Annotated in this window: 205 protein-coding genes and 1 pseudogene (1 of these 206 cut by a window edge); 115 read left to right on the forward strand and 91 right to left on the reverse strand. The window is 71.6% G+C overall.

All coding sequences use genetic code 11. The features are described 5' to 3' along the window. Positions 1–876: the 5' portion of a LuxR C-terminal-related transcriptional regulator gene (locus ACWDX7_RS01385; protein WP_451491506.1), read on the reverse strand. 150 nt of this gene lie to the left of the window's left edge; only the first 876 of its 1,026 coding nucleotides appear in the window; the start codon lies at positions 874–876; its stop codon lies beyond the left edge, outside the window. 173 nt (positions 877–1,049) lie between these two features. Here ACWDX7_RS01385 and ACWDX7_RS01390 point away from each other — a divergent pair, with 173 nt between their 5' ends. Then, on the forward strand, positions 1,050–2,255 hold the full coding sequence (locus ACWDX7_RS01390) for an ATP-grasp domain-containing protein (protein ID WP_451491505.1): 1,206 nt from the start codon (positions 1,050–1,052) through the stop codon (positions 2,253–2,255). Here ACWDX7_RS01390 and ACWDX7_RS01395 read toward each other — a convergent pair. Together ACWDX7_RS01395 and ACWDX7_RS01400 are read right to left on the reverse strand one after the other, a co-directional pair. After that, complete coding sequence (locus tag ACWDX7_RS01395; protein WP_451491504.1) at positions 2,231–2,602, reverse strand: cupin domain-containing protein; 372 nt, start codon at positions 2,600–2,602, stop codon at positions 2,231–2,233. The genes ACWDX7_RS01390 and ACWDX7_RS01395 overlap by 25 nt on opposite strands. An 83-nt stretch (positions 2,603–2,685) precedes the next feature. Then, positions 2,686–3,408 (reverse strand): alpha/beta hydrolase, encoded by a 723-nt coding sequence (locus tag ACWDX7_RS01400; RefSeq protein WP_451491503.1) that lies wholly within the window; start codon positions 3,406–3,408, stop codon positions 2,686–2,688. Positions 3,409–3,645: 237 nt separating this feature from the next. On the opposite strand from ACWDX7_RS01400, the gene ACWDX7_RS01405 reads away from it, so the two are divergent. The 3 genes from ACWDX7_RS01405 to ACWDX7_RS01415 all read left to right on the forward strand — a co-directional run bounded on the left by ACWDX7_RS01405 (position 3,646) and on the right by ACWDX7_RS01415 (position 6,115). Beyond that, on the forward strand, positions 3,646–4,794 hold the full coding sequence (locus ACWDX7_RS01405) for an adenosine deaminase (protein ID WP_451491502.1): 1,149 nt from the start codon (positions 3,646–3,648) through the stop codon (positions 4,792–4,794). A gap of 138 nt (positions 4,795–4,932) precedes the next feature. Next, positions 4,933–5,199: a hypothetical protein gene (locus tag ACWDX7_RS01410; RefSeq protein ID WP_451491501.1), complete on the forward strand. Its 267-nt coding sequence runs from the start codon at positions 4,933–4,935 to the stop codon at positions 5,197–5,199. 169 nt (positions 5,200–5,368) lie between these two features. Continuing rightward, entirely contained in the window at positions 5,369–6,115 is a 747-nt protein-coding gene (locus ACWDX7_RS01415) for a hypothetical protein (RefSeq protein ID WP_451491500.1), read from the forward strand. 109 nt (positions 6,116–6,224) lie between these two features. Here the strand turns inward: ACWDX7_RS01415 and ACWDX7_RS01420 are convergent, their stop codons facing one another. The 5 genes from ACWDX7_RS01420 to ACWDX7_RS01440 all read right to left on the reverse strand — a co-directional run bounded on the left by ACWDX7_RS01420 (position 6,225) and on the right by ACWDX7_RS01440 (position 9,642). Next, the gene (locus ACWDX7_RS01420) at positions 6,225–6,428 is read right to left on the reverse strand and encodes a PspC domain-containing protein (RefSeq protein WP_451491499.1); all 204 of its coding nucleotides are present in this window, start codon (positions 6,426–6,428) and stop codon (positions 6,225–6,227) included. Positions 6,429–6,494: 66 nt separating this feature from the next. Beyond that, positions 6,495–7,067, reverse strand: coding sequence for a VanZ family protein (locus ACWDX7_RS01425; protein WP_451491498.1), 573 nt, complete (start codon positions 7,065–7,067; stop codon positions 6,495–6,497). 191 nt (positions 7,068–7,258) lie between these two features. Beyond that, the gene (locus ACWDX7_RS01430; protein ID WP_451491497.1) at positions 7,259–7,900 is read right to left on the reverse strand and encodes a PH domain-containing protein; all 642 of its coding nucleotides are present in this window, start codon (positions 7,898–7,900) and stop codon (positions 7,259–7,261) included. Beyond that, positions 7,875–8,561 carry a class F sortase gene (locus ACWDX7_RS01435; RefSeq protein WP_451491496.1) on the reverse strand — a complete coding sequence of 229 codons (687 nt, stop codon included), beginning with the start codon at positions 8,559–8,561 and terminating at the stop codon, positions 7,875–7,877. Before ACWDX7_RS01435 ends, ACWDX7_RS01430 begins: the two co-directional genes overlap by 26 nt. Before the next feature lie 88 nt (positions 8,562–8,649). After that, a complete protein-coding gene (locus ACWDX7_RS01440; protein WP_451491495.1) occupies positions 8,650–9,642 on the reverse strand; it encodes a hypothetical protein in 993 nt (330 codons plus the stop codon). Positions 9,643–9,917: 275 nt separating this feature from the next. Here ACWDX7_RS01440 and deoC point away from each other — a divergent pair, with 275 nt between their 5' ends. The 3 genes from deoC to ACWDX7_RS01455 are packed head-to-tail and all read left to right on the forward strand — an operon-like array spanning position 9,918 to position 13,268. Next, on the forward strand, positions 9,918–10,907 hold the full coding sequence (gene deoC, locus ACWDX7_RS01445) for a deoxyribose-phosphate aldolase (RefSeq protein ID WP_451491570.1): 990 nt from the start codon (positions 9,918–9,920) through the stop codon (positions 10,905–10,907). 5 nt (positions 10,908–10,912) lie between these two features. Then, a complete protein-coding gene (locus tag ACWDX7_RS01450) occupies positions 10,913–12,349 on the forward strand; it encodes an aldehyde dehydrogenase family protein (protein ID WP_451491494.1) in 1,437 nt (478 codons plus the stop codon). Then, positions 12,342–13,268 (forward strand): aldehyde dehydrogenase family protein, encoded by a 927-nt coding sequence (locus ACWDX7_RS01455; protein ID WP_451491493.1) that lies wholly within the window; start codon positions 12,342–12,344, stop codon positions 13,266–13,268. Before ACWDX7_RS01450 ends, ACWDX7_RS01455 begins: the two co-directional genes overlap by 8 nt. Before the next feature lie 116 nt (positions 13,269–13,384). Here the strand turns inward: ACWDX7_RS01455 and ACWDX7_RS01460 are convergent, their stop codons facing one another. Beyond that, a complete protein-coding gene (locus ACWDX7_RS01460) occupies positions 13,385–13,741 on the reverse strand; it encodes a hypothetical protein (RefSeq protein WP_451491492.1) in 357 nt (118 codons plus the stop codon). Positions 13,742–13,795: 54 nt separating this feature from the next. Here ACWDX7_RS01460 and ACWDX7_RS01465 point away from each other — a divergent pair, with 54 nt between their 5' ends. Then, positions 13,796–14,506 carry a uridine kinase family protein gene (locus tag ACWDX7_RS01465; protein WP_451491569.1) on the forward strand — a complete coding sequence of 237 codons (711 nt, stop codon included), beginning with the start codon at positions 13,796–13,798 and terminating at the stop codon, positions 14,504–14,506. A 343-nt stretch (positions 14,507–14,849) separates the two neighbouring features. On the opposite strand, the gene ACWDX7_RS01470 is transcribed toward ACWDX7_RS01465, so the two are convergent. Next, positions 14,850–15,557: a SigE family RNA polymerase sigma factor gene (locus ACWDX7_RS01470; RefSeq protein WP_451491491.1), complete on the reverse strand. Its 708-nt coding sequence runs from the start codon at positions 15,555–15,557 to the stop codon at positions 14,850–14,852. A 179-nt stretch (positions 15,558–15,736) separates the two neighbouring features. Between ACWDX7_RS01470 and afsQ1 the strand changes: the two genes are divergently transcribed. Genes afsQ1 through ACWDX7_RS01485 form a run of 3 tightly spaced genes read left to right on the forward strand, consistent with a single transcriptional unit; the run spans position 15,737 to position 18,499 of the window. Beyond that, a complete protein-coding gene (afsQ1, locus tag ACWDX7_RS01475) occupies positions 15,737–16,414 on the forward strand; it encodes a two-component system response regulator AfsQ1 (protein ID WP_451491490.1) in 678 nt (225 codons plus the stop codon). Then, positions 16,411–17,895, forward strand: coding sequence for an ATP-binding protein (locus ACWDX7_RS01480; RefSeq protein WP_451491489.1), 1,485 nt, complete (start codon positions 16,411–16,413; stop codon positions 17,893–17,895). Before afsQ1 ends, ACWDX7_RS01480 begins: the two co-directional genes overlap by 4 nt. After that, complete coding sequence (locus tag ACWDX7_RS01485) at positions 17,882–18,499, forward strand: hypothetical protein (protein WP_451491488.1); 618 nt, start codon at positions 17,882–17,884, stop codon at positions 18,497–18,499. The genes ACWDX7_RS01480 and ACWDX7_RS01485 overlap by 14 nt, the downstream gene beginning before the upstream one ends. 185 nt (positions 18,500–18,684) lie before the next feature. Here ACWDX7_RS01485 and ACWDX7_RS01490 read toward each other — a convergent pair whose 3' ends face one another. The 3 genes from ACWDX7_RS01490 to ACWDX7_RS01500 form a co-directional block, all read right to left on the reverse strand. Further along, positions 18,685–20,340, reverse strand: a complete 1,656-nt coding sequence (locus tag ACWDX7_RS01490; protein WP_451491487.1) for a phospho-sugar mutase — start codon at positions 20,338–20,340, stop codon at positions 18,685–18,687. Between the two features lie 47 nt (positions 20,341–20,387). Then, on the reverse strand, positions 20,388–21,194 hold the full coding sequence (locus tag ACWDX7_RS01495) for a purine-nucleoside phosphorylase (protein ID WP_451491486.1): 807 nt from the start codon (positions 21,192–21,194) through the stop codon (positions 20,388–20,390). Positions 21,195–21,417: 223 nt separating this feature from the next. Continuing rightward, the gene (locus ACWDX7_RS01500; RefSeq protein WP_267012594.1) at positions 21,418–21,855 is read right to left on the reverse strand and encodes a gamma-glutamylcyclotransferase; all 438 of its coding nucleotides are present in this window, start codon (positions 21,853–21,855) and stop codon (positions 21,418–21,420) included. A gap of 173 nt (positions 21,856–22,028) precedes the next feature. Here ACWDX7_RS01500 and ACWDX7_RS01505 point away from each other — a divergent pair, with 173 nt between their 5' ends. Next, a complete protein-coding gene (locus tag ACWDX7_RS01505; protein WP_451491485.1) occupies positions 22,029–23,468 on the forward strand; it encodes an NAD(P)H-quinone dehydrogenase in 1,440 nt (479 codons plus the stop codon). A gap of 175 nt (positions 23,469–23,643) precedes the next feature. Then, a complete protein-coding gene (locus ACWDX7_RS01510) occupies positions 23,644–24,588 on the forward strand; it encodes a DeoR/GlpR family DNA-binding transcription regulator (RefSeq protein ID WP_451491484.1) in 945 nt (314 codons plus the stop codon). A 57-nt stretch (positions 24,589–24,645) separates the two neighbouring features. Here the strand turns inward: ACWDX7_RS01510 and ACWDX7_RS01515 are convergent, their stop codons facing one another. From ACWDX7_RS01515 to ACWDX7_RS01530, 4 genes are all read right to left on the reverse strand, one after another. Next, positions 24,646–25,281, reverse strand: coding sequence for a hypothetical protein (locus ACWDX7_RS01515; RefSeq protein ID WP_451491483.1), 636 nt, complete (start codon positions 25,279–25,281; stop codon positions 24,646–24,648). After that, positions 25,281–27,593, reverse strand: a complete 2,313-nt coding sequence (locus ACWDX7_RS01520) for an RHS repeat-associated core domain-containing protein (protein WP_451491482.1) — start codon at positions 27,591–27,593, stop codon at positions 25,281–25,283. Before ACWDX7_RS01520 ends, ACWDX7_RS01515 begins: the two co-directional genes overlap by 1 nt. After that, positions 27,509–27,829 carry a hypothetical protein gene (locus tag ACWDX7_RS01525; protein WP_451491481.1) on the reverse strand — a complete coding sequence of 107 codons (321 nt, stop codon included), beginning with the start codon at positions 27,827–27,829 and terminating at the stop codon, positions 27,509–27,511. Before ACWDX7_RS01525 ends, ACWDX7_RS01520 begins: the two co-directional genes overlap by 85 nt. Before the next feature lie 64 nt (positions 27,830–27,893). Next, on the reverse strand, positions 27,894–29,654 hold the full coding sequence (locus ACWDX7_RS01530) for an acetyl/propionyl/methylcrotonyl-CoA carboxylase subunit alpha (RefSeq protein WP_451491480.1): 1,761 nt from the start codon (positions 29,652–29,654) through the stop codon (positions 27,894–27,896). 418 nt (positions 29,655–30,072) lie between these two features. Between ACWDX7_RS01530 and ACWDX7_RS01535 the strand changes: the two genes are divergently transcribed. Further along, on the forward strand, positions 30,073–30,519 hold the full coding sequence (locus ACWDX7_RS01535; protein ID WP_451491479.1) for a hypothetical protein: 447 nt from the start codon (positions 30,073–30,075) through the stop codon (positions 30,517–30,519). Here the strand turns inward: ACWDX7_RS01535 and ACWDX7_RS01540 are convergent. From ACWDX7_RS01540 to ACWDX7_RS01555, 4 genes are all read right to left on the reverse strand, one after another. Further along, positions 30,500–31,120, reverse strand: coding sequence for a nucleoside triphosphate pyrophosphatase (locus tag ACWDX7_RS01540; protein ID WP_451491478.1), 621 nt, complete (start codon positions 31,118–31,120; stop codon positions 30,500–30,502). The genes ACWDX7_RS01535 and ACWDX7_RS01540 overlap by 20 nt on opposite strands. A 43-nt stretch (positions 31,121–31,163) precedes the next feature. Then, positions 31,164–31,298 carry a morphogenic membrane protein MmpB gene (gene mmpB, locus ACWDX7_RS01545; protein ID WP_451491477.1) on the reverse strand — a complete coding sequence of 45 codons (135 nt, stop codon included), beginning with the start codon at positions 31,296–31,298 and terminating at the stop codon, positions 31,164–31,166. A 141-nt stretch (positions 31,299–31,439) separates the two neighbouring features. Then, entirely contained in the window at positions 31,440–31,649 is a 210-nt protein-coding gene (locus ACWDX7_RS01550; protein ID WP_451491476.1) for an acyl-CoA carboxylase epsilon subunit, read from the reverse strand. Between the two features lie 18 nt (positions 31,650–31,667). Further along, the gene (locus ACWDX7_RS01555; RefSeq protein ID WP_451491475.1) at positions 31,668–33,254 is read right to left on the reverse strand and encodes an acyl-CoA carboxylase subunit beta; all 1,587 of its coding nucleotides are present in this window, start codon (positions 33,252–33,254) and stop codon (positions 31,668–31,670) included. A 131-nt stretch (positions 33,255–33,385) separates the two neighbouring features. Here ACWDX7_RS01555 and ACWDX7_RS01560 point away from each other — a divergent pair, with 131 nt between their 5' ends. The 5 genes from ACWDX7_RS01560 to hutH all read left to right on the forward strand — a co-directional run bounded on the left by ACWDX7_RS01560 (position 33,386) and on the right by hutH (position 39,564). Then, positions 33,386–34,264, forward strand: coding sequence for a biotin--[acetyl-CoA-carboxylase] ligase (locus ACWDX7_RS01560; RefSeq protein WP_451491474.1), 879 nt, complete (start codon positions 33,386–33,388; stop codon positions 34,262–34,264). Between the two features lie 208 nt (positions 34,265–34,472). Further along, complete coding sequence (locus ACWDX7_RS01565) at positions 34,473–35,639, forward strand: adenylate/guanylate cyclase domain-containing protein (RefSeq protein WP_451491473.1); 1,167 nt, start codon at positions 34,473–34,475, stop codon at positions 35,637–35,639. 29 nt (positions 35,640–35,668) lie between these two features. Beyond that, on the forward strand, positions 35,669–36,469 hold the full coding sequence (locus tag ACWDX7_RS01570) for an enoyl-CoA hydratase/isomerase family protein (protein ID WP_451491568.1): 801 nt from the start codon (positions 35,669–35,671) through the stop codon (positions 36,467–36,469). A 265-nt stretch (positions 36,470–36,734) separates the two neighbouring features. Continuing rightward, entirely contained in the window at positions 36,735–37,850 is a 1,116-nt protein-coding gene (locus tag ACWDX7_RS01575; protein WP_451491472.1) for a diguanylate cyclase domain-containing protein, read from the forward strand. Positions 37,851–38,022: 172 nt separating this feature from the next. Continuing rightward, positions 38,023–39,564 carry a histidine ammonia-lyase gene (hutH, locus tag ACWDX7_RS01580; protein WP_451491567.1) on the forward strand — a complete coding sequence of 514 codons (1,542 nt, stop codon included), beginning with the start codon at positions 38,023–38,025 and terminating at the stop codon, positions 39,562–39,564. A 49-nt stretch (positions 39,565–39,613) separates the two neighbouring features. Here hutH and ACWDX7_RS01585 read toward each other — a convergent pair whose 3' ends face one another. Beyond that, complete coding sequence (locus ACWDX7_RS01585; RefSeq protein WP_451491471.1) at positions 39,614–39,925, reverse strand: hypothetical protein; 312 nt, start codon at positions 39,923–39,925, stop codon at positions 39,614–39,616. A gap of 172 nt (positions 39,926–40,097) precedes the next feature. Here ACWDX7_RS01585 and ACWDX7_RS01590 point away from each other — a divergent pair, with 172 nt between their 5' ends. Continuing rightward, positions 40,098–40,382, forward strand: coding sequence for a hypothetical protein (locus tag ACWDX7_RS01590; RefSeq protein ID WP_451491470.1), 285 nt, complete (start codon positions 40,098–40,100; stop codon positions 40,380–40,382). A 131-nt stretch (positions 40,383–40,513) separates the two neighbouring features. After that, positions 40,514–41,785 (forward strand): L,D-transpeptidase, encoded by a 1,272-nt coding sequence (locus tag ACWDX7_RS01595; protein WP_451491469.1) that lies wholly within the window; start codon positions 40,514–40,516, stop codon positions 41,783–41,785. Between the two features lie 157 nt (positions 41,786–41,942). On the opposite strand, the gene msrA is transcribed toward ACWDX7_RS01595, so the two are convergent. Both msrA and ACWDX7_RS01605 read right to left on the reverse strand, forming a co-directional pair. Further along, positions 41,943–42,605, reverse strand: a complete 663-nt coding sequence (gene msrA / locus ACWDX7_RS01600) for a peptide-methionine (S)-S-oxide reductase MsrA (protein ID WP_451491468.1) — start codon at positions 42,603–42,605, stop codon at positions 41,943–41,945. A gap of 125 nt (positions 42,606–42,730) precedes the next feature. After that, the gene (locus tag ACWDX7_RS01605; protein ID WP_451491467.1) at positions 42,731–43,837 is read right to left on the reverse strand and encodes a hypothetical protein; all 1,107 of its coding nucleotides are present in this window, start codon (positions 43,835–43,837) and stop codon (positions 42,731–42,733) included. A gap of 69 nt (positions 43,838–43,906) precedes the next feature. On the opposite strand from ACWDX7_RS01605, the gene ACWDX7_RS01610 reads away from it, so the two are divergent. Then, complete coding sequence (locus tag ACWDX7_RS01610) at positions 43,907–45,064, forward strand: cystathionine gamma-synthase (protein ID WP_451491466.1); 1,158 nt, start codon at positions 43,907–43,909, stop codon at positions 45,062–45,064. Between the two features lie 312 nt (positions 45,065–45,376). On the opposite strand, the gene ACWDX7_RS01615 is transcribed toward ACWDX7_RS01610, so the two are convergent. From ACWDX7_RS01615 to ACWDX7_RS01625, 3 genes are all read right to left on the reverse strand, one after another. Further along, complete coding sequence (locus ACWDX7_RS01615) at positions 45,377–45,631, reverse strand: hypothetical protein (protein ID WP_451491465.1); 255 nt, start codon at positions 45,629–45,631, stop codon at positions 45,377–45,379. After that, the gene (locus ACWDX7_RS01620; RefSeq protein ID WP_451491464.1) at positions 45,628–46,065 is read right to left on the reverse strand and encodes a sigma factor-like helix-turn-helix DNA-binding protein; all 438 of its coding nucleotides are present in this window, start codon (positions 46,063–46,065) and stop codon (positions 45,628–45,630) included. Before ACWDX7_RS01620 ends, ACWDX7_RS01615 begins: the two co-directional genes overlap by 4 nt. A 113-nt stretch (positions 46,066–46,178) precedes the next feature. Next, positions 46,179–46,700: a MarR family winged helix-turn-helix transcriptional regulator gene (locus tag ACWDX7_RS01625; protein WP_451491463.1), complete on the reverse strand. Its 522-nt coding sequence runs from the start codon at positions 46,698–46,700 to the stop codon at positions 46,179–46,181. A gap of 192 nt (positions 46,701–46,892) precedes the next feature. Between ACWDX7_RS01625 and ilvA the strand changes: the two genes are divergently transcribed. From ilvA to ACWDX7_RS01640, 3 genes are all read left to right on the forward strand, one after another. Continuing rightward, positions 46,893–48,125, forward strand: a complete 1,233-nt coding sequence (gene ilvA, locus ACWDX7_RS01630) for a threonine ammonia-lyase (protein ID WP_451491462.1) — start codon at positions 46,893–46,895, stop codon at positions 48,123–48,125. A gap of 216 nt (positions 48,126–48,341) precedes the next feature. Further along, positions 48,342–49,415: an ATP-binding cassette domain-containing protein gene (locus tag ACWDX7_RS01635; RefSeq protein WP_451491461.1), complete on the forward strand. Its 1,074-nt coding sequence runs from the start codon at positions 48,342–48,344 to the stop codon at positions 49,413–49,415. Further along, positions 49,412–50,269, forward strand: coding sequence for an ABC transporter permease (locus ACWDX7_RS01640; RefSeq protein ID WP_451491460.1), 858 nt, complete (start codon positions 49,412–49,414; stop codon positions 50,267–50,269). Before ACWDX7_RS01635 ends, ACWDX7_RS01640 begins: the two co-directional genes overlap by 4 nt. A 136-nt stretch (positions 50,270–50,405) precedes the next feature. On the opposite strand, the gene greA is transcribed toward ACWDX7_RS01640, so the two are convergent. Further along, the gene (gene greA / locus ACWDX7_RS01645; RefSeq protein WP_451491459.1) at positions 50,406–50,903 is read right to left on the reverse strand and encodes a transcription elongation factor GreA; all 498 of its coding nucleotides are present in this window, start codon (positions 50,901–50,903) and stop codon (positions 50,406–50,408) included. Between the two features lie 248 nt (positions 50,904–51,151). Next, complete coding sequence (locus ACWDX7_RS01650) at positions 51,152–51,556, reverse strand: DUF4307 domain-containing protein (protein ID WP_451491566.1); 405 nt, start codon at positions 51,554–51,556, stop codon at positions 51,152–51,154. A 119-nt stretch (positions 51,557–51,675) separates the two neighbouring features. Between ACWDX7_RS01650 and mca the strand changes: the two genes are divergently transcribed. Further along, positions 51,676–52,557, forward strand: coding sequence for a mycothiol conjugate amidase Mca (mca, locus tag ACWDX7_RS01655; RefSeq protein ID WP_451490231.1), 882 nt, complete (start codon positions 51,676–51,678; stop codon positions 52,555–52,557). A gap of 2 nt (positions 52,558–52,559) precedes the next feature. Further along, a complete protein-coding gene (locus tag ACWDX7_RS01660; protein WP_451490232.1) occupies positions 52,560–52,784 on the forward strand; it encodes a hypothetical protein in 225 nt (74 codons plus the stop codon). Between the two features lie 108 nt (positions 52,785–52,892). Here ACWDX7_RS01660 and ACWDX7_RS01665 read toward each other — a convergent pair whose 3' ends face one another. Further along, the gene (locus tag ACWDX7_RS01665; protein WP_451490233.1) at positions 52,893–56,243 is read right to left on the reverse strand and encodes a tetratricopeptide repeat protein; all 3,351 of its coding nucleotides are present in this window, start codon (positions 56,241–56,243) and stop codon (positions 52,893–52,895) included. Positions 56,244–56,497: 254 nt separating this feature from the next. Here ACWDX7_RS01665 and ACWDX7_RS01670 point away from each other — a divergent pair, with 254 nt between their 5' ends. Next, entirely contained in the window at positions 56,498–58,552 is a 2,055-nt protein-coding gene (locus ACWDX7_RS01670) for a thioredoxin domain-containing protein (protein ID WP_451490234.1), read from the forward strand. A gap of 93 nt (positions 58,553–58,645) precedes the next feature. On the opposite strand, the gene trhA is transcribed toward ACWDX7_RS01670, so the two are convergent. Beyond that, positions 58,646–59,332 carry a PAQR family membrane homeostasis protein TrhA gene (gene trhA, locus ACWDX7_RS01675; protein ID WP_451490235.1) on the reverse strand — a complete coding sequence of 229 codons (687 nt, stop codon included), beginning with the start codon at positions 59,330–59,332 and terminating at the stop codon, positions 58,646–58,648. A 220-nt stretch (positions 59,333–59,552) separates the two neighbouring features. Here trhA and ACWDX7_RS01680 point away from each other — a divergent pair, with 220 nt between their 5' ends. Next, on the forward strand, positions 59,553–61,388 hold the full coding sequence (locus ACWDX7_RS01680; protein WP_451490236.1) for a phosphoenolpyruvate carboxykinase (GTP): 1,836 nt from the start codon (positions 59,553–59,555) through the stop codon (positions 61,386–61,388). Between the two features lie 235 nt (positions 61,389–61,623). After that, the gene (locus ACWDX7_RS01685) at positions 61,624–62,040 is read left to right on the forward strand and encodes a hypothetical protein (RefSeq protein WP_451490237.1); all 417 of its coding nucleotides are present in this window, start codon (positions 61,624–61,626) and stop codon (positions 62,038–62,040) included. 91 nt (positions 62,041–62,131) lie between these two features. Here ACWDX7_RS01685 and ACWDX7_RS01690 read toward each other — a convergent pair whose 3' ends face one another. Together ACWDX7_RS01690 and ACWDX7_RS01695 are read right to left on the reverse strand one after the other, a co-directional pair. Further along, positions 62,132–62,524 carry an SCO4983 family protein gene (locus ACWDX7_RS01690; protein WP_451490238.1) on the reverse strand — a complete coding sequence of 131 codons (393 nt, stop codon included), beginning with the start codon at positions 62,522–62,524 and terminating at the stop codon, positions 62,132–62,134. 90 nt (positions 62,525–62,614) lie between these two features. Continuing rightward, positions 62,615–63,826 (reverse strand): pyridoxal phosphate-dependent aminotransferase, encoded by a 1,212-nt coding sequence (locus tag ACWDX7_RS01695; protein ID WP_451490239.1) that lies wholly within the window; start codon positions 63,824–63,826, stop codon positions 62,615–62,617. Between the two features lie 327 nt (positions 63,827–64,153). Here ACWDX7_RS01695 and ACWDX7_RS01700 point away from each other — a divergent pair, with 327 nt between their 5' ends. From ACWDX7_RS01700 to ACWDX7_RS01710, 3 genes are all read left to right on the forward strand, one after another. Further along, complete coding sequence (locus tag ACWDX7_RS01700; protein WP_451490240.1) at positions 64,154–64,297, forward strand: hypothetical protein; 144 nt, start codon at positions 64,154–64,156, stop codon at positions 64,295–64,297. A 29-nt stretch (positions 64,298–64,326) separates the two neighbouring features. Continuing rightward, complete coding sequence (locus tag ACWDX7_RS01705) at positions 64,327–64,560, forward strand: hypothetical protein (protein WP_451490241.1); 234 nt, start codon at positions 64,327–64,329, stop codon at positions 64,558–64,560. Between the two features lie 350 nt (positions 64,561–64,910). Then, on the forward strand, positions 64,911–65,264 hold the full coding sequence (locus tag ACWDX7_RS01710; protein WP_451490242.1) for a hypothetical protein: 354 nt from the start codon (positions 64,911–64,913) through the stop codon (positions 65,262–65,264). Between the two features lie 46 nt (positions 65,265–65,310). Here ACWDX7_RS01710 and ACWDX7_RS01715 read toward each other — a convergent pair whose 3' ends face one another. The 6 genes from ACWDX7_RS01715 to ACWDX7_RS01740 form a co-directional block, all read right to left on the reverse strand. Then, on the reverse strand, positions 65,311–65,757 hold the full coding sequence (locus ACWDX7_RS01715) for a nitroreductase family deazaflavin-dependent oxidoreductase (protein WP_451490243.1): 447 nt from the start codon (positions 65,755–65,757) through the stop codon (positions 65,311–65,313). A 207-nt stretch (positions 65,758–65,964) separates the two neighbouring features. Next, positions 65,965–66,150, reverse strand: a complete 186-nt coding sequence (locus ACWDX7_RS01720; RefSeq protein ID WP_451490244.1) for a hypothetical protein — start codon at positions 66,148–66,150, stop codon at positions 65,965–65,967. A gap of 107 nt (positions 66,151–66,257) precedes the next feature. Next, positions 66,258–67,265: a YdcF family protein gene (locus ACWDX7_RS01725; protein ID WP_451490245.1), complete on the reverse strand. Its 1,008-nt coding sequence runs from the start codon at positions 67,263–67,265 to the stop codon at positions 66,258–66,260. 105 nt (positions 67,266–67,370) lie between these two features. Continuing rightward, positions 67,371–68,654: an amino acid deaminase gene (locus tag ACWDX7_RS01730; RefSeq protein WP_451490246.1), complete on the reverse strand. Its 1,284-nt coding sequence runs from the start codon at positions 68,652–68,654 to the stop codon at positions 67,371–67,373. 326 nt (positions 68,655–68,980) lie between these two features. Next, positions 68,981–70,318, reverse strand: a complete 1,338-nt coding sequence (locus ACWDX7_RS01735; RefSeq protein WP_451490247.1) for a M14 family metallopeptidase — start codon at positions 70,316–70,318, stop codon at positions 68,981–68,983. Between the two features lie 107 nt (positions 70,319–70,425). Next, positions 70,426–72,120 carry a chitinase gene (locus tag ACWDX7_RS01740; protein ID WP_451490248.1) on the reverse strand — a complete coding sequence of 565 codons (1,695 nt, stop codon included), beginning with the start codon at positions 72,118–72,120 and terminating at the stop codon, positions 70,426–70,428. Positions 72,121–72,621: 501 nt separating this feature from the next. On the opposite strand from ACWDX7_RS01740, the gene ACWDX7_RS01745 reads away from it, so the two are divergent. From ACWDX7_RS01745 to ACWDX7_RS01810, 14 genes are all read left to right on the forward strand, one after another. Continuing rightward, entirely contained in the window at positions 72,622–73,578 is a 957-nt protein-coding gene (locus tag ACWDX7_RS01745; RefSeq protein WP_451490249.1) for a hypothetical protein, read from the forward strand. 52 nt (positions 73,579–73,630) lie between these two features. Then, a complete protein-coding gene (cpaB, locus tag ACWDX7_RS01750) occupies positions 73,631–74,332 on the forward strand; it encodes a Flp pilus assembly protein CpaB (protein WP_451490250.1) in 702 nt (233 codons plus the stop codon). Positions 74,333–74,339: 7 nt separating this feature from the next. Then, the gene (locus ACWDX7_RS01755) at positions 74,340–75,632 is read left to right on the forward strand and encodes an AAA family ATPase (RefSeq protein ID WP_451490251.1); all 1,293 of its coding nucleotides are present in this window, start codon (positions 74,340–74,342) and stop codon (positions 75,630–75,632) included. Between the two features lie 162 nt (positions 75,633–75,794). Next, positions 75,795–76,124 (forward strand): TadE/TadG family type IV pilus assembly protein, encoded by a 330-nt coding sequence (locus ACWDX7_RS01760; protein ID WP_451490252.1) that lies wholly within the window; start codon positions 75,795–75,797, stop codon positions 76,122–76,124. A 1-nt stretch (position 76,125) separates the two neighbouring features. After that, on the forward strand, positions 76,126–76,494 hold the full coding sequence (locus ACWDX7_RS01765; protein ID WP_451490253.1) for a TadE/TadG family type IV pilus assembly protein: 369 nt from the start codon (positions 76,126–76,128) through the stop codon (positions 76,492–76,494). Next, entirely contained in the window at positions 76,491–77,837 is a 1,347-nt protein-coding gene (locus tag ACWDX7_RS01770; RefSeq protein ID WP_451490254.1) for a CpaF family protein, read from the forward strand. Before ACWDX7_RS01765 ends, ACWDX7_RS01770 begins: the two co-directional genes overlap by 4 nt. Continuing rightward, on the forward strand, positions 77,834–78,772 hold the full coding sequence (locus tag ACWDX7_RS01775) for a type II secretion system F family protein (protein WP_451490255.1): 939 nt from the start codon (positions 77,834–77,836) through the stop codon (positions 78,770–78,772). The genes ACWDX7_RS01770 and ACWDX7_RS01775 overlap by 4 nt, the downstream gene beginning before the upstream one ends. 13 nt (positions 78,773–78,785) lie before the next feature. Continuing rightward, positions 78,786–79,679: a DUF5936 domain-containing protein gene (locus ACWDX7_RS01780; protein ID WP_451490256.1), complete on the forward strand. Its 894-nt coding sequence runs from the start codon at positions 78,786–78,788 to the stop codon at positions 79,677–79,679. A gap of 156 nt (positions 79,680–79,835) precedes the next feature. After that, entirely contained in the window at positions 79,836–81,044 is a 1,209-nt protein-coding gene (locus ACWDX7_RS01785; RefSeq protein WP_451490257.1) for a sensor histidine kinase, read from the forward strand. Further along, a complete protein-coding gene (locus ACWDX7_RS01790) occupies positions 81,044–81,727 on the forward strand; it encodes a response regulator (RefSeq protein WP_451490258.1) in 684 nt (227 codons plus the stop codon). The genes ACWDX7_RS01785 and ACWDX7_RS01790 overlap by 1 nt, the downstream gene beginning before the upstream one ends. 110 nt (positions 81,728–81,837) lie before the next feature. Beyond that, positions 81,838–82,083 (forward strand): hypothetical protein, encoded by a 246-nt coding sequence (locus tag ACWDX7_RS01795; RefSeq protein ID WP_451490259.1) that lies wholly within the window; start codon positions 81,838–81,840, stop codon positions 82,081–82,083. Beyond that, positions 82,083–82,718 carry a pilus assembly protein TadG-related protein gene (locus ACWDX7_RS01800; RefSeq protein ID WP_451490260.1) on the forward strand — a complete coding sequence of 212 codons (636 nt, stop codon included), beginning with the start codon at positions 82,083–82,085 and terminating at the stop codon, positions 82,716–82,718. Before ACWDX7_RS01795 ends, ACWDX7_RS01800 begins: the two co-directional genes overlap by 1 nt. A 259-nt stretch (positions 82,719–82,977) precedes the next feature. Continuing rightward, a complete protein-coding gene (locus ACWDX7_RS01805) occupies positions 82,978–83,337 on the forward strand; it encodes a hypothetical protein (RefSeq protein WP_451490261.1) in 360 nt (119 codons plus the stop codon). A 4-nt stretch (positions 83,338–83,341) separates the two neighbouring features. Then, a complete protein-coding gene (locus tag ACWDX7_RS01810; protein WP_451490262.1) occupies positions 83,342–83,977 on the forward strand; it encodes an OmpA family protein in 636 nt (211 codons plus the stop codon). A 52-nt stretch (positions 83,978–84,029) separates the two neighbouring features. Here ACWDX7_RS01810 and ACWDX7_RS01815 read toward each other — a convergent pair whose 3' ends face one another. Next, positions 84,030–84,608, reverse strand: coding sequence for a TetR/AcrR family transcriptional regulator (locus ACWDX7_RS01815; protein ID WP_451490263.1), 579 nt, complete (start codon positions 84,606–84,608; stop codon positions 84,030–84,032). A gap of 131 nt (positions 84,609–84,739) precedes the next feature. Between ACWDX7_RS01815 and ACWDX7_RS01820 the strand changes: the two genes are divergently transcribed. Both ACWDX7_RS01820 and ACWDX7_RS01825 read left to right on the forward strand, forming a co-directional pair. Then, complete coding sequence (locus ACWDX7_RS01820) at positions 84,740–86,350, forward strand: MDR family MFS transporter (RefSeq protein ID WP_451490264.1); 1,611 nt, start codon at positions 84,740–84,742, stop codon at positions 86,348–86,350. Between the two features lie 145 nt (positions 86,351–86,495). Then, entirely contained in the window at positions 86,496–87,122 is a 627-nt protein-coding gene (locus ACWDX7_RS01825; protein WP_451490265.1) for a hypothetical protein, read from the forward strand. 249 nt (positions 87,123–87,371) lie between these two features. On the opposite strand, the gene ACWDX7_RS01830 is transcribed toward ACWDX7_RS01825, so the two are convergent. The 4 genes from ACWDX7_RS01830 to mgrA form a co-directional block, all read right to left on the reverse strand. After that, the gene (locus ACWDX7_RS01830; protein ID WP_451490266.1) at positions 87,372–88,652 is read right to left on the reverse strand and encodes an ABC transporter substrate-binding protein; all 1,281 of its coding nucleotides are present in this window, start codon (positions 88,650–88,652) and stop codon (positions 87,372–87,374) included. 429 nt (positions 88,653–89,081) lie between these two features. Next, on the reverse strand, positions 89,082–89,699 hold the full coding sequence (locus tag ACWDX7_RS01835; protein ID WP_451490267.1) for an SMI1/KNR4 family protein: 618 nt from the start codon (positions 89,697–89,699) through the stop codon (positions 89,082–89,084). Positions 89,700–89,758: 59 nt separating this feature from the next. Next, a complete protein-coding gene (locus ACWDX7_RS01840) occupies positions 89,759–90,193 on the reverse strand; it encodes a DUF192 domain-containing protein (RefSeq protein WP_451490268.1) in 435 nt (144 codons plus the stop codon). 392 nt (positions 90,194–90,585) lie between these two features. Next, the gene (gene mgrA / locus ACWDX7_RS01845; protein WP_451490269.1) at positions 90,586–91,623 is read right to left on the reverse strand and encodes an L-glyceraldehyde 3-phosphate reductase; all 1,038 of its coding nucleotides are present in this window, start codon (positions 91,621–91,623) and stop codon (positions 90,586–90,588) included. A 126-nt stretch (positions 91,624–91,749) separates the two neighbouring features. On the opposite strand from mgrA, the gene ACWDX7_RS01850 reads away from it, so the two are divergent. The 5 genes from ACWDX7_RS01850 to ACWDX7_RS01870 all read left to right on the forward strand — a co-directional run bounded on the left by ACWDX7_RS01850 (position 91,750) and on the right by ACWDX7_RS01870 (position 97,502). Next, entirely contained in the window at positions 91,750–92,511 is a 762-nt protein-coding gene (locus tag ACWDX7_RS01850) for an isoprenyl transferase (RefSeq protein WP_451490270.1), read from the forward strand. A 342-nt stretch (positions 92,512–92,853) separates the two neighbouring features. Further along, positions 92,854–94,170 (forward strand): PhoH family protein, encoded by a 1,317-nt coding sequence (locus ACWDX7_RS01855; RefSeq protein WP_451490271.1) that lies wholly within the window; start codon positions 92,854–92,856, stop codon positions 94,168–94,170. 414 nt (positions 94,171–94,584) lie between these two features. Next, positions 94,585–95,292, forward strand: a complete 708-nt coding sequence (locus ACWDX7_RS01860; RefSeq protein ID WP_451490272.1) for an aggregation-promoting factor C-terminal-like domain-containing protein — start codon at positions 94,585–94,587, stop codon at positions 95,290–95,292. A 129-nt stretch (positions 95,293–95,421) separates the two neighbouring features. Then, the gene (locus tag ACWDX7_RS01865) at positions 95,422–96,777 is read left to right on the forward strand and encodes an AI-2E family transporter (RefSeq protein ID WP_451490273.1); all 1,356 of its coding nucleotides are present in this window, start codon (positions 95,422–95,424) and stop codon (positions 96,775–96,777) included. Further along, complete coding sequence (locus ACWDX7_RS01870; protein ID WP_451490274.1) at positions 96,774–97,502, forward strand: hypothetical protein; 729 nt, start codon at positions 96,774–96,776, stop codon at positions 97,500–97,502. Before ACWDX7_RS01865 ends, ACWDX7_RS01870 begins: the two co-directional genes overlap by 4 nt. Positions 97,503–97,629: 127 nt before the next feature. Here the strand turns inward: ACWDX7_RS01870 and ACWDX7_RS01875 are convergent, their stop codons facing one another. Both ACWDX7_RS01875 and ACWDX7_RS01880 read right to left on the reverse strand, forming a co-directional pair. Then, positions 97,630–98,166 carry an alkyl hydroperoxide reductase gene (locus tag ACWDX7_RS01875; protein WP_451490275.1) on the reverse strand — a complete coding sequence of 179 codons (537 nt, stop codon included), beginning with the start codon at positions 98,164–98,166 and terminating at the stop codon, positions 97,630–97,632. 3 nt (positions 98,167–98,169) lie between these two features. Beyond that, a complete protein-coding gene (locus tag ACWDX7_RS01880; protein WP_451490276.1) occupies positions 98,170–98,724 on the reverse strand; it encodes a peroxiredoxin in 555 nt (184 codons plus the stop codon). A 135-nt stretch (positions 98,725–98,859) separates the two neighbouring features. On the opposite strand from ACWDX7_RS01880, the gene ACWDX7_RS01885 reads away from it, so the two are divergent. Then, the gene (locus ACWDX7_RS01885; protein ID WP_451490277.1) at positions 98,860–99,822 is read left to right on the forward strand and encodes a hydrogen peroxide-inducible genes activator; all 963 of its coding nucleotides are present in this window, start codon (positions 98,860–98,862) and stop codon (positions 99,820–99,822) included. A 56-nt stretch (positions 99,823–99,878) separates the two neighbouring features. Here ACWDX7_RS01885 and ACWDX7_RS01890 read toward each other — a convergent pair whose 3' ends face one another. The 5 genes from ACWDX7_RS01890 to ACWDX7_RS01910 all read right to left on the reverse strand — a co-directional run bounded on the left by ACWDX7_RS01890 (position 99,879) and on the right by ACWDX7_RS01910 (position 104,757). Continuing rightward, complete coding sequence (locus tag ACWDX7_RS01890) at positions 99,879–102,221, reverse strand: ABC transporter permease (protein ID WP_451490278.1); 2,343 nt, start codon at positions 102,219–102,221, stop codon at positions 99,879–99,881. Beyond that, the gene (locus tag ACWDX7_RS01895) at positions 102,218–102,904 is read right to left on the reverse strand and encodes an ABC transporter ATP-binding protein (RefSeq protein WP_451490279.1); all 687 of its coding nucleotides are present in this window, start codon (positions 102,902–102,904) and stop codon (positions 102,218–102,220) included. Before ACWDX7_RS01895 ends, ACWDX7_RS01890 begins: the two co-directional genes overlap by 4 nt. Next, on the reverse strand, positions 102,901–103,425 hold the full coding sequence (locus ACWDX7_RS01900; RefSeq protein WP_451490280.1) for a PadR family transcriptional regulator: 525 nt from the start codon (positions 103,423–103,425) through the stop codon (positions 102,901–102,903). Before ACWDX7_RS01900 ends, ACWDX7_RS01895 begins: the two co-directional genes overlap by 4 nt. 178 nt (positions 103,426–103,603) lie before the next feature. Next, positions 103,604–103,837 carry a hypothetical protein gene (locus ACWDX7_RS01905; RefSeq protein ID WP_451490281.1) on the reverse strand — a complete coding sequence of 78 codons (234 nt, stop codon included), beginning with the start codon at positions 103,835–103,837 and terminating at the stop codon, positions 103,604–103,606. Then, positions 103,834–104,757, reverse strand: coding sequence for an SPFH domain-containing protein (locus tag ACWDX7_RS01910; protein WP_451490282.1), 924 nt, complete (start codon positions 104,755–104,757; stop codon positions 103,834–103,836). The genes ACWDX7_RS01905 and ACWDX7_RS01910 overlap by 4 nt, the downstream gene beginning before the upstream one ends. Positions 104,758–104,986: 229 nt before the next feature. On the opposite strand from ACWDX7_RS01910, the gene ACWDX7_RS01915 reads away from it, so the two are divergent. After that, positions 104,987–107,257: a transglycosylase domain-containing protein gene (locus tag ACWDX7_RS01915; RefSeq protein ID WP_451490283.1), complete on the forward strand. Its 2,271-nt coding sequence runs from the start codon at positions 104,987–104,989 to the stop codon at positions 107,255–107,257. Positions 107,258–107,370: 113 nt separating this feature from the next. Here the strand turns inward: ACWDX7_RS01915 and ACWDX7_RS01920 are convergent, their stop codons facing one another. The 3 genes from ACWDX7_RS01920 to ACWDX7_RS01930 all read right to left on the reverse strand — a co-directional run bounded on the left by ACWDX7_RS01920 (position 107,371) and on the right by ACWDX7_RS01930 (position 112,121). Further along, on the reverse strand, positions 107,371–109,596 hold the full coding sequence (locus tag ACWDX7_RS01920) for a SpoIIE family protein phosphatase (protein WP_451490284.1): 2,226 nt from the start codon (positions 109,594–109,596) through the stop codon (positions 107,371–107,373). Positions 109,597–109,834: 238 nt separating this feature from the next. Then, the gene (gene fomD, locus ACWDX7_RS01925; protein ID WP_451490285.1) at positions 109,835–110,605 is read right to left on the reverse strand and encodes a cytidylyl-2-hydroxypropylphosphonate hydrolase; all 771 of its coding nucleotides are present in this window, start codon (positions 110,603–110,605) and stop codon (positions 109,835–109,837) included. Between the two features lie 112 nt (positions 110,606–110,717). After that, a complete protein-coding gene (locus ACWDX7_RS01930) occupies positions 110,718–112,121 on the reverse strand; it encodes a class II fumarate hydratase (RefSeq protein ID WP_451490286.1) in 1,404 nt (467 codons plus the stop codon). A gap of 107 nt (positions 112,122–112,228) precedes the next feature. Between ACWDX7_RS01930 and ACWDX7_RS01935 the strand changes: the two genes are divergently transcribed. Continuing rightward, positions 112,229–113,761 carry a ricin-type beta-trefoil lectin domain protein gene (locus ACWDX7_RS01935; protein WP_451490287.1) on the forward strand — a complete coding sequence of 511 codons (1,533 nt, stop codon included), beginning with the start codon at positions 112,229–112,231 and terminating at the stop codon, positions 113,759–113,761. 97 nt (positions 113,762–113,858) lie between these two features. Here the strand turns inward: ACWDX7_RS01935 and ACWDX7_RS01940 are convergent, their stop codons facing one another. Next, complete coding sequence (locus ACWDX7_RS01940) at positions 113,859–114,629, reverse strand: glycerophosphodiester phosphodiesterase (RefSeq protein ID WP_451490288.1); 771 nt, start codon at positions 114,627–114,629, stop codon at positions 113,859–113,861. A gap of 224 nt (positions 114,630–114,853) precedes the next feature. Continuing rightward, positions 114,854–116,545, reverse strand: coding sequence for a fumarate hydratase (locus ACWDX7_RS01945; protein ID WP_451490289.1), 1,692 nt, complete (start codon positions 116,543–116,545; stop codon positions 114,854–114,856). A 146-nt stretch (positions 116,546–116,691) separates the two neighbouring features. Here ACWDX7_RS01945 and ACWDX7_RS01950 point away from each other — a divergent pair, with 146 nt between their 5' ends. Next, positions 116,692–117,165, forward strand: a complete 474-nt coding sequence (locus ACWDX7_RS01950) for a LiaF domain-containing protein (protein WP_451490290.1) — start codon at positions 116,692–116,694, stop codon at positions 117,163–117,165. A 133-nt stretch (positions 117,166–117,298) separates the two neighbouring features. Next, positions 117,299–117,697, forward strand: coding sequence for a WhiB family transcriptional regulator (locus ACWDX7_RS01955; protein WP_451490291.1), 399 nt, complete (start codon positions 117,299–117,301; stop codon positions 117,695–117,697). 166 nt (positions 117,698–117,863) lie between these two features. Here the strand turns inward: ACWDX7_RS01955 and glpX are convergent, their stop codons facing one another. Then, positions 117,864–118,895, reverse strand: coding sequence for a class II fructose-bisphosphatase (gene glpX, locus ACWDX7_RS01960; RefSeq protein WP_451490292.1), 1,032 nt, complete (start codon positions 118,893–118,895; stop codon positions 117,864–117,866). A 263-nt stretch (positions 118,896–119,158) separates the two neighbouring features. On the opposite strand from glpX, the gene ACWDX7_RS01965 reads away from it, so the two are divergent. Further along, a complete protein-coding gene (locus tag ACWDX7_RS01965; RefSeq protein ID WP_451490398.1) occupies positions 119,159–119,677 on the forward strand; it encodes a DUF4245 domain-containing protein in 519 nt (172 codons plus the stop codon). A 174-nt stretch (positions 119,678–119,851) separates the two neighbouring features. Here the strand turns inward: ACWDX7_RS01965 and ACWDX7_RS01970 are convergent, their stop codons facing one another. Then, a complete protein-coding gene (locus ACWDX7_RS01970) occupies positions 119,852–120,838 on the reverse strand; it encodes a GlxA family transcriptional regulator (RefSeq protein WP_451490293.1) in 987 nt (328 codons plus the stop codon). 122 nt (positions 120,839–120,960) lie between these two features. Between ACWDX7_RS01970 and ACWDX7_RS01975 the strand changes: the two genes are divergently transcribed. Then, positions 120,961–121,557: an isochorismatase family protein gene (locus tag ACWDX7_RS01975; protein ID WP_451490294.1), complete on the forward strand. Its 597-nt coding sequence runs from the start codon at positions 120,961–120,963 to the stop codon at positions 121,555–121,557. Positions 121,558–121,715: 158 nt separating this feature from the next. Here the strand turns inward: ACWDX7_RS01975 and ACWDX7_RS01980 are convergent, their stop codons facing one another. The 4 genes from ACWDX7_RS01980 to ACWDX7_RS01995 all read right to left on the reverse strand — a co-directional run bounded on the left by ACWDX7_RS01980 (position 121,716) and on the right by ACWDX7_RS01995 (position 125,513). Continuing rightward, complete coding sequence (locus ACWDX7_RS01980; RefSeq protein ID WP_451490295.1) at positions 121,716–122,306, reverse strand: malonic semialdehyde reductase; 591 nt, start codon at positions 122,304–122,306, stop codon at positions 121,716–121,718. 103 nt (positions 122,307–122,409) lie between these two features. Next, positions 122,410–122,658, reverse strand: coding sequence for an exodeoxyribonuclease VII small subunit (locus tag ACWDX7_RS01985; protein ID WP_451490296.1), 249 nt, complete (start codon positions 122,656–122,658; stop codon positions 122,410–122,412). A gap of 122 nt (positions 122,659–122,780) precedes the next feature. Next, positions 122,781–124,076, reverse strand: coding sequence for an exodeoxyribonuclease VII large subunit (gene xseA / locus ACWDX7_RS01990; protein ID WP_451490297.1), 1,296 nt, complete (start codon positions 124,074–124,076; stop codon positions 122,781–122,783). Between the two features lie 9 nt (positions 124,077–124,085). After that, complete coding sequence (locus ACWDX7_RS01995) at positions 124,086–125,513, reverse strand: APC family permease (RefSeq protein WP_451490298.1); 1,428 nt, start codon at positions 125,511–125,513, stop codon at positions 124,086–124,088. 86 nt (positions 125,514–125,599) lie between these two features. On the opposite strand from ACWDX7_RS01995, the gene ACWDX7_RS02000 reads away from it, so the two are divergent. Together ACWDX7_RS02000 and ppgK are read left to right on the forward strand one after the other, a co-directional pair. Next, positions 125,600–126,604 carry a 4-hydroxy-3-methylbut-2-enyl diphosphate reductase gene (locus ACWDX7_RS02000; RefSeq protein WP_451490299.1) on the forward strand — a complete coding sequence of 335 codons (1,005 nt, stop codon included), beginning with the start codon at positions 125,600–125,602 and terminating at the stop codon, positions 126,602–126,604. 21 nt (positions 126,605–126,625) lie between these two features. Further along, a complete protein-coding gene (gene ppgK, locus ACWDX7_RS02005; RefSeq protein WP_451490300.1) occupies positions 126,626–127,492 on the forward strand; it encodes a polyphosphate--glucose phosphotransferase in 867 nt (288 codons plus the stop codon). Positions 127,493–127,702: 210 nt separating this feature from the next. Here ppgK and ACWDX7_RS02010 read toward each other — a convergent pair whose 3' ends face one another. Beyond that, a complete protein-coding gene (locus tag ACWDX7_RS02010; RefSeq protein WP_451490301.1) occupies positions 127,703–128,203 on the reverse strand; it encodes a DUF6542 domain-containing protein in 501 nt (166 codons plus the stop codon). A 136-nt stretch (positions 128,204–128,339) separates the two neighbouring features. On the opposite strand from ACWDX7_RS02010, the gene ychF reads away from it, so the two are divergent. The 3 genes from ychF to ACWDX7_RS02025 all read left to right on the forward strand — a co-directional run bounded on the left by ychF (position 128,340) and on the right by ACWDX7_RS02025 (position 130,686). Beyond that, a complete protein-coding gene (gene ychF, locus ACWDX7_RS02015; protein ID WP_451490302.1) occupies positions 128,340–129,428 on the forward strand; it encodes a redox-regulated ATPase YchF in 1,089 nt (362 codons plus the stop codon). A 203-nt stretch (positions 129,429–129,631) separates the two neighbouring features. After that, complete coding sequence (locus ACWDX7_RS02020) at positions 129,632–130,222, forward strand: ArsR family transcriptional regulator (RefSeq protein ID WP_451749212.1); 591 nt, start codon at positions 129,632–129,634, stop codon at positions 130,220–130,222. Beyond that, positions 130,219–130,686 (forward strand): hypothetical protein, encoded by a 468-nt coding sequence (locus ACWDX7_RS02025; protein WP_451490304.1) that lies wholly within the window; start codon positions 130,219–130,221, stop codon positions 130,684–130,686. The genes ACWDX7_RS02020 and ACWDX7_RS02025 overlap by 4 nt, the downstream gene beginning before the upstream one ends. A 43-nt stretch (positions 130,687–130,729) precedes the next feature. Here the strand turns inward: ACWDX7_RS02025 and ACWDX7_RS02030 are convergent, their stop codons facing one another. Then, the gene (locus ACWDX7_RS02030; RefSeq protein ID WP_451490305.1) at positions 130,730–131,041 is read right to left on the reverse strand and encodes a type II toxin-antitoxin system RelE family toxin; all 312 of its coding nucleotides are present in this window, start codon (positions 131,039–131,041) and stop codon (positions 130,730–130,732) included. Continuing rightward, entirely contained in the window at positions 131,034–131,303 is a 270-nt protein-coding gene (locus ACWDX7_RS02035) for a type II toxin-antitoxin system Phd/YefM family antitoxin (RefSeq protein WP_451490306.1), read from the reverse strand. The genes ACWDX7_RS02030 and ACWDX7_RS02035 overlap by 8 nt, the downstream gene beginning before the upstream one ends. A gap of 45 nt (positions 131,304–131,348) precedes the next feature. On the opposite strand from ACWDX7_RS02035, the gene ACWDX7_RS02040 reads away from it, so the two are divergent. Further along, positions 131,349–131,759 (forward strand): PIN domain-containing protein, encoded by a 411-nt coding sequence (locus ACWDX7_RS02040; RefSeq protein WP_451490307.1) that lies wholly within the window; start codon positions 131,349–131,351, stop codon positions 131,757–131,759. A gap of 260 nt (positions 131,760–132,019) precedes the next feature. On the opposite strand, the gene ACWDX7_RS02045 is transcribed toward ACWDX7_RS02040, so the two are convergent. After that, positions 132,020–133,048 (reverse strand): SMP-30/gluconolactonase/LRE family protein, encoded by a 1,029-nt coding sequence (locus ACWDX7_RS02045; protein ID WP_451490308.1) that lies wholly within the window; start codon positions 133,046–133,048, stop codon positions 132,020–132,022. A gap of 88 nt (positions 133,049–133,136) precedes the next feature. Between ACWDX7_RS02045 and ACWDX7_RS02050 the strand changes: the two genes are divergently transcribed. The 11 genes from ACWDX7_RS02050 (at position 133,137) to ACWDX7_RS02100 (ending at position 146,930) form a co-directional block, all read left to right on the forward strand. Next, the gene (locus ACWDX7_RS02050; protein WP_451490309.1) at positions 133,137–133,574 is read left to right on the forward strand and encodes a MarR family winged helix-turn-helix transcriptional regulator; all 438 of its coding nucleotides are present in this window, start codon (positions 133,137–133,139) and stop codon (positions 133,572–133,574) included. Between the two features lie 265 nt (positions 133,575–133,839). Then, positions 133,840–135,132: an alpha/beta hydrolase gene (locus ACWDX7_RS02055; protein ID WP_451490310.1), complete on the forward strand. Its 1,293-nt coding sequence runs from the start codon at positions 133,840–133,842 to the stop codon at positions 135,130–135,132. Positions 135,133–135,362: 230 nt separating this feature from the next. Further along, positions 135,363–136,451 (forward strand): alpha/beta hydrolase, encoded by a 1,089-nt coding sequence (locus ACWDX7_RS02060; protein ID WP_451490311.1) that lies wholly within the window; start codon positions 135,363–135,365, stop codon positions 136,449–136,451. Continuing rightward, positions 136,448–137,239, forward strand: a complete 792-nt coding sequence (locus ACWDX7_RS02065) for a trypsin-like serine peptidase (protein WP_451490312.1) — start codon at positions 136,448–136,450, stop codon at positions 137,237–137,239. The genes ACWDX7_RS02060 and ACWDX7_RS02065 overlap by 4 nt, the downstream gene beginning before the upstream one ends. 872 nt (positions 137,240–138,111) lie before the next feature. Continuing rightward, on the forward strand, positions 138,112–139,683 hold the full coding sequence (locus ACWDX7_RS02070; protein WP_451490313.1) for a S8 family peptidase: 1,572 nt from the start codon (positions 138,112–138,114) through the stop codon (positions 139,681–139,683). 252 nt (positions 139,684–139,935) lie between these two features. Beyond that, entirely contained in the window at positions 139,936–141,093 is a 1,158-nt protein-coding gene (locus ACWDX7_RS02075) for a DUF4190 domain-containing protein (RefSeq protein WP_451490314.1), read from the forward strand. A gap of 145 nt (positions 141,094–141,238) precedes the next feature. After that, the gene (locus ACWDX7_RS02080; RefSeq protein ID WP_451490315.1) at positions 141,239–141,991 is read left to right on the forward strand and encodes a GntR family transcriptional regulator; all 753 of its coding nucleotides are present in this window, start codon (positions 141,239–141,241) and stop codon (positions 141,989–141,991) included. Positions 141,992–142,802: 811 nt separating this feature from the next. After that, a complete protein-coding gene (locus ACWDX7_RS02085) occupies positions 142,803–142,988 on the forward strand; it encodes an SPOR domain-containing protein (RefSeq protein ID WP_451490316.1) in 186 nt (61 codons plus the stop codon). 29 nt (positions 142,989–143,017) lie between these two features. Next, on the forward strand, positions 143,018–143,410 hold the full coding sequence (locus ACWDX7_RS02090; protein WP_451490317.1) for a (deoxy)nucleoside triphosphate pyrophosphohydrolase: 393 nt from the start codon (positions 143,018–143,020) through the stop codon (positions 143,408–143,410). Positions 143,411–143,686: 276 nt separating this feature from the next. Continuing rightward, entirely contained in the window at positions 143,687–144,115 is a 429-nt protein-coding gene (locus tag ACWDX7_RS02095) for an ATP-binding protein (RefSeq protein ID WP_451490318.1), read from the forward strand. A gap of 178 nt (positions 144,116–144,293) precedes the next feature. After that, entirely contained in the window at positions 144,294–146,930 is a 2,637-nt protein-coding gene (locus ACWDX7_RS02100; protein ID WP_451490319.1) for a SpoIIE family protein phosphatase, read from the forward strand. A gap of 272 nt (positions 146,931–147,202) precedes the next feature. Here the strand turns inward: ACWDX7_RS02100 and ACWDX7_RS02105 are convergent, their stop codons facing one another. The 6 genes from ACWDX7_RS02105 to ACWDX7_RS02130 form a co-directional block, all read right to left on the reverse strand. Next, positions 147,203–147,922 (reverse strand): PspA/IM30 family protein, encoded by a 720-nt coding sequence (locus tag ACWDX7_RS02105; protein ID WP_451490320.1) that lies wholly within the window; start codon positions 147,920–147,922, stop codon positions 147,203–147,205. A gap of 87 nt (positions 147,923–148,009) precedes the next feature. Next, positions 148,010–150,142, reverse strand: coding sequence for a TPM domain-containing protein (locus ACWDX7_RS02110; RefSeq protein WP_451490399.1), 2,133 nt, complete (start codon positions 150,140–150,142; stop codon positions 148,010–148,012). A gap of 88 nt (positions 150,143–150,230) precedes the next feature. Next, the gene (locus ACWDX7_RS02115; protein ID WP_451490321.1) at positions 150,231–151,004 is read right to left on the reverse strand and encodes a succinate dehydrogenase/fumarate reductase iron-sulfur subunit; all 774 of its coding nucleotides are present in this window, start codon (positions 151,002–151,004) and stop codon (positions 150,231–150,233) included. Then, a complete protein-coding gene (locus tag ACWDX7_RS02120; RefSeq protein WP_451490322.1) occupies positions 151,001–152,962 on the reverse strand; it encodes a fumarate reductase/succinate dehydrogenase flavoprotein subunit in 1,962 nt (653 codons plus the stop codon). The genes ACWDX7_RS02115 and ACWDX7_RS02120 overlap by 4 nt, the downstream gene beginning before the upstream one ends. Position 152,963: 1 nt before the next feature. Further along, positions 152,964–153,788, reverse strand: coding sequence for a hypothetical protein (locus ACWDX7_RS02125; RefSeq protein WP_451490323.1), 825 nt, complete (start codon positions 153,786–153,788; stop codon positions 152,964–152,966). 117 nt (positions 153,789–153,905) lie between these two features. Further along, complete coding sequence (locus ACWDX7_RS02130; protein ID WP_451490324.1) at positions 153,906–154,130, reverse strand: hypothetical protein; 225 nt, start codon at positions 154,128–154,130, stop codon at positions 153,906–153,908. Between the two features lie 345 nt (positions 154,131–154,475). On the opposite strand from ACWDX7_RS02130, the gene ACWDX7_RS02135 reads away from it, so the two are divergent. From ACWDX7_RS02135 to ACWDX7_RS02215, 17 genes are all read left to right on the forward strand, one after another. Next, a complete protein-coding gene (locus ACWDX7_RS02135) occupies positions 154,476–156,929 on the forward strand; it encodes an ABC transporter family substrate-binding protein (RefSeq protein WP_451490325.1) in 2,454 nt (817 codons plus the stop codon). 361 nt (positions 156,930–157,290) lie between these two features. Next, complete coding sequence (gene typA / locus ACWDX7_RS02140; RefSeq protein ID WP_451490326.1) at positions 157,291–159,195, forward strand: translational GTPase TypA; 1,905 nt, start codon at positions 157,291–157,293, stop codon at positions 159,193–159,195. Positions 159,196–159,633: 438 nt separating this feature from the next. After that, positions 159,634–161,253, forward strand: coding sequence for a peptide ABC transporter substrate-binding protein (locus ACWDX7_RS02145; protein WP_451490327.1), 1,620 nt, complete (start codon positions 159,634–159,636; stop codon positions 161,251–161,253). Between the two features lie 97 nt (positions 161,254–161,350). Continuing rightward, entirely contained in the window at positions 161,351–162,298 is a 948-nt protein-coding gene (locus tag ACWDX7_RS02150) for an ABC transporter permease (protein ID WP_451490328.1), read from the forward strand. Beyond that, positions 162,291–163,250 (forward strand): ABC transporter permease, encoded by a 960-nt coding sequence (locus tag ACWDX7_RS02155; RefSeq protein ID WP_451490329.1) that lies wholly within the window; start codon positions 162,291–162,293, stop codon positions 163,248–163,250. Before ACWDX7_RS02150 ends, ACWDX7_RS02155 begins: the two co-directional genes overlap by 8 nt. Positions 163,251–163,263: 13 nt before the next feature. Then, positions 163,264–164,319 carry an ABC transporter ATP-binding protein gene (locus ACWDX7_RS02160; protein WP_451490330.1) on the forward strand — a complete coding sequence of 352 codons (1,056 nt, stop codon included), beginning with the start codon at positions 163,264–163,266 and terminating at the stop codon, positions 164,317–164,319. Then, the gene (locus tag ACWDX7_RS02165; RefSeq protein WP_451490331.1) at positions 164,312–165,364 is read left to right on the forward strand and encodes an ABC transporter ATP-binding protein; all 1,053 of its coding nucleotides are present in this window, start codon (positions 164,312–164,314) and stop codon (positions 165,362–165,364) included. The genes ACWDX7_RS02160 and ACWDX7_RS02165 overlap by 8 nt, the downstream gene beginning before the upstream one ends. 153 nt (positions 165,365–165,517) lie before the next feature. After that, positions 165,518–166,456 (forward strand): GNAT family N-acetyltransferase, encoded by a 939-nt coding sequence (locus ACWDX7_RS02170; protein ID WP_451490332.1) that lies wholly within the window; start codon positions 165,518–165,520, stop codon positions 166,454–166,456. Positions 166,457–166,562: 106 nt separating this feature from the next. Then, positions 166,563–168,191, forward strand: a complete 1,629-nt coding sequence (locus ACWDX7_RS02175) for a peptide ABC transporter substrate-binding protein (RefSeq protein ID WP_451490333.1) — start codon at positions 166,563–166,565, stop codon at positions 168,189–168,191. 102 nt (positions 168,192–168,293) lie between these two features. Then, positions 168,294–169,217 carry an ABC transporter permease gene (locus ACWDX7_RS02180; RefSeq protein WP_451490334.1) on the forward strand — a complete coding sequence of 308 codons (924 nt, stop codon included), beginning with the start codon at positions 168,294–168,296 and terminating at the stop codon, positions 169,215–169,217. Between the two features lie 100 nt (positions 169,218–169,317). Continuing rightward, positions 169,318–170,262: an ABC transporter permease gene (locus ACWDX7_RS02185; protein WP_451490400.1), complete on the forward strand. Its 945-nt coding sequence runs from the start codon at positions 169,318–169,320 to the stop codon at positions 170,260–170,262. A 12-nt stretch (positions 170,263–170,274) separates the two neighbouring features. Beyond that, positions 170,275–171,258 carry an ABC transporter ATP-binding protein gene (locus ACWDX7_RS02190; protein WP_451490335.1) on the forward strand — a complete coding sequence of 328 codons (984 nt, stop codon included), beginning with the start codon at positions 170,275–170,277 and terminating at the stop codon, positions 171,256–171,258. Continuing rightward, the gene (locus tag ACWDX7_RS02195) at positions 171,251–172,303 is read left to right on the forward strand and encodes an ABC transporter ATP-binding protein (protein WP_451490336.1); all 1,053 of its coding nucleotides are present in this window, start codon (positions 171,251–171,253) and stop codon (positions 172,301–172,303) included. Before ACWDX7_RS02190 ends, ACWDX7_RS02195 begins: the two co-directional genes overlap by 8 nt. A gap of 395 nt (positions 172,304–172,698) precedes the next feature. Next, positions 172,699–172,893: a hypothetical protein gene (locus ACWDX7_RS02200; RefSeq protein ID WP_355414793.1), complete on the forward strand. Its 195-nt coding sequence runs from the start codon at positions 172,699–172,701 to the stop codon at positions 172,891–172,893. 43 nt (positions 172,894–172,936) lie between these two features. Then, positions 172,937–173,887: an N-acetyl-1-D-myo-inositol-2-amino-2-deoxy-alpha-D-glucopyranoside deacetylase gene (gene mshB, locus ACWDX7_RS02205; protein WP_451490337.1), complete on the forward strand. Its 951-nt coding sequence runs from the start codon at positions 172,937–172,939 to the stop codon at positions 173,885–173,887. Continuing rightward, positions 173,884–174,267 carry a DUF6113 family protein gene (locus tag ACWDX7_RS02210; protein WP_451490338.1) on the forward strand — a complete coding sequence of 128 codons (384 nt, stop codon included), beginning with the start codon at positions 173,884–173,886 and terminating at the stop codon, positions 174,265–174,267. Before mshB ends, ACWDX7_RS02210 begins: the two co-directional genes overlap by 4 nt. A 217-nt stretch (positions 174,268–174,484) precedes the next feature. Then, a complete protein-coding gene (locus tag ACWDX7_RS02215) occupies positions 174,485–176,572 on the forward strand; it encodes a peptidoglycan binding domain-containing protein (RefSeq protein WP_451490339.1) in 2,088 nt (695 codons plus the stop codon). A 147-nt stretch (positions 176,573–176,719) separates the two neighbouring features. Here the strand turns inward: ACWDX7_RS02215 and ACWDX7_RS02220 are convergent, their stop codons facing one another. Next, the gene (locus ACWDX7_RS02220) at positions 176,720–177,511 is read right to left on the reverse strand and encodes a transglutaminase family protein (protein ID WP_451490340.1); all 792 of its coding nucleotides are present in this window, start codon (positions 177,509–177,511) and stop codon (positions 176,720–176,722) included. Then, entirely contained in the window at positions 177,508–178,494 is a 987-nt protein-coding gene (locus tag ACWDX7_RS02225) for a GNAT family N-acetyltransferase (protein ID WP_451490341.1), read from the reverse strand. The genes ACWDX7_RS02220 and ACWDX7_RS02225 overlap by 4 nt, the downstream gene beginning before the upstream one ends. Before the next feature lie 117 nt (positions 178,495–178,611). Here ACWDX7_RS02225 and fdxA point away from each other — a divergent pair, with 117 nt between their 5' ends. Continuing rightward, complete coding sequence (gene fdxA, locus ACWDX7_RS02230; protein ID WP_451490342.1) at positions 178,612–178,944, forward strand: ferredoxin; 333 nt, start codon at positions 178,612–178,614, stop codon at positions 178,942–178,944. A gap of 97 nt (positions 178,945–179,041) precedes the next feature. Further along, the gene (dapC, locus tag ACWDX7_RS02235) at positions 179,042–180,151 is read left to right on the forward strand and encodes a succinyldiaminopimelate transaminase (RefSeq protein ID WP_451490343.1); all 1,110 of its coding nucleotides are present in this window, start codon (positions 179,042–179,044) and stop codon (positions 180,149–180,151) included. Between the two features lie 84 nt (positions 180,152–180,235). Here dapC and ACWDX7_RS02240 read toward each other — a convergent pair whose 3' ends face one another. Together ACWDX7_RS02240 and ACWDX7_RS02245 are read right to left on the reverse strand one after the other, a co-directional pair. Further along, a complete protein-coding gene (locus ACWDX7_RS02240; protein ID WP_451490344.1) occupies positions 180,236–180,559 on the reverse strand; it encodes an ATP-binding protein in 324 nt (107 codons plus the stop codon). 237 nt (positions 180,560–180,796) lie between these two features. Continuing rightward, the gene (locus ACWDX7_RS02245; protein WP_451490345.1) at positions 180,797–181,759 is read right to left on the reverse strand and encodes a hypothetical protein; all 963 of its coding nucleotides are present in this window, start codon (positions 181,757–181,759) and stop codon (positions 180,797–180,799) included. An 87-nt stretch (positions 181,760–181,846) separates the two neighbouring features. Here ACWDX7_RS02245 and dapE point away from each other — a divergent pair, with 87 nt between their 5' ends. After that, positions 181,847–182,926: a succinyl-diaminopimelate desuccinylase gene (gene dapE / locus ACWDX7_RS02250; protein ID WP_451490346.1), complete on the forward strand. Its 1,080-nt coding sequence runs from the start codon at positions 181,847–181,849 to the stop codon at positions 182,924–182,926. A 64-nt stretch (positions 182,927–182,990) separates the two neighbouring features. Beyond that, positions 182,991–183,758, forward strand: a complete 768-nt coding sequence (locus ACWDX7_RS02255) for an LOG family protein (RefSeq protein WP_451490347.1) — start codon at positions 182,991–182,993, stop codon at positions 183,756–183,758. Positions 183,759–183,889: 131 nt separating this feature from the next. On the opposite strand, the gene folP is transcribed toward ACWDX7_RS02255, so the two are convergent. Further along, a complete protein-coding gene (gene folP, locus ACWDX7_RS02260) occupies positions 183,890–184,750 on the reverse strand; it encodes a dihydropteroate synthase (RefSeq protein ID WP_451490348.1) in 861 nt (286 codons plus the stop codon). A gap of 76 nt (positions 184,751–184,826) precedes the next feature. On the opposite strand from folP, the gene ACWDX7_RS02265 reads away from it, so the two are divergent. After that, on the forward strand, positions 184,827–185,318 hold the full coding sequence (locus ACWDX7_RS02265; RefSeq protein ID WP_451490349.1) for a DivIVA domain-containing protein: 492 nt from the start codon (positions 184,827–184,829) through the stop codon (positions 185,316–185,318). Further along, on the forward strand, positions 185,315–185,902 hold the full coding sequence (locus tag ACWDX7_RS02270) for a DNA-3-methyladenine glycosylase I (RefSeq protein ID WP_451490350.1): 588 nt from the start codon (positions 185,315–185,317) through the stop codon (positions 185,900–185,902). The genes ACWDX7_RS02265 and ACWDX7_RS02270 overlap by 4 nt, the downstream gene beginning before the upstream one ends. Positions 185,903–185,919: 17 nt before the next feature. Here ACWDX7_RS02270 and chcB read toward each other — a convergent pair whose 3' ends face one another. Continuing rightward, complete coding sequence (gene chcB / locus ACWDX7_RS02275) at positions 185,920–186,723, reverse strand: 2-cyclohexenylcarbonyl CoA isomerase (RefSeq protein ID WP_451490351.1); 804 nt, start codon at positions 186,721–186,723, stop codon at positions 185,920–185,922. Positions 186,724–187,056: 333 nt separating this feature from the next. On the opposite strand from chcB, the gene ACWDX7_RS02280 reads away from it, so the two are divergent. Next, positions 187,057–187,224 carry a DUF3117 domain-containing protein gene (locus tag ACWDX7_RS02280; RefSeq protein ID WP_003966491.1) on the forward strand — a complete coding sequence of 56 codons (168 nt, stop codon included), beginning with the start codon at positions 187,057–187,059 and terminating at the stop codon, positions 187,222–187,224. 141 nt (positions 187,225–187,365) lie between these two features. Here the strand turns inward: ACWDX7_RS02280 and ACWDX7_RS02285 are convergent, their stop codons facing one another. Further along, positions 187,366–188,028: an O-methyltransferase gene (locus ACWDX7_RS02285; RefSeq protein ID WP_451490352.1), complete on the reverse strand. Its 663-nt coding sequence runs from the start codon at positions 188,026–188,028 to the stop codon at positions 187,366–187,368. Between the two features lie 210 nt (positions 188,029–188,238). On the opposite strand from ACWDX7_RS02285, the gene sigE reads away from it, so the two are divergent. The 5 genes and pseudogenes from sigE to ACWDX7_RS02310 all read left to right on the forward strand — a co-directional run. Beyond that, complete coding sequence (gene sigE / locus ACWDX7_RS02290) at positions 188,239–189,018, forward strand: RNA polymerase sigma factor SigE (protein WP_451490353.1); 780 nt, start codon at positions 188,239–188,241, stop codon at positions 189,016–189,018. Beyond that, positions 189,015–189,701 carry a zf-HC2 domain-containing protein gene (locus tag ACWDX7_RS02295; protein ID WP_451490354.1) on the forward strand — a complete coding sequence of 229 codons (687 nt, stop codon included), beginning with the start codon at positions 189,015–189,017 and terminating at the stop codon, positions 189,699–189,701. The genes sigE and ACWDX7_RS02295 overlap by 4 nt, the downstream gene beginning before the upstream one ends. A 54-nt stretch (positions 189,702–189,755) precedes the next feature. Then, on the forward strand, positions 189,756–191,060 hold the full coding sequence (locus ACWDX7_RS02300; protein ID WP_451490355.1) for a S1C family serine protease: 1,305 nt from the start codon (positions 189,756–189,758) through the stop codon (positions 191,058–191,060). A 117-nt stretch (positions 191,061–191,177) separates the two neighbouring features. Next, complete coding sequence (locus ACWDX7_RS02305) at positions 191,178–191,615, forward strand: sec-independent translocase (RefSeq protein ID WP_451490356.1); 438 nt, start codon at positions 191,178–191,180, stop codon at positions 191,613–191,615. 436 nt (positions 191,616–192,051) lie between these two features. Further along, positions 192,052–192,687: pseudogene (locus ACWDX7_RS02310) on the forward strand (hypothetical protein); the annotation flags it as partial. Positions 192,688–192,777: 90 nt separating this feature from the next. On the opposite strand, the gene ACWDX7_RS02315 reads toward ACWDX7_RS02310, so the two are convergent. From ACWDX7_RS02315 to ACWDX7_RS02325, 3 genes are all read right to left on the reverse strand, one after another. Further along, the gene (locus ACWDX7_RS02315; RefSeq protein ID WP_451490357.1) at positions 192,778–193,953 is read right to left on the reverse strand and encodes an Mrp/NBP35 family ATP-binding protein; all 1,176 of its coding nucleotides are present in this window, start codon (positions 193,951–193,953) and stop codon (positions 192,778–192,780) included. A gap of 42 nt (positions 193,954–193,995) precedes the next feature. Then, the gene (locus tag ACWDX7_RS02320) at positions 193,996–194,547 is read right to left on the reverse strand and encodes a DUF1003 domain-containing protein (protein ID WP_451490401.1); all 552 of its coding nucleotides are present in this window, start codon (positions 194,545–194,547) and stop codon (positions 193,996–193,998) included. Between the two features lie 106 nt (positions 194,548–194,653). Beyond that, positions 194,654–195,937, reverse strand: a complete 1,284-nt coding sequence (locus ACWDX7_RS02325; RefSeq protein WP_451490358.1) for a magnesium transporter MgtE N-terminal domain-containing protein — start codon at positions 195,935–195,937, stop codon at positions 194,654–194,656. 185 nt (positions 195,938–196,122) lie between these two features. Here ACWDX7_RS02325 and ACWDX7_RS02330 point away from each other — a divergent pair, with 185 nt between their 5' ends. Next, positions 196,123–196,923, forward strand: a complete 801-nt coding sequence (locus ACWDX7_RS02330; protein ID WP_451490359.1) for a hypothetical protein — start codon at positions 196,123–196,125, stop codon at positions 196,921–196,923. Positions 196,924–196,956: 33 nt separating this feature from the next. Here ACWDX7_RS02330 and ACWDX7_RS02335 read toward each other — a convergent pair whose 3' ends face one another. Both ACWDX7_RS02335 and ACWDX7_RS02340 read right to left on the reverse strand, forming a co-directional pair. Beyond that, a complete protein-coding gene (locus ACWDX7_RS02335; RefSeq protein ID WP_451490360.1) occupies positions 196,957–197,472 on the reverse strand; it encodes a hypothetical protein in 516 nt (171 codons plus the stop codon). A gap of 97 nt (positions 197,473–197,569) precedes the next feature. Then, entirely contained in the window at positions 197,570–198,685 is a 1,116-nt protein-coding gene (locus tag ACWDX7_RS02340; protein ID WP_451490361.1) for a magnesium and cobalt transport protein CorA, read from the reverse strand. Positions 198,686–199,092: 407 nt separating this feature from the next. Here ACWDX7_RS02340 and ACWDX7_RS02345 point away from each other — a divergent pair, with 407 nt between their 5' ends. The 4 genes from ACWDX7_RS02345 (at position 199,093) to ACWDX7_RS02360 (ending at position 202,242) form a co-directional block, all read left to right on the forward strand. Continuing rightward, positions 199,093–199,677 carry a suppressor of fused domain protein gene (locus tag ACWDX7_RS02345; protein ID WP_451490362.1) on the forward strand — a complete coding sequence of 195 codons (585 nt, stop codon included), beginning with the start codon at positions 199,093–199,095 and terminating at the stop codon, positions 199,675–199,677. A gap of 60 nt (positions 199,678–199,737) precedes the next feature. Then, the gene (locus ACWDX7_RS02350) at positions 199,738–200,379 is read left to right on the forward strand and encodes a DUF6758 family protein (protein ID WP_451490363.1); all 642 of its coding nucleotides are present in this window, start codon (positions 199,738–199,740) and stop codon (positions 200,377–200,379) included. Between the two features lie 148 nt (positions 200,380–200,527). After that, complete coding sequence (locus tag ACWDX7_RS02355; RefSeq protein WP_451490364.1) at positions 200,528–201,403, forward strand: PHP domain-containing protein; 876 nt, start codon at positions 200,528–200,530, stop codon at positions 201,401–201,403. A 233-nt stretch (positions 201,404–201,636) separates the two neighbouring features. After that, positions 201,637–202,242 carry a MarC family protein gene (locus ACWDX7_RS02360; RefSeq protein WP_451490365.1) on the forward strand — a complete coding sequence of 202 codons (606 nt, stop codon included), beginning with the start codon at positions 201,637–201,639 and terminating at the stop codon, positions 202,240–202,242. Between the two features lie 73 nt (positions 202,243–202,315). On the opposite strand, the gene ACWDX7_RS02365 is transcribed toward ACWDX7_RS02360, so the two are convergent. The 3 genes from ACWDX7_RS02365 to ACWDX7_RS02375 all read right to left on the reverse strand — a co-directional run bounded on the left by ACWDX7_RS02365 (position 202,316) and on the right by ACWDX7_RS02375 (position 205,533). Then, positions 202,316–202,468, reverse strand: coding sequence for a hypothetical protein (locus ACWDX7_RS02365; RefSeq protein ID WP_451490366.1), 153 nt, complete (start codon positions 202,466–202,468; stop codon positions 202,316–202,318). A gap of 96 nt (positions 202,469–202,564) precedes the next feature. Then, positions 202,565–203,422 carry an alpha/beta fold hydrolase gene (locus ACWDX7_RS02370; protein WP_451490367.1) on the reverse strand — a complete coding sequence of 286 codons (858 nt, stop codon included), beginning with the start codon at positions 203,420–203,422 and terminating at the stop codon, positions 202,565–202,567. Between the two features lie 92 nt (positions 203,423–203,514). Continuing rightward, positions 203,515–205,533, reverse strand: coding sequence for a DEAD/DEAH box helicase (locus ACWDX7_RS02375; RefSeq protein ID WP_451749248.1), 2,019 nt, complete (start codon positions 205,531–205,533; stop codon positions 203,515–203,517). Between the two features lie 469 nt (positions 205,534–206,002). Between ACWDX7_RS02375 and ACWDX7_RS02380 the strand changes: the two genes are divergently transcribed. Next, entirely contained in the window at positions 206,003–206,761 is a 759-nt protein-coding gene (locus tag ACWDX7_RS02380) for a ferritin-like fold-containing protein (RefSeq protein WP_451490369.1), read from the forward strand. Positions 206,762–206,895: 134 nt separating this feature from the next. Here ACWDX7_RS02380 and ACWDX7_RS02385 read toward each other — a convergent pair whose 3' ends face one another. The 4 genes from ACWDX7_RS02385 to ACWDX7_RS02400 form a co-directional block, all read right to left on the reverse strand. Beyond that, positions 206,896–207,204 carry a hypothetical protein gene (locus ACWDX7_RS02385; protein WP_451490402.1) on the reverse strand — a complete coding sequence of 103 codons (309 nt, stop codon included), beginning with the start codon at positions 207,202–207,204 and terminating at the stop codon, positions 206,896–206,898. Between the two features lie 135 nt (positions 207,205–207,339). Continuing rightward, entirely contained in the window at positions 207,340–207,567 is a 228-nt protein-coding gene (locus tag ACWDX7_RS02390) for a DUF3107 domain-containing protein (protein ID WP_451490370.1), read from the reverse strand. A 119-nt stretch (positions 207,568–207,686) separates the two neighbouring features. Then, entirely contained in the window at positions 207,687–208,328 is a 642-nt protein-coding gene (locus ACWDX7_RS02395) for a TetR/AcrR family transcriptional regulator (protein WP_451490371.1), read from the reverse strand. 137 nt (positions 208,329–208,465) lie between these two features. Then, positions 208,466–208,681, reverse strand: coding sequence for a hypothetical protein (locus ACWDX7_RS02400; RefSeq protein ID WP_451490372.1), 216 nt, complete (start codon positions 208,679–208,681; stop codon positions 208,466–208,468). Positions 208,682–208,831: 150 nt separating this feature from the next. Here ACWDX7_RS02400 and ACWDX7_RS02405 point away from each other — a divergent pair, with 150 nt between their 5' ends. Further along, the gene (locus ACWDX7_RS02405; RefSeq protein WP_451490373.1) at positions 208,832–209,827 is read left to right on the forward strand and encodes an alpha/beta fold hydrolase; all 996 of its coding nucleotides are present in this window, start codon (positions 208,832–208,834) and stop codon (positions 209,825–209,827) included. A gap of 5 nt (positions 209,828–209,832) precedes the next feature. Then, a complete protein-coding gene (locus tag ACWDX7_RS02410) occupies positions 209,833–211,344 on the forward strand; it encodes a DUF3152 domain-containing protein (RefSeq protein WP_451490374.1) in 1,512 nt (503 codons plus the stop codon). Positions 211,345–211,514: the final 170 nt, after the last annotated feature.

Below are 211,514 nucleotides of genomic sequence, written 5' to 3' on the forward strand. Positions count from 1 at the left end.
ACGCGCGATCACCTTGTCCTCCAGCCCCTCCGACAGCAGCCGTACGATCGTCTGCCTCAGCTCGTCCGAGATCGACCGCGCCGCCTCCGGACTCACCGTCGTCGCGAAGGGCTCCGCCTCCAGCCAGGACCGCTCGAACGCCGCCGTCATGAAGTGCACGACATTCGGCTCGCGCACCACCAGCGCCGCCCCCGGCCGGTCCGGTACGGCCATCAGCCCCGTGTGGTCGTCGAAGACCAGCATCCGCATCAGTCCGTCGCCCAGCGTCCGCACCTGCGCGCCCAGCGCCATCACCCGTTCCACATACGCCGCCGTGGGCCGCGAATAACGCGCCGTGTGCTGGTAGATCGTCCGCATCCGCACACCCCTGGAGAGCAACGACTCATCCCGCCCGATGGACTCCTCCAGGGTTTCCAGCGGCCTGCCCCCGCCCGGCTGCGAGGTCAGCAGCTCCCGCTCGCACGCCGCGACCAGCTCCCCGATCAGTGCGCGCACCGCTCCCAGGTCCGTGACCAGCTCCAGCCGCCCCGACCCGCTCAGGTCCCGGTGCGCGGTCCCCGCCTCGTACGCGGGCACCAGCGTCTCCAGCCGCTCCCGCACCCGGTCCATCTCCTCGTGGGTCTCCCGCGCGAGGAGTGCGAGCGGGGCCAGGGCCCGGGCCGCCGCCGCCCGGGGCGCGACCGCGCTCCACCGGTCCGCCCCGCCGTCGGGCGCTCGCTGGAGCAGATGTGCGGCGGCCAGCTCGGCGATCGCGGCGGCCGCGCGCGCCCCCAATGCCTCCGCGGCCTGGGCCGCGTCGAAGGCGTGCCGCTCGACCGCGTACGCGTACAGGCGCCGGGCCGCGGGGCTCAGCTCTGCGGATTCGTCGGCTGGCATATGCATATTGGTCCCGGTCTGTATCCGTTTATAAACCCCTCGTGTTTCCGCAAGGCGACAAGACGATGCCTGCGCGGCGGCCTTCGGCATATGCCGACGGGGCACAGTGACTGCACGGCGTGAGGGGGGAGCGCGGTATGCGGCAGCGGACACCGGGGGAAGGGCGAGAGCCCGTGGCCGTCCTGCTGAGTCCGCGGCCCGCCGTGGTGGCGGCCGCCCGCCGTGCGGGCGTGCGCACCGTCGTGGTCGCGCCGGGTCCATCGGTGCCGTCCGACCGTGAGGGGGCGGAGCGGCGGGTACGGACGGACTGGCGCGACCACCGGCACCTCGTGGGAGCCGTCGGCCGGCTGGCGGCGGTCCGCCGCGGCCACGCCGCCGTCTTCGGCTTCGACGCCGCCGGAGCGCTGGCGGCCGCCCGCGCCAACGAGGAGCTGGGCCTGCCCGGCACCCCCACCGCGGCCGTCACCGCCCTCATGGACAAAGCCGCCCTGCGCGCCCGCTCCAACAGCCTGCACCCCGCCCGCCCCGTCTCCTTCGCCCGCTGCGGCCGCGCCGCTCTGCTGCCCTTCCTGGCCACCCTGATCGGATATCCCTGCGTCATCAAGCCCCGCGCGGGCGCCGACGGCGAGGGGGTGCGGCTCGTCAGCGACGCGGACGGGGCGCACAGCGCGGCCCAGGGCTATCCCGAGGTCACCGACCTCATCGTCGAGGAGTTCCTCGAAGGCCCGGAACTTTCCGTCGAGGCCCTCTCCCAGGACGGCCGCCACCGCGTCCTCGGCTGGACCCGCCGGCTGACCGGCCCCGGCCTCGCCCCCCTCGGGCACGAGCTGCCGGTGACCCTGGACCCGCGGACCGCCGAGGCCGTACGGGCCCTCGTACGCGGCGTCCTGGACCTCGCCGGACATCGCGACGGCCCTTCGCACACCGAGGTCATCCTCACCTCGCGCGGCCCCCGCCTGGTCGAGGCCCACGCCCGGCCCGGGGGCGAGGAGTTCACCCGGCTGCTGCGGCTCGGCCAGGGCACCGACGTCCTGGCCCTCGCGCTCGCCACCGGGCTCGGCCTGCCCGGCCCGGTGCGCATCCCGCGCGCCGCGCACGCCGGGCTGCGGTACGTGGACTTCCCGCCCGGCCGCCGCCTCGACGGGGTCCGCCCGCGGCTCGCCGCGGCGCGCTCGGTGCCGGGCGTGGTCCGGGTGCAGTTGCAGATCCCGCCGGACGCCGTCGTCCACCGGGCCCCGACGGGGGCGCTGCACCACGCGTACGTCCTGGCGAGCGCACCGACGGCCGGTTCCCTGGCCCGCACGCTCACCCGCGCCGCGGGCCTGCTCGGCGAGCCCTCGGAGCGCCGGACGCGTCAGCCCGAGGGCGGCTTCGCGTAGTCGCCGAATCCGGCCCAGTCCACGATGACGCAGGGCTCATCGCCCACGGTCCAGGCGTCGTGGCCGGGCGCCGCCTGCATGAAGTCGCCGGCACCCACTTCGGCGCTCTCCCCGTCATCCATGACGATCTTCATGCGGCCGCTCACGACGTATCCCGCGTGAGCCGCCTGGCAGCTGTCCGTACCGGCCAGCGGCTTGACGTGCTCCGACCAGCGCCAACCGGGCTCGAACACCGCGCGGCCGACGGGGCCGCTTTCCGTCTGGAGCAGGTCCAGCCTGCCCTTGCCGGCCTCGAACGGGCGTGTCTCGTCCGCCGCGTCGAAGCCCCTGCTGATCAGACCGGGCATGGTCATCGCCTCCCGAAGAGAAGCCCCCGAGTCCTGGTTCTCCTCCTCACTCTACGCTTGGGCGGCCCGCCGGATCCGGCCCCTCAGCGCCGCAGCAGCCGGCCGTAACCGGAGGCCAGCGGCATCCGCAGGCCCAGCGGGGGCGGAGCGGCGAGCGCGTCGGTCACCGGGCGGGAATAGCGGCCGGAGAAGACGGAGCCGAGCACGAAGTCCACCGCCAGGGCGACCACTTCGGCCTGGTGCTCGCGCAGCCCGTGCCCGTCCGAGTGCACCTCGAACCGGCACGTCGAGCGGTTGGCCTTCTTGGCCCGGGCCGCCAGCAGGAAGGACGCCTCCGGATCGCTCCTCGCGTCGTTGGTGCCGTGCACGATCAGGACCCGCCGGCCGGCCAGCTGCTTCACCGGTTCGGGCTGATCAGAGCCCGCCGCCCCGTCCAGGCAAGGGGACAGGGCCAGAACCGAGTCGACGGCGTCGTGCCCCGCCGCCCGCAGCGCGGTGCGGCCTCCGGCGTCGTAGCCGGCGAGGCACACCGGCACGTCCCCGTACCGCCGGACCACCTCGTCCGCCGCCCACCGCGCCTGCTCCTCGCGGGAGGAGCCGCCGCCGTGGACGACGGTGTGCGTGACCAGCCCCTCCGCCCCGCCCGCCCGGGCCAGTGCCCGCGCGAGCGGACGCACCGGACCGGGGGAGAATCTGGACGCCCCGGGAAGCAGGAGCACCACACCACTGACCGTCGAGCCCGAGCCGTTCGCGCCGGCTGCCCGCCCCAGGCGGGCACCGCGCGCCGGCGGCGCATGCTGTGCCATGCGCTGATTTTGGCAGGAGTCGCCCGCTGTGTGCCCGGCCCGGAACGGACTTCTTTCGTGGGCGCGGTCCGGCCACGGCGGCGGGACGGGCGCCGCGGGCCCCCGACGCCCACGACGCCCACGACGCCCACGCGGCCCACGCGGCCCACGACGCCCACGCGGCCCACGAGGTCAACGATTGGATATCGACCCGCCGTACGGACGGTGCTCTACGCGCGTAGGAGCTAGAGTGCCTAGATGACGAGCGAGACCTCCAACCTGCCGACCCCGGATCAGATCCGCCGCGCCCCGAAGGTGCTTCTGCACGATCACCTCGACGGTGGACTGCGCCCCGGGACCATCATCGAGCTGGCCCGCGACGCCGGCTACGAGAACCTCCCCGAGACCGACGCCGACAAGCTCGGCATCTGGTTCCGGGAAGCCGCCGACTCCGGCTCCCTCCCGCGCTATCTGGAGACGTTCGCGCACACCTGCGCCGTCATGCAGACGAAGGCGGCCCTCTTCCGGGTCGCCGCCGAGTGCGCCGAGGACCTGGCCGAGGACGGCGTGGTGTACGCCGAGATCCGCTACGCCCCCGAGCAGCACCTGGAAGCCGGTCTGACCCTCGAAGAGGTCGTCGAGGCGGTGAACGAGGGCTTCCGCGAGGGGGAGCGCCGGGCGAAGGCCAACGGCCACCGCATCCGCATCGGCGCCCTGCTCACCGCGATGCGCCACGCCGCCCGCGCACTGGAGATCGCGGAGCTGGCCAACCGCTACCGCGACAACGGAGTGGTCGGCTTCGACATCGCCGGCGCCGAGGCCGGGTTCCCTCCCACCCGCCACCTGGACGCCTTCGAGTACCTCAAGCGGGAGAACAACCACTTCACCATCCACGCCGGCGAGGCCTTCGGCCTGCCGTCGATCTGGCAGGCCCTGCAGTGGTGCGGCGCCGACCGCCTCGGACACGGCGTGAAGATCATCGATGACATCGAGGTCGCCGCCGACGGTTCGGTGAAGCTGGGCCGCCTGGCCTCGTACGTACGCGACAAGCGCATCCCCCTGGAGATGTGCCCGACCTCGAACCTGCAGACGGGCGCGGCCCTCTCGTACACCGAGCACCCGATCGGCCTGCTGCGCAAGCTGCACTTCCGGCTCACGGTCAACACGGACAACCGGCTGATGAGCGGTACCAGCATGAGCCGCGAGTTCGAGCACCTGGTCGAGGCCTTCGGCTACTCCCTCGACGACATGCAGTGGTTCACCGTCAATGCGATGAAGTCCGCGTTCATTCCTTTCGATGAACGACTTGCCATGATCAACGACGTGATCAAGCCGGGTTATGCGGAGCTCAAGTCGCAGTGGCTGTTCCAGCAGACCGCTTCGACCAGCGGTTCTGTCTCGGCCTAGAGCAAGGCGTGAGGGATCTGAGGCGCCCGGGAGGGTAATTCCCGGGCGCTTTCTCATATTTAAGTATGTTTGCGGGCTGGGGTTTGAAGTGACTAGTTTGCGGAGCCGCTCAATTCCCCGTCGCAAGGACAATTCTTCATGAAGCAGTCAGCTGCCAAGACCCTCGGTGTCGCCGCCCTCGGCGCCGCCTTCGCCGCCGTCGCCGCCGGCAGTGCCTCGGCCGCCGTTCCCGCGATCGGTGTCACGGACGCGCTGAGCACCGTCACCGGTGCGACGCAGTCGCTCACCAGCCAGCAGAGCGTGGGCGCCGAGGAGGGCGAGACCCAGGCGAGCGACCCGGCCGCGGCCCTCGGTCCGGTGACCGGCCTGCTCGGCGGTCTGCCGACCAGTGGCCTCGGAGCCTGATCCGTACCGCTTGATCCGTGCCGCGATCCGTACGCGGTTCGTACGCGGTCCGTACGCGTGCACGCGTGGCGCACACCGCTTCGACCAGGTGTGCGCCACGTCGTGCCGTGTGCCACGATCGCCCCCAACTGCCCGCCGACGCACGGGGTATGAGGTCTCGGTCATGCGCATGAAGACACGAGCGACACTGGTCGCGACGCTCCCCGTCCTGGTCCTCACGGCAGTGGGATGCGGCGGTACGGACACCCCCGCGGCAGGCAGGACCCCGGACCCCAAGGGCTCGGCGGCGGGCCACGCCTCGGGCGCGCCCGGCGCCCCGGCCGCCTCCGCCGCGCCGAAGACCGGCGGGACCAGGCTGGAGCGGGCCGCGCTCGAACAGGGCGACCTGTCGGGCTATCAGATCTCCGCCCAGGGCAAGAACCCGAACGCCCCCGACGGCCAGCCGCAGGCCGACCGCAAGGCCTGCCAGCCCCTGGCCGACATCATGGGCGACAAGCCGGATCCGGCGGCCCGCGAGACCGTCAACCGGGGCATCGGCTCCCAGAAGCAGGTCGGACTGGCCGTCTCCGCCTCCGTCAGCTCGTACACCGAGAGCGACGCCAAGGCACTGATCGCCCGACTGAAGGCCGCCGTACCCGCCTGCGGAACGGGATTCACCGCCAAGGTCGAAAAGCAGACCGGCAGCTACCGCGACGTGCGGCCCGCCTCCTACGAGAGCGCCGGCGACGAGACCGTCAGCTGGACCACGACCGCGTCCGCCCAGGGCGCCTCGGCGCAGGTGCACCTGGTCGTCGTACGCGAGGGTGCCACTGTCGTACGGCTGATGGCGCTCAACGTCGCGGCGGCCGGGCAGAAGGCGCTGGTGCCGCGGGAAGTGGCGGACAAGCAGCTGGAGAAGGTCCGCCAGGCCCGCTGACGGCCCGCGCGCCACCGGGACACCACTCGGTCATGACGCGGTCATCAGGCGCGGGCCTGAGGCGCGGTGGTCAGGCGCGGTCGCCCGGTGATCAGAGGCGATGCGGCGATCACCAAGCGGCCGGGGAAGCGGACTTCTCGTTGGGCAGCAGCAGCCACAGCGCCAGGTAGACCAGGAACTGCGGGCCGGGCAGCAGGCACGAGACGACGAAAATGGTGCGCATCGTGCCGGCGGACATTCCGAAACGCCGGGCCAGAGCGGCGCAGACGCCGCCGATCCAACGACCGTCACGGGGGCGGACGAGGGCGCTCATGTGATTCTCCTTATTTCGGGATCGCTGCTCGCGCTCGCTGCTCGAACCAGCACAGCTCGCGATGCCTCAATACTCGCGCGGAACCGCCGAAAGCACCTCGGTCCAGGGGCCGAGCGCGACCCTGGTAATTCTCGGGGTGGGCCCCTGAGAAACCGCGAGTGAACGCCGCAGGCGGGCGCGCAGGGCCGGTACGACGGCCACGTGCGCGAGCACCATCCCGGCGGTGTTCAGCAGGAGCGAGTCCACATCGGCCACCCGGCCCGGGACGGCGGTCTGGAGCAGTTCGATGCTCAGCGAGAGCAGCAGCCCGGCGGCGGCGGTCCGGGCCAGCGAGGACCAGGCCGCCAGCGGTGACGGCGCGAGCCGCCCGCTCACCATGGGCAGCAGCACCCCCAGCGGGGCGAGCAGCGCCAGCCCCTCGCCGATCCGCCGGGCGGCGCCCAGCGGCCCGTAGGCGAGGTCGGCTCTGATCCCCTCCAGCGGCGTCAGGTTCGCGGCCGCCGTCCAGGGGACGTCCAGGGGCCGCAGGGTCAGCCACCCGACGACGAGGAGATGGGCGGCCAACAGGGCCCCGGCCAGGAGCCGGGCCCGGAATCGGATGGCGGTGGCGGCGCTGCCGCCTGCCTCATGACGCTGCACACGGGCGAAGACGCACCATCCGGCGGCCCCGGTTCCGCCCCCAAGGGTGTGTGGCGCGGAGCACGTGGCGGAAGGGCCGGCAGTCCGGTCAGCAGGGTGCGAGTACGCCGTCGAAGAGGCGGCAGCCGGTCAGCAGGGTGCGAGTACGCCGTCGAAGGGCCGGGGGCGGTCACAACGGCGGCTTGACAGCCTCATGAGGAGGTGGCGAGGAGGGCGATCAGGAGCACCGCCCCGGTCACGGCAGGCACGATGATCTCGTACGCCCAGCGCACCCTCACGCTGCCCTGGGCGCCGGCCCGGGAGGCGCCGCGCTCGGCCAGTTCCCGCAGCTCGTCCACGACCCGGTCGGCCCCGGCCCGCTGGGGCCCGACCGGCTCGGCGCTGGGAGCGCCCGAGGTGGACAGCCCGCGGCCGGTGAGGCCGCCGCGGCGGCTGAGCTGCTGCCGGGACGCCTTCTTGCGTTCGCGCAGCGAGACGGGGACGGCCCAGAGCTGGTACTTCGACCCCTCGGCGAGGACCTCCGCCGAGTACCCGGCGCGCACCGCGTCCACGGCCGCCCAGGGCAGCTCGATCACCCGGAAGGGGTTGCGTACGCGCATCCGGTCGTCATTGGCGAAGACGGCCGGGCGGATCGTGAACGCCGCGGTCAGCGGCAGCGCGAACAGTGCGATGGCGAGCGCGACCCACGGGGTGCTCCCCGAACCGCGCACCACGGCGTCCCCGCAGAGCCACACGGCCAGGGCGAGCAGCAGTACCCCGGTGACGACGGCCATGGAGGAGCGGTAGACCCGGTCGTCGTAGACGGGCTCATCGGCGGGCTGCTGGCTGCTCATGCGGTCGATTCTGCCGCACGCCGTCCCAGCCCACGAGATCGGCGTACAGGATGATGTTGTCGGGCCGGTGGCCGTCCGTGATCTCCCCGCCGCAGGTGATGACGCGCAGCTCCGGGCGGGCGGTGTCCCCGTACACCTTGGCGGTGGGGAACCGCTTCTTGTCGACCTGTTCCAGCTCGCGCACCCGGAAGACGGCGGCGGTGCCGTCCGCGCGGGACACGGTGACCTCGTCACCGACGCGGATCCTGGAGACGTCCTTGAGCACGGCCGGACCGCGGGCGGTGTCGAAGTGGCCGATCAGTACGGCGGGTCCGGTCTGGCCGGGGGTGACGCCCTTCGTGTACCAGCCGATCTTGTCCGCATCCGCCACCGAGGGCACCTCGACGGTGCCGTCGGCCTCCAGGCCGAGGCCGAGCACGGGGGAGGCGTCGACGCCGGCCGCGGGGATCCTCACCCGTACGGGCGACGACGCGGGCAGGGGCGTGGCGGCCGCGGCCGGGGCCGGGGGCGACGCGGGGGCGGAGGTCGCGCCGATGTGCGGCGCCGGGGCGGCGGGCGACGCCGGTGCCGTGGCGCCGCCGCACCCGCTGACGCCGGCCAGGGCGAGGAGGGCGGCGGCGAGAACCGTGCCACGGGCGGCGCGGCGGGACGGACGGGCCATGGGGAGCTCCTGGTACGGAACCGGCGGGCCACCGGGAGGCGGCCCGCCGGGGGAGGAACGGGGAGGAACGGAGAGGTGCGCCGAGGCGTCAGCGCTGCGTGGCGCGGGCGCGGCGGCCGCGGTGCAGTACGAACGCTCCGAGCCCGGCGACGATCGCGGCGAGCCCGGTGCCGGCCAGCGCGGTGGTCGAGTCGTCGGTGTCCGCGGCGGTGACATCGGCGCCCGCCGCCACCCCGCCCTTGGGCAGGACGGAGGTCTGGCCGGTGGTCTGCGGCTGGGGAGCGGCGGACGGCTTCACGGACGGCTCGGCGGACGGCTTCGGCTTCTCCGTCGGCTTGGGGTCCGGCTGCGGCTTCTCGGTCGGCTTCTGGAGGGTGTAGTCGTAGCCGCAGCCCGTGCGGAGCTTCGGGAAGGCCTGGTGGCCGAACGGCATGTCACCGCCCTGGACCTTCCATTCGAGGACGGGCTGGGCGGAGCTCGGGTTCAGGATGCGGGCGACGATCCCCGCGTCCGCGGGCAGGCTGGGCGCGGTCCGGGTCAGCGTCGCCCAGGCCTTGTCGGTGCCGGCCGTGGACAGCTCGGCCTGCGGACCCTTCGGAGAGGTCGTCAGCAGGGCTTCGATGCCCGCGCCGAGGGACACCTGCACCGGCCCGGTCACGCACTCGGACCCCTGGCCCTTCGGCAGCGGGTAGGAGGTGCTCTTGCCGTCCTTGGTCACGACGAGGGTCTGGACGTGCTCCGTCTCGCCCGCGACGAGCTCCAGCTTCAGGCCGGCGACCGAGCCGGTTCGGTGCTCGTGGTCCAGGACCGTCATGACGGGGCCCATGTAGTCGTCGCCCGGCTTCCAGTCCGGGGAGACGGAGCGGATCCATGCCTCGGGGCCCTCGGACTTGTAGCGCAGCACTGCGACCAGGCCCTTGTCGATGGAGACGGGCGTACCGGAGTGGCGGTCGGGGACGGAGGCGGGAGCGGCCGCTGCCGTGCCGAGCGGGGTGGCCGCGAAGGCGGTGCCCGCGGCGGGGGCGAGGAGGGCACCGGCGATGACGGCGGTGGCGATGGCGGAACGGACGGCGGTACGCATAACGACTCCTTGGAGCAGGTTTCGGAAGAGCGGAGAGCCGCATGCCGCGTTGTCTCTGTCGGGTGTTCGTCCGGTGAGGTTCTGGCGGGCTGCTGAGGACAAATCTAATGATCTCGCATGGGCGGACGGTGCGCTTCCTGTCATGAACGTGTAACGCAGGGTGGAGGTGTCGATGCGGTAGCGGATCTCGGCAGGGCGCAGATGTCGATTCCGTAGCGAATCCCGGCAGGGGGGTGACACGTCGCTACGCGCGTAGATATGCTCATCTGGTGACCATGCCCACCACCCTCACCGCATTCGCTGACGTGACGGCGTCCGACAGTGCGCTGCGCCGCTTCCTGCACGGGCTGCCCGGCGTCGACGCCGTCGGCCTGGAAGCCCGCGCCGCCTCCCTCGGCACCCGCTCGATCAAGACGACGGCCAAGGCGTACGCCATCGACCTGGCCATCTCGATGATCGACCTGACGACGCTGGAAGGCGCGGACACCCCGGGCAAGGTCCGGGCGCTCTCCGCCAAGGCCGTCCATCCCGATCCGACCGACCGCACGACGCCGACGACCGCCGCCGTGTGCGTGTACCCCGACATGGTGGCCACCGCCAAGGCGGCCCTGAACGGCGCCGACGTCAAGGTGGCCTCCGTCGCGACCGCCTTTCCCGCCGGCCGCGCCGCCCTGCCCGTCAAGCTCGCGGACACGGCGGACGCCGTCGCCGCCGGCGCCGACGAGATCGACATGGTCATCGACCGTGGCGCCTTCCTCGCCGGCCGCTACCTGGAGACGTACGAGCTGATCAAGGCCGTCAAGGAGGCCTGCGTCCGCCCCGGGGGCACCTCCCAGACGGAGTCTGGGGGAGGGAGCGCCGCCCGCCTCAAGGTCATCTTCGAGACCGGCGAGCTGTCGACCTACGACAACATCCGCCGCGCCTCCTGGATCGGCATGCTCGCGGGCGCCGACTTCATCAAGACGTCGACCGGCAAGGTAGGGGTCAACGCCACCCCCGCCAACACCCTGCTCATGCTCGAAGCCGTACGCGACTTCCGGGCGCAGACTGGAATCCAGATCGGCGTGAAGCCGGCCGGCGGCATCCGTACGACCAAGGACGCGATCAAGTTCCTGGTCCTGGTCAACGAGACCGCGGGCGAGGACTGGCTGAGCAGCCACTGGTTCCGCTTCGGCGCCTCCAGTCTGCTCAACGACCTGCTGATGCAGCGCCAGAAGCTGAGCACCGGCCGTTACTCCGGTCCCGACTACGTGACGGTGGACTGATCACCATGGCATCCGCATTCGAGTACGCACCCGCGCCCGAGTCGCGCTCGGTCGTCGACATCGCCCCCTCCTACGGGCTGTTCATCGACGGCGAGTTCAGCGAGGCCGCCGACGGCAAGGTCTTCAAGACCGTCAGCCCCAGCAGTGAAGAGGTCCTCGCCGAGGTCGCCCGGGCGGGCGCCGCCGACGTGGACCGCGCCGTCAAGGCCGCCCGCAAGGCCTTCGAGAAGTGGTCGGCGCTGCCCGGTTCCGAGCGCGCCAAGTACCTCTTCCGCATCGCCCGGATCATCCAGGAGCGCAGCCGCGAGCTGGCCGTCCTGGAGACCCTGGACAACGGCAAGCCGATCAAGGAGACGCGCGACGCGGACCTCCCGCTGGTCGCCGCGCACTTCTTCTACTACGCCGGCTGGGCCGACAAGCTCGGCCACGCCGGCCACGGCCCGAACCCGCGCCCCCTCGGCGTCGCCGGCCAGGTCATCCCGTGGAACTTCCCGCTGCTGATGCTCGCGTGGAAGATCGCCCCGGCGCTCGCCACCGGCAACACCGTCGTCCTGAAGCCCGCCGAGACCACGCCGCTCTCCGCCCTCTTCTTCGCGGACATCTGCCGCCAGGCCGGGCTGCCCAAGGGCGTCGTCAACATCCTCACCGGTTACGGGGACGCGGGCGCGGCCCTCGTCGGCCATCCGGGCGTCGACAAGGTCGCCTTCACCGGATCGACGGCGGTGGGCAAGCAGATCGCCCGTACCGTCGCCGGTACCGACAAGAAGGTGACGCTGGAACTGGGCGGCAAGGGCGCCAACATCGTCTTCGACGACGCCCCGATCGACCAGGCCGTCGAAGGCATCGTCAACGGCATCTTCTTCAACCAGGGCCAGGTCTGCTGCGCCGGCTCGCGCCTGCTGGTCCAGGAGTCCATCCACGACGAGCTGCTCGACTCCCTCAAGCGCCGCCTGACCACGCTGCGTCTGGGCGACCCTCTCGACAAGAACACCGACATCGGCGCGATCAACTCCGCCGAGCAGCTCGCCCGGATCACGGCGCTCGCCGAGACCGGTGAGGCCGAGGGCGCCGAGCGCTGGTCCCCCGCCTGCGAGCTGCCGTCCGCCGGTTACTGGTTCGCCCCGACGCTTTTCACCAACGTCACCCAGGCGCACACCGTCGCCCGCGACGAGATCTTCGGCCCGGTGCTGTCCGTACTGACCTTCCGCACGCCCGACGAGGCCGTCGCCAAGGCCAACAACAGCCAGTACGGCCTCTCCGCCGGCATCTGGACGGAGAAGGGCTCGCGCATCCTCGCGGTGGCGGACAAGCTCCGCGCGGGTGTGGTGTGGGCCAACACCTTCAACAAGTTCGACCCGACCTCGCCCTTCGGCGGTTACAAGGAGTCGGGCTTCGGCCGCGAGGGCGGCCGCCACGGCCTGGAGGGCTACCTCGATGTCTGACACGTCCGAACAGCAGCGGCTCCAAGTCTTCAAGACCTACAAGCTGTACGTGGGCGGCAAGTTCCCGCGTTCTGAGAGCGGCCGGGTGTACGAGGTGACGGCTAAAGCAGCAGGCAGTGGCGCGGCGGGCCAGGGCAAGTGGCTGGCCAACGCCCCGCTGGCCTCCCGCAAGGACGCGCGCGACGCGGTCGTCGCGGCCCGCAAGGCCTTCGGCGGCTGGTCGGGCGCGACCGCGTACAACCGCGGCCAGATCCTCTACCGCATCGCCGAGATGCTGGAGGGCCGCAGGGAGCAGTTCGTCCGCGAGGTCGGCGAGGCGGAGGGCCTGTCCAAGTCCAAGGCGGCGGCGGTCGTGGACGCGGCCATCGACCGCTGGGTCTGGTACGCGGGCTGGACCGACAAGATCGGCCAGATCGTCGGCGGGACCAACCCGGTCGCGGGCCCTTTCTTCAACATCTCCACCCCCGAACCCACCGGTGTGGTCGCGGTCGTCGCCCCGCAGGCGTCGTCCTTCCTCGGACTGGTCTCCGTGGTGGCTCCGGTGATCGCAACGGGCAACACCGCCGTCGTCATCGCGAGCGAGAACGCCCCGCTGCCCGCGCTCTCCCTGGGCGAGGTGCTCGCCACCTCCGACCTGCCCGGCGGCGTGGTCAACATCCTGTCCGGCAAGGCCGCCGAGATGGGGCCGCACCTGGCGTCCCACCAGGACGTCAACGCGATCGACCTGGCCGGGGCCGACGCGGCCCTGGCCAAGGAGCTGGAGATCGCCGCGGCCGACAACCTCAAGCGCGTGCTGCGTCCACAGCCTGTGGACGACTGGCGCGCCGACCCGGGCATCTCGCGCATGACGGCGTTCCTGGAGACCAAGACGGTCTGGCACCCGACGGGTTCGCTGGGCGCGGGCGGCTCCTCGTACTAGCTCCTGCCACGAGCGGCTCCGCGTAGAGCGGCGCCCCACGGAACCGGCCCCGGCAGCGTCCCCCGCGCTGCCGGGGCCTTTCCGTACCCGCCGGGCCCCGGCGGCCGCGTCCCCGCCTACTTCGCGGCGCCGGGGAGCAGCGGGCCCACGAGCGAGGAGGCCGTGGCGGCGGGCAGCTCGCCGATCGAGGAACCCCGCGTCAGGCTGCCGGTGACCATGTTCGTGCCGAGCGAGGGGAAGTCCGCGACCTTGGTGGCGACTCCGTTGTCCAGGGGATCCACGCCGGTGTTGGCCAGCGGGTTCACCTTGAGGCCGGTCAGGGGATCGGCGACCCCGGACAGGGCCGCCGGTACCGACAGTTCGCCGGCCTGTGCGCCGTCGGCAGCCATGGCCAGGGCCGCACCGGCCATCGAGAGGGTCAGGCCGGCGGTGCGGAGCCGGTTCGGTTGTGAAGGGGCTGCGTGACGTGCCATGAGGATCCCGCCTGTGGTCGTAGTCGCGTGCGCACGCAGCGTAGTTGACATGTGATCCTGGATACCAATGGGGCATCCGGAGGATCGCCTGCGCGGGGGAATGGTCCACACTGGTGTCCCGTGAGCCGTCCCTCTGCTTCTCCGACCCGAGTCGTCCTGCTGACCGGTCCGTCGGGCTCCGGAAAATCCTCCCTGGCCGCCCGGTCCGGGCTGCCCGTGCTGCGCCTCGACGACTTCTACAAGGAGGGTGACGACCCCACCCTCCCGCTCGTCGCCGGCAGCTCGGACATCGACTGGGACTCACCCCTGTCCTGGGACGCGGGGGCGGCGGTCGACGCGATCGCCGCACTGTGCGCGTCGGGGCGGACGGAGGTGCCGGTGTACGACATCTCCACCTCCTCGCGGACCGGCACCGAGACCCTGGACATCTCACGGGGCCCGCGCACCCCGCTGTTCATCGCGGAGGGCATCTTCGCCGCAGACATCGCGGCGCGCTGCCAGGAGCTGGGGCTGCTGGCCGACGCGATTTGCCTGCGGGGGCGGCCCTCGACGACCTTCCGGCGACGGCTGGCGCGGGACCTGCGCGAAGGGCGCAAGTCGGTGCCGTTCCTGCTGCGCCGGGGCTGGCGGCTGATGCGGGCCGAGCGGGGGATCGTGGCCCGGCACACCGCGCTGGGCGCCCACGCGTGCGGCCGTGACGAGGCCCTGGGCCGCCTGGCCGCCGCCGCGGCGGGCCGCCACCGCACCGCCGCCGCCCCGGTCTAGCCGCCCGCTCCTCCCTGCCCGGGCCCGCGCCTCAAACGCCGGCGGGGCTGGATTCGGTCTGCCGGTGCGGCGCCGTCGCGGGGCGCTGCCCCCGGGCCCCCGCGCCTCAAACGCCGGCGGGGCTGAGTGTGTGGCCGGGCTGGGTGTGCGGCGGGCGCGGATGTGCGGGCGGGCTGGGTGTGGGGCCGGGCACCGGTTTTTGCTGCTGGGCCCGCGGATGCGAAAAGGCGGGATCAGGCGGACCCCCGGCCGCTTGATCCCGCCTTCTCCCCCCGTGACCCCCGTCCCACCCCCGTAGGACGGGCCCCCCGGCCCGATGGCTCTTGTACGCGCACTCCGCGCGTTACGCGACGAGTTCCTCGAAGGACTCCGCCTCGTCGTGACCGAAGCTCAGCGCCTCGTCCTCCCGCAGGCGCCGCAGCGAACGCCAGATGCTCGACTTCACGGTGCCGACGCTGATGCCGAGGATCTCCGCGATCTCCGGGTCCGTGCGGCCCTCGTAGTAGCGCAGCACCAGCATCGTGCGCTGCGGCTCCGGGATGCGGGCCAGCGCCTGCCACAGCACCGCGCGCAGCTCCGTACCGCGCATCGCGTCCGTGTCGGAGGCCGTCTCCGGGAGCTCCTCCGTCGGGTACTCGTTCAACTTCCGCCGGCGCCACGCGCTGATGTGCAGGTTCGTCATCGTGCGGCGCAGGTAGCCGCCGACGGCCGCCTTGTCGCTGATCCGGTCCCAGGCGCGGTACGTCGAGAACAGCGCGCTCTGCAGCAGGTCCTCCGCCTCGTAGCGGTCACCGGTGAGGTGGAAGGCCGTCGCGTACAGGGCGGACCGGCGCTCCTGGACGTACGCCGTGAACTCCGCCTCCGCGGCACCGGAGGGGGAGGTGCGCTGCGCCGGTACGGCGGCGGGCTGCCGGTAGGTGTTCGCGTCGATGGCCACGACGTGCGCCGGCCGGGTGCGGGCGGCCGACGCCGTACGCACACCTGCCCGGCGGTTCACATCGTGCAGCCGCGTGACGACCGCGCTGGTCGTGGTGCTGTGCAGCGTGTCCATCTCGCGCCCCCCGTCGTGGAGTCTGCTTCGGTTCCGTTGTTCCGTTCGCTGGTAGAAGACTGCCCCTCCGAGATAACCGGCGTGTCCGTCGACTGTCACAGGGCTGTCACAGCGGCCGGGAACGGATCCGCCGCGCCCGGCGGTCGAAGTCCCAACGGCCGATGGGACAGAATGAGCCCGTGCCCTTCCTGTTGCTGATCGAGGACGACGACGCCATCCGCACGGCCCTCGAACTCTCCCTGTCCCGCCAGGGCCACCGTGTGGCCACCGCGGCGACGGGCGAGGACGGCCTGAAACTGCTGCGCGAGCAGCGGCCGGATCTGATCGTGCTGGACGTGATGCTGCCCGGGATCGACGGTTTCGAGGTGTGCCGGCGGATCCGCCGCACCGACCAGCTGCCGATCATCCTGCTCACCGCGCGCACCGATGACATCGACGTGGTCGTCGGTCTGGAGTCCGGAGCCGACGACTACGTCGTCAAGCCCGTCCAGGGCCGGGTCCTCGACGCCCGCATCCGGGCCGTGCTGCGCCGCGGCGAACGCGAGTCCAGCGATTCCGCGAGCTTCGGCTCCCTGGTCATCGACCGGGCCGCCATGACGGTGACGAAGAACGGGGAGGACCTCCAGCTCACCCCGACGGAGCTGCGGCTGCTGCTCGAACTCAGCCGCCGCCCCGGTCAGGCGCTGTCCCGGCAGCAGTTGCTCCGCCTGGTGTGGGAGCACGACTACCTCGGCGACTCGCGCCTCGTCGATGCCTGCGTGCAGCGGCTGCGCGCCAAGGTGGAGGACGTGCCCTCCTCGCCCACCCTCATCCGTACGGTCCGGGGCGTCGGCTACCGCCTGGACTCCCCGCAGTGATCCCCTCGCCGCGCGCGGGCCGCCGCTGGACCAGCCTGCGGCTCCGGCTCCTCGTGGTGTTCGCGCTGGTCGCCCTGACGGCCGCCGTCTCCGCCTCCGGCATCGCGTACTGGCTCAACCGGGAGGCGGTCCTCACCCGTACCCAGGACGCCGCCCTCGGCGACTTCCGCCAGGAGATGCAGAACCGGGCCGCGGCGCTGCCCGCCGACCCGACCCCCGAGGAGATGCAGCGCACCGCCGAGCTGATGGCGGGCAGCAGCCCCGGCTACAGCGTGCTGCTCGTGTTCGAACGCAAGGACGGCCGTGAGCTGTTCGGCGCGGCGGGCCCCGACGCCTTCGGGCTGGGCGACGTACCGAAGTCCCTCCAGCACGCGGTGAACGACCGGCAGAAGACGACCGCGGCGAACGACGCCGAATACCACATGTACTGGCAGCGCACGAAGCGGCGCGGTACTCCGTACCTGGTCGGCGGGACGCGGATCGTGGGCGGCGGGCCGACGGGCTACATGTACAAGTCCCTCGCGCAGGAGCGCGACGACCTGAACGCGCTCGCCTGGTCGCTGACCATCGCGACGGGGCTGGCGCTGCTCGGATCCGCGCTGCTAGCGCAGGCCGCGGCGCGTACCGTACTCAAGCCCGTGCAGCGCCTGGGCGATGCGGCGCGGCGCCTCGGCGAGGGCGAGCTGGACCACCGGCTGGACGTGTCGGGGACCGACGAACTGGCCGACCTCTCGCGGACCTTCAACAAGACGGCGGAGGCGCTGGAGAAGAAGGTCGCGGACATGAGCGCGCGGGAGGAGTCGAGCCGGCGCTTCGTCGCGGACATGTCGCACGAACTGCGGACGCCGCTGACGGCGTTGACGGCGGTGGCCGAGGTGCTGGAGGAGGAGGTGGACGACCTCGATCCGATGATCGCACCGGCGGTGGCGCTCGTCGTCAGCGAGACGCGGCGCCTCAACGACCTCGTGGAGAACCTGATGGAGGTCACCCGCTTCGACGCGGGCACGGCCCGGCTGGTGCTCGACGACGTGAACGTCGCCGACCAGGTCACCGCCTGCATCGACGCGCGGGCCTGGCTCGACGCCGTCGAACTGGACGCGGAACGCGACATCGTGGCGCGGCTCGACCCGCGCCGGCTCGACGTCATCCTGGCCAACCTGATCGGGAACGCGCTCAAGCACGGCGGCTCGCCGGTACGGGTGTCGGTCGCCGTGGAGGGGGAGTGGCTGATGATCACGGTGCGGGACAACGGGCCGGGCATCCCCGAAGACGTCCTGCCGCACGTCTTCGACCGGTTCTACAAGGCGAGCGCGTCGCGGCCGAAGTCGGACGGGAGCGGGCTCGGCCTGTCCATCGCCATGGAGAACGCGCACATTCACGGCGGCGACATCACCGCCGCCAACGCGCCTGACGGCGGGGCGCTGTTCACGCTGCGGCTGCCGGTGGACGTGGGGAAGGTGATCGCGCGTGAGCAGGCGTAGGGCGGTATGGGCGGCGCTGGGGCTGCTGGCCCTGTCGGGGTGCGGGATCCGCGCCACGACGGTGCCCGTGGACGTGGGTCCGGCGCCCTCGCGGGTCTCGTGCGACACGCCCGCGCCCCCGGCGGGGCAGAGCGGGGTGCAGGGCTTCCGGGCGACGGTGGAGCTGATCTGCGGATCGCAGTTGGTCGGGGTGGACCGGGTGGTCCCGGTACCCGAGAAGAGGGTCCTGCGGGACCCCGTGGCGCTGGTCGCGCAGGCGCTGCTGGAGGCGCTGGAGCGGCCGCCGTCCGCGGAGGAGCGGGACGCGGGCTTCACCACCGGGGTCCCGGCCGGGCTGACGGCGGTCCCGCCGCGGGCCGGCGACCCGGCGGGCACGGTCCGGCTGAGCCGCAAGCCGGAGGACCTGCCGCCGGTGGCGCTGTCGCAGATCGTGTGCACGCTCGCGGGCAGCGACGCGGTGTCGGCGGGGCCGGGACCGGTGGTCCTGGGCGGCCCGGACGCGGATCCGCCGCGGGCCTGGGAATGCACGGACGCGGTCCGCTCCCGCCCGGAGTCGGTCCCGACGCTGGGCGAGATCGTCCGCCCTTCCGCGACGCCTTCCTGACGCCCCCGTACGGAAGGCCCGCGCACTGTGGCGCCCCGCGCTGTGGCGCCCGCACTGAAGCGCCCGCGGACGGCGGCGCCCCGCGCTGAAGCGCCCCCGCCCGCCCGGCCGGGGGCCGAGCCGTGCGGGGGCGCTTCAGTGTGCGAGGGACGCTTCGAGCGGGCCGAGAGCCGCGCCACCCCCTCCTAAATGCCGGCCGCCGCCGCGAGGTCCTTCTTGATCGCGTCCAGGACCTCCTGGCCGCGGGTGCGGGCGGAGGCGAGGTCGGAGGCTTCCGCCACCGGGACCACCACCTCCAGGTAGCACTTCAGCTTCGGCTCCGTGCCCGAGGGGCGCACGATCACCCGGGCCTTGTAGTCGCCCTCCAGGTAGTACCGCAGCCCGTCCGTGGGCGGGAGGGACTCCGTGCCCCGGCTCAGGTCCTGCGCCGAAGTGACCCGCAGGCCCGCCAGCGCCACCGGCGGCTCGGCGCGCAGCGCCGCCATCGCCGAGGCGATGACCGACAGGTCCGAGACGCGGACCGACAGCTGGTCGGTGGCGTGCAGGCCGTGGGCCATCGCCAGGTCGTCCAGCAGGTCGGTCAGGCTGCGGCCCTGCTCCTTGAGCTCCGAGGCCAGCTCCGCCACCAGCAGGGCGGCGGTGACGCCGTCCTTGTCGCGGACGCCCTCGGGGTCCACGCAGTAGCCGAGCGCCTCCTCGTAGCCGTAGCGCAGGTCCTGCACGCGGGCGATCCACTTGAAGCCCGTGAGGGTCTCCTCGTAGCCGACGCCCGCGGCCTCCGCGATCCGCCCGAGGAGGGAGGACGAGACGATCGACTCGGCGAAGACGCCCCGCGCGCCCTTGTGCACCAGGTGGGCGGCGAGCAGCGCGCCGACCTCGTCGCCGCGCAGCATCCGCCAGCCCGAGGCCGCCGCGTCGTCCGGGACGGCCACCGCGCAGCGGTCCGCGTCCGGGTCGTTCGCGATCACGATGTCCGGGTTCACCCGGGCCGCCGTCGCGAAGGACAGGTCCATCGCCCCCGGCTCCTCCGGGTTCGGGAAGACCACCGTGGGGAAGGCCGGGTCCGGCTCCGCCTGCTCGGCGACCAGCACCGGCGCCGGGAAGCCGTGCCGGGCGAAGGCCGCCATGACGACGTCCTTGCCGACGCCGTGCATGGCCGTGTAGACGGTGCGCACGGTCCGGGGGGATCCGGGGGTCAGGACGGCGTCCGTACGGGCCAGGTACGCCTCCAGGACCTCGTCGCCGAGCTCTTCCCAGCCCGACTCCGGACGGGGGACGGAGGCGAGGGCCTCGACGCGGGCGATCTCCGCGGCGATCTCGGTGTCCGCCGGGGAGACGATCTGCGAGCCGTCGCCCAGGTAGACCTTGTAGCCGTTGTCCCGGGGCGGGTTGTGGCTGGCCGTGACCTCGACGCCGGCGACGGCGCCCAGGTGCCTTATGGCGTACGCGAGGACGGGCGTGGGAAGCGGGCGGGGCAGGACGGCCGCGCGCAGCCCGGCGCCGGTCATCACGGCGGCGGTGTCGCGGGCGAAGTCCGGCGACTTGTAGCGCGCGTCGTAGCCGACGACGACCAGGCCGCCGGCGTGTCCACCGGCCTTGAGGTAGGCGGCGAGGCCCGCCGCGGCCCGGATGACCACGGCGCGGTTCATCCGCATCGGGCCCGCGCCCAGCTCACCGCGGAGCCCGGCGGTGCCGAACTGGAGCATGCCGGAGAAGCGGTCCGACAGCTCCGCCGTGTCGCCGGCCTCGATGAGGGCGGCGAGTTCCCGCGCCGTCTCCGGATCCGGGTCCTCCGCCAGCCAGGCCTGGGCCCGGGTGATCAGGTCGTCCTGTTGCTGCACTGCTTCCGCCTTACCTCTCGTACCTCTCGTGCCTCTCGTACGGTCACTCAGATGCGGGCGAGGACCTGTGTGAGCAGCTTGCCCATGCGCGCGGCCGAATCACGCCCGGCCTGGAGTACCTCTTCGTGGTTCAGCGGCTCGCCGGACAGGCCCGCGGCCAGGTTGGTGACCAGGGAGATGCCGAGCACCTCGGCGCCGGCCTCACGGGCGGCGATGGCCTCCAGCACGGTGGACATGCCGACGAGGTCGGCTCCCATCACGCGGATCATGTTGATCTCGGCCGGGGTCTCGTAGTGCGGCCCGGGGAACTGCACGTAGACGCCCTCTTCGAGGGACTCGTCGATCTCCTTGCACAGCGCGCGCAGGCGCGGCGAGTAGAGGTCGGTGAGGTCCACGAAGTTCGCGCCGATGATCGGCGAGGTGGCCGTCAGGTTGAGGTGGTCGCTGATCAGCACGGGCTGGCCGGGCTTCATGCCCTCGCGCAGACCGCCGCAGCCGTTGGTCAGGACGACGGTCTTGCAGCCGGCCGCCACGGCGGTGCGTACGCCGTGGGCGACGGCGGCGACGCCGCGGCCCTCGTAGTAGTGGGTCCGGCCGAGGAAGAGCAGCGCGCGCTTGTCGCCGATCTTGTACGAGCGGATCTTTCCGCCGTGGCCCTCGACGGCGGGCGGCGGGAAACCGGGCAGCTCGGTGACGGGGAATTCGGCCTCGGGGGCGCCGAGAGCCTCCGCGGCGGGGGCCCAGCCGGAGCCCATGACGAGGGCGACATCGTGGGTTTCGGCGCCGGTGAGCTCACGCAGGCGCGCGGCGGCGGCGTCGGCGGCGGCGAGGGGATCGGTAACAGTTGCGTTCACGCGGACGAGCGTAACCGCTCCCGGCCTACGCGCGTAGATGGCACAGCTCACGGTGTTCGGATCGTTGTCTTGTCGTTTCCGACCAATGGTCCGCCCGTGGTACGGGGCCGGGGTGGCGGCCGGGCCGGGCTGTGGCGGCGCCGCTACCGGTCGGGCACTGCCCCGCCGCCCGCGCCTCGCACGCGGGGCGCGGCCGGATCCGGTCACCAGCGCCTGGATCCGTTCAGCAGGGGCGCTTGCGGAGCTCCATCACGTAGTCGTGGGGGGCGCCCGCCGATTCGGCGGCGTCGGCGATCTCGCCCAGGTAGCGCGCCGAGGGCAGACCGCCCTCGTAGCCGTTCAGGACGTACACCCAGGCGGCTTCCTCGCCGTCCAGGGTGTGGACCCGGATGCGCATCCGGCGGTAGATGTCGAGCCCGACGCCCTCCCAGCGGTCCATCGAGTCCTCGTCCAGCGGGGCGATGTCGTAGAGGGCGACGAAGACCTGGTGGCGCGGGGCTTCGACCACCGTGGCGAGCGCCCCCTCCCAGCCCATCTGCTCGCCGCCGAAGGTCAGCCGCCAGTCGTTGATCCAGCCCGTGCCGCGCAGCGGCGAATGGGGAGCGCGGCGCGTCATCAGCCGCGGGTCGAGGTTGCCGGCGTACGCGGCGTAGAGCGACATGAGGTCGAGGGTACGGGAGGGGCGGCGGTCACGGCGTGCCCGGATGGGCGGACCGGGCGCGAAGCACCTTGAAGCGTGCGGGACAATGGAGCACGGAATGCATCCCCCGGGGAGACCCCCCGGATCGCCGGCCGGGACGGCAGCCGGCCGGGTAGACGTGAGGCGGACTTTTCGTGACCCGGATCGTGATCATCGGCGGTGGCCCCGGCGGCTATGAGGCGGCCCTGGTAGGGGCCCAGCTCGGCGCGGAGGTGACCGTCGTGGACTGCGACGGTCTGGGAGGGGCCTCGGTCCTGACCGACTGCGTGCCCTCCAAGACCCTCATCGCGACCGCCGAGGTGATGACCACCTTCGACTCCTCGTACGAGGAGCTCGGCATCGTCGTCGCGGACGACACCCCGCACATCGAGCAGGCCGCGCGCGTCGTCGGCGTGGACCTCGGCAAGGTGAACCGGCGTGTCAAACGCCTCGCGCTCGCCCAGTCGCACGACATCACCGCCTCCGTCACCCGGGCGGGCGCCCGCGTGCTGCGCGGGCGCGGCAAGCTGGGCGGCCCCCAGGGCATCGACGGGACCCGGGACGTCATCGTCACCGCCGCCGACGGTTCCGAGACGATCCTGACCGCCGACGCCGTGCTGATCGCGACCGGCGGACACCCCCGCCAGATCCCGGACGCGATGCCCGACGGGGAGCGCATCCTGAACTGGACCCAGGTCTACGACCTGGAGGAGCTCCCGGAAGAGCTCATCGTGGTCGGCTCCGGTGTGACCGGAGCCGAGTTCGCCGGGGCCTACCAGGCCCTCGGCTCGCGCGTGACCCTGGTGTCCTCCCGCGACCGCGTGCTGCCCGGCGAGGACCCGGACGCGGCCGCCGTCCTGGAGGACGTCTTCCGCCGCCGCGGCATGAACGTCGTCGGCCGCTCCCGCGCCGAGTCCGCCAAGCGGGTCGGCGACCGGGTCGAGGTCACCCTCTCCGACGGCCGCGTCCTGACCGGCACGCACTGCCTGATGGCGGTCGGCGCCATCCCGAACACCAACAACATGAACCTGGAGGAGTCCGGGGTCCGGCTCAGGGAGTCCGGGCACATCTGGACCGACAAGGTCTCCCGTACGTCGGCGCCCGGCGTGTACGCCGCCGGAGACGTCACCGGCGTCTTCGCGCTGGCCTCCGTGGCCGCCATGCAGGGCCGCATCGCGATGTACCACTTCCTGGGTGACGCGGTGACCCCGCTCAACCTGAAGACGGTCTCCTCCAACGTCTTCACCGACCCGGAGATCGCGACCGTCGGCTACACCCAGTCCGACGTGGACTCCGGCAAGATCGACGCCCGCGTGGTGAAGCTCCCGCTGCTGCGCAACCCGCGCGCCAAGATGCAGGGCATCCGGGACGGCTTCGTGAAGCTGTTCTGCCGCCCCGGCACCGGCATCGTCGTGGGCGGCGTGGTCGTGTCGCCCCGGGCGAGCGAGCTGATCCACCCGATTTCGATCGCGGTCGACAACAACCTGACGGTCGAGCAGATCGCAAAAGCGTTCACCGTGTACCCCTCCCTGTCGGGTTCGATCGCCGAGGTGGCACGCCAGCTGCACACGCGCAAGGCCGCCGGGGAGGCGTAGGCGCCCCGAACCGCCCCGCCCCGCAAGGGGATTGGGGCGGTTCGCCGTCCCGTGCCGAGACGTTCGCCCAGCCGATCGACCGCGTATACCACTAGTCGCCCCGCCGTATGGACAACTTCGGTAATCCGGTGCAAGGAGCTGAAAGGAGACGGTCGTTGGCGTTACTGTCAGTTTCGTGTTCGCTGCAGAACGTCGCCAATTGATCCTCGAAATGGTGCGGGCCAACGGAGCGGTATCGCTCCGGGAGCTCGCCCGCGTCGTCCAGACCTCCGAAGTGACCGTACGGCGGGACGTGCGGGCACTGGAGGCAGAAGGACTCCTCGACCGCCGGCACGGCGGTGCGGTCTTGCCGGGCGGTTTCACGCGGGAGTCCGGCTTTCCGCAAAAGTCCCATCTCGCGACGGCGGAGAAGACCGCCATCGCCGATGTCGCGGCCGGCCTCGTGGAAGAGGGCGAAGCCATCGTCGTCGGCGCGGGCACCACGACCCAGGAGCTGGCCCGCCGGCTCGCCCGGGTGCCCGGCCTGACCGTGGTCACCAACTCGCTGCTCGTCGCACAGGCCCTGGCCCATGCCAACCGGGTGGAGGTGGTGATGACCGGCGGCACCCTGCGCGGGTCCAACTACGCGCTCGTCGGCAGCGGAGCCGAGCAGTCCCTCCAGGGGCTGCGGGTCTCCCGCGCCTTCCTCTCGGGGAGCGGTCTGACCGCCGAGCGCGGGCTGTCCACGTCCAACATGCTCTCCGCGAGCGTGGACCGGGCGCTGGTGCAGGCCGCCGGGGAGGTGGTGGTGCTGGCCGACCACACGAAGCTCGGCACCGACACCATGTTCCAGACCGTCCCGACCGACGTCATGACCCGCCTGGTCACGGACGAACCGCCGCCGCACGACGACCGGGCGGCGACGGAGCTCCAGGCGCTGGCCGACCAGGGCGTGCAGATCACGGTGGCGGGCGGCCCGTCCGCCTCCGGCCAGGTGGACGGCATGCAGGGCCGCCGCCCCCGCCGGGACTCGCCGCTGCCGGTGCAACGCCGCGGCGGCCCTCCGCTCCGCAGCGCGGGCGCCCTCCCGGACCAGCCGGGCGGCGAACGAGCCCGCGTGGCGGACCTCCGCCGGCGCTGAGAGCGGGCCACGCATGCGAAGGGCCCCGTCGGAATTCCGACGGGGCCCTTCGTGTCGTTACGGTCGTTCGCCTCCCGAGGGGCCGTAGTTCGCGGTCAGCGTCGCGGCGTATCCGTCCGGGAGGCCGTTACGCCAGTAGGCCTGCGCGAGGTAGGAGTCCAATGCCTCAGACACCTCAAGGACGGGCCCGAACCGTTCGCGCCATTCATCGCGTGCCGCCGGGCTGGGGAAGCCGCGGAATACGGCGACCTCGCAATCCCTTTCGCCCCAGCACCCCCATTTCCCGAAAGCACCGGTGACGGTGATGACGTCCGCCGAGATGGCGATCGTTCCCATGATGTCCTCGCCACCCGGCTCGTGACCGATCGCGGCCCAGTAGTCGTCCACGCTGGCATCGACGGACAGGGACACGGCCGGGTACACCCCGTGTTCCGGAAGGTAGTACGTATCGCAGTCCGGCGAGAGGACCAGCAGTTCGACATGTTCGTCGCCGTGCCACCGCGCCATCGCGCAGAGCGCCGGCCAGAATTCCGGGTCGAAGACCGCATCGAACTCACTGAAGAGCGTGTCCCCCGCGATCTCCTTGAAGACCTGGCCGGGCAGCCTGGCCGCAAGGTCGAAGGTGGCTGCGCCATGGGATCGGACTGTCAGATACCCGTTGCGATCGATCGAGGTCGAGCCTCCATCCGTCACTAGTCGTCACCCAACCTGATCTTGAGGTCGGCCTTCTTCTCGTGCGGCATCTTGAAGTCCGCCGTCCACCCGTCAACGCTCTTGGCCTTCGCCCGAAGGAAATACTGTGACCCGTCCTTCACGATCTCGATCGTGGTTGGACTCCTGTCGATGCCAGTCCACCCGCTTGCTTCGAGATTCGCCGCGAACTCCATGGGGCCCACATCCGTGGTTACGTTCCGCATGCGGGCCTTGGCTTCGGTCGTGTCCTTGTACTGCGACGCCGTTCGGCAGTTGTTGTTGTGGACGAGGACCGGGGTGTCCTCCGCCAGCACGTAGTAGGTGTGGAGGTTGCCGACGGTCAGATTGTGGACCGTGGTGGAGGGGGCCATCCACCGTTTGACCGCGGCTATCTGGACGTACGCGCCGGAGCCGGTCTTGAGCCACTCGCCCGTGTCGAGGTCCGTCGCGTCGACCCACTCGCCGAGTTCCTCGACCCAGAAGGGGTGGCCGGCGGTCGCGGTGCCCGAGGCCTCAGCGGTTCCCCTGTCACCGTCGATGCCGATGGTGACCTGGACCAGCTTCTTGTCACCGTGCCCGATGATCTCGCCCGCGACCGTCTCGGCACCGGCCTCGCCGGTCTGCGGGTCGGCGGCCCGGACGCTGTCACCGATCTTGACGTCCTCGATCGGCTTGGTGCTGCCGTCCGCCATCAGGACCTTCGTACCGGGTAGGAAGCTGTTGTTCTCACAGCCCGGGGAAGTGCCGGAGTTCTTGGACTTCGCAGCGCCCGCGCCGCTTTCGGAGTCGTCCTGACCGCCGCCGTCGGAGGCCTTGTTCGACTTCTTCGGGGCGTCGCCCTTCTTCGTCTGCGAGGACTTCGACGCCTTGCCGTCGCTGTCGGCCTTCTTGGACTTCGTCGCCGAGGCCTTGCCCTGCCGGGCCGCCGTCGCCCTGGCCTCGTCGGCCTTCTTCGCCGCCGCGGCCGCCGCCTCCTGTGCGGCTCTTCGGGCCGCCGCGGCTTCCTCCAGTTTTCTCGCGCGTTCGGCGGCTTCCTCTACCTGGCGCTTCCACTCGGCCAGGTCCTCGGCGTACTTCGCCATCGCCTGCTGGTAGCGCTCGACCCGCCGAAGGATGTCGCGAGCCAAGGAGAGCTTCTGCGACCAGCTGTTGAAGGCCTCCCAGGCCCGTTCCAGGGCATGGAGTATCCGCTTGGCGCGCCCCGCCATGGGCAGTGCCGCGTCCAAGGCGAGTCCGGCGCAGGCGCCCCACGAGCCGCCGAGGCAGTCGCGGATGTCGTTGTAACCCGAGGCGTCCTTCAGGATGCCCATCGCGATTTCGAGCGCGACGTCCAGGGCGCTCTTGCCCTGGATCATCTTTGCCCAGGCCGCCTCGGCCTCCGTGAAGTCCTTGATCGGCATCGTGGGAGGTGCGATCGACAGGCCGCTGGGGTCGCTGAACGTCACCGGCGAGTTGTTCGCGTAGACGTACGGGTTCATCTGTTTGGGCTCGCTGTAGTCGACGATGGGGTCGACCGACAGGAACCGGCCCGTTGCCGGGTCATATTCACGAGCGCCCAGATGGACGGTTCCAATGGACTCGTCGATCTCTCCGCCGACGAAGCCCTTCTTGCCCGGCCACACGGACGGGGCCGCGCCGCGCACCTCGCCGTACGGGGTGAACTTGCGGCGGGTGACCGCCGAGGTGCTGGCGTCCACCGCCGTGGTCCCCGTGCCGTTCTGGTCGCCTATCAGGTACGACGTCGTGATGACGCCGTCCTTGGCCGTCTTGACCATCGTCGGGCCGGCCGGGTGGGCGTAGGAGCGCGTGCTCTCCAGCTTGCCCGCCGCCGTGAGCTTGACCTCGGTGCCCGGCAGGTACAGCGTGGTGCCGGTCTTGTCACGTTTGATCAGGCGGTTGCCGCCGGCGTCGTAGACGAACCCGGTTGAGTCCGTGCCCTTCGTGACCTTTTCCAACTGGCCCGTGCTGTTCCAGTCCAGGGTCTGCGTGTCGCCCTGGATGGTTCGGGTCTTGGTGTTGCCCGCCGCGTCGTACGTGTACGACTCGGTGCGCGAACCGCCCGGTCCGGTGGTGTCGACCTTTTTCAGGCCGTTGGCGGCGGCCTGTCCGGGCGTGCCGTAGGTGTAGGCGCGGGTGACGTCCTTGGTGAGGTCACCGGTGGGGGAGTGCTGGATCTCCTTCGTGCGGTTGCCGGCCGCGTCGAAGCTGTACGAGTTCCAATACGGGTTTACGGGTTCGGGCCGCCGACCTGGGGCTTGGAACCGGGGCCGGACGCATTCGGCTGAGCTGCGCAGTCGTCCGTCGCCGTCCACGCCTCGTTCATCCGCCGCAGGTAGTCGTACGCGAAGCACTGCACGTCGGCAGTGGCGGCGCCGCCCTCCTTGTCGCTGATCTTGAGGATGTTGCCGACGGCGTCGTAGTTGAACGTCGTGTCGTTGATCGCGCCCGGTGACTTCTCCTGGCTGTTGACGGTCCGCGTGAGCCGACGCGTCTGCTCGTCGTAGTAGTTCGACGTGCCTGGTAGGAGCGTCGCGCCCGCCCCGCACATGACATCGGCCCCCAGGACCCGAACGGGTCCTGGGGGCCGATGTCGTGGGACGACCGCCCGGGGATCAGTCCTTGATCTCGCAGATGGTGGCGCCGGAGGTGAGGGAGGCGCCGACTTCGGCGGTGAGGCCGACGATGGTGCCGGTGCGGTGGGCGTTGAGGGGCTGCTCCATCTTCATCGCTTCGAGGACGACGACGAGTTCGCCCTCGGTGACCTGCTGGCCCTCCTCGACGGCGACCTTGACGATGGTGCCCTGCATGGGGGAGGTGAGGGTGTCGCCGGAGGCGGCGGGGCCGGACTTCTTGGCAGCGCGGCGCTTGGGCTTGGCACCGCCGGCGGCGGCGGTGCGGGCGAGGGTCATGCCCAGGGAGGAGGGCAGGGACACTTCCAGGCGCTTGCCGCCGACCTCGACCACGACCGTCTCACGGCCCGGCTCGTCCTCGGTGTCCGGCGCGGCGGGGGCGGCGAAGGGCGGGATGTCGTTGACGAACTCGGTTTCGATCCAGCGGGTGTGGACCGTGAAGGGTCCCTCGGCGGGGGCGAAGGCGGGGTCGGTGACGACGGCGCGGTGGAAGGGGAGGGCGGTGGCCATGCCCTCGATCTCGAACTCCGCCAGCGCGCGGGCGGCGCGCTGGAGGGCCTGTTCGCGGGTGGCGCCGGTGACGATCAGCTTGGCCAGCAGGGAGTCCCAGGCGGGGCCGATGACGGAGCCGCTCTCCACGCCGGCGTCGAGTCGGACGCCGGGGCCGGAGGGGGCGGCGAAGCGGGTGACGGTGCCCGGGGCGGGGAGGAAGCCGCGGCCGGGGTCCTCACCGTTGATGCGGAACTCGATGGAGTGGCCGCGCAGGACGGGGTCGTCGTAGCCGAGGGCCTCGCCGTCGGCGATGCGGAACATCTCCCGGACGAGGTCGATGCCGGAGACTTCCTCGGTGACCGGGTGCTCGACCTGCAGGCGGGTGTTGACCTCCAGGAAGGAGATCGTGCCGTCGGCGGCGACGAGGAATTCCACGGTGCCGGCGCCGACGTAGCCGGCTTCCTTGAGGATGGCCTTGGAGGCGGCGTACAGCTGCTCGTTCTGGGCCGGGGTGAGGAAGGGGGCGGGGGCCTCTTCCACGAGCTTTTGGTGGCGGCGCTGCAGGGAGCAGTCACGGGTGGAGACGACGACGACGTTGCCGTGGGTGTCGGCCAGGCACTGGGTTTCGACGTGGCGCGGCTTGTCGAGGTAGCGCTCGACGAAGCATTCCCCGCGGCCGAAGGCGGCGACGGCCTCGCGGACGGCGGAGTCGTACAGCTCGGGGACCTCTTCGAGGGTGCGGGCGACCTTCAGGCCGCGGCCGCCGCCGCCGAAGGCGGCCTTGATCGCGATGGGCAGGCCGTGTTCCTTGGCGAAGGCCACGACCTCCTCCGCGCCCGAGACCGGGTCGGGGGTGCCGGCGACCAGCGGGGCGCCGGCGCGCTGGGCGATGTGGCGGGCGGCGACCTTGTCGCCGAGGTCGCGGATGGCCTGCGGGGGCGGGCCGATCCAGGTCAGGCCCGCGTCCAGGACGGCCTGGGCGAATTCGGCGTTCTCGGACAGGAAGCCGTATCCGGGGTGGACGGCGTCCGCACCGGAGTCGGCTGCGGCCTGCAGGACCTTGGAGATGTCCAGATAGCTAGCGGCCGGGGTGTCACCACCCAACGCGAACGCCTCGTCTGCCACGCGGACGTGCAGGGCGTCCCGGTCCGGATCGGCGTAGACGGCTACGCTCGCGATCCCGGCATCCCGGCAGGCCCGAGCAACGCGGACAGCGATTTCGCCACGGTTGGCGATGAGCACCTTGCGCACGATGGCTCCCTCCTTGAAACAAGCTGAGTTTAGGGACAGTCCACACGGCCTTTCGACCCTTATCCAGTGGTGAGCTTGCCCACACGGAGCGTGGTCCGAGTCCGGCTCAGGTCTGGAAAGCCCTTGTGGCGCCCCAGGTCAGGGGGATCCCCGACTGCACAGTAACCCCGAGACGATGCGGAGGTCTCTGTCCGCCCGGTCAGCGGCCCCGGGTGATTCTTTGTCGAGTCCCTACGAACGGCCCAGCGTTTCTTTGCGTGATCACTGTCCAGGGGCCTCCGGGTAACGAAGCGGCCCCGACCCCTTGTCCGCACGTTTACCCGTTAGTAGCCTCCAGGCGTCGAACAGGCTTGTGGCGGCGACGTTTCGCGGTGCGGTGACGGCGCCGGCGACTGGGACGAGTGGGGGGTGGGCCGGCGTGGTGCTGCGCAGACTCGTGGCCGCGGTGACCGCGATCGTGCTCGTCGCGGAAGCGGCGGTTCTCGTCGTCCACGTCGTGCTGGGCAAGACTACGGAGAACCAGTCGATGTCCATCGCGGGCAGCGATCCGGATGTCATGTCCAAGGCAACGTACGGGATGGGCGCCGGCATGGGCGCCTTCCTCCTGCTGTGCGCCGCCTGCGCCGCCCTCGCCGCGCTACGTGACCGGGCCCCCGGCCGCTTCGCCCGGATCCTGCTCATCTCCGCCGCCGTCACCCACGGCCTGCTCGGCGCCGTCGCCGTCGGCCTGTTCGGCTGGTCCGTCTTCGCGGCGCTGATGCTGATCCTGTGCCTCCTCGTCCTGACGCTGACGCTCTACGCCGCCCGGACGGGCGGCAAGGACGCACCGCCTCCGCTCGGAGGGCTTACACCCACAAGTCTGTGATCGATACATCCAGTTCGCGGAGCAGCGAGCGCAGCAGCGGCAGCGACAGTCCGATGACGTTGCCCGGATCCCCGTCGATGCCGTCGATGAACGGCGCGGACAGCCCGTCCAGGGTGAAGGCCCCCGCCACGTGCAGCGGCTCGCCGCTCGCCACGTACGCCGCGACCTCCGCGTCCGTCGGCTCACCGAACCGCACCGTCGTGGACGCCGTCGCCGACACCTGACGGCCGCTGCTCGTGTCGATCACGCAGTGCCCGGTGCGCAGTACGCCAACCCGTCCGCGCATCGCCTTCCAGCGGGCGGTGGCCTCCTCGGCGTCCGCCGGCTTGCCCAGTGCCTCGCCGTCCAGCTCCAGCACCGAGTCGCAGCCGATCACCAGCGCCCCCGCGGCCTCGTCCAGGGCCGCCACGACCCCCGCCTTGGCCTCGGCCAGCGCCAGGGCGAGCGAGCCCGGGTCGTCGTGGTCCAGCGTGTCCTCGTCGAAGCCGCTGACGATCACGTGCGGGGCCAGCCCGGCCTGCCGCAGCAGGTTCAGCCGGGCGGGGGAGGCGGAGGCCAGGACGAGCTTGCGCCCGCTTTCGGGCAGAGGGTTCGCGGTCATGGGGCCATCGTAGGGGCGGCCCCGGACCCCGCTCGGGCAGCCCTCAGAAGTGGCCCACGCCCAGCACGTAGACCACCACGAGCATGGCGAGGGCGAGCACCACCGTCATCCGCCGGATCATCGCCTGCGCGTCGCGCATCTCGTCGGGCGGCTCGTCTTTCGGATCGGACCAGAGCATGCCCCGATCCTGGCCCGGGGGACAGGCGCGGCGCCTGAGTACCCGTACTCAGGCGCCATCGTCCGTTCATGTCATGTTGGGAGTGTCCGCACCCGGCCCGGCCCGGCCGGCGCCGGGCCGGCCAGGCCGGTACCGCCGGACCTAGCCCGGCCAGTACGTACGCCCCCAGGCGCGCGGCCCCGGCTGCGGGAGCCTGCGCCGTGCCACCCGGGCCGGCGTCGACCACTCGTCCGCCACCGGCGCCGCGTCCGACGGCGCCGAAGCCAGCACCGCCGCACGCGCTTGGACCACCGCCAGTGCGGCGGCCAGCTCCTCCGGGGTCGGGTTGCCCTTGACGACCTTGATCACCACAGAGTCCTCCTGGAGGGCCTAGAGGGGGATGTTGCCGTGCTTCTTGGGGGGCAGGGACTCCCGCTTGGTGCGCAGCTGCCGCAGTCCCTTCACCACGTGCGCCCGGGTCTCGGACGGCATGGCCACCGCGTCGATGTAACCGCGCTCGGCGGCCGTGTACGGGTTGAGCAACGCGTCCTCGTACTCGGTGATGAGCCGCGCCCGGGTCTCCTCCACATCATCCGCCTCCGCGATGGTCCTGCGGTGCAGGATGTTCACGGCGCCCTGCGCGCCCATCACGGCGATCTGCGCGGTCGGCCAGGCCAGGTTCAGGTCCGCCCCGAGGTGCTTGGAGCCCATCACGTCGTACGCCCCGCCGAAGGCCTTGCGGGTGATCACGGTGATCAGGGGGACGGTGGCCTCGGCGTACGCGTAGATCAGCTTCGCACCCCGCCGGATGATCCCGTTGTACTCCTGGTCCGTGCCCGGCAGGAAGCCCGGTACGTCCACGAAGGTCAGCACCGGGATGTTGAAGGCGTCACACGTCCGGACGAACCGGGCAGCCTTCTCGGAGGCGTCGATGTCCAGGCAGCCGGCGAACTGCATCGGCTGGTTGGCGACGATGCCCACCGGGTGGCCCTCCACGCGGCCGAAACCGGTGAGGATGTTCGGCGCGAAGAGCGACTGCGTCTCCAGGAACTCCGCGTCGTCCACGACGTGCTCGATCACCGTGTGCATGTCGTACGGCTGGTTCGCGCTGTCCGGGATCAGTACGTCGAGCTCGCGGTCGGCGTCGCAGACCGCGGTGTCCGCCTCCTCCGGGAAGGCCGGGGCCTCGGAAAGATTGTTCGACGGCAGGTACGAGAGCAGGGACTTGACGTACTCGATGGCGTCCTTCTCGTCCCCGGCCATGTGGTGCGCCACGCCGGAGGTGGCGTTGTGGGTGCGGGCGCCGCCGAGCTCCTCGAAGCCCACGTCCTCGCCGGTGACCGTCTTGATGACGTCGGGGCCGGTGATGAACATGTGCGAGGTCTGGTCGACCATGACCGTGAAGTCGGTGATGGCGGGGGAGTAGACCGCGCCGCCCGCGCAGGGCCCGACGACCAGGCTGATCTGCGGGATGACGCCGGAGGCGTGCACGTTGCGGCGGAAGATCTCGCCGTACATGCCGAGCGCGCTGACGCCCTCCTGGATCCGGGCGCCGCCGGAGTCGTTGATCCCGACGACCGGGCAGCCGGTCTTCAGCGCGAAGTCCATCACCTTGATGATCTTCTGGCCGTAGACCTCGCCGAGGGCCCCGCCGAAGACGGTGAAGTCCTGCGAGAACACGGCGACGGGGCGGCCGTCCACCGTGCCGTAGCCGGTGACGACGCCGTCCCCGTAGGGGCGGGTCTTCTCCAGCCCGAAACTGGTGGAGCGGTGCCGGGCGAACTCGTCGAGCTCGACGAACGAGCCCTCGTCCAGCAGCAGGGCCACCCGCTCACGCGCCGTCAGCTTGCCCTTGGCGTGCTGCTTCTCCACGGCACGCGAGGATCCGGCGTGGGTGGCTTCGTCGATGCGGCGCTGCAGATCCGCGATCTTGCCCGCGGTGGTGTGCATGTCGATCGGCTCTGACGGTTGTGACATCGGGGTCGCGGCTCCCTGCGTGGTGTCAACTGCCTGGTCAAGTAAATGACTACTGCTGGCTACTGGTGCGTAGCGTATCGGCGGGCATGGCGCTCGGCAGTGCGGCGTTTGACACACCTAATCTGGGTTGCATGACGCCATCAGATGCCTCAGCAGGTGCTTCAGCAGGTGCTTCCGCCGGTCGTTGGACGAGCCTGGAGCGGCCGCCGCTCAATGTCGCGGCCCTTCAACGGGCCCTCGTCACCGAAGGGGGGCTGTACAGCTCCCTGGAGGTGGTCGCGGCCACCGGCTCCACCAACACCGACCTCGCGGCGCGGGCCGAGCAGCTGCCCGAGGGGGCCGTGCTCGTCGCGGAGGAGCAGACCGCCGGGCGCGGCCGCCTGGAGCGCAGCTGGGTCGCGCCCGCCCGGTCCGGGCTGTTCTTCTCCGTCCTGCTCAAGCCGGGCGAGGCGGTGCCGCAGGAGCGGTGGGGGTGGCTGACGCTGCTGGCCGGGGTGGCGACCGCGACCGGACTGTCCCGGGCGGCGGGCGTGGACACCGCCCTCAAGTGGCCCAACGACCTGCTGGTGAGCGTGGAGGGGGAGGAGCGCAAAGCGGGCGGCATCCTGGCCGAGCGGGTGCCGGGGGGCGTGGTCATCGGGATCGGGCTCAACGTCTCCCTGACCGAGGAGGAACTGCCGGTACCGACCGCCGGCTCCCTCGCGCTGGCCAAGGCCACCGTCACCGACCGGGATCCGCTGCTGAGGGCCGTCCTGCGCTCCCTGGAGCAGTGGTACGGGAACTGGCGCGAGGCCGGCGGTGATCCGGCGGCCAGCGGCCTCCAGCAGACCTACGCGGCCGGCTGCGCCACCCTGGGCCGGCACGTCCGCGCGGAGCTGCCGGGCGGGCGCACGCTCACCGGAACGGCCGAAGCGGTCGACGCGGACGGCCGCCTGGTGATCCGTACGGCGGAGGGGAAGCACGAGGCGGTGGGCGCCGGTGACGTGGTGCACCTGCGCTCGGTGCACTGACGGCCCGGGCCGGATCTCCCCGGGCCGGATCGCCCCCGGTCCTGGTCCTCGTCCGGGTCCTGGTCCGGGGGGCGGGGACGGGGCGGGGACGGAGCCCCGGCGGAGTGAGCTACGGCACACCTGCCGTATGGTTTAGGCGATCGCGGTCCACGCGGTGATCTACCGGTTCGGCAGGGCAGTGCGCACGGAAATGGACAGGAGGCGGCCCTTGACCGTCGACGACCCTTCGTCCAGCGCGTCCGGCGGAGCCGGGGGTTCCGGTTCTGGTGCGGCCACCCCGATCGGGCGTGACCAGCACACACCCCACCACGAGGTGGACCACACGGCCCAGCCGACGGCGGATCCCCTCGCCATCCGGCTGGAGCAGCTGATCCTCGGCGCCGAGCGCCGCTACACCCCCTTCCAGGCGGCCCGCAGCGCCGGCGTCTCCATGGAGCTCGCCTCCCGCTTCTGGCGGGCCATGGGCTTCGCGGACATCGGCCAGGCCAAGGCCCTGACGGAGGCGGACGTACTCGCCCTGCGCCGGCTCGCCGGCCTGGTGGAGGCGGGGCTGCTGAGCGAGCCGATGGCGGTGCAGGTGGCGCGGTCCACCGGGCAGACCACGGCGCGGCTGGCCGAATGGCAGATCGACTCCTTCCTGGAGGGGCTGACGGAGCCGCCGGAGGCGGGGATGACCCGTACGGAGGTCACGTACCCGCTGGTGGAGCTGCTGCTGCCGGAGCTGGAGGAGTTCCTCGTCTACGTGTGGCGGCGCCAGCTGGCGGCCGCGACCGGGCGGGTCGTGCAGGTGGCCGACGACGAGGAGATGGTCGACCGGCGGCTCGCGGTGGGCTTCGCGGACCTGGTGGGCTTCACCCGCCTCACGCGGCGCCTGGAGGAGGAGCAGCTCGGCGAGCTGGTCGAGGCCTTCGAGACCACCGCGGCCGACCTGGTCGCCGCGCACGGCGGCCGGCTGATCAAGACGCTGGGCGACGAGGTGCTGTACGCGGCCGACGACGCGGCCACGGCGGCGGAGATCGCCCTGCGGCTGATCGAGACGATGGGGGCGGACGCGCAGATGCCCGAGCTGCGGGTCGGAATCGCCTTCGGCACGGTGACCACGCGGATGGGCGACGTCTTCGGGACCACGGTGAACCTGGCGAGCCGGCTGACGTCGATAGCGCCCAAGGACGCGGTGCTGGTGGACGGTGCGATGGCCGTGGAGCTGGGCCGCACCGGGGCCGCGCCGGTGTCGGAGAAGGAGGCGGAGGCGTCCCCCGAGGAGGGCGCGGCCTACCGTTTCGCGCTCCAGCCGATGTGGCAGCGGCCCGTACGCGGGCTGGGTGTCGTCGAACCCTGGCTGCTCACGCGCCGCACACCTAAGATCCCCGGATAACGTCCGTTAACCGGGAGGGTCCTGTGCCAGTGCAGCCGCAGTCAGCCGAGTCCGAGTTCGTCGCCGTACGCCGCCACGAGGACGGGGTCGCCGAGCTGGTCCTGGACCGCCCCAAGGCGATGAACGCCGTCTCGACCCAGATGGCCCGCGCCATCGGGGCGGCCTGCGCGGAGCTGGCCGCGGACGCTTCCGTACGCGTGGTGGTGCTGTCCTCCGCCGCCGAGCGGGCGTTCTGCGTCGGGGCGGACCTCAAGGAGCGCAACTCGCTGTCGGACGCCGAGCTGGTACGGCAGCGGCCGACCACGCGGGGCGCCTACGGCGGCGTACTGGAGCTCCCGATGCCCACGATCGCGGCGGTGCACGGCTTCGCCCTGGGCGGTGGTTTCGAACTGGCACTGGCCTGCGACGTGATCGTCGCGGACGAGACGGCGGTGGTCGGCCTGCCGGAGGTGTCGGTGGGCGTGATCCCGGGCGGCGGCGGTACGCAGCTGCTGCCGCGCCGGGTCGGTGCGGCGCGGGCCGCCGAGCTGATCTTCACGGCGCGGCGGGTGGAGGCGGCCGAGGCGCTGGCGCTCGGCCTCGTGGACTCGGTGGTCCCCGCCGGGCGGGACACGGCCGAGGCGCTGGCCCTGGCGTCCCGGATGGCGGCGAACTCCCCCGTGGGGCTGCGGGCCGCCAAGCGGGCGCTGCGGCTGGGGCACGGGATGGACCTGACGGCCGGGCTGGAGATCGAGGACGCGGCCTGGCGGACGGTGGCCTTCTCGGGCGACCGGGCCGAGGGCGTGGCGGCGTTCAACGAGAAGCGCAAGCCGAACTGGCCGGGGCAGTAACCCGTAGGGCATGTCTTTCGGATCCTGCCGGGGCCGCGCCCGCGCCCGTGCGGCCGCGTACGGACCGGCCGCGTACGGATCGGGCGGGTATGGACCGCCGCGTCGGGCGACCTGGCTCGGCCTCCTGCCCTCCGGTCGCCTTCCGGGCTTCGTACGGGCCTGCCCGGGCTCCGTCCGGGGGACCCCCGGACGGTGGGCCCCGGCGGGACCGGGTGGCGCGGCGCCCACGGGTACCAAATCGGATGAAACTCCCTAACCTGGGGTGATGGGAGTCGACGGGCGGCTACGAGCCGTGGTGAGCCTGGCGCAGGCGATGGCCGCGGCGTGCGCGCCGCGGGACAGTGTGCGGGCGGCCGCGCGCGGCGCGCGGATGGCCATGGACGCCTCCTTCGCCGCGATCTCCGCCTGGGAGCGTGAGCGCGGGCGCCTGCGCGTGCTCGTGAACGAGGGCGAGCGGCGGGCCGGGGAGGAGGAGTTCCCCGAGGACGAGTCCTATCCCGTGCACGACTTCCCCGAGATCGCCGACTTCCTGCACGAGCGCTGGGTGGGCGGCGCCGGCCCGCACGCCTGGGTCGAGAGCGCCGTCGGCGACCGGCCCGGGCGGCGCGGGCAGGCCCTGCGCCGGCGCGGCCGCGGGACGTGCGTGGTCGCGCCCATCGTGCTCAGCGGGCGGGCCTGGGGAGAGTTGTACATCGCGCGGGACGAGGGGCTGCCCGACTTCGACGAGGACGACGCCGAGTTCGCGACCGTGCTGGCCGCCGTGGTCGCCGCCGGGCTCGCCCAGAACGAGCGGCTGGAAGAGGCCCGCCGGCTCGCCTTCACCGATCCGCTGACCGGCCTGGCCAACCGGCGGGCGGTCGACCTGCGGCTCGACGACGCGCTGGAGGAGCACCGGCGGACCGGCGTCGTCGTCAGCCTCGCGGTCTGCGACCTGAACGGCTTGAAGAAGGTCAACGACACCCTCGGGCACGCCATGGGCGACCGGCTGCTGGAGCGGTTCGGGTCGGTGCTCAGCCTCTGCGGGGCCATGCTGCCCGGCTCGCTGGTGGCGCGGCTGGGCGGCGATGAGTTCTGCCTGGTCGGCGTCGGTCCGACCGCCGACGAGGTGGTCCGGGTCAGCGAGGAGCTGTGCGCCCGGGCCGGTGAGCTGGAGCTCGGGGAGGGAGTGGCCTGCGGGGTGGCCTCCACCGGGGACCCGATCGGGCCGGTCACCTCCTCCCGGCGGCTGTTCCGGCTGGCCGACGCGGCGCAGTACAAGGCCAAGGCCGCGCGCTCGGAGAAGCCCGTCGTGGCGGGGCGGGACACCGCCGTGGTGCGGCTGGCCGATACGACGGCGCAGGAGGCCCCGGGCGAGCGGCGGCGGTTCCGCGGTCGCGGCTAGCGGGACGGGGCGGATGAATGGGACGGGCGAGGAAGTGGGGCGGGTGGACGGCCGGGCAGCCGGCCGGGATGGGTGGAAGTGACCGCCGGGTAAGGGGTCCGGGGGTGCTCGGTCGTGACAGAACTGGCTAGTGACATGAAGGGATTCAATCCGTAGGGTGCTGAATATGGATATGCACACTGTCGTGGTGGGACCGTCCGGAACCACCGCCGAGGACGTCATCGCAGTCGCCCGCGGCAACGCGCGGGTCGAGCTGTCCGGCGAGGCGCTCGCCGCCCTCGGCCGCGCCCGCGAGATCGTGGACGCGCTCGCCGCCAAGCCCGAGCCCGTCTACGGGGTGTCCACCGGCTTCGGCGCCCTCGCCTCCCGGCACATCAGCCCGGAACTGCGCGTACAGCTCCAGCGCAACATCGTCCGCTCGCACGCCGCCGGGATGGGCCCGCGCGTCGAGCGCGAGGTGGTGCGCGCCCTGATGTTCCTGCGCCTGAAGACCGTCGCCTCCGGCCACACCGGCGTGCGCCCCTCCGTAGCGCAGACCATGGCCGACGTACTGAACGCCGGGATCACCCCCGTCGTGCACGAGTACGGCTCCCTCGGCTGCTCCGGCGACCTCGCGCCGCTGTCCCACTGCGCGCTGGCGCTCATGGGCGAGGGCGACGCCGAGGGGCCCGACGGTGTGGTCCGGCCCGCCGCGGAACTGCTCGCCGAAGCCGGCATCGAGCCGGTGGTGCTCCGCGAGAAGGAGGGTCTCGCGCTCCTCAACGGCACCGACGGCATGCTCGGCATGCTGATCATGGCCCTCGCCGACCTCGGCATGCTGTACACCTCCGCCGACATCACCGCGGCCCTCACGCTGGAAGCGCTGCTCGGCACCGAGAAGGTGCTCGCCCCCGAGCTGCACGCCATACGGCCGCACCCCGGCCAGGGCGCCTCCGCCGCCAACATGGCCGCCGTCCTCAAGGGCTCCGGGCTCACCCGGCACTACCAGGAGGAGACCGCCCCGCGCGTGCAGGACGCCTACTCCGTGCGCTGCGCCCCGCAGGTCGCGGGCGCGGGCCGCGACACCCTGGCGCACGCGGCCCTGGTGGCCTCCCGCGAGCTGGCCGCCGCCGTGGACAATCCCGTGGTCCTGCCCGACGGGCGCGTCGAGTCCAACGGCAACTTCCACGGAGCCCCGGTCGCCTACGTCCTGGACTTCCTCGCCATCGCCGCCGCCGACCTCGGCTCCATCACCGAGCGGCGCACCGACCGGCTCCTCGACTCCCACCGCTCCCACGGGCTGCCGCCGTTCCTCGCGGACGACGCCGGGGTGGACTCCGGGCTGATGATCGCCCAGTACACGCAGGCCGCCCTCGTCAGCGAGATGAAGCGGCTCGCCGTACCGGCGTCCGCCGACTCGATCCCGTCCTCCGCGATGCAGGAGGACCACGTCTCCATGGGCTGGTCGGCCGCGCGCAAGCTGCGCACCGCCGTGGACAACCTGACCCGGATCATCGCCATCGAGCTGTACGCGGCCACCCGCGCCATCGAGCTGCGCCACGGACTCACCCCGGCCCCCGCCAGCAGGGCCGCCATCGCGGCGGCCCGGGCGGCGGGCGTACAGGGGCCCGGGCCGGATCGTTTCCTCGCCCCCGACCTGGCCGCCGCCGACGCGTTCGTCCGTACGGGCGCTCTCGTCGCCGCGGTGGAAACGGAGACGGGCCCGCTCGCCTGACCGCCGGCCGGCCACCTGGAAGGGCCGCTGGGGCGGCCCTTCCAGCCTGCTACAGGGCGCGGGAGCTGCGTACGGAGAAGGTCACGAAGCCGGCTCCCAGGCCCAGGCAGAGCGTGCCCAGGAGGTAGGGGGTGGTGTCGACGGAGCCGCTGTCGGCCAGCAGGGGCGCGGCCTGCGGGGCGGGCGCCCCGGCGGTGTCCGCGCCCGTCGTGTCCGATCCGGCCGTGTCCGCGCCCGCGGGCCCGGCCGTACGGCCGGCCGCGGGCGGGGGCGCCGTGGCATTGGCGGAGGGGACGAACCAGAGCGCGGCGAGGAGGGTGGTCGCTCCGAGAGCGGTGAGCAGCGGTCGACGTGCGGACACGGTGCGATCCCCCTTGCGGCAGCGGCGAATTGGCCGTGTGCGGTGATGCGGTGATGCTACGGAAAGGGGCGGGTCGTGGGAAAGTCCGGGCTTCCCCGGGCTTACTCTCCGTTCTATGAACCCTTCTGAGACATCACGTTACGTACGGCTTCGGGTGGATTTGGTGCTTGAGGTGCCGGATACCGAGGCACTCACCGGCGCCGCACTCGACCACATCAAGGCCGACGAGTTCATGCCGGACGAGGAGCGCAGCCACGCCGAGTCCGCCGTCCGGGAGGACGAGTCCGAGGCCCTGGCGTACCTGGTCGACCCCACTGACCTGGTCGCGGAGATCCCCGGCGTGGAGCTGGCCCAGGCCTCCTGGAGCAGCGAACCCGTCGAATACGACCCCGAGTCCATGGAGTGGGACCTGGACGAGGAAGATGGAGACTTCGAAGAGAAGACCGACAGCGCCTGACCGTGGGGTGGCCCACATCCGAACGGGATGTGGAACCGATCGCCGGTGTCAACGCGTTGTCGGGGTGAGGCAGGGGGCGCGTCCCCCTGCCCGGCCAGCCCCGGGACGGCAGCCCCGGGAATCCGGCAACGATGGAGTGGCGTGTGAGGACGGACAGCATGCGGCGGAGAAGGTCCCTGGTGGCCATATCCGCCGTGCTCGGTGGCGTACTGATGCTCTCGGCGTGCAATGACGGGGGCGGCGGGCAGCCGAAGGGCAACGGTGAGGCCAGCAAGTCCCAGGCGGAGGTCGACGCGGCGGCGGCCAAGGACACCTCCAAGGCGCGAATAGCGATCACGCCGAAGGACGGCGCCACCAACGTCGGTCTGAACGACGCGGCCGGGGTCGCCGTCACCGACGGCACGCTCACCAAGGTCGAGCTGAAGAGCTCCGAGGGCGCGGCCGTGACCGGAAAGATCGCCGCCGACGGCAAGAGCTGGAAGCCCGACGGCGCGCTGAAGCGCTCCACGAAGTACGCGCTGTCGGCGACGGCCAAGGACGCCGAGGGCCGCGAGGCCCACGAGAACGCGTCCTTCACCACCGTCTCACCGGAGAACAGCTTCGTCGGCTCGTTCATCCCGGACGAGGGCCAGACCGTCGGCGTGGGTCACCCGGTCTCGATCACCTTCAACAAGCCGATCAAGGACAAGAAGGCCGTCCAGTCGGCCATCACGGTGTCCTCCAGCAGCGGTCAGGAAGTCGTCGGCCACTGGTTCGGCCAGCAGCGGCTGGACTTCCGCCCGGAGCAGTACTGGACGGCGAACTCCACCGTCACGCTGAAGCTGGCGCTGGAAGGCGTACAGGGCGCTCCCGGCGTCCAGGGCGTTCAGAACAAGACCGTCACCTTCAAGATCGGCCGCAGCCAGGTCTCCACGGTCGACGCGAAGACGAAGCAGATGACGGTCACCCGGGACGGCGCGGTCCTGCGGACCATCCCGATCTCGGCGGGCTCCCCGGAGACCCCGACGTACAACGGCCAGATGGTGATCTCCGAGAAGTTCAAGGAGACCCGGATGAACGGCGCCACCGTCGGCTTCACGGACGACGACGGCAAGGGCGAGTACGACATCAAGGACGTCCCGCACGCGATGCGGCTGTCGACCTCCGGCACCTTCATCCACGGCAACTACTGGGGTGCGGACTCCATCTTCGGCAGCGTCAACACGAGCCACGGCTGTGTCGGCCTGGACGACGCCAAGGGCGCCAACGACCCGAACAAGCCCGGCGCCTGGTTCTTCGACAACTCCCTCGTGGGCGATGTCGTGACCGTGGTCAACTCCCCGGACAAGACCATCAAGCCGGACAACGGCCTCAACGGCTGGAACATGAGCTGGGCGGAGTGGAAGGCCGGCTCGGCCGTCTGACACCCGCTGTGCGGCACGACCCGGCCCGGCGGACGGCGGGGGACCCTGAGGGGTTCCCCGCCGTCCGCTTTCTCACCGCCCTCGGACGCTCACCGCCGGCTCGTCCCGCGATCACGGCCCGGCCGCCCGGCCTTGGGCCCGGCCCGGCGGGGCCGGCTCACTCCGCCGGCGCCACGCCGATGGGGCAGGAGACGCCCGTGCCGCCGATGCCGCAGTAGCCGCCCGGGTTCTTGTCCAGGTACTGCTGGTGGTAGGGCTCCGCCGGCCAGAAGGGGCGCTCGGACGCCGGGAGGACGGCCGTGGTGATCCGGCCGTGGCCCGAGGCGGTGAGGACCTGCTCGTAAGCCGTGCGGGAGGCTTCCGCCGTCGCGTGCTGGGCGGGGGAGTGGGTGTAGATCGCCGAGCGGTACTGGGTGCCCACGTCGTTGCCCTGGCGGAAGCCCTGCGTCGGGTCGTGGGACTCCCAGAACAGCTTCAGCAGGGCCGCGTAGGAGACGACCGACGGGTCGAAGACCACGCGGACGACCTCGGTGTGGCCGGTCAGACCCGAGCAGACCTCCTCGTAGGCCGGATTCTCCGTGAAGCCGCCCTGGTAGCCGGCCAGCGTGGTCCACACGCCGGGGGTCTGCCAGAACTTGCGCTCCGCGCCCCAGAAACAGCCCAGCCCGAAGTCCGCCACTTCCAGACCTGCCGGATAGGGGCCGGCCAGCGGGTTGCCGAGCACCGTGTGGCGGTCCGGCAGCGCGAAGAGCGGCTCGGCGCGCCCCGTCAGGGCCTCCTCGCGGTTGGGGAGCTCGGGCGTGCGGCGGTACGAGAACATGAGTGCCTCCTTGTCGTCCTGCACAACGGACGGGGACGGGCCATGATTCCCCGGCCCGCCGTCCTCGCGCTGCCCCGCCCCGCCCGTGCCCCGTCCGTGCCCCCGCCCCCGCCCGCTTCGCGCCGTCAGTGCGGCAGCGTCGCCGGGGAGCCGCCGTTCGCCTCGTACCCCGCCACCGCCAGGGCCCGGTACACCGCGTACTGCGCCGCCGGGTCCGGCGCCGTCGACCACGGCAGCGCGCCGACGTAGCCGTCCACGTGACGCACCTGCTCCATCGCCTCCGCCCAGCGCTCCATGTTCACCAGGAACACCAGCAGCAGATGCCGTACGTGGGCCAGCATCGGGTCGTCCGGCCGCGCCGAGTGCACCGCGTACAGCGCGCCCTCCACGGCCCGCGTCACGACCGCACTGCGGTAGAAGCTCTGCACGAGATTGACCTCGGGCAGGTGCTCGTAGACCGCGAACAGCGGCAGCGCCGCCAGCAGCGAACCCCGCGGCGCGCGCGCCGCGGCCGCGTGCGCGAAGGCGTCCGCCTTCTCCCGCGAGCCGTGCCACTTCTCGCACCAGTAGTGCAGCGCCGCCAGATGCGCGCCCATGTGCTCCGGCGCCCGGTCGATGATCTTCGCCCAGAGGGCGTCGAACTCCGCCTCCGGATACGCCAGCGCCCGCGCGATCGCCAGCTCGGTGATGTACGGGACCGGATCGCCCGGTGACAGCAGCGCGGACCTGCGGCACGCCTCGCGCGCCTCCTCCAGGATGATCCGGTGATCGGTGGACCCCACCCCGCCCGACTGCCGCCACGCCTGCTGCACCAGCAGCTCCGCGTGCACCTGCGCACCCCCGGCGTCCTTCTCCGCCTCAAGCCGCCACGCCTTCAGCCACTGCGCGCCCACACCCGGCTGCCGCACCAGCTCAAGCGCCGCGGCCCCGCCGAAGGCCTGTACGCGCTGCCAGCGCAGCTCGCCCTCGCGCGGAGTCCCGGCGAGCAGTTGCGAAGCGGCCTGCCAGGTCCCGGTGCGCTGGACGTTGTCGAGGGCGTCCAGCAGGTCCGGGTCGGGCCCGGGCAGACGGATGTCGAGCTCCTCCTGGCGGGCGAATCCGTAGTTCGCCGGGTCGGCCGCGTCCGGGCTGCCCGGCGCGACCAGACGGATGCCGCCGCGCTTGCGCCGTACGTACGGACCGATGACGGCCACGAGCAGGCCGATCGTCAACAGGAACCACAGAATCTCCATGCCACCCAGCGAACCAGACGCACCCGGCCCAAGGCGAATGGAGGCCGGACGGGGCATAGGCTCTTCCCCATGAGCGACGACAGCCACGAGCACCAGAGCTTCGAGACCCGCGCGATCCACGCGGGCAACAAGGCGGACCCGCTGACCGGCGCGGTCGTACCGCCGATCTACCAGGTGTCCACCTACAAGCAGGACGGCGTCGGCGGCCTGCGCGGCGGATACGAGTACAGCCGCAGCGGGAACCCGACCCGGACCGCGCTGGAGGAGAACCTCGCGGCGCTGGAGGGCGGCCGGCGCGGGCTCGCCTTCGCGTCCGGGCTCGCCGCCGAGGACTGCCTGCTGCGTACGCTGCTCTCCCCCGGCGACCACGTGGTCATCCCGAACGACGCCTATGGCGGAACCTTCCGCCTCTTCGCGAAGGTCGTCTCCCGCTGGGGCGTGGAGTGGTCGGTGGCCGACACCTCGGACGCGCAGTCCGTACGGGCCGCCCTGACCCCGAAGACCAAGATGATCTGGGTCGAGACGCCCTCCAACCCGCTGCTCGGCATCACCGACATCGCGGTCGTCGCCGACATCGCGCGGACGGCCGGCGCCAAGCTGGTCGTGGACAACACCTTCGCCTCCCCGTACCTCCAGCAGCCGCTGGCGCTCGGAGCCGACGTCGTCGTGCACTCGCTGACGAAGTACATGGGCGGCCACTCCGACGTGGTCGGGGGCGCGCTCGTCACCGCCGACGCGGCGCTGGGCGAGGAGCTGGCCTACCACCAGAACGCGATGGGCGCGGTGGCCGGGCCCTTCGACTCGTGGATCGTGCTGCGCGGCATCAAGACGCTGGCCGTCCGCATGGACCGGCACTCGGAGAACGCGACGAAGGTCGCCGAGCTCCTGACGCGCCACCCGAAGGTCACCCGCGTCCTGTACCCGGGTCTGCCGGAGCACCCGGGGCACGAGGTCGCGGCGAAGCAGATGCGGTCCTTCGGCGGGATGATCTCCTTCCAGGTCACCGGCGGAGAGGAGGCGGCGGTCGCCGTCTGCGACCGCGCGAAGCTGTTCACGCTGGGCGAGTCCCTGGGCGGTGTGGAGTCCCTCATCGAGCACCCCGGCCGGATGACGCACGCGTCGGTGGCGGGCTCGCTGCTGGAGGTCCCCGGGGATCTGGTGCGGCTGTCGGTGGGCATCGAGAACATCGACGACCTGCTGGCGGACCTGACGCAGGCGCTCGGCTAGGCCGTGTAGGAGAAGGAGCTCCCGGCCAGGAGGGACCTTCACGGAGGGACCTTCACGGCGGGGCGTGGCCGGGAACTTGGCCGATTCCGCCCGGGCCGGGCCCGGCCGGCTTCCGGCCCAGGCGGCGCCCGACGCTTCGTGGGCCCCTACGGGATACGGCGGCTGGCTGGGTGCGGTGGCGCCGTCCCGCGCCGCCGGCCCCGCTCCTCCCGCGCCGCCGGGGCCGGGCCGCCAGGGCCGGGGGCCGGAGCCCCGGCCGGGGTACGCGCCGCCGCCGACGCCGTTACGCGTAGCCCGCCCCCGGCGGCGGTGTCACCAGCCCTCCAGCGGCGGTGAGATCCCGGTCGGCGGCGGGGCCCAGGGCCGGGTCAGGCAGGCCCACACCGTGAAGGCCACCGCCGCCGCGACCAGCACGGCCCAGCCGATGCGGCGCAGCGCCCGCCGGCGGCGCAGCAGGCGGTCCCCGCGCGCGGCCGCGCCCGCCGCCAACCCGGCCGGGACCGCCGGGTACGGGCCCTCCAGCAGCCGCCTGACCTGGGCTTCCTTACGGTCGGGGAGGCCGCTCACGCCGCCTCCCGGGACCTCAGCGCGGCGACGGCCCGATTGCACAGCACCCGTACCCGCTCGACCGGCAGCCCGAGCTGCGCGGCCGTGACCTCCTCCGCGACGCCCTCGTAGACCCGCAGCACGAGGACGAGCCGCTCCAGCGGGCCGAGCCGCCCCAGGATGCCGACGCCTCCGTGGTGGCGCCAGCCGGTCCGGGCGAAGGCGGCGCACAGCTCCTGGCGGGTGAAGTCGTACGGGTCGTCACCGCGCAGGCGCCGCCAGTCCGCGTACGTACGGGCCAGCGCGCCCGCCAGCAGCCGGCGCGCGGCGCCGGCCTCGGCCTCTGGTTCGGCCGTCAGCAGGACCGCGACGCGCAGCAGCCGCCCCGCCGCGCCCGCGACGAAGGCCTCGAACTCCGCGTAGGGCGCCGAGATCCCCGGTCTGTGGTCCTCCACAGCCCACATAGTGCGGGCCGCGGGACCACCCCGGTCAAGGGGTCGGACGGACCTCGCTCAGAGCCGGGCCCGAGCCGGGGCCAGCGCCCGGCCCCACCCGGATCGGACGCGGTTCAGGACGCCGGACCCGCCTCGGTGACCGACGACATCAGTTCCGACAGCGAGAGGTTGAAACGCGTCAGCAGCGTGGTGAAGGCCTCGCGCTCCTCCGGGGTCCAGCCCTCCGTCACCCGTGCCATCAGCTCCCGCCGCGAGGAGCGGACCTCCTCCAGCCGCGCCAGCCCGCGCGGAGACAGCGCGAGCACCACCGCCCGGCCGTCCTCCGGGTGCGAGGTCCGCTTGACCAGACCGCTGTCGACCAGCGGCGCGACCTGCCGGGTGACGGTGGAGGAGTCGATGCCCATGCCGCACGCGAGCGCCTTGACGCCCATCGGGCCTTCCAGGTCGAGCCGGTTGAGCAGCAGGTAGGCGGCGCGGTCCATCGAGTTGCGGACCTGGCCGACACCGCCGAGGCGGGTCTGTTCGGCGCGGCGGGCGAAGACCGCCACCTGGTGCTGGAGCGCGTCGAGGAGACCGGCTCCGGAGGACGCTTCGGCCGCCGAGGGCAGATCGGAATTGGCCGGGGTGGAAGGCATGGCCGTGGGCTCTCTTCGCGTGGGGCCGACAAGGACGGGGACAGAGTACGCGGCCGTGGTGCGGCCCGTACGGCTCGTGCGAGAACTGGTACGGCCCATGGGCACCGCCCTCCCGGGGCTGTCCCGGATGGCCGGATTTCACCCCTTGGGCGGTCCAAAGCCGGGCCCCGGGCGGGCTGCGAGACTGGCCGCATGAACTACCGCGTGCCCCCGCCCGTACCGCAGGTCATCCTCGACGACGTCCGGGGGGCTCAGAAAATGCTGTCCGGTGTCTCCCGGGTCACCGCGATGGAGGGCAGTCGGCACCTCTCCTCGCTCACGGGCTCCCCGGTCCACTTCAAGTGCGAGAACCTCCAGCGCACCGGCTCCTTCAAGCTCCGGGGCGCCTACGTACGCATCGCGGGCCTGCGCCCCGAGCAGCGGGCCGCCGGTGTCGTGGCCGCCAGCGCGGGCAACCACGCGCAGGGCGTGGCGCTGGCCTCCTCCCTCCTCGGGGTCCGCTCGACGGTGTTCATGCCCCTCGGGGCGCCGCTGCCGAAGGTCGCCGCGACCCAGGAGTACGGCGCCGAGGTGCGCCTGCACGGACAGGTCGTGGACGAGACCTTCGCCGCGGCCCGGGAGTACGCGGACCGCACCGGCGCGGTGTTCATCCACCCCTTCGACCACCGCGACATCATCGCCGGCCAGGGCACGGTGGGTCTGGAGATCCTGGAGCAGTGCCCCGAGGTGCGGACCATCCTCGTCGGCATCGGCGGCGGAGGCCTCGCGGCCGGTGTCGCGGTGGCGGTGAAGGCGCTGCGGCCGGACGTACGGATCATCGGGGTGCAGGCGGCGGGCGCGGCCGCCTACCCGCCCTCGCTCAAAGCCGGACACCCGGTGTCGGTCGACAACCCGACCACCATGGCGGACGGCATCAGGGTGGGGCGCCCCGGAGACATCCCCTTCAACATCATCGCCGAACTCCTCGACGGCGTGCGCACGGTCTCCGAGGACGCCCTCTCCAGCGCCCTGCTGCTGTGCCTGGAGCGGGCCAAGATGGTGGTCGAGCCGGCCGGGTGCAGCCCGGTCGCGGCCCTGCTGAGCGAGCCCGAGCTGTACGGGGGCGGCCCGGTGGTCGCCATCCTTTCCGGCGGCAACGTCGACCCGCTGCTGCTCCAGCGGATCCTGCGGCACGGCATGGCGGCGGCGGGCCGGTACCTGTCGCTGCGGCTGCGCGTCGCCGACCGGCCGGGGGCCCTGGCCGGACTGCTGGCCGTGTTGTCAGTGGTGGATGCGAACGTATTGGACGTGAGCCACGTGCGGACCGACCCGCGGCTCGGGCTCACGGAGGTGGAGGTGGAGCTGCACCTGGAGACGAAGGGCCCGGAGCACTGCGCCGAGGTGGCGCGGTCGCTGCACAGCGCGGGGTACAAGGTCATGAGCTGAAGTCCATGAGCTCCAGGGCCATGAGCTCAAGGCCATGAACTCAAGGCCGTCAGCCAGCGGTCCGCGATATCCGAGATGTGGACGCGACGGTCGCGCACAGTCCCGCGACGGCCCTGCGCCCGGGCGGCGGCGAATCCCCCGTTCGGCCGGGCGGGAACAGCCCCGCCCCCCTAGCATTCCCTGAGGAAACACCCGCTTCACACTGGGAGAATCCCTATGCCAGGCGCCATCTACGCCGAAGGCCTGGTCAAGACCTTCGGTGATGTACGGGCTCTGGACGGCGTGGACCTCGATGTCCCCGAAGGCACCGTCCTGGGCCTGCTCGGCCCTAACGGCGCGGGCAAGACCACGGCCGTGCGCGTCCTGACCACGCTCCTCCAGCCCGACAGCGGCAAGGCCGTCGTCGCGGGGATCGACGTACTCAAGCACCCCAACGAGGTCCGCCGCGCCATCGGGCTGTCCGGCCAGTTCGCGGCCGTGGACGAGTACCTGACCGGCCGCGAGAACCTCCAGATGGTCGGCCAGCTCTACCAGATGAAGGCCAGGGCCGCGAAGGCCCGCGCCGAAGAACTGCTGGAGCGCTTCAACCTCGGCGACGCCGCCGACCGCACCGCGAAGACGTACTCCGGCGGCATGCGCAGACGTCTCGACCTCGCGGCCGCCCTGGTCGTCAGCCCGCCGGTGATGTTCATGGACGAGCCGACCACCGGACTCGACCCGCGCAACCGTCAGCAGCTGTGGGGGATCATCCAGGAACTGGTGGCTGGCGGCACCACCCTGCTGCTGACCACCCAGTACCTGGAGGAGGCCGACCACCTCGCGCACGACATCTGCGTGGTCGACCACGGCAAGGTCATCGCCCGCGGCACCTCCGACCAGCTCAAGGCCCGCACGGGCGGCGAGCGCGTGGAGGTCGTCGTGCACGAGCGCGGGCACATAGCCACCGCGCGGGAGGTGCTCGCCGGCTTCGGCAAGGGCGAGACCACGGTGGAGGAACACACCCGCAAGCTGACCGTGCCCGTGTCGGGCGGCGCGAAGCTGCTCGCCGAGGTCATCCGCGAGCTCGACGGCCGGGGCATCGAGATCGACGACATCGGCCTGCGCCGCCCCACGCTCGACGACGTGTTCATCTCCCTGACCGGGCACGCGGCCGAACGCGCGGCCGAGGAGGACGACGGGACGGCGGACGGCGACGCCGGCCCCTCCAAGGACAACTTCAAGGACAACTCCAAAGACAAGTCCAGGGACAGGTCCAAGGGCCCCAAGGCGCGGAAGGAAGCGGTGAAGTGACCATCACCTCCCCGACCCCGGAGCTCACGGCACCCCGCCCCCGCGGCGGCCTCGTCCAGGGCGTCAACGACTCCCTGGTGATGGCCAAGCGGAACTTGATCCGCATGTCCCGCATCCCCGAGATGATCATCTTCGGCGTGATCCAGCCGGTGATGTTCGTCGTGCTGTTCAGCTACGTCTTCGGCGGATCGATCAGCGTCGGCGGCAGCACCTCGCCCGCCGCCTACCGCGAGTTCCTGATGGCGGGCATCTTCGCCCAGACCGTCACCTTCGCCACGGCCGGCGCGGGCGCGGGCATCGCCGACGATATGCACAAGGGCCTGATCGACCGCTTCCGCTCACTGCCGATGGCCCGCGGCGCGGTCCTGACCGGCCGCACGCTCGCCGACCTCGTGCAGACCGCGCTCACCGTGGTCGTCCTCGCGGCGGTGGCCCTGATCGTGGGCTGGCGGACCCACGAGAACCTCGGCAAGGTGCTCGCCGGTTTCGGCCTGCTGCTCCTGCTCGGCTACGCCTTCTCCTGGATCGGCGCACTGATCGGCCTGTCGGTGCGTACCCCCGAGGCGGCCACATCGGGCGGCCTGATCTGGCTCTTCCCGCTGACGTTCATCTCGAACGCCTTCGTCCCCTCCCAGAACATGCCGGCCTTCCTGCGGCACATCGCGGAGTGGAACCCCTTCAGCGCCACCGTCCAGGCGGCCCGCGAGCTGTTCGGCAACCTCCCGGCGGGGTACCCGGTCCCGGAGGCCTGGCCGATGCAGCACCCGGTCCTCGCGTCCGTCCTGTGGTCGCTGCTGATCATCGCGGTCTTCCGGACCCTCGCCGTGCGCAAGTACCGCTCGGCGACCGCTTAGCCGCGCGCACGCGGCCCAGCGCGAGCAGCCGTACGGCCAGTGCGTACCGCCCGCACAGCAGCACGTACGACGATGCCCGGCCGGGAGGACCCGGCCGGGCATCGTGCGGGAAAGCGTGCAGCGGGAAGGGGGGTGATCAGCCGGTGAAGGGCTTGACGTCGAGGATCTTGACCGACGCCTTCTTGCCGTTCGGGAGCTCGTACTGCGCGTCCTCGCCGATCGCCTTGCCCATCACGCCCGTACCCAGCGGCGACTGGGGGGAGTAGGTCTCGAAGTCCGAGGAGGCGTACTCGCGGGAGGCCAGCAGGAACTCCATCGTGTCGTCCTCGTCGCCATCGAAGGCGATCTTGACGAGCGTGCCGGGAGCGACCACGCCGTCGGAGGCGGGCGCGGTGCCCACCTTGGCGTTCTCCAGGAGCTGGGTCAGCTGACGCACGCGGAGCTCCTGCTTGCCCTGCTCCTCCTTGGCCGCGTGGTAACCGCCGTTCTCACGCAGGTCGCCCTCCTCGCGGGCGGCTGCGATCTTCGTGGCGATCTCCGTGCGTGCGGGACCAGAGAGGTAGTCCAGCTCCGCCTTCAGCTGGTCGTACGCCGCCTGGGTCAGCCAGGTGACGCTTTCGCTCGTCTGGGTCACGGGTGCTCCTCGTCGGTACAGGGGACTACTAGGCCGCCAGCGGCGGACGAAACCACGAGCCTAACAATTCGGGAAGAAAAGGGGGAGGACCCCAGCCGCCGATCGGGTGCGGGCCGCGTCACGGCGGCCCCTGTCACAGGGCCGGTGGCGGGGCTTCCGCAGTTCGAGCATGCCCCGGCCGCCGCCTCCCGATGCCGGCCGCTGCCTTCCGACGTGAGCCGCCGGGCCCCGATGTGCCCGCCCGCCGCTCACGGCGCAGGCTGGCAGCCGATCAGCTCGGCCGTCGCGGCGCGGCCCATTGTCTTCAGCGAGACGACCTCGTCCACCCGCGAGTCGGGCTGCGCGAAGGTGAAGTCGGCCCGGCCCACCTCGCCGTGGTCCTTGTCCTGGGAGCTCAGCGTGCAGACACCGGTGACGGAGGCCTCCTTGCGCACCTCCAGGTGCACCTGCACCTCGGTGTCCGAGACCACCTGGAACTTGATCACCTCGGCGCTGACGCTCTGGCTCGTGACGTAGCCCCAGCCGATCCAGCCCACCACAGCCAGCAGGACGGCGCCCAGCACCGCTCCGACGATCTTGAGCTTCCGGTCCGCACGCTCGTCCGCCGACCGGCCGTAGCGGCCCTCGGGCAGGCCCTCGCGCACCGTGCTCATCGATCGTTCCTTCCGAGAGGGCGGGGCCGGTCCCGTGCGGGAGGGCCCCAGGAATTTTCCGTCCCCCGATTCGGTCACTATAGAAGCCGCCGCCCCGACGAATCACAGAGGATCCTGTCTTGACCGAGCAGCTTCGACTGATGGCCGTCCACGCCCACCCCGACGACGAGTCGAGCAAGGGCGCGGCCACCATGGCCAAGTACGTGTCCGAGGGGGTGCCCGTGCTCGTCGTGACCTGCACCGGCGGCGAGCGCGGCTCGATCCTGAACCCCAAGCTCCAGGGCGACAAGTACATCGAGGAGAACATCCACGAGGTCCGCGCGCGGGAGATGGACGAGGCGCGCGAGATCCTCGGCGTCCAGCAGGAATGGCTGGGTTACGTCGACTCCGGCCTCCCGGAGGGCGACCCGCTGCCCCCGCTGCCCCAGGGCTGCTTCGCCCTGGAGGACGTGGACGAGGCGGCCGGGCGCCTCGTGAAGAAGATCCGCGCCTTCCGGCCGCAGGTCATCACCACGTACGACGAGAACGGCGGCTACCCGCACCCCGACCACATCATGACCCACAAGATCTCGATGGTGGCCTTCGACGGCGCGGCCGACACGGAGAAGTACCCGGAGGCCGAGTTCGGCCCGGCGTACCAGCCGCAGAAGCTCTACTACAACCAGGGCTTCAACAAGCCGCGCACCATCGCCCTGCACGAGGCGCTGCTCGCGCGCGGCCTGGAGTCCCCGTACGGGGAGTGGCTCGACCGCTGGAAGGAGTTCGAGCGCAAGGAGCGCACGCTGACCACGCACGTGCCCTGCGCGGACTTCTTCGAGATCCGTGACAAGGCACTCATCGCGCACGCCACGCAGATCGACCCCGACGGCGGCTGGTTCCGCGTCCCGATGGACATCCAGCGGGAGGTCTGGCCGACGGAGGAGTACGAGCTCGCGAAGTCGCTCGTCGACACTTCCCTCCCCGAGTCCGACCTCTTCGCGGGCATCCGGGAGAATGCGTAGCTATGAGCGCTACGCAAGCAGCACTGACCCAGGTCCTTCCCCTTGCGGCCGACACCTTCGACAAGAACAAGGTGACCCCCGGGATCTTGGGCTTCATCGTGTTCGCGGCCCTCGCCCTCGGGGTGTGGGCCCTGATGAAGTCGATGAGCCGGCACGTGGGCCGGGTGAACTTCGAGGAGACCCCGGAGCGGGCGGCGGCCGGCGCCGCGCCCGAGCGGACCACCTGAGAACCTCCGCGTGAGCGCCGCCCCGCCCCGACGCGTGCGCCGGGCCGGGGCGGCGCTCGACGCGCGCGGCTGTGACCGGCCGCAGCCGGACGCGCCGCGCGAGCGGGGTCACACCGGCGGAGCCGGCACCGGTACGCCCATGATCTCCCGGGCGGGCAGATTCGGGACCAGGCCGAGCCGCCACGCCTGCCAGCCCTCCGCCGGGTCCACGCCGCGGCCCAGGATCACCCCGTACGTCTCCAGGCAGTCCGCGAGCCGCCCGTCCCGCGCCGGATGCGGGGCCGCGACCAGCCGGGCCAGCTCCGCCCGCGCCTCCTCGGGGGCGCCCGGGACGGCGTACGGCAGCAGCGTGCACCGCAGGAAGCGGGCCCAGTCCTCCCCGCGCCGGTCCCCGTACGAGATGAACAGCCGCACCGCCTCCTCGCACAGGCCGAGCGCCTGCGAGATCCGGCCGTTGCCGGCGTCCACCACCGCCAGCTCCAGGCACGTCCAGGCCTCGCCGTGCGCCACCCCGATCCGCCGGAAGTCCGCCCGCGCGTCCACGAGCAGCTGACGCGCGAAGCCCGAGTTCTTCAGGTTCCCCGTCTGCGCCGCCCGCTGGTCGCGGGTGACCCGCCCCGAGTGGTGGCGGGCGTGCGCCAGCCCGTACACGTCCCGCATCCGCGAGAACATCGTGCGGGCCCGCTCCAGCTCCCGTACCGCCTGGTCCCGCTCGCCGCCCTCCTCCAGCGCGTGGCCCAGGTAGTACAGCGTCCACGCCTCGCCGCGCGCGTCCTCCGCGTCCCGGTGGCGGCCCAGCGCCTCCCGCAGCCGCTCCACCGCCGGCCCCGGATCCCCGTCCAGCACGCGGGCCCGGCCCAGCTGGGTCAGCGCCCACGCCTGGCCGCGGTCGTCGCGCGTACGGCCGTACAAGCCGAGCGCCAGCCGCAGCTCCTCCTCCGCCCGCGGCACATCGCCGAGCCGCAGGTGCACCTGGCCCAGCTGGAAGTGCGCCCAGGCCTCGCCGTGCACGCTCTCGCTCTCCCGGTGCAGGGCCAAGGACCGCTCCAGCAGCGCCATCGCCTCCCCGAGGCGGGCGAGGTCGCGCTCCACCGCGGCCAGCGCGTGCAGCCCCCACGCCCGGTCACCCGCCAGCTCGGGCGGCTCCTGCACCGCCAGCGCCTCCCGGAGCCGGGCCGCGGCCTCCGGCAGGTTCCCCTGGTGGTGCAGGGTGATGCCGAGCGAGACCAGTGCCATCGCCGCCCCCGCCTCCTGATGCGCCTCCTTGTACTGGTCCACCACCGAGGTCAGCGTCGTGCGCGCCTTGTCCAGTTCGCCGAGCTGGCGCGCCGCGATGCCCGTACGCCACTGCACCGAGCGCACCATCCGCCCCTGGCCCCCGGGATTGCCGGCCGCCGCCGCGGCCACCGCCTGGGTCAGCTCGTCGATCTCACCGAGCCGGTACAGGTCCCCGCGCAGCAGGCAGAAGTCGCACAGCGCCCCCAGCAGATCCAGCACGGCCTGCTGGTCCACGCCCTCCGAATGCCGCAGCGCCGCGGTGATGAAGCTCGACTCGTCGTCCAGCCAGCGCAGCGCCGCGTCCAGCGAGGTGAAACCGTGCCCGCCGAAGTGGTTCGCCCGCGTGGACATCTTCCCGTCGACCATCCGGATCACGGAGTCGGCGAGCTGCGCGTAGGTGCGGATCAGCCGCTCGTGCGCCGCCGTCGCCCGCGCCCGGTCCTCGTCCGCCGCGAGGCGCGCCGCCGCGTACGCGCGCACCGCGTCGTGCATGCGGAACCGCTGGCCGCGCACCCGCTCGATCAGCCCGGCCTCCCACAGCTCCTCCAGCAGGCGCAGCGCGACCTGCTCCGGTACGTCCGCCAGCGCGGCCGCGGCCGCACCGCCGAGGGAGGCCCGCCCGGCCAGCGGCAGCCGCCGCAGCAGCAGCCGGGCCGGTTCCGCCAGCCGGGCGTCGGCCGCGTGCAGCGCGCGCTCCACCGGGTGCGCCCCGGGGCCGGCGGCCGCTGCGCCGTCGGGTATCCGGCCCGCGCGCGCCAGCGGAGCCAGCATCCGCAGGGCGAGCGGCAGGCCCCCGCTCAGCTCCACCACCGCGTCCACGGCGTCCACGGCTTCCGGAGTGCCCGCCGCGCCCGCCGCGCCCGCCGGCCCGGCCGTTGTCCGGGTGTCGGCCCCGCCCGCTGTCCCGGTGTCCGAGCCGGGCCGCGGCGCGGCGGCCCGGACCAGTTCGGCAGCCTCCGCCGGTGCCAGCCGTTCGACCGGCAGCTGGTAGACCCACGCCGTCAGATCCGCCGGCAGCTCCAGCGGCTCCCGCGCCGTCACCAGCACCAGGCTCTCGGAGCGCTCCGGAACCAGCATCCGGACCTGCGCCGCGTCCACCGCGTCGTCCAGCACCACCGTCACCGCAAGCCCCTGGAGGTACTGGTGGTACAGCTCGCCCAGCCGCCGCACCTGCTGCTCCGCCGAAGCACCTTCCCGGAACAGCAGCTGCTCGCGCGGCGCGCCCAGCCGGTTCAGCAGGTGGAGCAGTGCCTCCCGCGTCGACAGCGGCGTCTCCCCGGCCCCGTCCCCGGGCGCCTCCCCGGCGGGCCGGCCGCCGCGCAGGTCCACCACGCACGCGCCCCGGAACTGGTCCCGCAGCCCGTGCGCCGCCCGCAGGGCCAGAGCCGTACGCCCGACACCCGGCTCGCCGTGCAGCACCACGACCACCGGCCGGGTCTCCGTGCTGGCGCGCGCCGCCTGCACCCACTGCGCGATCCGGGTCAGCTCCGCCCGCCGGCCCGCGAAGACGCCCGCCGGATCCGGAAGCTGCCCGAACGACTGCTCCAGTACGCTGCGCCGCCGGGCCTCCGCGCTCCGGTCCGCCCCGCGCAGCTGCGGCGCCTGCGGACGAACCGCCGGCCTGGGCGTCCGCGCGGCGACCGCCACGGCACGCTGCTGCTCCAGGAACGGCCGGATCCCGCGCACCTCCAGCGCGGAGAGCCACTGGAGCCTCAGCTGCTCCGGCCCGCCGGGACGGCCCAGTTCGCCCGCCCGCCGGTTCGCGGCCGGCAGGTACACCGCCGTCACCTTCGCCACCGTCGCGGCGGCTCCGGCGACGGCCGCCACGGCCCCGGCGGTCAGCGCCGTACCCGAGGCGACACCCAGGGCCAGGTCGGCCCCGACGGCCGCCGCGGCCGTGACCGAAGCCACCAGCAGGGCCGTCGAGGCGCTGCCCCGCCGGAACGCCTCACCGAGCGACACGTTCCCCGCCGCCGCCTCGTCCACGGCCCGTACGTACGCCTCGTACTCCGCAGCCGCCCGCTCGGCGAGCGCGTCCAGGGCCTCCCGGCCGCGCGCCAGCAGGGCGGACCGGTCCACCACCGCACCGGGCGCGCCGCCCAGCCCCGCCCCCCGCCGGACCTCCTCCTCCACGGCCCGCACCAACAGCCGCTCGGCCTCACCGCGATGGCTGTCCCGCATCGGCATTCCCCTCAGAGAGCTCCGGCAACGTGCGTCAAGTGTGCTGCGGGACGATCGCGAGTGCGAGGGAATCTGAGCTAGTTCAGAGGGAGTTGGGCCCTGCCACCCCCCGCCCGCCCCACCCCGCGTCCGCCGCGCCGCCGCCGGAGCCGGACGCGCGAGCCCGTAACCCGCACCGATCACGCACGGACCGGACCCGCGACCTGGCCCCGCTCCTTCGACGTTGATCCCGTCCCGTGGGGCAGGATGGATTCATGCCGAACCGCCTCGCGAACGAGACCTCCCCCTACCTCCTCCAGCACGCCGACAACCCGGTCGACTGGTGGCCATGGTCCCCGGAGGCCTTCGCGGAGGCGCGCGAACGCGGGGTGCCGGTCATGCTGAGCATCGGGTATTCGAGCTGCCACTGGTGCCACGTGATGGCGCACGAGTCCTTCGAGGACGAGCTGGCCGCCGCCTATCTCAACGAGCACTTCGTCAACATCAAGGTGGACCGCGAAGAGCGTCCCGACGTCGACGCCGTCTACATGGAGGCCGTGCAGGCCGCCACCGGGCACGGCGGATGGCCCATGACCGTGTTCCTCACGGCCGACGCCGAGCCCTTCTACTTCGGGACCTACTTCCCGCCCGCGCCCAAGCACGGGATGCCCTCCTTCATGCAGGTCCTCGAAGGGGTGCGCATCGCCTGGGAGGAGCGGCGCGAGGAGATCGCCGACGTGGCGCAGCGGATCGTACGGGACCTGGCCGGGCGGCAGCTGGACTACGGGAAGGCGCGGCCCCCCGGCGCCGAAGAGCTGGCGCAGGCGCTGCTCGCGCTGACCCGGGAGTACGACGAGACCCGGGGCGGATTCGGCGGGGCGCCGAAGTTCCCGCCGTCCATGGTGCTGGAGTTCCTGCTCCGCCACCACGCGCGGACGGGAGCCGAGGGCGCGCTGCAGATGGCCGCGGACACCTGCGAGGCGATGGCGCGCGGCGGGATCTACGACCAGCTCGGCGGCGGCTTCGCGCGGTACTCCGTGGACCGCGAGTGGGTGGTGCCCCACTTCGAGAAGATGCTCTACGACAACGCGCTGCTGTGCCGGGTGTACGCCCACGTGTGGCGGGCCACCGGTTCCGAGCTCGCGCGGCGCGTCGCGCTGGAGACCGCCGACTTCATGGTGCGCGAGCTGCGGACGGAGCAGGGCGGCTTCGCTTCCGCGCTCGACGCCGACAGCGAGGACCCGCAGAGCGGCAAGCACGTGGAGGGCGCGTACTACGCCTGGACGCCCGCCGAGCTGCGGGAGGTGCTGGGGGAGGCCGACGGGGAGCTGGCCGCCGCCTGCTTCGGGGTGACACCGCAGGGCACCTTCGAGCACGGCAAGTCGGTGCTCCAGCTGCCCGAGGACGGGCCCGCCGTGGAGGCCGGGCGGCTGGCCGACATCAAGGCGCGGCTGCTCGCCGCCCGCGACCGGCGGCCGGCCCCCGGACGGGACGACAAGATCGTCGCCGCCTGGAACGGGCTGGCCGTCGCCGCGCTCGCCGAGTGCGGGGCGTACTTCGAACGGCCCGACCTGGTCGAACGGGCCACGGAGGCCGCGGACCTGCTCGTACGGGTGCACATGGACGGGCGCGCCCGGCTGGCCCGGACCAGCAAGGACGGTCACGTCGGGCCGAACGCCGGTGTGCTGGAGGACTACGGTGACGTGGCGGAGGGGTTCCTGGCGCTGGCCGCCGTCACCGGTGAGGGGGTCTGGCTGGAGTTCGCCGGATTCCTGATGGACCTCGTACTGGACCTGTTCACGGCCCCGGACGGCTCGCTCTACGACACCGCGCATGACGCCGAGCAGCTGATCAGGCGGCCCCAGGATCCCACCGACACGGCTGCCCCGTCCGGCTGGACGGCCGCGGCCGGCGCGCTGCTCTCGTATGCCGCGCACACCGGTTCGGAGGCCCACCGCACGGCGGCGGAGCGGGCGCTCGCGGTGGTCGGCTCCCTCGGACCGCGCGTCCCGCGCTTCATCGGCCACGGGCTCTCGGTCGCCGAGGCGCTCCTCGACGGGCCCCGGGAGGTCGCGGTGGTCGGACGTCCGGAGGATCCGGCGCTGGCGGAGCTGCACCGGGCGGCGCTGCTGGGGACGGCTCCCGGTGCCGTGGTGGCGGTGGGCCCGCCGCGCGAAGCGGACGGCAGCGGAGGCGAGTTCCCGCTGCTGGCCGAGCGCACCCTCGTGGACGGCCGTCCCACGGCGTACGTCTGCCGCCACTTCGTCTGCGCCCGTCCTACGACGGATCCGGCGGAACTCCGCGAACAGCTGGGCACGTTCCACTCCTGACACGCCGGCGGCGCGCCACATCGCGCCCGGGCCGCACCCGGTCACCGTCCCAGCGGCGGTGGCGGGGCGGCCGGTGTCGGCGCCGTGCCGCCGTCAGTGCGCGTACGCGGCCAGTGAGATGCCGACGTAGTGGGCGACGAAGGCCGCGAGGGTCAGGGAGTGGAAGACCTCGTGGAAGCCGAAGAAGCGCGGCGAGGGGTTGGGGCGCTTCATGCCGTAGATGACGCCGCCCGCGCTGTAGAGCAGACCGCCGACGATCACCAGCACCAGGACGGCGATGCCGCCGGTCCGCATGAAGTCGGGCAGGAAGAAGACGGCTGCCCAGCCCATGGCGATGTAGCAGGGCGTGTACAGCCAGCGCGGGGCGCCGACCCAGAAGACGCGGAAGGCTATGCCGGCGGCCGCCGCGATCCACACCGCCCACAGCAGGGTCCGCCCGGTGGAGGGCGGGAGCAGCAGGACGGTCAGCGGCGTGTAGGTGCCCGCGATGATGAGGAAGATGTTGGCGTGGTCCAGGCGGCGCAGGATCGCCTCGCCGCGCGGCCCCCAGGTGCCGCGGTGGTAGACCGCGCTGACGCCGAAGAGCAGGCACGCCGTGAGGATGTAGACCCCGCAGGCGACCCGTGCCCGCGTGGAGTCGGTGAAGGTCATCAGCGCCAGGCCGGCGATCACCACGGCGGGGAACATCCCGGTGTGCAGCCAGCCGCGCATGAGCGGCTTGACCTCCGGACTGAGCGGAATGGCGTCGGCGGCCGGGACGGCGGCGGCGTCAGAAGTCATGACCCACATGGTATCTACGGCTCCGTAGGTTTCCGTTAGTCCTCTTTACGGAAGATTGACGCGAGTGGCGATGCTCACGTGAGAAGCCCCCTGGACATATGCGCACACGCACCGGATGATCAGATGAGTGCGGTCGGCACCGGATGAGCGGAGCGCGAAGCGTCCGGGTCGCAGCCCCCACGGGGCAAACACCAAACGAACCCCTCAACAAGGAGCAATCGTGGCGCGCGACAACGCGGCTCCCACCCCTTCCGTCCCGACGAACCACCAGGAGCTGATCTCCTGGGTCGACGAGATCGCGGCCCTCACCCAGCCGGACCGCATCGTCTGGTGCGACGGTTCCGAGGCCGAGTACGAGCTCCTGTGCGAGGAGCTCGTCGCCAAGGGCACGTTCAAGAAGCTCGACCCGGCCAAGCGCCCGAATTCGTACTACGCGGCCTCCGACCCCTCCGACGTCGCGCGCGTCGAGGACCGCACCTTCATCTGCTCCGAGAAGGAGGAGGACGCGGGCCCCACGAACCACTGGAAGGCCCCGGCCGAGATGAAGGAGATCTTCACCGGCCCGGAAGGGATCTTCCGCGGCTCGATGAAGGGCCGGACGATGTACGTCGTCCCCTTCTGCATGGGCCCGCTCGGCTCCGAGCTCTCCGCGATCGGCGTCGAGATCACCGACTCCGCCTACGTCGCGGTCGCCATGCGCACCATGACCCGGATGGGCAAGCCCGTCCTGGACGAGCTGGGCACCGACGGTTTCTTCGTCAAGGCCGTCCACACCCTCGGCGCTCCGCTCGCCGAGGGCGAGGCCGACGTCCCGTGGCCCTGCAACACCACCAAGTACATCTCGCACTTCCCGGAGACCCGCGAGATCTGGTCCTACGGTTCCGGCTACGGCGGCAACGCCCTGCTCGGCAAGAAGTGCTACGCGCTGCGCATCGCCTCCGTGATGGCCCGCGACGAGGGCTGGCTCGCCGAGCACATGCTGATCCTCAAGCTCACCCCGCCGCAGGGCGAGGCCGACGGCCCCAAGTACATCGCCGCCGCCTTCCCGAGCGCCTGCGGCAAGACCAACCTGGCCATGCTGGAGCCCACGATCTCCGGCTGGACCGTCGAGACCGTCGGTGACGACATCGCCTGGATGCGCTTCGGCGAGGACGGCCGCCTCTACGCGATCAACCCCGAGGCCGGCTTCTTCGGCGTCGCCCCCGGCACCGGCGAGCACACCAACGCCAACGCCATGAAGACGATGTACGCCAACACCGTCTTCACCAACGTCGCGCTCACCGACGACGGCGACGTGTGGTGGGAGGGCATGACCGAGGAGGCCCCCGCCCACCTCATCGACTGGAAGGGCAACGACTGGACTCCCGAGTCCGGGACGCCGGCCGCCCACCCCAACGCCCGCTTCGCCGTCCCGGCTTCCCAGTGCCCGACGATCGCGCCCGAGTGGGAGGACCCCAAGGGCGTCCCCATCTCCGCGATCCTCTTCGGCGGGCGTCGCGCCTCCGCCGTGCCGCTGGTCACCGAGTCCTTCGACTGGAACCACGGCGTCTTCATCGGCTCGAACATCGCCTCCGAGAAGACCGCCGCAGCCGAGGGCAAGGTCGGCGAGCTGCGCCGCGACCCCTTCGCCATGCTGCCGTTCTGCGGCTACAACATGGGCGACTACATGGGTCACTGGATCAAGGTCGGCGAAGGCCGGGACCAGTCCAAGCTCCCGAAGATCTACTACGTCAACTGGTTCCGCAAGAACGACGCGGGCAAGTTCGTGTGGCCCGGCTTCGGTGAGAACAGCCGCGTCCTGAAGTGGATCGTGGAGCGCCTGGAGGGCAAGGCGCAGGGCGTCGAGACGCCCATCGGCATCCTGCCGACCGCCGCCTCCCTGGACACGGACGGCCTCGACATGCCGGCCGCCGACCTAGAGCTCCTCCTGACGGTCGACAAGGAGGTCTGGCGCGACGAGGCCGCCCTGGTCCCCGAGCACCTGAACACCTACGGCGACCACACCCCCAAGGAACTGTGGGACCAGTACCACGCCCTGGTCGAGCGCCTCGGCTGAGGCTCCCCCTCGGGGGCCGGGCCTGAGCATCCGGACGCATGACGAACGCCCGGCGGGATTCCCGCCGGGCGTTCGTCATGCCGTCAGCGTTGGCCTCAGTGCGGCGCGGCGCCGTGAGCGAGCGTGCCGAGTCGAGGGGCCTCGGATGTTAACGCCCGTCCCACTTCGAAATGCTGTGTGGGCCCGTAGGTGCTGGTGGGCGGGGCGGCGGCCGGGGGAGGATCGTGGCATGGGCGTGAGCGCGTCGAAGTGGCAGGGCTGGCTGGTCGGTCTGGTGGTGCTGGCCGGACTGCTGGTGTTCGCCCCGCTGGGGCTGTACGTATGGGCCAGCGGCGCCGGGCCGTCCGCGGTGGCGCCGCGGGCGCCGCTGGAGGACGTACGGGTCAGCGCATGCCGCGTCGATCCGCCGAGCAGGCGGGTGGTGGCGGCGCTGGAGGTGAGGGGCGGTCAGCGGGAACCGGGGGCCTACGTCGTCACGGTGGAGTTCCGCGAGCAGGCGCAGCCGGAGCCGGGCGGGCGGGCCGTCCAGGCGCTGGTGAAGGTCCCGGGAGTGGACCCGGGCGCCGCCGCGTACGCCGAGGCGGTCGGTCCCGTCTGGCCGGTGGCGACGGTGCCGTGGTGCGGTGTGGCCGCGGCGGAATTCACGCGGTAGCCCGCCGCCGGGCCGGCGGTGATGGCGCCGGGCGGCCCGCAGGGTGTGTGGCGCCCGGTCCGGAGCCTCCGCGGCCCCGGACCGGGGCCGTTCAGAGGGCGCCGGCCAGGTCCAGGGACTCCAGGGCGGCGGCGTGGGCGTCCATGCGCTCGGCGGCGAGGATCGCGACGGTGGTGTCCGCGCGGGACGCGGCGACGAGGAGGGCGCGGGCGGCGAGATCGTGGGCGCGCTGGTGCAGGGCGGCGGTGTCCCCGCCGGCCCGCCGCGGCGCCCGGGCGGGCTCCGCTCCACGCAGCCGCGCCACCTGTCCGGCGATCCGGACGGAGGCGTCCTCCAGTCCGAGCTCGTCCGTGACGGCGAGCAGAGCGGCGAGATGCCCGGCCAGCTGGATGCCGAGGGCTTCGTCGCGGCTGCTGTGCGGGTAGTCGGCGCCGTTGCCGCCCATGCGGTGGACGGCCGACTTGCTGCGGATCGGCTCGTACATGAGGAGGCCTCCTGCGTGGGTCAGGAGACCATCCTACATTGGATTGGTTCTAAAGTTGAGTTCGGTCCTGTTCGCGTTCCGCCGAGGGGTCTACGGCTGTCCGTAACCGTCCAGGAAGTTCCCGATCCGCGTCACCGCGTCGCCCAGGTCCTTGCTGTTCGGCAGGGTGACGATGCGGAAGTGGTCGGGCTCCGGCCAGTTGAAGCCCGTACCGTGCACCACCATGATCTTCTCGGTCCGCAGCAGGTCGAGGACCATCTGCCGGTCGTCCTTGATCTTGTAGACCGACGGGTCCAGCCTCGGGAAGAGGTACAGCGCGCCCTTGGGCTTCACGCAGGTGATGCCCGGGATCCGCGTGAGCAGCTCGTACGCCGTGTCGCGCTGCTCCATCAGCCGCCCGCCCGGCAGGACCAGGTCCTCGATCGACTGCCGTCCGCCCAGGGCGGTGGCCACGGCGTGCTGCGACGGCATGTTGGCGCACAGCCGCATGTTGGCCAGGATCGTCAGGCCCTCGATGTACGAGGAGGCGTGCTTCTTCGGGCCGCAGACCGCCATCCAGCCGGCCCGGTAGCCGGCGACGCGGTAGTTCTTGGAGAGCCCGTTGAAGGTGAGGGTCAGGAGGTCCGGCGCGATGGCGGCCGTGTTGGTGTGCGTGGCCCCGTCGTACAGGATCCGGTCGTAGATCTCGTCCGAGCACACGACCAGCTTGTGGCGGCGGGCGATGTCGGTGAGCCCGCGCAGCATCGCGTCGTCGTAGACGGCGCCGGTCGGATTGTTCGGGTTGATGATCACGATGGCGCGGGTGCGGTCGGTGATCTTGCGCTCGATGTCGGCGAGGTCCGGCATCCAGTCGGCCTGCTCGTCGCAGCGGTAGTGCACGGCCGTGCCGCCGGCGAGCGAGACGGAGGCGGTCCACAGCGGGTAGTCCGGCGCCGGGACCAGCACCTCGTCGCCGTCGTCGAGCAGCGCCTGCATCGACATCTGGATCAGTTCCGAGACGCCGTTGCCGAGGTAGATGTCCTCGACGTCCAGCTCGATGCCCTTGGTCTGGTAGTGCTGCATCACCGCGCGCCGCGCGGAGAGCAGCCCCTTCGCGTCCCCGTACCCGTGGGCGTTGCCCAGGTTGCGGAGCATGTCCTCAAGGATCTCCGGCGGGCACTCGAAACCGAAGGCCGCGGGGTTGCCGGTGTTGAGCTTGAGGATGCGATGACCTGCTGCTTCGAGCCGCATGGCCTCTTCGAGCACGGGGCCGCGGATCTCGTAGCAAACGTTGGCGAGTTTCGTTGACTGGATCACCTGCATAACGGGAGCTTACGGGCCCGCGCACGGGCTTGCCGAGGTAATTCGGGAGGGAGGTGGGGGAGTGGTATGTCCCGGTTCGTGTGATGAGTGGGTGGCGATGCGGTCCACCCTTGGAATCCTGGCCGCGCTCGCGCTCCGGCCTGCGGATGGGTGGGGGGCGGCAGGCCCGGAGCGGGGGTGTTGCGCTCGTCACCTCGGGCGGGCGGGACGTCGCCCTCCGGGTGCGTAGGCGGCCTTGAGTGCGCGGCTCTGAGTGCGCCGCCCTGAGTACGTCGCATGAGTACGCGCACTCATGCGGCGGGCCGGTCCCGCCTCCATGCTGGGCCCATGAACCAGGCCCAGTGGAAGCCCGCGGACTACCGCCGCCGCACCGAGCGCGTCGGCACGGTCGTCGTGGCCCTGGCCGGGGCCGCCATGGCGGCGGTGGCGGTCCTCGCGGTGCTGATGTTCCTGCTGTTCGTCTGGGCCTGAGGGGCGTCCACGGAGAGGGTGGCGGAGCAGTGGAGTTCGTGGTCGGCGACATGGCGATCAGCACGGCGGGGAGCGACGGGGACGACCGGGTGATCGAGTTCCTCGTGACCTCCGGAGGCTCCGCGGAGACCGGATGCTTCGCGATCTACCGCGAGTACGGGCAGGGCTGGGAGGATGCCCGCCTCTCCCTCGACCCGCAGTCGGGCAGCGTCCCCGTGGCGGCGGTGGAATGGGCGATCGAGTTCGCCCGCGAGTACCTCTGAGCCGACGCGCCGCCGCGCGCCGCCGGGTGCGGATCCGGTCGCACCGGGCGGGGACCGTCGCGCCCCACGCCGACGAGGGCGTCCGTGACGGCCTGCGCCAACACGTGCGGGCCTTCTCGCCGTTCCCGCCCGGCTCGTGCGCGTGCGCAACCGCGCCCCCTCGCCGCCCTGTCGGTGGTGGACCGGAGGGCGGCCGGGCCACCCGCTCGGTGGACGATGCCCCGAACGGGTGGCGCGGCAGGCGCTTTGACCGACACGCCGCACCGAGCCCTCGTGGAGGATCGATTCGCCTCCTCCTGGCCCTTCTAAGGTCGTGCCGACATGCCCCCTTCGGAAGGAATCACCCCGTTATGAAACTCCGTAACGCCGTCGGTGCGACCGTGGCGGCCTGCGCGCTGGCCCTCTCGATGTCCGGGTCGGCCGTGGCCGCCCAGGGCCACTTCCACTACAAGTACGTCGACGACATGGGCCGTGAGCAGCACGTCACCCTGCACGACCCGCACAGCGGCAAGTGCTTCAACCTGTACGCCGTCGGCGACGACGACGCACTGCCCGGCTACGGCCCGCACAACGAGACGGACTCCGTGGTGACGCTCTACCTCGACGTCAACTGCGAGGGCGCCGAGTGGCGGCTGCGGCCGCACGGCAAGCCCGCCCGGGACGACCTCGAAGTGCGCTCGGTGCGCTTCGACTTCCCCGGCTAGAGGCGTACGGGCGGCCGTACGCGCGGCCGTACGGGCGGCCACGCCGTCAGGCCTCGATGATCACCAAAGGGATCTCCCGGGGCCTGGCGGCCGCCTGGTAGTCGTCGTAGAGCGGCCACCGGGCCGTCATGACCTCCCAGTACGTCTCCCGCTCCAGGGAGGTCGCCGTACGCGCCGTGGCCGGGAAGGCCGCGGCCCCCACCTGGAGGCGGACCTCGGGGTGGGCGGTGAGGTTCCGGTACCAGGCGGGGTGGTCGGGCGCGCCGTAGGCGGCGGCCAGTACGAGGTACCGGTCCGCGTCCTGGCCGTAGATCAGCGGGGTGCGGACCGTGCGACCGGTGGCGCGGTCCAGGGTGGTCAGCAGCAAGGTGGGGACCCCGTGCCAGAGGTGCCCGTCGGCGCCCGCGGTGGTCACGTACGCGCGGACGTGGTCGAGGTGCGGGCCGGGACGCGGGTCCGTGGGGTGGTCCCAGTCGACGTCGAGTGCGTGCATTTGCCTGTCCTTAGGGTTTTGGCCCCCGGACGGCTAACGAGCATTCACCGATCCTGGATGCGGTCGGTCTGTCGGTCCGTCGGTCCGCGCGGCCCCTGCGCATCGCTTTCCGCGGCCGGACGAGGCTCGTGGCGCGCGAGGACCGCTCCGGCCCGGGCTCCCGGGGGCCGGGCCGGAGCGGGCAGCAGCATCCGCGCGCGAGCCGGGCTATGGCAGGAAGCGCTCGATGACCTGCGGACCCTCCTTCGCGATCAGCTGGCGGGCCTTCTCAAGCCGCTCCGGAGTCGGCTCCTGGCCTTGCACCATCACGAGGTCCTCGGGGTCGTACGGCCGTTCCCCGCCGGTGAAGAGCCGGTCCGACCGCGTGGGCTGCTGGTCCGATTCACTGTCCATGCGTACCTCCTCCATGGCTTCCTGGCCCCCATCCTCCGGCGGCGGCCCCATGAACGCACGTCGGCCGGGGATCCACGGCCACGAAGACGCCACGGCGCCCCCGGTGCTCAGGTGCCGAGGGCCAGCGCCGCCGTCATGGCGACTATCGCGCCGCACATGCTCAGGTTGACGGCCTTGTGCTCCCAGAACACCGCCACGAACTCGCGGATCGTGGCACTGGGCCAGAAGTACTTCGCGGTCGGCGAGCCCACGACCTGCCCGTTCACCCCCGCCTTGCGGGCCATCAGCGCGGCCCGGAAGGCGTGGAAGTTGTTGGTGACGATCACGCACCGGTAGCCCGGGTCCGCCTCCGCCATGATCGCGTGGCTGAAGGAGAGGTTCTCCTCCGTCGTGCACGAGCGGTCCTCCAGCCGTACGTGCTCCTGCGGTACCCCCGCCGCGATGAGCCAGTCGGCCATCGCCCGCGCCTCCGGCAGCCTCTCGTCGTCGCCCTTCCCGCCCGACGCGAGCAGCACCGGCGCCGGACCGCCCCGGGCGAGCTGGGCCTCGTAGATCCGCTGTGCCTTGCGCAGCCGCGAGGCCAGCAGCGGCGGCACCCGCTCCCCGCCGATCAGGCCGGCGCCGAGCACCACCACGTAATCGACGCTGCCCCGGACCCTGATCCGCGCGTACAGGAAGGCGTAGACGAGGAAGCAGACGAAGACGAAGGACACGTACGCCACCAGCAGCACCAGCCCCGCGACGAGCGAGTCGAGGAGGCGCGAGTCGCGGTCGGCCACCACGAGGACCAGCGTGACCAGGCCGAAGATGCCCGTCCCGGCGGCGAGGGACAGCAGGTTGGCCGGACTGCGGCCCTCCTTGCGGACCATGGTCACGCCGTTGACGATCAGGAAGATGCCGAGCGCGAGGATGCCGAGGGCGGGAACGGCGAAGACGAGCAGCAGGGCGACGGCCGCCGTCCAGCCCGGCAGGGCCCCCACTTGAAGCAGCAGGGCGAACGACAGGGCGACCAAGGTCATGCCGAGCAGTACGGCGTTGCGGAAGCGGCGGAGGTCTTGTCGGGCACTGGTGCAGAAGGCGAGGAAGAGCAGGGCTGCGAGGGCGAAGGCGACCATCCGGCCATCGTAGGTGCCGCGCCCGGGCCGGGATGCGGCGTACCGGGCGCCCGCAGGAGGTCTGCGGGCGCCCGTGCGAAGGTCTGCGGGCGCCCGTGCGGAGGTCTAGAAGAAGGTGCGGACGTAGTCGCTGACCGTGCCGTCGGCCTCCACCACCGGGATCAGCGGCCACTTCTCGAAGATCGTGCAGGGGTGGGACATGCCGAGCGCCACCCAGTCACCGACCTGGAGAGCGTCCGCCGCATCGGTCTCCAGCCAGGTGTGCTGGTCGGACAGCTTGACCACGCGGACGCCGGTCGCCGGGCGTTCGGTGCCGTCGAGCGGGTCGCGGACCAGTTCCGGTTCGGGGAGGCCGAGGTCGTAGGCCATGTCCCGCTTGCCCGCGTTGACGAAGGCCTGGGTGGGCGAGGGGCGGGAGACCACCTGGGCCCAGAGCCGGAAGGCGGGGCGCAGGCCGCCCTCCTGCGGGATCCGGTTGAAGGGGGTGAGGCGGGTGTACCAGCCGTGGTCGTGCGAGACGTACGCGCCCGAGCGCAGCAGCTTCAGGACGGGCCGGGAGAGCTCCGGGATCTCGGCGAAGACCTCCGCCACGGCATCGAACCAGGCGGAGCCGCCGGCGCTGACGATGATCTCGTCCAGCTCCGGGGAGAACCGCCCGGCCCGGTCGAACTCGGCGGCGAGGCCGGTGAGGCGGCGCAGGTACGCCGCCACGCGCTCCGGGCCGGCGTCCGGGACCTCGGCCTCGTAACCGGCGATGCCGACGAGGCGCAGGGTGGCGGTGGAAGCCACGGCGTCGGCGACGGCGCGGCAGCCCTCGTCGGTGCGGGCCCCCGTACGGGCGCCCTCGCCGGCGCCGAGCTCGACCACGACGTCGACGGGGCGGCCGGGAGCGCCCTGGAGGGCGCGGTCCATCAGCCGTACTCCGCGCACGGAGTCGACGTAGCAGACGAAGCGGAAACCGGGGTCGGCCGCGAGTTCGGCGGCGACCCAGCGCAGGGCGGCGGCGTCGACCAGTTCGTTGGCGAGGAAGATCCGCTGGATGCCGAAGGCGCGGTAGACGCGGGCCTGGTGGGGGACGGCGGCGGTGATGCCCCAGGCGCCGTGGTCCAGCTGGCGTTGGAAGAGCTGGGGGGACATGCAGGTCTTGCCGTGGGGAGCGAAGGCGAGGCCGTGGCGGGCGGCGTAGGTGCCGAGGGCGGTGAGGTTGTGCTCCAGCGCGTCCGCGTCGAGGGTCAGGACGGGGGTGGTGAACCCGCCGTCGAAGAGGTCCCGCCGCTGGGCGGCGAGCCCGCCGACGGTGAGGCCCTGCACCTCGGCGTCCGGGGGGAGTCCCTTGAACCGGTGGTCGACCGGCTCGTCGGAGAGGGCCTTGAGGGGGTCGCTGGCCATGCGGGTGTCTCCCGGGGGGTGCGTCGCGCTGGGTGCAACGGGCGTTGTGTGCCGCTGCGTGCTGTCTAACACCCCTGATGACGGCGGGTCAACGCCGGGCGGTTGCGGTCCCCGCCCACCGCGTCGCGTACCCCGCGCCACCCGCCCGTCCGACTCCGCACACGGCGGCCTTCCTCCGGGACCCCCGGGCCCCGCCGCCCGCACCACCGCGCCCTCGCCGTCCTCGGCCGGGCGCGCGGGAGGGCGCCCCCCTGGCGGTGGGGCGCCCCGTACGGCTGGCCCTGACGGCTGTCGGACGGCCGTCACGCGGACCGCCGGTCGACCCGTCAGGCGCAGTACTGCGCTTCCTTGCCGATCGACCGGTACATGCAGTCCGCGTTCTCCAGCAGCTGGAGCACGGCGTCGCGGTTGCGGCTCGTCTCGCGCTCGATCACCTCGTCGGGCGGGTAGAAGCCGCCGCCGGCCGAGCTCTCCGGATACATCTCGAAGGTGTACCCGAAGATCTTCTGGCTGCCCCACAGCCAGTCGTCGATGGAGCCGTCCGTGATGTAGAGGTCACTGGACTGCTCGGCCGTGTAGCCGTTGCTCGCCGCCATCTTCTGGCCGACCGCCTTGAAGGCGCCCAGGTCGTCCGTGGTGAGGCCGGGAGCCGTGTCATTGTAGGTGTAGCCGAAGGGCCACAGGATCAACTCGCTGTACGTGTGGAAGTCGATGGCGGCCTTGATCTGCTGCTTGCCGCCGACCACCCGGCTGCGTACGAAGTCGGAGACGGCCTTCACCTCGGGCGCCGACTCTGCGGCCGCTCCCCGGTAGGTATCCGAGCTCTTGCTGCCGGAGGAGCCGCCGCAGCAGCCCCACTTGTAGTTCCAGTTGCGGTTCTCGTCGGTGCCGACGTAGGAGGAGCCGGCGTTGGGCTGCCGGTTCTTGCGCCAGGAGCGGTAGGAGCCGGTGGCGATGTCGTACTCGCCGCCGTCCGGGTTGAGGTCCGGGATGATCCAGATCTCGCGCCCGTTGACCATGTTGGTGACGCGGGAGTCGGAGCCGTAGTCCTCGCCGAACTCGCGCAGCAGGTACAGCGCCATCTCGACGGTCAGGTGCTCGCGGGCGTGCTGGTGGTGGGTGAAGAGGACCTCGGGCTCGGCCTCGTCCGTGGCGACGTTGTCGCTGATCTTGATGGCGATCAGGTCGCGGCCCTGGTAGGACTTCCCGATCACCTTCTTGCTCATGATGTTCGGGTACTGCGCGATGCGCTGGTTGATCTCCGCGTTCATCTCGGCGTAGTTGTGGTACTTCGAGTCGGCGGAGGGGAAGTCCATCGCGCCCGAGGCGATCCCGGGCTCCGAGCGGTCCGGCGGTCCCGGCAGGGCGGTCAGCCGGTAGCCGAGCGCGCGCAGGTCCTTCGCCTGCATGGTGTCGGCGCTGACCACGACGGTGTGGTCGTCGACCTCGTCGATCGACACGCCCGTACGGAGCAGCGCGGTGCGGTCGGCGGCGGTGGCCGGGCCGTGGATCCGGTACTGGACGATGGCCTCGTCCTGGGTAGCGGTGGAGGGGGCGGGTGGTGGTGAGGCGGTGGCGCTCATGCCGTAGGCGGGTGCGCCGAGTGCGAGCGCCAGGAGGGCCGCCGTGACGGCGGCCCTTCGGCGCGTGTGGATGAGCCGCATGCGTGCTCCTGGGTGGGAGTGTGGGGGTAGCCGTGCGGACGCGCACAGCGTGCTCTTGTGGCATGTCCAGGTCAAGACCTGGAACCGGCCACCCCCACACCTACCGCCTACGGCAGGCCGTGGACCTTCGGACCCACCGCGTTGGACCAGGCGTGACCCGCTTTGGCGTCCCAGTTGGTCGACCAGGTCATCGCACCGCGCAGGCCCGGATAGGTCTTCGACGGCTTGAAGGAACCGCAGTTCGTGCCCCGGGTCAGGCAGTCCAGGGCGTTGTTGACGACGGCCGGCGATACGTAGCCGCTGCCCGCGCCGCTCGGCGAGGCCGGGACGCCGATGCCCACCTGGGAGGGGGCGAGCCCGCCCTCCAACTGGATGCAGGCGAGCGCGGTGAGGAAGTCCACCGAGCCCTGGGAGTACACCTTGCCGTCGCAGCCGTTCATCGAGCCGCTGTTGTAGTACTGCATGTTGACGACGGTGAGGATGTCCTTGATGTTGAGCGCTGTCTTGAAGTAGCCGCCCGAGGTCGACTGCATGTCGATCGTCTGCGGAGCCATGGTGATGACGAGCGAGGGGCCGGCCTTCTGCGACAGGGAGCGCAGTGCCTGGGTCATGTAGGTGGGGTTGAGGCCGTTCTCCAGGTCGATGTCGATACCGGTGAAGCCGTACTCCCGCATCAGTGCCCAGGCCGAGCCGGCCAGGTTCTCCGCCGAGGCGGAGTCGTTGACCGTGATGGTGCCCTTCTCGCCGCCGATGGAGAGGATGACGGACTTGCCGGCGGCCTTCTTCGCCGCGATGTCCGCCTTGAACTGGGCCACGGTGTAGCCGCCGAGGCCCGCCGAGTCGAGGTTGAAGGTGATGGCGCCCGGGGTGGCCGTGGCGTCGGCGAAGGAGACGGCGATGATGTCGTACTGCGCGGAGACGTCGGAGAGCCTCTGGACGGTCGCGCCGTTGTCGAAGTTCTGCCAGTAGCCGGTCACCGCGTGCCTGGGGACGGCCGGGTTCGGCTGCGGATCGCCGCCCCCGGTCGTGGTGCCGGTCACCGGCGCGGACTTGGGGCCCTCGCCCGCCGCGTTGTACGCGCTCACCTGGAAGGCGTACGAGGTGGCGGCGGCGAGCCCGGTGATCTGGGCCCCGGCGCCGGTGACGGTCCGGACGCGGACGCCGTCCTGGTACACGTGGTAGCCCGTGGCCCCGCCGACCGTGTTCCACGAAAGGGTGAGCGCGTTCGCGCTCTGGCCGGAAACGGCGGTTCCGGCGGGCGCGCCGGGGAGGCCGGGGCCGGGGTCGGTGCCGCCGCCCCCGTCCGGACCGAAGACGCTGAACTCGTCCACGAAGTAGGCGCTCTGGCCGTACCAGCCGTGCGTGTAGACGGTGACCTGGGTGGTGTTCGCGCCGGTGGAGAAGGTGGTGGAGAGCTTCTGCCAGCCGCTGCCCGAGCCGGGGGTCCAGGTGGACACGTCCTGCGTGCCGGTCCCGGTCGCGCCGAGGTAGACGTAACTGCCCTGCACCTGCGTGCTCAGCGTGTACGTCGAATTCGGCTTGACCGTGACGGTCTGGCTGCAGCGCGCGTTGTCCTGGCCCGCCGGGGTGGCCCTGAGGGCGCCGGCTCCGGAGTGCACGGGGGAGGAGACGGCCGCGCCGGTGGCGCCGGAGCAGGACCAGCCGGCGAGGCCCGACTCGAAGCCTCCGTTGCGGGCGACGTTGACGTCCGCGGCCCGGGCGGTCCCGGTGGCGAGGGCGGTCAGGCCGCCCGCGGTGAGGGTGGCGGCGCCGAGCAGGGCGAGGGAGCGTATGCGGTTCACGGGGGCTCCGGTGGGGGGAAGGTGTGGGAGGGGGCAAGTGGGGTGCCCCACCGCCAAGTTGGTCCAGACCAATCCCGGTGTCAAGGTTCTGTGCGATGTGGCTTGAAACGACCGGACTGCCGATCCCTGTTGTCCGGGTTTCCGGGCACCTGTGACATGTGCTCCGGGCATGGGAATCACCAAGGCCCTGCCCTGCCAGGGGGTACGCGGATATGGTGCTGGGGCAAGGGGGAAGTGCGTCGATCGTTTGCGGTCGCGCAGTGCGCGCGCGTATGCGGCGGGCACGGGGCGATCGCCGAACGGGCGGGCGAGGAGCGGGCGTCGAACCGGCGTCAGCCGGCGAGGGGCTGACGAGAAGCCGGCCGCGCGTCGGCGTCGAGCCGGCCACGAGCGGGCGTCGAGCCGGCGTCCGCGCACCGGACGAGCGCATGACGTCCACAGGGGGCACCGCCCCGCACGAGCCGGGGAGTACGGGGTCAACGGGTGAACGGGGGGATTCGCGTGCCGACCGCCATCGCTGTCACCAGCGCCGATCTGGTACTTCCGGCCCCGGACCGGCACACGCCCGGCGCCGCCGTGCTGCCTCCGCCCGAGCACCTCGGCCTGGAGGGCGCGCTCGCCGCCACCAGCGCCCTGCTGGAGGGCCACGGCCACCTCGTGGCCGTCGTACCGCCCTGGCTGCCCGTCGCCACGGTCCGGCGGCTGCACACCGTACGGGCCATCCTCGAAACCGATCGGATGGCGATCCTCGACATCGATCTGCCGCCGCTGGGCACCGCGCTGCTGGTCCGTCAGCTGCGCCAGCTCAGCGCCTGCGACTTCAGCCCCGGAATCATCGCCTCGGCGGCCCGGCTGCTGTCCCACTACATCTACGCGGGCGCGCTGCTCGGCTCGGTCGCCAAGCTCGACCGGGTCCCGGTCGGGCTCAAGGCGCACGCCCGGTCCTGGTCGCCGAACGCGCAGTTCGCCGTCCTCGCCCACCCGACGCCGCACCTGGCCCGGCTGGGCGCCCCGGGCGCCGCGCCCGCCGCCCAGGGGAGCGCGGGGCCCGCGGCCGGTGCCCGCCGCGGCGGCGCCCGCCCGGGCGCGGTCCTGCCGCCCGGGCCCGAGTTCGCCACACACCTCACCTTCGCCCGCGGCCAGCTCGCCTCCGACTGGGTCGCGGCCGAACTCGCCCCCGCCTGGCAGGTGCAGGGCGTGATGGAGAACCCGCTGCCCGCCGCCTCGCCCGGCTGGTGGGCCACCCCGAAGCTCGTGGAGTTCGCCGCCGGCATCCCCGACCTCTCCGTCCTCTACCAGCTGGTCGCCTCGGTCCGCCGCGAGGAGTGCCGCTGGTGCGGCCTGGAACTCATCGGCGACCGCTGCGGCTTCTGCGCCGCCCCGCTGACGGCCCCGCCGCTGCCGCCACCGGCCGCCGCGCGGGGCGCGTCGGCCGCGGCCGCCCGCTCAAGACCCTGACGGACCCGAACGCACGCATGAACGAACGAAGAATGGCGAGGTAGTACGGCCCATGAACTCACGCCAGCGCCGCGGCGTCATTCTGCTGCTCCTGTCGGTCCTGTGCGCCCTCGGGGCCTTCGCCGGCGTCCTCGTGGTGATCGGCGACGTCAATTCCAAGGTCGGCGCCGAGGTGGTCGCGTACCGGGCCAAGGGCGACATCGCGCCGTACAGCGCCCTGACGGCCGGACAGTTCGAGGAAGTCACCATCCCGAAGCGCTGGCTGTCGCAGACCGCCGTCACCGACCTCGGCGCGCTCAAGGACAAGATCGCCCTCACCACCCTGAAGAAGGGCTCCCTGCTCCAGACGGACATGTTCGTCGACAAACCCCAGCTCCAGCCCGGAGAGCAGGAGATCGCCATCATGATCGACGCCGCGACCGGAGTCGCCGGCAAGATCACCTCCGGTGCCAAGGTCAACATCCTCGCCACCTTCAAGGGCGCCAAGGACACCGATCCGTCCCGCTCGGTGATCATCGTCGCCAACGCCCGTGTCCTGGGCGTCGGCAAACTCACCCCCATCGACAAGGACAGCGACCGCAAGGGCCCGGCCGAGGCCGTCCCGATCACCTTCGCCCTGAACACCAAGGACACCCAGCGCGTCGCCTACGCCGAGTCCTTCGCGGAACACGTACGCCTCGCCCTGGTCGCCCCCGGCACCGACTCGGCGCCCAGCCCGGGTGACCGCACGTACACCCTCGACGGGGACAAGTGAGGCCCGGATGAGCACCCGAATCCTCCCCGCGGCAGGCGACCCGGACGCCGCCCGCACCATCTCCACCCTCCTCAGCCAGCTCCCGGCCGCCGAACCGGCCGCGCCCGTCCCCGACTCCACCACCCTGCTCGACACCCTCGGGCGGCTCGCCGCCGAGTCCATCGACGAACTGCCCGAAGTGGTCCTGGTCCACGAGCGGATCGGCCCGGTGCCCGCCCTGGAGCTGATCCGGGAGGTGGCCCTGCGCTTCCCGGCGGTGGGCGTCGTGCTCGTCTCCTCCGACGCCGGACCGGCGCTCTTCTCCGCCGCCATGGACGCGGGCGCGCGGGGACTGGCCGGCCTCCCGCTGGCCTACGAGGAGCTCGTCGCCCGCGTCCAGGCCGCCGCCCAGTGGGCCGTGGGCGTGCGCCGCCACCTGGGCCGGGGACCCGACCTGCTCGCCGGGCCCGGCGGCCGGGTGGTCACCGTCACCGGGGCCAAGGGCGGAGTCGGCACCACCTTCACCGCGGTGCAGTTCGCGCTGGCCGCGGCCGCCTCGGGACGGCGTACCGCACTGGTCGACCTGGACCTGCAGGCGGGCGACGTCGGCTCGTACCTCGACGTGCGGTTCCGGCGCTCCATCGCCGACCTCGCCGGGATCCAGGACATCTCGCCGCGCGTCCTCCAGGACGCCGTCTACGACGACCGCACGGGCCTCGCCCTGCTCCTCGCTCCGGCCGACGGAGAGCGGGGCGAGGAGGTCGACGACCGGGCCGCCCGGCACGTCATCAGCGCCCTGCGCGCCCGCTACGAGCTGGTCGTCATCGACTGCGGCACCCAGATGACCGGCGCGAACGCGGCCGCCGTGGAGACGGCGGACGTGGCGGTCCTGGTCACCACCCCGGACGTGGTCGCCGTACGGGCGGCGAAGCGGATGGTACGGATGTGGGAGCGGCTCCAGGTGCGCAAGGCGCAGGACACCGCGCTGGTCGTCAACCGCTGGAGCAAGCACACGGAGATCCACCCCGGCCTGATCGAGAAGATCACCAAGACCCGCGCCACCCGGACCCCCGTCCCGGCCGCGTTCAAGGAACTCCAGGCGGTCGTGGACGCGGGCCGCGTCCAGGACCTCGACAACCGCTCCACCGTGAAACAGGCCCTGTGGACGCTGGCGGGCGAACTGGGCCTGCTCTCCGCCCCCGACACCCCGGCGGCACCCGCCGTCCCGGGCGCCCCGGCCTCCCTGGCCGGCAGGGGCGCCGCCCTGGCGGTCCGCGCGTCCGGGCCGGTGGCCCGGCTCCGCCGCGGCCGGGAGGGCTGACGGATGCCCGCGCGGAGAGGCCCCGGAGCCGAACGCGGCGGCGGACGTGCTGTCGGGCGCGGTGGCGGCGGACGTGCTGTCGGGCGCGGTGGCGGCGGACGTGCTGTCGGGCGCGGTGGCGGCGGACGTGCTGTCGGGCGCGGCGGCCGTGACCGCGGCCAGGTGGCCGTCGAGTTCGTCGGCACCGTCCCGCTGATCCTGCTGCTCGTGGCGGCGGTCTGGGAGTGCGTCCTGATCGGCTACGCCTTCTCCCTGGCGGGCAACGCGGCGGACGAGGCGGCGCGGGCCGGGGCGGTCCACGGGGACGGCGCCTGCGGCGCGGCGGCGCGGGAGCACATCTCCCCGGCCTGGAACCTCCGCGTGGACTGCGGGCCCGCGGGGGACATCTACAAGGCCGAGGTCGAGCTCAGCATCCCCGTGCTCCACCCCTCGCTCAACTTCGGCTCGATCGACGGCACGGGCGGCGCGGCGATGGAGAGGGAGGCGGAGTGACATGAACAGGCGTGCGCGCTCCGACCGGGGACAAGTGGCCCTGGAGTACATCGGCTTCGTGCCGATCCTGCTGTTCGTCGCGCTCTGCGGGATCCAGCTCGGCTGGGTCGCGTACGTCCACGCGCAGGCCGACACGGCCGCCCGTACCGCCGCGCGCGTCGAGGCCCGCAAGGGCTCGGGCGGGGAGGCGGCGGGCGCCGGCGCCGTCCGGTCGGGCCTCGACGCCGAGGTGGCGGTGTCCGCGACGGACGGCGCGGTCACCGCCGTCGTGAGGATCCGGATCAACTCCATCGTGCCGGGGCTCGACATCCCGGACGCCGAAGCCACCGCCGTCATGCCCGACGACGACCCGGAGGGACCCTCACGATGAGCCTGCGTTCCCGGGTCAGCACCCCCGACGACCGCCACAGCCCCCGCGAGGACGGCCGCCTGGTCTCCGCGTACCGCGCGAAGCTGCTGGAGGAGATCGACCTCGCCGAGATGTCCGCGCTCGCGCCCGCCGAGCGCCGCGCCCGGCTGGAGCGCGTACTGGGGCACATCATCAGCCGCGAGGGACCGGTCCTGTCCACCGTCGAGCGCGCGCAGCTGATCCGCCGCGTCGTGGACGAAGCCCTCGGCCTGGGCGTGCTCGAACCGCTCCTCGAAGACGCCTCCATCTCCGAGATCATGGTCAACGGGCCCGACCAGATCTTCGTGGAACGCGGCGGCCGGGTCGAACAGCTTCCCTTGCGCTTCGCCTCGCACGAGCAGCTGATGCAGACCATCGAGCGGATCGTCTCCACCGTCAACCGCCGCGTGGACGAGGCGAACCCCATGGTCGACGCCCGCCTGCCCAGCGGCGAGCGCGTCAACGTCATCATCCCGCCGCTGTCCCTGACCGGCGCCACGCTCACGATCCGCCGCTTCCCGCGCGCCTACACCCTGCACGAGATGATCGCGCTCGGCTCCCTGGACGAGCAGATGCTCCTGCTCCTCTCCGGCCTGATCCAGGCGAAGATGAACGTGATCGTCTCCGGCGCGACGGGCACCGGCAAGACCACCCTCCTCAACGCCCTCTCCGGCCTGATCCCGGAGGGCGAGCGCATCATCACCATCGAGGACTCGGCGGAACTCCAGCTCCAGCAGGCGCACGTCATCCGCCTGGAATCCCGCCCGGCGAACGTGGAGGGCAAGGGCCGCATCACCATCCGCGACCTCGTACGCAACTCCCTGCGCATGCGCCCCGACCGCATCATCGTCGGCGAGGTCCGGGGCGGCGAGACCCTCGACATGCTCCAGGCGATGTCCACCGGCCACGACGGCTCCCTGGCCACCGTCCACGCCAACAGCGCCGAGGACGCCCTGATGCGCCTGCAGACCCTCGCGTCCATGTCCGAGGTGGAAGTCCCCTTCGAAGCCCTCCAGGACCAGATCAACAGCGCCGTCAACGTCGTCGTCCAGCTCACCCGCTTCGGTGACGGCTCGCGCCGCATCACCGAGATCGCCATCCTCGACTCCCACGGCCGCGAGCCCTTCCGCATCACGACCGTCTGCCGCTACGTCGCCCAGCCCATGGGGCCGGACTCGCGCGTCCACGGCTACTTCGAGTACCACCCGCTGCCGCGCCGCATCGCGGACCGCCTCTACATGAACAACCAGCCGATCCCGCAGGCTTTCGGAGTCGCCCCGCCGGACGACCCCCTCGCCACCCGCATCACCCGGACCGCCCTGTGAACCCTCTGGTACTCCTCACCCTCGCCGCCACGCTGCTGGCCTGCCTGCTCGTGGTCCTCGGCGTACACGCCTACGCGGCGGGCCGCGCCCAGCGCGCGGCCCTCATCGACCGCCTCTCGGCGAGCGGAGCGCCGGAGCCGGCGGGCCGCCGGCGCCGCTTCCGGGGGGTGGACCGGCGGCTGAGGAAGACCGGGCTGGGCCGCCGCATCGAACTCAAACTGGCGACCACCGGCCTGGACCTGACCCCGGGCGAGTTCTTCGTCTACATGCTGATGTCCGTGGCCGGGACCTGGCTGCTCGCGTCGAGCTTCCTCGCCCCCTTCTTCGGGCCGGTGGCGGGCGCGACGGGCATCTGGGCGGCCGACGCCTTCCTCAACTGGCAGCGCACCAGGCGCACCGAACGGTTCATCAACCAGCTCCCCGACCTGGCCCGGATCCTCGCCAACGCGACCCAGGCGGGCCTGGCCCTGCGGACGGCCATCGGCATGGCGGCCGAGGAACTGGAGGCCCCGGCCGGCGAGGAACTGGGCCGCGTCGCGGACCGCCTCGCCGTCGGCCACTCCATCGAGGAGTCCCTGGGCGAGCTCACCGAACGCCTCCCCTCACGGGAGCTGGTCGTCCTCGTCTCGACCCTCGTCCTGTCCGCGCGCGCGGGCGGCGCGATCGTGGACAGCCTGCGCAACCTGACGGTGACCCTGGAGCAGCGCAAGGAGACCCGCCGCGAGATCCGCACGCAGCTGTCCCAGGTGACGGTGACGGCGTACCTCGTCCCCGCCATCGGGCTCGGCTCGCTGCTGCTGGTCGACGCGATGATGCCCGGCGCGCTGGACCGTATGACGGGAGCCTTCATCGGCCAGACGGCGGTGCTGGTCTCGCTCGGCCTCTTCGCGCTCGGCTTCGTCCTCATCCGCCGCCTGTCCAAGATCGACGTATGAGGGGCCGCCGGTCATGATCGCTCTGTTCCTCGCCGCGGCCCTGGCCGTATCGGTCTTCGGCGCCTTCCACGGCCTGCGCCTCTACCGGGCCGACGTCAAACTCCCGACCGACCTCGCGCTCGCGCTGGAAGTCGGAGCCACCCGTACGACGGCGGTCGGCTCCGTCGTGGACCGCCTCGGCATCCGCTGGGCGCCGCTGGTCCTGCGCCTGATGGGTCCGAACCAGGTCGCACGCAAACGCCGCCAGATCGACATGGCCGGCAACCCGGCCGGCCTGACCATCGACCGGTACGCGGCGCGGCGGGCGGTGTACGGCCTGCTGGGCGCGCTCGGCGCCTTCTCGATGCTGATCAACGGGCAGCTCGTACCGGCCCTGCTCATGGTCGCCTTCGGCCTGTTCTGGATCGAAGTCGGCCTGTGGTCGGCGATCCGCGTCCGCCGCGACCACATCGAGCGCACCCTGCCCGACTTCCTGGACGTGCTGGCGGTGGTCGTCAGCGCGGGCCTCGGCTTCCGGCAGGCGCTGGACCGGGTGGCGGGCAAGTACGAGGGGCCGTGGGCCGACGAGATCCGCATCACGCTCCAGCAGATGGACATGGGGGTCAGCCGCCGGCAGGCCTTCGACCAACTGCGGCGCCGCAACGACTCCGAGCAGGTCGCCCAGTTCGTGACCGCCCTCCAGCAGGGCGAGGAACTCGGCTCCCCGATCGTCGAGACCCTCATCGCGATCGCCGAGGACATGCGGCGTACGGACGCCCAGAACGCCCGGCGCCGGGCCGCGCGGGCCGTCCCGAAGGCCACCTTCGCCGTCACCATGTTCATGCTGCCCGGGACGCTGATCCTGCTCGTGTGCGGCTTCGTCTACGGCACGAACGTGGATTTCGGCGCGATGCTGGGGGGCGGGTGAGCCATGGCCGCGTCGTCGGGTTCCGCCGCGTTCCCGTTCACCGGGCGGGGGCGTGCGTCCGTACGCCCGGCCGAGGCCTCGGTTCCCTTGCGGACCTCCCTTCCGGTGACGCCGTCGCCCTCGTCCTCGCTGGCGCTGAAGGGGGACGGGCTTCGGGTGAACGCCGTCCAGGCCCTGTGCCGCCAGGTCTGCGCGTTCCGGCTGGTGCTGATCGCCCTCGGCGCACCGCTGGCGCTGGGCCGAGCCGCTCCCGGAGCGCCGGCGTACCTCCTCGGCGGCGCCGCCCTGCTCGCCCTCACGCTGTCGTACGGCCTCTTCCGCCACTGGGAGCGCTGGGGACCGCTGCTGCTGCGCCACCGGTGGCTCCTGGCGGTGGACCTGGCCCTCAGCACCCTCCTCCTGGCGGCCGCCCCGCCCGGGTCGCCCCTCGGCCTCGTCTCCCTCTGCACGCCGCTGCTGGCCGGCCTGGCCCACGGCCGGGGGGGCGCGGCGCTCTGCGCGGCCGCGCAGGCGGTCGCGGCGGCGGCCCTCGCGGAGGGGCCGGCCCTGCCGCTCCTGTGCGTCCTGGCTGGAGCGGCCGGAGCGGCGGGAGTCTGCGTGCGCGACCTCCTCTTCCGCTTCGGCGCGGCGAGCCGGACCCTGGCCGAGACGCGGACCCGGCTCGCCGTGACGGAGGCGGTCGGCGAGGAACGGGCCCGCCTGGCCCGGGAGATGCACGACTCGGTGGCCAAGAGCCTCCACGGCCTGGCCCTGGCGGCCGAAGCCCTGTCCCGCACGACGACCGACCCGTCGGCCGTACGACGCCAGGCCGACCTGATCGCCGACGCGGCGCGCTGCGCGGCGGCGGAATCCCGCGACCTCCTGACGGACCTGCGCCGTGACCCGTACCCCCCGAAGGCTCCGGGCGTTTGGACCGGTCCGGGGGCTCCGGGGGGCCGCGCATCGCTCGCACCGGCACTGGGGGCCCTGTGCTCGGCCGCCGGTACGGAGTTCCGCGTGTCCGGAGGCATCCCGGTCCTCCCGGCCGAGGTGGCACACCACCTCGTCTGCGTGGCCTCGGAGGCGCTGGAGAACGCCCGCCGCCATGCGGACGCGGGCCGTGTCGTGGTCGAGGCGGCCGTCGACGGCACCGGCCCGACCCTGACCCTGACCCTGACTGTCGAGGACGACGGGCACGGCCTGCCGGCCGGCGGGCCCGACGTGACCGCGCTCCGACGCACGGGCCGCTTCGGGCTGATCGGCATGACGGAACGCGCCGCCGCGATCGGGGCCCGTATCGACATCGGCCCCCGCCCGGCCGGCGGTGGGACCCGCGTACGCCTCGCCCTGCCCCTGGCGGCCATCGCTTCGGAGAGGGGGGCGTGATGCCGCTCAGCGTCCTGATAGCCGACGACAACCCGGTCGTACGAGCCGGCCTGGCCGCGCTCCTGACCGCCGCCGAGGGCATCGAGGTGGCGGCGGTGGCGGCCGACGGCCGCGAGGCCCTCCACCTCACCCGTCTCCACACCCCGGACGTGATCCTGCTGGACGTCCGCATGCCGGGCGTGGACGGCATCTCGGCCCTCCCGCACCTGGTGCGGCTGGCGCCCGTACTGATACTGACGTACAGCCAGGAAGCGGACATCGTACGGGAGGCCCTGCTGCTGGGCGCGGGCGGCTACCTCGTCCACGGCGAGTTCACGGCCGACGACCTGCTCCGCGCGGTCCGCGACGTCCGCGAGGGCCGGCCCCACTTCACCCCGACGGCGGCGAGCGCACTCCTCGCGGAACTACGGGCCTCTTCGCATCCGCAACGAACTGTGGCACAGTCTTCGGAGCGGATGCACAACTCGGTTGACTTCGGACTCAGTTCGCGCGAGGTGGAGATCATGGATCTGATCGCGTCCGGGATGAGCAACCAGCAGATCGCCGCGGCGTGCTTCATCAGCGAGAAGACGGTCAAGAACCACATCAACCGCATCTTCGCGAAGCTCCGGAGCACCACCCGCAGCGAGGCGATAGCCCGCTGGCTGGGAACCGCCCGTCCAGGAGTGACCGGTCATGGATAGACACCGCGCGCGGTGGGTCCGTAATTGGGCCCCGGGACCCTTGGTAACCACCGGTGACACCCCGTACTCTCCGCAGACCAACAGCGGCACCGGCCCGGGAGGGGACCCCCATGTCACACAACACGCTGCTGAAGGCCGCCGTGGAGACGAAGATTCGAGTGAGCGGCTGGGCGGATACCGCCATGACGCGGATGCGCAAGCGGTACGACGGCATGGACCGAGGTCAGACGGCCTTCGAATACCTCGGGATCATCCTGGTGGTCATCGTGATCGTCGGGGCGATCGTCGGCTCGGGAGTCGGCACGGAGATCACCACCAGGATCAAGCAGGCGGTCAAGGACATCAAAGCCGGCTAGTGGCCAGGTGCGGAGAGTGTGCGGGCGATCGAGGGCAGGCGTTCCCCATCTATGTTGTGGTGGTGGCAGGCATGCTCTTCGCCGCGCTCGCATTTTTCGCCGTCGGCCAGGCTTCCGTCACCCGCAGCAATGCGCAGGGGGCAGCTGACGCGGCGGCGTTGGCGGCTGCCCGGGAGGCGCGCGATCACCTGGCTCCGGGACTCGTCCTTGCTGATCTCCAGATCAAGGGCTGGGAGGACGTCCTTGACGGCAAGCTCTTCGACATGACGGGGGCTTGTGGGGAGGCGAGGGCTTTCGCTGAGAGGAATGACGCCACCGCGACGTGTACGCGGCCCTCGGCGCTGACCTTCGCGGTCACGGTGGAGACGAATGACACCGTGGGCAAGTCCGTCATCCCGGGAACGGACACCATGCACGGGACGGCTGATGCCACCGCAGTGATCGAGCCGCGTTGCCACCTGGGTCGGCCCGCCTCCCCGGGTGAGGAATCCCCGCCGCCCGAAGGCGGCACGGAAGGGCCCGCCCTCGTCGGGATCGTCTGCAAGGGAGGGAAGCAGATCTCCTTTGATCCTTCGAAGCCCGACCCCTGGCGCACATTGTCGAGAAGCCTCTTCGACGTGCGGTTGACCGACTGACAGAGAACGACCGAAGAAGGAAGCAGCGTAGATGAGCATGCGGCAGACAGCGAAGGTCCGAGGAGGATCGGCCGTTGCGGTTGCGGCGGTCTTGGCCCTCGCGTTGGCCGGGTGTGGGGGCGACGAGGGTAAGTCGACGGAATCGCAGAAGCCCTCGACGTCGCAGTCAAGCGTGGCGGGCACCCCGGCTCCGGGGCCGAGCGCGGGACAAGTTGCGGAACCGACCGAAGCCATCGCTACGGTGAATGGAGCGAGTGGCATGACTCTGTCGATCAACTCGATGCGGCGCGACCCCGGGGGTTTCCTTACCGTCAATGGGCAGATCAAGAACACGGGCAGCGAGTCGTTCGCCGGTACTTCGGCCTGGCGTGGGACCGAGCTGAAGGGAAGCGGCGAATCGGTGGCGGGGGCCACCTTGGTCGACAAGGCCGGCAAGAAGCGCTACTACGTGCTCCGGGACACGGAAGCCAGATGCCTCTGCACGACGGGCATCTCCAGCGTTGACCCTGGGCAGGTCATCCCCTTCTTCGCTCAGTTCCCCGCACCCCCCACAACCACCACGGAGGTCGACTTCAACCTCCCCACCTTCGCCACGGCCACCGTCAAAATCTCTGGGTGACCCCATGACCACACACCTCCGCGCCTCCGCAGCCACGGCCATCGTCGGTCTCGTCGTCGCCGGCGCCCACCTCATGGGCGCCGGCAGCGCCCAGGCCGATGAAGTCAGGCCTTCCGTGCCGCCCGGCGCGGAGCCGGCCGCCTCCGCGCCCGTGGCCATCGACTCCAATTCGCCCGGGCTGAAGATCCCCCAAGGCGGGACCCTCGCCCCCGCCAAGGTGCTCGACATCGCCGAAGTGGTCGAAGACCTCGGCGGGGAGCAGCGGCGGCAGGAGACCAATCAGACCGTCATGATGGCCTTGCAGTCCGAAGTGCTGTTCCCTGAGGACAGCGCCGTCTTCAACGCGCAGGCGGCCGCGCGGATACAGGCCATCGCCAACGAGATCAACCAGCAGAAGGCCACCCGGGTCCGGGTCTTCGGGTTCACCGACGACCAGGGGAGCTACGAGCACGGCAAGGAGCTGTCCAAGCAGCGCGCCGACGCCGTGCAGGCGGAGTTGGCCAAGACCGTCGTCAATCCGAGCGTCGTCTTCGACGTCCGCGGGTACAGCGAGGACTATCCGATCGCGGACAACAGCACCGAAGAGGGCCGCAAGAAGAACCGCCGGGTAGAGATCACCTTCCCGCGCAGCGACCAGTAGACACGAGCAGCGCGGCGCCGCCTCCCGCGCGCGGGTCGGCGCGGCCGGCTCCTCAGGGGCGGTCGTGGGCCTGGGTGATGAGCTCCGTCGCGACCTCCAGGGCCGCCTGGCGGGTCTCCTCCGGGTCGCCCTCCACGTGCTGGAGGAACATCATTCCGGCGTGCAGCGTGAACAGGGCGCTGACGCAGCGCACTTGGTCCTTCAGGGGCCCGTCCTCCGTGCGCAGGAGCTCCACCAGGCGGAAGAGCCGCTTCTTGACCGTCTCGCCGATGCTCAGCTCGCGCATCGTCGCCTGGTTCTCCTGCATGAAGCGGTACAGCGAAGCGCCCACCGCCATCGCCTCGCTGTAGCGGCGCAGCACCTCCCGCTTCGTCTCCAGGGTGCGCGGCTGTTCCTCCGCCCATCCGATCAGTTCGTCGATCGGCCGCGTCAGATCGTGGAAGAGGCTGATGAGGATGTCTTCCTTGGTCTTGAAGTGGTAGTACAGCGCCGCCTTCGTGACCCCGAGCCGCTCCGCGATCTCGCGCAGCGACGTCTTCTCGTACCCCTGCTCCGCGAAGAGCAGCAGTGCCACGTCCTGGATGCGCTGACGCGTGTCCCCGCGGCGCTGCTGCGGACTGCTGCTGGACATGGCTCTCCCCAAAATTACTTACTTGACGCCCGGCTAGTTACGGGTCTACCGTCCCTAGTGTAGTGAACTAGCCGGTCGGCAAGTAAGCGCCGGTACGGGGAAAGACAGTCAGCGGGGCCAGGGGAGCGGACATGGGCGAGACGGTGAAGACGGCGGACATCTCCGGGGAGGTGAAGCCGCGCAGTGTGCGGGTCGTCCTCATGGCGCTGATGATCGCCATGTTGCTGGCCATGCTCGACAACATGATCATCGGCACCGCGATGCCCACGATCGTCGGTGAGCTCGGGGGTCTCGCGCACCTCTCCTGGGTGGTCACCGCCTACACACTGGCCACCGCCGCCTCCACTCCGATCTGGGGCAAGATCGGCGACATGTACGGGCGGAAGGGCTCCTTCCTCACCTCGATCGTCATCTTCGTGATCGGCTCCGCGCTCAGCGGCATGGCCCAGGACATGGGGCAGTTGATCGGCTTCCGCGCTGTCCAGGGCCTCGGCGCCGGCGGTCTGATGGTCGGCGTCATGGCGATCATCGGGGATCTGATCCCGCCCCGCGAGCGCGGGAAGTACCAGGGCATGATGGCCGGCGTGATGGCCCTGGCCATGATCGGCGGCCCGCTCGTCGGCGGCACCATCACCGACCACTGGGGCTGGCGCTGGTCCTTCTACATCAACCTGCCGCTCGGCGCGGTCGCGCTCGCCATGGTCACCGCGGTCCTGCACCTGCCCAAGAAGGCGGAGCCGGGCCGGCGCCCGCGCATCGACTACCTGGGCGCGGCGCTGCTGACGGTCGCCATCACCTCCACCGTGCTGGTCACGACCTGGGGCGGCACCGAGTACGCCTGGGGCTCCGGGGAGATACTCGCGCTGATCGGCGTCGGGGTGCTGTCCACCGCCGCGTTCCTCTACGTCGAGACCAAGGCCGCCGAGCCGGTCATGCCGCTGCACATCTTCCGCAACCGCAACTTCACCCTCATGTCGTTGATCGGCTTCCTGGTCGGCTTCGCGATGTTCGGCGCCGTGCTCTACCTCCCGCTCTTCCAGCAGTCGGTGCAGGGCGCCTCCGCCACCAACTCGGGCCTGCTGCTCCTGCCCATGCTGCTCTCGATGATGGCCGTCTCCCTCGTCGCCGGCCGCATCACCACCAGCAGTGGCAAGTACAAGATCTTCCCGATCCTCGGCGGGGGGCTGATGGTCGTCGGCCTGTTCCTGCTCGCGACCATGGACACCGGCACCTCGCGCCTCGTCTCCGGTGTGTACATGGCCGTCCTGGGAGCCGGGCTCGGCTTCCTGATGCAGATCACGATGCTCGTCGCGCAGAACAGCGTGGACATGAAGGACATGGGCGTCGCGTCCTCCTCGGCCACCCTCTTCCGTACGCTCGGCGGCTCCTTCGGCGTGGCCCTCATGGGCTCCCTCTTCACCACGCGGGTGACGGACACCATGTCCGACCGCCTCGGCCCGCAGGCCGCCGGAGCCGCAGGCTCCGCCCAGCTGGACGCGGCGAGCCTGGCCAAGCTGCCGGAGGCCGTTCGCGAGGCCTACCAGCACGCGGTGGCCGCCGGTACGCATTCCGCCTTCCTGCTCGGTGCCGCCATCGCCGTACTGGGCTTCGCGGCCGCCTGGTTCGTCAAGGAGGTCCCGCTGCGGGGTGCGGGCCCGGCCCCGGCCGACGGGGCGAGCGGTGAGGCCGGCGACGGCGGCGGCAAGGCGGCCCGTACTCCGCGGGAGTCCGTCGCCCACTGAGTGGTCTGCCCCCATCGGCCCGGCCCCCGTCGGCCCGGCCCCCGGTGGATCCGCGAACCCACCGGGGCCGGGCCGCGCCCCTCCCGTACGGGTGAAAGCGGGCCAGGCGTCGTTCCGCCCCGCCGAAGAGCCCGTTGGACCCGGCATGAAGCGCATGCGCACCGCCGCTCTCACCCTGGCCGCCGCCGCGGCGGCCCTCGCCCCCGCCCTCGGCCAGTCCGCGACCGCCGCTGAGGGAACGGAGTACCTCCAGGACCCGTCCGGCGGCGAAAAAACCATGAAGTCGATGTGGACCAAGGACGAGATGCACAAGGTGGAAGGACAGTTCCGCTTCCACCCCGGGATCCAGTACAAGACCGTCACCCGCCCCGGCCCCCCGGGCGCCCCGGACCAGAAGCAGCAGGCCCCCGACCCCAAGACGCTGGCGTGGCAGCCCTCGTACGAGTTCGCCTGGGCCGTGTCGGACTCGACGGTGGTGAAGAAGGCGATGACCACCAAGGAGGGCGGTCACCCGATCGTCGTGCACGCCGTGCTTCGGCGCGCCGCGGACCGGGCCAAGGTGGGGGAGGTGCGCCAGGAGCTGACGGGGAAGCCGGCGACCGGACGGGCCAAGGTGGCCGGCGGCAAGCGGATCGGGTGCGACACCGGCGAGTACACGGTGGAATGGTCGCTCACGCGTTCCGGCTACGGGACGCTCACCGGCACGCTGGGCTGGGACTCCAACTGCGAGCGGCACCGTACGGCGTTCTCACCGGAGATCCCGCAGCCGTGACCCCGGCGCGGTGCTGAGGAACCGGCCGGCAGTTCCTCCACGGTCGGAACGGCGGGCCGGTGACGGCAGTGCGGTCACGGGCCGGCCCTGCGGCCGGCCGCCCCGCGCACCTTGTGAGTGCTCGGCGGGCGGCTGGACCACGGCCTCGGATCGAGTGCCGTAGCAGCCATGGCGCCGCACGGGGTGAGGTGCGGCAGAGATGGCCGGAGTGGGGGGCAAGTCCCTACGGCAGGGGCTCCGGCTGCTTCGTCAGTGCTTCTTGCTGGCCTCGCGCGCCTTGGTGGCGATCTCCTCCAGGACCAGCTTGGGGTCCACGGACGGCTCCACGGCACGGCCGATGTTGCGCTTGATGGTGTCGCTCACCGTCACCCAGGACGGGTTGTTCACCGGGTAGAGCTGGGCGCCGCGCAGCGCCGTCAGGAACTGCTCGTCCGTCTTGTCGAGGCCGCCGCCCGTCGGGTTCCGGGCTGCGGTGACGGTGGAGGGCAGCAGGTGGTAGCGCCCGGCGAAGTCCGTCAGGTTCTTGTCCTGGTAGAGGAATTCCAGGAACCGGCCGATCTCCGTGCGCTTGCCGTTCTGCTTGAACGCCATCATCCAGTCGGCCACGCCCACGGTCGGCGCGGTTTCCCCGGCGAGCGCGTCCGAGACCGGCATGGCGACCGTACCGACGCTGATGCCCTTGGCGCGTGCCTCGTGGGCGAGGGACGGGTAACCGTTGAGCATGCCGACCTCACCGCGCAGGAACGCGGCAAAGGCATCGGCGCGGTTCAGCTGCGGGGGCGCGACGGGGCCCGTCAGACCGGTGGCGACGAGGTTCTCCTTGACCCACCGCCAGGTGTGGATGTTCTGGTCCGAGGCCAGGCTGTAGTTGCCGCTGTTGTCGGCGTATCCGCCGCCGTTGCTCAGCTCCCAGATCATCGCCTCCGCGTGCGCCTCCTCAGGGCCGAGCGGCATGGCGTACGGGAATTTCACGCCCTTGTCCTTGAGCGCCTTGGCGGCGGACTTGAGCTCGGACCAGGTCTTGGGCGCATTGACGCCGGCCTTGTTGAACAGCCCCTCGTTGTAGAAGAGGAGGCGGCTGCTCGCGACGAACGGCAGACCGTAGAGGGAGTTGCCGAACGAGCCGGCCTCGGCGAGCGGCTGGAGGAAGTTGGCCTCCGTGCTGACGGACAGCAACTCGTCCGCCGGATACAGCTTCCCCTGGGCCGCGAAGTCGGAATAGGAGCCCATCAGGGCGATGTCCGGCGCCTTGCCGTCCTTGACCATGCGGGTGACCTCGCGGTCGATGTTTGCCCACGGCAGGAGCTGGACCTCGACCTTGATGCCGGGGTTGGCGACGGTGAAATCGCCGGTCACCTTGTCCCAGAAGGCCTTGGAACTGGTCGCCTCGGTGTCGCCGTATTCCGCGGCGACCACGCGCAGCGTGTCGGCGTCGCCTGCGTCGCCGTCGGAACCTCCGCATCCGGACAGAGGTATCAGCAGACCTAGTACGACCGTGGTGGCGGCCGTGCCGAACATTCTTCGTCGCACGGGTGTCTTCCCCTGTTTTCTTTTGGATCCCGTTGTTACTTATGAGTTGCTCCGGGCCGAGGTGTCCCTCCGTGGGCCCGTTGGCCGGAATTCTCTCCTGACGGGGGGCTAGTTGATTCCACTGGGGCCGCACTTGTGGTCGATGCTCCAACCGACGCTTTTGCGGCTGGTGTTTTCCGATATGCGGCCAAAGAAATGGACGCGCGTAGACCCGACGAGAAGCGGTGACATGCTGCGGGACGTGCCGAGAGGTGACCAGACACGCGGAGACATACCGAAAAGCCCGTTTCCGGTTGGGAAACGGGCTCAGGGGCCGGGGAGAGGGAGTCGGCCACCTCGTCGTCGCACCGGCCGACCGCTGGCCGGTGCGACAGGGCGACCGGACGACAGGGGCGACCGGACGACAGGGGCGGCCGGTCCGGGGCCTGGCTAGTCGGCGAACTCGCCCGCGTACGGGTCCGGCTCGCCCGTCTCCGGATTGCGGCCCTCCTGCCAGCGGCGCTGGGCCTTGCGCCAGTGCACGAAGCTGAGGTGGCCGCCGTCCCAGAAGGTGATGCTGACCGGGCTCATGTCGAACTCGTCCGAGCAGAGCAGGTGTAGGAACTCCGCCATGCCGTACGGGTACACCGCGAAGGAATCCGCGGTGTGCCGCCCGCACACCAGAACCGGCCACCGGTCCGGGTCCGGGTCGGTGGTGAGCCAGCACAGGATGTCCGACCCGCCGGTGACGCCCCAGGCGATGATCGACTCCGGGTCCACGTCGAAGGCCGACCGGCCGCCCGCCGCGATCCAGGCCTGCCGGGCGTTCTCGGTCTCCTCCGCCATCCCGGCCGGCTCCCACTGGAGCCCCGGCTTGGCCAGCGGCAGCAGGATGCTGGCCTCGCCGTTGATGGAGCCCGCGCCGAAGCGGCCCATGAACGCCACGAAGTCGGCCGGGAACCCGGTTCCCCAGGCCGCCTCGACCGCCTGCCAGTCGATGTCCTCGTCGGCGCCGTGCGTCGCCGGCATGATCTGCTCCAGCGCCTTGATCCGCGCGTTCTCCGTCATGCCGCTCCCCTGCCACCCCAGCTCAACCGCCCCAACCTACCGCCAGGGCGCCGCGTCGCCTAGCCGCGCGTGAGACGCCCCGGTACGTCCACGTCCAGGCGGGTTCCGACCCGCAGCCCCCAGCGGGCCATCGCGCCCGCCTCGGCTTCCAGTACGTGCCGGGAGCGGAGCCGCGGCAGCCCGAGCCGTCCGGGCGCCATCGTGGTCAGGGCGATCACGACCAGCTCGCGGTCCAGGTGCGCCACGTCGATCGCGAACCGCATCCGGAAGGTGTGCACGCTGGACGCCGGGGTGAGCAGCATGGCCCCGTCGATGCCGTCCCGGCCGAGCAGCCCGCGGGTCCGGGCCCGGTAGGAGGCGGCGATCTCCAGCGGGACCTCCAGCGGGACCTCCAGCGGGATCCCCCGCATCGGCTGCGGTCCGGTCCCGGGCGGAGCCGCCGCCGGATGCCCGCTGACCCTCAGGGTGGCCTCGCCGTCCTGCCAGTGCGCCATGGCCGCCACCTTAGGGGGTCCGCCCCGCGCCCCCGGGGGGCGTCAAGCCGGTGCTTCCGCCGGGCGTCACTCTTGGGTGGTACGGCCCGGGGTACGGGCCGCGGGCACCTTCCCGGGCTTCCTCTACCGGCCACTCCGCGGCCCCGCCCTGGTACCGCGCGGCCCGCCGCCCCCCCCACCGGGGATCCCCGCGGCCCGCGCGGCCACCGGCGCTTTCACCGGAATGCTGCCGCCCGGCTGCGGAGCGTAATCCCGGCGCGGCAATGCACGCAGCACGCTTTACGAAGGGTTATGGTGGAACCCCCCCCTCGGGCCGGTCCGTATCCCCCCCACGGACCGGCCCGTTTTTCATTTCCTCCCCCCGGCCCGCGCCGCCGCGCCGAAAGCGCAGGTCAGCCGCGCTGGGCCCAGATGTTCGTGCCGGGGGTGGAGACGGCGTACGAATCGATCTCCTTCGACTCCCGCTCCGAGAGCGGCGCACCGGCCAGCGCGGCCACATTCTCCTCCAGCTGCTTCACGCTCGACGCGCCGATCAGCGCCGAGGTCATCCGCTCGTCGCGCAGCACCCACTTCAGCGCCAGCTGCGCCAGCGTCTGGCCCCGGCGCGCGGCGATGTCGTTCAGCCCGTTCAGCCGGCGGACCACCTCGTCGGACAGCAGCTCCGGATTGAGGGACTTGCCCTGCGTGGCGCGCGAACCGGCCGGGATGCCCTGCAGGTACTTGCCGGTCAGCAGGCCCTGCGCGAGCGGCACGAAGGAGATGCAGCCCATGCCGGCCTCCTCCAGGGTGTCCAGCAGCGCGTCCTCCTCCGTCCAGCGGTTGATCATGGAGTACGAGGGCTGGTGGATCAGCGGCCGCACCCCCATGTCGCGCAGGATCCGCGCGGCCTCGGCGGTCTGCTCCGACGTATAGGAGGAGACGCCGACGTACAGCGCCTTGCCCTGCTGGACCGCGGAGGCGAGGGCGCCCATGGTCTCCTCCAGCGGGGTGTCCGGGTCGAAGCGGTGCGAGTAGAAGATGTCCACGTAGTCCACGCCCATCCGCTTGAGCGAGGCGTCGAGCGAGCCGAGCAGGTACTTGCGGCTGCCCCACTCGCCGTACGGGCCGGGGTGCATCAGGTACCCGGCCTTGGTGGAGAGGACCAGCTCCTCGCGGTAGGGCGCGAAGTCCTGCGCGAAGATCTTCCCGAAGTTGAGCTCGGCCGAACCGGGGGGCGGGCCGTAGTTGTTGGCCAGGTCGAAATGGGTGACGCCCAGGTCGAAGGCCCGGCGCAGGATCGCCCGTTGGGAGGCCAGTGAGGTGTCGTCACCGAAGTTGTGCCAGAGGCCGAGGGAGACGGCGGGAAGCTTGAGGCCGCTGTGGCCGGTGCGCCGGTACTCCATGGAGTCGTAGCGTGAGGGCTCTGCCCGATAGGGATTGGTATCAGTCACGTTGTCCTCCCTATCACGGACTTGTGACAGACCGAATTGGGTAGCCCGTCCCACCGCCCAGTAATGTGGCGACCTCGGGGAGACCGCAATCCGCACGGGGGCATCGCACGGAGGGGCTGCAAGATCGTGAAGCTGCGCGACCTGGTGTACAGGCTCTATGCACGCCGGGTGGAAGGCCGCCTCGACCATGACGCGTCGCCCAAGCACATCGGCGTCATCCTGGACGGGAACAGGCGCTGGGCCAAGGCGTCCGGAGGTACGACGGAGCAGGGCCACCAGGCCGGGGCCGACAAGATCTCCGAGATGCTTGGCTGGTGCACCGAGACGGACGTCGAGGTCGTCACCCTCTGGATGCTGTCCACGGACAATCTGGACCGGCCGGAGGTCGAGCTCCGCCCCCTGCTCAACATCATCGAGAACACCGTACGGGGCCTCGCCGCGGACGGCCGCTGGCGCGTCCACCACGTCGGCAACCTCGACATCCTGCCCGCCAGGACGCAGAGCGTCCTGAAGGAGGCGGAACAGGCCACCCACGACGTCGACGGGATACTCGTCAACGTCGCCGTCGGCTACGGCGGCCGCCAGGAGATCGCCGACGCGGTCCGCTCGCTGCTGCTGGAGCACGCGGAGAAGGGCACCTCCTTCGAGGAACTCGCCGAGATCCTGGACATCGACCACATCGCCGAGCACCTCTACACGCGCGGCCAGCCCGACCCGGACCTCGTCATCCGCACCAGCGGCGAGCAGCGGCTGTCCGGATTCATGCTGTGGCAGAGCGCCCATTCGGAGTACTACTTCTGCGAGGTCTTCTGGCCGGCCTTCCGGAAGGTCGACTTCCTGCGGGCCCTGCGCGACTACGCGGCACGCCACCGGCGCTACGGCACCTGACCCGCCACGGCTAGGGCACCTGACCCCCGTACCCCTGACGCCCCCTCGGCCCCGCCCGTCACCCCCGCCCCGATTCTTCACCAGGGATTAACCGAGCGTCCGTCATATGCCAAGGTATGGCCTGGCTTGTTCGGGGAATACCTCATGCAGGTCGACGTCCGATCCACGGGTGTCGAGTCTCAGCGGACGGCATGGGGCCGTCCGCCCGGGAGGCCCTTTGCACCAGGACGCGCGTGCGGTTCGCACGGACGTAGTGGAGGGCCGGAAACCGGCCCTGGCACGGGTGCCGATGGCCGGTCCGGTCTTCATGGCCCGACCTCTTCCGAGGGGGTACGTCCTTCCGTGATGACCAGCACAAAGCGGCGCCTGCCCGACAGGCGCACCTACGTCCTCGACACCAGCGTCCTGCTGGCCGACCCCAACGCGGTCTCCCGCTTCGACGAGCACGAGGTCGTGCTCCCGATCGTGGTGATCACCGAGCTGGAGGCGAAGAGGCACCATCCCGAACTCGGCTACTTCGCGCGCCAGGCCCTGCGCCTGCTCGACGACTTCCGGGTGAGGTACGGACGCCTCGACGCCCCCATCCCGCTGGGCGATCTGGGCGGCAGCCTGCGCGTCGAACTGAATCACGCCGATCCGGGCGTCCTGCCCGCGGGCTTCCGGCTGGGGGACAACGACTCGCGGATCCTCGCGGTGGCCCGCAACCTCCAGGCCGAGGGCTTCGACGTCACGGTCGTCTCGAAGGATCTTCCCCTGCGCATCAAGGCCTCCTCGGTGGGGCTGATCGCCGAGGAGTACCGGGCAGAGCTCGCCATCACCGACGGCGGCTGGACGGGCATGAGCGAACTGGCCCTCTCCGGGGAGCAGGTGGACCTGCTCTTCTCCGAGGAGCGGCTCTACGTGCCGGAGGCCGCCGAACTGCCCGTGCACACCGGGCTGGTCCTCCAGTCCGAGCGCGGCAAGGCGCTCGGACGGGTCACGGTGGACGGCAATGTGAAGCTCGTACGGGGCGACCGCGAGGCCTTCGGGCTGCACGGCCGCAGCGCCGAGCAGCGCATCGCCCTGGACCTGCTCCTCGACCCCGAGATCGGCATCCTGTCGATGGGCGGCCGGGCGGGCACCGGCAAGTCGGCCCTGGCGCTGTGCGCGGGGCTGGAGGCGGTGCTGGAGCGCAGGCAGCACCAGAAGGTGATGGTCTTCCGGCCGCTGTACGCGGTGGGCGGGCAGGAGCTCGGATACCTGCCCGGCACCGAGGCCGAGAAGATGAGCCCCTGGGCGCAGGCGGTCTTCGACACCCTCTCGTCGGTCGCCGGGCGCGCGGTCATCGAGGAGGTGCTGAACCGCGGGATGCTGGAGGTCCTGCCGCTCACGCACATCCGCGGCCGTTCGCTCCACGACGCGTTCGTGATCGTGGACGAGGCGCAGTCGCTGGAGCGCAATGTCCTGCTGACCGTTCTGTCCCGGATCGGGGCCAATTCGCGGGTGGTCCTGACCCACGATGTCGCCCAGCGGGACAACCTGCGGGTCGGCCGGTACGACGGAGTCGTCGCCGTGGTGGAGAAGCTGAAGGGCCATCCGCTCTTCGCGCACGTCACGCTGACCCGCTCCGAGCGCTCGCCGATCGCCGCCCTGGTGACCGAGATGCTGGAGAACCTCTGACGTGAAGCGGGCAAATACCCCATAGCGAGAAGGTGAGTTGGCGCCGCCCGGCAAAGGCCCAGAGCCTAGCCGGGCGGCGTCGTGCCGCACAGCCCTTTGTCCAAATCGGCGGCGTCATACAAGGTGTGACCTTTCCCACGCAACGGAGAATTGCCCTTCGGCGTCGGGGTCCGGCAGAGTCTGTTCTCCGTCAGGCCCCGCATACGGCACACCTGTATCTCCCGTGAGGTACGCCCCGCAGCACCACAACTCCACCATCGTTCGCCGTATGCCGCCCGGAGCACTACGCGGCAGCCCCCGCAAGGGAGTTGCCCACGGGCCCGCGCCTCCAGTGACCGTGCAGCACGGAGGCCAGTGTCGAGGGGCACTTTTGCGTCCGCCCGGTCACTGCGGATGCTGCTGGAAGGACACCGTGTGAGCCGGATCTCGGTCCGGGGGTTCGCTGTGGCTTCGGCCACCGCGGTCACCACCGTTGGCGCAGTCGTGGGCGTCGCCACTGGCGACCCCTCCTCGAACGACCTTGAGACGACCGCGTCCGGTGCGACGCTCCTCGCAGACATCCCGGTCGGTGAGCAGGCGCAGGTGCAGAGCGCGTCCCTGACGCAGCAGGCCGACTCCATCGCCCACGCCGCCGACGCCGACGCCAAGCGCTCGGCCGAGGAGGCAGCCCGTATCCAGGCCGCCGAGGACGCCAAGGCGAAGAAGGCGGCGGCGGAGAAGGCCAAGGCCGAAGCCGACGCCAAGGCGAAGAAGGAACGCGAGGAGAAGGAGCAGGTCGCCAGCCGCTCCGCCGCCCGCGACGCCGGTGACTTCGCGGTCCAGAGCTCGTACACGGTCGCGCAGGTCAAGGCCATGGCCCAGCAGATGGTGCCGGCAGGCCAGTTCCAGTGCTTCTCGAACATCATCAACCAGGAATCCACCTGGAACTACAAGGCCGTGAACTCCTCCTCGGGCGCCTACGGCCTGGTGCAGGCGCTCCCGGGTTCGAAGATGGCCTCGGCCGGCGCCGACTGGCGCACCAACCCCGCCACGCAGATCAAGTGGGGTCTGAACTACATGAACGAGCGTTACGGCAGCCCCTGCCAGGCCTGGAACTTCCACCAGGGCAACGGCTGGTACTAGGCACACTCGGCGCCCGGCGCCGTCGGACTTCGAAGAGCCCCGCACCGTTCCCAGGTGCGGGGCTCTTCGCGTGTACGGTCCTTTCAGGTGGGTAACCGGCACAAGCGGGCGGGGGGGGAAGGGAAAGACATGGCGAAGAGGGCAGGCTGGCTCGGCCGGGTCGGGAGCAGGCTGAACCGGATGGAGGAGCGGCTCCACGCGCGGCGTGCCGAGGTGGAGGCCGAGGCCAGAGGAGACCTGTCCGACGATTCGGTCACGCCCGGCGCGCCCGCGGACGCCGGCTCGTCCGCCGGACTCCCCGCGCCCGCCGGGTCCACGGCCGGCGCCGTCCCGGGGCGTCCCGACCCCGCCAGCGTGATCCCGTGGGGCATGCGCGTCGCCGCCGAGGCCAGCTGGCGGCTGCTGCTGCTCGCCGGAATGCTCTGGGTGCTGATGAGGGTGATCAGCGAAGTACGCCTGGTCGTCCTCGCCTTCGCCGCCGCGCTCCTCGTCACGGCGCTGCTCCAGCCCTTCGTGGTCCGGCTGCGCCGCCTGGGCCTGCCGCGCGGCCTGGCCACCGCCGTCACCGCCGTCCTCGGCTTCGTGGTCATCGGGCTCGCCGGCTGGTTCGTGGTGTGGCAGGTCATGGAGAACCTCGACGACCTCTCCGACCGGGTCCGCGACGGCATCGACGAGCTGAAGCGGTGGGCACTGGACAGTCCGTTCCACGTGACCGAGAAGCAGATCAACGACATCGCGAAGAACCTCAGCGAGACCATCGGCACCAACACCGAGCAGATCACCACCGCCGGCCTGCAAGGCGTGACGGTGCTGGTCGAGGTGCTGACCGGCATCCTGCTCGCGATGTTCTCGACGCTCTTCCTGCTCTACGACGGCAAGCGCATCTGGACCTGGGTGCTCGGCCTGGTCCCGGCCGCCGCCCGGCCCGGCGTGGCGGGCGCCGGCCCGCGGGCCTGGCGCACCCTGACCGCGTACGTACGGGGCACGGTCCTCGTCGCGCTCATCGACGCCATCTTCATCGGCCTCGGCATCTACTTCCTCAACGTGCCGATGGCGGTTCCCCTGGCGGTCTTCATCTTCCTGTTCGCCTTCATCCCGCTGGTCGGCGCGGTGGTCTCCGGCGCCCTCGCGGTGGTCGTGGCACTGGTGACGCAGGGCGTCTTCAGCGCGCTGATGGTGCTCCTGGTGGTCCTGGCGGTGCAGCAGATCGAGGGGCACGTGCTCCAGCCCTTCATCCTGGGCCGGGCGGTACGGGTCCACCCGCTCGCGGTGGTGCTCGCGGTGGCCGCCGGCGGCATGGTCGCGGGCATCGGCGGAGCCGTCGTCGCCGTCCCGCTGGCCGCCGTCACCAACGCGGTGGTGGGCTACCTGAAGGCGTACTCGCGCGACCGGCTCCACCGCGGCTCCGGAGTGGTGGGACCGGCCCCGCACGGCTCCACGGCTCTGGGCAGCACACCGCACGGGGACAGAGGGGAACACGGGTGATCGGCGAGCCCGAGCTGGACGGCGCGTGGGAGTCCGCGCGGCCGCCCGAGGAGGCGCGGCCGCCCGCGGAGGGCGGGCGTCGCGGGCCCGGCCGGCCGTGGTGGTGGGCCCTGGCGGCGGTGGTGGCCACCTCGGCGGTGTGGGCGGGCGGCCTCTACGCCTACGGGGACCGGCTGACGGCGCCGCAGATCCGCTACCGGGTCTCGGAGGACCTCTGCCAGCAGTTGAAGGCGCCGGCCCTGTCACAGGCGCTGGGCGACCTCGCCGATGCGGCGGAGCCCCACCTGGAGGGCCGGCATCCGGCCGTGGACTGGGCGATGTGCAGCCGTTCCAGCGACAGCCGGGCCGGTCAGGACTCCTACTTCATCCAGGCCGAGTACGAGCTGCACAAGAAGGCCGATCCGGCGGTCGAGTTCGAAGTCGGCACGAAGCACGACCGGATGGCCGTCGGGAACAGCGGCGGTGAGAGCCCCTGGGAGCCGGTGGCGGGCCTCGGCGAGCAGGCGCTCCTGGGCAAGTCCTCGACCGACGCCGATCTCCACCTGAGGGTCCGCGACGGCGGAGCCGTCTTCATCCTGCGGCTGGTCTTCCTCGACGTAGGGGGCCGGGAGGAGGAGGGCGGCGTGAGCGGCGGGGGGCCGGCGCGGCCCCGGCCCGACCGGGAAGCCCTGAAGACCGCGATGACCGAGGACATGCGCGCGCTGATGGCTGCCCTGAGGAAGTAACGCGCGGGCCCCCGCCGCCGGTGTCCGGCTGCGGGGGCCCTGATCGCCGTACGGAACCCGTACGGAACCTCGTACGGACCCGGTGCGGATCCTCGTACGGGGGTACTGCTGCTCGTACGGGGTGCTGCTACTCGGCGGCGAGGGCGGCCTCGGCGTCGAGGGTGACGGCCACGGCCTGGATCACCGAGGCGATCTTGAAGGCCTCCTGGACCGTCTCGCGGCCGACGCCGGCCTTGCGCAGGACCTGCTCGTGCGAGTCCAGGCACTGCCCGCAGCCGTTGATCGCGGAGACCGCGAGCGACCACAGCTCGAAGTCGACCTTCTCCACGCCCGGGTTGCCGATGACGTTCATCCGCAGACCCGCCCGCAGGGTGCCGTACTCCGGGTCGGAGAGCAGGTGGCGCGTGCGGTAGAAGACGTTGTTCATCGCCATGATCGCGGCCGCGGACTTGGCGGCGGTGTACGCCTCCGGCGAGAGGTTCGCCTTCGCCTCCGGTTCCAGCTCACGCAGGACGCGCGGGGAGCGGGCGGCGATCGCGCAGGACAGGACCGTGCCCCACAACTGCTGCTGCGGGAGGTCGCTGTTGCCGATGACCGAACCGAGGTTCAGCTTCAGGTCCTTGGCGAAGTCCGGTATGGCGGACTTGAGGGAGTCGAGGGACATCCGTCACTCACCGGCCAGCAGCGCGCCGGCGTCGAGGGTGTTCTCGCCCTTGGTCCAGTTGCAGGGGCACAGCTCGTCGGTCTGCAGGGCGTCGAGGACCCGCAGGACCTCCTTGGGGTTACGGCCCACGGAACCGGCGGTCACCATCGAGAACTGGATTTCGTTGTTCTGGTCGACGATGAAGACGGCGCGCTGGGCGAAGCCGTCGGCGCCCTGGACGCCGCAGTCCTGCATGAGCTCGTGCTTGGAGTCGGCCAGCATCGGGAAGGGCAGGTCACGCAGGTCGGCGTGGTCCTTGCGCCAGGCGTGGTGCACGAACTCGGAGTCGCCGGAGACGCCGAGGATCTGGGCGTCGCGGTCGAGGAACTCTTCGTTCAGCTTGCCGAAGGCAGCGATCTCGGTCGGGCAGACGAAGGTGAAGTCCTTCGGCCAGAAGAACACCACACGCCACTTGCCCTCATAGGTCTTGTGGTCGATCTGGGCGAACTCGCTGCCGGCTTCGAGCGAGACGCAAGCGGTCAGATCGTAGGTGGGGAACTGGTCGCCGACAGTGAGCACGTGCTCTCCTTGCTGCGGGGAAAATGACCCTTTTGGTCGTCTTCCGAGGGGGTTGGACGGATCTCACATGCTGACACAGCTGCATTGATTACGGAAATAGCTACTCTTGAGGCGAGTGATCGGAGGTGCCTATCAGTGGCTGTCAGTAATAGGGGTACGAAGCACGGTGCGACCAAGCAGCCGACGCTGGCGCAGCTGCGCGCCTTCACCGCGGTCGCCGAGCACCTGCACTTCCGGGACGCCGCCGCGGCCATCGGCATGAGCCAGCCGGCGCTGTCCGGAGCCGTCTCCGCGCTGGAGGAGGCCCTCGGCGTGCAACTGCTGGAGCGCACCACCCGCAAGGTGCTGCTCTCCCCGGCGGGCGAGCGGATCGCGGCCCGCGCGCGCCTCGTGCTCGACGCCGTGGGGGGACTGCTGGAGGAGGCCGAAGCCGCACGGGCCCCCTTCACCGGAGTCCTGCGGCTCGGGGTGATCCCCACGGTGGCCCCGTACCTGCTGCCCACCGTGCTCGGGCTCTTCCACCGGCGCTACCCCCGGATGGACCTCCAGGTGCACGAGGAGCAGACGGCCTCGCTGCTGGAGGGCCTGGCCGGCGGGCGGCTGGACCTGCTGCTGCTCGCAGTGCCGCTCGCGGTCCCCGGCATCACCGAACTGCCGCTCTTCGACGAGGACTTCGTCCTGCTGGCACCCCGGGAGCATCCGCTCGCGGGACGCCGCGACATCCCGCGCGAGGAACTGCGGGGCCTGCCCCTGCTGCTGCTGGACGAGGGGCACTGCCTGCGGGACCAGGCCCTCGACATCTGCCGCGAGGCGGGCCGTACGGCGGGCGCGGCCGTCACCACGACCGCCGCCGGACTGTCCACCCTCGTACAACTGGTCGCCGGGGGACTGGGCGTGACGCTGTTGCCGCGCAGCGCCCTGCGGCTGGAGACCGCGCGCAACGAGCACCTCGCCACCGGGTACTTCGCCGAGCCGGCCCCCTCGCGGCGGATCGCGCTGGCCATGCGCACCGGGACGGCCCGCCAGGAGGAGTTCGGCACGATCGCGGCCGCCCTGCGCGAAGCCGTGCGCCCGCTCCCGGTGTGGCCCACCGACTGACTGGGGCCGCTGACTGGGGGAACGGGCGTACGGGAGTACGGGACCGCGGGCGGGGGCTACTCCGTACGCAGGCCCTCCGGGCGCATCAGGCGCAGCAGCGCCGGCAGGCTGAGCAGGGTCACCAGGGCGACCACGCCCGCGCCGACGCCCGTCATCGCGGCGACCGGGACCCAGTCGATGTGGACGGGACGGCTGGTCATGCGCAGCAGGACCGCCCCCAGCCCCACGCCCACCACCGCCGCCAGACCCAGGCCGAGTCCGATCGGCAGGGCCGTCTGCCACAGCACCGACAGGCTCAGTGTCGAGCGTTTGGTGCCGAAGGCGACCAGGGAGGACAGCAGCTTCCCGCGCTCGCGCAGCTGCTCCAGCTGCGCGACCAGCAGGCTGGTACCGATCAGGACCAGGACGGCGGTCGCACCGAAGAACAGCCCGGACCGGATGGAGGCGTAACCGGCCGCCTGTTGGGTGGATTTGAGCCTGATCGGGCCGGCGAACGGGTCCGCCTTGAAGGCGGCCGTACGGGCCCGCTCCAGGGCGTCCGGGACGGATTCGTCGAGCTGGAGGAAGACGCGGGCGACCGGAGCCGAGCCCATGCCCCGGGGCGCGGCCGAGGGGGTCACCAGCAGACCGCCGTGCACCGCGCCGACCGGATCCTCCCGGCCGGTGACCGTACGGGCGGTGGCCGGGAAGGTCCACTCGACGGCCTTGCCGAGGTGCTCGTAGCCGTGGACGTTGCCGGCGAACAGCTTGGCGCCCGGCTCCGCCGTGGCATCGTCCGCGCCCTCCCCGGCCGTGGGGGCGCCGGTCAGGACGAAGGCGTCGCCGTCCTGGCACGAACCCAGTTCCGCGACCTCGCGCAGTGCCTCGCAGGTGCCGGTGGTGACACTGATGACCGGGCCCGGCTCGGGGGTCCGGTGCGCGGCGCTGAACGTGGTCAGCGGGACGGTCTGGGCGATCCCTTCGGCCCGGGAGACCCTCTCGGCGAGGGCCTCGGCCCGTGTTTCGGTGCCGTGGGGCAGCAGGATGGAGACCGCCGCCCCGGAGGGGCCCTGGCCGGTCTCCTCGGTGTAGTCGTCCTCGACGCCCGAGAAGAGCATCTGCAGGGCGATGGCCCCGGCGACGGCGACGGCGATGCCGTTGACCAGCCGCGCGGCGCCGCCGCTGCCGACCTGGAGGCGGCGGACCGCCAGCTGCCAGGAGACCGGGCCGCCGGACATCCCGACGACGCACCGTTCCAGCATCCAGGGCAGCAGGGCGGTGATGCCGACCAGCAGCAGGACCACGCCACCGCTGACCTGCCACTGGTTGAAGTCCCCGTGGTCGTTGCCGCGTCCGGACATGGGGGCGAGCAGGCCCAGTCCGCCGACCGGCAGCAGCAGCCGCCACCAGACGCGGCGCCTGCTCGGCTTGGCCGTACGGATCACACCGAGCGGCTCGATGACGACGCCGCGCAGCGCGAACAGGGTCACCGCGACGGCCGCCGCGGGCACCGTGACCGCGACGAGCACCGCCAGCCACACCGACGGATCGAGGTCGGCCGGGAAGACGCTGCGCTGCTGGAGGGTGAAGCTGCCGACGAGCCGGCGGCCGGTCAGGAAGAAGACGACGCCGAGGCCCAGGCCGGCCAAGGCCCCGCCGAGCGCCTCTCCGGCGGCGATCCGGCGCACCATGCGCCTGTCGGCTCCGATGAGGCGCAGCGCGGCGAGCCGGCGGTCGCGGCGCTCGCCGCCGAAGCGGACGGCGGTTGCGATGAAGACGGCGACCGGCAGCAGCAGGGCGACGAAGGTGAGCACGACCAGCAGCATGAGGACGGGGTCGAGTTCCTCGCGCTCCGCCTCGGAGAAGCCGGTCACGCGCTTGACCCGGTAGTCCTCGGGGCCGCTCGGGGAGAGCTGTGCGTGGCCGGCGTAGAAGTAGAGCTCACCGGGGCCGACGAGGCCGGCGTCGCCGATGGTCTCGGTGATCCTCCCGTCGAGGCGTTCGCGCAGGAGCTTTCCCTCCGCCGACCGCAGCAGATCGGCCAGGGCGGGGGAGACGGCCATCTCACCGGGGCCGGGAATCCTCGTCAGGCCGGGCGGCACGGGAGCGTCCGGGCCCTCGGCCCGGACGAGCCTGCCGTCGAAGTCGGTCCCGTGGTAGGTCTGGTGGGCGTTCGCGATCAGCAGGGTGCCGCGTCCGGGTGCCTGCGCGGTGGGCGAGGCGAGCGTCGAGCGGGCGTCCTCCCGTTCGTGGCGGGCGGTGAGGGCGCTGGGCAGTGCGGCGCTGATCAGCAGCAGCGCGACGCCGAGGCCGACGCCCGTCCCGGTGAACAGGGTGCGCATCCAGCCCTCGCGGCCGCCGCCGAAGGCGAACCGGGCACCCATGGCCAGCTCACGGGCGGCTGCGCGGAGCCCGCTCATACGATGCGCTCCATGTCGCGGGACCGGCCGTCGCGTACGACGATCTCGCGGTCGGAGTACGCGGCCACCCGGGTCTCGTGCGTGACCAGGACGACGGCCGCGTTGGTGGAGCGGGCGGCCTCGGTCAGCAGCCGCATCACCAGTTCGCCGTTGAGCGAGTCGAGGGCGCCGGTGGGCTCGTCGGCGAAGACGACCCGCGGGCCCGTGACGAGGGCGCGGGCCACGGCGACGCGCTGGCCCTGACCGCCGGAGACCTCTCCCGGCCGCTGGCCGGCCACGTCCTCGACCTGGAGCCGCTCCATCCAGCCCAGGGCGCTCCGTTCGGCCTCCTTGCGTTTGACGCCGCCCAGGCGCAGCGGAAGGGCGACGTTCTCCACGCAGGTCAGCTCCGGTACCAGCTGCCCGAATTGGAAGACGAAGCCGAAGTCACCGCGCCGCAGCGCGCTGCGCCGGGCGTCGTTCATGGCGGACAGCTCCCGCCCGGCGTACGTGACGGAGCCGGAGTCGGGCGTGACGATCCCGGCGAGGCAGTGCAGCAGGGTCGACTTGCCCGAGCCGGAGGGGCCCATGACGGCGACGACCTCGCCGGGGTGGATCGAGAAATCGGCGCCGTCGAGCGCGCGGGTGGTCCCGTACGCCTTACGGAGGTCCGTGGCGGCGAGCAGGCTGCCGGCCGGGGTCATCGGCGTACCTCCCGGGCGAGTTGGTCGAGGCGGGCGGTGGTGAGTTCGAGCCACCGCAGGTCCGCCTCCAGGTGGAAGAGGGCGTGGTCGCAGACGAGCTGGTCGGCGATGTCGCCCTTGCGCTTGCGCTGGGTCAGGATGCGCATCAGGCGCAGGTGCTCGGCCCGCTGGGTGTCCAGCAGCTCGCCCGCGCTGCGGCCGGTGAGCAGGGCGAGGACGACTTTGGTGTAGAGCGTCGAGTGGAGGTAGGGCTCGGGCTTCTCGGGTTGCGAGAGCCAGGTCTCGACGTCGGTGATGCCGGCGTCGGTGATGGCGTACCGCTTGCGCTCGGGGCCGCCGCCGCTCTCGATGCCGTCGACCTCCACGAGGCCGTTCTTGAGGAGGCGGGACATGGTCGCGTAGACCTGTCCGTAGGCGAGGGGGCGGTCGTGGCCGAACATCTCGTCGAAGGCGCGCTTGAGGTCGTAGCCGTGGCGCGGGCCGGCCTCCAGGAGGCCGAGCAGAGTGTGACCGATGGACATGCGGCCGACAATACACGGTGTGTATACGCGTGTTGTATAGCTGGGGTGCATAGCTGCCGGAGCACGGGCCCTCGGGCCGCTCGGCGGCCGCAAGGCGAACGCCGCACGGGGGCCGGATCGCTTCGGTGCGATCCGGCCCCCGTGCGGCGTCGTGCGGCGTCGGGTGGCAGCGGCGGTGTCAGTCCGTGGGCTTCGGGGGCCGGCCGCGGCGCGGGATCGGCGCCCGGCCGGGAGGCAGCCGGCCGGCCTCGGACAGGGCGCGGCGGAGCAGGAACTCGATCTGGGCGTTGGCGCTGCGCAGCTCCTCGCCCGCCCAGCGGGCCAGCGCGTCGTACACCTGCGGGTCGAGCCGCAGCAGTACCTGTTTGCGCGCCTGCCGGCCCGCCCGGCTCTGCTCGCCGCCGGAGGTCACTGGTACAGGGTGCCCGCGTTGACCACGGGCTGGACCGCGCGGTCCCCGCAGAGGACCACCATCAGATTCGAGACCATGGCGGCCTTCCGCTCCGGGTCCAGGTCCACGATGTCCTCCTCCGCGAGGCGCTTGAGGGCCAGCTCGACCATGCCGACCGCACCCTCCACGATCTGCTTGCGGGCCGCCACGACCGCGCCCGCTTGCTGGCGCTGGAGCATCGCGGAGGCGATCTCCGGAGCGTACGCGAGATGCGTGAAGCGGGACTCGATGATCTGGACACCGGCCGCCTCGACGCGGGCGTGGAGTTCGACGGCCAGCTTCTCGGTGATCTCCTCGGCGTTCCCCCGCAGCGACAGGCCCCCCTCCTCGTGGGCGTCGTACGGGTACTCGATGGCGATGTGACGGACCGCCGCCTCGGTCTGGGTCTCGACGAACTCCGCGAAGTCGTCGACCTCGAAAGAGGCCCGGGCCGTGTCCTGCACCCGCCAGACCACCACGGCCGCCAGCTCGATCGGGTTGCCGTAGGCGTCGTTCACCTTCAGGACGGCCGTCTCGTGGTTGCGGACCCGCGTGGAGATCTTCTCGCGCGTCATCAGCGGGTTGACCCAGCGCAGTCCGTCGACGCGGACCGTGCCCCGGTAGCGGCCGAAGAGCTGGATCACCCGGGCCTCGCCCGGCGCCACCATGTTCAGCCCCGTCAGCCCGATGAGGGAGGCGATGATCAGCAGGATGCCGCCCGCCACCACTGCGATCCGGAGGCCGAGACCGAGCGCCGACATCGCACCGGCGGCGATCACGCCCACCCCCGCGAGCACGGCGGCCAGTCCGACCAGCAGCGCCAGGCCGCCGCCCGTGCTGCGCGCGGTGAATTCCCGTATTCCGTCCGGTGCGACGGCTGGAGTCGTGGCTGGATTCGTCATCGTTCCCCCGGTGTGTCGGTCGCGGCCGGTCGGACCGCTTAGCAAAGTGATATCACTTTTTTGAGGTCCGGCAACCTTTCTGCCCGCTCCCGCGTCGGTTCCCTTGATGTGGGTGCTGATTCTCACGTCCGAATTGACCGGTATTGGCCTTGCTTGGCCAACCTTTGTCACAGCCTGTGGTGTTAGCTTTCTCAGCTGACGTCGGGGGAAATCGAGCGGAGCGGGAGCGATGGGCCGAGCAGAAGCACGTAAGGCGCAGCAGCAGCGCGGTGCGCGGCGGGCGCCGAGCGGACGCGCCAAGGGCAGGGAGCGTTCCGGCAAACGCTCGGGCATACGCCGCTTCTTCACGTGGAAGAAGATCCTCGGCACCTGCTTCGGGCTGATCCTGCTCGGTATGGCCGCGCTCGTCGGCCTCTACTTCTACGTGGACAAGCCCGACCCCAACCAGCACGCCACGCTCCAGAGCAACGTGTACAAGTACGCCGACGGGTCGATCATGGCCCGCACCGGCGAGGTCAACCGCGAGATCCTGCCGATCGACAAGATCCCGAAGGACGTTCAGGCGGCGTTCATCGCCATCGAGAACAAAAGCTTCTACGAAGATCGCGGAGTCGACGTCAAGGGCCTGGCGCGGGCCGTGTGGAACACGGTCAGCGGCCAGGGCAAGGCCGGCGGTTCGACGATCACCCAGCAGTACGTCAAGAACTACTACCTGAACCAGGACCAGACGGCGTCCCGCAAGCTCAAAGAGCTGGTGATCTCCCTCAAGGTCGACGCCGACATGGAGAAGGACGAGATCCTCGCCGGCTACATGAACACCAGCTACTACGGCCGGGGCGCCTACGGCATCCAGGCCGCCGCGCAGGCCTACTACGGCGTCGACGCGGAGAAGCTGACCCTGGAGCAGGGCGTCTACCTCGCCGCCGTACTGCAGGCCCCCAGCCAGTACGACCTGGCCGTCGCCGGCAAGCGGGCCAGGGAACTGGTCAACGTCCGCTTCAACGGCACCCTCGCCAACATGGTCGACATGGGCAAGCTGGACGCCGCCAAGAGCAAGGAGCTCAAGCTCCAGGAGCCGATCAAGCCCAAGCCCGCCCCCGGCATGGAGGGCACCGTCGGCTACCTGGTCCAGGCTGCGAACGACGAGCTCAAGAAGCAGGGCGTCCAGCCCGAGGCGATCACGGCCGGCGGCTGGACGATCACCCTCTCCATCGACAAGGAGAAGCAGGCGGCGCTGGACAAGGCGGTCCAGGACGAGCTGGAGTCCAAGCTCGACCGCAAGGACACCGCCAAGCGCCCCGTCGACCAGAACGTGCAGGCCGGCGCCACCTCCGTGGACCCGAAGACCGGCGAGATCGTCGCCATGTACGGCGGCACGGGCGTCTCCGACCACTGGTCGAACAACGCCCTGCGCACCGACTACCAGCCCGGCTCCACCTTCAAGCCGATCGTGCTCGCCTCCGCCCTGGAGAACAAGGCGACCACCCAGGAGGGCAAGCAGATCACGCCGAACACGCTCTACGACGGCACCAGCAAGCGGGCGGTCGTGGGCAGCAAGATCCCCTTCAACCCGCAGAACCAGGACGACAAGGACTACGGCGACCCGTGGATCACGGTGCAGGACGCCACCAACGACTCCGTGAACTCCGTCTACGCCCAGATGATCGTTGACGTCAAGCCGAGCAACGCGAAGAAGACGGCCCTCGCCCTCGGCATGCAGAACCGTGAGGGCTGGCCCGAGGACCCGGCCACCTCGCTGGGCACCATGAGCGCCAACACCGTGGAGATGGCCGCCGTCTACGCCACCTTCGACAACCACGGCAAGAAGGTCACGCCGAGCATCGTCAAGAAGGCCGAGCACAAGGACCGCGAGTTCACGCCGGTCCCGGCGGTCGGCGGACAGGCGATCAGCCGCCAGACCGCCGACACGGTGACCAAGGTGCTGACCGGCGTCGTCAACGACGGCTCCGGCTCGAAGGTCAAGAGCAGCGCCTACGAGGCCGCTGCCAAGACCGGTACCACCGAGTCCAATGTGGCCGCCTGGTTCACCGCGTACACCCCGGAGCTCGTCACCGTCGTCGCGATGTTCGGAGAGGAGCCGGGAACCGGCAAGCAGGTCACCCTGACCGGCACCGCCGGCCTGGGGCGCGCGGGCGGCTCCAGCTTCCCCGCCGCCATCTGGAAGGCCTACACGCTCGCCGCGCTCAAGGGCGAGAAGACGGGCAAGTTCGATCTGTCGGAGGCGGAAATGGGCGCGGTGGTCACGCCCCCCCGCAGCGTGACCCCCAGCCCCCCGCCGAGCCAGTCCGCCTCCAGCGCTCCCGCGACCCACAGCCGGTCGCCGGAGAACACCCCGGACCCGACGAAGAGCGCCACCAAGTCGCCGGACCCGAGCGGCAGTCCCACGAAGCCCGATCCGAGCAAGAGCTCGCCCAAGCCGGATCCGAGCAAGAGCTCGCCGAAGCCGTCGGACCCGCCGCCGATCTTCCCCGAGCCGTAGGGCGGCGGACACCGACGGACAACGACGGAGCGCCGCCCCGCAGTGTGAAGACTGCGGGGCGGCGCTCCGTCGTTCTCCATCGCCGGCGGCTTCGTCGTCAGCGGTTCGACAGGTCAGCGCCGCTCGGGGGCGGCCGGCAGGGCGAGCTCGAACCAGACCACCTTTCCGCTGCTCAGGCGCGTGGCGCCCCAGCGGCGGGCCAACCGGTTGACCAGGAACAGGCCCCGGCCGCCCTCGTCGGTGTCCCGTGCCCGGCGCTGGCGGGGCAGTTGCGGGGAGTCGTCGCCGACCTCGCAGCGCAGTACGTCCGTTCGCAGCAGGCGCAGCGTCACGGGCCGTTCCGCGTACCGGACGGCATTCGTCACGACCTCACTGACCAGCAGTTCCAGGGAGTCGCTGAGCTCCTCCAGGCCCCACCGGGTCAGGGCGCGGCGGGCGAACCGGCGGGCCCGGCCCGGAGCCGTCTCCTCCGGATCCAGGAACCAGTACGCCACGTCACTGGGCGCGATCCCCTCGAAGCGGGCCGCGAGCAGCGCGATGTCGTCGTCCCGGTCGCCGGGCCCCAGCATGTCCAGGACGTCGTCGCACAGGGCCTCCAGCGGCGGCGGATGGTCCAGGCCGGTCAGCTGGGCGGTGGTGGCCAGCCGCTCGCGGAGCTGCTCGATGCCGGTCCACACGTCGCGCAGGCGCGATTCCACCAGCCCGTCCGTGTACAGCAGCAGCGTGGCCCCGGCGGGCGCGTCCAGCTCCACGGCCTCGAAGTCCACGCCGCCGACGCCGATGGGGGCGCCGGGCGGTACCCGCAGCACCTCGGCGCGGCCGCCCAAGTGCAGGAGCACCGGCGGCGGATGGCCGGCGTTGGCGATGGTGATCCGGTGCGATACGGGGTCGTACACCGCGTACAGGCAGGTGGCCATGCGGTCGGAGCCGAGCCGCTGCGCCTGCTCGTCCAGGTGGTGCAGCACCTCGGCCGGGGGAAGGTCGAGCTGGGCGAGGGTCTGGGCGGTGGTGCGGAGCTGGCCCATGATCGCGGCGGAGGTCATCGAGTGGCCCATGACGTCACCGACGACCAGCGCCACCCGGCTGCCGGGCAGCGGTATGGCGTCGTACCAGTCGCCGCCGACCCGCGCCGTCTCGGCGGCGGGCAGGTAGCGGGAGGCCAGGCGCACCCCGGTGGGCTGGGGGAGGCTGTCGGGCAGCATGGTGCGCTGGAGTTCGTCGGCGATGTACGCCTCACGGCCGTACAAGACCGCCTTGTCGATGCCGAGCGCCGTGTGGGTGGCCAGCTGGGCGGCGACCAGGAGGTCGTTCTGCTCGAAGGCGGGACGCTCCGGGCTGCGCAGGAAGACGGCCGCGCCGATCACCCGGCGGCGGCCGCGCAGCGGCGCGAGGATGGCCCGCTGGCCGCGCGGAAGGGGATGCTCCGAGCCGAGCAGCTCCGGCAGCGCGGCCTTGGCGCCGGGGGAGGACCCGAAGACGGGCCGTACGCCGCGCAACACCTCGGCGAGGGCGCCGCCGGGCCGGATCTCGCACAACTCGGCGGCGGGCAGGTCGCCTTGCGGGCCGAGCAGCGGCAGCTGGCTGAAGTCCAGCCCGCCCCCGGCGGCTCCGTCGACCCCCGTTGCCCCGGTGGCTCCATCGGCCCCGGCGAGGTCCGTGCCCGCGCCCGCGCCCGCGCCGGTGGTGGTGCCGCCGTCCGTGAACTCCTCGATCGGCCTGAGCCGGTCGGTCCGGCGGAGCCTTAAGACGACCGGGCCGACGGGGCGCTCGTCACCGACCGGGAGCGGGTCCCTGAGGTAGACGAGGATGGCGTCGGAGAACGTCGGCACGGTGGCCCGGCACAGGCCGAGCACGATCTCGTCGAGGTCGATGCCGCGGGCGATGCGGCGGGTGGCGGCGCCGACGAAGCGCAGCCGGTCCCCTTCGCGGCGCGCGACGGTGTCCCCGGCCGCGGCGGCCGGTATCCCGGTCCCGCCGCCGTGCCGCTCTCCCGCGGCGGTGGGCGCGTACTCCTGCCCCTGGCCGGCGGAGCCCTGCGCGAGGCGCGCGGGCCCGGGAAGGCGCCCGGCCTGTCCGTCCTCGCGCGTGCCCGGCTCCCGCGCACCGCCGGCGGCGCGGGCCGCCGGGATCCCGGGGCGGGTGGCCTCGACGGCCGGGACCGGGGCCTTGCCGTGGCCGGGCTCGTCCGTACCCGCGCCCGAGGCGGCGATAGCCGCGGCGCGGGCCAGGTCGGCGCGGGCCGCGCCGGAGCCGGCGGGCAGCTCGGAGCCGCCCGGTGCCGGTGTCGCGGCGGCCGCGGCAGGCTGCGGGCCCTCCTGGGAGGTGGGGTACTCCGTCACGCGTGGAATTCCGTCCGTTTGCGCTCGATGTGCGCTGCACACAAGTCGGTCAGTCGCGGTATACCCGCTCAGCGGCCGGGGCACCATCGCCCGCGATACCGCTTCCCCCTCGTTACCTCGTTCTGGGTTGACCTCCGGTCAAGTCCCGCATACGCACGACGCCCTAGCGCACCGCTCAGGGCGCGCGACCTCGCGGAGGACGATCCTACGGTTGAACCCCGGGGGCGCATCAAGGGTCTCATGACCTGATATGGGCCGGGGTGCGGTACCAGTCCTCCGGCAGTACGGGGACGGTCCAGGCCGGATCCGGCCGCCAGTCCTGCCATCCCTCGGAGAACGGCGCCCCCCAGGCCTCGATCACCTCGACCGCCGCCCGCCCGGCGGCCCGCACCCGCCGTGCCTGCTGCCGGTCCATCAGACCGGCGCGCTGGGCCTGTGCGAACTCGTCCTCGTCCAGCCACTTCCAGCTGCGGTCCGGATGCACGGCGATGTCCAGGAAGTGGTCCTGCGAGTCCACCCCGCCCGCCCAGCGGGCACGCGGCTCCTCCAGGTTCACGTACCAGTTCTTGAACCGCCAGCCGCGCTCCCAGAAGAGCCACACCGACCAGGGGTCGCCGGGCCGGGCCAGCTTCAGCACACCCGTACCGAACCAGCGCGAGCGCACGGTGGTGCGCGGCGCGGTGTAGCGGGTGGCGAGCGGCTCCGCGTGCACGGGGGTGCCGTCCGCGAGGACCGGTTTGACGCATTCGGTACCGGGGGCCATCCACACGGCCAGCAGCTCGTCGGTGTCCTGCACCACGGTCACGGGACGGCAGATGTGCAGCTGGCCCCGCGCCGCCGGATCCTGGTCGCGGTAGCGCCAGAGGATCTGTTCCCCGGGGACCCAGCGCGCGCCCGGCACCTCGCCCCGTACGTCACCCCGTGCCGCGTCCCGTACGTCGCTCCGCGCCTCGCTGCGCACGTCGCCCCGTGCCGCGCCGCCCCTCGCTGGCCTGAAGGTACCTGTCATGCGCAGATCTTAGGGTGGGGGCCCTCGTGCCCGCTGCGGCGAAGGTCACCGGGGAGTCGCGGGACCGGAATCGACCGGATCCGGACCCTGGCGGCGCCGCCCGGGCTGAGTGTCAGGGGCGCGTCATACGCAGCACGTCCAGGGCCTCGTCCAGCTGCTCCAGGGTGAGATCGCCGCGGTCGACGTAGCCGGACTCCAGCACCACCTCCCTGATCGTCTTCTGCTCCGCGAGGGCCTTCTTGGCGACCTTGGCCGCCTCCTCGTAGCCGATGTAGCGGTTCAGCGGGGTCACCACGGAGGGCGAGGATTCGGCGTACTGCCTGGCCCGTGCCGTGTTGGCGGTGATCCCGTCGACCGTGCGGTCGGCCAGCAGGCGACTCGCGTTGCCGAGCAGCCGGATCGACTCCAGGAGGTTCCTGGCCATCACCGGAAGCATCACGTTGAGTTCGAAATTGCCGGCCGCCCCCGCCACCGCGACGGCGGCGTCGTTGCCCATCACCTGGGCGGCGACCATCAGGACCGCCTCCGGGACGACCGGGTTGACCTTCCCGGGCATGATCGAGGACCCCGGCTGGAGATCGGGGAGATTGATTTCGGCCAATCCGGTGCGCGGACCGGAGGCCATCCACCGCAGGTCGTTGGAGATCTTGGTGAGGGAGACGGCGACCGTGCGGAGCATGCCCGAGGTCTCCACCAGCGCGTCCCGGGCCCCCTGGGCCTCGAAGTGGTTGCGGGCCTCGGTCAGCGGCAGGCCCGTGGTGGCGGCCACTTCGGCGATGACGGCGGCGGAGAAACCGGGCGGAGTATTGATCCCGGTGCCCACCGCGGTGCCGCCCAGCGGCAGTTCGGCCAGGCGCGGCAGGGCCGCCCGCAGCCGCTCGACGCCGTAGCGGAGCTGGACCGCGTACCCGCCGAACTCCTGGCCCAGGGTGACCGGGGTGGCGTCCATCAGGTGGGTCCGCCCGGCCTTGACCACCTGCTGGAACTCGGCGGCCTTGCGCTCCATCGCGCCGGCGAGGTGCTCCAGGGCCGGGATCAGCTGCCCGGTGACGGCGGCGGTGGCGGCGATGTGGATGGAGGAGGGGAAGACGTCGTTGGAACTCTGCGAGGCGTTGACGTGGTCGTTGGGGTGGACCGGGCGCCCCAGCCGTTCGGAGGCCAGGGTGGCGATGACCTCGTTGGCGTTCATGTTGGAGGAGGTCCCCGACCCGGTCTGGAAGACGTCCACCGGGAAGTGCGCGTACCAGTGCCCCTCGGCCACCTCTTCGGCGGCGGACCGGATGGCGTCGGCGACGTCCTGGTCCAGCACGCCGAGGCGGGCGTTGACCACGGCGGCCGCGGCCTTGATCCGGGCCAGTGCCTGGATGTGGGCGTCCTCCAGCCGCTGCCCCGAGACGGGGAAGTTCTCCACCGCGCGCTGGGTCTGAGCTCGCCATTTGGCGTCCGCGGGGACCCGTACCTCACCCATGGAATCGTGCTCGACGCGGTAGCTGCCGGGCTGCTGATCTGCCGTCATGTTTCGGGTCTCCTCTAAAAGTTGAGCAATTGTCTTGTTCGAAGTGTTCCCAAGTCACCTACCGGCCAGTAAATACCGGGGGTAACACTGACACCGGGGAGGCGTTCATGGCACGCGCACGTACGAAGCCGAAGCCAAGGCTCAGATCTACCTTCGCCGCGGTCGCGGCGTTCGCGGCCGCCCTCGGGGGCGTCACCGCCATCACCCCCATGGCCCAGGCGGCCACCCCCGCCCAGGCCGTCGTCCCCCTCTCGCCCGAACTGGAGGCCATCCGCGCCGCGGAGGCCGTCAAGATCTACGGCGATGCGGCCATCCGTCCACCGCAGGAGCGCAAGACGGGCCTGATCTCGCTGGGCGACAGCGAGATCTCGGGCGAGGGCGTCGGCAACTACGACCCCGCGACCAACACGCCCGCCAACCAGTGCCACCGCTCGCCGGACACGGCGATCCACCGCACCGGCATCCAGGCCGACCTGACCTTCAACGTAGCCTGTTCCGGCGCGTCCAGCGGCAACATCAAGATAGGCGGCGCCAAGCAGTACGCCGACGAGCTGGTGCAGAGCGACAGCCTCGCGATCAAGGCCCGCAACACCAGGATCAAAATGGTCCTGCTGGTCGCGGGGGCCAACGACGACCTGCAGTTCGGTCCCGTCATGACGGACTGCGTGACCCGCTGGGTCCTCAGCCAGGGCGCCTGCGAGCCCAAGTACGCGCCCGGCTGGCAGGCGCGCGTCGACGGACTCAGGCCCAAGGTGGAGTCCACCGTCGCGGACCTGAAGACCGTCATGCGCGGCGCCGGTTACGCCGACTCCGACTACAAGCTGGTCCTGATGGGCTACCCCAGCCCCATCGGCCCCGACTTCTACGACAACCCCAGCTTCCCCGGCAAGCTGCCCGGCGGCTGCGCCGGCTACGACTCCGACGCCCGCTGGGGCCGCGACTACGCGGTGCCCGCCTTCGAGAAGGGCATGCGCCAGGCGGCCCGCAACTCCGGCGCCCTCTACCTGGACAACTCGCGGCTCTTCCACGGCCACGAGGTGTGCATGGAGGACGCCTGGGCCCGCGGCCTCTACCTGGACCTCGCGGACCACTTCCCGTGGGACGAGAACACCGCGCGCCAGTCCTTCCACCCCAACTACCGGGGCCACGGCGCCTTCGCGTCCTGCCTCACCCAGCTCTACGCCTCCGGCCTGCGCGAGGCCTCCTGCGCCGACCCGGCGAGCACCGGCACCCCCGTTTTGCAAGCCGGGGCCTGGGACGACAAGTTCAAGCCACTGAGGAACGAGGCGACCGGCAACTGCCTCGACGCGAAGGGCGGCTCCAGCGCCAATGACACGGCGATCGTGGGCTGGGACTGCCACGGCGGCCGCAACCAGGGCTGGTGGTACGACGCCGCCCGCGGGTCCCTCCACATCGAGCTGACCCAGGACCGCTGCCTCGACGCCCCCGGCGCCTCCTACGGCAGCGGCACCGGCCTGATCCTCTACAACTGCCACGGCGCCGCCAACCAGCGGTTCGTCCGTGACGGCGCCACCATCCGGCCGGCGGCCGCACCGGGCATGTGCCTGACGGTCGCCGCCGCACACGATCCGCTGCGGCTCCGCCCCTGCGACGGCTCGGCGACCCAGCGCTTCACATAACCGCCTGACCCCCACCGCCCCCGACCCGCCCCCCACACCCGGCCGGCGCACCCCGGCCGGGTGTTGCCACGTCCGGGTGCTGGCACGGCGCGGCCGGTCAGCGGGAGTCGAGCTGCTCGCGCACCGCCCGCGGCCGGTTGGTGATGATCGTGTCCACGCCGAGGCGCAGACACAGCTCGACGTCCTCGGGCTCGTCCACCGTCCACACCCGTACGGCCAGCCCCTTGGCCTTGAGCCGGCCCACCAGCCCCGGATCCCGGCGTACGAGGTCGATGCCCGGCCCCGCGTGGGCGGCGTACGGCGGGCGCACCGGACGCAGCCGCCGCTCCATCAGGTACACCGCGGGCAGGCCGGGCGCGAGCCGGTGCATGCGGATCAGGGCGCTCCGCGAGAAGCTCATCACCTCCACCCGGCCGGTGGAGCCGTCGGCCAGGCCGTATTCCCGGAGCATCCGCACCAGTTCGGCCTCCAGGCGGCCGCCCGCACGGGTGGGGTGCTTGGTCTCGACGGCGAGCCCGACCGGGCGGGGCGCGGCCAGCGCCTCCCGGAGCAGGTCCTCGAAGAGCAGCACCCGGGAGCCGGCGTGCGCGGTCCCCTTCCACGCCCCGAAGTCGAGGGCGGACAGCTCGTCGTAGGTCAGCGCCGAGACCAGCCCCCGCCCGTCGGAGGTCCGGTCCACGCGCCGGTCGTGGACACAGACCAGCCGGTGGTCGGCGGTGAGCCGTACGTCGCACTCCAGCGCGTCGGCCCCGTCGGCGACGGCCTGCCGATAGGCGGCGAGCGTGTGCTCGGGATGCTCGTCGGAGGCCCCGCGATGGGCGACCACCCGGGTGGCGCGGGCGGTCGGGCGGGAGGACGTCACAGTCATACGGAGAGCCTCGCGGGGCGGGGTGAACGGGAGGGTGCCTCCCTGTCTCCCCGACGTTAACCGGTGCCCATCCCGCAGCCGCGCACGGCAGCCCACCGGTGTGGCGGACCACCGGTGTGGCGGACCACCGGTGTGGCGGCCCGCCGGGGCGGTCGCCGGACGGGACGGGGCGGGCGGGGCGGGGTGCGTCCGTCCCGCCCGGCCCCGCCCCGTTCCGCGATGCGTCAGGCCAGGCCCGGGCCGCGGACCGGGATGTGGGTGAAGGTCGGCTCCGGTGCCGGGTTCTGGAAGAAGTCGTTGCCCTTGTCGTCCACGACGATGAAGGCCGGGAAGTCCTCGACCTCGATCTTCCAGACCGCCTCCATGCCCAGCTCCTCGTACTCCAGGACCTCGACCTTCCGGATGCAGTCCTGGGCGAGACGCGCGGCCGGGCCGCCGATCGAACCGAGGTAGAAGCCGCCGTGCGTACCGCACGCGTCCGTCACCTGCTGCGAGCGGTTGCCCTTGGCCAGCATGACCTTGGAGCCGCCCGCCGCCTGGAACTGCTCGACGTAGGAGTCCATCCGGCCGGCCGTGGTCGGGCCGAAGGAGCCCGAGGCGTAGCCCTCGGGGGTCTTCGCGGGACCGGCGTAGTAGACCGGGTGGTCCTTGAGGTACTGCGGCATGCCCTCGCCCGCATCCAGCCGCTCCTTGATCTTGGCGTGCGCGATGTCGCGCGCCACGACCAGCGGGCCGGTCAGGGAGAGCCGCGTCTTGACGGGGTGCTTGGTGAGCGTGGCGAGGATCTCGTCCATCGGCTGGTTCAGGTCGACCGAGACGACGTCCGAGGCCTCGGCGAGGTGCGCGTCCGTGGTGTCCGGCAGGAAGCGCGCCGGGTCCGTCTCCAGCTGCTCCAGGAAGACGCCCTCGGCGGTGATCTTCGCGGTGGCCTGGCGGTCCGCCGAGCAGGACACGGCGATCGCGACCGGAAGGGACGCGCCGTGGCGCGGCAGGCGCACGACGCGGACGTCGTGGCAGAAGTACTTGCCGCCGAACTGCGCGCCGATGCCGATCTTCTGGGTCAGCTCGAAGACCTGCTGCTCCAGTGCCTCGTCGCGGAAGCCGTGGCCGAGCGGGGAGCCCTCGCGCGGCAGCTCGTCCAGGTAGTGGGCCGAGGCGTACTTCGCGGTCTTCAGCGCGTGCTCGGCGGAGGTGCCGCCGACCACGATGGCGAGGTGGTAGGGCGGGCAGGCCGCCGTACCGAGCGAGCGGATCTTCTCCTCCAGGAACTTCATCATGGAGGCCTCGTTGAGGACGGCCTTGGTCTCCTGGTAGAGGAAGGACTTGTTGGCCGAGCCGCCGCCCTTGGCCATGAAGAGGAACTTGTAGGCGCCGCCGTCGGTCGCGTACAGCTCGATCTGCGCGGGCAGGTTCGAGCCGGTGTTCTTCTCCTCCCACATGGTCAGGGGAGCCATCTGCGAGTAGCGCAGGTTCAGCCGCGTGTACGCGTCGTAGATGCCGCGCGAGAGGGCCGCCTCGTCGCCGCCCGAGGTCAGCACGTTCTGTCCGCGCTTGCCCATGACGATGGCCGTGCCCGTGTCCTGGCACATCGGCAGGACACCGGCCGCCGCGATGTTCGCGTTCTTCAGCAGGTCCAGCGCGACGAACTTGTCGTTCGAGGAGGCCTCGGGGTCGTCGATGATGCGGCGCAGCTGAGCGAGGTGCGCGGGGCGCAGGAAGTGCTGGATGTCGTGGATGGCCTCTTCGGCGAGCTTGCGCAGCGCCTCCGGCTCCACCTTGAGGAACGTACGGCCGTCCGCCTCGAAGGTGGACACGCCCTCGGCGGTCACCAGCCGGTAGGGGGTGGTGTCCTCGCCCAGGGGCAGCAGGTCGGTGTACGCGAACTCCGGGCCCGGGGGGCGGGGGCTAAGGGACATGGGGGCCATTCCTCACTCGGCGGACAGCGCTGACGACCAATTGGCAGCGCGGTCACCAGCGTAGGACCTCGCGGGGCGGGTGCGTCTGTGAGGTAGGGCTCACTCAGTAGTATCGCGATCTATCGTGTCTCGCTATGCTGGTGGGCGTGGACCTGGAAAAGCACCCCGCCGCGCCCGCGCCCGACCTCTCCGCCCCTCTACGGGAGCCCGGGCCCCTGGACGCCGGCCCCGCCGAGAGCGTGGTCGCCGTGTGCAGCAGCTCCGGCCGCAGGGGCGGCTGGCGGCCGGGGGCGCGGACCCGCGCGGTGTCGGTCATGGGTGACATCACCCTCGACCTCACCGCAGCGGTCTTCGAGCAGCAGGTCACCGAGATCAACGTGACCTGCGTCCTCGGCAACGTCCAAGTCCTGGTGCCGGAGAACGTCACGCTCCGCGGTTACGGCAGCGGCGTCCTCGGCAGCTTCGAGGTGGGCGGTGAGGGGCGTGCGCCCACCGATCCGCAGGCCCCCGTGGTGATCGTCCGCGGCTTCGCGCTGCTCGGCAGCATCGAGGCACGGCCCAAGCCCGGCGCACGGGTGGTCGACCTGGCCCTCCAACTGCGCGAGGGCGGCCGAGGGTAGCCCTCCGGCCACCGCCGCCGTCGTATTTCGGTCGAACCTCCCGCCCGGGGGCACGGGGCGCATAGGGGCGCGCACAGCGGGTAGGGACAGGTGCATCGTCTCTCGCTCGCGTATACGTCGTCAGGAGTAGACCGTGCCGCATCCGCCGCATCAGTCCCTGCAGGTCGCCGCCCTCCAGAGCCTCCAGGGGCGCGCGGTGGCCGTGCCGAAGCCACGGGTGCCGGCCAGGGTGGAAGACGGCCCATGGCATGCGGAGGCGGTGTGCCGCCGTGACGAGGCGGGGCTCTTCTTCGCGCCGTCGAAGGAGCCGACCGCGGCGCGCCTCTCCCGCGAGGAGGCCGCCAAGCGCGTCTGCGCCCGCTGCCCGGTGATGGTCGCCTGCCGGGAGCACGCCCTGCTCCAGCCGGAGCCGTACGGGGTGTGGGGCGGGCTCACCGCGGCCGAGCGCCGGGTGGTGCTGGCGCGGATGCGGCGCAGGTCGGCGGAGCTGCGCCAGGGCCCGGGAGCGGAGTCGATAGCGGCCGCGGGCTGAATCCGGGGCGGCCGGCCGGACGCCGGCCCACGGGTTCCCGTACGCGCCGGCGAAAGGGTCACCGCGCTCCCGGCCCCGCACGCCCCGGCCCCGTAGGAAGAACGCCCGGAGGGGCGGTCCCCGCCGCACGCGGGAACCGCCCCTCCGTTGTGTGCCGCCCGCCACTCTACTGGGCGCGGTCGAAGTCGATCGCGCTGTAGGCGCGGAGCTTCGCCAGACGGTGGGTCGAGTCGATCTGCCGGATCGTGCCCGACTTCGAGCGCATGACCAGCGAGGACGTCGTCGCGGTCTCCGAGCGGTAGTGGACACCGCGCAGCAGCTCACCGTCCGTGATGCCGGTGGCGACGAAGAAGACGTTCTCGCCGGACACCAGGTCGTGCGTGGTCAGGACGCGGTCCAGGTCGTGGCCGGCGTCGAGGGCGCGACCGCGCTCGGCGTCGTCCTTCGGCCACAGCTTGCCCTGGATGGTGCCGCCGAGGCACTTGATGGCGCAGGCCGAGATGATGCCCTCGGGGGTGCCGCCGATGCCGAGGAGCAGGTCCACGCCGGTGCCCTCACGCACGGCCATGACCGAGCCCGCGACGTCGCCGTCCGAGATGAACTTGATGCGCGCGCCGGTCTCGCGGATCTCCTTGACGATGCCCTCGTGGCGGGGGCGGTCCAGGATGACGACGGTGACGTCCTCGACGGCCATGTTCTTGGCCTTGGCGACCCGGCGGATGTTCACCGAGACGGGGGCGTTGATGTCGACGAAGTCGGCGGCCTCGGGGCCGGTGACGAGCTTGTCCATGTAGAAGACCGCGGACGGGTCGAACATGGTGCCGCGGTCGGCGGCCGCCAGTACGGCGATCGCGTTCGGCATGCCCTTGGCGTTCAGGGTGGTGCCGTCGATCGGGTCCACGGCGATGTCGACCTCGGCACCGGTGCCGTCGCCGACCCGCTCGCCGTTGAAGAGCATGGGGGCTTCGTCCTTCTCCCCCTCGCCGATGACGACGACGCCGTTCATCGAGACGGTGGAGATCAGGGTCCGCATGGCGTTGACCGCGGCGCCGTCCGCGCCGATCTTGTCGCCGCGCCCGACCCACCGGCCCGCGGCCATGGCGGCGGCCTCGGTGACACGGACGAGTTCCATGGCGAGGTTGCGGTCGGGGGCTTCGGGAGAGACTTCGAGCTGGGGCGGCAGGTTGTGCTCGGTCATCGGAGCGCACCTTTCTGTACGGCGACGGCCGGGAAGTGAGGGTGCTGGAACTCTATCGGTACGTCGATAAATTGAGCAGAGCGGGTCACGTATGAGCGGAATATCGGTCAGGCGTTTGGCCTGAGCGGACGTCTTGCGGTCCCTGCCGCGTCCCCGGCGGGGTCCCTGCTGCGGTGCTGGTGCGGGGGCGACGCGCCGGCTCCGGCGGCGACCCCGGCCATGATCGCCCCCCGCCGATGCGAGACGATGGTTCCGTGGCAGGTATGAAAGGCAAGCAGACGGTCTGGGACATGGTCCGGTCGCTGGCGGTGATCGGCCTCGTGGTGGCGGGGATCTACCTCTTCGTCCCCCATGACGACAAGGCCGATCCGACGCGCGCGGTGGACTACCGCGTCGAGACGATCACCGCCCGGCGGGCGGCGCCGTACCCCGTCGCCGCGCCCGCGGGCCTCCCGGAGCAGTGGCGGGCGACCTCGGTGACGTACGAGCGCAAGAACGCCAACGCCTGGCACCTGGGCTTCCTCGATCCGCAGCGGCAGTACGTCGCGGTGGAGCAGTCCAGCGACGTCTCGGCGAAGTACATCGAGAAGGTCACCCAGCAGGCGAAGGCCACCGGGCAGACGCAGCAGATCGGCGATCTGGCCTGGGAGCGCTGGGAGGGCGAGAAGTACGACGCCCTCGTCCGGCAGGAGCAGGGCCACGTCACGGTGGTGACGGGGACGGCTGACTTCGGCCAGCTCGGCGCGATGGTGGCGGCCCTGGAGTTCAAGCAGGGCGCCTAGGCCCCTGTCCGGGCGATCTCCGCGGGCCCGCGCTGCCTGGCACGGCGCCTCCCTGCGTCGTCGGAGCGCGCGAGTACGGCCACGTACGGGCTGCGCCCCTCCGGCCTTGCGATGCACCCGCACCAGACGACGCGGCCTGATCCACGAAGACCGCCCGGACAGGACCTGGGGTGTTCAGGGCGCCCGGAACCGGTTGCGGTATTCGGTCGGAGTCGTGTCGAGCTTGCGGCGGAAGGCGCGGATGAGGGTGTCGGTCGTGTGGAAGCCGCAGGTGGACGCGATGCGGTCGAGGGTGGCGTCCGTGGCTTCTAGTTGCTGGCGCGCCACCTCGACGCGGGCCGACTCGATGTAGGCGGCCGGGGTCATCCCGAGTTCGCTCTTGAAGATCCGGGTGAGCTGCCGTTCGCCCACATGGGCGTGCTCGGCGAGGTCGGCGACGGTGAGCCGCTCGGCGATGTTCCGCCTGATGTGGTGGCGGAGGTCCTCGATGCGCCGCGTGGTCGAGACGGGTTCTAGGGGGACGCTGAACTGGCTCTGCCCGCCCGGCCGCTTCAGGTACATCACCAGCTGCCGGGCGACGCGGAGAGCGACGGTCTCCCCGAAGTCCTCGGCGACGAGGGCGAGTGACAGGTCCAGGCAGGCGCTGATGCCCGCGCCGGTCCACACCTCCTGATCGCGGATGAAGATCGGATCCGCGTCGACCTCGACCGAGGGGTGCTCGGCGGCGAGCTGCTGTGCGGTCGACCAGTGGGTCGTGGCGCGCTTGCCGTCCAGTAGCCCGGCGTCCGCGAGGATGTGCGCTCCCACGCAGACGGATGCGACGCGCCGCGACGTGCCGGCGAGCGCCTTCACCCAGGTGACCACGGCGGGGTCGCTGACCGCGCGCACGCGGCGCCGCTCGTCGGTCTCGACCGCGCCGGGCACCAGGAGGGTGTCGATGCTCCGTCCCGACACCTCCTGGAAGGTGGTGTCGGGCAGGATGCGCACCCCGGCGGCGGTGGTCACGGGCTCCAGGGTTTCGGCGGCCAGGACCACGTGGTAGCTCGTCGCGTCGTCCACCTCGCGTTGCAGCAGGGAGAACACCTCCGGCGGTCCGGTGACGTCCAGCAGGTCGACCCCGTCGAAGAGGACGATGACGATGAACCGCTTGTAGGCACTCAAGGGTGTCCGTATCTGCAAGTTGGATGACATTGCCGACATGTCCGGGGGCTCGTAGCGTTCACAGCACGGCCACCGCGTGATGGCCCGGACACTCCAACACGACGCCCCGGGAGGGTATTTCCATGCCTACGATGACCACCCTGCGTGAGCTCAGCGGCTTCGACGAGACTCCGGCGTCGCTCGCGGACGCCACGCTGATCCTGGTCGACTACCAGAACACCTACACCCGTGGCGTGATGGAGCTCACGGGATGGGAGCCCGCGCTCGACGCCGCCGCCGCATTGCTGGCCAGGGCTCGTGAGGCCGGTACGAAGGTCATCCACGTGGTGAACGACGGCGGCGAGGGAAGCCCGTACGACATCCGGACCGACATCGGCCGGATCCACCCCCGGGTGGCTCCCGTCGAGGGCGAGCCCGTCATCGTCAAGACGGCCGCTCCCAACGCCTTCGTCGGCACCGGCCTGGGCGAACACGTCGACGCCGCCGGCCACGAGGACGTCATCGTCGCCGGGTTCATGACGAACATGTGCGTGACCTTCACCGTGGAGGGCGCGTTTCTGCGCGGCAACCGGCCGACGGTGGTCGCCGACGCCTGCGCGACCCGGCCGCTGCGGACGGTGGTCTCCGACGTGTCCGCCGAACAGCTCCACCACAGTGCGCTCGCCACGATCGCCGATCTCTACGGAGTCGTCGTCCCGTCGGCCTCGTCCCTGAGCTGAGCACCGGGCCGGCGCCTAACCGGCGCCTGGCCGACGCCTGGCCGGGCCGTTCCGGTCAGGCGCCCGTGGGCCCGGCGCCGCCCCGGGAGCCGGGGGCGCGCGGCCCGTTCCGCATGGGCGGCTTCGTCCTCGTCCGTGCCCGGACGGTGGTGTCGACCTCAGACGGTGGTGATGACCTCGTCGAACGCCAGCCGCGGGGAGCGCGGGAAGGAGGCGTCCTCGCCCGGCTTGCCGATGTTGACCACCATCATCGGGGTGTGGTCGGCGTCGAAGAACTCCTTCTGGATGCCGGCGAAGTCCGCGCCGGTCATCGGGCCCGCGGCCAGACCGGCGGCGCGGACGCCGACGATGAAGTACGCGGCCTGCAGCGCGGCGTTGAACAGCGAGGACTGCTCGCGGACCGGGCGCTCGGCGAAGAACACGTCCTTGGCCTGCGGGAAGTGCGGCAGCAGCTGCGGAAGCTCCTCGTGGAACTCGTTGTCCGCGGCGAGGATCGCGACCAGCGGCGCGGCGGCCGTCTTGGCCTGGTTGCCCTCGGCCATGTGCTTCACGAGGCGCTCGCGGGCCTCCGGGGAGCGGACCAGCGTGATGCGCAGCGGCGTGCCGTTGAAGGCGGTCGGGCCGTACTTCACCAGGTCGTAGATCGCCTGGATCTGCTCCTCGGTGACCGGCTCGTCGGAGAACGAGTTGGCGGTGCGGGCCTCGCGGAACAGCAGGTCCTGAGCGGCGGAGTCGAGAACGAGAGACATCGGAAAGCCTTCTTCCATGCAGAGGTGGAGCGTGAAGCGATGCCCCGACTCTACGACCAAAGTATGTGAATTTTCAACTAACTCACTGTGATGGTGAGCGGTGTCACTCCGCACCGGCCTCCGCGTCGCGCTCGCCGCCCCCACCCGTGCGCTCCCGGTCCGCCAGCGCCGAATCCAGCCGCGCGCGGGCCCCCTCCAGCCAGTGGCGGCACACCTTCGCCAGCTCCTCGCCGCGCTCCCAGAGCGCGAGCGAGTCCTCCAGCGAGGTACCGCCGGCCTCCAGCTTGCGGACGACCTCGATGAGCTCGTCCCGGGCCTGCTCGTACCCCAGCGCCGTATCCGTCTCAGACATTCCCGCTCCCACCGTGTGTGTGCTGTCCGGCCACTATGTCGCGTGCTCGGCCCACTCGGCCGTCCCGCGTGTGCGGCGCACTGCGCCTCGCCTGTGCGCTCACCGTGCCTCGCCTGCGCGGTTCACTCCGGGGAGGCCGCCCCGGAGCCCGCCTCGGCCGCCGCCGGGACCGGTCCCTCCGCTCCCGCGCCGGCCGGCTGCCCCACGGGCACCCGCGCCACCTGAACCGAGAACGTGCCCTCCGCCACCCGGGCGCGCAGCACCTCCTCCGCCGAGACCTCCTGCGGCGAGCGCACGACGTGCCCGTCCGCCCGCTGCAGCACCGCGTACCCCCGCTCCAGCGTCGCCGCCGGGGACAGGGCCACGACCCGCGCCCGGGTGTGCGTGAGCTCCGACTCCGCCCGGTCCAGCAGGTGCCCCAGCGTCCGCCGGCTACGGGCCAGCAGCGCCTCCAGCTCGTCCTGCCGGGTCTCCACCATGCGCTGCGGGTGTACGAAGACCGGCCGGGCCAGTGCGTGCGCGAGCCCCCGCTCCTCCCGGTCCAGGAGCCCGCGTACCGCACGCAGCCCCCGGCCCTGCAGCTGGCGTACGCGCTCCAGCTCCTCGCCCACGTCCGGGACCACCTTCTTTGCCGCGTCCGTGGGCGTCGAGGCCCGCAGGTCGGCGACCAGGTCCAGCAGCGGCGAGTCCGGCTCGTGGCCGATCGCCGAGACCACCGGGGTACGGGCCGCCGCGACGGCCCGCACGACGCGCTCGTCGGAGAAGGGCAGCAGGTCCTCCACGCTGCCCCCGCCACGCGCCACGATGATCACGTCGACCCCGTCGAAGGCGTCCAGCTCCTTGACCGCCTGCACCACCTGGGGCACCGCGTGCACCCCCTGGACGGCCACGTTGCGCACCTCGAAGCGGACCGCCGGCCAGCGGCGCCGCGCGTTCTCCAGTACGTCCCGCTCCGCCGCCGAGGCCCGCCCGACCACCAGGCCGATCAGCTGCGGCAGGAAGGGCAGCGGCTTCTTGCGGTCGAGCGCGAACAGGCCCTCGGAGGCGAGGGAGCGCTTGAGCCGCTCCAGCCGGGCCAGCAGCTCCCCGATGCCCACGGGCCGTATCTCCGTGGCCCGCAGCGACAGCTGCCCGCGCGGGGCGTACCACTCCGGTTTGGCCAGTACGACGACCCGCGCACCCTCCGAGACCACGTCCGCGACCTCGTCGTAGACCTGGCGGAAGCAGGTCACGCTGACGGAGATGTCGTGCGACGGGTCGCGCAGCGTCAGGAAGACCACCCCCGCCCCCGGCCGCCGCGAGAGCTGCGTGATCTGCCCTTCCACCCATACCTGACCGAGCCGCTCGATCCAGCCCCCGATGAGCCGGGACACCTGGCCTACCGGCAGCGGCGCCTCGGCCGACGTATTCAGACCCATGCACGCAGGCTAGCCCGGCCGGGGTGGTTTTCGCGGGCCCGCGCCGCCCGGGTACGGCGGCTCGCCCGGGCCGGCGCCCGTATCGGGGCGGCGGCGGCCGCGCTGCGCGGCCAGCACCCCCAGGCCGACGGCCAGCCACACCGCCCCCACCAGCTGCGCCGTCCCGGAGGCCTCGACGATCACCGCGACGGTCACGGCCGCACCCACTACGGGGGCCACCAGGTGCTTCCACCAGTTCGGGACGCCCGCCGCGCGCTTGACCACGAACCACCCGACCACCGACGCGTGCAGCAGCGTGAACGCCACCAGAGCCCCCACGTCCACCACGGACACCAGGTGGCCGAGCCCGTCGTCGCGCCGGGCCGCCCACACCGCCGCGATCAGCGTCACCGTGGCCGCCACCAGCAGCGCGGGCCGCGGCGTCCCCCGCGAGGTCCGCGCCAGTGCCCGCGGCAGCCGCCCCTCCCGGGCCATCGCGAACAGCAGCCGCCCGGCCGCCGCCTGCCCGGCCAGCGCCGCGAAGGCCGCCCCGATCGCCTTGCTGACCGCGACCAGGTCGTGCAGCCAGGAGCCGACCGAGGATTCCACCGTGGTGTAGAAGGCCGGGCCCTGCTTCGCCGGATCGGCCGCCAGCTCCGCCGCGGACACCGGCGTGAGCAGCGCCGCCAGGTACGTCTGGGCGATGAACAGCACCCCGGCCAGCACCAGGCAGAACAGCACCGCCCGCGCGACCCGCGCCGATCCTCCCGTGACCTCCTCCGCGAAGGAGGCGATCGCGTCGAAGCCCAGGTACGACAGCACCGCCACCGACACCGCGCCCAGCACGGCGGCCACCGAGAAGCCCAGCGAACCGTCCCCGGTCAGCGGCGAGAGCCAGCCGCGCTGGGGCCCGTCGCGGAGCAGCACCGTCACCGCGGCGGCGACGAACACCAGCAGCACCGCGATCTCCATGGCCAGCACGGCGAAGCCCACGCGCGCCGCCGCCCGTACGCCCCACACGTTGAGCAGGGTCGTGATCACGACGGCCAGGGCCGTCCACATCCACCGGGAGACCTCCGGCACCAGCGCGTTCATCGCGATCCCGGAGAAGAGGTACGCCACGGCCGGGATCAGCAGGTAGTCGAGCATCGCCATCCACCCGGCGATCAGGCCCGGCCCCTCACCGAGGCCCTTGCGGGCGTAGATGAAGACCGAACCGGCCTGCGGGGCCACCCGCACCATCTGCGCGTACGAGAAGGCGGTGAAGGCCATCGCGGCCGTGGCGACGAGGTAGACGAGGGCGACCGCGCCGTGCGAGGCGGCGTCGAGGGTGCCGAACACCCCGACCGGGGCCATCGGGGCGATGAAGAGCAGCCCGTAGACGACCAGATCCCGGAAGCCGAGGCTCCGCCGCAGCGCCGGGGGCGCGGCCGCGGAGGAATCCGTAGCGGACGCCATCCGTCCTCCGGGGCATAGGCGGGACAGGCTTTCGGGCAAGTCTCTGCTGGACGGGGGACGTCCGGCCTCCTGGAGACCCCCGTACGATGGACCGCATGACTGCTCCCGCCCCTGCTCCCGCTTCCCGCCGCGTCCTGCTCGCCGCCCCCCGCGGCTACTGCGCGGGCGTGGACCGAGCCGTGATCGCCGTCGAGAAAGCCCTTGAGCAGTACGGTGCGCCGGTCTACGTACGCCACGAGATCGTGCACAACAAGTACGTCGTCCAGACGCTGGAGAAGAAGGGCGCCATCTTCGTCGAGCGGACGGAGGAGGTGCCCGAGGGCTCCATCGTGATGTTCTCCGCCCACGGCGTGGCGCCGGTGGTGCACGAGGAGGCCGCGCGCGGCAAGCTCGCCACGATCGACGCGACCTGCCCGCTGGTCACCAAGGTGCACAAGGAAGCGATCCGCTACGCGAACGAGGACTTCGACATCCTCCTCATCGGCCACGAGGGCCACGAGGAGGTCATCGGCACCTCCGGTGAGGCCCCGGACCACATCACGATCGTGGACGGCCCGGACGACGTGGCCGGCGTCGAGGTGCGCGACGAGTCGAAGGTCGTCTGGCTGTCGCAGACCACCCTCTCCGTCGACGAGACGATGGAGACGGTCGACGCGCTGAAGACCAGGTTCCCGCTGCTGGTCTCGCCCCCCAGCGACGACATCTGCTACGCCACCTCCAACCGGCAGGCCGCGGTCAAGGCGATGGGATCGGACTCCGACCTCGTCATCGTCGTCGGATCCAAGAACTCCTCGAACTCGATCCGGCTGGTCGAGGTGGCCCTGGACGCCGGCGCCCGCGCCGCGCACCTGGTCGACTTCGCGAGCGAGATCGACGAGGCCTGGCTGGAGGGCGTCACCACGGTCGGCCTGACCTCGGGAGCCTCGGTGCCGGAGGTGCTGGTCGAGGAGGTCCTGGAGTGGCTGGCGGCGCGCGGCTACGCGGACGTCGAGATCGTCAAGACCGCCGAGGAGTCGATCGTCTTCTCGCTGCCGAAGGAACTGCGCCGGGACCTGCGCGCGGAAGCCGCGGAACTGGTCGCCGACAAGTAACTCGTTTCGTACGGTATGTCCATGGAGATCTTCGGTGTGGACATCGGCGGTACAGGGATCAAGGGCGCTCCCGTGGACCTGGAGCGCGGCGATCTGGCGCGCGAGCGCCACAAGGTACTGACACCGCAGCCGGCCACCCCCGACGGGGTGGCCGGCTGCGTGGTCGAGGTGGTCCGCCACTTCGGCTGGAACGGCCCGGTCGGGGTCACGTTCCCGGGTGTGGTCACGGGCGGTATCACGCGGTCGGCGGCCAACATGGACAAGGCGTGGATCGGCGTCGACACGGCGGCGCTCCTCAGCCGCAGCCTGGGCGGCCTGCCGGTCACGGTACTGAACGACGCGGACGCGGCGGGGATCGCGGAGATGACGTACGGCGCCGGGCGCGGGCGCGGCGGCACGGTCATCGTGCTCACCCTGGGCACGGGCATCGGCAGCGCCCTGTTCACGGACGGGCGGCTGGTCCCCAACACGGAGCTGGGCCACCTGGAGCTGAAGGGGCACGACGCGGAGACGCGTGCCTCGGTGAAGGCCAAGGAGGACGGGGACCTCACCTGGGAGCGCTGGGCGCACCGCGTCCAGAAGTACCTCGCCCACGTGGAGATGCTGTTCTCCCCGGACCTGTTCATCATCGGCGGCGGCGTCAGCCGCAAGCCGGAGAAGTTCCTGCCCCTGATCGAGGGGATCCGGGCGGAGATCGTCCCGGCCGCGCTCCAAAACAACGCGGGCATCGTCGGCGCGGCGATGGCGGCCAGGGCGGCGGAGGCGGGGATTCCGGCGGGGGCGCGGTCGGGGGTGGAGTCGGCTGCGGCTGCGGGGCCGGCCGCGGGGTCGGCTGCGGCTTCGGTGGAGGCGGTGGCGGCGAACCGCGCCGCGGGCGGCGGCGCCTAAGGCGTGTCTTCCGTTTGACCTGTGGGCGCGAGCGGGTGTCCTGGCTAGGTCCTGTCCGGGGGGTCTTCGTGGATCGGGCCGCGTTGTCTGGTGCGGTGCATCGCAAGGCGGAGGGGCGCAGCTCGTACGTGGTCGTACTCGCGCGCTCCGACAACGCAGGGAGGTGCCGTGCCAGGCAGCGCGGGCCCGCGGAGATCGCCCGGGCAGGGCCTAGGCGGTGCGCCTGGGCAGCCGCCGCTTCCCGATCAGCACGGCCTTGCGGACGACCACGATCAGCCCGGCGATCAGCGTCCCCCCGTACAGCCAGCCGGCGTGCAGGGACAGGGCGGACACCAGCCCCATGAGCTCTCCGCCGAAGCCCCCGGAGCCGCCCGAGATGGGCCAGACGCCCACGGCGAAGGCGATGGGGACGGTGATCGGCGCGGTGACCAGGTCGGCCGGCCGCACCCAGAGGGCGGTGGCCGCCGCGACGGGCAGGAAGAGGAGCCCGTATGCGAAGAGCGAGGAGGCGAACAGCAGCCAGGCGATCCCGGCGACCAGCACCATCGCGGCGCACGCGAACAGCCCCCCGCCGAGCCCGGTCAGCCGGGGCATCCGGCGCGCGAGCACGGGCCGCCGCCCGCCCTGGGCGGGCACGGCCGCGGCCGCCCGCCGGCGCTGCGCCGGGGGTCGCTGCGGGTGAGGGGCCGGTCGCGTCCTGTATTGCTCCACCCTTCCAAAGTAGGCGCGGAGCCTTCCGTTCCGGGCCGTGGACACGCGTACATCCACCGCCACTCATCGGAAAGTAAACTGTCCGATGGCCCACGCTTGTGGACCGCCGCCCCTCCAGCTACGGGAAGTCGCCAACGTGTCGCTCACGATCGGAATCGTCGGCCTGCCGAATGTCGGCAAGTCGACCCTGTTCAACGCCCTGACCAAGAACGACGTGCTGGCGGCCAACTACCCGTTCGCCACCATCGAGCCGAACGTCGGCGTCGTCGGCGTGCCGGACGCGCGCCTCTCCGTCCTCGCGGGGATCTTCGGCTCGCAGAAGGTCCTTCCGGCGACGGTGGACTTCGTCGACATCGCCGGCATCGTGCGCGGCGCCTCGGAGGGTGAGGGCCTGGGCAACAAGTTCCTCGCCAACATCCGCGAGTCGGACGCCATCTGCCAGGTCATCCGTGCCTTCAAGGACGAGAACGTCGTACACGTCGACGGCAAGGTCTCGCCCAAGGACGACATCGAGACGATCAACACCGAGCTGATCCTCGCCGACCTCCAGTCCATCGAGAAGGCGGTGCCCCGCCTGACGAAGGAGTCCCGCCTCCAGAAGGAGAAGGTGGCGGTCCTCGCGGCCGTCGAGTCGGCGCAGAAGATCCTCGAAGCCGGCGACACCCTCTTCTCGCAGGGCATCACCAAGGGCACGGAGCAGGGCGACCTGCTCCACGAGCTCCACCTCCTCACCACGAAGCCCTTCCTCTACGTCTTCAACGTGGACGAGGACGAGCTGGTCGACGAGGACTTCAAGAACGAGCAGCGCGCGCTGGTCGCCCCGGCCGAGGCCATCTTCCTGAACGCCAAGCTGGAGGCGGAGCTGGTCGAGCTGGAGGACGACGAGGCCCTCGAACTCCTCCAGTCGGTCGGCCAGAACGAACCGGGCATGGCCACCCTCGGCCGCGTCGGCTTCGCCACCCTGGGCCTGCAGACCTATCTGACGGCAGGCCCGAAGGAAACCCGCGCCTGGACGATCAAGAAGGGCGCCACCGCCCCCGAGGCGGCGGGCGTCATCCACACCGACTTCCAGCGCGGCTTCATCAAGGCGGAGATCATCTCCTTCGCCGACCTGGTCGCCTGCGGCTCGGTAGCCGAGGCCCGCGCCAAGGGCAAGGCCCGCATGGAGGGCAAGGACTACGTGATGCAGGACGGCGACGTGGTGGAGTTCCGCTTCAACGTGTAGTCGATTCATTACTGCATGTGAGGTAGCTTCGTCAAATATGCAGGTCAGAAGAGGTCGGGCTCTAGTGAGTCCGGCCCCTTTTGCATTCACGTGCTGACTTGGTGCTGACCTGCGGGGGCCCCCTGTAGCGTGCACCTGTGCGGTTCCCGTAAGCGGTCGTACGGGATTGTTACTTTCATTGGGCGCTTGATATCCTGCGCCCAATGAAAGTATCGCCGAGTCTGCTCCCCATCCTCCGGTCCCGTATGCAGGGCGAGCTCCTCGCGCTCGTGCTCTTGCATCCGGAACGCGAGTACAGCATCTCTGAGCTCGCCGCTGACGTCGGAGTGACGCCTACCGCTGTCCTGCGGGAGGTTGACCGGTTGGCCGGCGGTGGCATCCTGACTGACCGGCGAGTGGGGCGCAGCCGCCTCGTCAAGGCCCGCACGGATACTCCGCTGTACCGTCCACTGAGCGAACTCATGTCTGTCTCCTTCGGTCCCGTGCCAGTGCTCACCGATGCGCTGGTGGGACTTGAACGGGTGGAGCGGGCCTATATCTATGGCTCTTGGGCCGCTCGGTACAACGGTGAGCCGGGGCCGCCGCCCGCCGATGTGGATGTACTCGTTGTGGGTGACCCCGACGCCGACGCGCTCTTCGACCTTGCCGAGGAGGCGTCGCAACGCCTGCGTCGTGAGGTCAACGTCCATCGGGTCTCAGTCGAGGCGTGGGAGGCCCGCACGGATGATCCGTTCCTCACCAGCGTTCGCGAACGCCCGCTGGTCCAGCTGAATCTTGACGTGGAGGCGCAATGACGCGCTGGAATCAAGGCCGATCGACGATTGACGCGCTCATCGGTAGTGGCGGGCTTGAACGCGTACCCGCTTCTCAGTCAGCCGCCGAGGCGGAACTGGTCCGGGCGCGTACGCATGTCGGCTCCGCGCGGCAGTTGGCGGCCACGGACCCGGAGGGTGCGTACACGCTGGCCTATGACGCCGCGCGCAGAGCGTTGGCAGCGGTATTGCAGAACCAGGGACTGCGCGCGACCAGTCGTGGTGGCCATACCGTCATCTACGAGGCCGTGCGAGCACAGCTCGACCCACCGCTCGGGTCCATACTGCGTCCCTTCAACCGCATGCGAGCCCGGCGCAACGAAGTCGAGTACCGATCGTCGGAGGCCCCCACCGTGACGCCGGAGGAGGTCACGGCCGACTTGGCGAAGGTGGAGGCGCTCATCGAACTCGCGGAGAAGGCCATTCCGAACATGCCGCGTTACTGAGGCGCTGATCGGCTGCCCGCTCTAGGGGTCGACCCCTTCGCCGTCACCGTGCTGGATGGGTGCTGGACATTCTGACGCCGGCCCAGCTGGTATCAAGTGTCGTAGAGGTCGAGCGGTGTCCGACGTGCACGACCCACACCACCAGCTCTCCGTTGTCGATCGTGTAGACGACGCGGTAGTCGCCGACCCGCAGGCGACGGCGTTCTGGCTGCGATACGAGCGCCGTGGTGTTGAATCCGAAGGGGTCGCTCTCCAACTCGGTCAGCTTGGCCAGGATGCGCAGCGCCATGTCGCGGGGGATCTTGCGAAGCTCGGCCTGTGCCTCGGGGCGGAAGACGGTTCGGTACTCACTCACCGCGCGCCAGCGTCTCCCTCATGATGTCCTCGATCGGGATGCCGGCTGCCGGGTTGGCCATGCGCTCATCGATGATCCGGTTGATCTCGCGCTCTTCCCACTCCTGGTACTTGCGCAGCACCTGGATGGAGACGACGGCGGCTACTTCCTTGCCCCGGCGCGTGATCACTGTGGGGACGTCGTCGCGATCGGCGCGCTCCACGACCTCAGCCAGGTGCGCGCGTACATCACGGATGGACTCTATGGGCAGCGGCTGCGTCATGCGCCCAAGGGTACCGAGTGTCTCATGTGTACACAATGCGACGCTGTGGCGGGGGACGGGCTTCCTTCGCTGCCGGCCCGTCGGGGCAAACCGGCGGTGCGGGTGCGGCTGGATGCACTGGAGCGCGATGGGCTCCTAGCGGTGTGCGCCCCGACCGAGTATGAGGTTCTGTCCTCGGCGCACGGAAAGCCGGAGGCGCTGCGCCTGCGTACCCTGCTCCGTGGATTCGACTACCTGCCCTGCAATGACGGGGAGTTCGAGCGGGCGGCCGAGATCCAGGCCCTAGCCCTGAACGCTGGCTTTCACCGGGCGCTGTCGCTGGCCGACGTCCTCATCGCGGCAACCGCCGAGCGGCAACGGGCCACGGTTCTGCACTACGACGGCGACTTCGACATGATTGCTTCGGTGAGCGGGCTGCAAGCCGGGTGGGTCGTGGAGCCCGGCGCCGCCGACTGAGCCGGGAACGCGCATGCCCGCCGGCGAGTGCCTCGGGGGTGAGGGTAGAACCTGCACACCGTTGGCCGGGCCGTCGCTGATCTGCTCAACGGCGTGGTGCGGGTGCTGCGGCTGCACACCGTCCGCACCCTGCCCTGGCCGCGGCGCAGTACCTCTCCAACGACCGGCCGGCCCACCCCTCCCCAGCGGCGCCCGCGTAGGTCCTGACACAGCCGTCCGGCCCGAGGAGGTGGCCAAACCCGGCCCCCTCCTCGGTGGTGTCAGAGGTTGTGGACCGAGGCGATGGAGAAAGTCGTGGGGGTGCCCGTGCTCGGGGTCATGGGGCCGCCCTTGTCGAACTGGGAGCGGACCACCAAGGTGCGGCCCCGCGTGTGGGTGAGGGTCGTGGGGATCTGGAGGGACGGGTCCGTGACCGTGCTGATCAGGCGGGCGTGGGTGGCGTCCGCCGTGAGGCGCCAGCGGGTCAGGGTGTTGGTGACGTTGTGCGCCACGCGAAGGGTGCCGTCGGGGGACAGGTCGAGGCCGTCGGCCGCCTTCAGGTCGGCGCCGTTGAGGGCGACGCGGTGGATGGCTCCGGTGGCGAGGTCCACGCGGTAGAGGTCTCCCGTCGGCATGTCGACCGTGAGGAGGTAGCGGCCGGCCGGGTCGGAGACGATCCCGTTCAGGGAGAAGTCCCCGGCCGGCCGGGGGCGCAGGGCCGGGGTGATGTCGTAGGCCTCGGTCAGCGTGCCGCCACCGGCGGCGAGTTGGGCCGGTGTCGCCCGGTAGATCACGCCGCGGATGCTGTCCGTCAGGTACGCGGTGCCGTCCGGGGTGAGGGTGAGGTCGTTGACGAAGCGGGGGCCGCTGCCCGCCACCGCGAAGTGGGCCAGGCGGCCGCCGGTCGCGGTGTCGTACACCGAGACGCCGACGGTGGAGTCCGTCACCCACAGGCGGCCCAGGGCGTCGACGCGCAGGCCGTTCGCCGTCCGCCGGCCGTCCGTGCCGGAGGGCAGGAACACCTCGGCCGTGCGCCGGCCGGGGCGGGCCCGGTAGACGGTGCCGTCCGCGTACGAGCCGACGTAGACCGTGTGCGTACGGGCGTCCGTGGCGATGCCCTCCGGATAGACCTTCGGGCCCGGGATGGTGAAGGCCGTGGATATGCGGGGGCCCGGCGGGTGCGCCGGGGCGGCGCCCAGGGTGAGGGTCGCGGCGACGAGGCCGGCGGCCACCAGCAGGCTCGTCTTCTTCTGCTTCTTCATCGTCTGCTTCCTCGACTTCTTCAGTGGACTGGTCAGCGCATCGGTCATCGATCGCACCTTGGATGACCTCTACTCCATGGATGGGGGCGAATTTATGTTAGAGCCCTAATGAATGCAAGGGTCGTAGGATGCGCTCATGACCTCCATGGCCCCCGAGGAGCGCATCGGCTCTCACGTCAAGCGCGCCGAGCAGGCGCTCCTCGCGGCGAAGAACCACGCGCTCAAGCCGGCCGCAGTAACGGTTCCGCAGTACGCCGCGCTCCTCTGGCTCGCCGAGAAGCCCGGGATCTCCGCCGCCGCGCTCGCGCGGCTGTGCGGGGTGACGCCGCCGACCATGAACACCGTGCTGAAGAACCTCCAGGAGCGCGGCCTCATCGAGAGGACCGCGCACGAGTGGCACCGCAACGTGCTGGAGACCCGGCTCACGGAGGAAGGGCGCTCGGTGATGGAGCTGGCGGATTGCGGTGCGGTGCGCGTGGAGCGGGCGCTGGCCGCCGCGTTCACGGCGGAGGAGCGGGCCCTCCTCATCCAGCTGCTCGGGCGGTGCGCGCAGGTGCTCGACGCGCAGCGGTGAAGCATGCGGCGAAGCGTGTCGCGTTGCGTGTGGCGTATGGCGTGTGGCGTGTGGCGAAGCATGCCGTGGGGCATGCGGCGTGGTGCGTGCGCCACGCCTCGATCCGGTTCTTGGCGGTCCTCTCCTCGCGGTCCCCTGCGTTTGCCTGAGGTTCCCGTCATGTTTTTGCTCGGATTTGGAACTGTGCGGAGGATTCGCACATCAGGACTAGGGGATGCCAAACTGTTCTGCCCTTGGGCAGTCATGACCGTTCGGAGCTAAGTTCGTGCACGAGTACCCGCAGCGCCCGCGGCCTGATGACGGTCCGTCGTACCAGGGGCGCTACGAGCAGCAGCACCCCCAGGACCCGGCGTACCCGCAGGACCCGCCGTACCAGTCGTACGAGCAGAGCCGCCAGCACCAGCAGAACCACCAGCGCCACCAGTACGCAGGTGACCCGCAGCGCCAGCAGGACCAGCAGTACGCGCACCACGCGCCGTACGACGACGAGCCCCCGGCGCCCAGGCGCTCCCGCCGCGCGATGTGGATCAGCGTGGTGGTCGTCCTCGCGCTGCTCCTCGGCGGAGGTGGCTTCGCCGCCTGGAAGCTCGACTGGCTCTCCGGCAACGGCGAGGCCGTGAACTTCGGCAAGGACACCCCGAACGCCACCGCCGACCAGAAGGCGCCGAGCGACGCTCCGGCCAAGCCCACCGGTGATCCGGACGTGCTCATGCCGACCGGTCCCAAGGCGGCCTTCAAGCAGACCACCAAGCTCGACGACGGCACGATCATCGCCAAGACCCGACTCGCGGGCGCGAAGTCGGGCTTCGAGGGCGACGTGTGGGTGTGGGCGCCCAAGGAGTACGACGACCCGAAGTACGCCAAGAGCGGCTTCCCGGTGCTGATCGCGCTCCCCGGCGGCAACGGCTTCCCGGCCAACTACTGGTCCGACCGCAGCCTGGGCCTCCAGAAGGCCATCAGCGAAGGCGTCCAGGCGGGTACCAGCCTGCCCTTCATCGTGATCATGCCGGTGCTGAACCCGGACAACAAGTACTACTACGACGGCTCCGACATCCCCGGCCAGGCCAAGATGGGAACCTGGATCGCCGAGGACGTCCCGGCCTTCACCAAGGCCAACTTCCGTACGTACAAGTCCCGTGACGGCTGGGCCTTCATGGGCTCCTCCTCCGGCGCCTTCGTCGGCATGAAGACCGTGCTGCAGCATCCGGACAAGTTCAAGGCCGTCATCGCCAGCGGCGGCGAGATCGTCCCCGACTCCCCGCTCTGGAAGGGCCACCAGGCGGAGATGGACGCGAACAACCCCGAGAAGCTCGCGAAGAAGCTGATCGACGCGAAGGGCCCCGAGGTCTACATCAACTTCCAGATCGGTACGAAGGAGGGCGGGAAGGAGCGGATGACGAAGTTCCAGGAGCAGTACGGCAAGGGACCCGTCAAGACGACCATCCGCGACATCCAGAACGGCGAGCACAACGGCTGGCACTACGTCCGGGGCATGAAGGAAGGCTCCCTGGAGTGGATCAGCAAGGTGCTCAAGGCCCCGAAGCCCGAAGCCGGCTGACCACCGGCCGCTGCCGCTGCTGCCCCGCCGCCCGCGCGCCGCGCGTCACGCGGCCCGGGTCACGCGTCACGCGTCACGCGCCGCGTGACACGCCTCACGCGGCGCTCGCCACGTCGCTGTCGTCACAGGCAACCCATCCCGTCGTTCATGCCTCTGTAAAGGGTGAAGGGGGACCGATCGGTCCGACCCGCGCTCCCTGGCGAGCGCCGGAGAAGGAACGGGACAAATCCGTGCAGCATGACCAGCAAGGCGACGGCAGCCCCACGACCGAGGGCGGCCGTCGCCCCAAGCGCCTGCGCCTGCTTCTGATCAGCGGCGGCCTCGCGCTCACCCTCGCCGCCGGGGGCGGCGCGGCGGCGTACCAGTACGGCCTCTTCTCGGACATAGGGGATCCCGTGTCCTTCGAGAAGGTCCAGGAGAAGGCCGCTGCCGTCTCCGATGAGCCCTTGGGCGGCATGCGCATGCCCACCGGTCCCAGGGCCGATTTCATCCGCACCACCCGGATGGCGGACGGCACCCAGATCGCCAAGACCACGCTCACCGGAAAGAAGTCCGGTTTCACGGGCGACGTGTGGGTGTGGGTGCCGAAGGAGTACGACGACCCGCGGTACGCCAAGAGCGGTTTCCCGGTCCTGATCTCCTTGCCCGGCGGCCGCGGCTACCCCAAGAACTACTGGGGGACGGGCCCCGGCCTCGGCCTCCAGCAGGCCGTCTCCGACGGCGTGAAGGCCGGTACGAGCCTGCCCTTCATCCTCGTCATGCCGGTGATCAACGCCGACACCAAGCACCACTTCGACGGCTCGGACATCCCCGGCCAGGCCAAGATGGGCACCTGGATGGCCGATGACGTCCCGGATTTCACGAAAGCCAATTTCCGGACCTTCACCTCCCGTGACGGCTGGGCCTTCATGGGCTCCTCCTCGGGCGGTTTCGGCGCCTTCAAGCACGTCCTGAAGCATCCCGACCGTTTCAAGGCGGCCATCGCCAGCGGGGTCGACATCGTCCCCGATTCCCCTCTGTGGAAGGGAAACACGCAGGCCATGGACGAGAACAACCCCGAGAAGCTCGCCGAGAAGCTGATCAAGGCGGGCGGCCCGGACGTCTACGTCAACTTCCAGATCGGCACCGCCGAGACCGGCCGCGAGAAGGCCGAGAAGTTCATGAAGGATTACGGGAGGGGTCCCGTGCACACCCGGCTGCAGGTGATCCAGGATGGTGAGCACAACGGCAAGTCCTACGTGCGCGGCATGAGGGAGGGCTCCCTGGAGTGGATCAGCAAGGTGATGCAGGCACCGACACCCGGGCCCGCCGTGCGATGAGCACGGTGGCGAAGGGCGCGTCGGCGACCGCGGCGGCCGGGATCGCGGCGGTGTGCGCCGTCACGCTCTTCCAGGCATCGGCCGACAGTACGGTGCACCCCTTCCCCACCGTGGGCGTGCTCATGGCCAACGGCGAGCACTGGTGCACGGCGAGCGTCGTCGACAGCCCCCGGGGCAACGTCGTGGCGACCGCCGCGCACTGCGTGGCCCCGGCCGGCGAGGACGGGGAGCCCGGGGAGCTCGCCCATGACGGGCTGGCCATCGGCGAGCTGGCCTTCGTACCCGCCTTCTCCGGCGAGGGCGGCGGCACGCAGCCGCTCGGCCTGTGGAAGGTCCGCTCGATCCACGTGGATGATCGTTGGACGAAATGGGGTGAGGACACCGCCGACTTCGCCTTCCTCACCGTCGAGCCGGACGCCGAGGGGCGCAGCCTCCAGCAGGTGGTCGGCGGGCGGGGCGAGGCCCCCGAGCCCGACTGGACCTCGGGGTACGAACGGGACGTGACGGTCGTCGGCTATCCGGAGTCCGAGCACAACCCGCAGAACAAGCCCGTCTCCTGCACCACGCAGACCCGCCACGACGAGGACGACCCCGACATGCTGTACATCAGCTGCGCGGGCTTCTGGACGGGTACGAGCGGCAGCCCGTGGGTCGCCGACCGGGGCGGGGCGGGACGCCCGGGGCAGCTGATCGGGGTGTTGAGCGGCGGAGACACGGACGTGGACTCCACGGCCGCGCTGTTCGACGAGCACGCGAAGGCGCTGTACGAACGGGCGGCCCAGGGCTGACCGGCCCCGCCCGTCTGCCTTAGGTCGAGCCCCACACCACGTAGACGAGGACGAGGGCGGTCCGGACCGCACCGGTGACCCCGCGCGGTGCGGTGGCCGTGGGCGCGCTCTCCACCCGGGCTGAGGTAGGCGTGGCCGGATCCTGAGATCGTTGGCTTTTCCGGGCTTCCGGGTATCTCAGCCCTTGAGCAGACCGAGCCCCCTCGGGCACCAAAACTTCACAACTCGCCCTGGCGCGGGCGCAGTCCGCACCCACGCGCGCCCCGCGGCGGCGCCGACGGGCGCGACGGCTCGTCGCCGGGCGAGCCGCCGGGCCGGCTGCGCGCGTATCACCGCGCCCCGGTCCTTGAGCGGTGAGCCTGCCTCAAGCGCCCCGGCGTGGCGTGAACCCGCTCCGCCCGGGGCGCGATCGGACTGTTTCCCTCCGCCGGCCCGCGGGAGAACGCCCCCGGCCGCGGCGGCGCGGACCCCGTACCGCCACAACCAGGCGGCTCCGGCGGCCGGTTCCGGCGCACCGGCCGCATCTGGCCGGATCTGGTGGGAACCGGTGCCCGTCCGGGTGCCACGGGCCGCCGCGGACGGGGGCAGCGCCAGGTCGCCGTGCGGGTGTCCGCAGGCGAGCCGTTCTCGGATCACGCGCAGCCGGGCAGTGCACGGGTCATGTGCGCAACGCCTTTGCCCCATCATGGCTTTGGTGTGGCGCGGATGTTACGCCTGCGCCGTCCTCTTGTGGGAAGCGGCAGGGGTGGGTCAACCTTTCGGAGGCGACGACCGGTCAGGCGCAAAACGTCATGGCGCTTGTTGTCATGACCATGCCCGAACGGTTCCGCCTCACCCCCCGCAGCGCACCACTTATGAGGAGGACCCCTCACATGTCCGTGATGCGTCACACCCGCCGGAGAATCGCCGGCATCAGCGCGACCGCCGTCGTGGCCCTCGCGCTCGGCGCGGCCGCCGCCCTACCCGCCTCGGCAGCCGACCACGGAGCACTGGGCGTCATCGAGAACGCAGGCGCTGCCGGATCCGTCTCCGGCAGTTACATCGTCACCCTGCACGACTCCGCCGCCCGTTCCACCGATGCCAGCGGCAAGGCCGTCGCCGCGCGGTACGGAGCGAAGATCGACCGCACCTACAGCGCCGCCCTCAACGGCTACTCCATCGAGGTCTCCGAGGCGCAGGCCCGCAAGCTCGCCGCCGACCCGGCGGTCAAGTCGGTCGTGCAGAACCGGACCTTCACCGTCGACGCCACCCAGCCCAACCCGCCGTCCTGGGGCCTGGACCGCATCGACCAGCGCGCACTGCCGCTGAACCAGAGCTACACGTACCCGGACACGGCCGGCCAGGGCGTCACCGCGTACGTCATCGACACCGGTGTCCGCATCACGCACCAGGACTTCGGCGGCCGCGCCTCCTACGGCTACGACGCCATCGACAACGACAACACGGCCCAGGACGGCCACGGCCACGGCACCCACGTCGCCGGCACCGTCGCGGGCGGCGCGTACGGCGTGGCCAAGAAGGCCAAGATCGTCGGCGTCCGCGTGCTCAACAACCAGGGATCCGGTACGACGGCCCAGGTCGTCGCCGGTATCGACTGGGTGACCCGCAACGCGGTCAAGCCGGCCGTGGCGAACATGTCGCTCGGCGGCGGAGCGGACTCCGCGCTCGACACCGCCGTACGCAACTCCATAGCCTCCGGCATCACGTACGCCGTCGCCGCGGGCAACGAGTCCACCGACGCCTCCACGAAGTCCCCGGCGCGCGTGGCCGAGGCCATCACCGTCGGCGCGACCACCAGTGGCGACGCGAAGGCCAGCTACTCCAACTACGGCAGCATCCTCGACATCTTCGCGCCGGGCTCCTCCATCACCTCCGCGTGGGCCACCGGGGACACCGCCACCAACAGCATCTCCGGTACCTCGATGGCCTCGCCGCACGTCGCGGGCGCGGCCGCCGTCTACCTCGCGCAGAACCCGGGCAGCACCCCCGCCCAGGTCTCGGCCGGCCTGGTCAGCGCCTCGACCCCGAACGTGGTGACCAGCCCCGGCAGCGGCTCCCCGAACCGCCTGCTCCACATCGGCGGCGGGACCCCGCCGAACCCGGGCACGCGCTTCGAGAACCTGACCGACTACGCCGTCAACGACAACTCGACCGTCGAGTCGCCGGTCACCGTCAGCGGCATCTCCGGCAACGCCCCGGCCGCGCTGAGCGTGCCGGTCGACATCAAGCACACCTACATCGGTGACCTCAAGGTCGACCTCGTCGCCCCCGACGGCACCGTGTACGTCCTGCACAACCGCAGCGGTGGCAGTGCGGACAACATCATCAAGACCTTCACGGTCGACGCCTCCTCCGAGGTCGCCAACGGAGTGTGGAAGCTCCGGGTGAACGACAACGCGAGCATCGACACGGGGAAGATCGACTCCTGGGCGCTCCAGTTCTGAGGGGTCAGAACCGAGGCACTGATCCAAGGCAATGAACCAAGGGCACCGCGCGGGGCTTTGAGTACGGGACGGCACGAGGACCCGCGTACGGCGCGATGAACACGCAGAACGAGCAGCACAGGCAGAACCGGCAGGGGCGACCGTCGAGACGGTCGCCCCTGCTGCGTACCATTCGCGCATTCGTTCGTGCGTTGGTTCGCGCGACCGTCCGCGCCCTTTGTCGCCACGTCCTTCGATGGAGCACCCCGCCTCGTGAGCATTCCGCCGCCGAGCCCTTCCTCCGGGCCGGGCCACCACTGGCCCCCGCCGTCCCCGCTGCCCGTGTGGGGCCCGCCCGTCCAGCCGCGGGAACCGGCGCTCAACGGCTTCGCGTTGGCCTCCCTGCTCGTCGGGCTGCTGTGCCTGCCACCGCTGGGGATCGTCTTCGGCGTCGTGGCCCTCGTACAGATCGCCAAGAAGCGGGAACGGGGCAGGGCGCTGGCGATCGTGGGCCTGGCGGTGTCGGTGGCGGCGACGGCGGTGCTGGCCCTGACCGCCCAGCGGGTCGTGGACGTGGTCGGCAATCGCCTCGACGCGGCACGCCAGTTCACCGGTGTCGAGGGCGAGCTGGTCGACACCGACGACTTGCACGTCGGCGACTGCTTCAACGTCCCGGGCGGCGACCTGATGGACGGCCGGCCCCCCATGTACAAGGTGGACTGCGAGCGCGCGCACCACGGCGAGGTCACCTCGGCGGGCGTGTTCGACCCGACGGCCGCCCCCGGTTCGGAGCAGGCCGAGAGCGCTGCCGCGGACGTGTGCTGGAAGGCCCAGGACGCCTACGCGATGGACACCTGGGCCGTGCCCGTGGAGGCGGAGATGTACTTCTACGCGCCCACGCGCGAGTCCCGGCGCCAGGGGGACCGGTTGCTGCTGTGTGTGATCGGCACGACGGTCGAGGAGCAGCGGGGCAGTCTGCGCCGGGACGAGCGCACGCTGAAGCCCGAACAGGTGACCTTCCTGCGGGCGGCGAACGCCCTGGAGTTCCTCATCAGCCGGTCCCCCGAGGCCGAGGTGGAGGACGCGCTGACCGAACACCGGGCGTGGGCGCGGGAGGTGCACGCTGCGCTGGGTGAAGAGGCGAAGGTGCTGCGGGCGCACCAGGCGCGCCCGGGCATGGAGAAGGCCGTCGCGGCGCGGCTGAAGGAGATCGAGGCGGCCCGCCCGGCGTGGCAGGCCGCCTCGCAGGCCAGGTCGGCACCGGAGTTCGACAAGCAGTGGGACCGGGCCGGGGGCGCGATGAGGCTGGAGACGGAGAAGGCGCTGCGCGGAGCGTACGGGCTGGCGACGACGGTTCCGGAGTGGCGGGAGGACTTCGAGGGCGTCCACGAGGGGGGTTCGGGGCGGGGGCCGTCGTCCGAGTCGGTGTGACGGGCGGGGGCAACGCCTGGTAACCCCCGTAAGGGGTTTGAGTGACCTGGCTTCATCACTTCGGGTGAAACCTTGGCCTTTGCTTGCGATGTACAACGTTCGGTTGCCAGGGTGTAGCTGTCTGTCAACCTGATGGGAGTGGCCAGTGACTTTCGGTGAGCAGCCGGCCTATCTGCGCGTGGCCGGGGATCTGCGACGAAAGATCGTCGATGGTTCTCTGCCCCCGCATGCCCGGCTCCCCTCGCAGGCCCGTATCCGCGAGGAGTACGGGGTCTCCGACACCGTGGCGCTGGAGGCGCGCAAGGTCCTCATGGCGGAGGGACTGGTCGAGGGCCGGTCCGGGTCCGGTACGTATGTACGGGAACAGCCGGTGCCGCGGCGCGTCGCGCGCTCCGGCTACCGCACGGGCGGCACCTCGACGCCCTTCCGGCAGGAGCAGGCTGATTCGGGGGCCCGCGGCACGTGGGAGTCGAACAGCGAGCAGGCAGCCGCGCCGGCCGAGATCGCGAAGCGGCTCGGCATCGAGGTGGGCGAGCGGGTGATGCGGACGCGGTACGTCTTTCGCGACGCGGGGGAGGCGATGATGCTGTCGACCTCCTGGGAGCCGCTGGCCGTGACCGGCCGGACCCCAGTGATGCTGCCGGAGGAGGGCCCGCTGCGCGGTTGCGGAGTGGTGGACCGGATGGCGGCGATCGATGTGGTCGTGGACAACGTGGTCGAGGAGGTCGGCGCCCGGCCGGGCCTCGCGGAGGAGATCCTCCTCCTCGGCGGCGTCCCCGGACACGTGGTCCTGGTGATCGGCCGCACGTACTTCGCCTCGGGCCGCGCGGTGGAGACGGCCGATGTGGTGGTCCCGGCGGACCGCTACCGCCTGACGTACCACCTCCCGGTGAGGTAGCCCGCCCCTGCCCCTGCCCCGCCCGGCCGCGTCCGGGCTGAAGGGACGTCAGGAAGCCGCCGCTTCGGGGCGGACGTGACGTGCTCACTCGGACCGGGAGGTCGGGAAGGGCCCGGTGGCTGGGTGTTGACCGCTCCCCCAAGCCCCGGCCCTCAGCGGCAGATGCCGCACGCCGTGCCCGCCACCGGCCGCCATGGGTGGTCAGTGGCGCCGGGCGGCTTGAGGGCGGCGGCCTCCGCCCTGGCGACCCGGCGGGTTTCGGCGCGATCGTGATCGACTCCGCCGCCCCGGACCTCGTGCCCCCCGGCCGGGTCCGCCCGGTGGGCGGAAGCTTTCTCCACCGCCGTCCCGCGCCGCCGGCTTTCGCCCCGCGCCCCCCTCTGTCATCTGCCTGACCAGCGAGGATGCGGGACCGGGCGCCGGCGTACGCCCCGACCGGTCAGGGCGTCGCGGCCCATGACGGCATCGCCGCGCACGTCTGTTCCGTCTGCGAGACGGCGTGCGGACCGCCCCGCATCACTCACCTTCGGCCTGCGGTCGCGGCGGCCGGTTCGCGATCCAGGTCCCCCCGCCCGCCTGCGAGAACGCCCGCCGCGCTACCGCGGCGGCCTCCGCCGTGGTCCGGCCCGGCGCGATGTGGGCGCCCCGCGAACCGGCGCGCACGGCTCGGGCGTACCCATGGCCGGATGCGTACGCCCGCAAAGTACCTCTTCGTGAAAAACCGTATCCGCTCAGTAAAGGTCGGGCGTAAGCTCCGGCATATGCGCGATGCGGTTTCCCGGGCAGGTACGTCGGCGGAGGGTGAAACGCGATGAACGACAGCGGTGCCCCGCTCCCGTGGCTGGTCATACGTCAGGACGACAACGGCAACCGCTACCGCGTGGGTCGCTACCCCACGCGGACCGAGGCCCAGAAAGTCGTCGACAGTCTCGAAGGCAAAGGACACAAGCAGCTCTACTGGGTCGAGCGGATCGGTCACACCGCCACGATGAACTGAGTGATCCCCGTGTGGCATAGGCTCCGCCCATGACGGTACGAGTGGTCGTGGGCGGAGCCCTCTGTCATCAGGGGCGCCTCTTGGCCGCCCGCCGCAGCGCGCCGCCGGAGCTGGCCGGACGCTGGGAGCTGCCCGGCGGAAAGGCCGAGCCGGGTGAGTCCGTCCCCGACGCGCTGGTGCGCGAACTGCGCGAGGAACTCGGCGTGGAGGCCGAGCCGCTGGAGCGGATCCCGGGGGAGTGGCCGCTGAAGCCCGGCCTCGTCCTGCACGTGTGGACCGCCCGCCTGGTCTCCGGAGTGCCCGCGCCGCTGGAGGACCACGACGAGCTGCGCTGGCTCGGTCCGGAGGAGCTGGAGTCGGTGGACTGGCTGGACCAGGACCGGCCGGCGGTCGCCGAAGCCGGACGCCGACTGCGCGGATGAACGCCCCCGGGCGCGGACGACCGTACGGGCGATGCGCCGGTGCGGCGGCGGGGTCCGGAGGCGTACGCGCGGGCGGGCGCGCGGGCGGTGCCGTCGCACGGGCGGTGGCACGGGGGCGCGTGGCACTCGCACCCTAGGCCGTCCGCGCCACAATGCGCTGGTGCCGGGGGATCGGGTGGTACGACGCCTTAAATATCGGGTATGTCGCTATTAATCCCTATCTCGTCCCCCTCTCGTCCCAGACGAACCGGACTGGGGTCACTGCTGGCCCGGGAAGTGATCGGCGTGATCGACACAGACGGTGAATGTGCCGAGTGGGCCTTTCCCGCCGAGCCCGGCGCCGTCCGCACCGCACGCCAGGTCGTGCGCGGCACCCTTCACGCCTGGGGCCTCGACTCCGTAGGGGATGTGACCGTCCTGCTGGTCAGCGAGCTCGTCACCAACTCACTGCGGTACGCGTCCGGTCCCATCGGCGTCCGCCTGGAGTGGCGGAAACCCGCCTCCTGGAACGGGTCGGAGGGCGCGGCGCTGATCGTGGAAGTATCCGATCCGCTTCCGGATCCGCCCCGCGAACGGATCGCGCAACCGGACGACGAGGGCGGGCGCGGGCTGCATCTCGTCGCCGTCTCGGCGCAGCGCTGGGGGACACGTCACAGGAAATCGGGCAAGACCGTGTGGTTCGAGTTGGCTCTTCCTGGTGAGTAACAAGGTGAAGGGTGTCGGGGGGCGGTTCTCCCGGACGCGGTCCGAGAGGGACCACACAACGTGGCTCGAAACCAATGAGACCTTGCTGTGATCGTGTACGCCGTGCCGTCCGGGGCCGTGGTGCTGAATACTTCGGTCATGGCCGGTCCGGTTGCGGTGAGCTGGAGGGGACCGTCGCGTGAGCGAGATACCTGCGCAGGGACATCAGGCCCGGGTGCCGGGGGAGACATGGCGTGATTCCCTGTGGCACAGCAGCCCGCCCGGCTCGATATACGACTACATCAAGGTCGCTTCGTTCTCGATCGGGCCCGACGGGCTGATCGACCAGTGGAGCCTGCGCGCCGAGGAGCTGTTCGGCCTGACGGCGGCCCAGGCGGTGGGCCGCGACCCGGTCGATGCCTTCATGCCGGCGGAGCTGCGCGCGGACGGGCACCGCCGGGTCGCCGAGATCCTCGACGGCAAGGAGTGGACGGGCCTGATCCCCTTCCGCGTCCCGGGCGGGAACGGCGCGCACGGTGTGGCCGAGGTCTATGTGATGCCCACTCAGACCGAAACCGCCGAACGGGCCGCCCTGTGCGTGGTGGTCGACGTACGCGCGCTGCGCCGGATCGAATCGGATCTCGCGGCTTCGCAAGCCATATTCGGCCAATCCCCCTTCGGCTTCCTGCTCTTCGGCACGGACCTCACCGTGCAGCGCGCCAACCGCCGCTTCGCGGCCGTCTTCGGGGGAGCCGTCGAGGAGCACCGGGGCCGCACCGTGCACGACTACCTGCCCGCCCACGAGGCCGACCGGATGGCCGATGCCCTGCGGCAGGTGCTCGACACCGGGGACTCCGTCACCGACCTCCGCATCACCGGCGCCACCCCGCGCAGCCGCGAGGACCGCCACTGGTCCATCAACCTCTACCGCGTCCACGGCGGCACCGGCCGCCCGATCGGCGTCGCCGGCATCGGCACCGACGTCACCCGCCGCCACCTCGCCGCCCGCGAGGCCGCCGGCGTCCGGCGCAATCTCGCCCTGCTCAACGAGGCCGGGCACCGCATCGGGAACTCCCTCGACCTGGAGACCACGGCCCGGCAACTCCTCGACGTCACCGTCCCCGGCTTCTGCGACCTGGCCGCCGTCGACCTCTACCAGGGGCTCCTGCTCGGCGATGACGACCGGCCCGCCCGGCCGCAAGGACCCGGGATGCCCTCGCTGCCGCCCGCGCCCGGCGCCGGTCGCGGACCGTCCGCGCCGCTGCGCAGGGTCGCCTTCGCCTCGGCCGTGTCCGACGCCCCGCTGTCGGGACCGGGCGCGCTGGTCTCCGTAGGGGAGATCCACCGCTTCCCGGGGGCGTCGCCCGGCGCGCTGGCGCTGCGGACGGCGCGGCCGCGGCTGATCGAGGGCCAAGGTACGGAGGATCTCGTGCAGTCCACCCTCGTCGTGCCGATGGTCGCCCACGACACGGTCGTCGGACTCGCGCAGTTCTCCCGCACGAAGGGCAGCGAACCCTTCGGCGAACGGGACCGGGCGGTCGCGGTGGAGCTCGCCGCGCGGGCCGCCGTATGCATAGACAACGCACGGCTCTACCGGCGCGAGCACGAGCGGGCGCTGATCCTGCAGCGCAGTCTGCTGCCGCCCGGCGACCCGGAGGCGGCGGGCCTGGACATCGCCTGCCGTTACCTGCCGGGGAACGCGGCGACGGAGGTCGGCGGGGACTGGTTCGACGTCATCGAGCTGCCGGGGCACCGCACGGCCCTGGTCGTCGGCGATGTCATGGGGCGGGGGCTGCGGGCCGCCGTCGCGATGGGCGAGCTGAGGACGGCGGTGCGGACCCTGGCGCTGCTGGACCTCGAACCGGCGGAGGTGCTGACCGCCCTGGACGAGGTCGCCCGGGGCCTCGGCGCGCCCGGTGGGTCCCAGCAGGCCTCCCGGGCGGCCCTGCACTCGCGCGACGCGGACCGCTCCGAGGTGTACTTGGCCACCTGCGTGTACGCGGTCTACGACCCGGTGACGCGGCGCTGCACGATCGCCAACGCGGGCCACATGCCGCCCGTGCTCGTGCCCCCGGCATCGAACGACGAGCCGGGCCGGGACGGCGGCGCTCCGAGGCCCGCGCTGATGCTGGAAGTGCCGCCCGGACTGCCGCTGGGCGTGGGCGGCGAGCCCTTCGAGGAGGTCGAGGTGGAACTGCCGGAGGGCGCGCTGCTCGCGCTCTACACGGACGGGCTCGTGGAGTCGCGGGACCACCCGCTGGAGGAGGGGCTGCGCGGACTGCGCGAGGCGCTGGTCGATCCCGTCCGCCCGCTGGAGGAGGTCTGCGACCACGTACTCAACACGCTGGACACGCGGCACGGCGAGGACGACATCGCGCTGTTGATGGCCCGGGTACAGGGGCTGCCGCAGGACGCGGTGGGGGACTGGCAGCTGCCGCGCGAGGCCCGGTCGGTGGGACGGGCCCGGGAACTGGCGCGGGCGAAGCTGCCCGCGTGGGGCCTGGAGGGACTGCTGGACACCACCGAGCTGCTGGTGAGCGAGCTGGTGACCAACGCCCTGCGGTACGGGGACGGGGAGATCCGGCTGCGGTTCCTGCTGGACCGCACCCTGGTGTGCGAGGTGTGGGACGCGAACCTGGTCCAGCCGCGGCGGCGCCGGGCGCGTGACACCGACGAGGGCGGGCGGGGGCTCCAGCTGGTGGGGCTGCTGTCGGCGGGCTGGGGGACGCGGCGGACCCACCGGGGGAAGACGGTGTGGTTCGAGCTGCCGCTCCCGGGCGAAGAGGCGCCCTCGGGACCGTCGGAGGAGCAGCTGCTGGGCATGTACGGCTCCTAGGTCCTGTCGGGGCGGTCTTCGTGGATCAGGCCGCGTTGTCTGGTGCGGTGCATCGCAAGGCGGAGGGGCGCAGCTCGTACGTGGTCGTACTCGCGCGCTCCGACATCGCAGGGAGGCGCCGTGCCAGGCAGCGCGGGCCCGCGGAGATCGCCCGGACAGGCCTAGGTCTGGCCTGGGGCCGGGGCCCGGCGGTGTCCGGCGCGCGTGCACGTGCCCTGGCTCCGGGCGCGCAGCTTGCCCGGGGCCAGGCCGGGCCCCCGCCCCCCGCAGGGTTACGCGGCGCGGCCCTGCTTGAGTGCGGCCAGGCGGGCTTCGATCTCCGAGGCCCTGCCGAGGTCGTCCAGGGACTCGAACTGCGCGTCCAGCGACGACGCGGCCAGTTCCCGCTTGCCCATCGCCATCGCCTCCTCGCGCCGGATCTTCTCCTCGAAGCGGCGCAGCTCGCTCGTCGGGTCCATGACGTCGATGTTCTTCACCGCGTCCATCATCGTGTTCTGCGCCTGCGCGGTCCTGGCGCGGGCCACCAGTTCGTCGCGCTTCGCCTGGAGCTCCGTCAGCTTGTTCTTCATCGACTCCAGGCCCGACTTCAGCCGGTCGACCACCTCCGTCTGGGCGGCGATCGTCGGCTCCACCGTCTTCGCCTCCTTCTCCGACTGCAACTGGCGGCCCAGGGCCACCTTCGCGAGGTGGTCGAACTTGTCCGCGTCCGCCGTCGAACCCTCCGCGCGCAGCTCGTCGGCCTTCCTGCTGGCGGCGAGAGCCTTGCCGCCCCACTCGGAGGCCGCCTCCACATCCTCCCGGTGGTCCGCCTCCAGCATCCTGAGGTTGCCGATGGTCGTGGCGACGGCCTGCTCCGCCTCCGAGATGTTGTTCGTGTAGTCGCGGATCAGCTGGTCCAGCATCCTCTGCGGGTCCTCCGCCTGGTCCAGCAGCGCGTTGATGTTGGCCTTCGCGAGCTGGGTGACGCGGCCGAGGACGGTCTGCTTGCTCATGGTCACTCTCTCCTGGTGGGGGATGGACGGTGACGGGCCGGTCGCAGGCGGCGGTCCGGGTCTGCGGGGTTCGGAGGGAGGCGCCGTTCAGAAGCGGCCGCCGCCGCCCATGCGGCCGCGGGTGCCACCGCCGCCGAAGGAGCCGGGTCCGCGGCCCCCGCCGAAGCCGCCGCCCCCGAAGCCGCCCCCGAAGCCACCCCCCAAGCCACCGCCGAAGCCGCCGCGCCGGCCGCCGCCCAGCAGCTCGCCGAGGATGATCCCGCCGAGCACCGCGCCGCCCGTGCCGCCGCCCCGGCTCCCGACACCGCCGTACGGGTCCCCGTACGCCCCCACGTCCTCCTCCGCGAGCCGCTGCGCCTCGCGGGCCAGCGCGTCCGCCCGCTGCGCGGCCGCCAGCGCGCCCGCCGGATCCGAGCCCGCCAGCGCCACCGCCCGCTCCACGTGCCGCCCCGCCTCCGCCAGGCGGGTACGGGCCTGCGCGCCGACCGCGCCCCGGCTGGTGGTGATGAAGTCCGCCGCCGCGCCGATCGCGCTGCGGGCCGCGAGCAGCGCCGGATCGAGCAGGGCCGCCGCCCGCTGCCGGCCGCTCTCCCGCTCCCGCGCCCCGGCCAGCGCCTCGTCCAGGGCCGCGTCCGCCTCCTCGACCCGGCGCAGGGCGTCGATCGGGTCGTACCGGTCGGCCGCCATCTCCTGCCGCACGTCGGCCAGTACGGACTGCGCCCGGCCGATCCGCCCGCGCAGGTCCGCCGTCGAAACCCCTTCCGGGACCCCGCTCAGCAGGCCGCGCGCGTCCGCGAGATCCGTTTCGGTCTCCTTGAGGGCTCCCGGCAGCTTCAGGGCCGCGGCGGCCAGCTCCTGAGCCCGCCGCTCGACCGCGTCGACCAGGGTCGCCGCCTGGTCCACCGCCCCCTCGGCGGCCCGTACGTGCACGGCCGCCCGGCCGCGGTCGCCGCCGTCGAGCGCCGCCCGCGCCTCGCCGAGGCTGGTCGTCGCGAAGAGCAGCCGGTCCTTGGCCCGTTCCGGGCCGGACGCCACGGGCGCGGAGGCGGAGTCCGCGTACCGCCGGCCCAGCGCGGCCAGCGTCGCCTCCGCGGTGGCGGTACGGCCGGTGAGCGCCCGGAAGCGGGTCTCCACCGCGGCCAGCGCCTCGGGGGCGTTCTTCTCCAGGTCCCGCAGCCGGTCGAAGTCCGCCGCTTCGGCGTCGAGCCGCCGGTTCGCCTGGTGGCAGCGGGCGACGATCTCGTCCAGCATGCGGCGCCGGGTCGCCTCGTCCTCCGGGTAGGCGTCGTCCAGCTGCTGGCGCAGCCGGAAGGCCTGCGTCAGCTCGTCCTTGGCGCGTTCCACGGCCCCGGTGAAGGACGCGACGGCGGCTTCGCCGAACTGTGCGGTGGCGAAGCCGAGGTCCTCGGTGCTGGTGCGGATGGCGTCGTCGGTCTCCACCAGCAGCGACTTGGCCTCGGCGTCCAGCGCGGGCAGGGGGAGCCGCGCCGCCGTCTGCTCACCCCACCCCTGCTCGGTCCTCGTACCGCGCCCGCTGCCGCCCCCGCGCCTGCGGCGGGCGTACGCGTACGCCCCCAGCGCTCCGGCCGCGCCGACGACGACCACCGGGAGCACGAAGTCGCCGGCCCCGGTTCCGCCGCTGCCGCCGCCCGGATCCGCCTCCCCGGGGGTGATGGCGGGCACCGGTACGGGCGACCCGCCGAGCACCGCGCGGTAGCCGTCGGCCGCGCCGATCGCGGCGCCCGCCCAGTCGTTCTGCTTCAGGGCCGGTTCGATGGCCGTACGGGCGACGGCGGCGAGCTGTTCCCCGGTGAACCCGGACTCGGCATCGGCCGAATAGGCGTACTGGCGGGCACGGGTGGCGACGGCCAGCAGGACGTCGTCCCGGCCGAGGCCGTTGCGCTGCGCGGTGGCGTCGGCCCAGCTCTGGGCGGAGCGCCCGGAGAAGTCGTGCACGTACGCGACGAAGAGCTGGATCTTCCGGTCGGCGTACAGCCTGTCGAGCGCGGCGGTGACGGCGGCCCTCCGGTCGCCGACGGCACCGACGCGGTCGGTGATCTGCCCCTGCTGCGACAGGGTGACGGGGTCCTCGGCGCGTGCGGGCAGCCCTGCGGCCACGCCCCAGCCGCCGAGCGCGAGCAGCGCGGCGGCCAGGGCGAGAGCGGCCCGTACGGATGTCCCGGCGGCTTCGGGTGTCTTCGTCCTGCTTTTCGGGGCCATCACATTTGGGAGGGTATGGGCGGTTCATCACCCCCGCACCCGGAACTGATCCCGTGCGCGGCCCCGGCAGGGTTCGAAAGATCCCGCCTTACGAACCGGGGCGGCGGCGGATCTTGTTCCCCAGCCACACGAGCGGGTCGTACTTGCGGTCCACCGCCCGCTCCTTCAGCGGGATCAGGGCATTGTCGGTGATCTTGATGCCCTCGGGGCAGACCTCCGTACAGCACTTCGTGATGTTGCAGTAGCCGAGCCCGTGCTCCTCCTGCGCGGAGCGCTTGCGGTCCAGGCCCGCCGCCGCGGCGGCGTCCAGGGGGTGCATGTCCAGCTCCGCCAGCCGCATCAGGAAGCGCGGACCGGCGAAGACGCCCTTGTTCTCCTCGTGGTCGCGCACCACATGACAGGTGTCCTGGCACAGGAAGCACTCGATGCACTTGCGGAACTCCTGCGGGCGCTCCACATCCACCTGCTGCATCCGGTACTCGCCCGGAGCGAGCCCCTCCGGCGGCACGAAGGCCGGCACCTCCCGTGCCTTGCGGTAATTGAAGGACACGTCCGTCACCAGGTCACGGACGACCGGAAAGGCGCGCAGCGGGGTGACCGTGATGGTCTCCTCCCGGGAGAAGACCGACATCCGCGTCATGCACATCAGCCGGGGCCTGCCGTTGACCTCCGCGCTGCACGAGCCGCACTTGCCCGCCTTGCAGTTCCAGCGCACCGCGAGGTCCGGGACCTGGGTGGCCTGGAGGCGGTGGACGATGTCCAGGATCACCTCGCCGTCGTTCACCTCGACGGTGAAGTCCCGCAGCTCGCCGCCCTCCGCGTCGCCCCGCCAGATCCGGAACGCGGCATCGTAGGTAGTCACTCGTAGAGCTCCTCTTCGGCGAGGTACTTGACCAGCTCTTCCTTCTCGAACAGCGCGAGCAGGTCGGGGCGGATGGGATCGGTACGGGTCCGCTGGAGGACGATCCGGTCGGCCGCCGGATCCGTCGGGGCCGGGTCCACCGGCCGGCACAGCAGGTTCACCCGGCGCCAGTCGCGCTCCATCCCCGGGCAGTCCTCACGGGTGTGCCCGCCCCGGCTCTCCGTGCGCTCCAGGGCCGCGCGGGCCACGCACTCGCTGACCAGCAGCATGTTGCGCAGGTCCAGCGCCAGGTGCCAGCCGGGGTTGAACTGCCGGTGCCCCTCGACGCCCGCCCGGGCGGCGCGCTCCCGCAGCGCGGCCAGCCGCTCCAGCGCCTGCGCCATCTCGCCCGCCCGCCGGATGATGCCGACCAGGTCGTTCATCGTCGTCTGGAGTTCCTGGTGCAGCGTGTACGGGTTCTCCGCGCCCTCGGTGGCGTGGAAGGGGGCCAGCGCCTCCGCGGCCGCCTCGTCCACCAGTGGCTGCGGGACGCCCGGGCGCCGGCCTTCGAGCGAGGCCGTGTACCGGGCCGCGTGCAGTCCCGCCCGCCGGCCGAAGACCAGCAGGTCGGAGAGGGAGTTCCCGCCCAGCCGGTTCGAGCCGTGCATCCCGCCCGCGACCTCGCCCGCGGCGAAGAGGCCCGGCACGCCCACCGCGGCAGCCGTGTCCGAGTCGACCGCGATGCCGCCCATCACGTAGTGGCAGGTCGGGCCGACCTCCATGGCCTCGGCGGTGATGTCCACGTCCGCCAGCTCCTTGAACTGGTGGTACATCGAGGGCAGCCGCCGCTTGATCTTCTCCGCCGGCATCCGGGTGGACACGTCCAGGAAGACCCCGCCGTGCGGGGAGCCGCGGCCCGCCTTGACCTCGGAGTTGATGGCCCGCGCCACCTCGTCGCGGGGCAGCAGTTCGGGCGGGCGCCGGTTGTGGTCCGGGTCCTCGTACCAGCGGTCGCCCTCCTCCTCGGACTCGGCGTACTTGTCCTTGAAGACGTCCGGGACGTAGTCGAACATGAACCGCTTGCCCTCGCTGTTGCGCAGCACCCCGCCGTCGCCGCGCACCGACTCGGTGACGAGGATGCCCTTCACCGAGGGCGGCCAGACCATGCCGGTCGGGTGGAACTGCACGAACTCCATGTTCAGCAGGGGGGCGCCCGCCAGCAGCGCCAGCGCGTGGCCGTCGCCCGTGTACTCCCAGGAGTTCGAGGTGGTCTTGAAGGACTTGCCGATGCCGCCCGTGGCCAGCACCACGGCCGGCGCCTCCAGGACGAAGAAACGGCCCGATTCGCGCTCGTAGCAGAAGGCGCCCGAGACGCGCCCGCCGCCGGCGCCATCGCCGCCGGGGCCGCCGTCGCCGGTGCCTCCGTCGCCTGGGCCGTCCTCCTTCAGGACCCGGGTGACCGTGCATTCCTGAAAGACCTTGAGCCGGGCCTCGTAGTCCCCGAACTCCTTGAAGTCCTCCTGCTGGAGGGCGACGATCTTCTGCTGGAGGGTGCGGATCAGCTCCAGGCCCGTGCGGTCCCCCACGTGCGCGAGGCGCGGGTACTCGTGGCCGCCGAAATTGCGCTGGGAGATCCTCCCGTCCGGCGTGCGGTCGAACAGCGCGCCCCAGGTCTCCAGCTCCCAGACCCGGTCCGGAGCCTCCTTCGCGTGGAGCTCCGCCATCCGCCACTGGTTGAGGAACTTTCCGCCGCGCATCGTGTCGCGGAAGTGCACCTGCCAGTTGTCGCCCTCGTTGACATTGCCCATGGAGGCCGCGATCCCGCCCTCCGCCATCACCGTGTGGGCCTTGCCGAAGAGCGACTTGCAGATCACGGCCGTACGGGCGCCCCGCTCGCGGGCCTCGATCGCGGCCCGCAGCCCCGCGCCGCCCGCCCCGACCACGACCACGTCCCACTGCTGCCGGTCGACTTGAGCCATGTCAGAAGATCCTCGGGTCGGTGAAGGCGCCGCTGGCCAGCAGGTACACGTAGAAGTCGCACACGGCGATGCTGATCAGGGAGGCCCACGCCAGCTGCATGTGGCGGGCGTTGAGCCGGCTGATCCAGCCCCACAGCCGGTAGCGCACCGGGTGCTTGGAGAAGTGCTTGAGCTTGCCGCCCATGATGTGGCGGCAGGAGTGGCAGGACAGCGTGTAGGCCCAGATCAGCGCGATGTTGACGAGGAACACCAGGGTCCCCAGGCCCACGTGGCCCCACGCGTAGTGCTCGTCGCGGAAGGTCAGGACCGTGTCGTAGGTGAGGATGCCCGCGATCGGCACCGCCGCGTAGAAGAAGTACCGGTGCATGTTCTGGAAGACCAGCGGGAAGCGCGTCTCACCCGTGTACGCGGTGTGCGGCTCGGCGACCGCGCAGGCGGGCGGCGAGGCCCAGAAACCGCGGTAGTAGGCCTTGCGGTAGTAGTAGCAGGTGAGCCGGAAACCGAGCGGGAAGACCAGGATCAGCAGGGCGGGGGACAGGCCCCACCAGCTGCCGAACAGGTCCCAGTTCGGGCCGCCGCGCATCTCCTGGCAGTTCTCCGCGAGACACGGCGAGTAGAAGGGGGAGACGTAGGGGGCCGCGTAGTAGTCGGCGTTCGCAAAGGCCCGCCAGGTCGAGTAGACGATGAAGGCGAGCAGCCCGGCCGCGGTGCCGGCGGGGGCCAGCCACCACCGGTCGGTCCGCAGGTGGCGGGCCGCGATCGAGGCCCGGGAGGGGTCGTGGACGCCCGCGGGGCGCTGCCGGGCTGGTTCTGTGCCTGTGGCCAAAGGGGACTCCGGGTGGAGTGATGAGGGGTGGCCGGGAGGCCCGGCCGCGGACGGCTGGGCCTCCCGGGGTACGCGTGGAAGTCGTGCGGCCACGGCCCTCGGCCGCGGCCGCCGGGCTCAGGGGGCGCGGCGGTCGCGGGCGCCGAGGCCCTCGTCGTCGGAGTCCGTCCACAGCGAGCTGTCGTACGGCGTGTCCGGGACCGTCACCATCCGGGACGTGTCCGGCGCGGCTGCGGCCGGCGCCGGTTTCTGCCGTTTGGCCTGCTGTTCCAGCTGCTCGACCTTGCGTGTCAGCTCGTCCAGGTTGCGCCGTACGGCACTGAGATCGTCTTGCAGAGACATGACCTGCCCTCACTTCCGCGGGTGCGGTGGCAACGCCCATGTGCGCCTGCGAGTGTCGCGCTTCCCGTCCCCGGTTGTGAAGGGACGTGCGGCGATTGCGGGCGCGCAGGCGTGAACTGTGCGCCCCTCCCTGACCCCATTCTCATCCCTCTTGCGGGGGAATGCCCGTCCGCCCCGCCGTGGCGTTGGTCCGCACGGGTGGGGTTCGCGGCGTGGCGCGCGGGGGCTGCGAGAGGTGCGCCCGGCCGTGGATTTCAGTGGGTCCCGGCACCCGGTGTGATCAGCTCCATATACCGCCGAACGTGATCATGCTTCCCCCACGCCCCGCCCCCGGAGGTACGACCCATGTCCCAGAGAAGGCGCAGGTCCTTGGCGCTCCTGACCTCGGGAGTCCTCGCACTGCCGCTGCTCGCGGGCTGCGGTGCGGGGGACGACGAGGGCGGACCGGCCGCCGCAGGACAGGACATCGCCGCCACCGCCCGCGACAAGGTCGCCGACGGGGGCGTCCTGCGCTGGGCCGTGGACTCGCTTCCGGGCACGCTGAACACCTTCCAGGCGGACGCGGACGCGGCCACCGCCCGCATCACCCAAGCCGTACTGCCGCAGCTGTACGTACTGGACGCCAAGGGCCGGCCGGTGGCCAATCCCGACTACCTGGAGAAGGCCGAGGTCATCGAGCGCGAGCCCCAGCAGGTCGTCCTGTACAAGCTCCACCAGCAGGCGGTGTGGAGCGACGGCCGGGAGATCGGCGCCGCCGACTTCGTGGCGCAGTGGCGCGCCCTGAACGGCAAGAACTCGGCGTACTGGACGGCCCGCAACGCCGGCTACGAGCGGATCGAGAAGATCGAGCGGGGCAAGACCGACCTGGAGGTCAAGGTCACCTTCGCCAAGCCGTACGCCGACTGGCGCTCCCTGTTCACCCCGCTCTACCCGAAGCAGGTCACCGGCACGCCGGAAACCTTCAACGAAGGGGCCCGCAGCGCCCTCAACGCCACCGCCGGACCCTTCAACCTCGGGGCCGTCGACAAGAAGACCGGCACCGCGACCCTGACCCGCAACCCCCGCTGGTGGGGACACCAGGCCAAGCTGGACACCCTGGTCCTGACGGCCGTGCCCCGGGCGGAGCGCCCGGCCGCGCTGGCCGCGGGGAAGCTCGATCTGGCGGAGATCGACCGTGCGGGCGCCGAGCGCATCGCCCTGGCCCACCGGGACGCCGAGCGCTCGGGCGGGTCGGGCCCGGGCGGAACCCCGGCCCACGGGCCGGCCGCCCAGCTGACCCCGGCGCAGGCCACGCGGTCGTGGGCGATCGCCTTCGGCGCCGACGAGGGCGAGGCCACCGCCGAGCAGGAGAGCCGGCGCAAGAAGGCCGAGGCGGGGAGGCGGTACGCCGCCGAGCAGGCGGCCCTGCGCAGCTTCACCGTACGCAAGTCCCTGGAGCCGGCTTACACGCAGCTGGCGATGAACGGGGCGTCCGGCCCGCTGGCGGACGAGCGGGTGCGCCGGGCGGTGGCCCGGGCGCTGGACCGCCAGGCGCTGGCCGAGCTCGTACTGAAGCCCCTGGGTCTGCCCGCGAAGCCGGTCGGCAGCCACGTGGCACTGGCGGGGCAGCGGGCGTACGCGGACAACAGCAAGACGCTCGGCGGCCAGGACACCCAGGCGGCCCAGGCGCTGCTCGCCGACGCGGGCTGGCGCCGGGGCGGCAAGCTCACCGAGCCGTCGGGCGCCAAGGCGGGTCCGCAGAGCGCCGGACAGGACGACTCCAAGACCCCGTCGGGCCCGGGCACCGGCAATGACGGCCTCTACATCGTCGGCCAGGACGACGGGCGCAATGGCGACCCGCGGTCGGCGACCGCGGAGCTGCGCGCGGCGGCCCAGGGCGGGATCCTCGGGCCGAAGGCGAACCCCGCCGCCCCCGCCGCCCCCGCCGACCACGAGGGGCACAGCGGCGACGGGCTGCCCGTGTACCGGTACCTGCCGCAGGGCCCGCAGGACGGCGCCGACGGCGTCGACGGCGAGATCGTGGACGCCGACAGCCTCGCCGAGGGGCCCCGGGACCGGCCCTCGCCGGTGCTGGCCCCGGCCCCGTTCGCCGCGCAGCAGGAGGCCTCCCTCCTCGCCCAGGCCCGCGGCGCCGGCGCCCTCGACGACGGCAAGCGCACCCCCGCCCGCGACGCCGACGCGGCCGAGGCCGCCGAGGCCTCACCGGCCCCCGGCAAGCAGGCCGTCCGTACCTCGGGCTCCATGCTCGCCAAGGACGGCAAGCCGCTCACCCTGCGCTTCGTCCTCCCGGCCGGCCCTGGCTCGGAGTCGCTGCGCGCGGTCGGCGAGCGGATCGCCCGGATGCTCCAGAAGGTCGGCGTGCACACCGAGACGACCAAGGTGGCCGACGAGAGCTTCTTCAAGGACCACATCGCCTCCGGCCAGTTCGACCTGGCCCTCTACTCCTGGCCGACGACCGCCTACCCCGCCACCGACGCCCGGCCCATCTTCACCAAGCCGGTGCCGGCCGCCGACGGCTCGCTCCTGGTCGAACAGAACTACACGCGGGTCGGTACCGACTACATCGACCAGCTCTTCGACCAGGCGGTCGGCGAGTTGGACGAGGCGGAGTCCCGGGAGCTGATCCGCAAGGCGGACGCCCGGATCTGGGCCGCCGCCGGCTCCATCCCGCTCTACCAGCGCCCGGAGCTGGTGGCGGCCAAGCCGGCCGTGGTCAACGCGGGCGCCTTCGGTCTCGGCTCGCCCCGCTTCCAGGACATCGGATGGAAGAAGCCGTCGGCCAAGGACAAGAAGAAGTAGGCACCGCTCCCGGCCCGCTGCTTCGGCCCAGGCCCCGGCAGCGGGTCGTTCGGTGACAAACCGGGGCCGGACGGCGGCCGCGAGCTCAAATGTGACTCAAGTCGCTTGCCCGCCGGGATCCCCGGCGGGCAAGGTCGTGGATACCCGTTGACCCGCATGAATACAGGCAGGACCGGCGGCCGAGATTCCCCACCCCACCCTCGGCCGTCCTCAGCCGTCCGGCCCCTTGACAGCCCCCCGGCAGGCGTTTCCCGCCAGTCGACGTACCATGGGGTAAGGCCGTGGCAGGTTTTCCGCCCGGTCGAGGCTCGCGTGCCGGACCGTACGCGTCGCCATCCACGATCCCGGGAGAAGCGCCGAAGTGCCCACGCGCCACGACATCCGTAACGTCGCCATCGTCGCCCACGTCGACCATGGCAAGACGACCATCGTCGATGCCATGCTCAAGCAGGCCGGTGCCTTCGCCGCCCACCAGCACCTCGACGACCGCATGATGGACTCGAACGACCTGGAGCGTGAGAAGGGCATCACGATCCTCGCCAAGAACACGGCGGTGAAGTACCACCCCAAGGACGGCGGGGCCCCGATCACGATCAACATCATCGACACCCCCGGCCACGCCGACTTCGGTGGTGAGGTCGAGCGCGGTCTGTCGATGGTGGACGCCGTCGTGCTGCTGGTGGACGCCTCCGAGGGTCCGCTGCCCCAGACCCGCTTCGTCCTGCGCAAGGCCCTGCAGGCGAAGATGCCGGTCATCCTCTGCATCAACAAGACGGACCGTCCGGACTCCCGGATCGACGAGGTCGTCAACGAGACGTACGACCTCTTCCTCGACCTGGACGCGGACGAGGACCAGATCGAGTTCCCGATCGTCTACGCCTGCGGCCGTGACGGCGTGGCCTCGCTGACCAAGCCGGAGGACGGCACCGTCCCCGCGGACAGCGACAGCCTGGAGCCCTTCTTCTCCACCATCCTGGCGCACGTCCCCGCCCCGGTGTACGACGAGGAGGCCCCGCTCCAGGCCCACGTCACCAACCTGGACGCCGACAACTTCCTCGGCCGCATCGCGCTGGTCCGTGTCGAGCAGGGCGAGCTGCGCAAGGGCCAGACCGTCGCCTGGATCAAGCGTGACGGCACCATCTCGAACGTCCGCATCACCGAGCTGATGATGACCGAGGCGCTCACCCGCAAGCCGGCCGAGGTGGCGGGCCCGGGTGACATCTGCGCAGTCGCCGGTTTCCCCGACATCATGATCGGCGAGACCCTGGCCGACCCGGAGAACCCGATCGCCCTGCCGCTGATCTCGGTGGACGAGCCGGCGATCTCCATGACCATCGGTACGAACACCTCCCCGCTGGTCGGCCGCGGCGGCACCGGCAAGGGCGCGGACGCCAAGTCCGCGGTCAAGGACCGCAAGGTCACCGCCCGCCAGGTCAAGGACCGCCTCGACCGCGAGCTGATCGGCAACGTCTCGCTCCGCGTCCTCGACACCGAGCGCCCGGACGCCTGGGAGGTCCAGGGCCGTGGTGAGCTCGCGCTCGCCATCCTGGTCGAGCAGATGCGCCGCGAGGGCTTCGAGCTGACCATCGGCAAGCCGCAGGTGGTCACGCAGGAGATCGACGGCAAGACCCACGAGCCCGTCGAGCGCATGACGATCGACGTTCCCGAGGAGCACATGGGCGCGGTCACGCAGCTCATGGGCGTCCGCAAGGGCCGCATGGACAACATGTCGAACCACGGCTCCGGCTGGGTCCGCATGGAGTTCGTCGTCCCGTCCCGCGGCCTCATCGGCTTCCGTACGGAGTTCCTGACGGGTACGCGCGGTACCGGCATCGCCCACTCCATCCACGAGGGTTACGAGCCGTGGTTCGGCCCGCTGGTGACCCGCAACAACGGTTCGCTCGTCGCGGACCGCGCGGGTTCGGTCACGCCGTTCGCGATGATCAACCTGCAGGAGCGCGGTGTCCTGTTCACCGAGCCCGGCACCGAGGTGTACGAGGGCATGATCGTCGGCGAGAACTCGCGCTCCGACGACATGGACGTGAACATCACCAAGGAGAAGAAGCTCACCAACATGCGTGCGGCTTCGGCGGACAACACCGAGAACGTGGTGCCCCCGCGCAAGCTCTCCCTGGAGCAGTCCCTGGAGTTCTGCCGCGACGACGAGTGCGTCGAGGTCACCCCGGAGGCCGTCCGCATCCGCAAGGTCGTCCTGGACCAGAAGGAGCGCTCGCGCACCGCGTCGCGCGCCAAGTCCGCCAAGTAGTACCCGCAACGCCCGGTCACCGCTCGGGCGTTGGCTGAAGATCGCTCAACGGACAGCCCTTCCCGCCATGTTCTGCATGGCGGGAAGGGCTGTTCGCGTTTGTCAAGCGGATTAGGGGGTTCTTATGTCCGCATACCGACCGTGACACTCCGGAAGTTGAGCTAACCGTCCGTTTCGCACGTGTCTGTCTCCTATCCGTTTGTCCGGATTTCGGGTTTTCGCCATGAGGTGATGTTGTGAAAACGAGACCACTTAAGTGTGGTTTACGGTCTGGGCGTCCCTGAGGATGGCTCCATTGAGCTCGGGTCAATGGGTCACGCGCTGTGGGGAGCGCCGACTCACGAGCACACACGAATGGGGCCGGATTTCGCTGTCAGGGGTGTCAGCGGAGCCGGGCCCTTCACGTATCAACAGTGACTCCTGAGGAGGCAATTACCCATGCGCGGAGCAACGAGCGCCAAGTGGGTCGCGGGTGCCGTCATCGTGGCGATGGCAGCCACGGCTTGTGGTACTGGTAAGGACGGGGCCGGCAAGGGCGGCGGCAGCATCACGGTGGTGCTGGGCGAGCCGCAGCACGGCCTGGTGGGTCAGAACACCGCCGAGTCCGAGGGCGCCGAGGTTCTCAACGCGGTGTTCACCGGCCTGGTCCAGTACGACAACAAGACCAACGAGCCGACGCTCGCGGTCGCGGAGTCGATCGACACCACGGACTCGAAGACGTGGACGATCAAGATCAAGGACGGCTACACCTTCCACAACGGCGAGAAGGTGGACGCCCAGTCGTTCATCCGCGCCTGGAACTGGGGTGCCAACCAGGACAACGCCGCCGAGTCCCTGCCGTTCTTCACGAAGATCGAGGGCTCCGACGAGCTGGCGCCGGGCAAGGACAAGAAGCCCACCGCCACCGAGCTCAAGGGCCTCAAGGTCGTTGACGAGAAGACCTTCACCGTCACGCTGAAGAACCCCTTCTCCCAGTTCAAGACCATGCTGGGCTACAACGCCTTCTACCCGCTGCCCAAGGCGTTCGAGGCCGACCCGAAGAAGTTCGGCGAGGCTCCGATCGGCAACGGCCCCTTCCAGATGGACGGCGCCTGGGAGCACAACAAGCAGATCAAGGTCAAGCGCTACGACAAGTACCCGGCCGAGGGCCGCGCGAAGCTCGCAGGCGTCACCTTCAAGATCTACGACAACCTGGACACGGCGTACAACGACCTCCGCGCCGACAACATCCAGATCGTCGACAAGCTCCCGATCTCGGCGATGGCCACCGTCTCGCAGGAGTTCGGCGACCGCTACCTCTACAAGCCCGAGTCGGGCGTCGGTTACATCGGTCTCCCGCTGAAGACCAACCCCGAGGCGTTCGGCAAGGTCGAGATCCGCAAGGCCCTCTCGATGGCCATCGACCGGGACGCCATCACGAAGACCATCTTCAACGGCACCCGCAAGCCGGCCGACGACTTCATCAGCCCGATCATCCCGGGCTACCGCAAGGGCGCGCTCGGCGAGGTCGGTACCTACAACCCGACCAAGGCCAAGGAGCTGTACACCCAGGCGGGCGGCATTCCCGGCAACAAGATCGAGCTCGGCTACAACGCCGACGGCGGCCACAAGGAGTGGATCGAGGCCGTCGCCAACCAGCTGAAGCAGAACCTCGGCATCGAGGTCACCGCCAAGCCGTTCACCAAGTTCGGTGACATGCTGACGGACCTCGGCGACCAGAAGTACAAGGGCGCCTTCCGCATGGCGTGGTCCATGGACTACCCGGCGGCCGAGAACTACCTGCGCCCGATCTTCTCCAAGGTCGCGATCGACAACGGCTCCAACTACGGCGCCTACGTCAACGAGGAGTTCGAGAGCCTCCTGGACCAGGCGGACCGTTCCACGGACCCCGCCGCGGCCACGAAGCTGTACCAGCAGGCCGATGACGTCATCATCCGCGACCTGCCGTACATCCCGATCTTCACCTACATGTCTTCTTCGGCCTACTCCAAGTCCGTGAAGAACGTTGAGATCGACGCCCAGGGCCGTATGGACCTGGCCAAGGTCGAGCTCAACTAACACCCCTCTTCACACCAAGGGGACACACCGGGGCGGGCAGGCGGAAGCAGGTTTCCGCCTGCCTGCCCCTTCCCCCTGCTCTTCTGTTGGAGGTCTGATGGGCCGCTACCTCATCCGCCGACTCATACAGGCGATCCCTGTTCTGCTCGGTGCCACGTTCCTGATCTACCTGCTGACCTTCGCCATGCCGGGTGCTGACCCGATCCAGCTTCTGGCAGGTGAGAAGAAGGCAGACCCGCTCGTCGCGGCGATGCTGCGCGAGAAGTACCACCTCGACGACCCGTTCCTGCTGCAGTACTGGAACTACATCACCGGTGTGTTCCAGGGCGACCTCGGCGAGTCCCTGAACGGCCGCAAGGTCCTCGACCAGTTCGCCGAGGCCTTCCCCTACACGGTGAACCTGGCCCTCATGGCCTTCGTCATCGAGGCCGTCGTCGGCGTGCTGGCCGGCGTCATGGCCGCCCTGCGCCGCGGCAAGTTCCTCGACCAGCTGGTCCTGATCTCCACGCTGATGGTCATCTCGATCCCCGTCTTCGTCACCGGCTTCGTGCTGCAGCTGACGCTGGGCGTGCACCTGAAGAACGAGTGGGGCGTCGAGATCTTCACGCCCTCGTTCAACGAGCACGACGGCATGATCGGCTACCTCCTCCCGGCGTTCGTCCTCGCGTCGACCTCCCTGGCGTACGTGGCCCGACTGACCCGTACCAGCCTGATGGAGACGATGCGCGCGGACTACGTGCGCACGGCGACCGCGAAGGGGCTCCCGCGCCGCAAGGTCGTGGTGAACCACGCGCTGCGCAACGCGCTCATCCCGATCATCACCTTCCTGGGCGCCGACCTCGGCGCGCTCATGGGCGGTGCGGTCATCACCGAGCGGATCTTCAACATCCACGGCGTCGGCGGTCTGCTCGCCAAGTCCGTGTACCTCAAGGACGGTGCGGTGGTGGTGGGCGGTGTGACCATCCTGGTCCTCGTGTACCTCGTCGCCAACCTGCTTGTGGACCTGCTCTACGCCGTGCTCGACCCGAGGATCCGCTATGCGTGACACGACTACGGTGGGGGACTCGATGACCGACACCCAGACAGCCGGAGCCCCCTCCGCCGGCGCCCCGGCCGACCGGCCGGACCCCAAGGAGAAGAAGAGCCGCGAGGCCAGCCTCTGGTCCGACGCCCTGAGCGATCTGCGGCGCAACCCGGTCTTCCTGATCGGTGCCTTCCTCGTCCTGTGCATGCTCGTCATCTCGGCGTTCCCGCAGTGGTTCACCAGCGGCAGCCCGTTCGACGCCGCGGCCTGCAAGCTGGAGGACTCGCTCAAGACGCCGAGCGGCGACCACTGGTTCGGCTTCGACATCCAGGGCTGCGACGTCTACACCCGTACGGTGTGGGCGGCCCGCAACTCCGTGATCGTCGGCATCGTCACCACTGCGCTGGTGATCATCGTCGGCGGTTCCCTCGGTCTGCTGGCCGGCTGGGTCGGCGGTATCACCGACAGCGTCCTGTCTCGCTTCACCGAGATCTTCTTCGCGATCCCGCTGCTGCTCGGCGGCATGCTGATCATGTCCGCCCTGCCGGGCAACGCGTGGACGGTCTCACTGGTGCTGGCCATCCTCGGCTGGCCGCAGATCTTCCGCATCATGCGGTCCTCGGTGCTGCAGAACAAGAACAACGACTACGTGATGGCGGCCCGCGCGCTCGGCGCCGGCACCCTGCGCATCACGATGCGGCACATCCTGCCGAACGCCGTCGCACCCGTCATCGTGGTCGGCGCGATCAGCCTGGGTGTGTACATCTCCGCCGAGGCCGCCCTGTCGTACCTGGGCATCGGCGTCCAGCCCCCGGAGATCTCCTGGGGCCTCATGGTCAGCGACGCGTCCGTCCGCTGGCTCCAGGCCCCGCACGTACTGCTGTTCCCGTCGGCCGCGCTGAGCGTCACCGTGCTCGCGTTCATCATGGTCGGCGACGCGGTACGCGACGCCCTCGACCCGAAGCTGCGCTGAGGAAGGGCGTACGTTGACCATCATCGACAAGACCTCGAACGTCCCCGCGCCCCGTTCGGCGCCGGAGGGGACCCCCCTGCTCGAAGTGCGCGACCTGCACGTCGAGTTCCACACCCGCGACGGTGTCGCCAAGGCAGTCAACGGCGTCTCGTACTCCGTGAACGCCGGCGAGACCCTCGCCGTCCTCGGCGAATCCGGTTCGGGCAAGTCCGTGACGGCGCAGGCCATCATGGGCATCCTCGACATGCCGCCGGGCAGGATCCCGTCCGGCGAGATCCTGTTCCAGGGCACCGACCTGCTCAAGCTCCCGGCCGAGGAGTACCGCAAGGTGCGCGGCCAGAAGATCGCCATGATCTTCCAGGACGCGCTGTCCTCGCTGAACCCGGTGCACACCGTCGGCGCCCAGCTCGGCGAGATGTTCCGCGTCCACCGCGGGATGTCCAAGAAGGACGCCACGGCCAAGGCCGTCGAGCTCATGGACCGGGTGAAGATCCCCGCCGCCAAGGCGCGCGTGGGCGACTATCCGCACCAGTTCTCCGGCGGTATGCGCCAGCGCATCATGATCGCGATGGCGATGGCCCTGGAGCCCGACCTGATCATCGCCGACGAGCCCACCACGGCTCTCGACGTCACCGTCCAGGCGCAGGTGATGGACCTGCTCGCGGAGCTCCAGCGCGAGATGAACATGGGCCTGATCCTGATCACCCACGACCTCGGCGTCGTCGCCGACGTCGCGGACAAGATCGCCGTCATGTACGGCGGCCGGATCGTCGAGAACGCCCCGGTCCACGAGATCTACAAGAACCCGGCGCACCCGTACACGCGCGGCCTGCTGGACTCGATCCCGCGCCTGGACCAGAAGGGCCAGGAGCTCTACGCGATCAAGGGCCTGCCGCCGAACCTGCTCAACATCCCGTCGGGCTGCGCGTTCAACCCGCGCTGCCCCAAGGCGCGGGACATCTGCCGCACCGACGTGCCGGTCCTGCACCAGGTGACCGCGCAGGACGGCACCGAGCTGTCCGGCCGCACCAGCGCGTGCCACTTCTGGAAGGAGCAGATCCATGGCTGAGCTCACCGAGAACGTCACCGAGCGCGAGCCGATCCTCCAGGTCCGCAACCTGGTCAAGCACTTCCCGCTGACCCAGGGCATCCTGTTCAAGAAGCAGGTCGGTGCGGTCAAGGCGGTCGACGGGATCTCCTTCGACCTCTACCGGGGCGAGACCCTCGGCATCGTGGGCGAGTCCGGCTGCGGCAAGTCCACCGTCGCCAAGCTGCTGATGAGCCTGGAGACCGCCACCGCCGGCGAGGTCTTCTACAAGGGCCAGGACATCACCAAGCTGTCGGGCAAGGCCCTCAAGGCCGTGCGCCGCAACATCCAGATGGTGTTCCAGGACCCGTACACCTCGCTGAACCCGCGCATGACGGTGGGTGACATCATCGGGGAGCCGTACGAGATCCACCCGGAGGTGGCTCCCAAGGGGGGCCGGCGGCGCAAGGTCCAGGAGCTCCTGGACGTGGTCGGCCTGAACCCGGAGTACATCAACCGCTATCCGCACCAGTTCTCCGGCGGCCAGCGCCAGCGCATCGGCATCGCCCGCGGCCTCGCGCTCAACCCGGAGATCATCATCTGCGACGAGCCGGTCTCCGCGCTCGACGTGTCGGTGCAGGCGCAGGTCATCAACCTGATGGAGAAGCTCCAGGAAGAGTTCGACCTGTCCTACCTCTTCATCGCGCACGACCTGTCGATCGTCCGGCACATCTCGGACCGCGTGGGCGTCATGTACCTCGGCAAGATGGCCGAGATCGGCACCGACGCGCAGATCTACGAGCACCCGACGCACCCCTACACCCAGGCGCTGCTGTCGGCGGTCCCCGTGCCGGACCCCGACGCCCGTGAGGGCCGCGAGCGGATCATCCTGACCGGGGACGTCCCCTCCCCGGCCAACCCGCCGTCGGGCTGCCGCTTCCGCACCCGCTGCTGGAAGGCCGAGGACAAGTGCGCCACCGAGGAGCCGCTGCTGGCGGTTCCGGAGCGGTTCAAGGGGCAGGACGTCTTCGCCGCCCACGAGTCGGCCTGCCACTTCGCGGAGGAGAAGGCCGTGCTGGCCGGCTGAGCACCCCGCTCACCGCCGCGGTCACCCCCGCGGCCACCGCCGTACGGCGTCCAGGGCGCCCGGACCGGATCCTTCCGGCCCGGGCGCCCTGCCGTGTACCCGTACGGTGAAAGGCGGTTGCGGCCGCGCGCCGGCCGGGCCGAGAGTAGGCCGATGACCGCCATGCTGACCGTCCGGCCCGCCGGGCCCGGGGACGCCCCCGCCATCTGCGCCCTGCTCAACGCCGTCGACGTCATCGAGATCGGCCGGCCGGAGACCGACCTCGGGACCGTCGAGGCCGACCTGCGCCACCCCGAGGTGAACCTCGCCACCGACTCCTGGCTGGCCTTCGAAGGGCCCAAGCCGGTCGCCTACGCCCTCGTCTGGGCCGACTCCGGGCCCGGCCGCGTCGAAGGCGACCACTACGTGCTCCCCGGCCACCCCGAAGCGGCCCTGCGGCTGCTGGCGCTGATGGAGGCCCGGGCGCGCGAGCTGACCGCCGCGGCGGCGCCCGGCGTCCTGCGGCTCCAGCTGAACGTGCGGCCCACCCTGGACCTCGGCCTCCTGCGCGGGCGCGGCTACCGCACCATCCGCCGCCACCAGGTCATGACCCGCTCCCTGTCCCGGACCCGCGACACCGCGCCCGTCCTTCCCGCCGGCCTGAGCCTGCGCCGCTGCGGGGCCGACGAGGCCGACCGCCGCCGGGCCCACGCCCTGGTGGAGGAGACCTTCGCGACCCACTTCGGCCATGTGGAGCGTGCGTACGAAGCCTGGCTGGACCACTTCGACGCCCGCGCCCTCGACTGGTCCCTGGTGTGGATCGCGAGCCTGCGCGGCCGGGGCGACGCGGCCGTCCTGCTCACCCGCGACGACCGGACCAGCATGGGCTGGATCAGCCACATCGGCGTACGCGAGGAACTGCGCGGCCGGGGCATCGGCGGCGCCCTGCTGCGCCACGCCTTCGCCGCCTACGCGGCGCGCGGCCGCGACACCGTGGGCCTCGGCGTGGACACCCGCAACGAAACCGGCGCACTGGGGCTCTACGAGGCGCACGGCATGACCCTGCACTACGCGGTGGACACATGGGAGCTGACTTTGCACTCGCAGGGGTGACAGGCGGGTGATGCGCGGGTGCAATCGGTCCAACGATGGGTGCGCGGGACCTCACATGGGGTGACATTGGCCCCACGTGAGTCTTGGGATCCATAGGAGGCACTCCATGCGCGGAGCCACCCACGCCAGGCGGGCCGCATGTGCGGTGGCCGTCGCCCTCGTGGCCACGGCCTGCGGCGGTGGAAGCGAAGGTGCCGCGGGCGCCGACGGAGGGATCGTCAGCTCCTCCTGGGGTGACCCGCAGAACCCGCTGGAGCCCGCGAACACCAATGAGGTGCAGGGCGGCAAGGTCCTCGACATGCTCTTCCGGGGTCTGAAGCGCTATGACGCCAAGACCGGCGAGGCCAAGGACATGCTGGCCGAGAAGATCGAGACCACGGACAGTCAGAACTTCACGGTCACGCTGAAGGAAGGCTGGAAGTTCAGCAACGACGAGCCGGTGACGGCGCAGTCCTTCGTGGACGCCTGGAACTACGCGGCCGACGTGCGCAACAAGCAGAACAACGCCCCCTTCTTCGCGGACATCGTCGGCTACGACGACCTGCACCCGAAGTCCGGAGAGCCGAAGACGAAGACGATGAGCGGACTGGTCGTCAAGGATCCCCGGACCTTCACCGTCGCCCTGAAGGAGAAGTTCTCCACCTGGCCCGAGACCCTCGGCTACCAGGCCTTCTCCCCCCTGCCCAAGGCCTTCTTCACCGACCACGCCGCCTGGCTGAACAAGCCCGTCGGCAACGGCCCGTACACGGTGGACTCGTACACCAAGGGCACCGGCATGAAGCTGCGCAAGTGGGACGGCTACCCCGGCGAGGACAAGGCGCAGAACGGCGGCGTGGACCTCAAGGTCTACACCGACAACAACACCGCCTACACCGATCTGATCTCCGGCAACCTCGACCTCGTGGACGACGTCCCGGCGCAGCAGCTGAAGAACGTCAAGAACGACCTCGGCGACCGGTACATCAACCAGCCGGCGCTCATCATCCAGACCCTCACCTTCCCGCTCTACGACCGCGGGTGGGGCAAGGAGGGCATGGAGAAGGTCCGCCGGGGCATCTCGATGGCGATCAACCGCGACGAGATCACCCGGCAGATCTTCCGCGAGACCCGCACCCCCGCCAGGGACTGGACCTCACCGGCCCTCGGCGATAGGGGCGGCTTCTCCGCCACCGCCTGCGGCGACGCCTGTGCCTACGACCCCGGCGAGGCCAAGCGGCTCATCCAGGAGGGGGGCGGGCTGCCCGGCGGCAAGGTCACGCTGACCTCCAACGTGGACACCGGCTCGCACCGCGACTGGATGGACGCCGTCTGCAACAGCATCAACAACGCGCTCGGCGAAGGCCCGGTCTGCACGGTCAACCCGGTCGGCACCTTCGCGGACTTCAGGAACCAGCAGAGCTCCTTCAAGCTGACCGGCCCCTTCCGCTCTGGCTGGCAGGCCGACTACCCGCTGATTCAGAACTTCCTGGAGCCGCTCTACTACACCGGCGCCTCCTCCAACTACGGCAAGTTCAGCAACCCCGCGTTCGACCGGCTCATCGACGAGGCGAACCAGGAGAGCGACGCCGCCAAGGCGACCACCACCTTCCAGGACGCGCAGAAGATCCTCGCCGAGCAGATGCCGTCCATCCCGCTCTGGTACCAGAACGGCAGCGCGGGACACTCCGAGCGCCTCTCCGACGTGGCCCTCAACCAGTTCAGCGTCCCGGTCTACGACCAGATCAAGGTCAGCTGACCCGCCGACGGACCGAACGCCACCGATACCGAACCGGGCGACGCCGAACCGGGCGACGCGGAACCGACCGACGCCGAGCCCACCGACAGCACGGAGCACTCCATGGGACGCTATGTGATCCGGCGGCTGCTCCAGATGATCCCCGTGTTCATCGGCAGCACCTTCCTGATCTTCTTCATGGTGTACGCGCTGGGTGACCCGGTCGCGGCCCTCTTCGGCGACAAGGCCCCCGACCCCGCCACCGCCGCGCGCATCCGCAAGGACCTCTACCTCGACCAACCCCTGTGGAAGCAGTACCTCCACTACATGGGCCAGATCTTCAAGGGCGACTTCGGCACCGCCTTCAACGGCCAAAAGGTCACCTCGCTGATGTCGACGGCCTTCCCCGTCACGCTGCGCCTGACCATCGTCGCCATCCTCATCGAGATCCTCATCGGCATCACCCTCGGCGTGATCAGCGGCCTGCGGCGCGGCAAGTCCATCGACACCACACTGCTGGTGCTCACCCTCGTCGTGATCTCGGTCCCCACCTTCGTGACGGGCTATCTGCTGCAGTTCGTCTTCGGCGTGAAGTGGGGCTGGGTGCGGCCCACCGTGTCCCCGGACGCCGCCTTCGGCGAGCTGATCCTGCCCGGCACCGTGCTCGCGCTGGTCTCCCTCGCCTACGTCACCCGCCTGTCGCGGACCTCGATCGCCGAGAACGTCAAGGCGGACTACGTGCGCACCGCGATCGCCAAGGGACTGCCGCGCCACCGGGTCATCAGCCGGCACCTGCTGCGCAACTCGCTGATCCCGGTGGTCACCTTCATCGGCACCGACATCGGCGCCCTGATGGGCGGCGCCATCGTCACCGAGCGGATCTTCAACATCCACGGCGTCGGCTACCAGCTCTACCAGGGCATCCTGCGCAACAACGCCCCCACGGTGGTCGGATTCGTGACCATCCTCGTCATCGTCTTCCTGCTGGCGAACCTGCTCGTCGACCTGCTCTACGCGGTCCTGGACCCGAGGATCCGTTATGCCTGAGCCCCAGCCCGAGCGGCCCCAGCCCGAGCGGCCCCGGCGTCCCGAGGGTTCCGGCCGTCCCGAGCGGTACGACCCCGTCGGCCCCCGCCGGCACGAGGCAATGTCCCCCACAGGTCAGGGCGGTGCCATGGATCTGGCCCTCGAAGAGGCGGAGAGCCTGGAGAAGGTCCCGGGAACGGGGCCCGCCGGCCCCGGCGAGAGGGCCCGCTCACTGTGGTCCGACGCCTGGCACCAGCTGCGCCGCAACCCCGTCTTCATCCTCTCCGCGCTGCTGATCCTCTTCCTCGTCCTCATCGCCGTCTGGCCGCAGCTCATCGCCGGCGGCGATCCGCTCACGTGCGACCTGTCCAAATCGCAGCAGGGCTCCGCCCCCGGCCACCCCTTCGGCTACGACACCCAGGGCTGCGACGTGTACACCCGTACCGTCCACGGCGCCCGCGCCTCCATCACCGTGGGCATCTGCGCCACCCTCGGCGCCGCGCTGCTCGGCTCCGTACTGGGCGGACTGGCCGGCTTCTTCGGCGGCTGGGGGGACGCGCTGCTCTCCCGCGTCGCCGACATCTTCTTCGGCATCCCGGTCGTCCTCGGCGGCCTGGTCTTCCTGTCCGTCGTGACCAGCACCACCGTGTGGCCCGTCGTGGGATTCATCGTGCTCCTGGGCTGGCCGCAGATCGCCCGCATCGCCCGCGGCTCGGTGATCACCGCCAAACAGCACGACTACGTCCAGGCCGCCCGGGCACTGGGCGCCGGCAGCGGCCGGATGCTGCTGCGGCACGTCGCGCCCAACGCCGTCGCCCCCGTCATCGTCGTCGCCACCATCGCGCTCGGCACCTACATCGCCCTGGAGGCCACCCTGTCCTTCCTCGGCGTGGGCCTGCGCCCGCCCACCGTCTCCTGGGGCATCGACATCTCCAACGCGGCCTCGCAGATCCGCAACGCCCCGCACATGCTGCTCTACCCGGCGGGCGCGCTCAGCCTGACCGTGCTCGCCTTCATCATGCTCGGCGACGCGGTGCGCGACGCCCTCGACCCCAAGCTGCGCTGAGGAGCCCCGCACATGCTGCTCGAAGTCCGCGATCTGCACGTGGAATTCAAGACGCGCGACGGAGTCGCGAAGGCGGTCAACGGCGTCGACTACTCGGTGGACGAGGGAGAGACCCTGGCCGTGCTCGGCGAGTCCGGCTCGGGCAAATCGGTGACCGCCCAGGCGGTGATGGGCATCCTGGACATGCCGCCCGGCCGCATCGCGGGCGGCGAGATCCTGTTCAAGGGCCGGGACCTGCTGAAGATGAAGGAGGAGGAGCGGCGCGGGATCCGGGGCGCCGATATGGCGATGATCTTCCAGGACGCGCTGTCCGCCCTCAACCCCGTGCTCAGCGTGGGCGCGCAGCTCGGCGAGATGTACGAGGTCCACCGCGGCATGTCGCGCAAGGACGCCAGGGCCAAAGCCGTCGAGCTGATGGACCGGGTGAAGATCCCGGCGGCCAGGGAGCGGGTCGGGGACTACCCGCACCAGTTCTCCGGCGGTATGCGCCAGCGCATCATGATCGCCATGGCGATGGCCCTGGAGCCCTCGCTCATCATCGCCGACGAGCCCACGACGGCGCTGGACGTCACCGTCCAGGCCCAGGTCATGGACCTGCTCGCCGAGCTCCAGCGCGAGATGAACATGGGACTGATCCTGATCACCCACGACCTGGGCGTCGTCGCCGACGTCGCGGACAAGATCGCCGTCATGTACGCGGGACGGATCGTCGAGGCGGCCCCCGTGCACGAGATCTACAAGCGCCCGGCGCACCCGTACACCCGGGGCCTGCTGGACTCCATCCCGCGCCTGGACCAGAAGGGCCAGGAGCTCTACGCGATCAAGGGCCTGCCGCCCAACCTGCTCGACATCCCGCCGGGCTGCGCCTTCAACCCGCGCTGCCCCATGGCACGGGACGTGTGCCGCACCGATGTCCCGCCGCTGTACGAGGTGACCGACGCGCCCGTATCCCGTACCAGCGCCTGCCACTTCTGGACGGAGTGCCTCCATGCCTGAGTCCCTGCTCGAAGTGACGGACCTCGTCAAGCACTACCCGCTGACCCAGGGCGTCGTCCTGCGCAAGCAGGTCGGCGCGGTCAAGGCCGTGGACGGGGTCTCCTTCGGGCTGCGCGCCGGGGAGACGCTGGGCATCGTCGGTGAATCGGGGTGCGGGAAGTCGACCGTGGCCAGGATGCTGGTCCACCTGGAGCGGCCGACGGCCGGGGCGATCTCGTACAAGGGCGAGGACATCACCCGGCTCTCGGGGCGCGCCCTGAAGGCCGTCCGCCGCAACATCCAGATGGTGTTCCAGGACCCGTACACCTCCCTGAATCCCCGTATGACGGTGGGTGACATCATCGGCGAGCCGTACGAGATCCACCCGGAGGTGGCTCCCAAGGGGGACCGGCGGCGCAAGGTCCAGGAACTGCTGGACGTGGTCGGCCTGAACCCGGAGTACATCAACCGGTACCCGCACCAGTTCTCCGGCGGCCAGCGCCAGCGCATCGGCATCGCCCGCGGCCTCGCGCTCCAGCCCGAGGTCATCGTCGCCGACGAGCCGGTCTCCGCGCTCGACGTCTCGGTGCAGGCGCAGGTCATCAACCTCCTGGAGCGCCTCCAGGACGACTTCGGCCTCTCCTACGTCTTCATCGCGCACGACCTGTCCATCGTCCGGCACATCTCCGACCGGGTCGGGGTGATGTACCTGGGCCGGATCGTCGAGATCGGAACCGACACCCAGATCTACGACCACCCCACCCACCCCTACACGCAGGCCCTCCTCTCGGCCGTCCCCGTCCCGGACCCGCGAGCCCGGGCCCACCGGGAGCGGATCATCCTCTCCGGAGACGTCCCCTCCCCGGCCAACCCGCCGTCGGGCTGCCGCTTCCGCACCCGCTGCTGGAAGGCCGAGGACCGCTGCGCGACGGAGGTGCCGCTGCTCGCGGTCCCGGCGGCCTTCCCCGCGGGGCCGGCGGCGCATCCCTCGGCCTGCCACTTCGCGGCGGAGAAGCAGGTGGTGCCGCCGCCTGCCCCGACGCCGGGGCCGTCGGCCCACGAGTAGCCGCCGCCGGAAAGCCCGTCAGGTCCGCGCGGCAGACCGGGCCCTGTCGGCACCGTGGCGAGCGCTCATTTTCAGCCACCTCGCCGCAGGCCTGTTCGGCTGCCGCAACTGCGGTTATGCCAGGGTGACTTGCCCGTGTCTGCCCCGACATCTGGCCCGTTCGGCCCGGCTCCGGTGCGGCCGTGCGGGCGTCGGCGGCCGGCCGGGGAGGTGGCCGGCCTGTCCGGCCGGCCTGCCCCGTGACCCAGCTCATGCGCGGCGTGCGCCCCTTGTGCTGCCGGTTTTCTATGGATGCGCTGGTACGGATAGTTATGATCCGTAGCGCACGGTGGGTATGACTCTCGCCGAGCACGAATGCGCGTACCGATGTCCGCTCGACGTGGAGGTGAAACGCCGTGGCACTCTCGATCTCGGCTGTGGTGCTGCTGGCGATCGTCGTCTTCCTGCTGGTCCGCAAGTCGGGGCTGAAGGCGGGACACGCGTTCGTCTGCGTGCTCCTCGGCTTCTACCTGGCGAGTTCCACCATCGCGCCGACCCTCAGTCAGCTCACCACGAACGTGGCCAGCATGATCAGCGGACTCAAGCTGTAGGGACGCCGGCCGCCCTGGGCCCGGCAACGCCTAGGCTTGCCCCATGAACGGTCTTCCCGCCCGTCGTCTGCTCCTCGTGCACGCGCACCCTGACGACGAGTCGATCAACAACGGCGTCACCATGGCCAAGTACGCGGCCGAGGGTGCTCACGTCACGCTGGTGACCTGCACCCTCGGCGAAGAGGGCGAGGTCATCCCGCCCGAGCTGGCCCACCTGGCGGCCGACCGCGACGACGCCCTCGGCGCCCACCGCGTACGGGAACTCGATGCCGCCATGGCGGAACTGGGCGTCGCCGACCACCGGTTCCTCGGCGGCCCCGGCCGCTTCCGCGACTCCGGGATGATGGGCGCCCCGCAGAACGAGCGCCCGGGCGCCTTCTGGTCGGCCGACGTGGACGAGGCCGCCGCGTACCTCGTGGAGGTGATCCGCGAGCTGCGCCCCCAGGTGCTGATCACCTACGACCCGGACGGCGGCTACGGGCACCCCGACCACATCCAGGCCCACCGGGTCGCCGTGCGCGCCGCGGAACTGGCCGCCGAGGACACCTACCGGCGCGATCTCGGCCTGGCGCACGAGATCGGGAAGATCTACTGGAACCGGGTCCCGCTCTCCGTGGTCGAGGAGGGCTTCGCCCGGCTCCGCGCCGCCCGGGCCGAACTCCTCGGGGGTGACCCCGCAGGAGGTGCGGGGGAGGTGGCCGGTGCGGCGGAGTCGCCCTTCCCGGAGCTCGCTTCGCCGGCCGACGTGCCGGGCGTGGTCGCCGACGAGCGGATCACCGCGGAGATCGACGCGGACGAGGCGCAGGCCGCCGCCAAGGCGGCCGCCATGCGGGCCCACGCGACCCAGATCGCCGTGGAGGGGCCCTTCTTCGCGCTCTCCAACAACCTCGCGCAGCCGCTGTTCACCCGTGAGTACTACGAACTGGCCGCGGGCCGGCCGGGCGCCCCGGCGGGCGAGCGCGAGCGGGACCTGTTCGCGGGGGTGGGGGCATGACCGGGACCCTGACGGCGGGCCGGATCGCCGCCGCCGTGGGCCTGTTGGCGGCGGGCGCCCTCACCGGCGCCGCGGGCTGGCTGGTCGTCGACCTGTGGTTCCGGGGCGGGCTGCTGCTCGGACTCCTGGCCCTCTTCGGGCTGTTCCTCGGCGGCCGGATCGCCGTCGGGACCGGGCTCGGCGTGGGCGGGGCCGCGGTCGGCTGGTTCCTCGCGTACGTGATGCTCAGCGTTCCGCGCCCCGAGGGGGACTTCCTGCTCAGTTCGTCCGGTATCGGCATGTACGCATACCTTTTGGGCGGAACCGTGCTCGCTGTGATCTGCGCCACGATGCGCGGACCGCTGGAGGGTCCGGTTTCGGCCGGGCGGCGTGCCGAGTGACGTGGCGTCGGACGCCGTAGCGGGGCGCCGCTCACGCCTTCACATGGGCAGTTGGGCGGCGTTTGGCGATGGGTTGGCGGGGGTTTGGCGCGGGCTATGAGGAACCTCTGATTCCAGGGGGTCAGTTGCGTCCGCGCGGCGGCCAGTATGGTGGACGGGCCGCCGAGCTGCCCGCGCACGGTATGACGGGCGGCGGAGCCAACTGGGAGAACCTGCCTTGAGTCGTGAAACCGACAGTTCGTCCTCCGGGCCCCAGGGGCACGGCGGAGCCGCCTACCCCTCGGGTACGCCGCCGTACGGAACCGGCCAGTACCCGTCCACGACTGTGCCACCTGGGCCTGGCGCGGCGACCGCCCCGGAGGAGAACTCTGTGACCTCGAAGCCGTCCACGCCCGAATCCGACGGGCCCAAGACCGAGACCACCCTGACGACCCGGATCCGGATCAACATCCCCGGGTCCCGGCCGATCCCGCCGGTGGTCGTACGCAAGGCGATGGGTACCAGCGACCCCGCCGGCGCGGCGACCGACGGGGGACCGGGAGCACAGCCCGCGGCGGAGCCGGCGCCCGCGCCGAGGACGCGGCCCGAGCCGACCCGGATCCAGGCCGCGCCGGAGCCGCCCCCGGCCGAGGGGGAGGGGCCGCCGAGCAACTGGTTCGCCCCCCGCAAGGCCGCTGCACCCGCGCCGGGTGCCGGAGCGGGCGGTGGGCCGGGTGCCGCGCCGGGTGCCGGGCCGGGTGCGGCGCGCGGTGGGGTGCCCACCCCGCCGCCCGCGCCCGCTCAGGGCTCCGGTTACCCCGGCCGGGCGGCAGCCCCGCCCCCGGCTCCCACCCCGGGGCCGGCCCCCGCACCCACCCCGCCGCCCGGGCCGGTCGTGGGCGGTGCGGGCTTCGCACCGCCGCGCACCACCCCGCCGCCGCCCGTGGCGGGCGCCGGCTTCCCGCCGCCGCGCACCACCCCGCCCCCGCCGGTGCCCGGCGGCGCCGCGTACGGCCAGGACCCGGCCGGCCCGCGCCCCGGCGGCCCCGGCGGCGGCGCGCCCCGCGGTGTCCCGGCGTACGGGAACGGACCCGACGACGGCGGCCCCGGCACCGAGGCGCTCCCCGCGTACGTGGACCAGGGCAGCGCCTTTCCCGCCGGACCCACCGGCGGACCCGGCTTCGGCGTCGCCGGGCCCCTCGACGGCCCCCGCGCCGCCGAGTCGCCGCGCTGGCCCGGCCCCGAGCTGGACGTGCCGGCCCCCGGACCGGCGGCCGTACCGCCGCCCGGGCCGACTGCGGGGCCCGCGTCGGCCGCCCGCCCCGCGTCCCGGCAGCCGGCGGGCAAGGGCGGCAAGGGAGGCAAGGGCAAGGCCAAGCCCGTCAAGAAGGGCCGCTCCAAGCTGGCCCTCCTCGGCGGCGCGACCATCGCCCTGCTCGGCGTGGCCTACGGCGCCGGGCTGCTCCTGAACCACTCCGACGTGCCGAAGGGCACCACCGTCCTCGGCGCCGACATCAGCGGCAGCCGTGACGAGGCCGTGGCCAAGCTCCAGACGGCCTTCGGGACCCGCGCCACCGCCCCGCTCCAGCTCAGCGTCGGCGGAAAGCAGGTCGAGCTGAAGCCCGAGAAGGCCGGCCTGACCCTGGACAGCCAGACCACCGTCCGCAACGCGGCCGGCAGTGACTACAACCCCGTCACCGTCATCGGCTCCCTCTTCGGCCAGGAGCGCGAGGCGACCCCGGTGATGCCGGTCGACGAGGAGAAGCTCCAGGTCGCGCTCCAGGAGCTCGCGGGTACCGCGGGCTCGGCCACCGAGGGCACGATCAAGTTCGACACGGGCAAGGCGGTGGCCGTTCCCGGCACGGCAGGCACCACCCTGGACGTGGACGCCTCCGCGGAGCACGTCACCAAGGCCTTCCGCGACATGGTCGCCACCGGCAAGGCGGCCGTGGCCGAACTGCCGGTGACCACCAAGGCCCCGGTCATCGACCAGGCGGAGTTGGACCGGGCCATGAAGGAGTTCGCCGAGCCCGCGATGTCCGCCAACGCCACGGTCAAGATCGGCTCCAAGTCCATCGCCTTCGGCGGCAAATCCCTGCCGCGCATCCTGAGCATGACGCCGGTGGAGGGCCACCTCGTCGAGAAGTTCGACCTGGAAGCCCTCAAGGAGACCTACGGCAACACCTTCGACGGCATCCTGATCACACGCGGCACCGGGGAGAAGACGGCGGTCACCCCGCAGGACGTCGCCGGAGCCCTCGGCAAGGCGCTGCGCGGCAAGACGGCGGCCGAACGCACGGTGGTGGTCGACACGAACCCGGCCTAGCCGCCCCTTTCAGCCTCGCCGGCGTTTGAGGCGCAGGTCCGGGCGGAGCCCGGTGCCCGGCGGAGCCGGGTTCCTTGGGGCTCCGCCCCCAGACCCCGCGCCCCAAACGCCGGCGAGGCTGGTTTTGCTCCGGGGCGGAGCCCCAGCTCAGTTCAGCCGGGCGCGGGCCGAGCCGGCCTCGGCGCGGATGCGTGCCGCGACGGCGGCATCCACCGCCTCCACCACGGCGGCGTACGCCTCCAGCTCGGCCGCGCCCTCCCGGAAGGAACCCCGCTCCACGAGCAGCCGCGCCCGCTCGTACCGCAGCGACGCCGGATGCGACGGCAGCAGCAGCGACAGCTCCAGCGCCCACAGGGCCACGCCCGACTGCTCGGGGCGGGACGCCGCCCAGGCCCGGATGTTGTTCAGGATCCGCAGGACGGTGTCGAGGGTCCGGGCGGGGGTGCGCGCACCGGACGCCAGTTCCGCCGGCCCCGCTCCCAGCGAGGCGCCCCCCGCGAACGGGTCCACCACCACGCCCTCCTCCGGATCCCCGAAGCCCACCACGAAGTGCCCCGGCAGGGCCAGCCCGTACACGGGCGCACCCGCCCGCCGCGCGACCTCCAGCCACACCACCGACAGCAGGATCGGCAGCCCGCGGCGCCGCCGCAGGACCTCGTGCAGCAGCGAGGACGACAGCCGGTCGTAATCCCCCGGCGTGCCGTGGAAGCCCAGGCGGGCGCCCAGCAGGTCGGTGACGGCCGACGCCCACGCCCGCCCGCCGCGCAGTCCGTACGGCAGCATCCCCGCCAGCCGGTCCAGCTCGATCTGCGCCCAGTCCATGGCCCGTTCGTCCAGGTCCGGGTCGGCCTCCGCCGCCACCAGCAGGCACAGCTCCGCCAGGTCCGGGCGCTCCGAGCGGGCCTGTTCCGCGAACCGCTCCCGCCAGGCGGAGGTCACCGCGCCGCCCGGTAGTGGTGATAGGCGTGGTGCGTCGCGAAGCCCATCCCGTCGTACAGGGCGCGCGCCTGCGGGTTGTCCGTCTCCACCTGGAGCCACGCGGCCGAGGCGCCTTCCTCAAGCGCCCGCCGCGCCAGCGCCGCCATCACCGCGGTCGCCAGCCCCTCCCGCCGGTGCGCGGGATCCACCGTGACCGCCGAGAATCCGGCCCACCGCCCGTCCACCGCGCACCTCCCGACGGCCCGGCCCCCGGGCAGCGCCGCGAACCACACCGAAGGTCCCTCCACCAGCACGCGGCGGGCCACGGCCGGGTCGCTCACCTTCCCGTACCGCGCGAGCCACTCCTCGTCGGGGGCGCGGGTCAGGCGTACGGCCGCGGCCGCGGGCGCGTCGAGATCGCCCAGCGGCGCCAGCGCCCCGATCCGTACCTGCGCCGACACCTCGGCCGCCCAGCCCCGCCGTTCCAGCTCCGCGCAGAGCATCTCCTGGGTGCCGACGGCGCCGGTCGCGGCCTGCACGTACGCCGGAAGTCCTCGTTCCGCGTACCAGGAGGTCACTCGCGCGAGTGCATCGTCCAGCGGTATGCCGGGCTCGCCGAGCGGCAGTACGGAGTTGGCCCGCCGGGTGAATCCGGCGGCCGCCCGCAGCGTCCACTCGCCCAGCGGTTCGCTCTCCAGCGGCTGCCAGGACCGCGCGGCGACCCGCGCCAGCTCCTCGAAGGAGGCTGCCGGACCGCGCCGCCGGGCCGGCGCGGGCGGCACGATCTTGCCCGCCACCAGCGTCGATTCCGCGATGCGGACAGACCCGCCGTCCTTCCTTGTGATGGTCAGCACACCGTCGTTCCAGGATGTGAGAACGCCTACCGCGTCGGTGAACTCGGGGTGCCCGCCGCGCCCGCTCTCCACCCGCCGTACGGAAACTCGTTTACCCACGTCAGCCGGGGTGATACGGATCTCCAGCAGTCCACCCGCAGTGATTTCCACAGCTCTGCCCGCCCCTCCTGTTCGGATCGTGCCCGGGAACGGAGATACTAGGTGCGGGCATCGACGACGCCGCGCTCCCGCGCGATATGGAAAGCCCTACCGAGGAGGAACGAGAGCGTGACCTACGTCATCGCGGAGCCTTGTGTCGACGTCAAGGACAAGGCATGCATCGAAGAGTGCCCCGTCGACTGCATCTACGAGGGCAAGCGGTCCTTGTACATCCACCCGGACGAATGCGTCGACTGTGGTGCGTGTGAGCCGGTCTGCCCGGTCGAGGCCATCTTCTACGAGGACGACACTCCGGAGGAGTGGAAGGACTACTACAAGGCGAACGTCGAGTTCTTCGACGAGCTCGGTTCGCCCGGTGGCGCCTCCAAGCTCGGCCTGATCGAGCGCGACCACCCCTTCATCGCGGCGCTGCCGGCCGACATCAACCCCGCCCAGCACTGAGGGTTCCCGGCACAAGCGCCCCTCGGTCCCGTCCGGCCCTCCCGCCGCACGGGACCGAGGTGTTTGCGACCCCTACCCAGAGAGAGCAGAGACCTCCGTGGCCGCAGTATCCGACCGTCTTCCCGTCTTTCCCTGGGACAAGCTGGAGCCGTACAAGGCGACGGCGGCGGCCCACGCGGACGGCATCGTCGATCTCTCGGTCGGCACGCCCGTTGACCCGGTGCCGCAGCTGATCCAGCGCGCGCTGGTCGAGGCCGCCGACTCCCCGGGCTACCCGACGGTATGGGGCACGCCCGCGCTGCGGGACGCGATCACGGACTGGGTGCGCGGACGGCTCGGCGCGAGCGCCGCGGAACACCGCAACGTGCTGCCGGTCGTCGGCTCCAAGGAGCTCGTGGCCTGGCTGCCGACCCAGCTGGGCCTCGGCGCGGGCACGGGGACGGTGAAGGACAAGGTGGCGTACCCTCGCCTCGCCTACCCGACGTACGAGGTCGGCGCGCGGCTGTGCGGGGCCGAGGCCGTGGTCTACGACGACCCGACCGAGCTCGACCCGGCCGGCCTGAAGCTGCTGTGGCTCAACTCCCCGTCCAACCCCACCGGGAAGGTCATCGCCAAGGAGGAGCTGACCCGGATCGTGGCCTGGGCGCGCGAGCACGGGATCCTCCTCTTCAGCGACGAGTGCTACTTGGAACTGGGCTGGGAGGCCGAGCCCGTCTCCGTCCTCCACGACGACGTGTGCGGCGGTTCGTACGAGGGCATCGTCGCCGTCCACTCCCTCTCCAAGCGGTCCAACCTGGCGGGCTACCGGGCGGCCTTCATCGCCGGTGACGCCGACGTGCTCGGCGAGCTCCTCCAGATCCGCAAGCACGGCGGCATGATGACCCCCGCCCCGGTACAGGCCGCCACGGTGGCGGCGCTCGGCGACGACACCCACGTCCGCGAGCAGCGGGCCCGCTACGCCGCCCGCCGCGCGGCCCTGCGCACCGCCCTGGAGGCGCACGGCTTCCGGGTCGAGCACAGCGAGGCGAGCCTCTACCTGTGGGTGACCCGGGACGAGCCCTGCTGGGACACGGTCGGCCACCTCGCGGAGCTGGGCATCCTGGTGGCGCCGGGCGACTTCTACGGGGAGGCGGGCGCGCGGTTCGTCCGCGTCGCCTTCACCGCCACCGACGAGCGGGTCGAGGCCGCGGTCAAGCGCCTCGGCTGAGTCGCGCCCGCCGTACGGCTCGGGGTGCGAAAGCCGAAGGGCCCGGGAGCGCTTGCTCCCGGGCCCTTCGGTGTCCTACGGCGATCAGCCGCCCAGCGGCAGACCACCGGGCAGGCCGCCCGGCAGCGCCCCGCCGGTCGGCAGCTCCTGCGCGGCGGGCAGGCCGCCGAGCAGACCGCCCGCGGTGCCGGCCAGGTCGGTGGCGGGAGCGGCAGCCGGAAGGGCCGAGGTGGCGGCTTCCGTCGTGTCGGAGACGGCCGAGGCGTCCGGGGCGGTAAGCGCGCCCAGCTGCGGCACGGACTCCAGACCGGCGGCACTGGCCGCGCCGGCCGCACCGACCACGGGCGCGGTCCCGGCTGCGAGGAGCAGCGCGGCACGGGCGATCCGACGGGTCAGGGGGAGGGACATGATGCTCCTAAGCGGTAGCGGCTGCGTACACCGCGTACAACGGCTCCAGGGGCGGGTGGAGTTGCGGAGGCGGCGGGTAAAGGATCAGTAACGCATCGTTTAATCGGCTTCCGCGACAAACCCATTGGATGCGCGCCCACCAGGGCTTCCGTCCCCCGAGGGACTCTTCGGACCCCCGCCGGGTCACCCCCGCAAGGGTGACCTCCCGTACGGGTGGACGAGCGTTGCAGTGAGGTTTCAGCGGGCCACGGAGATCCGGATCTCGTCCCGGGCGGCCTCTTGCGCGGCGCCGCCCGCCGACTTGCCACCGCCACCGCCCGCGGCCTGCCACCGCCCCCGCGCCTGCCCGCCGATCCAGCGGGAAGTGCCGTACGAGACCCGCGTGATGCCGAGCTCGTGCGCGCGGGCCACCGCCCAGTGCGCCATCGCCCGGGCCCGGCGCTCCTGACCCGGACCGCCGTCCCGCTTCAGCGGCAGGCTGATCTCGGTGTCGGGGACCGGGGCGCCCGCGCCCGCCGTCCCCGCCCCGCCCGGTGCCGCCTGCTTGCCGAAGGCCCGCGCCAGCTCCGCCCGCACCTTCGCCGCATCACCGGCCGCGGGCGCCGGGCCGGAGCAGGCCAGCGTGCCGCCCTCACCGAAGGCGGCCGTCAGGACCGTGGCGTCCGGCTCGTGCTTCGCGTAGGCCTGCGGGTAGCCGCTGCGCTGCACCTTCTGCGCGGCCACGGTCAGCGGCAGCCGCGAGTACCCGGGGACCTCGACGAGGTGGTCGTAGAAGATCGCGGCCGAGTAGACCGGGTCCGTGATCTGCTCCGGGGTGCCCCAGCCCTGCGAGGGCCGCTGCTGGAAGAGACCCAGCGAGTCCCGGTCGCCGTGGTCGAGGTTGCGCAGCGCCGACTCCTGCATGGCGGTCGCCAGCGCGATGGTCACGGCCCGGTCCGGCAGGCCCTTGGAGATGCCGACCGCCGCTATCGTCGCCGCGTTCGACGCCTGCTCGGGGGTCATCTCGTAGGACTGGCGGGTCCCCTGCGATCCGGGTCCCGCGCCGATGACCACACTGGCCGTGCAGTACGGCGCACCAGCGCCGCCGTTCGAGTCCCGCTGCACGGCGAAGTAGCCGATCAGCGACAACAGGACGAGCAGGCCCACGGCCACGCGCAACGGTCTGCGGCGGCGGGGACGGTCATGACTGATCTCGGACACGCGGCCCACCGTACTTGAGGGATACGACGCGTCCAGCGGCCGGACGTACGAAGCCACCGGCGGGCCCGGGGCGTTAGGGTCGGGACCATGTCCGAATCCGAGCTGGACCTCACCCTCGACGCCGCCGAGCTGACCGCCCGGCTCGTCGACATCCCGTCCGTGAGCGGCGACGAGAAGGCCCTCGCCGACCTCGTGGAACGCGCGCTGCGCGCCCTGCCGCACCTGGCCGTGGACCGCTTCGGCAACAACGTCGTCGCCCGCACCCACCTCGGCCGCGCCGAGCGCGTCGTACTCGCCGGGCACCTCGACACCGTGCCGATCGCCGGCAACGTGCCCTCCCGCCTCGACGCGGACCACGTCCTGTGGGGCTGCGGCACGACCGACATGAAGTCCGGCATCGCCGTGCAGCTGCGCATCGCCGCCACCGTGCCGGCCCCCAACCGCGACCTGACCTTCGTCTTCTACGACCAGGAGGAGGTCGCCTCCGACCTCAACGGCCTCGGCAAGATCGCCGCGGCCCACCCCGACTGGCTGACCGGTGACTTCGCGGTCCTGCTCGAACCCTCCAACGCCGAGGTCGAGGGCGGCTGCCAGGGCACCCTGCGCGTCCTGCTGCGCACATCCGGTGAGCGCGCCCACTCCGCCCGCAGCTGGATGGGCTCCAACGCCATCCACACCGCCGGCCCGATCCTGGCCAAGCTGGCGGCGTACCGGCCCCGCAGGCCCGTCATCGACGGCCTGGAGTACCACGAGGGCCTCAACGCGGTCCGCATCGAGGGCGGCGTCGCCAACAACGTCATCCCCGACGCGTGCACGGTCACGGTCAACTTCCGCTACGCCCCGGACCGCAGCGAGGCCGAGGCGCTGGCCCACGTACGGGAGGTCTTCGCGGACTGCGACATCAGCGAGTTCATCGTCGACGACTCCTCGGGCGGCGCCCTGCCCGGCCTCTCCCACCCGGCCGCCGCGGCCTTCATGGAGGCGGTCGGCGGCCGCGCGATGCCGAAGTTCGGCTGGACGGACGTCTCCCGCTTCAGCGCGCTGGGCGTCCCGGCGGTCAACTACGGACCGGGCGACGCCCTGCTGGCCCACAAGGTGGACGAACGGGTGGAGACGAAGGCGATCCTCCATTGCGAGGAACGACTCCGCGCCTGGCTGACCTCCTGAATTCCGCTTGCTGTCACCTTTGTGCGCCTAACCTGATCCAACGATCAGCAGGAGGGAGCACATCATGGGCAACCACGGCAATGCCGGCGGGAACGCTCGTCGTCGGCCCGAGGAGCAGCTGCTCGGGCCGGTGCTGCGCAGGCGGAGCCAGGTCCAGGCGGGCAGTACGACGGACCAGCGGCTGCTGGATTCGGCCGGGCCCACCGAGTGGGTGCACACCGATCCCTGGCGGGTCCTGCGCATCCAGTCGGAGTTCATCGAGGGCTTCGGCACGCTCGCCGAGCTGCCGCCCGCGATCAGCGTCTTCGGCTCGGCCCGTACGGCGGTGGGTTCGCCGGAGTACGAGGCGGGCGTACGGATCGGCAGCGCGCTGGTCGACGCCGGTTTCGCGGTGATCACCGGTGGCGGGCCCGGGGCCATGGAGGCGGCCAACAAGGGCGCCAGAGAGGCCAGCGGCATCTCGGTCGGCCTCGGCATCGAGCTGCCCTTCGAGCAGGGGCTCAACGAGCACGTCGACCTGGGGCTGAACTTCCGGTACTTCTTCGTCCGCAAGACGATGTTCGTGAAGTACAGCCAGGGCTTCGTGGTGCTGCCGGGCGGCCTCGGCACGCTGGACGAGCTGTTCGAGGCGCTGACCCTGGTCCAGACGCAGAAGATCACCCGCTTCCCGATCGTGCTGTTCGGTACGGAGTACTGGAGCGGCCTGATCGACTGGCTGCGGAACACGGTGGTCGCGCAGGGCAAGGCGTCGGAGCGGGACCTCTACCTCTTCCACGTCACGGACGACGTGGAGGAGACGATCGCGCTGGTGACGAAGGAAGTCGGCAAGTAGCAGCCGTGCCTTCGGGCCGGGCCCGGCGGGCGACCGCCGCGGCCCGGCGGCCGCCGGTGGCCGGGGTCAGCTCAGACCGGACCGCGGTGGCCGGGGTGGTCTCAGACCGGACCCTGGTGGCCGGGGTGGGCTCAGACCAGACCGCGGCGGGCGACCGCCGGCGGCCGGTGGCCCTGGATCGAGCGGACCATGTCCACGATCTGCTTCGTCTCTGCGACCTCGTGCACGCGGTAGACCTGCGCGCCCAGCCAGGCCGAGACGGCCGTCGTGGCCAGCGTCCCGAGCAGGCGTTCCTTGACCGGCTTGTCGAGGGTCTCGCCGACGAAGTCCTTGTTGGACAGCGAGACGAGGACCGGCCAGCCCGTCCGCTCCAGCTCGTCCAGCCGGCGGGTGGCCTCCAGGGAGTGCCGGGTGTTCTTCCCGAAGTCGTGACCCGGGTCGATCATGATCGCGTCCCGGCGCACACCGAGCGCGACGGCCCGCTCGGCCAGTCCGACCGTCACGCGCAGGATGTCCGCCACCACGTCGTCGTACGTGGTCCGGTGCGGCCGGGTGCGCGGCTCGGCCCCGCCCGCGTGGGTGCAGACCAGACCGGCGCCGTACCGGGCGGCGACCTCGGCCAGCTTCGGGTCCACCCCGCCCCAGGCGTCGTTCAGCAGGTCGGCCCCGGCCTCGCAGACGGCCTCGCCGACCTCGTGCCGCCAGGTGTCCACACTGATCACCACGTCCGGGTGGCGGCGCCGCACGTCGGCCACGAATCCGACCGTGCGCCGGGCCTCCTCGGCCGCGTCCACGGGCTCGCCCGGTCCCGCCTTGACCCCGCCGATGTCGATGATCGCGGCGCCCTCGGCCACCGCCTGCTCGACCCGGTCCAGCGCGGGCTCGTCGCGGAAGGTGGCACCCCGATCGTAGAAGGAGTCCGGAGTCCGGTTCACGATGGCCATGATCACCGGCTCGTGGGGGTCGAACTCGCGCCTGCCCAGTCGCAGCATCCTGCTCTTTCCTCCTTCGGCGGCCCTCGCGCCTCGCCTGCGACCTTAACCTGGTGGCCGGAGTCTCTCAGGGGAGTTGATCGTGTTCTGGTTCCTGATGATCGCGCTGGTCGTGGTCGTGGCCGCGGTCACCCTTGCGGTAATCGGCGGTGGTTCGCAGGCCGTCCTTCCGGAGGCGGAGCCGGAGCGGGTGGCGGACGGGCTGCCGCAGACCCGGCCCGTCGTACGGGCGGACATCGACGCGCTGCGGCTGCCGGTCGCGCCGCGCGGGTACCGGATGGCCGAGGTGGACGACGTACTGGATCGGCTGGCGGCGGAGCTGGCGGATCGCGACGCGCGGATCGCGCAGCTGACGGCCGCGGCGGCGTCGGCCGCGCGTCCGGCGCCCGGGGCCGCGGGGACCGCGGTGGCGGACCGGGCGCCCGCGGAGCAGGTGGCGGCCACCGGCGGGCCGGCGGCGCCGGCTGCGCCCGCCGAGGCGGACGGGCCGGACGAGGTCGAAGCCGAGGCCGCCGACGCGGCCGTCCGGGGCGGCCAGGTGGACGTCACCAAGCACGGCGAGCGATGAGCGCCGCGCTCGCGGGCCCGGACGGGGCTCCGCGCTGCCCCTGGGCGCTGTCCACGCCGGACTACGTCGTCTACCACGACACGGAGTGGGGCCGCCCCGTCCACGGCGACGACGCGCTGTACGAGCGGCTCTGCCTGGAGGCCTTCCAGTCGGGGCTGTCCTGGCTGACGATCCTGCGGCGGCGGGAGGGCTTCCGCAAGGCCTTCGCCTCGTTCGAGATCGCGGCGGTCGCCCGGTTCGGACCGGCGGACGTGGCACGCCTCCTCGCCGACGAGGGGATCATCCGCAACCGGGCCAAGATCGAAGCGGCCCTGGCCAACGCCGAGGTGCTGGCCGGGTGGCATCCGGGGGAGCTGGACGCGCTGGTCTGGTCCCACGCCCCGGCGGAGCCCGGACCGGCCCCGCGGACCCTCGCGGAGGTCCCGGCCGTCACACCGGAGTCCACCGCCCTCGCCAAGGCGCTGAAGAAGGCGGGCATCCGTTTCATCGGCCCCACGACCGCCTACGCCCTGATGCAGGCCTGCGGACTGGTCAACGACCACCTGGCCGACTGCGTCTCCCGCGACCCGGCTCCCGCCGTCTGAGCCGGGCCGCGGGACGCTCAGCGGCCCAGGTACCGCGGCGGCTGCTTGGCCAGGAAGGCCTGGACGGCGATGCCGTGGTCCTCGGAGGCCCCGGCGCGGGTCTGGAGGGTCTCCTCGTGGGCCAGCGCTTCGGCGAGGGAGTGGGAGGCCCCGTACGCCAGGGACTCCTTCAGGGCGGCGTAGGCGACCGTCGGCCCCGAGGCCAGCGCGCGGGCCACCGACTCGGCCTCCGCGCGCAGGGAGCCGGAGGGGACCAGGCGGTTGGCGATGCCCAGCTCGTACGCCTCCTGGGCCTTGACCGAGCGGGGGAAGAGCAGCAGGTCGGACGCGCGCGAGGCGCCGATGAGGCGCGGAAGGGTCCAGGAGACCCCGGAGTCGGCGGTCAGCGCGACCCCCGCGAACGAGGTGTTGAAGGAGGCGGTGTCGGCGACGACCCGGAAGTCCGCCGCGAGGGCGAAGCCGAAGCCGGCCCCGGCCGCGACGCCGTTCACCCCGGCGACCACGGGCTTGGGCATCTCGGTGAGGGCGCGCACGATCGGGTTGTAGTGCTCGGCGACCGTGCTCATCGTCAGCGAGGAACCGTTCTCGCGGTCCGCCGCCAGGCTTCCGATGTGCTCCTTGAGGTCCTGGCCGACGCAGAAGGCCCGGTCGCCGGCCGCGGTCAGCAGGACGGCCCGTACCGCGTCGTCCACGGCCGCCGCCCGGACCGCGTCGCGTAGGGCGACCTTGGCCTCGGTGTTCATGGCATTCATCGCGTCGGGACGGTTGATCGTGATGGTCGCGAGTCCGTCGGTCACTTCGTAGAGCACGCTGTCGGCCATGGCCGGGGGTCCCCCTTCGTCGCGGGCTTGGCTACCGGCCGGTACCGGCCGGTGCAAGGGCCAGCATGGCGGACCGGGCGGCGGCCGCACATGTGATGTGCGTCAAAGAAAGCGGATGCCGTTCGCGGGGAGCAGCGGCGAAGTATCGCAGGCGGGTCCCCGAAATGAGTGGTTTTGGTCAAGCGCGTTGCGCAAGCGTTCCCGGGCGATGTTGGTCATCGGGTCCTGACATGCGGGATAATGGCCAAGAAGCAATGTGTTCGATGCCGGGTATTAGGCGCCTGAATGGGGCCGTCGGCTGACGATGAGCTGGTTTCAGGAAGGGGAACGAGCATGGCGGCCATGAAGCCGCGGACGGGCGACGGCCCGCTCGAGGTCACCAAGGAGGGGCGGGGCATCGTCATGCGCGTACCGCTTGAGGGCGGCGGTCGGCTTGTCGTCGAACTGACCCCGGACGAAGCGGACGCCCTGGGTGACGCCCTGAAGAAGGTCGTCGGCTGACGTCGGCACCCTCTCTGCATTCTCTGCGCTGCCCCGACCGCGATCAGCGGCCGGGGCAGCGTTGTATCCGAGGCGCCCGGCCCTGACGCGCCCGCTCAAGGGGTACGGGTCAGGGGGTACGGGGCGCACGCGGTACGGGCCTCAGCGCCGGACCGCGCACAGCAGGCCGTCGCCGACCGGGAGCAGCGCGGCCTCCAGGGCGGGGCTCTCCCGCACGCTGCGCAGCAGCTCGCGGACGCGGAGCACCTCCACCGGCTGGGCGGCGGAGTCGACCGTACGGCCGTCGGAGAAGACCCCCTCGAAGCACACGAGTCCGCCGGGGCGCAGCAGGCGCAACGATTCAGCGAGGTAGTCGAGCGACTCGGCGGGGTCCCCGTCGCAGAAGACGAGGTCGTATCCGCCGTCCGCGAGCCGGGGCAGGACGTCGAGGGCGTGGCCGGGGATGAAGCGGGCGCGGTTGCCGGCGAAGCCCGCGGCGCGGAAGGCCTGCCGGGCGAAGGCCTGGCGGTCCTGTTCGGGATCCACGGTGGTCAGGACCCCGTCGGGCCGCATTCCGTGCAGGAGGTGGATCCCGGAGACTCCCGTTCCGGTGCCGATCTCGGCGACCGCCTTGGCGTCCGCGGTGGCGGCCAGCAGGCGCAGCGCGGCCCCGGTCCCGGGGGAGACGGAGCGCAGGCCCGCTTCCCTGGACCGGTCGCGGGCCCATCGCAGAGCGTCGTCCTCGGCGACAAACGCGTCGGCGAACGCCCAGCTCGTCTGCCGGTTGCCGGTAATGACCCTCTCCTGTCCCCATAGTTGGCGCAACGGTGACTGTATCCGTTGGCGTCGGGAACCCGCAGATGGGACCGGGCGTTGGGAGGGGTGAAGGCAGGACGGGAAGGGGCGCTGCCGGGCGGAGCGCCGGTCCGGTGCTGGTCCGGGGCCGTGCGGTGCCGGTCCGGGCCCGTCCGGGACTGAAGACCCGTGCAAAGTTACTGCAAAAATGTTTATCCGGAGCTGACGGAGGGGGTGGCTATGGTAGTGACTCCACTGGACACCACCAGAGCCGACAGGGGAGGTGCGGCTGCGCCTGTGGATCGTCGGGGCGTGTTCAGACGCCTCTTCCGGTCGGCGGGTGAGCCGAAATCCGTGACAAACACTGCTGACCGCTTCCACACCGCAGACACCGCAACCACCGCGACCTTTGCCGCCGATGCGGGGTCCCAGGCGTGGACCCCTCCCTCGTGGGAGGAGATCGTCAGCACGCACAGCGCGCGCGTCTACCGTCTCGCCTACCGCCTGACGGGGAACCAGCACGACGCCGAGGACCTGACCCAAGAGGTCTTCGTCCGCGTCTTCCGCTCGCTGTCCACGTACACGCCCGGCACGTTCGAGGGCTGGCTGCACCGGATCACCACCAACCTCTTCCTGGACATGGTCCGCCGCAAGCAGCGGATCCGCTTCGACGCGCTCGCCGACGATGCCGCCGAGCGCCTGCCGAGCCGTGAGCCGTCCCCGCAGCAGGTGCTGCACGACACCCATTTCGACGCGGATGTCCAGCAGGCGCTGGACACCCTCGCCCCCGAGTTCCGCGCGGCCGTGGTGCTGTGCGACATCGAGGGCCTCTCCTACGAGGAGATCGCCGCCACCCTCGGCGTGAAGCTCGGTACCGTCCGCAGCCGCATCCACCGGGGCCGTTCGCACCTGCGCAAGGCGCTCAAGCACCGGTCTCCCGCGGCCCGTGCGGAGCAGCGCGCGCTGGCAGGGGTGGCCGTGGGCGCTCCCGGCGCCGGGGGAGAGGGCGGAACCGAGTGAGCGGAGTCAATCCGTCCCCCGCCGAACAGCACCTGGGCGACCGGCTCGCCGCTCTGGTGGACGGGGAACTGAAGCACGATGCCCGCGAGCGGGTCCTGGCCCACTTGGCCACGTGTGCCAAGTGCAAGGCCGAGGCCGACGCGCAGCGCCGCCTGAAGAGCCTGTTCGTGGAGAGCGCGCCGCCGCCGCTGTCCGCCGGGCTGCTGGCGCGGTTGCAGGGGCTGCCGGGCAGCGGTTCAGAAGGCCCGTCCGGCCCCGCCGATCCGTCCGGTCCTTCCGGCCGTCCCGGAGCTCTGGATTCCGCCGCGCCTCCCGGAGCCGACCCCTTCGCCCCGTTCGGATACGCCCTGGCGCCGGCCGCCCGGCCGGGGCAGCAGGGTTTCCGGATCCACGAAATGGGCCGACCGCGCCGCCGCTTCGCCTTCGTCGCCGCCGGAGCCGTCTCGCTCGCCGCCCTCGCGCTCGGCGGCACGCTGCCGCTGGGGGGCCTGGAGCCGAACGGCCGGGGCGAATCCCCCGCGCCCGCCTCCCGGCCGGGCTCCGCCGTACCCGTGGCCGACGCGGTCGTCCGCGACCGCATGCCGACGCCCGCCGCCGTCCCCTCGCTGCTGTCGACTCCTCCGCTGCCTCCCGCGCACCCCTCCCCGGCGGTCCCGGGCCGCGCGGTCTCCCTCCTGCGCTGAGCGGGGACCTGGTTGAATCTGCGGCACATGCGCATAGGTACGCGGGGAGCGCCCATGGCCGACAGCCAGCAGACCGATCCGGCTCCGTCGTGGTGGAGCCGGCCCGAGGGTCCGGCGGAGACCCGCCGCGAAGGGGTTCCCGCCCCGCGCCCCGAGGGCGGGTCAGAAGCCGGAGCGGGCGAAGGGCTGCCGCCCGGCGCGGTGCGGTACGACCCGTGGGGCGAGCAGCCGCTCCAGGTCGTGGACCGCGGCCGCGAGGGACGCGGGATCCGGCTGTGGCAGGTGGTGGCCGTCAGTGCGGGTACGGCGCTGCTAGCGGGCGGCACCGGCGGCTATGTGGGCGTACTCGCCGAGCGGCAGAGCAGCACCCGGCTGGAGCTGCCCCAGGCGGCCGTCGCGGAGCAGGGCCGGGCGCCCGACAGCGTGGCCGGGATCGCGGCCACGGCGCTGCCCGGGGTGGTGACCCTGCACGTACGGGGAGCCGCGGGGGCCGGCGGTACGGGTACCGGCTTCGTCCTCGACCAGCAGGGGCACATCCTCACCAACCACCACGTCGTCGCCGGCGCCCGGGAGATGGCGGTCACCTTCAGCACCGGTGAGAGCGTCACCGCCGAGCTGGTGGGCGGCGACACCGGATACGACCTGGCCGTCGTCAAGGTCGGCGGAGTGCGGGGGCTCCAGCCGCTGAGCCTGGGCAACTCCGAGAACGTGAAGGTCGGCGACCCGGTGGTGGCCATCGGCGCGCCCTTCGACCTGTCCAACACGGTCACCGCGGGCATCATCAGCGCCACCGGCCGGCCCGTCACCGCCGGCGGCGACAAGGGCGACGGCAGCGACGTGAGCTATGTCGACGCGCTCCAGACCGACGCCCCCATCAACCCCGGCAACTCCGGCGGCCCCCTCCTCGACTCCAAGGCCCGTGTGGTCGGCATCAACAGCGCCATCCGGGGAGCCGACAAGGGCGATCCCGACCGGCAGGGAGGCAGCATCGGCCTCGGCTTCGCCATCCCCATCAACCAGGGCAAACGGGTCGCCGAGGAGCTCATCCGCACCGGCCGCGCCACCCATCCGGTCATCGGCGTCACCCTCGACATGCAGTACACGGGGGACGGAGCCCGGGTGGAGGACAAGGGGGAGGGCGGCAAGCCCTCCGTGGCCGCCGGCGGTCCCGGGGCCCGGGCGGGGATCAAGCCCGGCGATGTGATCACCAAGGTGGACGGACGGCGGGTACGGGGCGGTGACGAGCTGATCATCAAGATCCGCGCCCACCGCCCGGGGGACCGGCTGACCCTCACCGTGCTCCGCGAAGGCCGCGAGCGCACGGTGGAAGTGGTCCTCGGTTCGGCGAACGGCTCCTGAGCACGGCATGACGTCCGGGTGAAACCGCGTCGGGGGCGGTACGCGGGTATGGGCCCCCGGGGAACGCCGGGTACCGTGGGTGCGGGCCCGAAGTGAAGAGAGCCGAGGAGCGGCAAGGTGTTCAACGACATAGGCGCACTCGAACTGGTCACGATCGTGGTGCTCGCCATTCTCGTCTTCGGCCCCGACAAGCTGCCCAAGGTCATTCAGGACGTTTCGGGTGTCATCCGGAAGATCCGCGCGTTCTCGGACAGCGCCAAGCAGGACATCCGCTCGGAGCTCGGCTCGGAGTTCAAGGATTTCGAGTTCGAGGACCTCAACCCGAAGACCTTCATCCGCAAGCAGCTGACCGAGAACGAGGACCTCAAGGAGATCCGCACCAGCTTCGATCTCCGCAAGGAGCTGAACGACGTCACCGACGCCGTGAACGGCAAGGAGCCGGAGGCCGCCGCGGCCTCCGCGGGCGCGCCCGCCGCCGCCGGTCCCGACCTGATGAAGAAGCCGGCCGCCGCCGCCCAGGAGCAGGGTCCGCGCTTCGACGCCGACGCCACCTGAGTCGTAGCCTGCCCGGGGATCCGGGGTCGGATGGCTATCCTCCATCTGTCCGGACCCAGGACGCCCGAGGGAGGGGGTCCCCCCAGCGAAGCGTGGGGGAGGGGCCGTTCCGGACCCCACGGAACGAGAGGCCGCTCACATGGAGACCACTAGCCGGGTAGGGACGCGGTCCGCCGAAGCGTCCGCCCCCGCCACCGCACTCACGCAGGACGCGCAGAACTCACTCGCGCAGGATCCGCCGCCCGAGACCGCGGAGGTGCAGGACCCGCATACGGCGGCGACGGCCGCGCAGGATCCGCCGACCGACACCCATGGCGGTACCCGTACGGAGACCCGTAGCGATACCCCTGCCGATACCGATACCGATACCGATGCCGACGCTGACACCGGTACGGACGCGGACAGCGACAGGGCGAGCGCGCAGGATCCGCCGGCCGCCGTCGCACCGCCCCGGGAAACCACCGCTCCCGTCCCGGCGGCCCGCCGGACGGCCGAGGGCTACCTGCGGGCCGATTTCCCCTGGTACGGGCTGGACGCGGCCTTCACCGGCCCCCGCTGGCTCATGCAGGTCGGCACCGCCGCCGACGGCACGGTGGAGCACGGCTCCACCGGCCACGGTGACGAGCCCTCCCTGCGCGGTGAGGTCGCCACCGGCGAAAAGGAGCGCTTCGCGGTGGTCGTCACCGTGGCCAGCAACCCGCTGCGCCGCAGCAGTGACGGCACCGGCGTGCTGGAGGCCACCTCGGTCGCCTCGGCGGCCTGGCTGGCCGGCTCCGGACTCCTGGCCTTCACCTGGCCGGGGCAGATGGACCACACCCTGCGCGACGACTGGCTCGACCAGCAGACCGAGGCCGCGTGGGAGCTGGCGGACGACCTCGACGGCGACGACTGGTCCACCCTGTCGCTGCCGGTCGACGGGGAGCCGACGCCCTTCCACTACCGCGAGTCGGAATTCGGCTGGGTCCTCGCCGGATCCACACCCGGCGGCGTCCACCTGGGCGCGTACGGACGGGGGATGAGCGCCTACGGCCTCGGTTTCTCGGTCATCGCCGACCTGGCGGCGTACGAGTAGACCCGCGGGCGTACGGGCCGGGGCACGGCCACGCCACCTGCTGAAGGGGCGCCGCTCAGCGAGCGGCGCCCCTTCACGTGGTGTCCCGGGTCAGAACTTATTGCGCGGGGTGATGCCCAGCGACATGCCCGCCAGGCCGCGGGCGCGGCCGCCCAGCTTGCCCGCGATCGACCGCAGGGCCGCGCCGGCCGGGGACTCCGGGTCGGTCAGCACGACCGGCTTGCCCTCGTCGCCGCCCTCGCGCAGCCGCACGTCGATGGGGATCGAGCCCAGCACCGGCACCGTCGCGCCGACCGTCTTGGTCAGCCCGTCGGCGACCTTCTGACCGCCGCCCGAGCCGAAGACGTCCACCATCTCGTCGCAGTGCGGGCACGGCAGCCCCGACATGTTCTCGACGACGCCGACGATCTTCTGGTGCGTCTGGACCGCGATCGAACCGGCCCGCTCCGCGACCTCGGCCGCGGCCTGCTGCGGGGTGGTCACGACCAGGATCTCCGCGTTGGGCACCAGCTGGGCCACCGAGATCGCGATGTCGCCCGTACCCGGCGGCAGGTCTAGCAGCAGCACGTCCAGGTCGCCCCAGTACACATCGGCGAGGAACTGCTGAAGGGCGCGGTGGAGCATCGGTCCGCGCCAGACCACCGGGGCGTTGCCCGGGGTGAACATGCCGATGGAGATGACCTTCACGCCGTGCGCCGACGGCGGCATGATCATGTTCTCGACCTGGGTCGGACGGCCGTCGACGCCCAGCATGCGGGGCACGCTGTGGCCGTAGATGTCCGCGTCGACCACACCGACCTTCAGGCCGTCGGCCGCCATCGCCGCGGCCAGGTTGACCGTGACGGAGGACTTGCCGACGCCGCCCTTGCCGGAGGCGACCGCGTACACACGGGTCAGCGAGCCCGGCTTGGCGAAGGGCACCTCGCGCTCGGCGGTGCCGCCGCGCAGCGTGCTCGCCAGCTCCTTGCGCTGCTCGTCGCTCATCACGTCCAGCGTGACGGCGACCGAGGTGACGCCCGCGACCCGCTCCACGGCCTCGGTGACGTTCTTGGTGATGGTCTCGCGCATGGGACAGCCGGACACGGTGAGGTAGACCGTGACGGCGACCGCGCCGCCCGCACCGATCTCCACCGATTTGACCATGCCGAGCTCGGTGATCGGCCGGTGGATCTCGGGGTCGTTCACCGTCGCCAGCGCGTCCAGGATCGCGTCCTGCTCGGGCACGGCGGCGGCGTCGGCGTCGGCGGAGCTTGTGTCGGTAGCCATGCCCCGATGGTACGGCTCGGTAGCGTGCGGCAGGAAAGTTCCTCAGCGGTCGCCTTCGTCACGTTCCGACGGGAAGAACCTGCGCTCGTCCATCTCCTTGATCAGATCCTGGAACTCTGACCTGATCCAGTCACGCGTGGCGACCTCGCCCAGACCCATCCGCAGGGCCGCGATCTCGCGGGTCAGGTACTCGGTGTCGGCGATGGAGCGCTCGTTCTGCTTGCGGTCCTGCTCCAGGTTGACCCGGTCGCGGTCGTCCTGCCGGTTCTGCGCGAGCAGGATCAGCGGGGCGGCGTAGGAGGCCTGGAGCGACAGCATGAGCGTCAGGAAGATGAAGGGGAACTCGTCGAAGCGCAGCTCCTTCGGCGCGAAGATGTTCCACAGCACCCACACGATGATGACGAGGGTCATCCAGACGATGAACCGGCCCGTGCCGAGGAAGCGCGCGACCTTCTCGGACAGCTTGCCGAAGGCTTCCGGATCCCACTGCGGCAGCAGTGACCGGCGCGGCGCCCGCGGCTGGTCCAGCCGGGCGCGCGAACGCGTCAGCGCGCTCACACCCGCCGTCCGCTCCGCCGCCGCGTCCGCGGACAGCCCGTGGTCGCGGGCCTGGAGCCGCGCCTGCTCGCGCCGCTCCCAGACTTGTTCCCGGCGCCGCTCGCGCGCCTGCTCGCCGCGGCCCCGTTCACCGCGTCCGCGTTCAGTGGCCACGCACGGCCTCCTCGGAAGGGAGCTCGGAGGGGAAATCCGTCTCCCGCCAGTCGTCCGGCAGCAGGTGGTCCAGTACGTCGTCCACGGTGACCGCGCCCAGCAGCGACCCGCTCTCGTCGACCACCGGCACCGCGACCATGTTGTACGCCGCCAGGTAGCTGGTCACCACCGGCAGCGAGGCGTCCGGCCGCAGCGGCGGCAGGTCGGTGTCCACGATCGAGCTGACCAGGGTGAACGGCGGATCGCGCAGCAGCCGCTGGAAGTGCACCGTGCCCAGGTACTTGCCCGTCGGGGTCTCGTCCGGCGGCCGGCACACGTACACCTGCGCCGCCAGGGCCGGCGAGAGGTCCGCCTGCCGTACGCGGGCCAGCGCGTCCGCGACCGTCGCGTCCGGCCGCAGCACGATCGGCTCGGTGGTCATCAGACCGCCCGCCGTCCGTTCCTCGTAGGACAGCAGGCGCCGCACGTCGGCCGCGTCGTCCGGCCGCATCAGTGTCAGCAGCCGCTCCTGGTCGACCTCCGGCAGCTCGGACAGCAGGTCGGCCGCGTCGTCGGGGTCCATCGCCTCCAGGACGTCGGCGGCGCGCTCCTCCTTCAGCTTGCCGAGGATCTCCACCTGCTCGTCCTCGGGCAGTTCCTCCATGACGTCCGCGAGCCGGTCGTCGTCGAGCGCGTTGGCGACCTCGGCGCGCCGCTTCGGCGTCAGGTGGTGCAGGACGTTCGCCACGTCGGCCGGCCGCATCTGCTCGAAGGTGGCGACCAGGCTCTCGGCGCCCTGCGCGTTCTCCTCCAGCGAGAAGCCCGTCACCGCCGACCACTCGACGGTCAGGGTCTCGCCGCGGCGGCGCAGCGCCCCCGACTTGCCCTTCCGTACGAAGATCTTGTCGATCTCCCAGTCCCGGCGGGCCGGCAGCTGCTGGATGGCCACGTCGAGGACGGTGACCTCCGAACCGTCCGCGACCAGGCGCACCCGCCGGTCCAGCAGTTCGCCGAGGACCAGCCGCTCGGTCGGGCGCTGTTCGAAGCGGCGCATGTTGATGACGCCAGTGGTGATGACCTGTCCCGACTCCACACCCGTGACGCGGGTCATGGGCAGGAAGATCCGGCGCCGGCTGACCACCTCGACCACCAGGCCCAGCAGACGCGGCGGGCGGCCGCCGACCCGCAGCATCGCGACGAGGTCCCGGACCCGGCCGACCTGGTCGCCGTTGGGGTCGAAAACGGGTACACCCGACAGGTGGGAGACGAAGATCCGCGGGGCGCCTGCGACCATCCCAGCGCCTCCTCTGACGTCAGCCGACATTCCTGCCGCCCCAGGCTAGCCCGTGTCACGGGAAAGCGTCCTGGTGGGGCTGCCGCACGAGGGCGGGGGCCGGCACGGGGCGCGGTCGTGGGGGGTGGCGCGGGGGCGGGTACGCTGCCTGCTGGCCGCTGACGACCGACGAGAGGCACCCGCACGTGACCGCCTACTTCCCCGCCGCGCGGCTGCGCCGGGCCGCCTTCATCGGTGTGTTGTGCGCGGGCCTCGCGGTCACCGGCACGGGCTGCGGGGGCGAGGACCCGGACGAGGGCACGAACGGGGTCGGCAAGCTCACCGCCGACAAGATCGAGGCCAAGGCGCGCGCCGCCGCCACGGAAGCCGACTCGGTGCACCTGTCGGGCACGCTCGTCAGCGGTGGCAAGACCTTCACGCTCGACATGCGGCTGAAGTCGGACGGCGGCTCCGGCGAGGTGAAATCGCAGGACGACACCACCTTCCAGCTGCTGCGGGTGGGCGAGCAGCTGTACCTGAAGGCGAGCGCGGCCTTCTGGGGGAAGTCCGATTCGGCGGGCAAGCTCGGCGACAAGTACGTGAAGGTGCCCGAGGCCGACCCCTCCTACAAGCAGTTCCGCGGGTTCACCGACATGGACGTGCTGCTGGACGGCCTGCTCGGCCTCCAGGGCAAGCTCGCCAAGGGCGACTACACCAAGGTCGGGCCCACCCGCGCGGTCCAGGTCACGGCCGATGGCGGCAAGGGCGGCAAGCTCTCGGTGTCCCTGGAGGGGACCCCGTACCCGCTGCTGATGGAGCGCGCGGGCGGCGCCGGCCGGGTGGAACTCGCCGAGTGGGGCCAGAACTTCCCGCTGGCGCCGCCCGCGCAGGACCAGACGGTCGACTACGGGTCCCAGCTGCCCACGACCAAGGAGCAGGGCGGCGGCCCGTCCAAGGGGACGGACACCAAGGGCTCCGGGCAGGGCGCGAACCCGACGGGACGCTAGGGAACGCCGCGGTCGGCCGGAGCGCGCCGGGCGTCAGGAGCGGGCCGCCTTCTTCCGCTTCAGCAGCAGCTTCGGCAGGCCCGCCGGGACCGGCCTGCGGGTCGTCGCCGGGGACGGCAGCGGGGCCGCGGCCAGCGAGCCGCCCGGCAGCTCCTCGCGTACCGCCTCGGGCTCCAGCCGCAGCAGCCGGCACTCCCGCGCCCACCGCTCGGTCATCTGCTCCGAGTCGGGCGCGTTCAGCCGCTTGCCCTTGAGCTCCGCGACCGCGGCCGCCCACTCCTCGCCGCGGGGCGGGAGCTCCCGTACCCGCGCGGTCCAGGCCACCAGCCGGCCGCCCTTGTCCTTGCTGCGCACGGTCACCTCGGCGGTCGCACCGTCCGCGAGCCCCGGGAAGGGCTGCTCGCCGGGCCCGTCGCCCAGTACATGGGCCGCGCCGTCCACCCAGGCGTGCCACAGGGCGCGGTCCGCCCCGGAGCCGCGGACCCAGATGAGGCCGGACTTCTTGGTGGCCTCCTCGACGAGGGCCAGATCGAGCGCGCTGAGAGTCATGCGCACCAGAGTAGGGGGTGCCCCGGCCGGCCCGGAGCGGGCCAGGAGCAAGCCCGGAGCAAGCCCGGAGCGGGCCCGGAGCGGGCCCGGACCCGGCTCAGAGCCAGCCGTGGCGTCGCAGCGTCCGATGGATGGTGAAGCAGATGCCGGCGATCGAGGCCATCACCATCGGATAGCCGTACTTCCACTGGAGCTCGGGCATGTGCTCGAAGTTCATCCCGTACACCCCGCAGATCATCGTCGGCACGGCGATGATCGCCGCCCAGGAGGTGATCTTGCGCATGTCCTCGTTCTGGGCGACCGTCGCCTGCGCGAGATTGGCCTGGAGGATGGAGTTCAGCAGCTCGTCGAAGCCGACGACCTGCTCGTGCACGCGTGCCAGGTGGTCGGCGACGTCGCGGAAGTACTTCTGGATGTCCGGGTCCACCAGCCGCATCGGCCGCTCGCTCAGCAGCTCCATCGGGCGCAGCAGCGGCGAGACGGCCCGCTTGAACTCCAGGACCTCCCGCTTGAGCTGGTAGATGCGGCCGGCGTCGCCGCCGCGCGTACCGCCCTTGGCGGGGGCGGCGAAGACGTCGCTCTCCACCTCGTCGATGTCGTCCTGGACGGCCGCCGCGACGGCGATGTACCCGTCCACGACGTGGTCGGCGATGGAGTGCAGGACGGACGAGGGGCCCTTGGCGAGCAGATCCGGGTCGTCCTGGAGGCGGTGGCGCAGCCCCTTCAGGGAGCCCTGTCCGCCGTGCCGGACGGTGATGACGAAGTCGGGGCCGGTGAAGCACATCACCTCGCCGGTCTCCACCACCTCGCTGGTGGCGGTGAGTTGGGCGTGCTCGACGTAGTGGATCGTCTTGAAGACGGTGAACAGCGTGTCGTCGTAGCGCTCCAGCTTCGGCCGCTGGTGCGCGTGCACCGCGTCCTCCACGGCCAGCGGGTGCAGGCCGAAGGTCGCGGCGATGCCGGCGAACTCGGCCTCGGTCGGCTCGTGCAGCCCGATCCAGGCGAAACCGCCGTCCTCGCGGACCCGGCGGATCGCCTCACGCGGAGTCAGCCGGGCGGAGCCCGGTGCGCGCCGGCCGTCGCGGTAGACGGCGCAGTCCACGACCGCACTGCTCACGGAGGGGTCGCGGGTCGTGTCGTAGCCGGACTGGGCCGACGTGGACTTGCGCAGCGCGGGACGGACGGCCGCACGCAGGTAGGGCAGCATCGACATGGCGGGCTCCTTCGCACGCACGGCTGTGGACCGCACGGGTGGGAGGCCCTCCGGCCCGCGGGCACCGGGGCCCGGGCAGAGCGGAGGGAACAGGACGGGAGGACAACGTTCTGCCGTCGCTCTTCTACTGATCGGCCTTCTACTGATCGGCCGATCAGCGGATCAAGCAGATCAAAGGGGGCGGGAGGCGCCCGTCACAGAAGTGGAAGAGCGATTGGTACTGCACGATCGACTTCGATCCACCGCAGCCCCACCTCCTCCGGCCGGTCCCCCGTGAGGGACGTCCTGTTGCCGGGGCACCGAAACAGCGCTTCAGCCTGCGGCCCCGAACAGCTGTCAACACTATCAGCCGACGGATGGTCAAGGGCCGTCCTTTACCCGCCTCATGCGAGTTCTATGCTCGCCGCATGGCAGAAATCACGGCCCTCGTCGAAGCCCGGCTGCGCACCGCGTTCGGTGAACCCGACGCGCGCGCCGCCGTCACCTTCCTGGGCACCGACCGCATCGAGGTACTCCGGTTCGCCGAGGGCGACCTCGTTCGGTACGCGACGCTCGGCATGTCCGCCCACCCGATGACCGATCCGACCGCCGTGGTCGCCGACCCCGTACGCGGGCCGCGCGCCGAACTGGTGCTGACCGTACGAGGAGGCCTCGCGCCCACCGACAAACTGCTGCGGCCGCTGGCGGTGCTGGCCGCCTCCCCCCAGGTCGAGGGGCTCGTCGTGGCCCCCGGAGCCTCGCTCGACGTGGGCGAACCGCTCTGGGAGGGAGCCCCGTTCAGCTCCGTGCTCGTGGCGGAGCCGGGGGGTCTGGTGGAGGACCTGGAGCTGGACGAGCCCATGGATCCGGTGCGCTTCCTGCCCCTGCTGCCGATGACGGCGAACGAGGCCGCGTGGAAGCGGGTGCACGGCGCGGCGGCCCTCCAGGAACGCTGGCTGGCCCGCGGCACCGATTTGCGGGACCCTCTGCGTAGCGCAGTCGCACTGGACTGAACGCCCGGACGGGTGATCGCGCCTTGACGGGGCGCCGGGCGGGGAGGAGCGTGGCATCTTATGAGGGGCGAACCAAGTTGCCCGAAGTGCGGTGGCCGGGTCAGGGCGCCCGGTCTCTTCTCCGACTCGTGGCAGTGCGGGGTGCACGGCGCCGTCTATCCCCTGCAGCCCGTCATTCCGCCGAGCGTCGAGGGCCTGGGCGTGGTGGTGCACCGGGCGCGGGTGCCGGTGTGGATGCCGTGGCCCTTACCAGTCGGGTGGCTGTTCACCGGGGTCGCCTCCGCCGGTGACGACCGCAGTGGGGGCAGGGCCACGGCCGTGACCTGTTCGGGCCCCGGACCGCTGGGGGGCATGGGCGAGCTGGTGCTGGTCGCGGAGGAGCTGGGCGTCGGGCTGGGCTCGCGGTACGCGGGCATCGACGGCCCCGACCCCGGCCCGTACATCGACGTCTCCGCGCCGCCGCACGCCAAGGTCGTCGCCGCCGGCCGCCCCACCCCGCTGTGGCACGTGGGCCGCGCCCCCGACGACCGCGCCGTCTTCGCCGGTGAGGCGCGGGGCCTGTGGCTGTGGGCGATCGTCTGGCCCGAGCAGTCCGGCCTCCTGATGTACGACGAACTGGTCCTCACCGACCTCCGCGACGCGGGCGCCGAGGTCGAACTCCTGCCCTGCGGCGCCCTCAGCCCCCGCATCCTGTCGCCGTAGGTCCTCTCGTCGCAGAAGTCCCGCCCCAGGTACCGCTGGAAGTACCCGCGGGCCTGCTCCGGGGCGGGGCGGGCGCCTGCGGTCGGGGGCCCGTCGGCCCGGGTTATCCTGGAGTGCCCCCCGTTCGTACGATCCCTGGAGCTCGGCTGTGCGCATCGACCTGCACACCCACTCCACGGCATCCGACGGGACGGACACCCCGGCCGAGCTGATGCGCAACGCCGCCGGCGCCGGGCTGGACGTGATCGCGCTGACCGATCACGACACCGTCCGCGGTCAAGGCGAGGCCCTCGCGGCCTTGCCTGCCGGGCTCACGCTGGTCACCGGGGCCGAGCTGTCCTGCCGCCTCGACGGGGTCGGAGTGCACATGCTCGCCTACCTCTTCGATCCCGAGGAGCCGGAGTTCTTCCGGGAGCGGGAGCTCGTCCGCGACGACCGCGTTCCGCGTGCCCGGGCCATGGTCGGCAAGCTCCAGGCGCTGGGCGTTGACATCACCTGGGAGCAGGTGGCCCGGATCGCCGGCGCCGGTTCCGTGGGACGGCCGCACATCGCCGCCGCGCTCGTGGAGCTGGGCGTCGTACCGACCGTCTCGGACGCCTTCACTCCCGACTGGCTCGCCGACGGCGGCCGCGCCTACGCCGAGAAGCACGAGTTCGACCCCTTCGACGCCATCCGCCTGGTCAAGGCGGCCGGCGGCGTCACCGTCTTCGCGCACCCCGCCGCGGTCAAGCGCACCCAGTGCGTGCCCGAGGCCGCGATAGCCGCCATGGCGGCCGCGGGCCTGGACGGCATCGAGGTGGACCACATGGACCACGACGCCGCCACCCGCGCCCGGCTGCGCGCACTGGCGGCCGACCTGGGGCTCCTGGTCACCGGGTCCAGCGACTACCACGGCAGCCGCAAGACCTGCGGCCTCGGAGACTTCACGACCGACCCCGAGATCTACGGCGAGATCACGCGCCGCGCGACCGGGGCCTTCCCCGTGCCCGGCGCGGGGGGACGCCGGGGCCAGGCCGGGTCGTAGGACTCCCCCTGGGCCTCGGGGCCCGGCGCCGTACCGCACCGCGTGGTCGCAGCGCCCGAGCACGCCCGTCATGGGGCGCCCGGCTCCCCGTACGACACACGGCGCGGGACGTCGCGGGCCACGCACTCCGCGCGCCCGGCGCTCCTTCGCGGACACGGCCACGCTCCAAGCCCTTGGCTCCGCCGTCCCGGACCTTTTCTTCGCACCGCCCCTCTCTCCTGCAAGGCATCCCTGTGTTTGATCTCGCCGTCTTCGGATCTCTTTTTCTCACGCTTTTTGTGATTATGGACCCCCCGGGGATCACGCCGATCTTCCTCGCCCTGACCTCCGGCCGCCCCGCCAAGGTGCAGCGCCGCATGGCGTGGCAGGCCGTCTGCGTGGCCTTCGGCGTCATCGCCGTCTTCGGTCTCTGCGGCCAGCAGATCCTGGACTACCTGCACGTCTCCGTGCCGGCGCTGATGATCGCCGGTGGTCTGCTGCTCCTGCTCATCGCGCTCGACCTGCTCACCGGCAAGACCGACGAACCGAAGCAGACCAAGGACGTCAACGTCGCCCTCGTCCCGCTCGGCATGCCGCTGCTGGCCGGGCCCGGCGCGATCGTCTCCGTCATCCTGGCCGTGCAGAAGGCCGACGGGATGGGCGGACAGATCTCCGTCTGGTCCGCGATCGTCGTCATGCACGTGGTCCTGTGGATCACCATGCGCTACTCGCTGGTGATCATCCGAGTCATCAAGGACGGCGGCGTCGTCCTGGTGACGCGCCTCGCCGGCATGATGCTCTCCGCGATCGCCGTGCAGCAGATCATCAACGGCGTGCTCCAGGTCGTACGGGGCGCGTGACGCCGTACGCATGCGAACGCCCCCGCACCGGGAAACGGTGCGGGGGCGTCGACGTCTGTGCGTGCGTGAGGCGTCAGCAGGACGCCGTCCCGGCCGGTCGGATCAGAATGCGCTGGCCGACTGCGGCGGCCTGCTGCACGATCCTGTTGACGGAGGCCACGTCCACGACGGTGCTGTCCACGGCGGTTCCGTCGACATCGTCCAGGCGCAGAATCTCGAAGCGCACGGGCTTCTCCCTTCGTCAGTGTTCTCCTTGCAGAGTCTTAACAGAAGTGTAGGGGGCAAACATTCCCTACGCTAACGAAATTTTTTCCCTTGCTAACTACTCGCTGGTGCGGGCTGCCCAGAACGAGGTCAGCGCACTAGCGGTGACCTGCGGGTTCTCCGCGTTGGGGGAGTGCTCGGCGGCCGGGACCACCACCCGCCCCGCGCCCAGGCGACGGGCCATGTCGTCCAGCAGGGGCAGCGGCCAGGCGTAGTCGACCGTTCCGGACAGAACCAGCTTCGGCAGCGGCAGCGCCGCCAGCTCGGCCACCCGGTCGGGCTCGGAGATCAGTGCCCGGCCCGTGGCGATCAATTGCTCGGGGACGGTGGCCAGCCACCGCTCCCGTAGGAACCGGGTCAGCTCGGCGGAGTCCGGGACGGCGTCGTGCGGATCCTGGGCGCGCATCGCCGCCCATACCGCGGCCATATCGTCGCGCATCGTCTCCAGGGCCGCCACCAGCAGCTTCGTACGGGCCCGCTGGCCCTCCGCGATGGCCGCGGGCCCGCTGCTCATCAGGGTGAGGGAGGCGAAGGGGGCCGCGTCGCGCAGGACGGCGGCGCGCGCGATCAGTCCGCCCAGCGAGTGTCCGACCAGGTGGACCGGCCCGCCGCCGACGGCCGCGACCTGCGCCAGGACGTCCCCGGCCAGCTCCTCCAAGGCGTACGGGGCTTCCGCGCGCGGCCCGGGAGTCTCGTACTGGCCCCGCCCGTCGACGGCGATCACCCGGTAGCCCTCGGCGGCCAGCGGCTCCAGCAGGCCGATGAAGTCCTCCTTGCTGCCCGTGAAGCCGGGGATCAGCACGGCGGTGCCGAGGGAGGGCTCACCGGCCTCGTGCACGGCGAACTCGCCGCGGGCGGTGGTGAGGCGGTACGCGCGGGCGCAGGACGGCAGGGTGAAGCGCGGCGGCTTGCTCATGCGGCTCAGGTTACTGGCCGGTGCGGTCGGGGCCCGGACGCGCCGATGGCCCGGCCCCCGCAATGCGGGGAGCCGGGCCATCGAAGCGGTGCTCAGGCCTCGGGGGTGACCGCGGCCTTGCGGGTGCGGGTCCGCTTGGGCTTGACCGGCGCCTCTTCGGCGTCGGCGGCCGGGGCCTCGGAGACAGCGGCCTCCGTGGTGGCGGCCTTGCGGGTGCGAGTGCGCTTCGGCTTGACCGGCGCCTCTTCGGCGACGGCGGCCGGAGCCTCGGTGGCCTCCGTGGTGGCGGCCTTGCGGGTGCGGGTCCGCTTGGGCTTGACCGGCGTCTCTTCGGCGTCGGCGGCCGGGGCCTCGGCCACCGGAGCCTCGGTGGCCTCCGTGGTGGCGGCCTTGCGGGTGCGGGTCCGCTTGGGCTTGACCGGCGCCTCCTCGGTGACCGCGGCCGGAGCCTCGGCCGCAGCGGCCTCGGCGACCGGGGCGGCCTCCGCGACGGCGGCCTTGCGGGTCCTGGTCCGGCGGGCCCTGACGGGCGCCTCCTCGACCACGGCGGGCGCCGGGGCGGCGGCGGCCGGAGTCTCGGCCATCGAGGCGCGGGCCACGGCCACGGCGACGGTCTCGAACGCCGGCGCGGCGGCCTGAGGCGCGATCCGGGTCCGGCGCCGGCGCGGCCTGCGGGGCTCGTCGGCGGCGGGTACCGCGGGAGCCTCGGCGACCGGAGCCGCCTCGGCCACGGGGGCCACCGCGGCCACGCCGGCCACCTCGGCCACCAGCTCCGACCCGCCCCGCGTACGGCGGCGCTGGCGCGGCGTACGGGTGCGGGCGGCACGCTCCTCGACCGGCGCGGCGGCGGCAGCGGGAGCCGGGGCGCCACGACCGCCACGGCCACCGCGGCCGCCGGTCTCGCCCAGGTCCTCCAGGTTCTCGGCCTTCAGGCCGGCCCGCGTGCGCTCACCGCGCGGCAGGACGCCCTTGGTGCCCGCCGGGATGTTCATCTGCTCGAACAGGTGCGGCGACGTGGAGTACGTCTCGACCGGGTCGTGGAAGTCCAGCCCCAGCGCCTTGTTGATCAGCTGCCAGCGCGGGATGTCGTCCCAGTCGACCAGGGTGACGGCGATGCCCTTCTTGCCCGCACGGCCGGTGCGGCCCACACGGTGCAGGAAGGTCTTCTCGTCCTCCGGCGTCTGGTAGTTGATCACGTGCGTGACACCCTCGACGTCGATGCCGCGGGCGGCGACGTCGGTGCACACCAGCACGTCCACCTTGCCGTTGCGGAAGGCGCGCAGCGCCTGCTCGCGGGCGCCCTGGCCCAGGTCGCCGTGGACGGCGCCGGAGGCGAAACCGCGCTTCTCCAGCTGCTCGGCGATGTCGGCCGCCGTGCGCTTGGTACGGCAGAAGATCATGGCCAGCCCGCGGCCCTCGGCCTGCAGGATGCGGGAGACGAGCTCCGGCTTGTCCATGTTGTGCGCGCGGAAGACGTGCTGCGTGGTGTTGGCGACGGTGGCGCCCTCGCCGTCCTCCGAGGCGGCGCGGATGTGCGTCGGCTGCGTCATGTACCGGCGGGCCAGGCCGATGACCGCGCCCGGCATGGTCGCCGAGAACAGCATGGTCTGACGCTTCGGCGGCAGGTAGCTCATGATCCGCTCGACGTCGGGCAGGAAGCCCAGGTCGAGCATTTCGTCGGCCTCGTCCAGGACCAGGGCCCGGACGTGCGAGAGGTCGAGCTTCTTCTGACCGGCCAGGTCGAGCAGGCGGCCCGGGGTGCCGACGATGATGTCGACGCCCTTCTTGAGCGCCTCCACCTGCGGCTCGTACGCGCGACCGCCGTATATGGCCAGGACGCGGACGTTGCGGACCTTGCCCGCGGTGAGGAGGTCGTTGGTGACCTGGGTGCACAGCTCCCGGGTCGGAACCACCACGAGAGCCTGCGGGGCGTCGGTCAGCTGCTCGGGCTTGGCCCGGCCGGCCTCGACGTCCGCGGGGACGGTGACCCGCTCCAGCAGGGGGAGGCCGAAGCCCAGCGTCTTGCCGGTGCCGGTCTTGGCCTGGCCGATGACGTCCGAGCCGGAAAGGGCTACGGGGAGGGTCATCTCCTGGATCGGGAAGGGGGACACGATGCCGACGGCCTCAAGGGCTTCGGCGGTCTCGGAAAGAATCCCGAGGTCTCGGAACGTAGTCAGGGTGCTGCCTCTTCTGTGAGACGCGGCGCGAGGCGGCGAAGGGGGTCGTACCGTGCCGGGCTTGCAGTACTGCGCCCACCCAAAAATCGGGCGAGTCGTACAAAGCTGCGCGGGACCACTAGCCTTCGCTCAAGCGCTTCTGCCGCTGAGGGGGCCCCTCATGGTCGGCCGTGCGCATGAGCGCACGCACCGCAACGAGGGCGGGTCGGTTGGAGCCGATCGGGCCACCGACCGGGCATCCTCATTGGGATGGCCCGCCGAGTTTCCGGCAGGCTCATTACCACTGTACCCCGGAATCGCGCAGCTGTGTCGGGTGAATTCACCGGGCCGACGCGTTTACCTGGACGGGGAGTGGTTCGATGTGGTGACTTGACCCGGCTTTCGGCGGGCTATTGTGCGGAGCATGTCGACCGTAGAAAACGCCTCGCCCGCCGACGACAGCACCCCCGGACAAGCGGCGGGCATCGCCGCCCAGGACTGGGCGACCGCCTCTGCCTCGCCCCAGTACCGGGCCGCCGTCGTGGACCTGCTCGGCGCACTCGCGTACGGAGAGCTCGCGGCCTTCGAGCGCCTGGCGGAGGACGCGAAGCTCGCGCCCACCCTCGACGACAAGGCCGAGCTCGCCGCCATGGCCTCCGCGGAATTCCACCACTTCGAGCGCCTGCGCGACCGGCTCGCGGCCATCGACGCCGACCCCACCGCCGCCATGCAGCCCTTCGCGAAGGGCGTGGACGACTTCCACCGCCAGACCGCGCCCTCGGACTGGCTGGAGGGCCTGGTCAAGGCCTACGTCGGCGACTCCATCGCCAGCGACTTCTACCGCGAGGTCGCCACCCACCTGGACACCGACACCCGTGCACTCGTCGTCGGCGTGCTGGACGACACCGGCCACGGCAACTTCGCCGTCGAGAAGGTGCGCGCCGCGATCGAGGCGGACCCGCGCTGCGGCGGCCGGCTCGCGCTGTGGGCCCGCCGGCTGATGGGCGAGGCGCTGTCGCAGGCCCAGCGCGTGGTCGCCGAGCGCGACGCGCTGTCCACCATGCTGGTCGGAGGCGTCGACGGGATGGCCGCCGGCTTCGACCTCGCGGCCGTCGGCGAGATGTTCACGCGGATCACCAAGGCCCACACGAAGCGGATGGCGGCCCTCGGCCTCGCGGCCTGACCGGCGCCCGTCCACCCCTTCCCTTCGTCCCCTCGCACCCGCTCTTCCGCTTGACCTGTAGCACGCACAGCTCGGCCCCGGGGCGGAATCATCCGCGCCGGGGCCGATGTGTGCGCAGGGGACGGCGCGGCCGCTCAGCCGCGGGACGGGACCGAAAACGGAGCCCCGTGCGATGAGCGGCGGGTGCCGGATCCGGAAGATCCGGGACGCAGCAGCAGCGACAGGACGACCGCGGACACCAGCACGCCTCCGACGAGGGTCGCGGTCAGGGTGTGGTGCCCGGGCCCCAGGGCGAAGTGGGTGAGATACGCCCCGAACAAGGCGCCCAGCACACCGCTGACCAGCACCACTCTTGGGGACGGCAGCCGCTGCGGGAGCAGCCGCACGGCCGCTCCGGAGAGGGCGAGGCCCAGCAGAGCGGAGCCGAGCGCTTCCATCAGCAGCATGAGGTCCCTCCCAAACATCAAGGCAATCCGGGTCACAGCCGTCCTACCCGAAGCGGAAGAAAGGGAAACGGCCCGGTGGCATCAACCACCGGGCCGTTCCGCTCAGTTCTCAGTACGTCAGGTGCCGGTGCGTCAGAGCGCGCCGAAACCGACCCGGCGCGCGCTCGGCTCGCCCAGGTCGACGTACGACAGGCGGTCGGACGGCACCAGGACCTTGCGGCCCTTGATGTCGGTGAGGCTGAGCAGCGGTGCCTTGCCGGACAGCGCGGCGGCGACGATGCTCTCCAGCTCCTCGGCGCTCAGGTCGCTCTCCAGCACGATCTCCCGGGGTGCGTGCTGCACGCCGATCTTGACCTCCACGGCTTTGTCCCTCCGACGATCCGGTTCGCGCGATCAGCCGCGCCGTACGCGGTCCACATTAGCCCGGAGAGGCGACGGCAACCGCCCACCGCGGACACGCTGGCAGCGAACAGGGAAGGTCAGGCGCCGTCCGTGCCGTGCAGCGGGAAACCGGCGATACCGCGCCAGGCGAGCGAGGTCAGCAGGCCGACCGCGGTGTCGCGGGCGACGGGGCTCTCGCTGGACAGCCAGTACCGGGCCACGACCTGCGAGACCCCGCCCAGGCCGACGGCCAGCAGCATCGACTCGTCCTTGGACAGGCCGGTGTCCTCGGCGATGACATCGGAGATCGCCTCGGCGCACTGGAGGGAGACGCGGTCGACCCGCTCGCGCACCGCCGGCTCGTTCGTGAGGTCCGACTCGAAGACCAGCCGGAAGGCGCCGCCCTCGTCCTCCACGTACGCGAAGTAGGCGTCCATCGTGGCGGCCACGCGCAGCTTGTTGTCGGTCGTCGACGCGAGCGCGGTGCGCACCGCGAGCAGCAGGGACTCGCAGTGCTGGTCCAGCAGGGCCAGATAGAGGTCGAGCTTGCCCGGGAAGTGCTGGTAGAGGACCGGCTTGCTCACTCCGGCGCGCTCCGCGATGTCGTCCATCGCCGCAGCGTGGTAACCCTGCGCGACGAAAACCTCCTGGGCAGCGCCCAGGAGCTGATTGCGTCGGGCTCGGCGCGGCAGTCGGGTGCCCCGCGGACGCGCTGCCTCGGTCTGCTCGATGGCTGTCACGCCGCCTCCCACTTTCTCTAAGAACACAGTGCGCTCTGCGCCGCGCCGCCATCGTACTTTTCGGTAACCGAATCTGGTGGGTTCAGGCCGAGTTTTCTCGCGGTACGGACATGCCGGAGACGCTGGTCAGCGGTCGGTCAGCGGTAGTCGTCCTCGTCCAGGGGAACCACCCGGGCCTGCTCGAAGGCATCGCCGTCGGTGGCCTCGCCCCGCTCCGGACCGCTCACCGGATCGTCGTCATCGGGCCGCAGCTCGGCCAGCTGCTCCGCCACGTCCGCCTCGGGCGCCTCCGCGTCCAGATCCTCCGGCCGTGGCTCCCGGAAGGTGTCCGGCTCCGCCGGGTCGACAGACATACCGCTCCCCTCACTCATACCGCTCCCCTCGCTTCCTTGGTTCTCCCTACGAGCGTAGGAGCAAGCCGGATACCCCGCTAGGCGGATCGGCATGCGCCTGTGACCGCGAACACAAGAAGAGCGGCGTGATCGTCTCGTAACATTGGCCGCATGTCTTCGACCGAGCTGCCGGGTGTACGGTCCACCGCCGCGCCGTCCTCCCCGGCGGGAGCAGTCCGGCTGGCTGAAGGGGAGCAGCTGCGCACCGTCACGCTGCCCGGCCTGGAAATGGCCGTCCGGGTACGCCCGCCGGTCCGTACGGGGCTGCCGCCCGCGCTGTTCGTGCACGGCCTCGGCGGTTCCTCGCAGAACTGGTCGACGCTCATGGCGGAGCTGGCCGACACCGTCGACGGTGAGGCCGTGGACCTGCCCGGCTTCGGCTGGTCCCCGCCGCCCGCCGACCGCGACTACTCCGTGCGGGCGCTCGCCCGCGCGGTCATCCGGCACCTCGACGCCGCCGGGCGCGGGCCGGTCCACCTGTTCGGGAACTCCCTCGGCGGCGCCGTCGCCACCCGGGTCGCCGCCGTCCGGCCCGACCTGGTGCACACACTGACGCTGGTCTCGCCCGCCCTGCCCGAACTGCGGGTGCAGCGGACGGCCGTGCCGACGGCCCTGCTCGCCGTCCCGGGACTGGCCGGCCTCTTCGGCCGGCTCACCCGGGGCATGACGGCCGAGCAGCGCACCCGCGGGGTGCTGGGCCTCTGTTACGGAGACCCCTCCCGGGTGACACCGGAGAGCTTCCGCCACGCCGTGGAGGAGATGGAGCGGCGGATGGCCCTGCCGTACTTCTGGGACGCGATGACGCGCTCCTCGCGCGGCATCGTCGACGCCTACACCCTCGGCGGCCAGCACGGACTGTGGAGCCAGGCGCGGCGGGTGCTCGCCCCCTCCCTCCTCATCTACGGCGGCCGGGACCAGCTCGTCTCGTACCGTATGGCGCGCAGGGCGGCCGCTGCCTTCGGCGGGTCACGGCTGCTGTGCCTGCCCGAGGCCGGCCACGTGGCGATGATGGAGTATCCGGAGGTGGTGGCCGCCGCCTTCCGGGACCTGCTGCGCGACACCGCCGCGCACGGCGGGGACCGAGATACCGACGACGGCAGAGGCTGAGGACCGTGGGACGACATAGTCGCAAGGCCCCTGCCCCGGCTGCCGCTGCCCCCGCCGGCCCGGCCCCCGCCCCTGCCCCGCCCGCCGTCCCGTACCCGGCCGCCCCCGGCCCCTTCCCGGGTCCGGCGCCCGAGGAGCCCCGGACGTACGGGCAACCGCGCGGGCCGCGCCGGGCCGAACCCACCGTCACCCACCGGGGGTACGTACCCCTGGCCAGATCCGGTTCCGCCGCGCGCGCCGGCGGCCACCCCGAGCAGCGCGAATCCGGCGGTGCCTGGGGAGCCGGCCCCCAAGGCCGGTACGGCGACTGGCGCGGAATGCCGCGCCAGCAGGCCGCCGCCGCCGTCCCCGCCGCCGGGCCGTGGCCCGCGCTGGACACCGACACCCCCGCCTTCGGCACTCCCGCGGTGGGCTTCCCGCGGATCACCCTCGAACCGGCGCTGCCAACGCCCCCGCCGGTGACCCTGCCGTCCCCGCGCGCCCCCGAGCCGGACGCCTCCACCTCCACCGGCTCGCACCGCCGGGTGCCCGCCCCGCGCCGGCCCGGAGACCGGGCCGAAGTCCGGCCCGGTGACCGGGCCGAAGTCCGGGCCGAAGACCGCGCCGGGGAGCGGGCCGAAGACCGCGCCGGGGAGCGGGCCGAAGACCGCGCCGGGGAGCGGCCCGCCCCCGGCCGCGGCGGGAAGGTCCGCACGTACACCGGCCTGGCCGCCGTGGCCGTCAGCACCGTGGTCGCCGTCGTCGTCGCCGGCTACGTGCTCTCCCAGCGCGACGGCGGCGCGTCCGGCACGGCCGCCGCCCGCGACGACGGCAGGCCGCGCGCCGCCGGCGATCCCTCCGTCGCCTCCCGCTCCGACGACCGCCCCACGCCGGAGGCGCCCGTCCCGGCGCCCACCGCCACGCCCGCGCCGGAGCTGACGTACGAGCAGAAGATGGCCCAGCAGCTGCCGGTCGACGCGAAGCTCACCGGTCCCGGGACCTTCGACACCGTCCCCGGCGTGGCCGCCGGGCCGGGCAAGGGGAAGGTGGTGCGCTACCGGGTCGATGTCGAACAGGGGCTCGGCATGGACCAGGCGCTCTTCGCGGAGGCCGTCCACCGCACGCTCAACGACCGGCGCAGCTGGGGCCACGGCGGCAGCATGAGCTTCGAGCGGGTGCCGGGCGGAGAGACCGACTTCGTGATCACCCTCGCCAGCCCGGGGACCACCGCGGCCTGGTGCGCCAAGTCCGGCCTGGACACCACCGTCGACAACGTCTCCTGCGACTCCGCGGCCACCACCCGGGTGATGATCAACGCCTTCCGGTGGGCCCAGGGCTCGGCGACCTACGGCCCCGACCAGATGCTCGCCTACCGGCAGATGCTCATCAACCACGAGGTCGGCCACCGGCTCGGACACGGGCACGTGAACTGCCGTACGCCGGGCGCACCGGCACCGATCATGCAGCAGCAGACGAAGTCCCTCGACATCGACGGAGTCCGCTGCGAGCCCAACCCCTGGGTGTATCCGGGCGGTTGACGCGCCGCCGGAGGCGGGGACCCGGCACGGCGCGCATGCGCGTCTAGGCCTTCTTAGCGCGCTCGAACGCGAACCGTACGGGAAAGTTACGACTCTTCACCCCTTCCGGTGGTGGGGGGGGGGGGGAGTGCGGGGGCCCTGCGGTCGTTGGGTGGTCTGAACTCTGATAA

It is taken from the genome of Streptomyces sp. NPDC003034, assembly GCF_053591375.1.

What these genes read in the sequence shown, in the direction of transcription:
- ACWDX7_RS02195 (WP_451490336.1), top strand. Translation starts at nt 171,251, where the DNA reads ATGCCTGAGTCCCTGCTCGAAGTGACGGACCTCGTCAAGCACTACCCG.
- ACWDX7_RS02180 (WP_451490334.1), top strand. Translation starts at nt 168,294, where the DNA reads ATGGGACGCTATGTGATCCGGCGGCTGCTCCAGATGATCCCCGTGTTC.
- ACWDX7_RS01930 (WP_451490286.1), bottom strand. Translation starts at nt 112,121, where the DNA reads ATGACGGCAGATCAGCAGCCCGGCAGCTACCGCGTCGAGCACGATTCC.
- ACWDX7_RS02090 (WP_451490317.1), top strand. Translation starts at nt 143,018, where the DNA reads ATGACGGTACGAGTGGTCGTGGGCGGAGCCCTCTGTCATCAGGGGCGC.
- ACWDX7_RS01635 (WP_451491461.1), top strand. Translation starts at nt 48,342, where the DNA reads ATGCCAGGCGCCATCTACGCCGAAGGCCTGGTCAAGACCTTCGGTGAT.
- ACWDX7_RS01435 (WP_451491496.1), bottom strand. Translation starts at nt 8,561, where the DNA reads ATGGCCCGTCCGTCCCGCCGCGCCGCCCGTGGCACGGTTCTCGCCGCC.
- ACWDX7_RS02335 (WP_451490360.1), bottom strand. Translation starts at nt 197,472, where the DNA reads ATGACTCTCAGCGCGCTCGATCTGGCCCTCGTCGAGGAGGCCACCAAG.
- ACWDX7_RS01915 (WP_451490283.1), top strand. Translation starts at nt 104,987, where the DNA reads ATGGGCCGAGCAGAAGCACGTAAGGCGCAGCAGCAGCGCGGTGCGCGG.
- ACWDX7_RS02000 (WP_451490299.1), top strand. Translation starts at nt 125,600, where the DNA reads ATGGACCGCATGACTGCTCCCGCCCCTGCTCCCGCTTCCCGCCGCGTC.
- ACWDX7_RS01825 (WP_451490265.1), top strand. Translation starts at nt 86,496, where the DNA reads ATGAAGCGCATGCGCACCGCCGCTCTCACCCTGGCCGCCGCCGCGGCG.
- ACWDX7_RS01700 (WP_451490240.1), top strand. Translation starts at nt 64,154, where the DNA reads ATGAACCAGGCCCAGTGGAAGCCCGCGGACTACCGCCGCCGCACCGAG.
- ACWDX7_RS02345 (WP_451490362.1), top strand. Translation starts at nt 199,093, where the DNA reads ATGGCAGAAATCACGGCCCTCGTCGAAGCCCGGCTGCGCACCGCGTTC.
- ACWDX7_RS01405 (WP_451491502.1), top strand. Translation starts at nt 3,646, where the DNA reads ATGACGAGCGAGACCTCCAACCTGCCGACCCCGGATCAGATCCGCCGC.
- ACWDX7_RS02110 (WP_451490399.1), bottom strand. Translation starts at nt 150,142, where the DNA reads ATGGCCCCGAAAAGCAGGACGAAGACACCCGAAGCCGCCGGGACATCC.
- ACWDX7_RS01460 (WP_451491492.1), bottom strand. Translation starts at nt 13,741, where the DNA reads ATGGCACGTCACGCAGCCCCTTCACAACCGAACCGGCTCCGCACCGCC.
- mshB (WP_451490337.1), top strand. Translation starts at nt 172,937, where the DNA reads ATGAACGGTCTTCCCGCCCGTCGTCTGCTCCTCGTGCACGCGCACCCT.
- ACWDX7_RS01440 (WP_451491495.1), bottom strand. Translation starts at nt 9,642, where the DNA reads ATGCGTACCGCCGTCCGTTCCGCCATCGCCACCGCCGTCATCGCCGGT.
- ACWDX7_RS02270 (WP_451490350.1), top strand. Translation starts at nt 185,315, where the DNA reads ATGAGCGCCGCGCTCGCGGGCCCGGACGGGGCTCCGCGCTGCCCCTGG.
- trhA (WP_451490235.1), bottom strand. Translation starts at nt 59,332, where the DNA reads ATGACTTCTGACGCCGCCGCCGTCCCGGCCGCCGACGCCATTCCGCTC.
- ACWDX7_RS02315 (WP_451490357.1), bottom strand. Translation starts at nt 193,953, where the DNA reads ATGGCTACCGACACAAGCTCCGCCGACGCCGACGCCGCCGCCGTGCCC.
- ACWDX7_RS02050 (WP_451490309.1), top strand. Translation starts at nt 133,137, where the DNA reads ATGACCTCCATGGCCCCCGAGGAGCGCATCGGCTCTCACGTCAAGCGC.
- ACWDX7_RS01665 (WP_451490233.1), bottom strand. Translation starts at nt 56,243, where the DNA reads ATGCGGGACAGCCATCGCGGTGAGGCCGAGCGGCTGTTGGTGCGGGCC.
- ACWDX7_RS01780 (WP_451490256.1), top strand. Translation starts at nt 78,786, where the DNA reads ATGATCGCTCTGTTCCTCGCCGCGGCCCTGGCCGTATCGGTCTTCGGC.
- ACWDX7_RS01695 (WP_451490239.1), bottom strand. Translation starts at nt 63,826, where the DNA reads ATGCAGGTGATCCAGTCAACGAAACTCGCCAACGTTTGCTACGAGATC.
- ACWDX7_RS01650 (WP_451491566.1), bottom strand. Translation starts at nt 51,556, where the DNA reads ATGAGCACGGTGCGCGAGGGCCTGCCCGAGGGCCGCTACGGCCGGTCG.
- ACWDX7_RS01500 (WP_267012594.1), bottom strand. Translation starts at nt 21,855, where the DNA reads ATGTCGCTCTACGCCGCGTACGCCGGCAACCTCGACCCGCGGCTGATG.
- ACWDX7_RS01840 (WP_451490268.1), bottom strand. Translation starts at nt 90,193, where the DNA reads ATGGCGCACTGGCAGGACGGCGAGGCCACCCTGAGGGTCAGCGGGCAT.
- ACWDX7_RS02130 (WP_451490324.1), bottom strand. Translation starts at nt 154,130, where the DNA reads ATGTCTCTGCAAGACGATCTCAGTGCCGTACGGCGCAACCTGGACGAG.
- ACWDX7_RS01670 (WP_451490234.1), top strand. Translation starts at nt 56,498, where the DNA reads ATGCCGAACCGCCTCGCGAACGAGACCTCCCCCTACCTCCTCCAGCAC.
- ACWDX7_RS01605 (WP_451491467.1), bottom strand. Translation starts at nt 43,837, where the DNA reads ATGGAGATTCTGTGGTTCCTGTTGACGATCGGCCTGCTCGTGGCCGTC.
- ACWDX7_RS02025 (WP_451490304.1), top strand. Translation starts at nt 130,219, where the DNA reads ATGACGCGCTGGAATCAAGGCCGATCGACGATTGACGCGCTCATCGGT.
- ACWDX7_RS01560 (WP_451491474.1), top strand. Translation starts at nt 33,386, where the DNA reads ATGACGCCATCAGATGCCTCAGCAGGTGCTTCAGCAGGTGCTTCCGCC.
- ACWDX7_RS02035 (WP_451490306.1), bottom strand. Translation starts at nt 131,303, where the DNA reads ATGACGCAGCCGCTGCCCATAGAGTCCATCCGTGATGTACGCGCGCAC.
- ACWDX7_RS01815 (WP_451490263.1), bottom strand. Translation starts at nt 84,608, where the DNA reads ATGTCCAGCAGCAGTCCGCAGCAGCGCCGCGGGGACACGCGTCAGCGC.
- ACWDX7_RS02400 (WP_451490372.1), bottom strand. Translation starts at nt 208,681, where the DNA reads ATGTCTGTCGACCCGGCGGAGCCGGACACCTTCCGGGAGCCACGGCCG.
- ACWDX7_RS01595 (WP_451491469.1), top strand. Translation starts at nt 40,514, where the DNA reads ATGGAGTGGCGTGTGAGGACGGACAGCATGCGGCGGAGAAGGTCCCTG.
- ACWDX7_RS01895 (WP_451490279.1), bottom strand. Translation starts at nt 102,904, where the DNA reads ATGACCCCGGCCGGCAGCCTGCTCGCCGCCACGGACCTCCGTAAGGCG.
- ACWDX7_RS01945 (WP_451490289.1), bottom strand. Translation starts at nt 116,545, where the DNA reads ATGTCCCTTAGCCCCCGCCCCCCGGGCCCGGAGTTCGCGTACACCGAC.
- xseA (WP_451490297.1), bottom strand. Translation starts at nt 124,076, where the DNA reads ATGGGTCTGAATACGTCGGCCGAGGCGCCGCTGCCGGTAGGCCAGGTG.
- ACWDX7_RS02255 (WP_451490347.1), top strand. Translation starts at nt 182,991, where the DNA reads ATGGGCAACCACGGCAATGCCGGCGGGAACGCTCGTCGTCGGCCCGAG.
- ACWDX7_RS01420 (WP_451491499.1), bottom strand. Translation starts at nt 6,428, where the DNA reads ATGAGCGCCCTCGTCCGCCCCCGTGACGGTCGTTGGATCGGCGGCGTC.
- ACWDX7_RS02155 (WP_451490329.1), top strand. Translation starts at nt 162,291, where the DNA reads ATGCGTGACACGACTACGGTGGGGGACTCGATGACCGACACCCAGACA.
- ACWDX7_RS02070 (WP_451490313.1), top strand. Translation starts at nt 138,112, where the DNA reads ATGTCCGTGATGCGTCACACCCGCCGGAGAATCGCCGGCATCAGCGCG.
- ACWDX7_RS02280 (WP_003966491.1), top strand. Translation starts at nt 187,057, where the DNA reads ATGGCGGCCATGAAGCCGCGGACGGGCGACGGCCCGCTCGAGGTCACC.
- ACWDX7_RS01540 (WP_451491478.1), bottom strand. Translation starts at nt 31,120, where the DNA reads ATGACCGCGAACCCTCTGCCCGAAAGCGGGCGCAAGCTCGTCCTGGCC.
- ACWDX7_RS01735 (WP_451490247.1), bottom strand. Translation starts at nt 70,318, where the DNA reads ATGCGGCTCATCCACACGCGCCGAAGGGCCGCCGTCACGGCGGCCCTC.
- ACWDX7_RS01820 (WP_451490264.1), top strand. Translation starts at nt 84,740, where the DNA reads ATGGGCGAGACGGTGAAGACGGCGGACATCTCCGGGGAGGTGAAGCCG.
- ACWDX7_RS01415 (WP_451491500.1), top strand. Translation starts at nt 5,369, where the DNA reads ATGAAGACACGAGCGACACTGGTCGCGACGCTCCCCGTCCTGGTCCTC.
- ACWDX7_RS02325 (WP_451490358.1), bottom strand. Translation starts at nt 195,937, where the DNA reads ATGGTCGCAGGCGCCCCGCGGATCTTCGTCTCCCACCTGTCGGGTGTA.
- hutH (WP_451491567.1), top strand. Translation starts at nt 38,023, where the DNA reads ATGCACACTGTCGTGGTGGGACCGTCCGGAACCACCGCCGAGGACGTC.
- ACWDX7_RS01410 (WP_451491501.1), top strand. Translation starts at nt 4,933, where the DNA reads ATGAAGCAGTCAGCTGCCAAGACCCTCGGTGTCGCCGCCCTCGGCGCC.
- ACWDX7_RS02340 (WP_451490361.1), bottom strand. Translation starts at nt 198,685, where the DNA reads ATGTCGATGCTGCCCTACCTGCGTGCGGCCGTCCGTCCCGCGCTGCGC.
- deoC (WP_451491570.1), top strand. Translation starts at nt 9,918, where the DNA reads ATGCCCACCACCCTCACCGCATTCGCTGACGTGACGGCGTCCGACAGT.
- ACWDX7_RS01470 (WP_451491491.1), bottom strand. Translation starts at nt 15,557, where the DNA reads ATGGACACGCTGCACAGCACCACGACCAGCGCGGTCGTCACGCGGCTG.
- ACWDX7_RS02300 (WP_451490355.1), top strand. Translation starts at nt 189,756, where the DNA reads ATGGCCGACAGCCAGCAGACCGATCCGGCTCCGTCGTGGTGGAGCCGG.
- ACWDX7_RS01625 (WP_451491463.1), bottom strand. Translation starts at nt 46,700, where the DNA reads ATGCCTTCCACCCCGGCCAATTCCGATCTGCCCTCGGCGGCCGAAGCG.
- ACWDX7_RS01730 (WP_451490246.1), bottom strand. Translation starts at nt 68,654, where the DNA reads ATGGCCAGCGACCCCCTCAAGGCCCTCTCCGACGAGCCGGTCGACCAC.
- ACWDX7_RS02120 (WP_451490322.1), bottom strand. Translation starts at nt 152,962, where the DNA reads ATGGCTCAAGTCGACCGGCAGCAGTGGGACGTGGTCGTGGTCGGGGCG.
- ACWDX7_RS02175 (WP_451490333.1), top strand. Translation starts at nt 166,563, where the DNA reads ATGCGCGGAGCCACCCACGCCAGGCGGGCCGCATGTGCGGTGGCCGTC.
- ACWDX7_RS02085 (WP_451490316.1), top strand. Translation starts at nt 142,803, where the DNA reads ATGAACGACAGCGGTGCCCCGCTCCCGTGGCTGGTCATACGTCAGGAC.
- ACWDX7_RS01455 (WP_451491493.1), top strand. Translation starts at nt 12,342, where the DNA reads ATGTCTGACACGTCCGAACAGCAGCGGCTCCAAGTCTTCAAGACCTAC.
- dapE (WP_451490346.1), top strand. Translation starts at nt 181,847, where the DNA reads ATGTCCGAATCCGAGCTGGACCTCACCCTCGACGCCGCCGAGCTGACC.
- ACWDX7_RS01715 (WP_451490243.1), bottom strand. Translation starts at nt 65,757, where the DNA reads ATGCACGCACTCGACGTCGACTGGGACCACCCCACGGACCCGCGTCCC.
- ACWDX7_RS01690 (WP_451490238.1), bottom strand. Translation starts at nt 62,524, where the DNA reads ATGTACGAGCCGATCCGCAGCAAGTCGGCCGTCCACCGCATGGGCGGC.
- ACWDX7_RS01975 (WP_451490294.1), top strand. Translation starts at nt 120,961, where the DNA reads ATGCCTACGATGACCACCCTGCGTGAGCTCAGCGGCTTCGACGAGACT.
- folP (WP_451490348.1), bottom strand. Translation starts at nt 184,750, where the DNA reads ATGCTGCGACTGGGCAGGCGCGAGTTCGACCCCCACGAGCCGGTGATC.
- sigE (WP_451490353.1), top strand. Translation starts at nt 188,239, where the DNA reads ATGGTAGTGACTCCACTGGACACCACCAGAGCCGACAGGGGAGGTGCG.
- ACWDX7_RS01755 (WP_451490251.1), top strand. Translation starts at nt 74,340, where the DNA reads ATGAGCACCCGAATCCTCCCCGCGGCAGGCGACCCGGACGCCGCCCGC.
- ACWDX7_RS01980 (WP_451490295.1), bottom strand. Translation starts at nt 122,306, where the DNA reads ATGTCTCTCGTTCTCGACTCCGCCGCTCAGGACCTGCTGTTCCGCGAG.
- ACWDX7_RS02020 (WP_451749212.1), top strand. Translation starts at nt 129,632, where the DNA reads ATGAAAGTATCGCCGAGTCTGCTCCCCATCCTCCGGTCCCGTATGCAG.
- ACWDX7_RS02370 (WP_451490367.1), bottom strand. Translation starts at nt 203,422, where the DNA reads ATGAGCAAGCCGCCGCGCTTCACCCTGCCGTCCTGCGCCCGCGCGTAC.
- ACWDX7_RS02350 (WP_451490363.1), top strand. Translation starts at nt 199,738, where the DNA reads ATGAGGGGCGAACCAAGTTGCCCGAAGTGCGGTGGCCGGGTCAGGGCG.
- ACWDX7_RS01525 (WP_451491481.1), bottom strand. Translation starts at nt 27,829, where the DNA reads ATGTGCGGGGCGGGCGCGACGCTCCTACCAGGCACGTCGAACTACTAC.
- ACWDX7_RS01910 (WP_451490282.1), bottom strand. Translation starts at nt 104,757, where the DNA reads ATGACGAATCCAGCCACGACTCCAGCCGTCGCACCGGACGGAATACGG.
- ACWDX7_RS01400 (WP_451491503.1), bottom strand. Translation starts at nt 3,408, where the DNA reads ATGGCACAGCATGCGCCGCCGGCGCGCGGTGCCCGCCTGGGGCGGGCA.
- ppgK (WP_451490300.1), top strand. Translation starts at nt 126,626, where the DNA reads ATGGAGATCTTCGGTGTGGACATCGGCGGTACAGGGATCAAGGGCGCT.
- ACWDX7_RS02240 (WP_451490344.1), bottom strand. Translation starts at nt 180,559, where the DNA reads ATGTCCCTCCCCCTGACCCGTCGGATCGCCCGTGCCGCGCTGCTCCTC.
- ACWDX7_RS02185 (WP_451490400.1), top strand. Translation starts at nt 169,318, where the DNA reads ATGTCCCCCACAGGTCAGGGCGGTGCCATGGATCTGGCCCTCGAAGAG.
- ACWDX7_RS01835 (WP_451490267.1), bottom strand. Translation starts at nt 89,699, where the DNA reads ATGACGGAGAACGCGCGGATCAAGGCGCTGGAGCAGATCATGCCGGCG.
- ACWDX7_RS01965 (WP_451490398.1), top strand. Translation starts at nt 119,159, where the DNA reads ATGAAAGGCAAGCAGACGGTCTGGGACATGGTCCGGTCGCTGGCGGTG.
- ACWDX7_RS02210 (WP_451490338.1), top strand. Translation starts at nt 173,884, where the DNA reads ATGACCGGGACCCTGACGGCGGGCCGGATCGCCGCCGCCGTGGGCCTG.
- ACWDX7_RS01935 (WP_451490287.1), top strand. Translation starts at nt 112,229, where the DNA reads ATGGCACGCGCACGTACGAAGCCGAAGCCAAGGCTCAGATCTACCTTC.
- ACWDX7_RS02145 (WP_451490327.1), top strand. Translation starts at nt 159,634, where the DNA reads ATGCGCGGAGCAACGAGCGCCAAGTGGGTCGCGGGTGCCGTCATCGTG.
- ACWDX7_RS02105 (WP_451490320.1), bottom strand. Translation starts at nt 147,922, where the DNA reads ATGAGCAAGCAGACCGTCCTCGGCCGCGTCACCCAGCTCGCGAAGGCC.
- ACWDX7_RS02150 (WP_451490328.1), top strand. Translation starts at nt 161,351, where the DNA reads ATGGGCCGCTACCTCATCCGCCGACTCATACAGGCGATCCCTGTTCTG.
- ACWDX7_RS01900 (WP_451490280.1), bottom strand. Translation starts at nt 103,425, where the DNA reads ATGTCCATCGGTCACACTCTGCTCGGCCTCCTGGAGGCCGGCCCGCGC.
- ACWDX7_RS01770 (WP_451490254.1), top strand. Translation starts at nt 76,491, where the DNA reads ATGAGCCTGCGTTCCCGGGTCAGCACCCCCGACGACCGCCACAGCCCC.
- ACWDX7_RS02190 (WP_451490335.1), top strand. Translation starts at nt 170,275, where the DNA reads ATGCTGCTCGAAGTCCGCGATCTGCACGTGGAATTCAAGACGCGCGAC.
- ilvA (WP_451491462.1), top strand. Translation starts at nt 46,893, where the DNA reads ATGAACTACCGCGTGCCCCCGCCCGTACCGCAGGTCATCCTCGACGAC.
- ACWDX7_RS02380 (WP_451490369.1), top strand. Translation starts at nt 206,003, where the DNA reads ATGTCGACCGTAGAAAACGCCTCGCCCGCCGACGACAGCACCCCCGGA.
- ACWDX7_RS01995 (WP_451490298.1), bottom strand. Translation starts at nt 125,513, where the DNA reads ATGGCGTCCGCTACGGATTCCTCCGCGGCCGCGCCCCCGGCGCTGCGG.
- ACWDX7_RS01725 (WP_451490245.1), bottom strand. Translation starts at nt 67,265, where the DNA reads ATGGTCGCCTTCGCCCTCGCAGCCCTGCTCTTCCTCGCCTTCTGCACC.
- ACWDX7_RS01810 (WP_451490262.1), top strand. Translation starts at nt 83,342, where the DNA reads ATGACCACACACCTCCGCGCCTCCGCAGCCACGGCCATCGTCGGTCTC.
- ACWDX7_RS01395 (WP_451491504.1), bottom strand. Translation starts at nt 2,602, where the DNA reads ATGCCCGGTCTGATCAGCAGGGGCTTCGACGCGGCGGACGAGACACGC.
- ACWDX7_RS01555 (WP_451491475.1), bottom strand. Translation starts at nt 33,254, where the DNA reads ATGTCACAACCGTCAGAGCCGATCGACATGCACACCACCGCGGGCAAG.
- ACWDX7_RS01660 (WP_451490232.1), top strand. Translation starts at nt 52,560, where the DNA reads ATGAGCGCTACGCAAGCAGCACTGACCCAGGTCCTTCCCCTTGCGGCC.
- msrA (WP_451491468.1), bottom strand. Translation starts at nt 42,605, where the DNA reads ATGTTCTCGTACCGCCGCACGCCCGAGCTCCCCAACCGCGAGGAGGCC.
- ACWDX7_RS01805 (WP_451490261.1), top strand. Translation starts at nt 82,978, where the DNA reads ATGACTCTGTCGATCAACTCGATGCGGCGCGACCCCGGGGGTTTCCTT.
- ACWDX7_RS01890 (WP_451490278.1), bottom strand. Translation starts at nt 102,221, where the DNA reads ATGAGCGGGCTCCGCGCAGCCGCCCGTGAGCTGGCCATGGGTGCCCGG.
- ACWDX7_RS01765 (WP_451490253.1), top strand. Translation starts at nt 76,126, where the DNA reads ATGAACAGGCGTGCGCGCTCCGACCGGGGACAAGTGGCCCTGGAGTAC.
- ACWDX7_RS01610 (WP_451491466.1), top strand. Translation starts at nt 43,907, where the DNA reads ATGAGCGACGACAGCCACGAGCACCAGAGCTTCGAGACCCGCGCGATC.
- fomD (WP_451490285.1), bottom strand. Translation starts at nt 110,605, where the DNA reads ATGACAGGTACCTTCAGGCCAGCGAGGGGCGGCGCGGCACGGGGCGAC.
- ACWDX7_RS02045 (WP_451490308.1), bottom strand. Translation starts at nt 133,048, where the DNA reads ATGACCGATGCGCTGACCAGTCCACTGAAGAAGTCGAGGAAGCAGACG.
- chcB (WP_451490351.1), bottom strand. Translation starts at nt 186,723, where the DNA reads ATGGCCGACAGCGTGCTCTACGAAGTGACCGACGGACTCGCGACCATC.
- cpaB (WP_451490250.1), top strand. Translation starts at nt 73,631, where the DNA reads ATGAACTCACGCCAGCGCCGCGGCGTCATTCTGCTGCTCCTGTCGGTC.
- ACWDX7_RS01940 (WP_451490288.1), bottom strand. Translation starts at nt 114,629, where the DNA reads ATGACTGTGACGTCCTCCCGCCCGACCGCCCGCGCCACCCGGGTGGTC.
- ACWDX7_RS01865 (WP_451490273.1), top strand. Translation starts at nt 95,422, where the DNA reads ATGGCGAAGAGGGCAGGCTGGCTCGGCCGGGTCGGGAGCAGGCTGAAC.
- glpX (WP_451490292.1), bottom strand. Translation starts at nt 118,895, where the DNA reads ATGACCGAGCACAACCTGCCGCCCCAGCTCGAAGTCTCTCCCGAAGCC.
- ACWDX7_RS01985 (WP_451490296.1), bottom strand. Translation starts at nt 122,658, where the DNA reads ATGTCTGAGACGGATACGGCGCTGGGGTACGAGCAGGCCCGGGACGAG.
- ACWDX7_RS01710 (WP_451490242.1), top strand. Translation starts at nt 64,911, where the DNA reads ATGAAACTCCGTAACGCCGTCGGTGCGACCGTGGCGGCCTGCGCGCTG.
- ACWDX7_RS02170 (WP_451490332.1), top strand. Translation starts at nt 165,518, where the DNA reads ATGACCGCCATGCTGACCGTCCGGCCCGCCGGGCCCGGGGACGCCCCC.
- ACWDX7_RS02405 (WP_451490373.1), top strand. Translation starts at nt 208,832, where the DNA reads ATGTCTTCGACCGAGCTGCCGGGTGTACGGTCCACCGCCGCGCCGTCC.
- mmpB (WP_451491477.1), bottom strand. Translation starts at nt 31,298, where the DNA reads ATGCTCTGGTCCGATCCGAAAGACGAGCCGCCCGACGAGATGCGCGAC.
- ACWDX7_RS01875 (WP_451490275.1), bottom strand. Translation starts at nt 98,166, where the DNA reads ATGTCCCTCGACTCCCTCAAGTCCGCCATACCGGACTTCGCCAAGGAC.
- ACWDX7_RS01575 (WP_451491472.1), top strand. Translation starts at nt 36,735, where the DNA reads ATGGGAGTCGACGGGCGGCTACGAGCCGTGGTGAGCCTGGCGCAGGCG.
- ACWDX7_RS01430 (WP_451491497.1), bottom strand. Translation starts at nt 7,900, where the DNA reads ATGAGCAGCCAGCAGCCCGCCGATGAGCCCGTCTACGACGACCGGGTC.
- ACWDX7_RS01790 (WP_451490258.1), top strand. Translation starts at nt 81,044, where the DNA reads ATGCCGCTCAGCGTCCTGATAGCCGACGACAACCCGGTCGTACGAGCC.
- ACWDX7_RS01720 (WP_451490244.1), bottom strand. Translation starts at nt 66,150, where the DNA reads ATGGACAGTGAATCGGACCAGCAGCCCACGCGGTCGGACCGGCTCTTC.
- ACWDX7_RS01450 (WP_451491494.1), top strand. Translation starts at nt 10,913, where the DNA reads ATGGCATCCGCATTCGAGTACGCACCCGCGCCCGAGTCGCGCTCGGTC.
- ACWDX7_RS02165 (WP_451490331.1), top strand. Translation starts at nt 164,312, where the DNA reads ATGGCTGAGCTCACCGAGAACGTCACCGAGCGCGAGCCGATCCTCCAG.
- ACWDX7_RS02065 (WP_451490312.1), top strand. Translation starts at nt 136,448, where the DNA reads ATGAGCACGGTGGCGAAGGGCGCGTCGGCGACCGCGGCGGCCGGGATC.
- ACWDX7_RS02135 (WP_451490325.1), top strand. Translation starts at nt 154,476, where the DNA reads ATGTCCCAGAGAAGGCGCAGGTCCTTGGCGCTCCTGACCTCGGGAGTC.
- ACWDX7_RS01795 (WP_451490259.1), top strand. Translation starts at nt 81,838, where the DNA reads ATGTCACACAACACGCTGCTGAAGGCCGCCGTGGAGACGAAGATTCGA.